The sequence below is a fragment of the Achromobacter sp. NPDC008082 genome, from assembly GCF_042957345.1.
GTDB classification, from domain to species: Bacteria; Pseudomonadota; Gammaproteobacteria; order Burkholderiales; family Burkholderiaceae_B; genus Achromobacter; species Achromobacter kerstersii_A.
Window position 1 is genome coordinate 57,090 of the sequence record NZ_JBIBIB010000002.1, and the last position, 230,686, is coordinate 287,775.

193 protein-coding genes, 1 tRNA gene and 1 riboswitch (2 of these 195 only partly in view) are annotated in these 230,686 nt (G+C 65.2%); of the genes, 89 read left to right on the forward strand and 105 right to left on the reverse strand.

Annotated features, from left to right (window positions below):
- Positions 1-92, reverse strand: partial view of a hypothetical protein gene (locus ACFZAI_RS07380; RefSeq protein WP_391566326.1) — the beginning only. Its footprint begins 328 nt before the window's first position; only the first 92 of its 420 coding nucleotides appear in the window; the start codon lies at positions 90-92; its stop codon lies off the left edge, out of view.
- The gene (locus tag ACFZAI_RS07385; RefSeq protein WP_391566327.1) at positions 89-529 is read right to left on the reverse strand and encodes a Fur family transcriptional regulator; all 441 of its coding nucleotides are present in this window, start codon (positions 527-529) and stop codon (positions 89-91) included. Before ACFZAI_RS07385 ends, ACFZAI_RS07380 begins: the two co-directional genes overlap by 4 nt.
- A 108-nt stretch (positions 530-637) precedes the next feature.
- Between ACFZAI_RS07385 and ACFZAI_RS07390 the strand changes: the two genes are divergently transcribed.
- Positions 638-1,417 (forward strand): AraC family transcriptional regulator, encoded by a 780-nt coding sequence (locus tag ACFZAI_RS07390; protein ID WP_391566328.1) that lies wholly within the window; start codon positions 638-640, stop codon positions 1,415-1,417.
- Between the two features lie 273 nt (positions 1,418-1,690).
- Entirely contained in the window at positions 1,691-2,587 is an 897-nt protein-coding gene (locus ACFZAI_RS07395; RefSeq protein WP_391566329.1) for an alpha/beta hydrolase, read from the forward strand.
- Here ACFZAI_RS07395 and ACFZAI_RS07400 read toward each other — a convergent pair.
- Positions 2,569-3,030, reverse strand: coding sequence for a YkgJ family cysteine cluster protein (locus tag ACFZAI_RS07400; RefSeq protein WP_391566330.1), 462 nt, complete (start codon positions 3,028-3,030; stop codon positions 2,569-2,571). The genes ACFZAI_RS07395 and ACFZAI_RS07400 overlap by 19 nt on opposite strands.
- A 217-nt stretch (positions 3,031-3,247) precedes the next feature.
- Here ACFZAI_RS07400 and ACFZAI_RS07405 point away from each other — a divergent pair, with 217 nt between their 5' ends.
- Positions 3,248-3,853: a DNA-3-methyladenine glycosylase I gene (locus tag ACFZAI_RS07405; protein ID WP_391566331.1), complete on the forward strand. Its 606-nt coding sequence runs from the start codon at positions 3,248-3,250 to the stop codon at positions 3,851-3,853.
- Positions 3,854-3,896: 43 nt separating this feature from the next.
- Here the strand turns inward: ACFZAI_RS07405 and ACFZAI_RS07410 are convergent, their stop codons facing one another.
- A complete protein-coding gene (locus ACFZAI_RS07410) occupies positions 3,897-5,795 on the reverse strand; it encodes an LTA synthase family protein (RefSeq protein ID WP_391566332.1) in 1,899 nt (632 codons plus the stop codon).
- A 347-nt stretch (positions 5,796-6,142) separates the two neighbouring features.
- On the opposite strand from ACFZAI_RS07410, the gene ACFZAI_RS07415 reads away from it, so the two are divergent.
- The gene (locus tag ACFZAI_RS07415; RefSeq protein ID WP_391566333.1) at positions 6,143-8,227 is read left to right on the forward strand and encodes an AsmA family protein; all 2,085 of its coding nucleotides are present in this window, start codon (positions 6,143-6,145) and stop codon (positions 8,225-8,227) included.
- A 43-nt stretch (positions 8,228-8,270) separates the two neighbouring features.
- On the opposite strand, the gene ACFZAI_RS07420 is transcribed toward ACFZAI_RS07415, so the two are convergent.
- Both ACFZAI_RS07420 and ACFZAI_RS07425 read right to left on the reverse strand, forming a co-directional pair.
- Positions 8,271-9,866 carry a diguanylate cyclase gene (locus ACFZAI_RS07420; RefSeq protein ID WP_391566334.1) on the reverse strand — a complete coding sequence of 532 codons (1,596 nt, stop codon included), beginning with the start codon at positions 9,864-9,866 and terminating at the stop codon, positions 8,271-8,273.
- A gap of 11 nt (positions 9,867-9,877) precedes the next feature.
- Entirely contained in the window at positions 9,878-10,582 is a 705-nt protein-coding gene (locus tag ACFZAI_RS07425) for a TetR/AcrR family transcriptional regulator (RefSeq protein ID WP_391566335.1), read from the reverse strand.
- Positions 10,583-10,698: 116 nt separating this feature from the next.
- Between ACFZAI_RS07425 and ACFZAI_RS07430 the strand changes: the two genes are divergently transcribed.
- Positions 10,699-11,445 carry a 3-oxoacyl-ACP reductase family protein gene (locus tag ACFZAI_RS07430; RefSeq protein WP_391566336.1) on the forward strand — a complete coding sequence of 249 codons (747 nt, stop codon included), beginning with the start codon at positions 10,699-10,701 and terminating at the stop codon, positions 11,443-11,445.
- 153 nt (positions 11,446-11,598) lie between these two features.
- Positions 11,599-11,674 (forward strand) — tRNA-Lys (locus ACFZAI_RS07435).
- Positions 11,675-11,719: 45 nt separating this feature from the next.
- Here ACFZAI_RS07435 and ACFZAI_RS07440 read toward each other — a convergent pair.
- Both ACFZAI_RS07440 and ACFZAI_RS07445 read right to left on the reverse strand, forming a co-directional pair.
- Positions 11,720-11,989, reverse strand: coding sequence for a PAAR domain-containing protein (locus ACFZAI_RS07440; protein ID WP_391566337.1), 270 nt, complete (start codon positions 11,987-11,989; stop codon positions 11,720-11,722).
- Between the two features lie 17 nt (positions 11,990-12,006).
- Entirely contained in the window at positions 12,007-12,261 is a 255-nt protein-coding gene (locus tag ACFZAI_RS07445; RefSeq protein WP_391566338.1) for a hypothetical protein, read from the reverse strand.
- Between the two features lie 130 nt (positions 12,262-12,391).
- Between ACFZAI_RS07445 and tssA the strand changes: the two genes are divergently transcribed.
- Positions 12,392-13,513, forward strand: a complete 1,122-nt coding sequence (tssA, locus tag ACFZAI_RS07450) for a type VI secretion system protein TssA (protein WP_391566339.1) — start codon at positions 12,392-12,394, stop codon at positions 13,511-13,513.
- A gap of 40 nt (positions 13,514-13,553) precedes the next feature.
- On the opposite strand, the gene ACFZAI_RS07455 is transcribed toward tssA, so the two are convergent.
- The 5 genes from ACFZAI_RS07455 to ACFZAI_RS07475 form a co-directional block, all read right to left on the reverse strand.
- Positions 13,554-14,348, reverse strand: a complete 795-nt coding sequence (locus ACFZAI_RS07455; RefSeq protein WP_054420516.1) for an OmpA family protein — start codon at positions 14,346-14,348, stop codon at positions 13,554-13,556.
- Positions 14,349-14,350: 2 nt separating this feature from the next.
- The gene (gene tagF / locus ACFZAI_RS07460) at positions 14,351-15,334 is read right to left on the reverse strand and encodes a type VI secretion system-associated protein TagF (RefSeq protein WP_391566340.1); all 984 of its coding nucleotides are present in this window, start codon (positions 15,332-15,334) and stop codon (positions 14,351-14,353) included.
- Positions 15,331-19,098 carry a type VI secretion system membrane subunit TssM gene (tssM, locus tag ACFZAI_RS07465; protein ID WP_391566341.1) on the reverse strand — a complete coding sequence of 1,256 codons (3,768 nt, stop codon included), beginning with the start codon at positions 19,096-19,098 and terminating at the stop codon, positions 15,331-15,333. The genes tagF and tssM overlap by 4 nt, the downstream gene beginning before the upstream one ends.
- A gap of 64 nt (positions 19,099-19,162) precedes the next feature.
- A complete protein-coding gene (locus ACFZAI_RS07470) occupies positions 19,163-20,521 on the reverse strand; it encodes a hypothetical protein (protein WP_391566342.1) in 1,359 nt (452 codons plus the stop codon).
- A 57-nt stretch (positions 20,522-20,578) separates the two neighbouring features.
- Entirely contained in the window at positions 20,579-21,430 is an 852-nt protein-coding gene (locus ACFZAI_RS07475) for a M15 family metallopeptidase (protein ID WP_391566343.1), read from the reverse strand.
- 225 nt (positions 21,431-21,655) lie between these two features.
- Here ACFZAI_RS07475 and ACFZAI_RS07480 point away from each other — a divergent pair, with 225 nt between their 5' ends.
- The 5 genes from ACFZAI_RS07480 (at position 21,656) to ACFZAI_RS07500 (ending at position 29,798) form a co-directional block, all read left to right on the forward strand.
- On the forward strand, positions 21,656-22,525 hold the full coding sequence (locus tag ACFZAI_RS07480) for a hypothetical protein (RefSeq protein ID WP_391566344.1): 870 nt from the start codon (positions 21,656-21,658) through the stop codon (positions 22,523-22,525).
- 57 nt (positions 22,526-22,582) lie between these two features.
- Entirely contained in the window at positions 22,583-25,582 is a 3,000-nt protein-coding gene (locus tag ACFZAI_RS07485; protein ID WP_391566345.1) for a type VI secretion system Vgr family protein, read from the forward strand.
- A 5-nt stretch (positions 25,583-25,587) separates the two neighbouring features.
- Positions 25,588-26,550, forward strand: coding sequence for a DUF4123 domain-containing protein (locus ACFZAI_RS07490; protein ID WP_391566346.1), 963 nt, complete (start codon positions 25,588-25,590; stop codon positions 26,548-26,550).
- A 169-nt stretch (positions 26,551-26,719) separates the two neighbouring features.
- Entirely contained in the window at positions 26,720-27,499 is a 780-nt protein-coding gene (locus ACFZAI_RS07495) for a hypothetical protein (protein ID WP_391566347.1), read from the forward strand.
- Positions 27,492-29,798: a hypothetical protein gene (locus tag ACFZAI_RS07500; protein WP_391566348.1), complete on the forward strand. Its 2,307-nt coding sequence runs from the start codon at positions 27,492-27,494 to the stop codon at positions 29,796-29,798. Before ACFZAI_RS07495 ends, ACFZAI_RS07500 begins: the two co-directional genes overlap by 8 nt.
- A gap of 79 nt (positions 29,799-29,877) precedes the next feature.
- On the opposite strand, the gene ACFZAI_RS07505 is transcribed toward ACFZAI_RS07500, so the two are convergent.
- From ACFZAI_RS07505 to tssJ, 5 genes are all read right to left on the reverse strand, one after another.
- Positions 29,878-30,378 carry a hypothetical protein gene (locus tag ACFZAI_RS07505; RefSeq protein WP_391566349.1) on the reverse strand — a complete coding sequence of 167 codons (501 nt, stop codon included), beginning with the start codon at positions 30,376-30,378 and terminating at the stop codon, positions 29,878-29,880.
- A 56-nt stretch (positions 30,379-30,434) separates the two neighbouring features.
- Positions 30,435-38,846, reverse strand: coding sequence for a type VI secretion system tip protein TssI/VgrG (gene tssI / locus ACFZAI_RS07510; RefSeq protein ID WP_391566350.1), 8,412 nt, complete (start codon positions 38,844-38,846; stop codon positions 30,435-30,437).
- Positions 38,847-38,928: 82 nt separating this feature from the next.
- Entirely contained in the window at positions 38,929-39,708 is a 780-nt protein-coding gene (gene icmH / locus ACFZAI_RS07515; protein ID WP_391566351.1) for a type IVB secretion system protein IcmH/DotU, read from the reverse strand.
- A gap of 16 nt (positions 39,709-39,724) precedes the next feature.
- Positions 39,725-41,068, reverse strand: a complete 1,344-nt coding sequence (tssK, locus tag ACFZAI_RS07520) for a type VI secretion system baseplate subunit TssK (RefSeq protein WP_391566352.1) — start codon at positions 41,066-41,068, stop codon at positions 39,725-39,727.
- Positions 41,069-41,135: 67 nt separating this feature from the next.
- A complete protein-coding gene (gene tssJ, locus ACFZAI_RS07525; protein ID WP_391566353.1) occupies positions 41,136-41,753 on the reverse strand; it encodes a type VI secretion system lipoprotein TssJ in 618 nt (205 codons plus the stop codon).
- Positions 41,754-42,007: 254 nt separating this feature from the next.
- Between tssJ and ACFZAI_RS07530 the strand changes: the two genes are divergently transcribed.
- From ACFZAI_RS07530 to ACFZAI_RS07600, 15 genes are all read left to right on the forward strand, one after another.
- Positions 42,008-42,604, forward strand: coding sequence for a hypothetical protein (locus tag ACFZAI_RS07530; protein ID WP_391566354.1), 597 nt, complete (start codon positions 42,008-42,010; stop codon positions 42,602-42,604).
- 73 nt (positions 42,605-42,677) lie between these two features.
- Positions 42,678-43,193 carry a type VI secretion system contractile sheath small subunit gene (gene tssB, locus ACFZAI_RS07535; protein WP_006226593.1) on the forward strand — a complete coding sequence of 172 codons (516 nt, stop codon included), beginning with the start codon at positions 42,678-42,680 and terminating at the stop codon, positions 43,191-43,193.
- Positions 43,186-44,682 (forward strand): type VI secretion system contractile sheath large subunit, encoded by a 1,497-nt coding sequence (gene tssC, locus ACFZAI_RS07540; RefSeq protein WP_391566355.1) that lies wholly within the window; start codon positions 43,186-43,188, stop codon positions 44,680-44,682. The genes tssB and tssC overlap by 8 nt, the downstream gene beginning before the upstream one ends.
- A gap of 45 nt (positions 44,683-44,727) precedes the next feature.
- Positions 44,728-45,231: an Hcp family type VI secretion system effector gene (locus ACFZAI_RS07545; protein WP_062685259.1), complete on the forward strand. Its 504-nt coding sequence runs from the start codon at positions 44,728-44,730 to the stop codon at positions 45,229-45,231.
- A 68-nt stretch (positions 45,232-45,299) separates the two neighbouring features.
- Complete coding sequence (tssE, locus tag ACFZAI_RS07550; protein WP_006226590.1) at positions 45,300-45,785, forward strand: type VI secretion system baseplate subunit TssE; 486 nt, start codon at positions 45,300-45,302, stop codon at positions 45,783-45,785.
- Between the two features lie 48 nt (positions 45,786-45,833).
- Positions 45,834-47,672: a type VI secretion system baseplate subunit TssF gene (gene tssF, locus ACFZAI_RS07555; RefSeq protein WP_391566356.1), complete on the forward strand. Its 1,839-nt coding sequence runs from the start codon at positions 45,834-45,836 to the stop codon at positions 47,670-47,672.
- A complete protein-coding gene (tssG, locus tag ACFZAI_RS07560) occupies positions 47,636-48,727 on the forward strand; it encodes a type VI secretion system baseplate subunit TssG (protein WP_391566357.1) in 1,092 nt (363 codons plus the stop codon). The genes tssF and tssG overlap by 37 nt, the downstream gene beginning before the upstream one ends.
- Positions 48,728-48,750: 23 nt before the next feature.
- Positions 48,751-51,456 (forward strand): type VI secretion system ATPase TssH, encoded by a 2,706-nt coding sequence (tssH, locus tag ACFZAI_RS07565; protein WP_391566358.1) that lies wholly within the window; start codon positions 48,751-48,753, stop codon positions 51,454-51,456.
- A gap of 16 nt (positions 51,457-51,472) precedes the next feature.
- The gene (locus tag ACFZAI_RS07570; protein WP_391566359.1) at positions 51,473-54,172 is read left to right on the forward strand and encodes a type VI secretion system Vgr family protein; all 2,700 of its coding nucleotides are present in this window, start codon (positions 51,473-51,475) and stop codon (positions 54,170-54,172) included.
- Complete coding sequence (locus ACFZAI_RS07575; RefSeq protein WP_391566360.1) at positions 54,169-55,116, forward strand: hypothetical protein; 948 nt, start codon at positions 54,169-54,171, stop codon at positions 55,114-55,116. The genes ACFZAI_RS07570 and ACFZAI_RS07575 overlap by 4 nt, the downstream gene beginning before the upstream one ends.
- Complete coding sequence (locus ACFZAI_RS07580; RefSeq protein WP_391566361.1) at positions 55,113-58,253, forward strand: T6SS effector BTH_I2691 family protein; 3,141 nt, start codon at positions 55,113-55,115, stop codon at positions 58,251-58,253. The genes ACFZAI_RS07575 and ACFZAI_RS07580 overlap by 4 nt, the downstream gene beginning before the upstream one ends.
- Before the next feature lies 1 nt (position 58,254).
- The gene (locus ACFZAI_RS07585) at positions 58,255-58,875 is read left to right on the forward strand and encodes a hypothetical protein (protein WP_391566362.1); all 621 of its coding nucleotides are present in this window, start codon (positions 58,255-58,257) and stop codon (positions 58,873-58,875) included.
- 119 nt (positions 58,876-58,994) lie between these two features.
- Positions 58,995-59,648 (forward strand): HAD family hydrolase, encoded by a 654-nt coding sequence (locus ACFZAI_RS07590; RefSeq protein ID WP_391566363.1) that lies wholly within the window; start codon positions 58,995-58,997, stop codon positions 59,646-59,648.
- A 139-nt stretch (positions 59,649-59,787) separates the two neighbouring features.
- Complete coding sequence (locus tag ACFZAI_RS07595; protein WP_391566364.1) at positions 59,788-60,435, forward strand: OmpA family protein; 648 nt, start codon at positions 59,788-59,790, stop codon at positions 60,433-60,435.
- Positions 60,436-60,444: 9 nt separating this feature from the next.
- A complete protein-coding gene (locus ACFZAI_RS07600; protein WP_391566365.1) occupies positions 60,445-60,771 on the forward strand; it encodes a 4a-hydroxytetrahydrobiopterin dehydratase in 327 nt (108 codons plus the stop codon).
- Here the strand turns inward: ACFZAI_RS07600 and ACFZAI_RS07605 are convergent.
- The 6 genes from ACFZAI_RS07605 to ACFZAI_RS07630 all read right to left on the reverse strand — a co-directional run bounded on the left by ACFZAI_RS07605 (position 60,768) and on the right by ACFZAI_RS07630 (position 65,844).
- Positions 60,768-61,271 carry a MarR family winged helix-turn-helix transcriptional regulator gene (locus ACFZAI_RS07605; RefSeq protein ID WP_391567089.1) on the reverse strand — a complete coding sequence of 168 codons (504 nt, stop codon included), beginning with the start codon at positions 61,269-61,271 and terminating at the stop codon, positions 60,768-60,770. The genes ACFZAI_RS07600 and ACFZAI_RS07605 overlap by 4 nt on opposite strands.
- A 26-nt stretch (positions 61,272-61,297) precedes the next feature.
- On the reverse strand, positions 61,298-61,525 hold the full coding sequence (locus tag ACFZAI_RS07610) for a hypothetical protein (protein ID WP_391566366.1): 228 nt from the start codon (positions 61,523-61,525) through the stop codon (positions 61,298-61,300).
- Entirely contained in the window at positions 61,522-63,147 is a 1,626-nt protein-coding gene (locus tag ACFZAI_RS07615) for an FAD-dependent oxidoreductase (protein ID WP_391566367.1), read from the reverse strand. Before ACFZAI_RS07615 ends, ACFZAI_RS07610 begins: the two co-directional genes overlap by 4 nt.
- 125 nt (positions 63,148-63,272) lie before the next feature.
- Positions 63,273-63,971 (reverse strand): DUF6776 family protein, encoded by a 699-nt coding sequence (locus ACFZAI_RS07620; protein WP_175170754.1) that lies wholly within the window; start codon positions 63,969-63,971, stop codon positions 63,273-63,275.
- Between the two features lie 146 nt (positions 63,972-64,117).
- Positions 64,118-64,804, reverse strand: a complete 687-nt coding sequence (murU, locus tag ACFZAI_RS07625) for an N-acetylmuramate alpha-1-phosphate uridylyltransferase MurU (protein ID WP_391566368.1) — start codon at positions 64,802-64,804, stop codon at positions 64,118-64,120.
- Complete coding sequence (locus ACFZAI_RS07630) at positions 64,804-65,844, reverse strand: aminoglycoside phosphotransferase family protein (RefSeq protein WP_391566369.1); 1,041 nt, start codon at positions 65,842-65,844, stop codon at positions 64,804-64,806. Before ACFZAI_RS07630 ends, murU begins: the two co-directional genes overlap by 1 nt.
- A gap of 168 nt (positions 65,845-66,012) precedes the next feature.
- Here ACFZAI_RS07630 and ACFZAI_RS07635 point away from each other — a divergent pair, with 168 nt between their 5' ends.
- Genes ACFZAI_RS07635 through rsmA form a run of 3 tightly spaced genes read left to right on the forward strand, consistent with a single transcriptional unit; the run spans position 66,013 to position 70,814 of the window.
- The gene (locus ACFZAI_RS07635) at positions 66,013-68,403 is read left to right on the forward strand and encodes an LPS-assembly protein LptD (protein WP_391566370.1); all 2,391 of its coding nucleotides are present in this window, start codon (positions 66,013-66,015) and stop codon (positions 68,401-68,403) included.
- The gene (locus ACFZAI_RS07640; RefSeq protein ID WP_391566371.1) at positions 68,400-70,004 is read left to right on the forward strand and encodes a peptidylprolyl isomerase; all 1,605 of its coding nucleotides are present in this window, start codon (positions 68,400-68,402) and stop codon (positions 70,002-70,004) included. Before ACFZAI_RS07635 ends, ACFZAI_RS07640 begins: the two co-directional genes overlap by 4 nt.
- 18 nt (positions 70,005-70,022) lie before the next feature.
- Positions 70,023-70,814 carry a 16S rRNA (adenine(1518)-N(6)/adenine(1519)-N(6))-dimethyltransferase RsmA gene (gene rsmA, locus ACFZAI_RS07645; RefSeq protein ID WP_391566372.1) on the forward strand — a complete coding sequence of 264 codons (792 nt, stop codon included), beginning with the start codon at positions 70,023-70,025 and terminating at the stop codon, positions 70,812-70,814.
- Positions 70,815-70,932: 118 nt separating this feature from the next.
- Here the strand turns inward: rsmA and ACFZAI_RS07650 are convergent, their stop codons facing one another.
- Entirely contained in the window at positions 70,933-72,075 is a 1,143-nt protein-coding gene (locus ACFZAI_RS07650; protein WP_391566373.1) for a glycerate kinase, read from the reverse strand.
- A gap of 128 nt (positions 72,076-72,203) precedes the next feature.
- Between ACFZAI_RS07650 and pyk the strand changes: the two genes are divergently transcribed.
- Positions 72,204-73,646 (forward strand): pyruvate kinase, encoded by a 1,443-nt coding sequence (pyk, locus tag ACFZAI_RS07655; RefSeq protein ID WP_054420556.1) that lies wholly within the window; start codon positions 72,204-72,206, stop codon positions 73,644-73,646.
- A gap of 70 nt (positions 73,647-73,716) precedes the next feature.
- Here pyk and ACFZAI_RS07660 read toward each other — a convergent pair whose 3' ends face one another.
- A complete protein-coding gene (locus ACFZAI_RS07660; protein ID WP_054420557.1) occupies positions 73,717-74,946 on the reverse strand; it encodes a nucleoside recognition domain-containing protein in 1,230 nt (409 codons plus the stop codon).
- Positions 74,947-75,095: 149 nt separating this feature from the next.
- On the opposite strand from ACFZAI_RS07660, the gene ACFZAI_RS07665 reads away from it, so the two are divergent.
- On the forward strand, positions 75,096-77,537 hold the full coding sequence (locus ACFZAI_RS07665; protein ID WP_391566374.1) for an acyl-CoA dehydrogenase: 2,442 nt from the start codon (positions 75,096-75,098) through the stop codon (positions 77,535-77,537).
- Here ACFZAI_RS07665 and def read toward each other — a convergent pair.
- Genes def through glyQ form a run of 8 tightly spaced genes read right to left on the reverse strand, consistent with a single transcriptional unit; the run spans position 77,534 to position 85,014 of the window.
- Entirely contained in the window at positions 77,534-78,067 is a 534-nt protein-coding gene (def, locus tag ACFZAI_RS07670; RefSeq protein WP_391566375.1) for a peptide deformylase, read from the reverse strand. The genes ACFZAI_RS07665 and def overlap by 4 nt on opposite strands.
- Positions 78,068-78,082: 15 nt before the next feature.
- The gene (gene gloA / locus ACFZAI_RS07675; protein ID WP_391566376.1) at positions 78,083-78,478 is read right to left on the reverse strand and encodes a lactoylglutathione lyase; all 396 of its coding nucleotides are present in this window, start codon (positions 78,476-78,478) and stop codon (positions 78,083-78,085) included.
- Positions 78,479-78,489: 11 nt separating this feature from the next.
- Complete coding sequence (locus ACFZAI_RS07680; RefSeq protein ID WP_391566377.1) at positions 78,490-79,632, reverse strand: 2-aminoethylphosphonate--pyruvate transaminase; 1,143 nt, start codon at positions 79,630-79,632, stop codon at positions 78,490-78,492.
- Between the two features lie 20 nt (positions 79,633-79,652).
- Entirely contained in the window at positions 79,653-80,720 is a 1,068-nt protein-coding gene (locus ACFZAI_RS07685; protein ID WP_391566378.1) for a M48 family metallopeptidase, read from the reverse strand.
- The gene (locus ACFZAI_RS07690; RefSeq protein ID WP_391566379.1) at positions 80,707-81,435 is read right to left on the reverse strand and encodes a lysophospholipid acyltransferase family protein; all 729 of its coding nucleotides are present in this window, start codon (positions 81,433-81,435) and stop codon (positions 80,707-80,709) included. Before ACFZAI_RS07690 ends, ACFZAI_RS07685 begins: the two co-directional genes overlap by 14 nt.
- A 4-nt stretch (positions 81,436-81,439) precedes the next feature.
- Complete coding sequence (gmhB, locus tag ACFZAI_RS07695; RefSeq protein WP_391566380.1) at positions 81,440-81,979, reverse strand: D-glycero-beta-D-manno-heptose 1,7-bisphosphate 7-phosphatase; 540 nt, start codon at positions 81,977-81,979, stop codon at positions 81,440-81,442.
- On the reverse strand, positions 81,976-84,114 hold the full coding sequence (gene glyS, locus ACFZAI_RS07700) for a glycine--tRNA ligase subunit beta (protein WP_391566381.1): 2,139 nt from the start codon (positions 84,112-84,114) through the stop codon (positions 81,976-81,978). The genes gmhB and glyS overlap by 4 nt, the downstream gene beginning before the upstream one ends.
- Positions 84,115-85,014: a glycine--tRNA ligase subunit alpha gene (gene glyQ / locus ACFZAI_RS07705; protein WP_054420565.1), complete on the reverse strand. Its 900-nt coding sequence runs from the start codon at positions 85,012-85,014 to the stop codon at positions 84,115-84,117.
- Between the two features lie 315 nt (positions 85,015-85,329).
- Here glyQ and ACFZAI_RS07710 point away from each other — a divergent pair, with 315 nt between their 5' ends.
- Positions 85,330-86,097: a crotonase/enoyl-CoA hydratase family protein gene (locus ACFZAI_RS07710; protein WP_054420566.1), complete on the forward strand. Its 768-nt coding sequence runs from the start codon at positions 85,330-85,332 to the stop codon at positions 86,095-86,097.
- A 115-nt stretch (positions 86,098-86,212) separates the two neighbouring features.
- Complete coding sequence (locus ACFZAI_RS07715) at positions 86,213-87,736, forward strand: fumarate hydratase (RefSeq protein ID WP_054420567.1); 1,524 nt, start codon at positions 86,213-86,215, stop codon at positions 87,734-87,736.
- Between the two features lie 100 nt (positions 87,737-87,836).
- Here the strand turns inward: ACFZAI_RS07715 and ACFZAI_RS07720 are convergent, their stop codons facing one another.
- From ACFZAI_RS07720 to ACFZAI_RS07730, 3 genes are read right to left on the reverse strand one after another with little or no spacing between them, the layout of a single operon-like run.
- A complete protein-coding gene (locus ACFZAI_RS07720; protein WP_391566382.1) occupies positions 87,837-89,072 on the reverse strand; it encodes a CaiB/BaiF CoA transferase family protein in 1,236 nt (411 codons plus the stop codon).
- Positions 89,069-89,929, reverse strand: a complete 861-nt coding sequence (locus tag ACFZAI_RS07725; protein ID WP_391566383.1) for a MaoC/PaaZ C-terminal domain-containing protein — start codon at positions 89,927-89,929, stop codon at positions 89,069-89,071. Before ACFZAI_RS07725 ends, ACFZAI_RS07720 begins: the two co-directional genes overlap by 4 nt.
- Before the next feature lie 7 nt (positions 89,930-89,936).
- Entirely contained in the window at positions 89,937-90,851 is a 915-nt protein-coding gene (locus ACFZAI_RS07730) for an SDR family NAD(P)-dependent oxidoreductase (protein WP_054420570.1), read from the reverse strand.
- A 150-nt stretch (positions 90,852-91,001) separates the two neighbouring features.
- Between ACFZAI_RS07730 and ACFZAI_RS07735 the strand changes: the two genes are divergently transcribed.
- Positions 91,002-91,901 carry a LysR family transcriptional regulator gene (locus ACFZAI_RS07735; protein WP_391566384.1) on the forward strand — a complete coding sequence of 300 codons (900 nt, stop codon included), beginning with the start codon at positions 91,002-91,004 and terminating at the stop codon, positions 91,899-91,901.
- A 262-nt stretch (positions 91,902-92,163) separates the two neighbouring features.
- On the forward strand, positions 92,164-93,159 hold the full coding sequence (locus ACFZAI_RS07740) for a Bug family tripartite tricarboxylate transporter substrate binding protein (protein WP_391566385.1): 996 nt from the start codon (positions 92,164-92,166) through the stop codon (positions 93,157-93,159).
- Between the two features lie 42 nt (positions 93,160-93,201).
- On the opposite strand, the gene ACFZAI_RS07745 is transcribed toward ACFZAI_RS07740, so the two are convergent.
- Genes ACFZAI_RS07745 through ACFZAI_RS07765 form a run of 5 tightly spaced genes read right to left on the reverse strand, consistent with a single transcriptional unit; the run spans position 93,202 to position 98,326 of the window.
- The gene (locus ACFZAI_RS07745; protein ID WP_391566386.1) at positions 93,202-94,164 is read right to left on the reverse strand and encodes an NAD(P)H-dependent flavin oxidoreductase; all 963 of its coding nucleotides are present in this window, start codon (positions 94,162-94,164) and stop codon (positions 93,202-93,204) included.
- A gap of 19 nt (positions 94,165-94,183) precedes the next feature.
- A complete protein-coding gene (locus ACFZAI_RS07750; protein ID WP_391566387.1) occupies positions 94,184-95,158 on the reverse strand; it encodes a Bug family tripartite tricarboxylate transporter substrate binding protein in 975 nt (324 codons plus the stop codon).
- 56 nt (positions 95,159-95,214) lie between these two features.
- Positions 95,215-96,735 (reverse strand): class I adenylate-forming enzyme family protein, encoded by a 1,521-nt coding sequence (locus ACFZAI_RS07755; RefSeq protein WP_391566388.1) that lies wholly within the window; start codon positions 96,733-96,735, stop codon positions 95,215-95,217.
- 17 nt (positions 96,736-96,752) lie between these two features.
- The gene (locus ACFZAI_RS07760; protein ID WP_391566389.1) at positions 96,753-97,925 is read right to left on the reverse strand and encodes a thiolase; all 1,173 of its coding nucleotides are present in this window, start codon (positions 97,923-97,925) and stop codon (positions 96,753-96,755) included.
- A complete protein-coding gene (locus tag ACFZAI_RS07765) occupies positions 97,922-98,326 on the reverse strand; it encodes a Zn-ribbon domain-containing OB-fold protein (RefSeq protein WP_391566390.1) in 405 nt (134 codons plus the stop codon). Before ACFZAI_RS07765 ends, ACFZAI_RS07760 begins: the two co-directional genes overlap by 4 nt.
- A gap of 198 nt (positions 98,327-98,524) precedes the next feature.
- Between ACFZAI_RS07765 and ACFZAI_RS07770 the strand changes: the two genes are divergently transcribed.
- The 3 genes from ACFZAI_RS07770 to paaG are packed head-to-tail and all read left to right on the forward strand — an operon-like array spanning position 98,525 to position 101,739.
- The gene (locus ACFZAI_RS07770; RefSeq protein ID WP_391566391.1) at positions 98,525-99,715 is read left to right on the forward strand and encodes an acyl-CoA dehydrogenase family protein; all 1,191 of its coding nucleotides are present in this window, start codon (positions 98,525-98,527) and stop codon (positions 99,713-99,715) included.
- Between the two features lie 33 nt (positions 99,716-99,748).
- Positions 99,749-100,897, forward strand: coding sequence for an acyl-CoA dehydrogenase family protein (locus ACFZAI_RS07775; protein ID WP_391566392.1), 1,149 nt, complete (start codon positions 99,749-99,751; stop codon positions 100,895-100,897).
- Positions 100,894-101,739 carry a 2-(1,2-epoxy-1,2-dihydrophenyl)acetyl-CoA isomerase PaaG gene (paaG, locus tag ACFZAI_RS07780; protein ID WP_391566393.1) on the forward strand — a complete coding sequence of 282 codons (846 nt, stop codon included), beginning with the start codon at positions 100,894-100,896 and terminating at the stop codon, positions 101,737-101,739. The genes ACFZAI_RS07775 and paaG overlap by 4 nt, the downstream gene beginning before the upstream one ends.
- Positions 101,740-101,743: 4 nt before the next feature.
- Here paaG and ACFZAI_RS07785 read toward each other — a convergent pair whose 3' ends face one another.
- Positions 101,744-102,637 carry a LysR substrate-binding domain-containing protein gene (locus tag ACFZAI_RS07785; protein WP_391566394.1) on the reverse strand — a complete coding sequence of 298 codons (894 nt, stop codon included), beginning with the start codon at positions 102,635-102,637 and terminating at the stop codon, positions 101,744-101,746.
- Positions 102,638-102,786: 149 nt separating this feature from the next.
- Here ACFZAI_RS07785 and ACFZAI_RS07790 point away from each other — a divergent pair, with 149 nt between their 5' ends.
- The 4 genes from ACFZAI_RS07790 to ACFZAI_RS07805 are packed head-to-tail and all read left to right on the forward strand — an operon-like array spanning position 102,787 to position 106,530.
- A complete protein-coding gene (locus ACFZAI_RS07790) occupies positions 102,787-103,617 on the forward strand; it encodes a MaoC family dehydratase N-terminal domain-containing protein (RefSeq protein ID WP_391566395.1) in 831 nt (276 codons plus the stop codon).
- Positions 103,614-104,807 (forward strand): CaiB/BaiF CoA transferase family protein, encoded by a 1,194-nt coding sequence (locus tag ACFZAI_RS07795; RefSeq protein WP_391566396.1) that lies wholly within the window; start codon positions 103,614-103,616, stop codon positions 104,805-104,807. Before ACFZAI_RS07790 ends, ACFZAI_RS07795 begins: the two co-directional genes overlap by 4 nt.
- Positions 104,804-105,637 carry an HpcH/HpaI aldolase/citrate lyase family protein gene (locus tag ACFZAI_RS07800; protein WP_391566397.1) on the forward strand — a complete coding sequence of 278 codons (834 nt, stop codon included), beginning with the start codon at positions 104,804-104,806 and terminating at the stop codon, positions 105,635-105,637. The genes ACFZAI_RS07795 and ACFZAI_RS07800 overlap by 4 nt, the downstream gene beginning before the upstream one ends.
- Positions 105,634-106,530 carry a sugar kinase gene (locus ACFZAI_RS07805; RefSeq protein ID WP_391566398.1) on the forward strand — a complete coding sequence of 299 codons (897 nt, stop codon included), beginning with the start codon at positions 105,634-105,636 and terminating at the stop codon, positions 106,528-106,530. Before ACFZAI_RS07800 ends, ACFZAI_RS07805 begins: the two co-directional genes overlap by 4 nt.
- A gap of 133 nt (positions 106,531-106,663) precedes the next feature.
- Here the strand turns inward: ACFZAI_RS07805 and ACFZAI_RS07810 are convergent, their stop codons facing one another.
- The 4 genes from ACFZAI_RS07810 to hda are packed head-to-tail and all read right to left on the reverse strand — an operon-like array spanning position 106,664 to position 109,945.
- Positions 106,664-107,140, reverse strand: coding sequence for a 2-amino-4-hydroxy-6-hydroxymethyldihydropteridine diphosphokinase (locus ACFZAI_RS07810; RefSeq protein WP_391567090.1), 477 nt, complete (start codon positions 107,138-107,140; stop codon positions 106,664-106,666).
- Between the two features lie 16 nt (positions 107,141-107,156).
- Positions 107,157-108,548 carry a polynucleotide adenylyltransferase PcnB gene (gene pcnB, locus ACFZAI_RS07815; protein WP_391566399.1) on the reverse strand — a complete coding sequence of 464 codons (1,392 nt, stop codon included), beginning with the start codon at positions 108,546-108,548 and terminating at the stop codon, positions 107,157-107,159.
- Complete coding sequence (locus tag ACFZAI_RS07820) at positions 108,549-109,247, reverse strand: HAD family phosphatase (protein ID WP_054420586.1); 699 nt, start codon at positions 109,245-109,247, stop codon at positions 108,549-108,551.
- A complete protein-coding gene (hda, locus tag ACFZAI_RS07825; protein ID WP_054420587.1) occupies positions 109,244-109,945 on the reverse strand; it encodes a DnaA regulatory inactivator Hda in 702 nt (233 codons plus the stop codon). The genes ACFZAI_RS07820 and hda overlap by 4 nt, the downstream gene beginning before the upstream one ends.
- A gap of 419 nt (positions 109,946-110,364) precedes the next feature.
- Here hda and purM point away from each other — a divergent pair, with 419 nt between their 5' ends.
- Positions 110,365-111,414: a phosphoribosylformylglycinamidine cyclo-ligase gene (gene purM, locus ACFZAI_RS07830; protein ID WP_391566400.1), complete on the forward strand. Its 1,050-nt coding sequence runs from the start codon at positions 110,365-110,367 to the stop codon at positions 111,412-111,414.
- An 86-nt stretch (positions 111,415-111,500) separates the two neighbouring features.
- On the opposite strand, the gene miaA is transcribed toward purM, so the two are convergent.
- The gene (gene miaA / locus ACFZAI_RS07835) at positions 111,501-112,472 is read right to left on the reverse strand and encodes a tRNA (adenosine(37)-N6)-dimethylallyltransferase MiaA (RefSeq protein ID WP_391566401.1); all 972 of its coding nucleotides are present in this window, start codon (positions 112,470-112,472) and stop codon (positions 111,501-111,503) included.
- A 1-nt stretch (position 112,473) separates the two neighbouring features.
- On the reverse strand, positions 112,474-114,531 hold the full coding sequence (gene mutL, locus ACFZAI_RS07840) for a DNA mismatch repair endonuclease MutL (protein WP_391566402.1): 2,058 nt from the start codon (positions 114,529-114,531) through the stop codon (positions 112,474-112,476).
- Between the two features lie 103 nt (positions 114,532-114,634).
- On the opposite strand from mutL, the gene ACFZAI_RS07845 reads away from it, so the two are divergent.
- On the forward strand, positions 114,635-115,270 hold the full coding sequence (locus ACFZAI_RS07845) for a VTT domain-containing protein (RefSeq protein WP_156336307.1): 636 nt from the start codon (positions 114,635-114,637) through the stop codon (positions 115,268-115,270).
- Positions 115,271-115,342: 72 nt separating this feature from the next.
- Here ACFZAI_RS07845 and ACFZAI_RS07850 read toward each other — a convergent pair whose 3' ends face one another.
- Positions 115,343-116,725, reverse strand: coding sequence for an N-acetylmuramoyl-L-alanine amidase (locus ACFZAI_RS07850; RefSeq protein ID WP_391566403.1), 1,383 nt, complete (start codon positions 116,723-116,725; stop codon positions 115,343-115,345).
- Complete coding sequence (tsaE, locus tag ACFZAI_RS07855) at positions 116,653-117,192, reverse strand: tRNA (adenosine(37)-N6)-threonylcarbamoyltransferase complex ATPase subunit type 1 TsaE (protein ID WP_391566404.1); 540 nt, start codon at positions 117,190-117,192, stop codon at positions 116,653-116,655. The genes ACFZAI_RS07850 and tsaE overlap by 73 nt, the downstream gene beginning before the upstream one ends.
- Before the next feature lie 164 nt (positions 117,193-117,356).
- On the opposite strand from tsaE, the gene fumC reads away from it, so the two are divergent.
- Positions 117,357-118,751, forward strand: a complete 1,395-nt coding sequence (gene fumC, locus ACFZAI_RS07860) for a class II fumarate hydratase (RefSeq protein WP_391566405.1) — start codon at positions 117,357-117,359, stop codon at positions 118,749-118,751.
- A 130-nt stretch (positions 118,752-118,881) separates the two neighbouring features.
- On the opposite strand, the gene ACFZAI_RS07865 is transcribed toward fumC, so the two are convergent.
- The gene (locus tag ACFZAI_RS07865; protein WP_391566406.1) at positions 118,882-119,781 is read right to left on the reverse strand and encodes an AEC family transporter; all 900 of its coding nucleotides are present in this window, start codon (positions 119,779-119,781) and stop codon (positions 118,882-118,884) included.
- A gap of 244 nt (positions 119,782-120,025) precedes the next feature.
- On the opposite strand from ACFZAI_RS07865, the gene ACFZAI_RS07870 reads away from it, so the two are divergent.
- Positions 120,026-121,018 (forward strand): tripartite tricarboxylate transporter substrate binding protein BugE, encoded by a 993-nt coding sequence (locus ACFZAI_RS07870; RefSeq protein ID WP_391566407.1) that lies wholly within the window; start codon positions 120,026-120,028, stop codon positions 121,016-121,018.
- An 82-nt stretch (positions 121,019-121,100) separates the two neighbouring features.
- Here the strand turns inward: ACFZAI_RS07870 and ACFZAI_RS07875 are convergent, their stop codons facing one another.
- Positions 121,101-122,006: a LysR family transcriptional regulator gene (locus tag ACFZAI_RS07875; protein WP_391566408.1), complete on the reverse strand. Its 906-nt coding sequence runs from the start codon at positions 122,004-122,006 to the stop codon at positions 121,101-121,103.
- A 156-nt stretch (positions 122,007-122,162) separates the two neighbouring features.
- Between ACFZAI_RS07875 and ggt the strand changes: the two genes are divergently transcribed.
- Complete coding sequence (gene ggt, locus ACFZAI_RS07880) at positions 122,163-123,929, forward strand: gamma-glutamyltransferase (protein ID WP_391566409.1); 1,767 nt, start codon at positions 122,163-122,165, stop codon at positions 123,927-123,929.
- Between the two features lie 55 nt (positions 123,930-123,984).
- Here ggt and ACFZAI_RS07885 read toward each other — a convergent pair whose 3' ends face one another.
- The 4 genes from ACFZAI_RS07885 to ACFZAI_RS07900 all read right to left on the reverse strand — a co-directional run bounded on the left by ACFZAI_RS07885 (position 123,985) and on the right by ACFZAI_RS07900 (position 129,403).
- A complete protein-coding gene (locus ACFZAI_RS07885) occupies positions 123,985-125,394 on the reverse strand; it encodes an APC family permease (protein ID WP_391566410.1) in 1,410 nt (469 codons plus the stop codon).
- Positions 125,395-125,489: 95 nt separating this feature from the next.
- A complete protein-coding gene (locus ACFZAI_RS07890) occupies positions 125,490-126,617 on the reverse strand; it encodes a CaiB/BaiF CoA transferase family protein (protein WP_391566411.1) in 1,128 nt (375 codons plus the stop codon).
- Positions 126,618-126,628: 11 nt separating this feature from the next.
- Positions 126,629-127,612: a Bug family tripartite tricarboxylate transporter substrate binding protein gene (locus ACFZAI_RS07895; protein ID WP_391566412.1), complete on the reverse strand. Its 984-nt coding sequence runs from the start codon at positions 127,610-127,612 to the stop codon at positions 126,629-126,631.
- Positions 127,613-127,660: 48 nt separating this feature from the next.
- Complete coding sequence (locus ACFZAI_RS07900) at positions 127,661-129,403, reverse strand: acyl-CoA dehydrogenase family protein (RefSeq protein WP_391566413.1); 1,743 nt, start codon at positions 129,401-129,403, stop codon at positions 127,661-127,663.
- Between the two features lie 116 nt (positions 129,404-129,519).
- Between ACFZAI_RS07900 and ACFZAI_RS07905 the strand changes: the two genes are divergently transcribed.
- Positions 129,520-130,482: a LysR family transcriptional regulator gene (locus ACFZAI_RS07905; protein WP_391566414.1), complete on the forward strand. Its 963-nt coding sequence runs from the start codon at positions 129,520-129,522 to the stop codon at positions 130,480-130,482.
- Positions 130,483-130,485: 3 nt separating this feature from the next.
- Here ACFZAI_RS07905 and purU read toward each other — a convergent pair whose 3' ends face one another.
- From purU to ACFZAI_RS07935, 6 genes are all read right to left on the reverse strand, one after another.
- The gene (gene purU / locus ACFZAI_RS07910; protein ID WP_391566415.1) at positions 130,486-131,340 is read right to left on the reverse strand and encodes a formyltetrahydrofolate deformylase; all 855 of its coding nucleotides are present in this window, start codon (positions 131,338-131,340) and stop codon (positions 130,486-130,488) included.
- 43 nt (positions 131,341-131,383) lie between these two features.
- Entirely contained in the window at positions 131,384-132,493 is a 1,110-nt protein-coding gene (locus ACFZAI_RS07915) for an NAD(P)/FAD-dependent oxidoreductase (RefSeq protein WP_391566416.1), read from the reverse strand.
- On the reverse strand, positions 132,490-133,014 hold the full coding sequence (locus ACFZAI_RS07920) for a flavin reductase family protein (RefSeq protein ID WP_054420602.1): 525 nt from the start codon (positions 133,012-133,014) through the stop codon (positions 132,490-132,492). The genes ACFZAI_RS07915 and ACFZAI_RS07920 overlap by 4 nt, the downstream gene beginning before the upstream one ends.
- Before the next feature lie 39 nt (positions 133,015-133,053).
- Positions 133,054-133,683 (reverse strand): pyridoxamine 5'-phosphate oxidase, encoded by a 630-nt coding sequence (gene pdxH / locus ACFZAI_RS07925; protein ID WP_391566417.1) that lies wholly within the window; start codon positions 133,681-133,683, stop codon positions 133,054-133,056.
- Positions 133,684-133,819: 136 nt separating this feature from the next.
- On the reverse strand, positions 133,820-134,482 hold the full coding sequence (locus tag ACFZAI_RS07930) for a gamma-glutamylcyclotransferase (RefSeq protein WP_391566418.1): 663 nt from the start codon (positions 134,480-134,482) through the stop codon (positions 133,820-133,822).
- 2 nt (positions 134,483-134,484) lie between these two features.
- The gene (locus tag ACFZAI_RS07935; protein ID WP_391566419.1) at positions 134,485-135,693 is read right to left on the reverse strand and encodes an MFS transporter; all 1,209 of its coding nucleotides are present in this window, start codon (positions 135,691-135,693) and stop codon (positions 134,485-134,487) included.
- 385 nt (positions 135,694-136,078) lie between these two features.
- On the opposite strand from ACFZAI_RS07935, the gene ACFZAI_RS07940 reads away from it, so the two are divergent.
- The 4 genes from ACFZAI_RS07940 (at position 136,079) to ACFZAI_RS07955 (ending at position 142,573) form a co-directional block, all read left to right on the forward strand.
- A complete protein-coding gene (locus ACFZAI_RS07940; protein ID WP_391566420.1) occupies positions 136,079-137,281 on the forward strand; it encodes an efflux RND transporter periplasmic adaptor subunit in 1,203 nt (400 codons plus the stop codon).
- A 1-nt stretch (position 137,282) separates the two neighbouring features.
- Entirely contained in the window at positions 137,283-139,241 is a 1,959-nt protein-coding gene (locus ACFZAI_RS07945; RefSeq protein ID WP_391566421.1) for a MacB family efflux pump subunit, read from the forward strand.
- Positions 139,242-139,246: 5 nt separating this feature from the next.
- Positions 139,247-140,677: an efflux transporter outer membrane subunit gene (locus ACFZAI_RS07950; protein WP_391566422.1), complete on the forward strand. Its 1,431-nt coding sequence runs from the start codon at positions 139,247-139,249 to the stop codon at positions 140,675-140,677.
- 1,056 nt (positions 140,678-141,733) lie between these two features.
- A complete protein-coding gene (locus ACFZAI_RS07955) occupies positions 141,734-142,573 on the forward strand; it encodes a ThiF family adenylyltransferase (protein ID WP_391566423.1) in 840 nt (279 codons plus the stop codon).
- 70 nt (positions 142,574-142,643) lie between these two features.
- Here ACFZAI_RS07955 and ACFZAI_RS07960 read toward each other — a convergent pair whose 3' ends face one another.
- Genes ACFZAI_RS07960 through ACFZAI_RS07970 form a run of 3 tightly spaced genes read right to left on the reverse strand, consistent with a single transcriptional unit; the run spans position 142,644 to position 144,680 of the window.
- Complete coding sequence (locus ACFZAI_RS07960; protein ID WP_391566424.1) at positions 142,644-142,952, reverse strand: non-heme iron oxygenase ferredoxin subunit; 309 nt, start codon at positions 142,950-142,952, stop codon at positions 142,644-142,646.
- A 13-nt stretch (positions 142,953-142,965) separates the two neighbouring features.
- On the reverse strand, positions 142,966-143,439 hold the full coding sequence (locus ACFZAI_RS07965) for an aromatic-ring-hydroxylating dioxygenase subunit beta (protein WP_391567091.1): 474 nt from the start codon (positions 143,437-143,439) through the stop codon (positions 142,966-142,968).
- A 2-nt stretch (positions 143,440-143,441) separates the two neighbouring features.
- Positions 143,442-144,680: an aromatic ring-hydroxylating dioxygenase subunit alpha gene (locus ACFZAI_RS07970; RefSeq protein ID WP_391566425.1), complete on the reverse strand. Its 1,239-nt coding sequence runs from the start codon at positions 144,678-144,680 to the stop codon at positions 143,442-143,444.
- 111 nt (positions 144,681-144,791) lie between these two features.
- Between ACFZAI_RS07970 and ACFZAI_RS07975 the strand changes: the two genes are divergently transcribed.
- Positions 144,792-145,724, forward strand: coding sequence for a LysR family transcriptional regulator (locus ACFZAI_RS07975; protein WP_391566426.1), 933 nt, complete (start codon positions 144,792-144,794; stop codon positions 145,722-145,724).
- Here the strand turns inward: ACFZAI_RS07975 and ACFZAI_RS07980 are convergent.
- The 3 genes from ACFZAI_RS07980 to uvrA form a co-directional block, all read right to left on the reverse strand.
- The gene (locus tag ACFZAI_RS07980; RefSeq protein ID WP_391566427.1) at positions 145,705-146,337 is read right to left on the reverse strand and encodes an aminotransferase class IV family protein; all 633 of its coding nucleotides are present in this window, start codon (positions 146,335-146,337) and stop codon (positions 145,705-145,707) included. The genes ACFZAI_RS07975 and ACFZAI_RS07980 overlap by 20 nt on opposite strands.
- Before the next feature lie 84 nt (positions 146,338-146,421).
- Positions 146,422-147,558: an aminodeoxychorismate synthase component I gene (locus tag ACFZAI_RS07985; protein ID WP_391566428.1), complete on the reverse strand. Its 1,137-nt coding sequence runs from the start codon at positions 147,556-147,558 to the stop codon at positions 146,422-146,424.
- 5 nt (positions 147,559-147,563) lie between these two features.
- Complete coding sequence (uvrA, locus tag ACFZAI_RS07990; RefSeq protein ID WP_391566429.1) at positions 147,564-153,356, reverse strand: excinuclease ABC subunit UvrA; 5,793 nt, start codon at positions 153,354-153,356, stop codon at positions 147,564-147,566.
- 240 nt (positions 153,357-153,596) lie between these two features.
- Between uvrA and ACFZAI_RS07995 the strand changes: the two genes are divergently transcribed.
- The 4 genes from ACFZAI_RS07995 (at position 153,597) to ACFZAI_RS08010 (ending at position 156,355) form a co-directional block, all read left to right on the forward strand.
- The gene (locus ACFZAI_RS07995; RefSeq protein WP_391566430.1) at positions 153,597-154,382 is read left to right on the forward strand and encodes an IclR family transcriptional regulator; all 786 of its coding nucleotides are present in this window, start codon (positions 153,597-153,599) and stop codon (positions 154,380-154,382) included.
- Positions 154,383-154,404: 22 nt separating this feature from the next.
- Entirely contained in the window at positions 154,405-155,052 is a 648-nt protein-coding gene (locus ACFZAI_RS08000) for a bifunctional 4-hydroxy-2-oxoglutarate aldolase/2-dehydro-3-deoxy-phosphogluconate aldolase (RefSeq protein WP_391566431.1), read from the forward strand.
- Positions 155,045-155,977: a sugar kinase gene (locus ACFZAI_RS08005; protein WP_391566432.1), complete on the forward strand. Its 933-nt coding sequence runs from the start codon at positions 155,045-155,047 to the stop codon at positions 155,975-155,977. Before ACFZAI_RS08000 ends, ACFZAI_RS08005 begins: the two co-directional genes overlap by 8 nt.
- A 249-nt stretch (positions 155,978-156,226) precedes the next feature.
- On the forward strand, positions 156,227-156,355 hold the full coding sequence (locus ACFZAI_RS08010) for a hypothetical protein (protein ID WP_006226408.1): 129 nt from the start codon (positions 156,227-156,229) through the stop codon (positions 156,353-156,355).
- 97 nt (positions 156,356-156,452) lie between these two features.
- Here ACFZAI_RS08010 and ACFZAI_RS08015 read toward each other — a convergent pair whose 3' ends face one another.
- Positions 156,453-157,421, reverse strand: coding sequence for a LysR substrate-binding domain-containing protein (locus tag ACFZAI_RS08015; RefSeq protein ID WP_391566433.1), 969 nt, complete (start codon positions 157,419-157,421; stop codon positions 156,453-156,455).
- Positions 157,422-157,644: 223 nt separating this feature from the next.
- Between ACFZAI_RS08015 and ACFZAI_RS08020 the strand changes: the two genes are divergently transcribed.
- Positions 157,645-158,580, forward strand: a complete 936-nt coding sequence (locus tag ACFZAI_RS08020; protein WP_391566434.1) for a glycosyltransferase family 2 protein — start codon at positions 157,645-157,647, stop codon at positions 158,578-158,580.
- Here ACFZAI_RS08020 and ACFZAI_RS08025 read toward each other — a convergent pair.
- The 14 genes from ACFZAI_RS08025 to ACFZAI_RS08090 all read right to left on the reverse strand — a co-directional run bounded on the left by ACFZAI_RS08025 (position 158,545) and on the right by ACFZAI_RS08090 (position 175,847).
- A complete protein-coding gene (locus ACFZAI_RS08025; RefSeq protein WP_391566435.1) occupies positions 158,545-159,348 on the reverse strand; it encodes an ABC transporter ATP-binding protein in 804 nt (267 codons plus the stop codon). The genes ACFZAI_RS08020 and ACFZAI_RS08025 overlap by 36 nt on opposite strands.
- The gene (locus ACFZAI_RS08030) at positions 159,345-161,141 is read right to left on the reverse strand and encodes an ATP-binding cassette domain-containing protein (protein ID WP_391566436.1); all 1,797 of its coding nucleotides are present in this window, start codon (positions 161,139-161,141) and stop codon (positions 159,345-159,347) included. Before ACFZAI_RS08030 ends, ACFZAI_RS08025 begins: the two co-directional genes overlap by 4 nt.
- The gene (locus tag ACFZAI_RS08035) at positions 161,138-162,178 is read right to left on the reverse strand and encodes a branched-chain amino acid ABC transporter permease (RefSeq protein WP_391566437.1); all 1,041 of its coding nucleotides are present in this window, start codon (positions 162,176-162,178) and stop codon (positions 161,138-161,140) included. The genes ACFZAI_RS08030 and ACFZAI_RS08035 overlap by 4 nt, the downstream gene beginning before the upstream one ends.
- Before the next feature lie 18 nt (positions 162,179-162,196).
- Positions 162,197-163,348, reverse strand: coding sequence for an ABC transporter substrate-binding protein (locus tag ACFZAI_RS08040; RefSeq protein ID WP_391566438.1), 1,152 nt, complete (start codon positions 163,346-163,348; stop codon positions 162,197-162,199).
- A 176-nt stretch (positions 163,349-163,524) separates the two neighbouring features.
- A complete protein-coding gene (locus ACFZAI_RS08045) occupies positions 163,525-164,253 on the reverse strand; it encodes an SDR family NAD(P)-dependent oxidoreductase (protein WP_391566439.1) in 729 nt (242 codons plus the stop codon).
- Between the two features lie 35 nt (positions 164,254-164,288).
- Positions 164,289-165,074, reverse strand: a complete 786-nt coding sequence (locus ACFZAI_RS08050; RefSeq protein ID WP_391566440.1) for a cyclase family protein — start codon at positions 165,072-165,074, stop codon at positions 164,289-164,291.
- Between the two features lie 68 nt (positions 165,075-165,142).
- The gene (locus tag ACFZAI_RS08055; protein ID WP_391566441.1) at positions 165,143-166,384 is read right to left on the reverse strand and encodes an SDR family NAD(P)-dependent oxidoreductase; all 1,242 of its coding nucleotides are present in this window, start codon (positions 166,382-166,384) and stop codon (positions 165,143-165,145) included.
- Positions 166,381-167,550, reverse strand: coding sequence for a thiolase family protein (locus ACFZAI_RS08060; protein ID WP_391566442.1), 1,170 nt, complete (start codon positions 167,548-167,550; stop codon positions 166,381-166,383). The genes ACFZAI_RS08055 and ACFZAI_RS08060 overlap by 4 nt, the downstream gene beginning before the upstream one ends.
- Positions 167,547-169,181 (reverse strand): AMP-binding protein, encoded by a 1,635-nt coding sequence (locus ACFZAI_RS08065; RefSeq protein ID WP_391566443.1) that lies wholly within the window; start codon positions 169,179-169,181, stop codon positions 167,547-167,549. The genes ACFZAI_RS08060 and ACFZAI_RS08065 overlap by 4 nt, the downstream gene beginning before the upstream one ends.
- Before the next feature lie 9 nt (positions 169,182-169,190).
- Positions 169,191-169,682 carry an aromatic-ring-hydroxylating dioxygenase subunit beta gene (locus tag ACFZAI_RS08070; protein WP_391566444.1) on the reverse strand — a complete coding sequence of 164 codons (492 nt, stop codon included), beginning with the start codon at positions 169,680-169,682 and terminating at the stop codon, positions 169,191-169,193.
- Positions 169,679-170,998: an aromatic ring-hydroxylating dioxygenase subunit alpha gene (locus ACFZAI_RS08075; RefSeq protein WP_391566445.1), complete on the reverse strand. Its 1,320-nt coding sequence runs from the start codon at positions 170,996-170,998 to the stop codon at positions 169,679-169,681. The genes ACFZAI_RS08070 and ACFZAI_RS08075 overlap by 4 nt, the downstream gene beginning before the upstream one ends.
- Positions 170,999-171,029: 31 nt before the next feature.
- The gene (locus tag ACFZAI_RS08080) at positions 171,030-172,007 is read right to left on the reverse strand and encodes a PDR/VanB family oxidoreductase (protein WP_391566446.1); all 978 of its coding nucleotides are present in this window, start codon (positions 172,005-172,007) and stop codon (positions 171,030-171,032) included.
- A gap of 26 nt (positions 172,008-172,033) precedes the next feature.
- The gene (locus tag ACFZAI_RS08085; protein WP_391566447.1) at positions 172,034-173,578 is read right to left on the reverse strand and encodes an indolepyruvate oxidoreductase subunit beta family protein; all 1,545 of its coding nucleotides are present in this window, start codon (positions 173,576-173,578) and stop codon (positions 172,034-172,036) included.
- A 13-nt stretch (positions 173,579-173,591) separates the two neighbouring features.
- Positions 173,592-175,847 (reverse strand): thiamine pyrophosphate-dependent enzyme, encoded by a 2,256-nt coding sequence (locus ACFZAI_RS08090; protein ID WP_391566448.1) that lies wholly within the window; start codon positions 175,845-175,847, stop codon positions 173,592-173,594.
- 368 nt (positions 175,848-176,215) lie between these two features.
- Here ACFZAI_RS08090 and ACFZAI_RS08095 point away from each other — a divergent pair, with 368 nt between their 5' ends.
- From ACFZAI_RS08095 to ACFZAI_RS08120, 6 genes are all read left to right on the forward strand, one after another.
- On the forward strand, positions 176,216-176,722 hold the full coding sequence (locus ACFZAI_RS08095) for a MarR family winged helix-turn-helix transcriptional regulator (protein WP_054428074.1): 507 nt from the start codon (positions 176,216-176,218) through the stop codon (positions 176,720-176,722).
- A gap of 302 nt (positions 176,723-177,024) precedes the next feature.
- Positions 177,025-178,596, forward strand: a complete 1,572-nt coding sequence (locus ACFZAI_RS08100; protein WP_391566449.1) for an ABC transporter substrate-binding protein — start codon at positions 177,025-177,027, stop codon at positions 178,594-178,596.
- A 67-nt stretch (positions 178,597-178,663) separates the two neighbouring features.
- Positions 178,664-179,653, forward strand: a complete 990-nt coding sequence (locus tag ACFZAI_RS08105) for an ABC transporter permease (protein WP_054428072.1) — start codon at positions 178,664-178,666, stop codon at positions 179,651-179,653.
- Positions 179,653-180,567 (forward strand): ABC transporter permease, encoded by a 915-nt coding sequence (locus ACFZAI_RS08110; protein ID WP_391566450.1) that lies wholly within the window; start codon positions 179,653-179,655, stop codon positions 180,565-180,567. Before ACFZAI_RS08105 ends, ACFZAI_RS08110 begins: the two co-directional genes overlap by 1 nt.
- A 7-nt stretch (positions 180,568-180,574) precedes the next feature.
- Positions 180,575-181,555: an ABC transporter ATP-binding protein gene (locus ACFZAI_RS08115; protein WP_054428070.1), complete on the forward strand. Its 981-nt coding sequence runs from the start codon at positions 180,575-180,577 to the stop codon at positions 181,553-181,555.
- Entirely contained in the window at positions 181,552-182,547 is a 996-nt protein-coding gene (locus ACFZAI_RS08120; protein WP_391566451.1) for an ABC transporter ATP-binding protein, read from the forward strand. The genes ACFZAI_RS08115 and ACFZAI_RS08120 overlap by 4 nt, the downstream gene beginning before the upstream one ends.
- 501 nt (positions 182,548-183,048) lie before the next feature.
- Here the strand turns inward: ACFZAI_RS08120 and ACFZAI_RS08125 are convergent.
- Together ACFZAI_RS08125 and ACFZAI_RS08130 are read right to left on the reverse strand one after the other, a co-directional pair.
- Positions 183,049-183,564, reverse strand: coding sequence for a hypothetical protein (locus tag ACFZAI_RS08125; protein WP_391566452.1), 516 nt, complete (start codon positions 183,562-183,564; stop codon positions 183,049-183,051).
- Between the two features lie 169 nt (positions 183,565-183,733).
- Positions 183,734-184,525, reverse strand: a complete 792-nt coding sequence (locus tag ACFZAI_RS08130; RefSeq protein WP_391566453.1) for an AraC family transcriptional regulator — start codon at positions 184,523-184,525, stop codon at positions 183,734-183,736.
- A gap of 101 nt (positions 184,526-184,626) precedes the next feature.
- Between ACFZAI_RS08130 and ACFZAI_RS08135 the strand changes: the two genes are divergently transcribed.
- The 4 genes from ACFZAI_RS08135 (at position 184,627) to ACFZAI_RS08150 (ending at position 188,388) form a co-directional block, all read left to right on the forward strand.
- The gene (locus ACFZAI_RS08135) at positions 184,627-185,553 is read left to right on the forward strand and encodes a DMT family transporter (protein WP_391566454.1); all 927 of its coding nucleotides are present in this window, start codon (positions 184,627-184,629) and stop codon (positions 185,551-185,553) included.
- Between the two features lie 86 nt (positions 185,554-185,639).
- Positions 185,640-187,313 (forward strand): energy-dependent translational throttle protein EttA, encoded by a 1,674-nt coding sequence (gene ettA, locus ACFZAI_RS08140; protein WP_006217650.1) that lies wholly within the window; start codon positions 185,640-185,642, stop codon positions 187,311-187,313.
- Positions 187,314-187,439: 126 nt separating this feature from the next.
- Positions 187,440-187,973 carry an isochorismatase family protein gene (locus tag ACFZAI_RS08145; protein WP_391566455.1) on the forward strand — a complete coding sequence of 178 codons (534 nt, stop codon included), beginning with the start codon at positions 187,440-187,442 and terminating at the stop codon, positions 187,971-187,973.
- Positions 187,974-188,163: 190 nt separating this feature from the next.
- Complete coding sequence (locus ACFZAI_RS08150; protein ID WP_391566456.1) at positions 188,164-188,388, forward strand: glycine zipper 2TM domain-containing protein; 225 nt, start codon at positions 188,164-188,166, stop codon at positions 188,386-188,388.
- A 97-nt stretch (positions 188,389-188,485) separates the two neighbouring features.
- Here the strand turns inward: ACFZAI_RS08150 and minE are convergent, their stop codons facing one another.
- The 4 genes from minE to ACFZAI_RS08170 all read right to left on the reverse strand — a co-directional run bounded on the left by minE (position 188,486) and on the right by ACFZAI_RS08170 (position 192,493).
- Complete coding sequence (gene minE / locus ACFZAI_RS08155; protein ID WP_171661813.1) at positions 188,486-188,743, reverse strand: cell division topological specificity factor MinE; 258 nt, start codon at positions 188,741-188,743, stop codon at positions 188,486-188,488.
- A gap of 3 nt (positions 188,744-188,746) precedes the next feature.
- Positions 188,747-189,562: a septum site-determining protein MinD gene (gene minD / locus ACFZAI_RS08160; protein WP_054424590.1), complete on the reverse strand. Its 816-nt coding sequence runs from the start codon at positions 189,560-189,562 to the stop codon at positions 188,747-188,749.
- 110 nt (positions 189,563-189,672) lie between these two features.
- Positions 189,673-190,560, reverse strand: a complete 888-nt coding sequence (minC, locus tag ACFZAI_RS08165) for a septum site-determining protein MinC (protein WP_391566457.1) — start codon at positions 190,558-190,560, stop codon at positions 189,673-189,675.
- A gap of 163 nt (positions 190,561-190,723) precedes the next feature.
- Positions 190,724-192,493, reverse strand: coding sequence for a glutamine--tRNA ligase/YqeY domain fusion protein (locus tag ACFZAI_RS08170; protein WP_391566458.1), 1,770 nt, complete (start codon positions 192,491-192,493; stop codon positions 190,724-190,726).
- A 136-nt stretch (positions 192,494-192,629) separates the two neighbouring features.
- On the opposite strand from ACFZAI_RS08170, the gene ACFZAI_RS08175 reads away from it, so the two are divergent.
- Both ACFZAI_RS08175 and ACFZAI_RS08180 read left to right on the forward strand, forming a co-directional pair.
- Positions 192,630-193,973 carry a cytochrome ubiquinol oxidase subunit I gene (locus ACFZAI_RS08175; protein WP_391566459.1) on the forward strand — a complete coding sequence of 448 codons (1,344 nt, stop codon included), beginning with the start codon at positions 192,630-192,632 and terminating at the stop codon, positions 193,971-193,973.
- Complete coding sequence (locus ACFZAI_RS08180; protein WP_391566460.1) at positions 193,970-195,025, forward strand: cytochrome d ubiquinol oxidase subunit II; 1,056 nt, start codon at positions 193,970-193,972, stop codon at positions 195,023-195,025. The genes ACFZAI_RS08175 and ACFZAI_RS08180 overlap by 4 nt, the downstream gene beginning before the upstream one ends.
- Before the next feature lie 86 nt (positions 195,026-195,111).
- On the opposite strand, the gene recQ is transcribed toward ACFZAI_RS08180, so the two are convergent.
- Positions 195,112-196,941: a DNA helicase RecQ gene (gene recQ / locus ACFZAI_RS08185; protein WP_391566461.1), complete on the reverse strand. Its 1,830-nt coding sequence runs from the start codon at positions 196,939-196,941 to the stop codon at positions 195,112-195,114.
- Between the two features lie 179 nt (positions 196,942-197,120).
- Positions 197,121-198,584 (reverse strand): fimbrial protein, encoded by a 1,464-nt coding sequence (locus ACFZAI_RS08190; protein WP_391566462.1) that lies wholly within the window; start codon positions 198,582-198,584, stop codon positions 197,121-197,123.
- Positions 198,585-198,834: 250 nt separating this feature from the next.
- Between ACFZAI_RS08190 and ACFZAI_RS08195 the strand changes: the two genes are divergently transcribed.
- From ACFZAI_RS08195 to ACFZAI_RS08215, 5 genes are all read left to right on the forward strand, one after another.
- The gene (locus ACFZAI_RS08195) at positions 198,835-199,536 is read left to right on the forward strand and encodes a response regulator (RefSeq protein WP_054424747.1); all 702 of its coding nucleotides are present in this window, start codon (positions 198,835-198,837) and stop codon (positions 199,534-199,536) included.
- Positions 199,536-201,113 carry a sensor histidine kinase gene (locus ACFZAI_RS08200; protein WP_391566463.1) on the forward strand — a complete coding sequence of 526 codons (1,578 nt, stop codon included), beginning with the start codon at positions 199,536-199,538 and terminating at the stop codon, positions 201,111-201,113. The genes ACFZAI_RS08195 and ACFZAI_RS08200 overlap by 1 nt, the downstream gene beginning before the upstream one ends.
- Positions 201,114-201,234: 121 nt before the next feature.
- A complete protein-coding gene (gene ruvB, locus ACFZAI_RS08205) occupies positions 201,235-202,308 on the forward strand; it encodes a Holliday junction branch migration DNA helicase RuvB (RefSeq protein ID WP_391566464.1) in 1,074 nt (357 codons plus the stop codon).
- A 139-nt stretch (positions 202,309-202,447) separates the two neighbouring features.
- Positions 202,448-203,413, forward strand: a complete 966-nt coding sequence (locus ACFZAI_RS08210; protein WP_391566465.1) for a threo-3-hydroxy-L-aspartate ammonia-lyase — start codon at positions 202,448-202,450, stop codon at positions 203,411-203,413.
- 117 nt (positions 203,414-203,530) lie between these two features.
- Entirely contained in the window at positions 203,531-204,439 is a 909-nt protein-coding gene (locus ACFZAI_RS08215) for a complex I NDUFA9 subunit family protein (RefSeq protein WP_391566466.1), read from the forward strand.
- 26 nt (positions 204,440-204,465) lie between these two features.
- On the opposite strand, the gene ruvA is transcribed toward ACFZAI_RS08215, so the two are convergent.
- The 6 genes from ruvA to ACFZAI_RS08245 form a co-directional block, all read right to left on the reverse strand.
- On the reverse strand, positions 204,466-205,038 hold the full coding sequence (gene ruvA, locus ACFZAI_RS08220; protein ID WP_391566467.1) for a Holliday junction branch migration protein RuvA: 573 nt from the start codon (positions 205,036-205,038) through the stop codon (positions 204,466-204,468).
- A 132-nt stretch (positions 205,039-205,170) separates the two neighbouring features.
- Positions 205,171-205,719 (reverse strand): crossover junction endodeoxyribonuclease RuvC, encoded by a 549-nt coding sequence (gene ruvC, locus ACFZAI_RS08225; RefSeq protein WP_391566468.1) that lies wholly within the window; start codon positions 205,717-205,719, stop codon positions 205,171-205,173.
- A complete protein-coding gene (purH, locus tag ACFZAI_RS08230) occupies positions 205,719-207,308 on the reverse strand; it encodes a bifunctional phosphoribosylaminoimidazolecarboxamide formyltransferase/IMP cyclohydrolase (RefSeq protein WP_391566469.1) in 1,590 nt (529 codons plus the stop codon). Before purH ends, ruvC begins: the two co-directional genes overlap by 1 nt.
- A gap of 103 nt (positions 207,309-207,411) precedes the next feature.
- Positions 207,412-207,651, reverse strand: coding sequence for a helix-turn-helix domain-containing protein (locus ACFZAI_RS08235; protein ID WP_006217670.1), 240 nt, complete (start codon positions 207,649-207,651; stop codon positions 207,412-207,414).
- 36 nt (positions 207,652-207,687) lie between these two features.
- Positions 207,688-208,713: a tRNA dihydrouridine synthase DusB gene (gene dusB / locus ACFZAI_RS08240; protein ID WP_054424745.1), complete on the reverse strand. Its 1,026-nt coding sequence runs from the start codon at positions 208,711-208,713 to the stop codon at positions 207,688-207,690.
- A 67-nt stretch (positions 208,714-208,780) separates the two neighbouring features.
- Positions 208,781-209,950, reverse strand: coding sequence for a UbiH/UbiF/VisC/COQ6 family ubiquinone biosynthesis hydroxylase (locus ACFZAI_RS08245; RefSeq protein ID WP_391566470.1), 1,170 nt, complete (start codon positions 209,948-209,950; stop codon positions 208,781-208,783).
- Between the two features lie 79 nt (positions 209,951-210,029).
- On the opposite strand from ACFZAI_RS08245, the gene ACFZAI_RS08250 reads away from it, so the two are divergent.
- Positions 210,030-210,494, forward strand: a complete 465-nt coding sequence (locus ACFZAI_RS08250; protein ID WP_391566471.1) for a hypothetical protein — start codon at positions 210,030-210,032, stop codon at positions 210,492-210,494.
- 27 nt (positions 210,495-210,521) lie between these two features.
- Here the strand turns inward: ACFZAI_RS08250 and ACFZAI_RS08255 are convergent, their stop codons facing one another.
- Positions 210,522-211,865 (reverse strand): aminopeptidase P N-terminal domain-containing protein, encoded by a 1,344-nt coding sequence (locus tag ACFZAI_RS08255; protein ID WP_391566472.1) that lies wholly within the window; start codon positions 211,863-211,865, stop codon positions 210,522-210,524.
- Between the two features lie 135 nt (positions 211,866-212,000).
- Positions 212,001-212,165: riboswitch (yybP-ykoY riboswitch) on the forward strand.
- Between the two features lie 80 nt (positions 212,166-212,245).
- Here ACFZAI_RS08255 and ACFZAI_RS08260 point away from each other — a divergent pair.
- From ACFZAI_RS08260 to ACFZAI_RS08280, 5 genes are all read left to right on the forward strand, one after another.
- Positions 212,246-213,250 (forward strand): sodium:calcium antiporter, encoded by a 1,005-nt coding sequence (locus ACFZAI_RS08260; protein WP_391566473.1) that lies wholly within the window; start codon positions 212,246-212,248, stop codon positions 213,248-213,250.
- Between the two features lie 482 nt (positions 213,251-213,732).
- Entirely contained in the window at positions 213,733-214,071 is a 339-nt protein-coding gene (locus tag ACFZAI_RS08265) for a hypothetical protein (RefSeq protein WP_391566474.1), read from the forward strand.
- Between the two features lie 430 nt (positions 214,072-214,501).
- Positions 214,502-217,306, forward strand: coding sequence for a magnesium-translocating P-type ATPase (mgtA, locus tag ACFZAI_RS08270; protein WP_391566475.1), 2,805 nt, complete (start codon positions 214,502-214,504; stop codon positions 217,304-217,306).
- Between the two features lie 49 nt (positions 217,307-217,355).
- Positions 217,356-218,462 (forward strand): porin, encoded by a 1,107-nt coding sequence (locus tag ACFZAI_RS08275; RefSeq protein WP_391566476.1) that lies wholly within the window; start codon positions 217,356-217,358, stop codon positions 218,460-218,462.
- A 96-nt stretch (positions 218,463-218,558) separates the two neighbouring features.
- Positions 218,559-219,431: a cytochrome c oxidase assembly protein gene (locus tag ACFZAI_RS08280; protein WP_391567092.1), complete on the forward strand. Its 873-nt coding sequence runs from the start codon at positions 218,559-218,561 to the stop codon at positions 219,429-219,431.
- Positions 219,432-219,443: 12 nt separating this feature from the next.
- On the opposite strand, the gene galU is transcribed toward ACFZAI_RS08280, so the two are convergent.
- Positions 219,444-220,295, reverse strand: coding sequence for a UTP--glucose-1-phosphate uridylyltransferase GalU (gene galU, locus ACFZAI_RS08285; RefSeq protein WP_391566477.1), 852 nt, complete (start codon positions 220,293-220,295; stop codon positions 219,444-219,446).
- Positions 220,296-220,352: 57 nt separating this feature from the next.
- Here galU and ACFZAI_RS08290 point away from each other — a divergent pair, with 57 nt between their 5' ends.
- Complete coding sequence (locus tag ACFZAI_RS08290) at positions 220,353-221,876, forward strand: M48 family metalloprotease (RefSeq protein WP_391566478.1); 1,524 nt, start codon at positions 220,353-220,355, stop codon at positions 221,874-221,876.
- 82 nt (positions 221,877-221,958) lie between these two features.
- Here the strand turns inward: ACFZAI_RS08290 and ACFZAI_RS08295 are convergent, their stop codons facing one another.
- The 4 genes from ACFZAI_RS08295 to ACFZAI_RS08310 all read right to left on the reverse strand — a co-directional run bounded on the left by ACFZAI_RS08295 (position 221,959) and on the right by ACFZAI_RS08310 (position 224,765).
- Positions 221,959-223,059: a YheT family hydrolase gene (locus ACFZAI_RS08295; protein ID WP_391566479.1), complete on the reverse strand. Its 1,101-nt coding sequence runs from the start codon at positions 223,057-223,059 to the stop codon at positions 221,959-221,961.
- Positions 223,060-223,076: 17 nt separating this feature from the next.
- Positions 223,077-223,499: a YybH family protein gene (locus ACFZAI_RS08300; RefSeq protein ID WP_391566480.1), complete on the reverse strand. Its 423-nt coding sequence runs from the start codon at positions 223,497-223,499 to the stop codon at positions 223,077-223,079.
- Positions 223,500-223,536: 37 nt separating this feature from the next.
- Entirely contained in the window at positions 223,537-223,755 is a 219-nt protein-coding gene (locus tag ACFZAI_RS08305; protein ID WP_054424547.1) for a zinc-finger domain-containing protein, read from the reverse strand.
- 89 nt (positions 223,756-223,844) lie between these two features.
- Entirely contained in the window at positions 223,845-224,765 is a 921-nt protein-coding gene (locus tag ACFZAI_RS08310; RefSeq protein ID WP_391566481.1) for a branched-chain amino acid transaminase, read from the reverse strand.
- Positions 224,766-225,091: 326 nt separating this feature from the next.
- Here ACFZAI_RS08310 and ACFZAI_RS08315 point away from each other — a divergent pair, with 326 nt between their 5' ends.
- The 3 genes from ACFZAI_RS08315 (at position 225,092) to ACFZAI_RS08325 (ending at position 227,901) form a co-directional block, all read left to right on the forward strand.
- A complete protein-coding gene (locus tag ACFZAI_RS08315) occupies positions 225,092-225,760 on the forward strand; it encodes an AzlC family ABC transporter permease (RefSeq protein WP_391567093.1) in 669 nt (222 codons plus the stop codon).
- Entirely contained in the window at positions 225,757-226,092 is a 336-nt protein-coding gene (locus tag ACFZAI_RS08320; protein ID WP_391566482.1) for an AzlD domain-containing protein, read from the forward strand. Before ACFZAI_RS08315 ends, ACFZAI_RS08320 begins: the two co-directional genes overlap by 4 nt.
- Before the next feature lie 324 nt (positions 226,093-226,416).
- Positions 226,417-227,901: a DEAD/DEAH box helicase gene (locus ACFZAI_RS08325; protein WP_391566483.1), complete on the forward strand. Its 1,485-nt coding sequence runs from the start codon at positions 226,417-226,419 to the stop codon at positions 227,899-227,901.
- 62 nt (positions 227,902-227,963) lie between these two features.
- Here the strand turns inward: ACFZAI_RS08325 and ACFZAI_RS08330 are convergent, their stop codons facing one another.
- Positions 227,964-228,347, reverse strand: a complete 384-nt coding sequence (locus ACFZAI_RS08330; protein WP_391566484.1) for a thioredoxin family protein — start codon at positions 228,345-228,347, stop codon at positions 227,964-227,966.
- Between the two features lie 63 nt (positions 228,348-228,410).
- Between ACFZAI_RS08330 and ACFZAI_RS08335 the strand changes: the two genes are divergently transcribed.
- The 3 genes from ACFZAI_RS08335 to ACFZAI_RS08345 form a co-directional block, all read left to right on the forward strand.
- Positions 228,411-229,220, forward strand: coding sequence for an EI24 domain-containing protein (locus tag ACFZAI_RS08335; RefSeq protein WP_391566485.1), 810 nt, complete (start codon positions 228,411-228,413; stop codon positions 229,218-229,220).
- A gap of 34 nt (positions 229,221-229,254) precedes the next feature.
- On the forward strand, positions 229,255-230,070 hold the full coding sequence (locus tag ACFZAI_RS08340) for a molybdopterin-binding protein (RefSeq protein ID WP_054424535.1): 816 nt from the start codon (positions 229,255-229,257) through the stop codon (positions 230,068-230,070).
- A 156-nt stretch (positions 230,071-230,226) separates the two neighbouring features.
- Positions 230,227-230,686, forward strand: partial view of an IclR family transcriptional regulator gene (locus ACFZAI_RS08345; protein WP_391566486.1) — the 5' portion only. 404 nt of this gene lie beyond the right edge of the window; the window shows 460 of its 864 coding nt (coding positions 1-460); it begins with the start codon at positions 230,227-230,229; the stop codon falls past the right edge of the window.

Genomic DNA, 230,686 nt, shown 5'->3' on the forward strand with positions numbered 1-230,686 from the left:
CTGGCCGAATAGCCCGCGGGCGCGCCGCCGTGCTTGGCCGTCACGATGGGGAAGTGGGATAGGTCGTGGAAGAAAAACTGATCGCGGTTCATTCGAATTCTCCGTGAGGGATGACGGGGGCGCTGGGTTTGCAGCCACACCCGCCGTAGAGCACCAGGCTGTAGGAGTCCAGCGCGAAGCCACTGCGCTTGGCGATCTTTCGCACCAGTTGCGCCATGGCGGGATCGCTGGATTCCAGGATCTGCCCGCATTGCGTGCAGACCATGTGGTCGTGATGCCCCTTGTCATTGAGCTCGAACACGGTGGTGTGCGCGTCGAGCTGAGTCCGTTTGAGCAGTCCGGCGTCCTCAAGTTGCGTGATGACGCGATAAACCGTCGCCAGGCCGATGCTGCTGTGGTCCGAGATGAGATTCCGGTAGACGTCCGCCGCGCTCATGTGCTGATTCGCGCGCTGATAAAAGATGTCCAGAATCTTGATTCGAGGGAAAGTGGCTTTGATGCCCGCGTCGCGCAGCCGCGTGATGTCCATGTGATTTCTCCGTTCGGGGGGCTGATGCCCGACTGATGAGAATGATGTACATTTTCATGTACGCCCGCTAACGGGAACCCGTCAACCTGTAGCTCAAACCTGCCAACCATGCTTCACGTGGCTATCGCGCCCGCCCAGTCCAATGTGCTGCTGACCCCGTTCAGCGTGCAGGGCCGGCGGGAATCCAAAGGCATTGCCGTGCCCTCGCATGTTCATGACGAGGGCATGCTGGTGCTGGTGCATGAAGGCTTAGTCGTGGTGCAAGCGGGCACGGACGTCTGGACGGTGATGCCGGGCAGCCTGGGCTGGATTCCCCCCGGCATGCCGCACGGCGCAAGATGGTTTGGCGATGCGCGCGGTTCCTTCCTGTACGTGCGGGCGGATGCCTGCCACCGCTTGCCGCCACACTGCCGCTCGTGGCCGTCATCCAAACTGATCGAAGCGCTGATGGACCGCTTCGTCAGCAAACAGGCGGGGGACTTGTCCGAGGCATATCAGGCGCAGTTGTTCGACGTGTTGCTGGAAGAGATCAAGCAGCGCGAGCACGCGCCGCTGTTGCTGCCGATGCCCGCCGATCCGCGCTTGCAGGATCTGGCCAACACGTTGCTGGGCCAGCCTGACGATACGGCAGGCATTGAGGAATGGGCGCAGCGATTGAACATGTCGTCGCGCACGCTGATGCGCCGCTTCCGGCAGGAAACCGGCGTGACGCTTGGGCAGTGGCGTCAGCAGGCGCGCTTGTTGCGTGCGCTGGAAATCCTGTGCCGCGGCGGTTCCGTGACCGAGGCCGCGCTGTCCGTGGGCTACGAAAGCACCAGCGCTTTCATCGGCAGTTTCCGCAGCGCGTTTGGCGCAACGCCCACCCGCTATCTGGCTGACCGCGACTAGCCGCTGTTTGTAGCAAGGGTGCCGCAGCGCTGCTGCTGCTGCTGCTGCTGCTGCTGCTGCTGCTGCTGCTGCTGCTGCTGCCGCTGCTGCTCCTTATTGCCGCGTCATACTGCCGCTTCTCTTGCGCAGCGCTTTTGCCGTCGGGCTGCTGCCTTTACACGTCTTCACTTTTCTCCGACATTTTTGCGGATCTTCATTCGCGCCGCCTCCCTAGTATGGCGTCCGGGGGTGGAACGCTGTCGTCGGCCACCCAAGATGCTTTTGGGGTGTGACATGGATGACCTGCTGAGCCCGCCGCGCACCGGCGCGCTGCTCATACATGGGCTGGGCGGTACGGAATTCGATATGGGCGGCCTGCATAAAGTGCTGGCGCGTGCGGGCATCGATACGCATGGCGTGACCTTGCCGGGCCACGCCGGCCGGCCGGAAGACCTGCTGGATGTGCGCGTGGAAGACTGGATGGAAGTCGTCACGCAGCGCTACCGCGAACTGGCCGCGCAGTATGACGTGCTGCACGTGATCGGCATGTGCCTGGGCGCGCTGCTGGCCGTGGAGCTGTGCAAGCGTGAATCGCATGCGCGCGGCGCGTTGGTGGTGCTGTCGGCGCCGGTGTTTCTGGACGGATGGAGCACGCCCTGGTATCGCGGCCTGCGCTATCTGCTGTATCGCGTGCCGGGCGTGCCGCGCCGGATTCGGGTGCAGGAAGAAGACCCCTACGGCGTGAAGAGCGAGTTGGTGCGCGCCTTCATCAAGGCGGGGTTCGCGCGGGGCGATGGCTTTCATTACCAGTGGGTGCCGCTTGCCTGCGTGCGGCAAGTGGACCGCCTGCGCGGCATGGTGCAGCGTGGCCTGGACACGCTGCGTTGCCCAACGCTGATCATGCACGCGGAAGAGGATGAGCTGACCAGCCCGCGTTCCGCCCGCTTTCTGGGCGACCGCATTCCGGGCGCGGCGGTCGTGCTGCTGCAAGACAGCTATCACATGATCTGCGTCGACCACGAGCGCGAACGGGTCATGCGCAGCGTGTTGGCGTTTGTGGGCAAAGACCCGGAGCTGGTCAGAACCCGCAGGCGGCCAATGCCGGCATCAACGGCATCAACGGCATCGCACGTGGAAGCCCAAGCGCTATCCCAAGCGCTATCCCAAGCGGTTCAGGCCGCGGCGGGCTGATTCGGATGCAGCGGGCCTTGCGGGTCGTTTTCCGCATCCGGCCGCGGCGCCACGGGCGGCAAGCCAAGTCCGGCGCGCAAGCGCTGGCAATCGGGGTTGGGCGAACCATCCGGCATCCAGATCTCGAATTCACGGCACGGCGTGGGCCGGTTTTCGTAGATGGCGCAGTGGATGCCCGGCTGGCCCAGCTCGCCGCGCAGCGAGATGCAGCGCCCGCCGCCCATTTCCGTACCCTTCATACAGGCTCGCAATGGGCTCATCTGCGTGACGAGTTCCACAGGCACCTGGCCGCCGTTTTCGCCCGCGAGTTCGCCGCAATAGAACGACACCCTGAAGTGCGAACAGCATGCGCCGCAGTCCAGGCAGGGGTTGGCGTTCGGGTCGTCACCAGCCAGGACGGCGGGGGAGACGAAGGTGAGGACAGCGGTCTCTAGCAGGGACATGGGTCGGGAGTTCGAAAGTCTGCCCCTGTCCGGTGCCCACGCAAAACGGGCTTGCGTGGTTGCAAGCCCGTTGACGGGTCCGGAACGCGCGCGCAGAGGGACGGCGCGGGATCAGGGCTGCAAATAATAGCTGGATTCGAACTGCGGTCGCTACGACTTTTTTCGGGGACGTTGCTGCGGTAGCATCGGTAGCCTGATTGCCGCCTGGAGCTTTGCCTTGAACGCCAAAACCGAATTTCCCGATGGGCTCGCCCGTTGCGGCTGGGTGGATACGTCCGCTGAATACATGGCCTATCACGACACCGAATGGGGCCGCCCGCAAGGCGATGACCGCGCCCTGTTCGAACAACTCTGCCTGGAAGGTTTCCAGTCGGGGCTAAGCTGGCGCACCATCCTGAACAAGCGCGAGGCCTTCCGCCGCGGCTTCGCCAATTTCGAACCCGCCAAGATGGCCCGGTTTGGTGAAAAGCAGGTGCTGGCCTTGCTGAACGACGCCGGCATTGTGCGCCATCGCGGCAAGATCGAAGCCGTGATCAACAACGCGGCCCGCGCGCTGGAGATGATCGAAAAAGAAGGGTCCTTGGCGGCGTTCTTCTGGCGCTACGAAGCACCGGAAGGCGCGCCGTCCACGTTGGGCGCGTCTACGTCCGAACAGTCCATCGCCTTGTCCAAGGCGCTGAAGAAACTAGGCTGGAAGTTCGTCGGGCCGACCACCGTGTATGCGTTCATGCAGTCGGTCGGCATGGTGAACGATCACAGCCCGCAATGCCATTGCCATGCGCTTAGCGAGAAAGCGCGCAAGGGCTTCAGGCGGCCGAAGTAAGCGGCCGAAGTAGGCCTCCCCCTCACGTGAACAGCCCAGGCAGTTATTGGGCCTTCTCGCCATTGCCCGGCAGGCTGTAGCGGCCTTCGCGGTACGCCCAGCTGGGCCACAGCGCATGCGCCAGCGCTTCGGTGGCCAGTGCCGGGTTCAACGGCACGGGGGCGTAGTCTTCCGGCGCGGTGTAGCGGTATTGCACGGGTGTCTTGTTGGGGGCCAGCACCAGCAGCTCGTCTTCCTTCAGATAGCCGTAGGTGTTGTCGTACTGCATGATCGCGCGCCCCGGCGTGCTGCGGGTCAGGTCGTGGCCAATCATCGGGTGTTCGGTATCCACGCCAATCAACGACAGCAGGGTTGGGGGCAGGTCGATCTGGCTGATCAGGCGGTCATCGCGGCGCGCTTCAATGCCCGCGCCCAGGATCACAGCTGGAATATGGAAGTGGCGCACCGGCACCAGGCTGGCGCCGAACACGCGGGAATCGTGGTCGGCCGCGACCAGGAACACGGTGTTCTCCCAATAGGGCGACGCCTTGGCGCGTTCAAAGAAACGGCCCAGCGCCCAATCGGCATAACGCACCGTGTTCTCGACCGTGGCGGGGTTGCCTTCCGTCTGGATGCGGCCAGCGGGGTATTCCCACGGCGTATGGTTCGACACGCTGAACGCCAGCGTGAAGGTGGGCTTGTCGCCATCTTCGCGCAGCAGCCGGTCAAGCTGGTTGAACATGTCTTCGTCTGATGCGCCCCAGGTGCCGACGAAGGCGGGGTCAACGAAGTCGGCGCGGTCAACAATCTGCTTGAAACCGTTGCCCAGGAAGAAGCCCTTCATATTGTCGAAGTGCGATTCCCCGCCATAAATAAAGCGCGAATGGTAGCCGTGACGGCCCAGCAGATCCGCCAGCGAGAAAAACCCGCGCTGTGAACGGGGCAGCTTCAAGACGGCTTGCGCGGGCGTGGGCAGAAAGCCCGTTACCACCGCTTCCAATCCGCGCACCGAACGCGTGCCGGTGGCGTACGCCCGCGTGAACGCCCAGGCCTCGCGCGCCAGCGCATCCAATTCCGGCGTCAGGTTGGCGCCGCCCAAGCCGGCGCTGTATTGCGCGCCCAGGCTTTCTTCCAGGATGATCACCAGGTTCAACGGGCGTGCCGTTTTGCGGGTGGCGGGCTGGTGGTGCAGGCTGGGGTAGTCGGGGTTGGACGGCGGGTTGGGCAGGCCGGCTTGCGCCAGCACCAGGTCATGCATCTTGTCGTCGTCCATGCCGCCATACACGGCGGACGCCGACTTTTCATTCTTCATGCTGTAGACGGCATAGAACACGTTGTAGAGCGAGTTCAGGGCCAGCGTGTTGAGCATGCCGTCAGAGGAATACGCCACCGACGATGGGTTGATGGGGCGATGGCCCAAGGTGCCACGTATGGCCAGGATGACGACAGCCAGAATGACAATACTGGCGATCGGCATCTGCCACCAGGTCAGCGGCGCGTCGGGCTGGGCGTGGCCGAACAGGTTGAAGGCGCCCCAGCCGATCAGGGCAAGCGCAGCAAAGCCGCCCACCAGCGCAAGCTTGTAGCCGCGCCACAGCATGCCGGATACTTCGCGCGGGTGCTTCAGGTATTCCACAAACAGGCGGTTGGGCCGGCTGTCGTATTCGATGATGAAGGGCGGCGAGGCCACTTCCAGAAAGGCCAGCAACACAAAGGCAACCAGATACCAATAACCTGCAATCGTCGCGGCGATGGGAAAGTGCCCCAGCAGCGGCGACAGCACGGCCGGCAGCGCGGCCAGCACCGCGATTTGATGCGCGTCGATTCGCAGCCCGCCCAACAGCAGCGGAGCCAGGCCGCCCGCATTGCGCACGCGCCGCCATTGCCAGGCGGCCAGCGCCAGGCGGCTTAGCGTCAGCAATGCAAATGCCGCCACCACGAAAATCAAAGTCGAATGCCGCATCGGGCCTCCAGGTTGTTCTTGCTATCCAGCCCAGCAGGGCGGACTCAATCGATCGGCATTGGAACAGGCGCCGCGTTGAAAATTCCGTGAAATTTCGCAGGCGGACCGCTATTTTGCCGTCCGCAGCCATTTCGCTTTGTAACTATCCGGCGTCGGGCCGGGCACGCTTCATGCTGCGCGACGCCTGAGCGGCGATGCATTGTCCCGCCGCGCGGGCCACATGCAGGCGGAAAGATCCGCACACATTATGGGACCGGCAAGCTTAACCCTTGCGGTGAGCCGCGATACGCTTGCAGGTAACGAGGGCTGGCGGTCACAGGCTGGCCTTAACGCCAAGGATAGTAACCATGACGCGCACAAGAAAAATAGCGATCGGGATTGTAGGCGGGCTTGCCCTGCTCGTGCTGGTGGCAGGGGTGGTGATCGCCACCTTTGACTGGAACCGCGCCAAACCCATGATCAACGAGCGCGCCAGCGCCGCCATCGGCCGGCCTTTCGCCATCAACGGGGACTTGAGCGTCAAGTGGGAACGCGAGCCGGCTGAGGGCGGATGGCGCGCCTGGGTGCCATGGCCGCACGTCATCGCCAACGATATCTCGGTAGGCAATGCGCCGTGGGCCAAAGCGCCGAACTTCGCCACGCTCAAGCGCGGCGAGTTCAGCCTGGCGCCGCTGCCGCTGTTGCGCCAGCGCGTCGTCATCCGCAAGATCCAGCTGACCGAACCCGCCGCGGATCTTGAACGGCTGGCCGACGGCCGCGCCAATTGGGTCTTCACCCTGCCCGAGACGGGCGAGCCGTCGCCCTGGGTGTTGGACATCAACGAAATCGGTTTCGACAAGGGCCGCGTGGGCTACGTCGATGAAGTGCTGAAGGCTGACCTGACCGTGCTGGTCGACCCGCTGGGCAAGCCCGTGCCCTTCGCGGACGTGGCCGGCGCCGCCTTCGTGCCGCAAGACGGCCAAGCGCCCGCGCCGCGCGACTACGTGTTCGGCTGGAACGTGGAAGGCAAATTCAAGGGCCTGCCCACCAAGGGCGAAGGCAAGGTAGGCGGCATGTTGGCGTTGCAGGACGCCAGCCAGCCCTTCCCCGTGCAGGCCGACGTGTCCATCGGCGGCACGCGCGCGGCGGTGACGGGCACCTTGACCGACCCGGCCCACCTGGGTGCGCTGGATCTGCGCCTGAAGTTGTCAGGCGCATCGATGGCGCAGCTGTACCCGCTGACGGGCGTGACGTTGCCCGACACGCCGCCGTACTCCACGGACGGTCACCTGATCGCCAAGCTTCAGAACCCCGGCGGCGCGGTTTTTGAATACAAGGACTTCAACGGCAAGGTCGGCAATAGCGATCTGCATGGCGACATCACGTTCGCGCTGGGCGCGCCGCGCCCGAAGCTCACCGGCAAGCTCTCATCCAAGCAGTTGCGCATGGTGGACCTGGGGCCGTTGATCGGCGTACCCGCAGGCGGCACGGCGGCCGCGCCGGCCGACAAGTCCAAGGATGCGCCGGCCAAGCCCAAAGGCGGCAAGGTGTTGCCCACCCAGGCCTTCCGCACCGACCGCTGGCGCGACATGGACGCCGACGTCGCGCTTGACGCCGGCCGCATCATCCACGACAGCAAGCTGCCCTTGTCTGACTTGTCTGTGCATGTGGTCTTGCAGGACGGCAAGCTGACGCTGGACCCGTTCCGCTTTGGCATCGCCGGCGGCAACATCAACGGCACCATCAAATTGGACGGCGCCACCGAGACGATGAACGGCCAGGTGGATCTGCATGCCCGCCGCCTGCGTCTGAAGCAGCTGTTTCCGGCAACCGAAGCCATGCAGAAAACGCTGGGCGAGTTGAACGGCGACCTGGCCGTCAGCGGCACGGGCAATTCGGTGGCCGCGTTGCTGGGTACGGCCACGGGCGACGTGAAGATGCTGGTGAACGACGGCGTCATCAGCCGCAGCCTGATGGAAATCGCGGGCCTGAATGTGGGCAATTACGTGGTGTCCAAGCTGTTTGGCGACGACGAGGTCAACATCAATTGCGGCGCGGCCGACCTGGAAATGAAGAAGGGCGTGGTGACGCCGCGCGTGTTCGTGTTCGATACCGAGAACGCGCTGATCACCATCACCGGCACGGCGGATTTCAAGAACGAAACCATGGACATGGACATCACGCCGGACAGCAAGGGCTTCCGCATCTTTTCGCTGCGCTCGCCGTTGTATGTGCGCGGCACCTTCGGTTCGCCGGACGTGGGCGTGCATGTGGTGCCGTTGGCGGCGCGCGGGGCAGGGGCGGTGGCCTTGGGCGTGCTGTTGACGCCCGCCGCTGGTCTGCTGGCGCTGATTGCGCCCAGCACGAACGACGAGAACGCGTGCGGCCCCTTGCTTGAGCAGATGCGCAAACCGCCCAAGGCGCCCGCGCCTCCGGCGGCGAAGGGCAAGTAAGGCCGCTTGAGCCTTAGCCAGCCGTAAGCGGCCTTCGGCCACGCTAGCTCGGCGACGCCTGCCGCACGCCGTCGCGGGCGTCGTTGTCGGCCACGCACACCGCGTTGCGCCCATGATTCTTGGCGTAGTAGAGCGCGCGGTCGGCACGCTGGTACACGGCGTCCAGCGTCGCGCCGTGGTCGGGATAGCGCGCTACGCCGACCGATACGGTAATGGGTGACCCAATCACGCCAGGCGGATCTTGCGCCGCCAGGCGCTGGCGCAGGCGTTCCGCGGCGGCGACGGCGGCGGCCAGCGGTATGCCCGGCATCAGCATGACAAACTCCTCACCCCCGGCGCGCGCCAGCGTGTCGCCACTACGCGAGCTGTCGCTCATCACCATCGCCAGCGCTTGCAAGGCGTGGTCACCCGCCGTGTGGCCGTAGCGGTCGTTGATGCTCTTGAAATGGTCGATGTCGATGACAAGCAGCGCCACTGGCGCTTCGTCAGCCTGCAAGAGCGCCAGCGCTTCGTCCAGGCCGCGCCGGTTCAGCAGCCCCGTCAGCGTGTCGGTGGTGGTCTCGCGGCGCAGATCGCGAATCTTGTGATGCATCGACGCCAGCCCCATCAGCAGCCCGCGTCTGAGCTGCGCCGCTTCGAAGTACCACGAACGCACGTTGCGGATGCGCTCCGCGGAATCCGGGTCCTGCATGTGCCGCGCAATGCCCGCCAGTTCGCCCAACGGCCGCGCAATCCAGCGCGACAGCAGCCAGATCGACGCCACCGCCAGCAGCAGCAGCGGCAATGTGTTGCGGGCGGTGGCCATGAGCAGGTCGCTCAGCGGCTGCAGAGTGCTGTCCACGGGGCGCTGCGCGATGATGCTCCAGCCGGTGCTGGCTACCGGCGCGTACCCCGCCAGCATGTCGCGGCCATGCTCGTCCTTGAAACGCATCTCGCCGGTTTCACCGCGGCGCGCGGCGGTGAACACCTCGTTGTCGGGTGCGGTCTGGCCCAGCAGGCTGCGGTCGGGGTGATAGATCAGCGTCCCGTTGCGGTCCACCACGTACAAATAGGAATCGTCGCGATAGAAGTGCTGGCCCAGCAGGCGGTCCAGCACATTGTCTTCGTGCAGATACAGCGTCCCGGCGATATAGCCCAGATAGCGGTAGTCGTGCGAGAAGATCGGGTGCGAATACATAATCAGCCAGCGGCCGTTGCCGGCTTTGAAGGGTTCGCTGATGATCGGCATCTTGGTGCGGATCGCTTCCTTCGACGCATCGCTGGTCAGCTGTGTGCCCAGCAGCTCCGGGTACGACGACGACACCGCAATCACCTTGCCCTGCGGCGACACCACCACGCTGGAATTGAAATGGCCCAACTGCTCTTGCTGGCGGCGGGTCTCTTCCGCCATCAGGTTGGGATGCGCTTCCATGTCGGCCAGCATATCGGCGCTGTAGGACAGATAGCGAAGCAGGTCCCCCAGAAACCCATTCGTGGTGATCGCCAGCTTGGACGCGTAGGCGCGGTTGACCTCAAGCGCGTTGTGCAGCAGCAGATCACGCTGCACCAGGTAGCTGGCATGCAGGCCGCCCGCCACGACCAGAATGACCGACAGCAGGCTGATCCACAGGATAAGGCGCCGAAGGTCGATACGGAACATGACAGTAATCGTCAGGAACGGGCGCCGCCCGACGGAGCGCCGCCCGGCGGGACGCCGCCCCGCGGAGCGCCGCCCGGCGGAACGCCACCGGGCGGTACCCCCGATGGCGGCCGGCTGCCGGTCAGCGCATCCCAGGCGCACATGGCCTGCCGCGCCACGGCCTGCAAGGTCTTGCGGGTGGCGCCGTCGCGGGCCTGGATCGACATGCCGTGCAGCACGGTCGTAAAAAACGCGGCCAGGCTTTTCAGGTCAGCGCCCGCAGGCAGTTCGCCCTGCGCGACGCCAGCGGTCAGCCGGGCCAGGATGCGGCTTTGCATCTCGCGCCGGCTGTCGCAAAGAAAGCCGCTGACGCTCGCCTCGTTGACGCTGCCCGATGGCGCGCCCAGCACGATCATGCATCCGGGCGGAAAGCCCGGCGCCGTGAAGCGTTCGGCTGCGGCCAGCAGCATGTCTTGAATGCCTTCGCGTGCGGTGGCGGCGGCTTGCAGCGCACGGCGCGACGAACCGCCTTCGGTGTCGCGGTACAGCTCGACCGCTTCGCGGAATAGTCCTTCTTTTGAGCCGAATGCGCCGTAGAGGCTGGGCGAGTTGATGCCCATCGCTTCCGTCAGATCGGTTAGCGATGCTCCTTCATATCCCTTCGACCAGAAAACCTCCATGGCCTTGTGCAAGGCCTGGGCCCGGTCGAAGTTCCGGGGACGCCCACGTTCTGCCATGCCCGCGATTTTACTCGCGTCGGATATTTTGTGTTGATCGATAAAAAAATGATTGACGGATGAGATTCGCCGCTGCGATGATATTTGTACTGATCACTACAAATTAAGGACTAGCGATGGGCAATCTGAATGGAAAAGTCGCGTTCGTGACCGGCGGCAGCCGAGGCATCGGCTCGGCGATTGTGCGGCGGCTGGCGGCCGACGGCGCCGACGTGGCCTTCACGTATGTCAGCGCGTCATCGGCAGCAACCGCGCAGGCGTTGGTGAACGAACTGTCGGTAGACGGCCGCCGCGTGCGCGCCATCCAGGCGGATTCCGAAGACGCGCTGGCGGTGCGGCAAGCGGTCGAACAAGCGATCGACGCGTTAGGACCGGTGGACGTGCTGGTCAACAACGCGGGCATCTTCGTCGCGGGCCTGATCGGCGACACCAGCATGGATGACTACGAGCGCACGATGGACATCAATGTGCGTGCGCCTTTCGTGGCGATCCGCACCGCGCAGGCTTCCATGCCGGATGGCGGCCGCATCATCAACATCGGCAGCTGCCTGGCCGGCCGGGCAGGGCGCGCAGGCGTCGCGCTCTACGCCGCCAGCAAGTCTGCGTTGGTCGGCCTGACGCAAGGCTTGGCTCGCGACCTGGGCGCACGCGGCATCACCGTCAACGTGGTGCATCCCGGCCCGATCAACACCGACATGAATCCCGCAGACGGCGACCGCGCCGGCGAACTCGTGGCCGTGCTGTCCTTGCCCCACTACGGCGAAACGCGCGACATCGCAGGCATGGTCGCCTTCCTGGCCGGCCCAGACGGCCGCTATGTCACGGGCGCGAGCCTGTCGGTAGACGGGGGCTACGCCGCCTGATTTCGACCCCGCTAAAACTTTTTTCGCACTCGACTTGCACAAACCAAAAAACCTACATATAATCTTGCTTCTTCGCACTACACACATAACGAAACGCAAGCAGCAACGACGGCAACGTCGATGATTCAAGCGGATTGAAATGAGTGAATTGCAGGGCTGTTAGCTCAGTTGGTAGAGCAGCGGACTCTTAATCCGTAGGTCGAGTGTTCGAGCCACTCACAGCCCACCAGAATTCTCAAAACGCCACCCAATCGGGTGGCGTTTTGCTTTGGCATCAACCATATTCCAACTGATAAAAATTCTGGCTGGCGATCAGTGTCGCCCCGCATGACGTGCGCATGCCTTCTAGCGCGGTCTTGCGGTCTGAGCTGACGTTTTGTACGCCTTCGACGATGGTGTGGGTGTCGCCGCATTTGGGGCAGGTGACGCGGTCGCCGAGGCGGGCCATGGGTTGGCCGAAGATGACGACGGTTTCATCGCCGGTCACGACGACGCCGCCGTGCGACGTCTTGTCGCCCTTGCGGATGACGGAGCGTTGAGACATGGGCGCGAGATATTTGTTTACAGATACGTGCCGTCCGGCGCGAGCCGGGCGGGGCCAACCACGAACGTGCCATCGGGCGCCATGCGCACCGGGCCGCCGCTGCCTTTGTACGTGCCGTCGGGGGCGCGCTGGGGGGTGCCGGCAACGTAGGTGCCGTCTGGCGCGCGGGTGATGGGGCCGTCTCCACCGACGTAAGTGCCGTCCGGCGCGCGGCGTGGCGTGCCAGAGATGAAGCGCCCGTCGGGCAACATACGGATCGATTTCGTCGTCATGAATGCTCCTTCGGTAGGAGCGCAAATCATAGCGAAGCATCGTGATGCGCCTTGTAATAGGACGTGTCATCTTTGAACGTTATACGTAAGCAGTTGTGGGATGATTTGCGCCTACTACAGACCTGCGCCTATGACAGACATCAACGCCTTGTTGCAACCGATCCCCGGCGATGCGCCCTGCGGCGTCGACCTGGTGTTTTCGCCCGAGTTCGACGCCATTCGCGAGGCGCGCCGGCATGACGATCCTCAGCTCGATCAGGGCGATTGGGTCATTGATCTGAAAGAGGCCGACTGGCCTGAGGTGGCGCGCATCTGCTCCACCGTGCTGCGCGAGCGCAGCAAAGACATCCGGATTGCGTCGTGGCTGGCGGAAGCCTGGGCCAAGACACGCGGCTTTGCGGGCCTGCGTGATGGCTATCTGCTGATTGATGGCCTGTGCCGCGACTATTGGGATGGCTTGCACCCCGTGCCGGAAGATGGCGACGTGCAGCAGCGTGTGGGCAATCTGGCTTGGCTGCTGTCGCGTTCGCAGCAGCTGATCGGCGAAATTCCGCTGACGCAGGCCGACGGCGCGCGCTATGGCGCGGTGCTATGGGAGGCCGCGAGCCAGCTCGCCAACGCCGTCAAGCGTACGCCCGACAACGCCAATGAACTGACGCGCGGCAAGCTCACGCTGGACCGTTTCGATGCAGCGCGCCGCGACACCCCGCCGTCGTTTTATTCCGAATTGGATACCCAGCTGGAGGGCTGCGCGCAGGCGCTGGCGCAACTGGAGCGCACGCTGGACGAGCGCTTGGGGGATGAAAGCCCCGCGTTCTCACGCGTGCGTGAGTCGCTGCGCAATGTGACCGAACTTGCGCATCGCTTCGCGCGTGACGCCGGTTTGCTGGTGCGTGCCGATCTAGCGCCCGCGCAGGCGCCCGCGGCGCCCGCCGTTCCTGTTCGAGTGGAGCCTACCTTGCCCGCTGCCGATCATTTTTCTGCCGCCGACACGCCCGCGCATGTGGCCGTAACGCCCGCTGTGCGTGGCCCGATCCAGACGCGTGAACAGGCGTTGGCGCAGTTGCGCGATGTGGCGGACTTCTTCCGCCGCACCGAGCCGCACAGCCCGGTCGCCTATCTGGCCGACAAGGCCGCAAGCTGGGGCGAAATGTCCTTGCACCTGTGGTTGCGCACGGTGGTCAAGAACGACGAAACCCTGTCCGGCCTGGAAGAATTGCTGGGCATCAAGAAGGCCGGCGACAACAACTGACGCCGGGGATGGCGCAGGTTTCAGCCTGCGCCATCGCCCTTCACCGCGCCGCGCGGAATTCAATACGCCGGTTCTTCGCGCGGCCTTCCGCCGTAGCGTTCGTCGCCACCGGCTGATCGGGGCCCGCGCCCATGGCTTCAAAGCGCGATACCGGCAAGCCTTTGTCCACCAGATAATCCCGCACCGCGTCCGCACGCGCCTGGCTCAGCGCCAGGTTGGTGCTGCGGCTGCCCGAGCTGTCGGTGTGGCCGATGATCTGGATCTTGTCGGCGCGCAGCTTGGGCACCGCGTCGGCCACGCGGTCCAGCAGTTCGCGGCCGCGCGCGGTCAGGCGAGTGCTGCCGGTTTCAAACTCCACCACGCGGTTGCTCAGCAAGTTGTCCAGCACATCTTGTTCGTCCTTGCCTGCCGACACGCGCAAGCCGTTGACGATCTTGTAGGTGGGGTTAAGCGACGTGGCAAAGGTGCTGGCGATCTGCTGGCGCGAGGCTTCGTTGTCGACTTCACCGCGCAGCCGGATCTGCGTGCCGTCAATTTCCAGCTGGCCGCGGTTGATCTGCTTGAGCGGGCTGTCCAGCAGCTTGCCCACGTGTTGCGACCAGTTCGGCGGGGCCACGACGCCGCCCACATCGATGCGGTCGATCACATTGCCCACGCCATAGACTTTTTGCAGGCGCGCCAGCACGTCGGCCTTGGTGGCTTCATCTGGCACGGCGCCGCTGGCGACGACCTGGCCGGGTTGGGGGATGACATTGGCGGGAACCACCGTGGCGGCATCCTGCGCGTGGGCCGCGCACGACAGGGCGGCGGCCAGGACGAGAGTAAGCGTGCGCATGCCTAGGCTCCGATAAAGACTTCGCGAAACGTCTCCAGCGCCTGACGCAAAGAGAGCCGCGGTTGATCCAGATAGCTCGACAGCTTGGCCAGGCCATGGCTGGCGCTGACGTGGTCACGCACCCACGGCGCGTCTTCCAGCACGATGTAGTGCTGCGACAAGGTCTGCGGCGTGGACAGCAATGTCGCCAGCGTCTGCGGCGACGCGCCACGAAAGCCTACGACCAGCCGGTGCTTGCCGGCGATTTGCCCGATGAACAGGGCGATCTCGAAATCCGCGCGGGTAAGAAAGGGCGCGATCAGCGTCATCCAATAGGTGGCCACCAGATTGATGTAGAGCGGATCATCCGGCAGCGGCAGGGCCAGGCCCGTGTCCAGCTGCGACGAGCCACTGGACATCACGGGCGCCAGCAGAATGCCCAGCGCCAGCACGATGTCATGCATGCTGGCCGCATGGCCGTTGCCGCGCAGCATGGCTTCGACGCGTTCAATGGTCTGCAAGTCGATGAAGGCGTCGAAACCGTCATCGGCGGCGGTACGAATTTCGCCTTCCAGGTCGTTCAACGTTTGCAGCGCGGGGGCGGGGTCGCCGTCATGCATCAGCTGCGCGGCGGCCGTACCCATGCGGTTCCACATGCGGCTGAACGCCAGCGGGCTGCGCGCAATGAAATCCAGCGGGCGGGCCACTTCAACAGACGTTGCGCTGATGAACGGAAAGCGCCGCCCGGATTGGTCGCGGCTGGGCTGCAAATGGCCGGCAATGGCCAGCTTGCCGCGCGAGCCCAGCACCGCAAAGGGAACGGGCTGCGCCTCGTCGTACAGCGTTTTCCAGTGCGGGTCCTGCGCCAGCACCTCCATGGTGTTGGCTACCCACGCATCCAGCGTCGCCATCAGCTGCGGGTGCGAGGTGTTTTTGACGAAGTCGCCACGGGACGGAATTTTGCCGAAGTAGGCCGTACGGAACATGGGAGACTGCGGGTTGCTCATTGCTGCGCTCCGGCAGGCGTCGGGGCGACGGAGGGTTGAGGGGACGCGCCCGCCACCGAAGCGGGAAGGCGCAGGTTGCGCAAGCCTTGGCTGCCCGGCTCGGTGCCGCCGGCGCTGGCCGCTTGCGCGTTGCTGATGATGCGTAGCTTGACGGGCACGGTGATGTTCGACTTCGCCCAGCTCATCTCGAAACTGCCGTCCGGGTTGGGCTTGCGTTGCGAGCCCGAGATCAAACGTTCCAGGCCGAAGCGGCCGGGTTCGTTGACGATCTCGACCACGGTGCCATCAAAGGCGGTGGCCGTGATGCGCGCGCCCGGTGCGCCTTGCGCGTTGGGCCACACAAAGTTCACCCATTGCGGCGGCGTGTTGCGGTAGCGCAGCTGCTGGCCATCGATCTCGATCGTGTATTCCGTAACGCCGCTTGCCGGCTTGGGCTGAATCTGGAACAGCGTCTGCGGCTGGCTGGCCGCGCCCGAACCCGCCGCGCCACCGGCAAGCGGCGCCACCCACTGCGCGAAGTTGGCAGTAAAGGACGGCTGCAAATCAATGCCCATATCGCCCCAGGTGCGCGCCGTCAGGATGTCGCCACGGCGCACGGTCAGCGGGCCAAGCGTGTCGTTGACGTACTTGGCGATGCTGCCTTGCGGGCCGAAGACTTGTCCGATTTCTTCGCCGCTGGCTTCGATGCCGGCCTTGGTCGAGAACGGATACTTGTCGGCCAGCCCTTGCGTGAACGGCTGATAGACCTGCGCGTTCCAGACCTTGTTGAGTTCGGTCTGCGCCGGTTGCATGGCCACCGCATAGCCCTGAATCAGCGGGCGCACCAGCAGCGGGCGCAACGTTTCGCGCTGCGCGGGCGTCAGGCCCGCCAGCATCTGCTCGTCGACGAGTTTCAGCGCATCGGCCAGTTCCGAGTCCTTGCCTTCCAGCGTCTGGCGCATCAGCAGCAGCGCGCCGGGGCCGGGGTCGCCCTGGTTGTTGATCAGGTTAAAGCGCGTACGGATCTTCGACAGGGCGTTCATGTAGTTGCCCATCAGCGACTGGTTCTCGCGCGTGACGACCAAGCGCGCCACGTCAGAGAACTCGCGGCCCACCGGCCCCATCGGAATCTGCTCACCGCCCGGCGCCACTTCGGTGGGTTTGGGCTGGCCCTGGCGCAGAATCACGCGCTTGAACCACGCCACCACGCCCGTCTGCGCCTGCGAAATGCCCGTGTTGATCAACGATGGGTTATCCCACGACGTCTGTTCATACGTGGTGTTGATCAGCTTCACCAGCGGCGAATTCTGCGGATCGCCCAAGCGGTTCATGCCATGCACCGCTTGATCAAAACTGGTGAACGGCTTGATCGTGACCCCGCGCAGCATCTTCTGCCATTCCTGCGCGTACTCGGTCTTGTACATCGTGGCCAGACTCTTCTGAATCTGCTCCGGGCTGCCTTCCAGCGTGAGGTCGTCGCGCGCGTTCACGCCCAGCACCCAATCGCTGGTCTGCACTTCGCGGCGCGCCGCTTCGCCGATGGCGGGCTCGATGTATTGCTCCCAGGCTTCGCGGGTGAACGTGCCGGGCACGGCGTAGCTGCCGGCCACGACGGCCGCGTCGGCTTCGCCCATGATGCGCGCCACCGTCATCGCCGGGAAACGCGTGGCGGCGCGCGCCTTCAGCGTGGCGTAGGCGCGTTCGCGCGCCGGCATGCCCTGCATCACGCTGCGCAGGTTGCCGCGCGTGCGCTCGACCATGGCCAGGTTGGTTTCAATTTGCGGCCAATCGGCATCGGCTGCGCGCGCCACATAGAACGAGATCAGCCGTTCGGCGCTGCGGATGAGTTGATCGCGCGGCATCGCGCCCCGGTTGGTTTCCAGCCAGCCGCGCCAGAAGCGGGTGATCTGGTCCGACAGATGGGTGGGGTCCACGTGTTCGCGATTCGCCATCATCAGGTACGTCTTCAACGCGTTGTAGGCGTCGTCAACGTTGGTGGGCGAGGCGTCCTGGAACAGGGTGTCGCCGGCATTGGCGCGCACGGGCTGCGCCTGCGGTGGCGGCGCCGTGGGCCGTGCGCCGGAAGCGGCGGCCTGCGAGACATCGACGCGGCCCAGATAATCTTCCAGGCTGGCTTTCACCGGCACCAGCATGAACTGGCGCAGGCCGTTGTAGTACTCGGCCAGCAGGCGCTGCTTCAACACGTCGCCCTGATACAGCCCCAGGCCCAAGGACAGCGGCCGGCTGGCGGAATAGCGGTCCAGCTGTTCGATGCGGTCTTGCAGAATCTCCATCGCTTCCAGACGGCTCTGCAAGTCAGTGCGCTCGCTTTGCAGGCGCACGACCTTGTCCAGATCCGCCTGCACATTGGTGGCCAGTTGCCGGTTGCCCAGATACGACCAGCTCCAGCCGCCCAACACCAGGCCCAATGCCAGCACCAGCCCGAAGAACGTCAGGTAGCGCATGCGGACCTTGTTCGGGCTGGCGTGCTGGCGCACGAGCTTCTTGTCCGCAAAGATCACGCTGGAAAACAGATCGCGCAGGAAGAAACCGTTGTGCGACGTGACGCTGCGTGCGGCTTCCTGCGAGGCCGGGCGCAAGGTGAAGCGCTCGGCCAGTTTCTCGGTAGAGGTGCTGCGCGAAGCGCCTTCCTGCAAGGCGCTGGTGAAGTAGAAGCCACGGAACACCGGCTTGTACTGGAACGGGTTGGTCTCGAACAGCGTTGACAGGAAGGTGCGCAGCGCGGGTTTGATGCCTGCGAATTCCAGCGGGAAGGTCAACAGGCCCGGAGGCAGCGTGCCGCTTCTGCGCAGCGAAATTTGCGCGGTGCCCATTTCCTTCAGGCCTTCATACAGCTCGTCGAAACGATCGTCGAACAGCGTCAGCACATCGCGGCTTTCGTCGGCGCCATAGGGCAGCGTCGCGCCCCACACGCGGTCGCGTTCGCGCGCATCGGCGTCGGCAAAGAATTCCGAGAAGCCGGCAATCAAATCCGCCTTCGTGAAAATCACGTACACCGGCGCAAACACTTCCAGCCGGTCCGTCAGTTCCTGCACGCGCTGGCGCAGGTTCTTGGCCAGGTTGATGGCGAACTCGGGGCCGGAGTCGGTAAGCTCGCTGATGCTGGCGGCCACGATGATGCCGTTGATCGGCGCCTTGGGGCGATGGCGCTTGAGCAAGTCCAGAAAGCTCATCCACTCGTTGCGGTCTTCTTCGTGTACCGAGTAGCGGCCCGCCGTGTCCAGCAGAATGCCTTCGGTGGTGAAGAACCAATCGCAGTTGCGCGTGCCGCCTACGCCGCGCACCGCCGCGCCGTTCTTGTCCGCAAAGGGAAACTGCAAACCGGAATTGATGACGGCGCTGCTTTTGCCGGCCGCCGGGTTGCCGATGACGATGTACCAGGGCAGCTCATACAGCGCTTCGTTGCCCGAGGTCTGGCCAATTTTCGACGTCTTGATCGTGCGCACGGCTTGCGTCAAGCGCGTGCGCAGCGCATCGATTTCGCTGCGGTTGGCGGCGGGGCTGGCGGCGGCGCCGGTTTGCACCTGCTGCTCCAGCATGTCGCCCAGTTTCTGGTTCGCGCGCCGGGTGCGGCGGCGGCGCCACAGCTGCACGCAGAGCCACAGCACCAGTAACACGCCTAGCAACACCCCAGCCCAGACGAAGGCAATCTGCATCGTGTCGGCAAACAGGAACAGGAACACGATCAACGCGATCAGTCCGATGACCATGAAGGTGCGCGGGTTGGCGAACACGCGCGCGCCCCAATAGCGGACATCGCTCATGGCGCTGGAAAATCGAGAAAGGAATCCTGATGGGCTACGCATGGTTTTCGCTATTGTTTTAGGGTCAGGCGGTAGCGCGGGCGGCGGGTCGGGAGACCAGCGCCGCGCAGCGCAATGCGGGGTCTTGCAGGGTTAAGGTCAGCACGGCTTGGTCGAACTGCACGCAGGCGTCCGCCGCCACGGCCAGCGTCAGCAGTGACGCCGCCGCGCCGGTGTGGCCACAGGCAGCGCCAACCGACTGGCAATCTTTGGCGGCGTCCATGTGGGTGAACAGCTGCGAGGCCACACCCAGCGGTTCCAGCGGGCGGCTGCCGCGATGGTCGGCGTCGCTGACGATCTGGATCACGCTATCGGCGGTGACGTTCGCACGTTCAAGCAGATCGCGCGCCAGGTCAGAGAACGCCGCTTCGGCCTGCGCGCCGCGCGCATCGGCGGGCTTCTGCCGATGCATCACGGGCGACAGCGCCACGCGCACTTCTGCGTCGGCATCGGCAGGCCCCAGCAGCAAGCCCGCCGCGGCTTCGCCCGGCACGCGGCCGTGCGGATTGGCGTGGGTGAGCAGGGTGGCCTCGGCATCCCATTGCGCGACACGCTCGGCGTCCACATAACCGTCACCCGCCAGCACCACGCGCCACGGCGGCGGGGCATCGGTGGCGGCGGGCGCGGACGCCAGTTCGCGCAGCAGCAGGTCTGCGGCCATGGCGTCGCGCGCCAGATGCTCGGTGGCGCTGACGCGCGCATCCGGCCAGACGCGGGCGGCGGCCAACACTTCGGTGCGGACACGCTGGCGCGCGGCCTCGGGCCAATCCGCCGGCAGCAAGAGTTCGAAACGCAGCAGGGGCCAGTCTTCATCGCGGGCTGGCACGTCCAGTTCCGTGACGTGGCGATGCGCTTGCCGAGTCAGCGTGCTGGCGATATCCGTCAACAGCGCCGTCACGCGTAGCGCGGCGATGGCCAATGCGTCAGGCGGCGCGCCGCGTTCTTGCGCGGTCGCGTAGAGCGTCATGTCGTCCAGGCCCGGCACGCGCGCGGCGAATACCGGAAAGCCTTGCTGCGTTTTCAGTTCCGGGTCGAGTTCGGGGCGCTTCTGTTCGGCCAGCGCTTGCGAGATCGATGCGGCGTCGTCACCCGCCGACGCGCGCGCGGCCACGGCGATGACGTGTAGTTCCACGGCGCGCGCGGGCGCCCCAGTGGCGGCTTGCGGCGCGGCGGCCGGTTCGGGCTTTGGTGCGCGTGCAGCCCGCACGGCGCGCACGCCCAGCCACAGCGCGGCAAGCATCGCCAGCGGCAGCGCAAATAAGTAGAGTCCGATGTCGACGCCCGTGGGCAGCGTGCGGGATTCCTGCCACCAGATAATGACGGCCAGCCACACCACTGCGAACAGCGCCAGAATCAGCAAACCTTTTTTCAGTACGCGAGCCATGGGTGCCTGATCAAAGGGGTTTCGTGACAGAGGGCAGGGCGATCCACCACAGCGCGGTCATTTCGCGGCCTCCCGCGCGCGCTGCATGACGCCCGGCCGGCGCAGCTCGACGTGGCCGAAGTCCATCATCTTCCAGCGCCCGCCCCACGTCAGGCCGACCAGTTCTGCGGTTTCGCCAAACAGCTCGTAGCCGCGCATGGCCCAGGGGTCTTTTTCCGAGATAACGATCTTGCCGTCGCGATAGAACGCGCTGTCCGCTGCCAAGCCATATTGGTGATAGCTCTGGAACGCGCCGGCATTCGTCACGTGCGTGCCCATGCCCGCCAGTTCTTCTTGCCGCTCGGGGCTGCGATAGCCCTCGATCAGCGCCATTTCATAGCCATGCTGTTCACGCATGATGCGGTACGCCAGCAGCAGACGCTGACGGAAATCCGCGTCGAACAAATCCCAGTTACGGCTCGCGCCACCCAGCTTCGGACGCACCAATTCCACCTCGCGCGTGGTGAAGGCTTCAGGGGGCAAAGCAGGCGGCGGCGCCAGGCGTTCACCTTCCAGCAAAGCCTGAATTCGACGGTCGGGACCGGTCGTTTGGGTGCTGTAAACGAATGTGTGATTGTGTCGCATGACGAAAGCGAAAAGTGACGGAAGCAATACAACTGTCAGCCCGATTGCGACCTGCCAGCGATGCCTTCCCACCCACTCCATCGACGCATTCATGCCGCCTTTGACGGCGCCCGCCGTGCCGCCGACGGCGCCTCCGGCATGGCTCGCGCCACGCGTTGCGCCCCGTGCTACGCCCTGTACACACGCGCGCAAACTCCGGACTGCACCTTGGCGCAGCGCCGGAAAAAACAGGAGAGCGGAGACGCCCACCGCCAGTAAAAAATACAGGGGCAGTAGCAGCAACAAGTTAGGTCCCTCATGTGAAGGCGTAATCTTTTGTTCTATTCGCGCATGAGGCAAGTGATCCGGCGTTGCAAACAGCGTCCGACCCTTAGGAATCGTAACAAGGAGCAATGATCGAAATAGGCCTATCGGGTATTCTCGTCGAGCTTGGTTACAGGGGGGCTGCACACGCCTCCTGCTGACACGGGAACCCGCATGGCAGAAGAGAAAAAAGAAGCTCGCCCTACGATGACCGCGCCGAGTTTGCTCAGCGCCTCTGCGCCCGCGCGCGGCGAGGCCGAATCGTCGCGAATTCTTGCCGCGCTTGAAGGGCGCGCGCCAGAAGCCGAAGTCAAACATCTTGCGACGCCGCGCGATGGCCGCGCACGGCGTTGGGTGGCGCTGGCGTTATTGCTGGCGCTGATGGCGGGCGGCATCAGCTGGATCATTCACGAGGACGGGGCCGCGCCGATGGTAGCGCAGGCTCCGGCTTCTGCTGCCTCCGCTTCCAACCCCGTTGCCGCGTTACCGCAAGCATCGATGCCGAGCCCGTCTTCGACATCGGGCGAGCTTGCCATCAAGCCCATGGATAAGCCGCCCGACGTGGCCGCCATCATTGATGAGGCGCCGCCCGCGCGCGATGCAGGCGTGGGCCGTGGCGAACCCGACCCGCAAGGCGAACCTACGAATCCGCTATCGATGTTGGCGATGACGACACCGCCCGCCGCGGGATCGCCCGCCGCAGGGTCGCCTGCCGCCGCTCCCGGTCCCACGCGCCAGGCCGCTGAGCAACGTGCGCAACACGCGAACGCGCCGCGCGCCGCGAAGCCCGCCAGCACGCCGCCGCGCAAGACGGCCAAGCCTTCTGATACCGACGCCGCGCTGTTGTCCGCGTTGATGAACTATGGCTTGCCGCCTGCATCGCCGCCTGGCACGCGTGTGTACAAGTCGGAAGGCGTCTTCATGCGTGAAATGCCGGGCTCGCCGCTGTCCGAGCGCTTGAAGGAATGCCGCAAGCTCAGCTTTATCGAAGGCGAACAATGCCGCCTGCGCGTGTGCGCGGGGCAGTGGGGCACCGCACCCGAATGCCCCACACCGCAGGCCAACGTCGAACCCTGAAATTTGCCGTCCGTATCGGGCCGGTATCGCTAACGTCCCCCACGAGGTTTTTGCTCCATGGCTGTGAACGCAAGCAACGGCAGCGCCAGCGCCCACTCCCGTCTTTACCGTCTTGACGGCGAAGGCGCGTTGGCGTCCCTGCAAGTCGAAGGCTGGGTCGCGCGCGAAGGCCTGTCAGCGCTGGGCGAGATGCGCGTCGTGGCGCTGGCCGACGACGCGGCGCTGGACCTGAACGACATGGTGTCGCGGCCCGCCACGCTGTGGACCACGCGCGCCGATGGCAGCGAGATCGGCCGCAGCGGTGTCGTGCGCGCAGCCGAGATGCTGGGCGGCAATGCGGGCAAGGCGCGCTACCGCGTGACGGTGGCGCCCTGGCTGTGGCTGGCCACGCAACGGCGCGACAGCCGCATCTATGAAAATCAGCCCGTCCTTGAAATCGTGCGTCACGTGCTGGATCGCTACGAGGGCTACACCTACAAGATCGCCGCGGAGGTCGAGCGCCATCTGGCCGATCTGCCCGCGCGTTCCTACACCACGCAGTATCGCGAAACTGATTACGCCTTCTTGTCGCGCCTGCTCGCGGAATCCGGCCTGGGCTGGACCACTGTTGAAGACGACGCCGCACCCGCACGCCACGCCGTGCTGATCTTTGCCGACAGCCGCAGCCTGGCCGAAGACGCCGAGTCCGCCAGCGCGGGCGTGCGTTTTCAGCGCGCGCATGCAACGGAATCGCGCGACGGCGTGCAGGCCTTGGCGCGCAGGCAGCGCCGCGGCGTCGAACGCGTTACCGTGCTGGCCTGGCACGACAGCGGCAAACACGCCGTCACGGGGCAGGCGTTGGCCGGCCCCGCCAGCGGCGCCGATGACGAGAGCGCGGGGCTGGAATGGTTTGAACCCCTGGGCCACGGCGGCCTGCTGAACCAGGCGCACGCGCAGTTCCAGGCCACCTTGCTGATGGAAGCCGTGCAGGCCAGCGCCGAGACATTCCTGGGGCGCGGCAATGTGCGCACATTCCGATCCGGCACGCGCTTCACGCTGCAAGACATGTCGCCGTTGGGGCCGTCAGGGGAATCGGGTTTTGAACCGGTGTTTGCGTTGGACCGTGTGGAGCATGCCGGGATGAACAACCTGCCCGGTCAGGCCGACGCCAATCTGGCCGACAAGCTGGGCGCGTTGGATGACTATCTGTGTTTTGAAGACGACGAGCCGGCGGCGGGCGACGACGGAGAATACGCGGGATTGCGCGACGGACACCGCGACGGACAGCGCGGTGAACAGCGCGACTGGCAACGCGACGGACAGCACAACGGACAGCACAGCGGAGCGCACAACGCACAGCACAACGCACAGCAAGGTGACGGCGACATTGGCGCCGGCCGCCCCGACGCCGCCGTGCTGGCGCGCGCGCACGAGGTCGGCTACGCGAACCGCTTTCGCGCGGTGCGCTGCGACCGCCCTTGGCGCGCGATGCCCCCCACCGCGCGCGGCGCCAGGCTGGCCGGCGCGCCTTCTGCCGTGGGCGTGCACACCGCCATCGTGACCAACGCCGAAGGCGCCACCGAAGCCAGCGGCGAAGACGAGATCTACCGCAATGCGCGCGGCGATGTGCGCGTGCGCTTTCATTGGCAAGCCGACGGCGACGGTCTGGCCAAAAGCCGCTGGGCGCGCGTTGCGCAACGCCAGGCGGGCGCGGGCATGGGCATGAGCTTTGTGCCGCGTATCGGCCAGGAAGTGCTGGTGCGATTCCTGGATGAAGATATCGACCAGCCGCTTGTCGTAGGCGCCCTATACAACGGACGCGGCGAAGGCGGCATTCCGTCCACCCCCGGCGGTAAAGCCGGCGAGCCGATGAACACCGAGGTCTATGCCGCGGCCAGCGATGGCAAGCCCAGCGCACAAGCCAACCTGGCCAGCGGCAACGCACCCGCCTGGCACGGCGCGGCGGGCGGCGACGAGCAGCACCGCAATGCGGCCGCGCTAAGCGGCTTCAAGAGCAAGGAGTTCGGCGGCGACGGCTACAACCAGATCGTGTTCGACGACAGCGACGGCCAGCTGCGCATGCAGATCAAGTCCACGCAGTCCGCCAGCGAACTGAACCTGGGCCATCTGATCCACCAAGCGGGCAACTATCGCGGCAACGTGCGCGGCGTGGGCGCGGAATTGCGCACCGACGGCTTCGGCGCGTTGCGCGGCGGCGGCGGTGTTCTACTTACCACCTACACGGCGGGCGGCAGCGAGCCTGCCGGCGATGCCGCAGCGCCGCTGGCCTTGGCTGGGCAGGCCGACATCATGGCGCAGTCATTCGACGGCGTGGTCGGCGCGCACCAGGGCGTGCGGCTGGCTTCGGCCCGCGGCACGACGTCCGCGGGCGCGAGCCGGCTGGACGGCGAACGTGCGCCGCTTGCCGCAATGACGCATGCCGTGTCCGGCACCGTCGCCGGCGACGCCCTCGGCGGCGCATCAGGCGATGCCGCGGCCAAGCACACAGAAGTGGCCGACGGCAAAGTGCCGCACCTGACCGATCCGCTGGTGCTGATGGCAGGCCGCGCCGGGCTCACGCAAGCCGCCGGGCGCAACGTGCAAATCACGGCCGGCGAGCTGGTGCATTGGTCCTCGGGACAAGACCACAACCTGGCCGTCATCGGCTCGTTGCGCGTGCACACCGGCCAGGCGCTGGGCATTGTGGCCGGCGTGCAGCAGGGCGGCGCCGAGTCGGGCCTGGACCTGATCGCCGGCACCGGCGAAGTCGACGTGATATCCCAGCACGATGTGCTGACCGTGCAGGCGCAGCAAGACCTGCGCATGATCAGCGCCAACGCCGGCATCGAATACGCGTCGCCCAAACGCATCCGCATCGCCAACGCAGCGGGCGCCAGCATCGTCATCGAAGGCGGCAATATCACCGTCACGGCCCCGGGCCGCATCGACGTCAAGACCGGCAACAAGCAATTCGCCGGCCCGACGCAAATGCCGTATCCGTTTCCGCAATTTACCGTGTGCAAGACCTGCATTCTGGACGCCCAGGACAGCGTGCAGTCGATCACTGACAAGGCGTGATGGCGATGGCTTATTCCTGGCAGCAGGCGCTGCTTTCCACAATGGCTGAATTGCCGCAACACCGCGGCCCCTATGGCGAAGCCGCGCGCGCCTATGTGATCGTCGACTTTCGTGGCCACCCCGATCTGCTGGCTCGCATCACCGCCACTGAAGACCTGAGCTTCGGCTCGATCTGGGCGCAGACCGGCCTGGATATCTATGGCGACGTAGCGCCCCTGCTGATCGAAGTGGACGGCGCCTCGCAAGGGGTGCTGCGCGGGCCGCGCCGGGCTGATTTCAGTACTCCGCTTGTGCGCGCGTTGAACGCCTTGCATGAACGCAATGGCGGCCGCTACGCAATGATGAGCTTCGCGTCCGCCGTGCCGCTGGAAAAACTCATCGCGCACTTCGGAAGGTTTTGCGACTACGCCTTGCCCGACGCCAGCGAGTTCTTCCTGCACTGGTATGACGCCCGCATCCTGGCGCGCGCCCTGCAAGTCTGGACCGCCGAGCAGCGCACGCGCTTCGCCTCGCCGCTCATCACCTTGCGCTACGCGCTGCGCGATGGGACGCAGGCGGAAGTGTCCGGCACGGGCAGGCTGCCCGCAGACCCGCCCGACGGCATCCAACGCTTCACGCCCGAGCAGCACCAGATGCTGTTTGATCTGGACTACCCGGACAAGCTCGCGGTGCAACTCCGCCGCTTGTATCCCGGGCTGCTGCCCGGCGACCCGGATCAGGATGCGCTGGTGCCTCGCGTGCAAGCCCAGCTGGAGCGCGCGCGGGCGCATGGGGTGAAGGGCGACAAGGACACGTTTGACTACGTAGCGTGGGGCGTGTCGATTTCACCTGCTTTTGATGAGCATCCGTTGATTCGCGAGGGCTTGCGGGGATATCGGCCGGATGCTGACGGCGCGCTGGCGAAGGCGCTGGCGGACGTGCCGGATGCGGTGTGGGATGAGGTGCAGGCGTTGCATTGGGCGGGTTGATCGCCGTGCAGCCTGGATATCTCATTAGGGAGACATGATGTTGCTGCAAGGGCTATTGATCAGCTTAATACCGCATGCAGTATCCGGAGAGGCAAGAAGTCTGGTGCGAAGCCCAATGGACAGTCGTAGCAAAGAGATTGTGTGAATCTGAATAATTCGGGAGTCAAGGATGCGTAAAGGGTTGATCGGCGTGCTCATCTGGCTTGGCCTATTGGCGGGCTGCAATGGCGAACCAACCTACCAGGGTGTGAGCGTCATTACCTACAACTACACGCCGTGGGACTTAACTTCCGTTCGAATCGTCGATGCGTTCGGTGGCGCGGCCGGGAGTGGAATGATTCGGTCCGGAGGGGGGGAAGGCAGTGTCTCATGCTGCTACACGCTCAAGGGAACTGACTTTACTGTTAAGTGGCGTGGCGGCGATGCAGACTTGATGCGAAAACACATGTTCGATGGGAAATTCGATGACGTGATCTTTACCAAAGAGACCAAAGTTGACTTTCCTCCTCAGGAGTCTCCTCCTGGAGACGGTCCCATCTTTTTGGAATTGCATATCTATCCAGATGAGCACATGGAGTTTGCCTTGAGTCGAAAGCTGCTTGGCCAAGCCAGAATTCCAATCCCAGAGACGACCAGGTGGCTTTACGAGCATCACCGAGATGAATTGATGGATTACGAGGATATACATGAACTACGGTATGTCCTCGCAAAGGTCGCGAAGCAAGCGTGGATTCGCTATCGTATCGAGGACGCCGAGGATATGAGGGCGTATATGTATCTTTACTTCACTGTTGCGTCGAATTTTGATAACGACGCCGACCTGGCGAAACTACTGCAGGAGCCGAAGCGAAAGCCAGGTGATTTTGGTCGTGCCGTCGCCGCCCTTACCAAGGAAAAAATCGCCCAAGTTAAGGCTGCTGGAACGCCTCCTGGGGATAAGAATGTCTAAGTTGCAGTTGCCAGAGCAGGATCGCACCCCAGCCTCGGTATTGAAAGCGATCGCGCAGAACGAGGCCGCCTACCCCAAGGATTCTTGCACCGAATGCGGTCTGACTTTGCGGATGGGATTCTTCTTTGATGGGTTTGGGAGCAACAAAGACCTGGACGAGAATGCGCCAACGTTCTTGTCGAATGTGAGCAGGTTGTGGATGGCCCATTTCACCGAGGAGGATAGCGAGCGCCCAAAGAAGCAGCATTGGCTACGTTTTTATTATTCCGGCATCGGCGTCGAGCTTAACCATGGCGCCAAGGTTGATGAATTCGTCAACGCGATGGCGATCGCCGGTGGAAAGCTGGCCGATAAGGCTGTAGCTAGTGTAAAGGGCGCTGCCCAGAATATCACTCGCCTTGACGAGATTCCCAATGTTGATGGGATGGCTCGGGCACGAAAGGCGGTGCAGGAGTCCCTCAAGAATGGCTCCTATCAACCTATGGTTAAGACGTACAAGGATGTCATCAAGGAAGTCCGAACTCTGCCAGAGAAGACCGTGCGGATCTGGAACGCGTGGGATTTGGAGCGCGTCGGCACCCGCGCAGAAGCCACAATTCGAGGTGCTTGGACGGGGTTTAAGAAAAACCCATTGAAGGTCGCATGGACCAGTGCCAAAGAAGCCACCAAGGCCACCATCATGGAAGGCGTTCCGATCATACGGGACAACGCGAGCGTTGCTCTTCTGATGGGCACTGGTATAGACACTCGGTTGGATGCGGCAAAGCGTCAATTCAAGCTAGCCTACGAAACTGCCAACGCGGGTACTGAAAAAGTCGTACGTATCGAGATTTCAGTATTTGGCGCCGACCGAGGCGGAGTAATCGCAAAACAGTTTATCAACGATATCGTAAAAAAGTATAAGCGCCGTCATGATCAGGACCTTGCCATCATTGGCAAAGATGGAGCCCCTGATGCTGAAATTCGTATCCGATTCTTGGGGCTATTTGATTCTGTTGCGTCGATCATGGACGAGAATACCTTTCTGGGGTTTCTTCCCTTCACGGACCTTCTCAAGCAAAGTCATAAGGATCGCACGCTGACCGTGCCCGCCGCTGTTGAAAAGGCCGTTCACTTCGCTGCGGCCCATGAACTACGTCGCAACCAGCGCATGGATTCGTTGGAAAAGACGCGCGGCATGCAATATCTGCATCCGGGTTCTAGTGGCGACGTTACGGGTGTAGCACCTCCCGGCGCACTGGGGGCTCGGCCATCCTTATCGCGTGTTCCTCTACGAGAGATGATGAACCTCGCGATATCGCAGGGAGCCGCGATTCATAGCATGGAATATCTGGCCAAGACTTTGCCTGCCGCCTACAACTTAATGACTCTCGCCGTCCCCATCGAAGACGAAGGCCAGAGCTACCACGTCCCGGAACTCGTCGCGGCCTACCGCGAACTCGTCAAATACGAACCCGGTTGCGATTTCGCTCCGCACATGGAAATCTTCTTGCGCTGGCTGGCGGTGCGGTATCAGGACCCGGTGTTTCGCGCCGGTCTTTCAGACCCCGCCGAAGCATGGCTCAAAGACCGCGATTACATGACTCCCGAGCAAGAGGCCCAGGAGGAGGCGCGGCGCTTGTCGACGCTGTCGCGGGAAGAGCTTGCCAAGCCCGAAACCACCGCGCGGCATCGCGAACTCCAAGCCCTTGCGAAAGAACGCCGCGAGCGCGCCATGGCGAGCCGGGGAGAAGCGCCACCGCAACGATTCAAGCCACTCTGGGATCGTCTGGAAGAGGAATACAAAAGCCTTGAAAAGGCCGAGCAGCGGGATGCCGAAACCGAGCTGCGTCGTAAGAACTGGGAACAGCATGCCCCGGAACAGCTTCGCGTGATGGAAATGTGGGCCCCAGAACGGGATGCCAACGAAGCCATGCGCAATGGGGCAAAGCCGGGAGACGCCCAGACCGCACAGAAGGCCCCCGACCCGCTGGCCGACATGAAGGCAGAACGCGCCATGCAAAAGCGCCTGCTGACCGCCTGGCGCGATGCGCGCGACGGCAAGACGCAGTTGCCACCCAAGGTCATGACCTTGTTCGACTGGCTGGTGCACGACGCCATGTTGAGCAGTTGGCCCGATCACCTGTTGGCCAGCACCACGATGTACTTCCGCGTGCGCGACAAAGACATATTCGCCAAGACCGATGCGAAGGCGGAAATGGAGCAGCGCGCCAAGGACATGCGCAACGCGGAAAAGGTGGAAGCGCTAGCGGCACGATCAGAGCAGAACATCCAACAAATGACACCCACCCGGCCTTGAAGGCGCGAGCAACAGGCCTGCGTACGGCGTGAATCGCGTTGCGGGTTGGGTCGGGCCGCGCATCGGCAGCGCGGCGCGCTTACTTCTTCCCGGCTTCGACCTCGATCGTCACCGTATTCGACTTCACGGTTTCCGCCTCGATATACACCTCGTACGTCGCGGGCGTGGCGGGCAGATGCAGAACGCCGGCCATATCCGTGGTGAAGCGCGTTTCCACGGTCATGCCTGGCGGCAGAGGAATCTTCGGCGGGGGCGCGCCTTCGCTGGGGTCGACCGACACATTGGGCAGCTTGGGCCGCACGTAGTTGAAGGCGATGCCGCGATAGACCTTGCCGGTGCGCGTGTCCACCGCCACGAAGCGCGGCAGCTGCGGGTTGTCCACGACGGGCAGGATGCCGCGCGCGCAAACGGGAATCGTCAGTGTGCTGCCGTCGCGGATCGTCACGCGGGTAGGCGCGGCAATGCGCATCTGCGCGTCGTAGCCTTGCAGCGGCGGCATGCAGGCATGTTCCTTTTGCGAGTGCGAAGGCACCGAGGCGAAAGTGGCGGGTTCAATCCAGTCGGTCGTCATGATGGGCATGTCGGAATCTAAATTTGCGTGAGCGGGCGGCGGTGGTCGTCGGAGCGAAGGCGGCGTCAGAACGCCGACCAGCCTTCGGAGCAGTCGACCTTGCGCACGGCCTTGCTGCAACTGGGGCAGAAATGAATGTTCGCGCAGGTGATGCCGTACATCACGCACTGCCCGATTTCTTCGTTGTACTCGCCATTCTGGTCGGGCAGGCCGTAATAGCAGTGGCCCCCTGCGTTGTAGTAGAAGTGCGGCGGCGGGTCCAGCATTGAGTCGTCGGCGGATTCGTCCTGGTTGCGCAGGCCCGGCCAGTCGGGGCCGCTGGGCACCATGCCCAGCAAGTGGCCCATTTCGTGGGCAAGGGTTTCGGTCAGGTAGGCCTGCGAATTGGGCTCGTAAGGGTCCAGCGTGGATACGAACAGCAGGTTGGTGCCCGTGATGGCAAGGCCGGCGTAGCTGGCGGCCACGGTGTTGAACTGGATGTTCAGGATGCCGGTCAGCGGGGTGGGCGACACGCGGGTCAGGTCCACGGACACGGACCAGACCGACCCATTGCTCTCGCGGATGGGCGTGATCAGGTGGCGCGGAATCGGAATCGAGCGCTCAGCGCCCGAGGCGTCTGTGTAGAGGTAGCGCGCATGCACCAGCCAGTCGTCGCTGGCGTCGAATTCGTACCAGAGGCTGGATTGGCTGCGGTCGTCGTTGACGATAGGCACCGTCATGACGCGCCCGCCGGGGCCGGCAGGCACCGGCAGCCGCATGTCGCCGCTGACGCCCGGCGCGGCCAGGCGGTCAACGTGGCAAACGACCAGCGTATAGGGTTCGCGCTGCTTGCCTGCCGAGCTGGCATAAACTGCGCGCACGGCGTTCATGATGGCTTGCTGGGACTCGGGGGTGTCGGCCGCATCAACCGCCGAGCGGCCACGGAATTGCAGGCGTGGGAGCTGGATCATGTCGATGCCGTGCAGCGCGAATTCCGCGGTGACGGGGGTGACGTCGGCCAGGTGGCCGGCCGGATGCGCGCTCATGCACATGACTTCCTGGATGTACAGGCGGCGCACGGTCTCGACGCGTTCGGTCTTGATCAGCTGTCCACGTTCGTCGCGCACTTCGAACAGGTACAGGTTCAGGCCGGCGGCGGGCAGCGTGATGTCGTCAACGATGCGGGTGCCGTCGGCGTTGGTGACGTAGCTGCGCGGGTTGCTGTGCGGTTCCTGATAGCTGGCGCGGCGGCCGCGTTCGCGCGCGGAGTAGGGAATGTTGGCGGGGTCGGCCTTGACCGTGATGGTGAAGCGGTGCTGGCCGGGGCGGTTGAATTCCACGTGGATGCGCGGGCGGTTCGATTGCCGTTCGGTGGTGGTCAGCGCGCTGCCGTCGTTCCAGCGGTCGGCCACTTGGGCCAGGTTGACGTATTGCAGGCGCGCGCCGTCCTGGCGGGCGCGGTAGGTGGAGATACCCGGCACCACGCGGCCGGAGCCTGCGGGTGCGCCGCCCGGCAAGTTCGTGCCTTGCGTGCGCGCCGTGGTTCCCAACCCCACCGAGTCCAGCACATCGCGCGCGATCTGCGGCAGCGGCGAATCGGCCACGCCGGGAATCTTCATCAGCACGTCGGCCACCTTGGGCAAGGTCTCGGTGGCAAGCGTCGGAGATTGCAGAATGGCCCCGATCACCCCCGGCACCGACGACGATGACAGCCCCGGCATGCTCAGGATGGCGCCGGCCACGGACGGGATGTTCGATTGATTGACGTCAGGCAGGTTGAATAGCGTGTCGACGGCGGAACTCAAGGCGGCCATGCGGTCGCCGCTGGCGTTCAACGCCTGCGTCATGACCGGCACGATGGCCGCGCCGACGTTGGCGCTGACGCCGCCTGCGGCGAACGTGGACGCGCCGGACATCGCCGTGGATGCGCCGGACATTGCCGTGGATGCGGCGCTGGCCTGCTGCGCAAACGTCGCCAGGCCGCCGCCTGCCGCCACGGCCCCGATGCCGGATGCGCCGGCGCCACTGCTGGTGGCCGCGGTGCTGGTAGCGGCGCCGGCCCCCGCGGCGGCTGACAAGTCCGTCGCGCGGGTGGCGGGTGTGCTGTCCGACATGCCCGCCGCGCGCGCGGTCGTGCTGCCCAGGACGGTGTCGGGGGGAGAAGCGGGGGCGGTGCTTGCGATGGGCGCAGCGGTGGTGGGTGCAGTGGCAGTGGGGGCAGAGGCAGTGGGGGCAGAGGCGGTGGGCGCAGTGGCGGTGGGAGCGCTGCCTGCCGGCGAGCCCGTGGCCGCGCTGCTCGTTGTAGCGGCGCCGGCTGTCGCGGACGGTGGAGCCGCGGCAGGGGAGGCGCTGGAGGGAGTATCGACGCCACCCGGGTTCGTGGAACCGGTGGCGGCAGCACCTTGATGCACGGAGCCTGCCGGGTTGCCGGTGTCGGCGGACGCGGCGGTTGTAGCGGTTCCGACGTTGGCGTGGCTGCCTGCGTGGGTGTTAGCGGTAGTGCCGGTATTGGTGCTCGCAGTGCCGCCAGCGTCCGCGCCGACGCTTGTACCCGCACCGGACACAGCGTCCGTTCCCGCGACTCCACCCGAGGCTGAACCTGCTGGCGCGGCTGCGCCCGTAGCGGCAGCGGCCCCGGCACTTGCTCCGGCGCCTGCACCGGTGCCTGCACCTGCATCTGGACCTGCACCCGCACCTTGCGCAGAGACGGCCGCCACGGTTGCATCGCCGCCTGTCGCAGCTGTCGAGGCCGAGGCAGCGCTGGAACTCGTACTCGCCGCAGCGGCGGTCGCACTGGTTCCCGCGCTGGCGGCGCCAATGGGCGCATTACTCGCAGCCGACGTGTCGGTGCCCGGAATGCCCAAGGCGCCACCGCTTGCACCCGGAAGGCCCGCGCCTTGCGGCAGCGAGGTGCCTGATGCCGGAACGAAGCCGGGCGTTTGCGTGGCGGCTTGCGGTAGGGACGGCGCGCTGTTCAGCACGGTCTCCGATCCCGGGACGCTGGTGGTGCTGGCGACAAGGACGTTGGAGTCGCTGGTGATGCCAGCGTTGGACATTGTGGATAGGCTCGCGCCGTGGCTCGCTTCTGTGACCTGCGTGTACGCCTCCACTTGGGGCAGGGGGGCAGCAACCGACGGGAGCGTACTCGTCGTGACGTCAGGCACGTCGACGCTTGCTATCGCCGTGCCGGCAGGCGATGCGACGTTGCGCAGATCCAAGGCGCCGGACAAGGTGCTGTCAGCGGCGGATACGGTTGATGCGGCGCTGCTGGCTGCGGAGGCGGTGGCGCTGAACAAGCCGCTGGCGCCTGCTGCGAGCGTCGTCAACAAGGCCGCGTTCGGGACGGTGGAGGGGCGTTGCGCCGCGTCGTCTTTATTCGTGGCGTCTGCTTGGGATGCGGTGTGTGCGGAGGATGCGGCGGCTTGCGTCGTATGTGTCGTATGCGGCGCATGCGTAGTGTGCGCGGTATGCGCGGTATGCGTGGTATGCGTGGTATGCGTGGTATGCGTAGCATGCACTGGATGCGCGGGATGCGCGGGATGCCCGGGATGCATGGTTTGCATAGACGGCGACGCGGATGACTGCGACGATCCATGCACCTTCTCGCCGGCAGGCGTCGCGTGACGCGTATCGCTGCCAAGTCTGGCGGCAGGGTGGTGGTGCGATGCTGCCGCGCCGGGCGTAGCGTGTGTTGGCGTCTGCGTGCTGGCGTCCTCGCGGGTGTCGTCATCCGAGCGCGAGCGTAGTGGCGTGGTTGCCGATACCGTTGCCGTAACGGCGGCCAACAGACCGGTGCTGGCGATCGCGGCGTGGGGGATGCCGGTTCCGATCAACGGCTGCGAGACGGTGGATGCCGCGGGCGGTGCCTCGTCGGCGGCAACCGGTGTGGGCAGCGATGTCGCGGATGTGGTGTTGACTGAGGCCGTGCTGACTGAGGCCGTGTTGATTGAGACCGTGTTGACTGAGCCGGGCAGAGATGTGTCGCGCGCCGAAACATTTTCCGGGTTGCTATTCAAACCGTTTGCGTAAGGGGCCACGCTGGTCTTGTCGAAGGCCGAAGCGTTGATCGTTGCGCCCAAGGCCGCCGTACTGGTGGCGGCCGCGCCCAGATTCATCGCGTCAAGGTTAACGGGAGCCGCGCTGGCGGTTCCGAAGCTTGCCGTGCCTGCGTTGGCTGTCTCTGCGTGGGTTGCAACGACGCCAGCCGCATCGGCACCTAACGCGCGCGTGCTTGTCGGGTGGTCCGCCTGAATGGCCGCTTCCGAAGCGACATGTTCTGCCCTCACGCTTTGAACATCCGCCGCGCTGGTAGCGTTGGTCAACCCTGCGGAATTGAAGTTCGGCGTGGATAGGTCAGCAGTCGAATAATCCGATGCGAACGTGGCCGGCGTTACGACTGCGGGCGCATCGATTCCTGGCGCATCAATTCCTGGCGCATCAATGGCGCTCACGCCGAATGGTGTATTGCCAAGGCTGGTCGTGTCGATGCCCGTTGCCGCAGGCGCGGCGGCCAACGTGGTAGTCGGGATGGCGTTGCCGGATGCCGATTGCGCCAACGCGTTCGTTGCCGCAATGCCTGCGCCCGCTATGCCTGCACTAGCGGCAACACCAGCGCTCACACCGGCGCCTGCACCCGCGGCGGCACCCGTGCCAGAGTTAACACCAGCGGCATTCACGGGCGCGCCTATTCCCGCCACGGCGGGCGCTGGGGATGCCGAGAACACCGGAGTGTTGGCGGTACTTTCCATCGATGCAGGCGACGTCGCGGATGCTTGCGCTGCGGCCATCGGCGATGCGGCGGCAGTCGCTGCCGCATCAGGCGTACCGGAAGACATGCTGGTGCTGGTGGACGCTGACATCGGAGCGGGCGCGGTGGAGGCCGGCGACACGCTGGCAGGCGCGCCACCCGATGCGGTGGCGCTGCTTGTTCCATTTGCGCCACCCACGTTTGTCGAGGTTGTATTGGGCGTGGAGGCGGCGGATGCCGCAGGCGTCGGAGCGGCAGTAGACGCCGTCGCGGTAGAAGGTGCGGCCGCTGCACTCGGCGCCGTGGTGGCAGGCGCCGATGCGGATGCCTCCGGCGAAGTCGATGCCGAGGGAGGAGCCGAGGCCGAAACAGGAGCCGAAGCAGGAGCCGAAGCCGAAGCCGAAGCAGAACCCGCCGCCGATGCAGATGCCGTTGCCGCACCGCCCGCCGTACCCGCTCCTGCCGCACTCGCCTGCGGCGCGGCCCCGACGTTTGCCCCGACACCTGCACCCGCTTCCGAACCCACCCCTGCACCCGCGCCAACGCCCGCAAATCCTGCCGCGCTGCTGATCATCTTCGATGCGCCTTCGGGCGCAACGGATGCCAGCATGTCGGTGGCGGCGGGCAGGGCCGATGCCGGGTTCTTGATCAATTCCGCCGCCTTCGTGGCCGTGCCAACCGCCGACGCCGCGCTGTCGATCATGCCGCTTGCGCCCGGCGCAACCGAGCCCAGCAGTCCCGACGCGGCCGGTAGCGCCGACATCGGGTTGGCGATCATGGCTTGCGCTTGCGACACCATGCCCATCGTGTTCTTGGCGGTCGACATCAGGCCGCCCAGGGCGGGGCTTGCGTTGCCCAGCAAACCAGAGCCCGCCGAGAGCGCGCCCATCGGATTCTTCGCCAGGCCGGCCAGCGTGTTCGCCTGGCCTGCCAGTTGCGACAGCTTGGATGCAGCGCCGGCCGCGGTCTTGCCAAGTTCACTCAAGCCGCTGGGCATGATGTCACCCAGCCCAGCCGCTGCACCCGCGCCCGCGCCGGTGCCCGCGCCGGTGCCCGCGCCGGTGCCCACGCCACCAAACCCCGCCATCAGACTCGCCCCGGCCTTCTTCGCCGCGGTGGCGAACACGCCGTCCTTGTGCACCAGTTCCGCACTGACGATCAGCGGATCGTCCACGGTGGTGCTGGGCAACGCCGGAAGATTGGCGGCGTCGCTGCCGGGGCCGACGAAGTTGTGCGTCGCGCCCTTCACCGAGAACAGGCCCGGCCCCTTGAAGACGATGTTCGCACCGTCCAGCGTGACGCTGCCGCCTGCCGCTTGCAAGGTCACGCGCTGGTTGCCCAGGATCTCGATGCCTTCGGCGGATGACGTGACGGTGATGTCCTGGCCGGCCAGCGCTTCCAGGATGTCGGTGTGCGCGTGCAAGGACACGGGCGCTTGCGCCGAGATGGCGCGGATCGGGCCTTGCTGTGAGAACACGCTGGCCGAGCGCGCCGAGACGGCCGCGTAGGTCTGCTGGGCCGCCACGTGGGCGTCGGACTGCGCGGTGGTGTGCAGGTGCTCGCCCGCGTGCAGCACGGCGCTGGCGGGCGTGGCCAGGTTCAGCGAATTTGGGGTGTCGATAAACAGATGCGGGCCGTTGATGCGTTCAACGGGGGCGTCACCCGTGCGTTGGCCGTTGGCGGCTTTGCCTGCGGCTTGTCCGTTGACTTGCGGCGTGTAGCGGCCGTCTTGCTCCGGGTCCAGCGCCTGAAGCAATGCGTCGTAGCCCTCGGCCGCGGCCAAGGGGCGCGCCTGATGTTGGCTGGCGCTGTCGTTCAAGCGGCGCGAGGCGTCTTGCGCGCCGCGCAGCAGCAACAGCGCTTCTTCGGCGTCGGCCTGTGTGGACTTGCCTTGTTCGCGTGCGGTGGCCGATATCAGCATGCCCTGGCCCGAACGCGCCACGGTCCACGCGTCCGAACGCAGTTCGAAGCCGGTGCCGCGCCATTGGCCGCGGTTGGCGTCGTCCAGCTGTTGCTCCACCAGGTAACCCAGGCCCAGCTGCGTGGCGGCGGTGGAGCTTGCCAGGCGCGTGCGCAGTTTGCCCTTGGTGTCGTCAAAGACCCATTGGTTGCGCCCCGCGCCGTCCAGCCCCTGGCTGTGCCAGCCGCTCAAGACGCCCGCGTGATTGGCGTCGCCGTTTTCTCCGGCGGACCAGGGCGGCAGGTCGGCGTCGTTGTATAGCTGGCCCGCAACAACAGGCTGGTCGATATCGCCATCAATAAATTCGACGATGACTTCGGTGCCGCCGCGTGGCAGATGGTGCGCGCCCCAGTTGGGGCCGGCTTGCGAGCTGGCCACGCGCAGCCAGGTGCCAGAGCGTTCGTCGCCAGGGGCGTTGCCGCTGGCGTCGCCATGGGTGCGATGGGGCAGGCCGCCGGTCAACGGTTTTTCCCCGCGCTGCCACGGGAATTGCACCTTCACGCGCAAGTCGCGGTCGGACGTGATGGGCGCGTCGCTGGCGCTGACGACCACGGCGGCCAGGCCCTCGGGGGCGGTGGGGCGCGGGCGCCAGACCGGGATCAATGCCGCGGCTTCGGGCTGCGCGCGAAAGCGGTTGCGGTAGGTGCCGCGCTCCATGTCGGGCGTATTCAATACTTGCGCCGCCTGGCTGCCCAAATTGTTGGTGGCTTCGTGCGTGACGTCCAGCAAGACGTAGCGGTTGCCGCCCAGTTCGTCCACGGCCTGCCCGCCGCCGCCTGCGGCATAGCGGTCGTGCTGGCTCAGCGCGAACACGCGGCCGGGGGCAAGCGTGCGGGCGGTGCCTGCGCCTTCAAAGCGCACCAGCGTGGACTCATGGGCGCGCAAGGCGCGCGCCACGCTTTGTTCGGCGGCGTCATCATCGGCGTAGCGGCCATGGCCGGCATAGTCGTAGTCCTCAAGCACGGGCAAGGCTTCGACCTGCACCTGCGAACGGGTTTGCGCGGCGTGCGCGGTCAGTGAGCGTTCGTTCCAGGCTGCGCGGGCGACGGCGTTCGGGCGCACCGTCTGCATGGCCGCAAAGTGCGTGATGCTGTCGCGCGTTTCGGTGGCGTCGCTGCGATGAAAGCGCAAAGGCGATGCCGGGTCTTCGGGGCGCGCCGCGTCGGCGTCGAAGATGACGACGCGATGGCGCGCGCCGCCGCCTGCGGACTGCCCATCGTCCTGCTGGTGTTCGAAGCGATAGCTCAGGCCCGCTTCGGCCAGAATGCGCTGCACGAACTCCAGGTCCGACTCGCGGTACTGCGTGCAAGCGGCGCGGGGCTTCAGCGCAGCAGTCACTTCAAAGGCGAACGCGGCCTGGGGATAATCTGAAAACACCTCGCTGACGATGTCTTGCACCGACAGGTCCTGATAGATGAAGCTGTCGCGCCGCAAGGCCAGCGCGGCCATCCACGGCGCGGCGTGCAAGCGGTAGCGGGCCAGGCCGCCATCCGCGCCCAAGGCATCGACGCCATCCACCACCGCATGCCAGCGCCGCAGCGAGCCATCGGCCTGCAACAGGCTGACGCTGATCTCCTTGCCCAGCAACGCCGCCACGTCGAGCTCGGCGCTGGCCGCCAGGCAGTCCAGCGTCAGCGAGAACAGACGCGAGACGCCTTCGCGCAAGCTCATGTGTTCGGCCACCAGCTCGGCGTCCAGCGGCGTGCTCACACGCAGCAGCCGCGCTTGTTGCGACAGGGTGGCGATGTTCAGCGTAGAGTAGGCCGGGGCGTTCGAAGACAAGGCGTTCATAGGACTTGGCGGTGTTCGATCGGCAGTGCCGAAGGCGCGGCGGGCGCGCCGGAAGGGGCGGGGACTGCGGTGCGTTCAGGGGCTAGGGCAGCGAAATGGTCAGGTGCGCGGCGCGTGGACCCAGCTTGACGATGTCGTGATACGGGGCCATCGCGGTTTGCATTTCCGTGTTCAGGAAGTGGCCCATGCCCAGGAACGCCAGCAGGCCCAGCAGCGCAAACACCGCCATGATCGACCACAGCGGCACGTCGCGCTTGAGCGTGTGGGCCACTTTGTCGGGCAGGGGCCAGTGCGGCGCAAAGCCGGTTCGTTTGCCGCGCAGCAACGCAATTTCGTCGCCCAGGCGCGCGGTCAGATAGCCCAGCTTTTCCTGGCCTTCGATCAGGTACTTGCCCTGAAAGCCCAGCAGCAGGCACATGTAGTAGATCTCTAGCGATTGCAGGCGCGGCGCGCCTTGGGCGCGCAGGTCTTCAAGCCGGGCAAAGAAATTCTCGCCGGCCAGTTGTTCACCGAACAGCGTCAGCTGCAAGGGTTGCAGCATCCATGCATCACGAATGGCGAAGCGGGAATTCAAGACGGTTTCGTCGACGGCCGCGCAGAAGGCGTACTTGGTGGCGTACACGTCTTCGGCGGGAATATCCATTTTCTTGGCGGCGCGCTCGTAGTCCGCCAGGAACTGCTGCACGCGCGCGGAGAAGGCCGCCGCATCCGTGGGCTCCTGCCCGCTTTTCACCAGGAACAACATCAGGAAGCCGTCGTACAACAGGTCCAGCAATGACTTGGCGGGGCGGCTGGCGTGGAAGTCGGCCGCGCGCGGGGGCAGGGTGGCGCCGGACATCAGGGAAGGGGTGTCAGCGGTCATGGCGGTGTCGTTCCTGTCAGCGAGTCACTGCGATCAAATCCAGCTTGAGTTCGGGTATGCCTGCGGGCGCATAGATGGCGATGCTGCGCGCTTGCAGCATGCGGTCATACAGCGAGCCGCGCGTCTGCAAGGCGAAATAGACGGCGCCAGGCTTGACCGGCACGGCAGGCGGCACTTGCGGCGTGTAGGTCAGCGGCACGCCAGGCATGGCCGACAGCACGAGCTTGTCCACGTCTTCCGGCGCACCCACCTTGAAACGCATGGGCACGCTCTCGGAGAGTTCGGCCGCCGGCGTCGCGGCCTGCACCGCCAGATACAGCGAGGTGGTTTCGTCGAGCTTCTCGGAGTCGAGCCGGCCCATGTGGAACGAGGGCCGCAGTTCTTCAAGCACGATGGAGAAGTAGCGGGTAGAGATCACCGTTTCAAGCAGGTCGCGCAGGATCTCGTCCATGCGGGCAAACGCCGGGCCGGGCGCGTCGTGGCGATACACGGGCAGATCGGCCAGCGTGTGGACTTTCGAGAACGTCATCAGCGCGCCGGCCAGCCGGGCCAGTTCCTGGAACAGGCGTTCGGGATGCAGCTGCGGATGATGGAACAGGTGCGAGAGCGTGGCGTAGGCTTCGTTGGCGGTGTGCAGCAGCCAGAACGAGGCCACGTCGCCCGAGCGGAATTCAATGATGTTCTTGCTGGGCTCGCGATGAAACCCATAGAGCGCATTGACCTTCGCTTGCAGCGCGTCGAGCAGGCGGCGCAGCTGTTCGTGCAGCGCGCCCGAAGCTGTCAGCGACAGGCTGGGCGCAATGAATGTGCTGTCGAGTTCATAGCCCGCGCTTGCCGTGCGGCGCACGCGCGCGACGGGTATCGCCAGCAGTTCGTCGCGCGGTTCGAATTCGGAAATCAGGCGCACGTCTTTGCGCAGAAAGGCCAGCTCCGCAGTGGTGGCGCCGGTGTAGAGATCCGGTGCGGGCGTGTTGTTGTGCGTGTAGCGCGTATCGAAACTCGCCGCCTGGCCATCCCGGTAGTTGCCGCCAATGGCCTTGAGCGGATGAATCGCCAGATAGAACACCGCTTCGCTCACGCCGTCCAGCGCGGTCAGCGCAACCGGCGGCGGCAGCTCATCGCCGTGGGGCGCGTTGTAGAGCTCGCCGTCGGGAAACACGGCGCTCATTTCGGTGGCGCGCAGCATGCCGTTGGCCAGCGCCGACGCATCAAAGCGCGCGGATCGCAACCCCCATGCATACGGGTGCAGCGCGCGGGCCATCTCGGCCAGCCGGTCTTCGTGATACGCGTCCTGCCGCTGGAAATGCTGCGGCCGCAGGAACAATCCTTCGCCCCAAAGGACTTTGGCTGAATAACTCAAGTTGGCGCTCCCTCTCTTGTCTTTCTATGTCTATCTATATAGAAGGCGGGCGGCCGCGCAGTGCGCGTCAACCAGGACACTGCACGCCGGAAAGGCGTGCGGGGTCAAAGGCTGGTATGCCCGCCGGCAGTGTGGGTTTGCCAGTGGCCACAGTCAGCGCGCACGCATGCGCGCCTAAAACAATGCCACTGTCTTCCACACCGTCGACCTTGAATACGTACTTCCAACGCATCGGCGCGGGCGCATAGAACAGCCCCGCGATCGCAATGTATTCCGCTTGTTTGGGGACCTTTTCCAAGGTCTCGTAACGCTGGCCAGGTGTGAGTGTTAGCTCGCGTACGCCCAACATCGTTTCACCCAGCGCGGCTTTCTCTTGCGCAGTGTCTATCAATTGCGTGAGCGGTGCACGCTGGAATTGCTCAGGATTCTTCAGGTAGTATATTTTTGTAACGACAGCCATCGATTGCCCGCTGCTGGCATTCAAATTTTCTCCGGCGTGAATCGCCAATTTCACTTCTACAGGCGCGTTTTCAGGCTTTTTCAGGCCTGCCATCTCCATCGCATTACCGGTCAAACCGGCCACTGCGCCGATAGCCGAAACGGCCGCACATCCAGTAACGGCGGTGCTTGCAAGCGTGCAAGCGGCCACTGCGATCAAACGTGATAAATGGATATGTTTGGACATGGCCCTTTATACCGGAACTGTGTGAAGCAATACAGATCGCAGCATGATGAATGCAATTTCGATGCACGTAACATGAAGACACGCGCTGTAGCTTGGTACTAACAAAAGGTTGTTGAAATACGGCCCCTAGTTACAACCTTGCTAGGTGCTTAAAAATGCCCTTTTCCCGCCTCGTTGTTATTGCTGGTGTTGTTGCAGTAATGGCCGGCTGTGCCACCGTCAAACCACAGTCGGAAGCTGAGTTCAAACAATCGATGGAAGCCGCGCAAAAGACGCTGGAGCAGAAGGGTGCTGACCAGGCGGTTGTGCAATTCGAAGAGATCGCGCAACGCAATCCGTCCAAGGGCGAACCCTGGTCCTACATTGCCAAGATTCGTTTTGACGAACAGAAATATGGCCAGGCGATTGTTGCGGCCGATGAAACGCTGAGCCGCGACCCGCAGGACTTTGTCGCCAAGACCGTGCGCGCCGTGGGGGGCTTGCGCGTGGCGATGCAGTCGCTGGCGGACCTGCGCGCCGATGCGCTGTTGGCGGGCAACGCGCGTGCCGATGCGGTGGCGCTGGCCGCATCGATGCGCGAAACGCTGGGGCAGGATGTGCTGTTCCCAGAAGGCCGCCGCCCGCCGCCGCCGCGTCCCCGCCAGCCCCCGCGCAAGGTGGAGCCGGCGCCCGATGCCGCCACCTCCGGCGCTGCAACCCCGTCATCGCAAGCCGCGTCGTCCGGCGCGGCGCCCGCCACCGTTCCCGCAACGCCGCCAGCGGCTCAGCCGTCGGCGACGAAACCCGCTTCCCCGCCCGCCCAGCAGCCTAACCGCGCGCCGAATCCGTTCGGCGACCTGCTTACCAAGTGATTCGCCTCAGTGTGCGCCGCGCCCTGCGGCGCACGCTTGACCGACAGACACGATCCTTTGCACGGAGCCTTCCATGGCCAAGAAAGAAAGCGTACAGAAACGATTGCAGAAAGTCCGTCCGCCGCGCGTTCAGCTCACGTATGACGTGGAGAAGGGCGACGCCATCGAACAGAAGGAATTGCCCTTCGTGGTCGGGGTGGTGGGCGATTTCAGCGCGCAATCCGAAGCGGAGCTGCCGCGGCTGAAGGACCGCAAGTTCGTCAACATCGATGTCGATAATTTCGACGACGTGATGCGCGGGCTGGAGCCGCGCGCGGCCTACCGCGTGAAGAACAGCCTGACGGAAGAGGGCGGCACGTTCGGCGTCGATCTGAAGTTCCGCTCGATTGAAGACTTCCGTCCGGAAGCCGTGGTGCAGCAGGTGGACCCGCTGCGCGAGCTGCTGGACATCCGCACCAAGCTGGCCGACCTGCGCAACAAGCTTGCTGGCAACGACAAGCTTGAAGACCTGCTGGGCGAAGTGCTGACCAGCACTGAAAAACTGCAACAGCTGACCAGCGAGACCGACAAGGGAGGCCGCAATGAGTAATTCCGCCGCCGCACAGAACACTGCCGCTGCCGCATCGGCCGGCTCCGAAAGCGGGCTGCTGGACCAGATCGTCGAGCAAAGCCGCGTCGCCAAGTCCACCGCCGAGCATGACCGCGCCAAAGACATCATTGGTGAGCTGGTGCGTGAAGTGATGAAGGGCACCGTGGTTGTCTCCGACAACCTGTCGGCCATGCTGGATGCGCGCGTGGCCGAGCTCGACCGCTTGATCTCCGCGCAGCTGAGCGAAGTGATGCACGCGCCTGAATTCCAGAAGCTGGAGAGCACGTGGCGCGGCCTGCACTATCTGTGCCAAGAGACCGACACCAGTCCCATGCTGAAGATCAAGGTGCTGAACACCACCAAGCGTGACCTGGTTCGTGACTTCCAGACTGCGATCGACTTCGACCAGAGTTTGATGTTCAAGAAGGTCTACGAAGAAGAGTTCGGCACCTTCGGCGGCGCGCCGTTTGGCGCCTTGCTCGGCAACTTCGAGATCACGCGCCAGCCCGAGGACATGTACTTCATCGAACAGATGTCGCACGTGGCCGCGGCTTCGCACGCGCCGTTCATCGCATCCGCGTCGCCCGAGCTGCTGGGCCTGGACAGCTTTGCCGACCTGGGCCGCCCGCGCGACCTGGCCAAGGTGTTCGACACCGTGGAATACACCAAGTGGCGCAGCTTCCGGGATTCTGAAGATTCGCGCTATGTCGGCCTGACCATGCCGCGCTTCCTGGGCCGCCTGCCCTATGACCCGGTGGAAGGCACCACGGTTGAAGGCTTCAACTTTGTTGAAGATGTCGACGGCACCGACCATTCGAAGTACCTGTGGTGCAACGCCGCGTGGGCGTTCGGCGCGCGCCTGACCGCCGCGTTTGCCGACTTCGGCTGGTGCGCGGCCATCCGTGGCGTGGAAGGCGGCGGCCTGGTCGAGAACCTGCCCACGCACACGTTCAAGACGGACGACGGCGAAATTGCGCTGAAGTGCCCAACGGAAATCGCCATCACCGACCGTCGCGAAAAGGAGCTGAGCGATCAGGGCCTGATCCCGCTGGTGCATTGCAAGAACTCGGATTACGCGGCTTTCTTTGGCGCCCAATCGGTGCAGAAGGCCAAGAAGTACAACACGGACAGCGCCAACGCCAACGCGGTGTTGTCGGCGCAGCTGCAATACATCTTCTCGGTATCGCGCGTGGCGCACTACCTGAAGGCGATGATGCGCGACAAGATCGGCAGCTTCGCATCGGCGCAGTCCGTAGAGAGTTTCCTGAACCGCTGGGTGTCGCAGTACGTGCTGCTGGACGACAACGCGACGCAGGAACAAAAAGCGCAGTTCCCGCTGCGTGAAGCTTCGGTGCAGGTGGCCGAGGTCCCGGGACGTCCTGGCGTCTTCCGTGCCGTGGCGTTTTTGCGGCCGCATTTCCAGCTTGACGAACTCTCGATCTCGTTGCGCCTGGTTGCCGAATTGCCGGCCCAGGCCCAGAAATCCTGAGCGTCATTGCACTGACAACTCATCCATTAAAAGAGGTTATCAACAATGAAGGACATCTACGTCAAGTTCGGCAATCCGGCGCTCAAAGGCGAGTCGCAAGACAAGGACCACCCGGATTGGATCGAAGTCAGCTCGTGGCGCCACGAGATCATCCAGCCGCGTTCGGCCACCGCTTCGACCTCGGGCGGTCACACCGCCGAGCGTACCGAACATGGGGAAATGATCTTCACCAAGGACCTGGACGTGGTCAGCCCGCTGCTGTATCAGCACGCCTCCGGCGGCACCACCTTTGACGAAGTCACCATCGACTTCCTGCGCGCCGACGGTGAAGGCAACCGCGTCAAGTACCTGGAAATCAAGCTGAAGTACGTGATCATCGCGCGCGTGGCGCCCGAAGTGGTGGCCGAAGGGCTGCCGCACGAGTCGTTCTCGCTGAAGTACGCCGCCGTGCAATGGAAGTACACGCAGCAGAAGGTGGGCGGCAATCAAGGCGGTAACGCCCAGGGCGCCTGGAGCCTGACCAAGAACGACAAGACCTACTCGGTCTGATCGCCGCTGCGCCAGGCAAGAAGACCGCGGCCCGAGCCGGGTCGCTGTCTTTTTTATTTGAGGCCCCGATGAAAGGATTCGAACCGAGTCTGTTTGACAAGCTGTTCGAAGGCGAGGGCCAGTCGCCCTATGCGCTGCGGCGCTTGTCGATCGAAGAAATGAAGGAGACGGTGGCGCGCGACATCGAGGCCTTGCTGAACACCCGCATGGTGTTCACCGAGGAAGATCTGCGGCGCTACCCGAATTGCCAGCGGTCGTTGTTGACGTACGGGCTGTCGGATTTTTCCGGCCTGAGCCTGGCCAGCCACTACGACCGCGAGTTCATCTGCCGTTCGCTGGAACAGGCGATTGCGCGGCACGAACCGCGGCTGACCCATGTGCGGGTGATGCTGCAAGTGGATAGCCGGGCGACGTCGGTGCTGTATTTCGCCATCACGGCCATGCTGGATGTGGGGCCTGCCCATGAACCCGTGACCTTTGATGCGACGTTGCAGCCGTCGACCTTGCAGTACTCCGTGACCAAAGGCTGGGCCAAGAGCCCAGCCACGGTCTGACGCATCACACGCAGCGGGTGCACTGGCGCGCTGGAAAGGAAGACATCAATGGAAGAATTGCTGCCTTATTACGAGCGCGAACTGGGTTTTCTGCGCACCTCGTCGCGCGACTTCGCCGAGCGTTACCCGAAGATCGCCGCGCGCCTGGGCCTGTCGGGCGAGACCTGCGAAGACCCGCACGTCGAACGCATGATCGAGTCGTTCGCGCTGTTGAGCGCGCGCATCAACAAGAAGCTGGACGACGATTACCCCGAATTCACCGAAGCGCTGTTCGAGGTGATGTACCCGCACTATCTGCGGCCGTTTCCGTCGTGCAGCGTGGCGCAGTTTGACCTGGGCGGCGCGGGCGCGCAATTGACCGCGCCGGTGCGCATTGCGCGCGGCACGGAATTGAAATCGCATCCGGTGCGCGGCGTGTCGTGCCGCTTTCGCACGGCGTACGAGGTGACGCTGGCGCCCGTGGAAGTGCAGCGCGCGGGCTTTGTGTCCAGCGCCAATGCGCCGGCCACCGCCAAGCTGCCCGCCGGCGTCACCGGACGTTTTGCGGTCACGTTGGGATGCCAGGGGGAAAACCAGCACTTCGGCATGCTGGGTGTGGATAAGCTGCGCGTGTACCTGCACGGCGAACCGTCGTTCGTGGCGGCGCTGCGCGATGCGCTGTTCCTGCGCACGGCGGCGGCCTATGTCGAGCTGCAACCCGGCCGCTGGGATCGCCTGCCCGCGATTCCGCTGGCGCAAGTCGGCCTGGCGGAAGATGACGCGCTGATTGATTTTCCGGCCAGCTCGCATCCGGCATACCGGCTGCTGGCCGAATACTTTGTCTTTTCCGAGAAATTCAATTTCGTCGATATCGATCTGGCGGCGTTGCGCCCGTACCTGGGCACGGTGCGCCAGTTCACGCTGCATCTGCCGGTAAGCGGCCTGCGGGCCGATTCGAATACGGCGCGGCTGCTGGAATCCACGTCGGCCGACAATCTGCGGCTGGGCTGCACGCCGGTGGTGAACCTGTTCACGCAGCGCGCTGACCCCATCCGCGTGACGCATGCGTCCGCGTCGTATCCCGTGGTGGCCGATGCGCGCCGCGCCTACGGCTACGAGGTCTATTCCATCGACCGCGTGCGCCAGGTGCGGCAGAACGCCCAGGGCGATGCGGTGGTGGACTTCCGGCCGTTCTATTCGCTGCATCACGGCGAATCGCCCGAAGCCGCCGGCCATTACTGGACGATGCGGCGCGACGCGGCCATCGCGCAACGCAGCCCGGGCTACGAGACCGAGATTTCCATCGTCGATATCGATTTCGACCCGATGGTGCCGCAAACCGAAACGCTGAGCCTGGACCTGACTTGCACCAATCGCGACCTGCCGTCGCAGATTGCCGTGGGCCAGTCGGGCGGCGACCTGTTTCTGGAAGGCGGAACGGTGGCGCGCAGCATCCGCATGCTGCGCCGGCCGACGAACTCGCACCGCTTCCAGCAGGGGCGCGCTGCGCATTGGCGGCTGATCTCGCACTTGGCGTTGAATCATTTGTCGCTGGTGCAAAGCGGCTTGCCCGCGCTGAAGGAAACGCTGCGCCTGTATGACCTGTCGGGCTCGCCCGTGGCGGCGCGTCAAATTGAAGGGCTGGTCGGGCTGGACTACAAGCCGGCCACGCATTGGATGCCGGGAGAGCCGTTCGCGACCTTTGTGCGCGGCATCGAAATCCGCCTGACCGTCAACGAAGACCATTTCGTGGGCACGAGCCTGCACACCTTCGTGGCGGTCATCAACCGATTCTTTGGCCTTTACGTGCACGCCAACAGCTTCGTGCAATTGGTTGTGCTGTCGCGCCGTGGCGCAGAGGAACTTCTACGATGCCCCCCATGCAACGGCGACGCCATCCTAGCGTGATGGACACGCTGCTGGCCGAGCCGCAGCGTTTCAAGTTTTTCCAGGCGGTGCGGCTGCTTGAACAGTGCTTCGCAAAGCAGGAGCGCGGCGCGACGCGTCACACCGTGCCGGTGCATCTGCGCTTTCCCAATTCGCCTGGGCTGGGTTTTCCGCCGAGCGAAATTGTTGACGCCGTGGCTTATGACAAGAACGGCGTCGTGCTGGCGGACGAGACCGCGCGCAAAGCCGCCGTGGCCGAAGGGCGCTTGGGCCGGGTGGACCTGACGCCCGCCTTCTTCGGCCTGCTGGGTGCGCAAGGGGCCTTGCCGCTGCACTATTCCGAGATGCTGGCGAACCGGGAAAGCCTGCGCCGGGACCGGGGCGCGCGTGCGTTCTTCGATATCTTTTCGAACCGGGCGGCGGCGCTGTTCTATGCGGCCTGGAAGAAGTACCGCATGCCGTTGCGGCACGAGACCGAGCAAGACCACCATTACCTGCCGCTGTTGCTGGCGCTGGGCGGCATCGGCCATCCAGCGCTGCGCGACCGTCTGCATAACGGCAAGGGCCGGGTGTTTGACGAATCTGTCGCGCACTACGCCGCGGCGGCGCGCCAGCGGCCCGTGTCGGCGCCGTTCCTGCAACGCGTGTTGCAGGACTACTTCGGCGTGCCGTTGCGGGTGGAACAGTTCGTGGGCCGTTGGTATGACGTGCCGCCGCAAAACCGGACGCAGCTGGGCCATCCGGGTGCGGTGCTGGGCGTGTCGGCGTTGGCGGGGGATCGCATCTGGCAGCGCGACCTGCGCATCCGCTTGTGGATAGGCCCCTTGTCGGGTCAGGCCTTCTCGGATTTTCTGCCGGGTGGCGAGCGCGCGCAGGCCCTGGAGAAGCTGCTGACGATGTTTGGCGGCATGACGTTCGAATACGAAGTCCGGCTGGTGCTGGCCCGCGAAAGCGTCACCCCCAGCCAGCTGGGCGCGGGCGGCGACGTGCGGCTGGGCTGGAATTCGTTCCTGTGCAGCGGCCCGGCCGAGACGGATCGCGACGACGCCAGCTACGAACTGCACACCATTCACTGATTCTGAAAACAACATAGATACTCATGGCCACACCGCTGAAGACGTTGATCGGGAAGTTGAACCAGACCTGCCGCCAGGCCGCCGAGCGCGCCGCCAGTCTGTGCATGGCGCAGGGCCATTACGAGGTGGATCTGGAGCATCTGTTCCTGGCGCTGCTGGAAAAGCCCGCCAGCGATGTCAGCATCATCGCGCGGCGTTGCCACATTCAGACGGATGCGCTGGAGGCCGACCTGAAGGCGGAGATCGGCCGCTTCAAGAACGGCAACACGCGCACGCCGGTGTTTTCCGCGCACCTGCCCAAGCTGTTCGAACACGCGTGGCTGATTGCGTCGCTGGACACGCAGACAACACGCATCCGTTCCGGGCACTTGCTGCTGGCGCTCTTGACCGAACCCGATCTGGCGCAACTGGCGCGCCGCGGTTCGACCTTGTTCGAGTCGTTCCGGCTGGACGCACTGAAGCATGACTTCGCCGCGCTGACCGAAGGCTCGGAAGAGGCGGGCCAGGCGGTGGGCTTTGCCGATAGCGCCGCGCCACAAGGCGAAGCCAGCCAGCCCGCGCCGGGGCTGTCGCAATTCCCCGCGCTGGACCAATACACCACCAACCTGACCGAGCGCGCGCGCGAAGGCAAGATTGATCCGGTGATTGGGCGCGATGCCGAAATCCGCCAGATGATCGACATCCTGACGCGGCGGCGGCAAAACAACCCCATCCTGACCGGCGAGGCGGGCGTGGGCAAGACGGCGGTGGTGGAAGGCCTGGCGCTGCGCATCGTGGCCGGCGACGTGCCGCCCGCCTTGGCGGATGTGACGCTGCGGGTGCTGGACATGGGCTTGCTGCAAGCGGGCGCCAGCGTCAAAGGGGAATTCGAGAACCGCTTGAAGAACGTGATCGACGAGGTCAAGAAAAGCCCGTCGCCCATCATTTTGTTCATCGATGAAGCGCACACCATGATCGGCGCGGGCGGGCAGGCGGGCCAGAACGACGCGGCCAACCTGCTCAAGCCTGCGTTGGCGCGCGGCGAGCTGCGCACCATTGCCGCCACCACGTGGAGCGAATACAAAAAATACTTCGAGAAGGACGCGGCGCTGGCTCGCCGCTTCCAGGTGGTGAAGGTGGAAGAGCCCGACGAAACGCTGGCCGCCTCCATGCTGCGCGGCATGGCGCCGCTGATGGAGCGCCATTTTGGCGTGCGCATTCTGGACGAGGCGATCAGCGCGGCGGCCCGCTTGTCGCACCGCTATATCACCGGCAGGCAGTTGCCCGACAAGGCGGTCAGCGTGCTGGACACGGCCTGCGCGCGCGTGGCGTTGGGCCGCAGCGCCACGCCGGCGCTGATTGATGATGCGCGCCATCGCCTGACGCGATTGCGCACGGAGCAAGCGGCGCTGCGCCGTGAAGCGGCGACGGGTGCGCCGCACGCGCGTCTAGCCGAACTGGATCAGGAGATTGCTGCGGTCGAGCAGACGCTGGCGGATGCCGAAGCGCGCCACGCGGCGGAGACGGGCTTGGTGGAACGCATCCACGCGTTGCGCGCCGAGCTGGAAGCGCAGGGACGGGACCCGGCCTCGGCCGAAGGCGCTGTACCGCAGGCTGCACCTGCGTCGAAGCGCAAGTCGGCCGCGCCGGCATTGTCGCCAGAACAACAACGCTTGGCCGGCCTGATGGATGAGTTGCGCGCGCTGCAAGGCGAGCAGCCGCTGGTGCCGGCCTGCGTTGACGCGCAGATCGTGGCCGAGATCATTTCCGCGTGGACCGGCATTCCGCTGGGCCGCATGGTCAATGACGAAATCCGCACCGTGCTGCAATTGCAGCCGATGCTGGCGGAACGCGTGATTGGCCAGGACCACGCGCTGCATGCCATTGCGCAGCGGGTGCGCACGGCGCGCGCCGGTCTGGAAGACCCGGACAAGCCCAAGGGCGTGTTCCTGTTCGTGGGGCCGTCGGGCGTGGGCAAGACCGAAACGGCGCTGGCCTTAGCCGATATTCTGTACGGCGGCGAGCGCAAGCTGGTCACGATCAACATGAGCGAGTATCAAGAGGCGCACAGTATTTCGGGCCTGAAGGGTTCGCCGCCGGGCTATGTGGGCTACGGCGAAGGCGGCGTGCTGACCGAAGCCGTGCGGCGTCAGCCCTACAGCGTGGTGCTGCTGGATGAAATTGAAAAGGCGCATCCCGATGTGCTGGAGCTGTTCTTCCAGGTGTTCGACAAGGGCGTGATGGATGATGCCGAAGGCCGCGAAATTGATTTCCGCAACACGCTGATCATCCTGACGTCGAACGTGGGCTCCAGCACCATCATGCAAGCCTGCTTGAACAAGCCCGCCAGCGAGCGGCCGTCGCCCGAGCAGTTGTCGGAATTGCTGACGCCGCAGCTGTACAAGGCGTTCAAGCCTGCGTTCCTGGGCCGCATGAAGACCATTCCTTATTTCCCGGTGGATGACGATGCGCTGGCGCACATCATCGGCTTAAAGCTCGGCCGCATTGCGCGCCGGGTGCAGGCTACGCACCGCGCCACGTTCGAATGGGACGACGCGCTGGTCGACGCCGTGCTGGCGCGTTGCACCGAAGTGGACACCGGGGCGCGCAACGTCGACCACATTTTGAACGGAACGCTGTTGCCCGAAATCGCCGAGCAGGTGCTAAGCCGCATGGCGCAGGGTGAAGCCATCGCCAAGATCCGCGTGGGCGCGGGCAAGAACGGCGACTTCCGTTTTCGCATGAGCTGACGCAGGAGACGCCGACATGGCTCTTGAACTCGCCGCCGCCAGCCTGTTGGGCGCAGGCTACACCCAAGCGGATCGCCTGCTGGATCTGAGCACGCCGTTGGGCCAGGACAAGCTGCTGGCGGAGCGGCTGCAAGGCGCCGAGCAATTGAGCGATGGCGGCTTTGCCTTGCTGGTGGACGCGCTGTCTGATGACGCGCACATTCCGCTGAAGTCGCTGATCGGCCAGCCCGCGCAGGTGTCGTTGCAGACGGCCTTGGGCCGGGACGAACACCGCGTCTGGTGCGGCCTGGTGTCGGAAGCCCGCTTTGAGGGCGCCAACGGCGGCTTTGCGCGCTACCGCTTGCGCATCGAACCCTGGCTGGCCTTGTTGCGGCAGCGGCGTGACAGCTATGCGTTCCAGGACTTGTCGGTGATTGACATTGTTGACAGCGTGTTCGGCGACTACAACGGACAAGGCGCGGTGGCGCCGCAATGGCGCTGGGAAGTGAAGGACCGCGACGCGTATGCCAAGCGCAGCCTGACCATCCAATACCGCGAAACCGACTACGCCTTTGTGGAACGATTGCTGGCGGAAGAGGGGTTGTTTTATTGGGTGGAACACGAAGCGGGCGAAGGCGAACCGGGCAGCCATACCGTTGTTATCGCTGACCACAACGGCGCGTTTGAAGCCGGCCCGCAAGAAAGCGTGAAGTTCCAGCGCGCGGACGCCACTGAAACCGAAGACACCATCCAGACCTGGCGCCAGAGCTGCACGTGGCGCACCAACGCCGTGCGCCTGGCCACGTGGGATTACCGCGCGATGCAGGCGCGCAAGGTCAGTGCGCAGGTGGAGGACAAACTGCCCAATGCCCTGGAGCTGGCTGATTCCGATTACCCCGGCCAGTACCTGTTCGAGGACGGCGGCCAGGGCGAGCGTCTGGCGCATAACGCGCTGGCCGCGCAACGCGTGCGGCAGTCGCTGTACGAAGGGGAAGGCACGGTGCGCACGCTGGCGCCCGGCCAGCGCTTTACGTTGACGGGCCATTGGGCGCCGTCGCAAGGGGCGGGCGCGGATTTTGTGGTGCTGCGCATGCACCACGACGCCCGCAACAATTTCGACGAAAGCCTGGGCGCGGCGGTGGCGCAGGCGCTGGGCGCAGCGGGCGAGCCGCAAGACGCCGACGCGGATTTCTATCGCAATCGGTTTGAAGCCATTGCCGCCACGCTGGAGTACCGGCCCAGCACGGTGGACGGCCATGGCGCGCGGCTGCATCCTCGCCCCACGGTGCATGGCGCGCAGACCGCGTTGGTGGTGGGGGCGGGCGACCCGGTCTATACCGACCGCGACCACCGCATCAAGATCCAGTTTCATTGGCAGCGCGGCAGCGCTTCCAGCAATCGCCAAGACCACCCGGCAGGGGCCGACAATGCGCCCGCCAGCGAGGCTCTGGGCACCTGGGTACGCGTGGCGGAACCCGTTGCCGGGTCGGACTGGGGCGGACATTTCGTGCCGCGTCTGGGGCAGGAAGTGCTGGTGCAATTCCTGCATGGCGATATCGACCGCCCGGTGGTGGTGGGCGCGCTGTACAACGGCGCAGGCACGGAGAACGCGGCGAACAATCAGGTGCAAGGCGGCGCGGCCAAAGCTACCGGCAATGCGCCCGCGTGGTTCGCGGGCAGCGAGGCTGGCCACGCGCACAACGTGGTGATGTCGGGCTTCAAGACGCAGGCGCTGGCCGAAAGCGGGCTTGGCACGGGCGGCTACAACCAGCTGGTGCAGGATGACACGCCGGGGCAGTCGCGTCTGACCGCGTCGACCACGCAAGCCGAGGCGCGGCTGAACCTGGGGCATCTGAAGCAGCAGCGCGACAACGAACGCTTGTCGGACCTGGGCCACGGCGCGGAGCTCGCAACAAGCGAAGCGCTGGCGCTGCGGGCGGGCGAAGGCCTGCTGATCAGCGCGGATAAGCGCGAAGGCGCGGTGGGCGGGTTGCTGGATAGCGAAGAGGCCATCCAGCAGATGGAGAAAGCCATCGAGCAGGCGAACGAGTTGTCGGCAACCGTGGTTCGGCAGGAAGCGCTGCTGCCGGGCGATAGCGAGAAGACACGGCCGCTGAACGAGCTGGACGCGGTGCGCAAGGTGATGGAAGGCACGAAGGGTGAAGACGGCGTCAACGTGCCCGCCTACACGCTGCCGCACATCCAGGTGAGCGCGCCCAAGGGCATTGGCCAATACACGCCGAAGAACGCGTACACGGTGGCAGGCACGACGCTATGCCAGGTTGCGCCGGATGTGAACTGGGCCGCGGGCGCGAACCTGGCGGTGTGCGTGGCGCAGGGCGTGGTGCTGTTCACCAAGGGGCTGGGCGGCAATGGCCGGGCGGTTGAGGAGCAGGGCATTCGTCTGCATGCGGCGGGCGGAAAGTTGCGCATGCAGAGCCAAAAGGCGCGCATGCGTCTTGCCGCCGAGAAGGCGGTAACCCTGGTGTCGGCGCAAGGCGCGGTGGATGTGAATGCGTCAAAGAAAGTGCTGGCCACGGCGGCGGGCGCCTATATGCGCATCGAGGGCGGCGGTATACAGCTGCACGCGCCGGGCAAGGTGGAACTGAAGGCGGGTGTGCATAGCTGGGTGGGGCCGCAAAGCGGCGCCGGCCCCGCGCAGCCGCCGCAGGGCGATATGGAAGGCTGCGCTGCGGCGCTCGAAGATGCGGCCGGCAGCGGCGCATTGGCGGCATGACGATGAACCGGATGCCGCGCAATCCTTACCCCGCCACGGCGCGCGCCGAAGACAGCGTTGAACGCGCCATTGCCGGTTTGCGCGCGGTGCTGGACGGCCGCGCCAACCGCCGCGTGCTGCTGTTGTGCGATTCGACGCTGGCCGACCCGCTGGCGGAAGACATCGCCACGGCCGGGCTGGTGCGCCGCGACGTTGATCTGATTTCGCAAGGGGCAAGCGCGCCGCCGTTGTATCTGGCCGAAGTGCCGGATGAGATCCGCCATGAACGCCTGATCAACGCCAGTATCCGCTTGGCTGTGGACGAAGCCATGCGCGCCGCGCCTGCGGCCAGGCGGCCGCGGTCGATGTCGGCATGGCTGGCCACCGATTTGCCGCTGGCGGAAGTCGCGCAGCGTCTGATCCTGCGCGCGCGGCTGCGCGATGCGCAGGGCCGCGTGCGCATCCTGCGGTTCTGGGACCCGCGCACAACCCAATATCAAAGCGAGCTGTATGCCGGCACGGTGCCGGCGTCGTGGATACCGGGCGTGACCTGGATGTCGGTAGACGGATTCGCGCGTTGGCAGGTGTTGCCGGACACGCCCGGCCCGATGCAGACCGTGACGCCCGAGTGGCCGCGCTTGGCGCGTCTGGGCCGTATCAACGCCGTGCTGCAACGGTTGAATGCGGGCGGGTTGCGCTGGGGGCCATCGGTGCTGGACGCGGTGCGCCGCGCGTTGGATGCGGGGGCGGCTTGCGGCATCGATGACGATGAGGACGTGGCGCTGTTCGCCGCCTGGCGTGTGCGTTTGGATGCGCCGCTGGAACAGGCGCCATCGTTTGCGGCCCTGCTGCGCGAAGTGCGCGAAGAGGGCGGCCAGTTGCGCAACGCCGCGCAAGACATGGACGACGAAGATTGGGAGCGGTTTGCGCAGGAAGCGCACGCGCAGGAGGACTTGCAAGCATGACGACTGACTACGACGCGCTGCCCTGCAAGGGCAAGTTCTGCGGCCGGCCGGGGCTGCCCATCCTGCCGATGCGGATTGCGTATGTGCCCGGCGGCAAGAATGATCTGCCCGATGGGGTGTACGCGGACGCAGAGCTGCATTACGAGACCATGCGCCAAGGCGCGTACATGTTGCGCGCCATCACGGCGGGCTATGTGTATATCTGGGACCCGCGCCGCAGCTACGGCTGGCGCGCGTTCGCCGCCACCGCGACGGGGCAGATGAAGGAAGTGCCGGTGGACGACGACAATCGTCCGTCCGAGCAGCCCACCTTCACCTGCACGCGTGAAGGGCATGGCCTGGAATCTGCCTTGATCAATGTGGACGCGCCCGCCAATGCATCGCGCGCGGTATGGGTCGGCTATTCCCGCGTGTGGTGGACGCGGGACATCCGCCGCGACCTGGCGCGCGACGAGCGCTGGCGCGCGAAGCTCATGGTGGAGCTGGACGCCAAGGCCGTCTGGGCGGGGGGGCATCCCAGGCCGGACACGGGCTATCGCGTGGCGGAAGACGGCGCCAACCTGGCCAAGCATGCCATCGAATTCCGGGATGCCGCCGGGGCTGCGACGTTGTTCAGCAACACCTTGTCGCCGGGCGCGAGCGTCTTTGGCGGGCAGGCTGCGGCGCTGGCGACGAAGATGCGCCAGATGACACCCAAAGGCGGCATCGTGCTGGCGCTGCGGGACCCGGTGGGCGTGCTGGCCGACATCTCAACCTGGCGCAACAAGTGCATGGGCGAGCTGGCGGAACATCACCTGGAGCCCACCCGGCTACGCGAAGTGGGCGTCGCGCAGATCATTGACGGCATGCAAAAGCAGATGCAGTCGTCCGGCGACGAGATCAAGCGGCTGCGCGAGCGCATCGACACTGGCAAGGTCGCCAAGACGCTTAGCGACAACAAGGCCGCCATCGCTCGCATGCGCGAAAAAATCGAGGGCGCGGGCAAGGATTGGGCGTGGTGGTATGGCCGCGACCGGTTCTGGCTGACGTGCAAGGCATATTCGCCCAAGGACGCCGCCGCCGGTGTGCGTCTGGAAGAAGACATGGCCCTGTGCGTGGACGGGGCGGGCGCGGTGGAAAGCGAGCACAAGGCCATCGATGACTCCCTGAAAGAGGAAGGCATGTTGGACGGCACGTACGAGGCGCTGTGGCGCTCCCTGGCCGCCAATGACGGAGAACTGCTGAGCTTTCTGAACCGGGAAGCCAAGGGCAAGGTGATATCCAAGCAGGTGTCGTCCATCCGCAAGATGGTCAAGAGCTACAACGATTGGCTCAAGTTGCGGGCAGCCAAAGGGCAGTTGCCGCCGATGCGGGCGGCGGGCGCGGCAGTTGGGCGCTTCATGGCGACGCAGTTGCTGCGGCTGACGTTGTCGGGCGACCCCATCGCCGAGCGCGTGGCGGCGCGGGTCACGCTGACGATGTCCGCCCGCATGAATATCGTGATGGCGGTGCGCACGCACAACACCACGCTGCCGCGGTTGATTTCGGACATGCATCAGATTGTCTGGGAGCCGAATCCGGTCGTGGTGACCGTCGGTGGCGGCGGCGGCCTGTATGGCAAGAAGGACATGCAGTCGGGGTGGATCGGTACGCAGTCCGAGCGATCGACGCCGGTCACGATCGACTACATCATTCCGCAAGAAGTCGATGCAGAGCTGAATGCGGCGGCGAATGCGCGGCCACAGCCGGGGGCCGCGCCCTCGCCGCGGTTGGCGCTGCCCGCACCGCCCACGGTGCTGGCTTTGCCGGCGCCCACGATGTCGCCACTGGCCGGGCTGGTCAAGTGGGCCAGGTCGCGCGACGGCGCCAACGCGGGCGCAACCGGCGTGATGACGCTGGTGGCGCTGTACACGTCAGTGTCGGATTTGAACAAGGCTGAGGCCATTGGCGACGCGAAAGCGGCGCGCAAGGCCTGGTTCGGCATTACCTCCGGCGTGCTGGGCGTGGGCAGCGTGGCGATCGAAGTCACGGCCGGTGGCATCGGCGCGCGCGTGGGCACGAACACCGCGTTCACGATGAACATGCAGTTGAACATGCGATTGGCGGCCGTCCGGACGGCGGGCGCGGTGTTCGCTGCGGCGGCCACCTTTGTCGACGGCGCCAATAATGCGTTGAGCGCGGTTGACCAGTACGACGTGAAGAACTACGAGGCCGGCGGCGCGTACGCGACATCGTCGGTGTTCCTGTTGTTGTCGGGGTTGACCGGCGTGGCGGCGGCGCTTGTATCGCTGGGGGGCGCATTCAGCGCGGCCGGCGTGGTGGCCGGTGCGGGCGGTTTTGGCGGCGCGATGGTCGGCCTGACCAGTGGCGGCACGGTGCTGCTGGGCATACCGGTATGGGGCTGGATTTTGCTGGGCCTGTGCCTGCTGGCTGCGGGGCTGTACTTCAAATTTTGGGGCGACAGCGCCAAGGAGAGCGAACTGGAGGTCTGGTATACGCGCTGCTGCATGCGCTCGCCAGAATACGAGGGTGTGGAGGATCGCGCGCTGTACGTGAACCGCGAGGAAGAGCTATACGAGTTCAACCGCGCGGTGTTCGGTGTGCGGGTGACGCTGGAGTGGAAGGGGTTGTGGCAAGGCGAAGTGTTTGGCCGCGACCGTCTGGTGCTAGACGTGGTGATGCCGGGATATACCGAACATAGCGACTATGCCTACCACCTGAAGCTGGTGGGCGACGGCGTAAGCGCTGTGGTGTCGAGCAAGGGGTCTGCGCGCGCAACGGACCCCGATTTGCAGCCGCGCGGCCCGTCCAATGCCCAGATGGTGCAGGGCCGGCCGCGTAAGGAAACGTGGATGGACGATGTGGATAAGTACGTCGACAACATGACATCGCGGCCGGGCTGGGCGGATGGGTGGCGTTGGATACGCAAGGACCGCAGCCAATCCATCGAGTTCACGAGCAAGCCTTGGGAAGAGTCGGTAAAGTTCCAGGTCAGCAACGGCTGCGGGGTGCTGCGCACCGAAGTGCTGGTGGATAACGACATCTTCCATGAGGCGATTCTCAAGGTTGAATACTGGCCCGACCCGGACCGCATGCCCGATATCCGCTCGTTGCCGATTGGCGGCGGCGGGTCCAATCTTGTGAAGGCGAGCAACTGAGATGGTTTCAAGCGTGAATGGCAATGAAGGAGTCCAGGCTGCGGTCTACACCCGATGGCATCAGTTGTCGGTGCCATTGGCGTTCGCGTTGGCGGCGGGTAGCTTCATGCTGGTGGTGCTGAACCGCGGCCCGATCGGCCTGGCCGCAGTGCTGGCGGTGCTGGGCTTGCTGGTGCCGCCATTGGTGGCGTTCAAGGGGTTTCCGACTCGCAACTCGGTCAAGGTCACGCCCGACGGCCTGGAGTTCTCACGCCGTTCGCCTATCGCGTTCGCCGATTTGAAAAGCTGGGGCACGGACGATTATCTGAAGCTGATCCGGCCAGGGCTGCCGACGCTGTTGGTCAGCCCTGTCGACCTGCCCAGCCGCGAACGCTTGCTGCGCGAGTTCGAACAGGCGCTGGCGGCCTGGCAGAAGCGGCAGCCGGCCGGCACGGATGCCGCGCGCCGCACGCACTTCTACGGTTCGACCGGCGGCCGCCTGGTGGGCGCGGTGATCACTGCCTTGGGCGCAGGCTCGGCCGCACTGGCGCTGAACCTGCGTGAGCCCTCGATTTCGCTGGCGATCGTGGGGGGGCTGGGCGCGCTGTTCGGGTTGGCCATGCTGTTTGGCAGACGAGGCTGAGCCATATCGCTCGCGTCGCGCTTCGTTAAGTTCTGGCTTAACGATGGGTAAACGCCCGCTGAACCACAGCGGGCGCGCGGCTCTTTATAGTGGCCGCACTGCCATCCAAGGAGCGCCGCATGTCCTCTTCCCCTTCCCCCGCCTATCCCGAAGCGGTGTTGTTCGATCTGCTGACCGCCTTGCTGGATTCCTGGACGGTATGGAACCGGGCGGCTGGCTCCGAGACCGCTGGCCGGACCTGGCGCGCGGAGTATCTGCGCCGCACTTACGGCTGCGGCGCGTATCAGCCTTATGAACAGCTGGTGCAGGAAGCCGCCGCCACGGTCGGCCTGCCGGCCAGCGCGCCCGCTGCGCTGGAAGCGCACTGGGACGAACTGCCCGTCTGGGAGGGCGCGCGCGAATTGTTGACCGCGCTGCGGCCGCATTGCCGGCTGGGCGTGGTTACCAACTGTTCCGACCGGCTGGGCCAGCGCGCCGCCCGCTTATTGGGGGTGGATTGGGATGTGGTCGTTACGTCGGAAGCCGCGGGGTTTTATAAGCCCGATCCGCGTCCCTACGAACTGGCCTTGTCGCGCCTGGGGGTGCGTCCCGACAATGCGGCGTTTGTGGCCGGTTCGGGCTACGACCTGTTCGGCACCAGTAAAGTCGGTATGCGCACCTACTGGCACAACCGGGTGGGGCTGACGCTGCCGGACGGCGCGCCGCCGCCCGAGCTGGAATCCCCCACGCTGGACGCGGCATTACCCTGGCTGGCGCGCTTCAACGCAGGCTGACTGCAAGGCTAAAAGCCAGCCTGCACCGCAGCAATCGCCGCTACGCCAACACAAAATGTTGCTGGTCGCCTTGCGTCCCCTTGCTAGCATGGTCTACGCCGGAATGATCCGGCACACCGAAGGGATAGTGGAGGTTGCCATGAATTCAAGAACAATACTCAACCGGGTCGCCGTGGTGGCGGCGGCGGGTGCGTTGCTGGCGGGGTGCGCCACGCAACAGCAAACCAACACCGCCGTGGGCACGGGTGCCGGGGCCGCGGTGGGCGCGGGCATCGGCGCGCTGATCGGGCACGGCAAGGGCGCGGCCATTGGCGCCGGTATCGGTGCGGTGGCGGGTGGCCTGGTCGGCTACAACTGGAAGGTCGTCAAGGAAGACGTGCAGCAGTCGGGCGCGTCGTCGTTGGGGATCGACGTGGTGGAAATGCCCGATGGCAGCCTGAAGGTCAACATTCCCAGCGGCGTGTCGTTCGACACGGACAAGACGCAACTCAAGCCGGCCTTGCTGCCGGTGTTGGACAGCGTGGCGCGGTCGCTCAATCAACATCCCGAGCTGCGCGCCAAGGTTGTTGGCCACACCGACAGCACGGGCGCGTTGGCGCATAACCAGACGCTGTCCGTCAACCGCGCGAAAAGCGTGACCGACTACCTGGCCAAGCAAGGCGTGGCGTCGGGCCGTCTGGCGGTGGAAGGGCGCGGGCCGAATGATCCGATCGGCGACAATGCCACCGCCGAAGGCCGCGCGCTGAACCGGCGCGTTGAAATCTATCTGTATGCGGTCAAGCAATAAGGTCTAGCCATGAGCATGTTTCCCCCCGCCCGTATCGGCACTGATACCGCCGTGGCCGCGCTGACCGGTTGGCAGGCAGACGCCACGCGTGACGCGATCGTGAAGCGCTTTCGCTTCCCGAACTTCAACGCTGCGTTCGGGTTCATGGCCCGCGTGGCCATGTTTGCGGAGAAACTGAATCACCACCCGGAGTGGACCAACGTCTACAACCGGGTGGACGTGACCTTGACCACGCATGATGCCGGTGGCGTCACGGAACTGGACGTGCGCATGGCGCAGTTCATGGACGAGGCCGCCGCGCAGTTGGGGGCGACGGCGCCGAAGGCGGACGCCTAGCGGTCGTCGTCGCCGCCCGCGCGGTCTTCGCGGTCTTGCAGATGCTCGATCAGGCGGTCGAGCATCCCGCCCAGCGCGGCTTGTTCGGCGGCGTCCAGGCAGCCGAAGATCTCTTCATTGCGGCGCGCAATCAGCGCGATGATGCGCTGATACTGGGCCGTGCCGGCGTCAGTAGGTGTCAGCACCACGCCGCGCCCATCGGATGCGGACAGCGTTTTTTCCACCAGCCCGCGATCCACCAGCGCTTGCGCCGAACGGCTGGCCTGGCCCTTGTTCAAATTCGCTGCGCGCGCCAGATCGTTTACCGATAGCGGCGCGTACCGGCCAATGGCGGCCAGGCAGCGCGCTTCGCCCAAGGGGATGCCGCAGTCCGACAGATAGGCGCGATTCGTGTCCCGGTCGGTGATCTTGTTGAGCACGTGCAGGCGGTAGGTCAGGAACCGTTCCAGAGCCGGCGTTGAGTCGTCTGGCGGCGGAGTGCGCTGCGGGTCGCCGTTCACGGCGGGCGGCGTTGAATCTTGCGTTTTCACGTGGGGCGGTCGGGAGTGGCGGCGGCATAGTCTGCCGCAGCGCGTTCGCCCAGGCAGGCGCTTTCGGCTTGCGCCAGCAAAGCCAGGGCGGTGCCGGCGTCGGCTTGACGGCTCAGCAACGACAAACCCAGTATCGACAGGAACAGCGGCGCCTGGGATTCTCCCACGCGCGTCAGCGCCTGCGCCATGCTGGTGTAGACCTGGTCCAGATCATCGGGATTCATGCTTGGCCTTTCTGGTGGACGCGCGAGGCGATTGAGGGGTAGTAGGGGGCGAGTGCGCTGAGCAACGCGCCGGTGTCGGGGGCGGCCCAGCGGCCCAGCACATAGCCGTCGGGGCGCATCAGGAAAACCATGCCTTCGGCCGCGCCATAGCGTTGTCGCAACTGGCCATGCGCGTCGTCCCAGCCGCCATCGCCCGTGCGCACGATGCGCAGCGGGTGGGGCGCGTCTTGCGTGGCTGTCGCCATTGCGGCAAGGTCGGCAGCCAGGGCGTCATCGGGCGATACCGCCAGGATGACGAAGCCGCGGCCGAAGCATTCACTCAGGTAGCGCGGGGTGCCGCCGTCTTGCAGACGCGCGTCGGGGGCGGGTTGGCCCGGTGCGGCGGCGATGCCGGCTTGGGGGGCGCCGTCGTGCAGATTCAAGGGCGAGGTGTCGTACGAGATGGGCGCGGACTGGCGCGGGTTGATCAGCGAGCGCACGGTGTCGTCCGCCAAAGCCAGGCGCAACGCGGCTTCGCGCATCAGGCGGAAACCGAAATCCGGCGGCGCCATGAACTCCGTGCTCTTTGCGCCATAGGCCAGATTCTGACGGGTGGCGTGCACGCGTTCGACGCTATAGCTGTCCAGCAGACTGTCGGGCGCCTGGCCCTTCAGCACCCAAGCCAGTTTCCAGGCCAGGTTGCCCGCATCGTCCAGGCCCGAGTTCAGGCCGCGCACGCCGAAGATCGGCACCAGGTGGCCGGCGTCGCCCGCGAACATCACGCGGCCGTGGCGGTACTGGTTCAGCGTCAGGCATTTGGCGTTGTAGACGGAAATCCACAGCGGCTTCCACGGCGCGGTTTCACCGATCATGTCCAGATGACTTTGCACACGCGGCAGCACGTTTTCGGGCTTGACGGCTTCTTCGGGGTCTTCGCCATCGCGGATTTGATAGTCCACCCGCCAGACGTTGCCAGGCTGGCGATGCATCAGCAAGGTCGAGCCGGGGTTGGAGGGGGGATCAAACCAGGCCAGGCGTTCCACCGGGCGGCTGGAGGCTTGCTCGATGTCGACGATGACGTAACGGCCTTCATACTGCATGCCTTCCAGCTTCAGGCCCATGGCCTCGCGCACGGTGCTGCGGCCGCCGTCGCAGGCGATGAGCCAATCGGCGCGTACCGTCTGGCGCTGGCCGCCTGCGTCGATTTCAACATCGACCCCGTCCGCGTGCGCCTGCACGCTGGCGACACGAGCCGACCATTGCAGCGTGGCCAGCCCGGGGCGGCGCTGCATGGCCTGATGAGCGTATTCCTCGACCGAGTATTGCTGGATGTTCACCATTGGCGCGTAGCGTTGCAGCGGGTCGTGCGGCATTTCGAAGTGCAGCACTTCGCGGTCGCGGTAGTAGCTGCGCCCGCCGGTCCAGGCCAGGCCCGTTTCCACGAGCGGCTGGTCTGCGCCCGCCCAGCCCAGGATTTCCTGCGAGCGGCGTGAGATGCAGATGGCGCGGCTGCCGCTGCAATAGTCATCGTCGGCTTCCACGGTTAAGGAAGCGATGCCGTATTCGGCCAACAGCGCGGCCAGCGTCAGGCCGACGGGGCCTCCGCCAGCGATCAGGACGGGTACGTGCGCGGGGAGCGGCATCTTGTCTCCAGAGGCTATTTGGTTGTTTGCGCAACTATATGCCTGAAAGGTTGCGCACGCAACTAGTTGTGGCGGGCGAAAAAAAACCCGCCGGGCGGGCGGGTTTCTTGGCGGGCGCGTCGGGCTCAGTTGCGGACGTAATAGATACGCATCGCTTGCTGCTTCTGCGCGCCGTCCATCACGCGCAGCACCACCACCTTGGGGGTGAAGCCGTCGGGCAGCTTCAACTGGCCGAGCGCGTAGTCGTAACGGTCGACGTTCAGCGTCGGGCCTTCGGGCGTGACGGTGGCGGCGCGGCCGTTGGGGTAGCTGCCGTCGATGGAGAACGTCAGCGTGCCTTTGAAGGGGGCGCCGGTGCGCTCTTCGCGCATGACCAGCACTTGATAATCCAGCTGGCCAGGGGCGCGCTTGAAGGTGGCCGAGCGGATGCCCAGGTTGCCGCCGCGCGGGTCGGCGGGCATGGCGTCCTGGAACAGCACCAGTTCTTTGTTCAGCGTGTCGATCTTGGCGCGGGCGTCGGCCAGATCGGTCGTCAGCTTTTCATGGCCGGACTTGTTGGCGTCGCGCTGCTGGGTGGCTTCTTCCAGCTGCGTTTGCAGGCGCTGGCGCTCAAGGTTCGAGGCGCTCAGTTCGCTGTGCAGCGATTCCGATTGCTCGACCGTCAGGCGTTGCGGGCCGTAGTTGGTTTGCAGGAAGAGCACGCCGCCCGCACCCAGGGCGATCCCCACAAGCAGCAGGACGAGCCAGCGCGGCAGGCGCCGCGTGCGTTGACCGGGTTGGTATACGGAGGGCTTGAATACAGCCCGTTGCGATCTTCCAAACATCCCCATTCCTAGAAAACTTCCTGTGTGTTGCTCGTCCGCGCGGTGCCCGCGCGTGCCAAAGCGTCAGAGAATACCCCGTTAGCTGGGGGCGTTGGGTGCGCGGACAAGCCTGGTTGCGCACCTTGATATTGTGAAATATGTGAGCATTAACGCGCCATGGCGCGAAGCTCTGCGTCCAGATCGGCAAGCCGTTGCGGGGTGCCGACGTCCGTCCAGCGGCCGGTATGGTGAGCGCCTTGCGCCAGGCCGTCGGCCATGGCTTGCCGGAAAAGGGGCAGCATGGGCATTGCCGCGCCGCGCGGGACGGTCTTGAACAACGAGGGATGGTAGACGGCGATGCCTGCATAGGTCAAACGCGGCTCGCCCTGCGCGTGCAGGCGGCCGTCGGGCGCCAGATGAAAATCGCCGTTGGGGTGCTGGACGGGGTTGTCCACCATCAGCATCCAGGCGCCGCCGTCGGGCAGGCTTGCGGTCAGGGCGGAGGCCGCGGCGGGATTCCAGTCGCACCAGACGTCGCCATTCATCACCAGGAAGGGCGCATCGCCCAGCAGGGGCAGCGCCTGCGCGATGCCGCCCGCCGTTTCCAGCGCGGTGCTTTCCGGCGAATAGCGGATGCGCACGCCGTATGCGCTGCCATCGCCCAGCGCGTTTTCGATCTCGTGACCCAGCCACGCATGGTTGATGACGATGTCGCGGATGCCGGCCGCCGCCAGCCGTTCCAGATGCCAGACGATCAGCGGCTTGCCGCCCACCGCCAGCATGGGTTTGGGCAGGCGGTCGGTGAGCGGGCGCATGCGTTCGCCTCGGCCCGCGGCAAGAATCATCGCCCGCATCAGAACGTGTACCCGACGCTGACCTGGCGGTCGTCCAGGCGGTCCAGCAAGCGCAGCAGCGGGGTGAAGACGCCGTAGCGCTGGGCGACCTGGCGCACATAGCCGTTCACGCGCGGCATATGGGCCAGGTAATGGGCCTTGCCGTCGCGATGGTTCAGGCGGGCGAACACGCCCAGGATGCGCAGGTTGCGCTGCAAGCCCATCCATTCATAGGCGCGGTGGAATTCGGCGAAGTCGGCATCGACCGGCAGGCCGGCGGCGCGCGCCATTTCCCAGTAGCGGATCGCCCAGTCCAGTTGCTGCGGTTCTTCCCAGGTGGTGCGGGCATCCGTCACCAATGACGCCAGGTCATAGGTGATGGGGCCGGCCAGCGCGTCCTGGAAGTCGATGATGCCGGGGTTCGGGCCGTACTCCGGCTGATCGCAGACCATCAGGTTGGGCGAGTGAAAGTCGCGGTGTACCAGCACCTGCGGCTGGCCGCCATTGCTGGCCGACAGCAACGCGAAAATCTTGTCCAGGGCGTTTGCGGTCTTGTCGTCCAGCGTTTCGCCGTGGTGCTTTTTTACGTACCACTCGGGAAAGAGCAGGAGCTCGTCGGCAAGGCGGGGCGTGTCGTAATTGGCCAAGCCGGCCGTGGACGCCTGTTGCAGGCGGACCAGCGCAGCCAGCGCGTCGCGGTACAGCGTCTGAAGCTGGCTGTCGGACAGGCCGGCCTGGATGCGCTGGTAATAGGTCTGCTCGCCCAGGTCGGACAGCAGCAAAAGACCTTGGTCCAGATCCTGTTCCAGCACCTTGGGCACATTCAGGCCGGCGTCCGCCAGCAGCTGGCCCACATGCAGGAACGGGCGGCAGTCTTCATGCGCGGGCGGGGCGTCCATGACAATCAGGGTGCGCTCGCCTGCGTCCAGCCGGAAATAGCGGCGGAAACTGGCGTCGGCGGAAGCCGGGCGCAGCGTGTCGATGGCCAGATTCAGGGTGGCGGGCAGGCTTTCCAGCCAGTTGCGGATCTGCTCCAGGCGGGGGTCGTGATCGTTTTTCAAAGAAGATCCGTGTCAGAAGGGCAATATTGCTGAAATTTGCGTTCGGCGCACATAAGGCTGGGCGTATGGCGCGGCTTCTCTATAATACCGGCTCGTTTCCATTCGCATTGGGGCCTTTTCGGGCGCCGATGCCGGGTTTCCCATCGTAGATAAGGGCTGTTTTCACTCGTGCGCAAGGTTCGGTGGTTGATCCTCTCTGCTGTCAGCGTCGCCGCCGGGGCCGTTCAGGCTCAAGGCAGCCAGACCGCGACACCAGCTGCATCGTCGGCAACCGCCGCTTCCTCGGCTCCTGTGCTGCGCACCTCTCCCGGTTTGCGCATCCACCGCCTGCCAGACGACAGCATCCCAGCCTATATGGAAGCCGACAGCATTGAAGGCGATCCGGATTCCGACCTGACCCTGACGGGCAGCGCGCAGGTGCGCCGCATCGACGGCGTGATCAAGGGCGACCGCATCAACTACCGCAAGGACACGGGCGAAGTCGACGTCCAGGGCAGTGCGCGCATGATGCGCGACGGCACGCTGGTGACCGGCCCGAACGCCAAGTTCAACGTCGACAAGTATTCCGGCCAAGTCGAAAAGCCCAACTTCTGGATGGGCGCCACCGGCGGTTTCGCCGTGGCCGAACACGCGGACATTTTCAGCAAGTCGCAGATGCGGCTGCATACGGTGACCTATAGCGGCTGCTCGTGCGAGACGCCGTCCTGGTACATCAAGGCCAACACCGTCGACATCGACTTCGACGAGAACGAAGGCGTGGCGCGCAACGGCGTGCTGTATTTCAAAGACGTGCCGATTCTGGCGGCGCCCTACATGACCTTCCCGGTCAAAAAGGAACGCAAGTCGGGCTTTCTTGTGCCGACCTACGGCACAACCAGCCAGGGCGGTTTTGATTTCTCTTTGCCGTACTACCTGAATCTGGCGCCCAATTACGACGCCACCATCCAGCCGCGCTATTTCTCCAAGCGCGGCATGCAGCTGGGCGGCGAATTCCGGTATCTGGGCAACAGCTACGTCGGCACGATGGATGGCACCTATCTGCCCAATGACAACATCACCGGCGAAGACCGGTGGATGTACTGGTGGCGCCATCAGCAGACCTTCTCGCATGGCTTCTATGCAGACTGGGACATCGCCAAGGTCTCGGACGACAACTATTTCCGCGACATTTCGCAGTTGGGCTTGAACCAGGCGTCGACGACGTACTTGCCGCAGCGTGGCCGCGTGGGCTGGAGTTCCAACTACTGGAGTGCGTACGCGCAAGTCTACAAGTATCAAACGCTGCAGGACCCGGACGCGCCCCTGATTCCGCCCTATGACAAGGAGCCGGAGCTCTTTTTGCGGGGGGCGCGCTACGACTGGGGCGGCTTCGACGTAGACTGGACCACGACGGCAGTGCGTTTCCGCCGCCCGGATTTTGGCTCCGCACTGCGTTATCCAGATGGCGACCGCTTGCAGAGCTATCCGACGGTGTCGTACCCGATCATTCGCCCGGGCTGGTTCATTGTTCCCAAGGCAGGTGTGAATTACACCCAGTACCAAACGAAATGGTATGGGGTGGACGCACTCGGTCTCAATGGGGGGTCGGCGGATGGGCTTCCGCGTTCGCAATCGCGTACGGTGCCCATCATGTCTCTTGACGCGGGCATGGTTTTTGAACGCGACACCTCGCTGTTCGGCAAGGCCTCCACGCAGACGCTCGAACCGCGCCTGTACTACCTGCGCGTGCCGTACCGGGATCAGTCCAAGATGCCCGTCTACGATACGTCGCTGGCGGATTTCAGCTTCTCGCAGGCCTTTGAAGAAAACATCTACACGGGCGGCTGGGATCGTATTTCCAACGCCAACCAGCTGACCGCGGCGCTGACGACGCGCTGGCTGGACGCCAATACCGGCTTCGAACGCATGTCGCTGGCCGTGGCCCAGCGCCTGTATTTCGAAGACCAGCAAGTGACCCTGCCGGGCGAGACGCCGCGCGAAAATGTGCGGTCGGACTTCCTGGTGGGCGCCAGCGCGGCGCTGACCGATACGCTCAGCACCGACGTGGCGGCGCAGTACAACCCGTATGACAACAACTGGTCGCGCGGCTTGGTCAGCGCGCGCTGGTCGCCGCAGCGTCTGACGACGGTGGCGCTGTCGTACCGCTATCAGCGTGATCCCCAGGCGGGGGTCCAGTATCAGCCGCAGGGGCAGAACCAGATCAGTCTGGCGATGCAATGGCCCTTCAGCAAGCGCTGGTACGGCGTCGGCCGCGTCGACTATTCCTTGCGCTCCGGGCCGTCCAGCACGGTCGCCAATACGACGGAATCTCCCCGCGTGACGCAGGCCATTGCTGGCCTGGAGTACAAGGGGGATTGCTGCTGGGTGGGCCGCGTGGTCTATCAGCGCTACGCCGTGTCGGCAACGGACGCGAACTCCGCAGTGTTCTTCCAGCTTGAGCTGACCGGTCTGGGTTCCTTGGGAACCGATCCGATGAACCTGCTGAACAGAAGTATCCCTGGCTACACCGGCATTACCCCGCCTGCGCCGGCCGGGACCACATTTGAAAGGTATGAATGATGCGTAGGTTGCACTCTTTGCGCCGCCTGTCCGGCAGTGCGCTGTTGCTGGCTCTGTGCGCCGGCCTGCCCGCCGCCCACGCGGCCGAGCAGACGGGCCGGCCCGCAAGCAATGGCGGCAAGGCCGCGCCCGCCGCTTCGCAGAAGGCCGCTCCGGCCGCACCCGCCGCCAAGGGCGAGCAGTTCGTGGACGGCATTGCCGCCGTGGTCGATAAAGACGTGATCACGCTGCGCGAACTGCGCGATGCGTCGGTCCGTATTGCATCTGAACTGAAGTCGCGCGGCATCCAGGTGCCGGACGACCAGACCTTGCAGCATCAAGTGCTGCAACGCCTGATCATGGAACGCGTGCAGCGCCACGAAGCGGATCGCCTGGGCATCCGTGTGGACGACGCTCAGGTTGATCAGGCCATCACGACCATCGCCGGCCGCAACAAGATCAGCGTGGCGCAACTGCGCGCCGAAATCGAAAAGTCGGGCACCACGTGGGACGCCTACCGCAAATCGCTGCGCGATGAGATCCGCACGGATCGCCTGCGCCAGCGCGCGGTGGACTCCACCATTGTGATCTCGGACGCCGAGGTGGATGCTTTCCTGAAGGATCAGCGCCGCAACCCGGCGTTCGGCGCATCGCCGCAAGCGGCTGCCCAGCAGCAAGCCCAACCGCAGGCGCAACCGCAAGCCGCACCGGAACAAGCGGCGGCGCCCGCAGGCCCGATGCTCTACGCGCTGGCGCAGATTCTGGTGCGCGTGCCGGAAGGCTCGTCGCCGGAACAATTGGCGGCATTGCGCAAGAAGGCCGAAGGCGTGCTGGCGCGCGCCAAGCGCGGCGACGACTTCGCCAGCCTGGCGGCGGCCAACTCGGATGGCCCGGAAGCGCTGCAAGGCGGCGTCATGGGCGTGCGTCCGCTGGATGGCTGGCCCGACTTGTTCGTCAAGGCCATCGGCAATCTGCAAAAGGGCGATGTGTCGGGTCTGATCCAAAGCGGCAACGGCTTTCACATCATCAAGGTCATGGACCGCGGCACCGCGCAACCGGCGCCTGGCCGCACCGCACGCGCGCCTGCGCCCACGCCGGCCCCGCAACCCGCCGCGCGCCCGCAAGCGCCGGCGCAGCAAGGCCCGACGGAAGTGATGCAGACCCGCGCGCGTCACATCCTGATCAAGACGTCCACCGTCATGAGCGACGAAACCGCGCGTCAGCGTCTGGAGCAGGTGCGTCAGCGTCTGGTTGCGGGCGACGCCAAGTTCGAAGACATGGCGCGTCAGTACTCGCAGGATTCGAATGCGCCGCAGGGCGGCGAGCTGGGGTGGTTGAACCCGGGCGAAACCGTGCCGCCGTTCGAAGCCGCCATGAACGCCTTGAAGCCGGGCGAAATCAGCCCGCCGATCCAGTCGCCTTTTGGTTGGCACTTGATCCAGGTTGAAGAACGCCGCCAGCACGACGTCACCGACGAGCTGGCCCGCCTGAAGGCGCGCCAGATTCTGTTCGAGCGCCGTGCCCAGCCTGCCTTTGAAGATTGGCTCGACCAGTTGCGCGCTCAGGCGTACGTCGACAACCGTCTTGAAAAGCAGCAGAAGATCCAGCAGAACAACCGCTAAACGCATTACGGGCTTTTCATGTCTCAACACCAGGCGCGCAAGCGCTTTGGCCAGAACTTTCTGACCGACGAAAGCGTCGTCGAGTCCATCGTCCGGGCCGTTGCACCGGCCCGTGACGATGCCGTGGTCGAAATCGGCCCGGGGTTGTCTGCGCTGACCCGGCCGCTGCTTGAGCGGCTGGACCATCTGACCGCGGTCGAGATCGACCGCGATCTGGCCGCCCGCCTGCGCAAGCAGTTCGAAGCCAGCCGCCTGACGGTGGTCGAGGCCGATGCGCTGACCGTCGATTTTTCACAGTTCGGCAGCGCGCTGCGTGTTGTGGGCAATCTGCCCTACAACATTTCCAGCCCGCTGCTGTTCCATCTGATGACGTGGGCCGACCACATTCGCGACCAGCATTTCATGTTGCAGCGCGAAGTGATCGACCGCATGGTGGCGCAACCGGGCTCGGGCGATTTCAGCCGCTTGTCCGTGATGCTGCAATCGCGCTATCGCATGCACAAGCTGTTCGATGTGCCGCCGGAAGCGTTCGATCCGCCGCCCAAGGTGGTGTCGGCGATTGTGCGCATGGTGCCGCTGCCGGCGGACCGGCTGCGTCCGGTCAGTTTCCGCGCGTTTGAAACGGTGGTGGCGCGCGCCTTCTCGCAACGCCGCAAGATGCTGCGCCGCGTGCTGGCCGACTGGGCGCCGCAAGTGCCGTGGGAAGCGCTGGACATTGCGCCGACCGCGCGCGCGGAAGATATCTCGGTCGACCGCTACATCCGCTTGTCGGACGCGCTGGTGGAAGCGGGCGTGCTGCAAAGCGCTTAAATGCGAACCGCCCATGAGAAAGCCCGCGCTTGCGGGCTTTTTCTTTGTGGACTCACCAGCGCTTGATGGGGGCGGCGAGCAGACCGCCGACGGGCAACGCGCCAATCCCCCCGCCCCCTCACAACATCCGCTTCTGCGCCGCCATCCACAGTTGCATGACGTCGCGCGCACGATCCGCCAGCAGCTTTTCCGCGTCCGTCAGCGCCTGCTGCAACGTGATCGGCCCCGGCGCCAGGCTGAACGCCGCGCTGATGCCGACGGCATGCAGCGCTTCGTACCCATCGCCCAGCGACCCCGCCAACGCCACGACCGGCACGCCCGCGCGCTGCGCAATCTTCGCCACGCCAGCCGGTGTCTTGCCGCGCAGTGTCTGCGCGTCCATGCGGCCTTCGCCGGTGAACACCAGCGTGGCGCCTTCGATGGCGTTGGCCAATTGCCCCAGCTCGGCCACGATCTCCACGCCCGGGCGGAAGTGCGCTTGCAGGAATGCCTTGGCGGCGAAACCCAAGCCGCCCGCCGCGCCCGCGCCCGGCTCATGGCGATGGTCCACGCCCAGATGGCGCGCGCAGACATCGGCAAAATTGCCCAGCATCTGATCCAGCGTCAGCACCTGTTCCGGGGTGGCGCCTTTTTGCGGGCCGAAGATATGAGATGCGCCGTGCGGGCCGCATAGCGGGTTGTCGACGTCCGAGGCGATATCGATGCGAATCTTCGCCAGACGCGGATCAAGCCCGCGCGTGTCGATGCTGGCCAGCTTGCCCAGCGCGCCGCCGCCGGGCGGCAGGCTGTGGCCGTCGGCGTCCAGCAAACGCACGCCCAGCGCGGTCAACATGCCAGCGCCGCCGTCGTTGGTGGCCGAACCGCCCAGGCCCAGGATGATGCGCGTGGCGCCAGCGTTCACGGCCGCCAGAATCAATTCGCCCACCCCGTGGCTGCTGGCGCGCATCGGGTCGCGCTTGCTGGGCGAGATCAGTTCAAGCCCGGCTGCCGCCGCCATTTCGATCACGGCGGTGCCGTCTGCCAGCAGCCCCCAGATGGCGTCGACCTTGTAGCCGAGCGCATCGTTTACCGTCAGCTCGTGCTCTTTGCCGCCGGTTGCGGCCAGCACGGCTTCAACCGTTCCTTCGCCGCCATCGGCCATCGGCACGCACACCGTGTGGGCGCCGGGAAACGCGGCTTTGACGCCGCGCGCAATGGCTGCCGCCGCATCGGGCGCGGACACGCTTTCTTTGAAAGAGTCGGGAGCGATGACGATTTTCACGGGTTTGACTGGGCTCGTAAAAGGCTGCGATGAAGGTGGCAAGAGGGCCGGCGTGACGACCATGATACCCGTGCGAACGCAGGCGGCGTACCATAGCGCTTTCGTTGTTTTTGCGAGAGTGGACCGTCATGCCTGTATTGCGCCGCACAAAAATTGTCGCCACCTTGGGCCCTTCGACTTCGTCGCCCGAACGCATTGAAGCCTTGATCCGCGCAGGCCTGGATGTGGCCCGTTTGAACTTCTCGCATGGCAGCGCGGACGATCACCGCGACCGCGCCCGGCTGGTGCGCGAGATCGCCGCTAAGCAAGGCCGCTTCGTCGCCATCATGGGCGACCTTCAAGGCCCCAAGATCCGCATCGCGCGCTTCACCGACAAGCTGGTGCAGCTGCAAGTCGGCCAGCCGTTCACGCTGTCGCGCGTGCATCCCAAGGATGCCGGTAACGCCAGCATCGTCGGCATTGATTACCCCGAACTCGTGACTGACTGCCGCGTGGGCGACGAGCTGTTGCTGGACGACGGCCGCGTGGTGCTGGTGGTTGACCGCGTTGAAGGCGACGAAGTCCACACCACCGTCACCGTCGGCGGCCCGCTGTCGAACAACAAGGGCATCAACCGCCGTGGCGGCGGCTTGTCTGCGCCCAGCCTCACCGACAAAGACCGCGTCGACATCAAGCTGGCCGCCGAGATGGAGCTGGACTACGTCGCCGTGTCGTTCCCGCGCTATGGCAGCGACATCGACGAAGCCCGCACCCTGCTTGCCGAAGCGGGCAGCCAGGCCTGGATCATCGCCAAAATCGAACGCGCCGAAGCCGTGGCGGACGACGAAGCGCTGGACTCGCTGATCCGCGCGAGCGACGGCGTGATGGTGGCGCGCGGCGACCTGGGCGTGGAAGTGGGCGATGCCGAATTGGTGGGCATTCAGAAGCGCATCATCCAGCACGCCCGCACGCTGAACAAGGTGGTGATCACGGCGACGCAGATGATGGAATCCATGATCTCCAGCCCCATGCCCACGCGCGCCGAAGTGTCCGACGTGGCCAACGCCGTGCTGGACTACACCGACGCCGTGATGCTGTCCGCCGAAAGCGCGTCAGGCCAGTACCCCGTGGAAACGGTGCAGGCCATGGCGCGCGTGTGCCTGGGCGCGGAAAAGCATCCCACGTCGACCAAGTCGCATCACCGCATGGGTGAAACGTTCACGCGCTGCGATGAAACGATTGCGCTGGCGGCCATGTACGCGGCCAATCATTTTCCAGGCGTGAAGGCCATCATCGCGTTGACCGAAAGCGGCCACACGCCGCTGATCATGTCGCGCATCCGGTCGGGCGTGCCGATCTACTGCTACAGCCCGCACAGCCTGACGCAGAATCGCGTGGCGATGTTCCGGGGCGTCTACACCATTCCGTTTTCGCCGTCGGATTACGAACCGGCCGATCTCAGCAACGCCGCCATCGACGAATTGCGCAAGCGCAATCTGGTGCAGACGGGCGATTGGGTCATTCTGACCAAGGGTGATTTCTACCGCGACAGCGGTGGCACCAACGGCATGAAAATCCTGCTGGTGGATTGACGCGGGGCGCCTGCGGGGCTTGCCCCGCAGGCATCCATGGCATTTCAGTCGGGCATTTCAGCAGGGCATTTCAGCCGAAGAACCAATAGCACACGCCGATCGCGGCCAGCACACCGGCCAGATCGGCGATCAGCGCGCAGCCCACCGCGTGGCGCGCGCGCAGAATTCCCACCGAACCGAAATACACCGCCAGCACATAGAAGGTGGTTTCGGTGCTGCCTTGCATCACCGCGGCGAGCAGCGCCGGGAAGCTGTCCACGCCGAAGTGCGTCATGGTTTCCAGCATCATTGCGCGCGCTGCGCTGCCGGAAAACGGCTTGACCAGCGCGGTGGGCAGCGCGTCAACGAAACGTGTGTCCCAGCCCGCGTGCTGCGCCATCCAGCGGATACCGTCCAACAGGAAGTCGAGCGCGCCCGAGGCCCGCAGCACGCCCACGGCGCAGAGCATCGCCACCAGATAGGGCAGCAGGCTCTTGGCGATATCGAAGCCTTCTTTGGCGCCTTCGATGAAGGCTTCGTACACCGGCACTTTTTTCCAGGCGCCGGCAATCAGGAACGCCAGCAGGATGCCGAACAGCGCCAGATTGCCCATCAGCGACGATAGTGACGCGATGGCCACGGCTGACATGCTGGCCAGCAGCGCCATGAATCCGCCCATGACGAGCGCCGCGCCGCCCAGCCACAGCATGACGACGGGGTCGGCCAGGCGCAGCCGCTGGCACAGGGCAACCGCCAGAAAGCCCGCCAGCGTGGATGCGCTGGTGGCCAGCAGGATGGGCAGGAATACCAGCGTCGGGTCCGCCGCGCCCTGTTGCGCGCGGAACATGAAAAGGGTGACGGGCAGCAACGTCAACGATGACGCATTCAGCACCAGGAACAGGATCTGCGCGTTGGTGGCGGTCTCGGGCGTGGGGTTCAGCGATTGCAGCTCGCGCATGGCGCGCAGGCCGATCGGCGTGGCGGCGTTGTCCAGCCCCAGCCCATTGGCGGCGAAATTCAGCGTGATCAGGCCAATGGCGGGATGATTGCGCGGCACCTCGGGCATCAGGCGGGCGAATAGCGGCCCCAGCAAACGCGCCAGCCGCTCCACCAGCCCCGCGCCTTCGGCGATGCGCAGAAAGCCCAGCCACAAGGTCAGCGTGCCAAACAGCAGCACCATCACTTCCACGGATACGCGCGCCATGTCGAACAGGCTGGCCACCATCAGGCGGAAAACGTCGGGGTCTCCGATGGCCAGCCAGCGGTACAGCGCGGCGGCGGCGGCGGTCAGGAAGAAGCCCAGCCAGAGTTTGTTCAGCATGCGTCTTGATGCCCGGATAGCGATTGATTGCGCACCAGCGCGGGGGACGCCCATTGTCGCAGAGTCAGCACGGTCCGGCTTGGCCGCGCGCCGCCAATTCTGGTACTTTGACCCGAACCGCCCTAGGGCCATAACAGTGAGGGACACTCATGGATTTCAATGCCTGGCGCCGCCGCCGCATCTCGGAACCTGCGTACCGCTGGGCGCGCAACGCCCTGCCTCCCATGTCGGCGACCGAGCGCGAGGCCATCGAAGCCGGAGACACCTGGTGGGACGCCGACCTGTTCACCGGCAACCCCGACTGGCGCAAGCTGCTGGACGTGCCCGCCGCCACGCTGACCCGCGAAGAACAGGCTTTCATCGACGGCCCGGTGGCGCAACTGTGCGCCATGCTGGACGAATGGGACATCACCTGGAACCGGCGTGACTTACCGCCAGAGGTCTGGGCATTTCTGAAATCGCAGCGCTTCTTCGGCATGATCATCCCGCGCCGTTACGGCGGGCTGGGCTTTTCGCCCTACGCGCATTCGGAAGTGGTGCGGCGCATCTCGGCGTATTCCATCACCGCGGGCGTGACGGTGATGGTGCCGAACTCCCTTGGGCCGGGCGAATTGCTGATGCAATTCGGCACGCCCGCGCAACGCGATTATTGGCTGCCCCGGTTAGCCGACGGCAGGGAAGTGCCGTGCTTTGGCCTGACCAGCCCCGAGGCCGGCTCGGACGCCGCCTCCATGGTCGACACCGGCGTCGTCTGCCGCCAGGTGGTGGATGGCCGCGAGCTCATCGGTATCCGCCTGAACTGGCACAAGCGCTACATCACGCTGGGGCCGGTGGCGACGGTGCTGGGCCTGGCGTTCAAGATGAGCGACCCTGACGGCATCCTGGGCGGCGCGAAAGACATAGGCATTTCGGTGGCGCTGGTGCCTACCGAGGCGCCGGGCGTCGAGATCGGCCGGCGCCATTTGCCCGCAATGCAGGTCTTTCAGAACGGCCCCAACAAGGGGCGCGATGTGTTCGTGCCGCTGGACGCGCTGATCGGCGGCGAGGCGCGTGCGGGGCAGGGCTGGAAGATGTTGATGAGCGCGTTGGCGGCTGGGCGCGGCATATCGTTGCCCTCGCTGTCGGCCGCCGCCGCCGTCATGTGCGCGCACACGACCGGCATGTATGCCCGTGTGCGTGAGCAATTTGGCATCCCGGTCGGTAAATTCGAAGGCGTGCAGGAACAGCTGGCCGTGCTGGCGGGCAACGCCTATCTGGTTGAAGCGGCCCGCCGCCTGACTTGCGCGGCGTTGAACCAGGACGTGAAGCCGGCAGTGGTGTCCGGCATCATGAAATATCACGCCACCGAACGCATGCGCGGTTCGGTCAATGCGGCGATGGATGTACACGCCGGGCGCGCCGTTATCGACGGGCCCAGCAACTACCTGGGGGCGCTTTACCGCGCGGTGCCAATCGCCATCACCGTTGAAGGCGCGAACATCCTGACGCGCAATCTCATCATCTTCGGCCAGGGCGCCATCCGCGCGCATCCTTACCTGATGCCGGAAATGCTGGCGCTGGCCAACCCGGACGAAGAACGCGGCATCGAGGTCTTCCACGATGTGTTCTGGCGGCATCTGCGCCACGCGGGCAAGAACACGCTGCGCGCGATTGGCCGCGCGTGGACGGGCGGCGTGCTGGCGCCGTCGCCGGTGTCAGGCCCCACGGCGGGGCACTACCGCCGGCTGGGGCGCTATTCGGCGGGCTTTGCGTTGCTGGCGGACGCTACGTTGGCGCAGTTGGGCGGCGGCTTGAAGCGGCGCGAAATGATCTCGGCCCGGTTGGGCGATGTGCTGTCCGAGCTGTATTTGCTGTCCGCCGTGCTCAAGCGCTGGGAGGACGACGGGCGCAAGCACGACGATCTGCCGCTGGTGCATTGGTGCATGGAGCAGGGCTACGCCACCATCGAAAAGAGCCTGGATCAGGTGCTGCGCAACCTGCCCGGCCGCGTGCTGGCCTGGGGGCTGCGCGCGGCCATCCTGCCGCTGCGGCTGGCCCGCGGGCCGAACGATGCGCTGACCCGGGAATGCGCGGAGCTGCTGTTGAAGCCGTCGCCTACGCATGTGCGGCTGGCGGCGGACCTGCATCGGGAACCGTCCGGCAATCCGGCCGCCGGCGTGCTGCTGGGCGGCGGGCGGCGGGGCGGCGACCCGTTGGCCGATCTGACGCGCGCGTTTGCGCTGGTGAATGCCGTGCAGCCCATCCGCGACCGGCTGCGGCAGTCAGGCGTGCGTGACTGGCGCGAGGCGCATCAGCGCGGCGCCATCACCGACACGCAGGCCGCGCAGCTGGAAGCTGCCGAGGCGCTGGTGTCGCAGGTCTTGCAGGTGGACGATTTCGCGCCGGAAGATCTGTCGCCGCAGGCGGCCAAGGCGTCAGCTGGGTCGGCTGGCGATGCATTCGAAAACGAACCGGCCCAAGAGCTGGCCCAAGAGCTGGCCCAAGAACCGTCCCATGCACCGGCCAACCAGCCAGCTAACGGCGTGCCCGGTGACTCTGATATCGCTTCCGATACCCCGTCCGCCGCGTCACCCCCGCGCCCGGACGCTTAATCGTCGGCGTTCGGGTCCATGCCCGGGAACAGGATTTCCGTGAAGCCGAACTTCGAGAAATCCTGGATGCGCGACGGGTACAGGCGGCCGATCAGGTGATCGCATTCATGCTGCACCACGCGGGCGTGAAAGCCTTCGGCTTCGCGCTCGATCGGTTTGCCATAGGGGTCGAAGCCGCTGTAGCGGATGTGGCGGTAGCGCGGCACCAGCCCGCGCAACCCCGGCACGGACAGGCAGCCTTCCCAGCCGTCTTCCTTGTCGTCGGAAAGCGGCGTGATGACGGGGTTGCACAGGATGGTCTGCGGCACGGCGGGCGCGTCGGGGTAGCGCTCGTTGCGGTCAAAACTGAAGATCACCAGTTGCAGGTCCACGCCAATCTGCGGCGCGGCCAGGCCCACGCCTTGGGCCGCCGCCATGGTCTCGAACATGTCTTCGATCAGGGCGTGCAGCTCGGGCGTGTCGAAACGCTCCACCGGGGGCGCCACACGCAGCAGGCGCGGGTCGCCCATTTTGAGGATGGGGTGGATCATGGCTGGCGTTCCTGATTAGTCCTGGCGGCCTTTCTTCTGGATGAACTCGATCTTGTAGCCGTCCGGGTCTTCAACGAAGGCGATGACCGTCTTGCCGTGCTTCATCGGGCCGGCTTCGCGGGTGACCTTGCCGCCGCGTTCCTTGACCTTGTCACAGGCTTCGTAGGCGTTGTCGACTTCCAGGGCGATGTGGCCGTAGCCGGTGCCCAGGTCGTACTTGTCGGTGTCCCAGTTGTGGGTCAGTTCGATGACCGCGCCTTCGGATTCGTCTTGATAGCCCACGAAGGCCAGCGTGAACTTGCCTTCCGGGTAGTCGTTGCGGCGCAGGACGCGCATGCCGAGCACGTTGGTGTAGAAATCGATGGACTTGTCGAGGTTGCCGACTCGCAGCATGGTGTGAAGCATACGCATGGGATTTTTCCTTAAGCGATGAGGGGTGGGGGGAAGAACCGGGCAGCGCCGGCGCGTTCCCGTGTAATGCCGATGTCGCGCAGTGCGCCGCCCATGGCGTCGACCGCGAGCCGCATCTGGTCTGCGCCAAAGGCGCCGATGCAGCCGACCCGGAACGAAGGTTGTTCGGTGTTGAAAAAATTGCTGAGCACGTAGCCGCGCGCCTTCAGGGCGTCGACGAACAATTGCAGATGCCAGGTGGGCGCATCTGGCGCATGAACGTTGACGACAATCGGGCCTTGCAGATCGCGCGTCAGGTAGGGCGTGAGCCCGAGCTCGCTGACGCCATCATAGAGCGTGCGCATGTTGGCCGTGTAACGGGCCAGACGCGCCTCGCGGCCTTCCTCGCGATACAGTTCCAGCGCCACGGCCAGCGCGGCAATCGTGGGCGCGGGCGGCGTGAAGCGGGGGCCGGCGTTGGGCGCAAGCGTGTGCTGATAGATGTCAGCCAAATCCAGCGACCAGCTGCCCGCGTTGCCGCGCGCGGCGTCCAGCGCGTCACGGCGCGCCACTACAAAGGCCGCACCCGGCAGCCCTTCCAGGCATTTGTTCGCCGTCAGCACCACGGCGTCCACGGCGGGCAGGGTGGACAGATCCAGCGGCAGCGCGCCAAAGGCCGACACGGCGTCGACGATGACGCGGCGGCCCAGCGCGTGCGCGATGCGGGCCAGCTCAGGCACGTCATGGCAGATGCCGCTGCCGGTTTCGCTGTAGACCAGCGCCAGATGCGTCAACGTCGGGTCGCGTTCCAGCGCGGCGGCGACGGCTTGCGGGTCAACGCGTTCGGTTGCGCCCACGGGCAAGGGCACCGCCACCCGGCCCGCGTCGCCCGCCAGCTTCTGCAAGCGCGCGGCGTACGCGCCTGTGGACGGCGCCAGCAGGCGGCCGCCCAGAGGCACGAAGGTACGGATCGCGGCTTCCACCGCAAAGTGGCCGCAGCCGGGCAGCGCCAGCGCGGCGTGCGTGTCGGACGACGCCTGCGCCACACGCAGCACCCCATCGCAGACCTGCCGGTAGGTCTCGCGGAAGTCGTTGTCCCACGGCGCATAGTCTTGCGCCATGGCGGCCTTCACCCGCGCGTCGGTCGTGACCGGGCCCGGAATCAGCAGCAACATTGTCTGGTCTCCAAAACGCCTCAGAACTGAGGCAAGGATGCGGGGTCGTGACGCCGCAGGATGTTCTTGGCGTCTTCGAAGTCGGGCAGAATCTGGCCCACTTCGCGCCAGAAGTCCTGACTGTGGTTCATCTCGCGCAGATGCGCAAGCTCGTGCGCGATGACGTAATCAATGATGCCGGGCGCGAAATGGATCAAGCGCCAATTCAGCATGATGTTGCCGTCGCTGGTGCATGAGCCCCAGCGCGTGGCGGCCGATGACAACCTCCAGCGCCGAATCTTCAGCCCGCTGATTTGCAGAAAGTGCGCCAGTCGCGCGCCGAACCACGCGCCGGCACGCTGTTGCAGCCAGGCTTGGGCGGAGTCGCGGATGCGGCTTTGATCTGCGTGCGAGGGCAGCGCCAGCCAGAGCGTGTCGCCGTCTTCGGGCGCATCGGCGTCGCCCGAGAGCCACGCCTGGCGGCTGTCGCCGCCCACGCCAATCAGGATGCGCTTGCCCAGATACGGCAGTTCGCCGCCCGCCTGCCAGCGCGTATGCGCCATGGCCAGTTGCTGCTTGCGGGCATGCCATTCACGCAGCTTGGTGAGAATCCAGCGGGCCTTCTCGCGCACGGCGTCGTCAATCTGCGTCAGCGTGACCCAGCTGGGCGCGGTGACCCGAAGGCCGTCGTCTGTAATTACGAACCCGATGCTGCGGCGGCGCGAGCGCAGCAGCACGAAGCCGATGGGCTGTTGCTCGGTCGGCACTTCGCGCCAGCGTGCGCCGGGCGGTAAGGGGTCAGGGCAGGGGGTTGGCACGCGCGACGACGCATTGGGCGACAACGTCAGCAGCGGCTCGCCGGAGGGGGACGCGTGGGGCGGGGGGGCGGACTGCGAGCCGAGTGGCGTGTCGGCGTTGCTGCCTGGCCGGGGGCCGCCCTGCGAGTCGGGGAATAGTGTCTTGGGCGTGACCGGCTGCGGGGGCGCCGCCTTGGGAGCGGGGCGGGGCGCAGCCGGTAGCTTCGGCGTGGCGATCAGCGGCGACGCGCCCTGGGGCGCGTCGTCTTCGTGCACGTCGAACAGGAGTTCGAGCTGATCAGTGCTGGGCATACCTTTCGGGGTTGAGACGCCGCATTTCCCCTTCGATCCAGGCCTGAACCTTCTGGTTCAGTTCTTCGGGGGAGAGTCCCTTGGATTCTATCGCGGGACCGATCGATAGGGTGACCATGCCGGGATATTTGACGAAAGCGTTGCGCCGCCAGCATTCGCCGGCGTTATGCGCCACGGGGATGACGACGGCGCCCGTGCGCGAAGCCAGCAACGCGCCGCCCATCTTGAAGCGCGCGGTCTTGCCCGGCGGCACGCGGGTGCCTTCCGGGAACAGCAGCGGCCAGCGGCCTTCATCCATGCGGGTCTGGCCTTGCTTGACCACCTGATCAAAGGCGTCGCGGCCTTTCGAACGATCGATGGCGATCATGCGCAGCAGCGCCAGGCCCCAGCCGAAGAACGGCACCATGTGCAGTTCTTTCTTGTAGACAAAGCAGACTTCGCGCGGCATGTGGGCCGGGAAGAACAGCGTTTCCCAGGCCGACTGGTGTTTCGACAGGATCACGGCAGGGCCATCGGGCAGGTTTTCCCAGCCCTTGACCTGCCAGCGGATACCGCAGAACACCTTGGCGCCCCAGATGGCCAGACGCGGCCAGCCCACCGTCAGCTTGTAGCGCCAGTGCAGCGGCAGCGGCGCCCACAGGATGCAGGCGAAGGCGTAGGGGATGACCGTGACGGCCAGGAACAGGAAGTACAGCAGCGAGCGTAGCCGGGCCATTGAATCAGTTGTCCTGAAGCAGAAGGTCGACCACGGCCGACAGGTCTTCACACACGCGCGTGTTTTCAGGCAAGCCGCCCTTGGCCAGCGTCTTCTTGCCATTGCCGGTTTGCACCAGCCACGGCGAGCAGCCCACGGCGGACGACGCCTGCAAGTCGCGCAGCGAATCGCCCACGGCCGGCACGCCAGCCAGATTGATGTCGTAGCGGTGGCCGATCTGTTCGAACAGGCCCGGACGCGGCTTGCGGCAGGTGCAGTTGTCGTCCGGCCCGTGCGGGCACAGGAACACGGCGTCGATCGCGCCGCCCGCAGCCGCGAGCTCGCGCCGCATCTTGGTGTGGATGGCGGTCAGCGTGTCCATATCGAACAGGCCGCGCGCCAGGCCGGACTGGTTGGTGGCGACCACCACTTTCCAGTCGGCCTGCGTCAGCCGGGCGATGGCGTGCAGGCTGCCCGGCAGGGCAATCCATTCGTCGGGATTCTTGACGAACGCATCGCTGTCCTGATTGATGACGCCGTCGCGGTCAAGGATGATCAGTTTCACTGTGCCAGCCTGGAAATGTCGGCCACCTGGTTCATCAGGCCATGCAGCTGGCTCAACAGAGCCAGGCGGTTGGCGCGCACGGCCGGGTCTTCGGCCATGACCATGACGTCGGCAAAGAATGCGTCCACGGGCTCGCGGGCCTTGGCCAGCGTGGACAGGCTGCCGGCGAAGTCGCCCGCGGCCAGTTGCGCTTCGGCTTGCGGGCGCAGCGCGGCCACCGTGGCCGCCAGCGCGCGTTCGGCGGGCTCGACCAGCGCGGCGTCATTCACCGCAGCGATCTCGCCTTCGGCCTTCTTCAGCAGATTGCCGATGCGCTTGTTGGCGGCGGCCAGGCTCGCAGCCTCGGGCAGTTGCGCAAACGCGGCGGCGGCGCGCACGCGCTCGGCCACTTGGTGCAGCGGCGGCGTCAGCGCAATCACGGCTTCCACCGCGTTGCGGTCGAAGTCGTTGATGAGCTGGTTGCGATAGCGTTCGTAGATGAAGGTGCGGACTTCAGCCAGCGTGTCGGCGGGAATCTTGCCGGCGGGGAAGGTGCCCGCGGCCAGTTCCAGCAGCCCGTTCAGGGACAGCGGGCCGTCTTCGCTGATCTTCAGCCAGCCGCCTGCGGCCAGCTGTTCGAAGGCGCTGATCAGGCCCAGCGCGGCGCGGCGCAGGCCGAAGGGGTCGCGTTCGCCCGTGGGCGCCAGGCCAATGGCCCAGATGCCGACCAGCGTTTCCACGCGTTCGGCGATGAAGAGCGTGGCGGCCGTCAGCGTGTCTTGGGTGACGGGGGCGTCGTAGCGGTTGCGGTACTGCGTGCGTAGCGCCTCGACGACGCTGGCGGGCTCGCCGTCGCCGGCGGCGTAGTAGGCGCCCATGATGCCTTGCAGCTCGGGGAATTCGCCCACCATGTTCGAACCCAGGTCGGCCTTGGCCAGCATGGCGGCGCGGTCCGCGGCGCTGACGTCGCCGCCCAACTGGCCGGCCACGCCGCGCGCGATGGCGCGCACGCGTTCAACGCGTTCAAGCTGGGTGCCCAGCTTGTTGTGATACACGATGGAACCCAGTTGCTCGACGCGCGCGGCCAGCGGCGTCTTGCGGTCGGTTTCGAAGAAGAACTGGGCGTCCGCCAAGCGCGGGCGCACGACGCGCTGGTTGCCTTCGACGATGTTCACCGGGTTGTCCGTGTGCATGTTACTCACGATCAGGAAGCGGTGCGTCAGGCGGCCGGTGGCCGGGTCGAACAGCGGGAAGTACTTCTGATTCAGCCGCATGGTCAGGATCAGGCATTCCTGCGGCACTTGCAGGAACTGCTCTTCAAACTCGCCCACATAGACGGTGGGGTGTTCGACCAGTGCGGTCACTTCGTCCAGCAGCGCGGCCACTTCGGGGTCGTCGCCCAGCGTGGCCGACAGGCGGCCGGCGTGGTCCAGCAACTGGCGCTGGATGTCGTCGCGGCGGCCTTCGAAGGACGCGACGACGCGGCCCTTTTCAGCCAGCGTGGCGGCGTAGGAGTCGGCGTCGGCAATCGACACCGGGCCCGTGCTCATGAAGCGGTGGCCGAGGGTGTCGCGGCCCGCTTGCATGCCCAGCGCCGACACCGGCACCACGTCGGCGCCAAACAGCGCGACCAAGCCGTGCGCCGGACGCACGAACTTGACGGTGGTGACGCCGTCAGCCAATTGGTAGCGCATGACCTTCGGAATCGGCAGGCTGTTCAGCGCGGTGTCGATGCCTTCCTGCAAGCCGGCTGCCAACGCCGCGCCGGGGGCGGTGCCGCGAGCAACCAGGTAGTCCTGCTTGCCATCGGATTCGCGGTCCAGCGTGGCCAGATCAATATTTTCCAGGCCCTTGGCGGCCAGCTTTTTTTGCAGCGCCGGCGTGGCTTTGCCGTCTTCGGTCAGGCCGATCTTGGCGGGCATCAGCTTTTCAGCGTAGGGCTGGTCGGGCGCCTGCGCCAGCACGGCCGACAGGTGCACGGCCAGACGGCGCGGCGTGGAATACGCGGTGACCGCGCAGCCTTCGGCCAACAGGCCGTGGCGTTCCAGCGTGGCGCGCACGCCTTCGGCATAGGCCTGGCCCAGCTTTTGCAGGGCCTTGGGCGGGAGTTCTTCGGTCAGCAGTTCGACCAGCAGCGGGCGGATGTTCGTCGTCATTTATGCAGCCTCCCCACGGCGCAGCATGGGAAAGCCCAGTCGTTCGCGGGAATCGAAATAAGCCTGCGCAACAGCGCGCGACAGGTTGCGGATGCGGCCAATGTAGGCGGCGCGCTCGGTGACGCTGATGGCGCCACGCGCGTCCAGCATGTTGAACGTGTGCGCGGCTTTCAGCGCGGCCTCGTAGGCCGGCAGCGCCAGCGGAACCTCCATCAGGCGCTTCGCTTCGGCTTCGTAGTCATTGAAGTGCGCGAACAGCATGTCGGCCGACGAGTGCTCGAAGTTGTAGGTCGATTGCTCGACCTCGTTCTGGTGGAACACGTCGCGGTACAGCACGCGGTTGCCGTTGGCGCCTTCGGTCCAGACCAGGTCGTACACGCTTTGCACGTCCTGCAGGTACATGGCCAGACGCTCCAGGCCGTAGGTGATTTCACCCGTGGTCGGCGTGCAATCCAGGCCGCCCACTTGCTGGAAGTAGGTGAACTGCGTGACTTCCATGCCGTTCAGCCAGACTTCCCAGCCCAGGCCCCAGGCGCCGAGCGTGGGGTTTTCCCAGTCGTCTTCAACGAAGCGGATGTCGTGTTGGGTGGGGTCAATGCCCAGCGCCTTCAGCGAACCGATGTACAGGTCCAGGATGTCCGGGGGCGCGGGCTTCAACACCACCTGGTACTGGTAATAGTGCTGCAGGCGGTTGGGGTTTTCGCCGTAGCGGCCATCCTTGGGGCGGCGCGACGGCTGCACGTAGGCGGCGCGCCACGGCTCCGGGCCGATCGCGCGCAGGAACGTGGCCGTGTGCGAGGTGCCGGCGCCGACTTCCATGTCGTAGGGTTGCAGCAGGGCGCAACCCTGCTTGTCCCAGTATTCCTGGAGCGTAAGGATGATTTGCTGAAAGGTGAGCATAGGATTCTTGGAATTCGGTCGCCCGGGCAAGGCCTGCCATGGGCGTGGGAAACCCGGCATTTTAACTGGCCCGGGGCAGTCCTGTTTCCCCATGGCCGATGGACGGTTACATCTACGACTTTTGGGCATCGCCCGGAAGGCGCGGGGGGGCTCGCCGGGCGGCTGGCTGCGGCGCGGCGGGTGTGCCGCTGGCGGACGCTTCGCAAGACCTTGGCTGCGCCTGCAAACCAATGGTCGTATGATTCCAGGTTACGTCCCAAGTCTTATATAAAACCCGGAACCCGATTCCGAGAATTCCCGGAAGGAGCAGTCCCAATGTCAGACCTGATCACGGTGGAAGTCACCGACGGCATCCAGATCATCACGATCAACCGCCCCGAAGCCAAGAACGCCATCAACCTGGAAACCGCGCAGGCCATGGCCGCCGCGCTGGACCAGCTGGACAGCCGCGACGATATCCGTATCGGCATCCTGACCGGTGGCGGCGGCACGTTCTCGTCGGGCATGGACTTGAAGGCGTTTGCCAAATCCGGGCAGCGTCCCTACGTGGAAGGCCGGGGTTTCGCCGGCCTGAACGAACGCCCGCCCAAAAAGCCGCTGATCGCCGCCGTGGAAGGCTATGCGCTGGCTGGTGGCTGCGAAATGGCGCTGGCTTCCGACCTGATCGTGGCCGCCAATAACGCCAAGTTCGGCCTGCCCGAAGTCAAGCGCGGCTTGGTGGCCGGCGCCGGCGGCATGCTGCGTTTGCCGCGCCGCCTGCCGTACCACATCGCCATGGAAGTGATTCTGACGGGCGAAATGCTGACCGCCGAACGCGCCTACTCGTTTGGCCTGGTCAACCGCCTGACCGAGCCGGGCGGCGCACTGGCCGGCGCGCTGGAACTGGCGCGCGCCATTGTCGAAAACGGCCCGCTGGCCGTGCAGACCGCCAAGAGCATCGTGTCGCAATCGGGTGACTGGGAGCAGGAAGGCATGTTCGACCGCCAGCGCCCGCTGATCGCCCACATTTTCTCGTCCGCCGACGCTAAGGAAGGCGCAACCGCCTTCGCCGAAAAGCGCAAGCCGGTCTGGCAAGGTAAGTGATGTGTATACCCCGCCGCCTTGGTGCGGCCTAAGGCAAAAATATTTCTTCTCCACTGCGGTTGGCCGGTAGTGCCAGCCGCGTTTTCATGTTTTCCATCTAGACCCGCAAATCGCCATGTCCGTCATCATTAAAGAAGAAGACTTCATCCAGTCGATAGCCGATGGCATTCAGTTCATCAGCTATTACCACCCCGTGGATTACATCCGCCACCTGGCGCGCGCTTACGAGCGCGAGGAAAGCCCGGCCGCGCGTGACGCGATGGCGCAGATCCTGACCAACTCCCGCATGTGCGCCGAAGGCAAGCGTCCGCTGTGCCAGGACACCGGCATCGTCAACGTCTTCCTGAAGATCGGCATGAGCGTGCGCTTTGACACCAAGCGCACCCTGCAAGAGCTGTGTGACGAAGGCGTGCGCCGCGGCTACCTGAACCCGGACAATCCGCTGCGCGCCTCGGTGCTGGACGACCCGCTGTTCGCGCGCAAGAACACGCGCGACAACACGCCCTGTATCCTGCACGTCGAGCTGGTCCAGGGTGACAAGGTCGACGTGCAAATCGCTTCCAAGGGCGGCGGTTCGGAAAACAAGTCCAAGTTCGCCATGCTGAACCCCAGCGATTCGCTGGTGGACTGGGTGCTGAAGACCGTCCCGACGATGGGCGCCGGCTGGTGCCCCCCGGGCATGCTCGGCATTGGCGTCGGCGGCACCGCTGAAAAAGCGATGCTGATGGCCAAGCAGTCGTTGATGGAAGACATCGACATGTACGAACTGCTGGCCCGCGGCCCGCAGAACAAGCTGGAAGAGCTGCGCATCGAGCTCTACGAAAAGGTCAACGCGCTGGGTATTGGCGCGCAGGGCCTGGGCGGCCTGACGACCGTGCTGGACGTCAAGATCAGCACCTTCCCGACGCACGCGGCCTCCAAGCCTGTTGCCATGATCCCGAACTGCGCCGCCACGCGTCACGCCCACTTCGAGCTGGACGGCACGGGCCCGGCGCGCCTGGACCCGCCGTCGCTGTCCGAATGGCCGGAAGTGCACTGGGCGCCCGACTACAACAAGTCCAAGCAGGTGGACCTGAACACGCTGACGAAGGAAGAAGTCGCCAGCTGGAAACCGGGCGAGACCCTGCTGCTGTCGGGCAAGATGCTGACGGGCCGCGACGCCGCGCACAAGCGCATTCAGGACATGCTCGCCAAGGGCGAGCCGCTGCCGGTGGACTTCACCAACCGCGTGATCTATTACGTGGGTCCGGTGGACCCGGTGGGCGACGAAGTGGTCGGCCCCGCAGGCCCCACCACCGCCACGCGCATGGACAAGTTCACCGACATGATGCTGGAGAAGACCGGCCTTATCTCCATGATCGGCAAGTCGGAACGCGGCCCTGTGGCCATCGAAGCCATCAAGAAGCACGGCTCGGCCTACCTGATGGCCGTGGGCGGTGCGGCGTACCTGGTGTCCAAGGCCATCCGTGGCGCCAAGGTGCTGGGCTTTGCCGACCTGGGCATGGAGGCCATCTATGAGTTCGACGTGAAGGACATGCCGGTGACCGTGGCGGTTGACGCCCAAGGCACCTCGGTCCACACGACGGGCCCCAAGGAATGGCAAGCCAAGATCGGGAAGATTCCGGTCGCGGTGGCCTAAGCCCCCCGCACAGACCCGCCTGCACAGACCCGTCTGCACAGAAAAACGGCCGCTGACTTCTCAGCGGCCGTTTTTTTGGGATGGCGATATCGACAACGCGTCAGCTATCGCCCAAGGTCTGGGTCTTGAATGTGGCAATGGCGTCGGCCGATTTTCCCAGCACATCCCGCAGCACTTCTTCCGTATGTTCGCCCAGCAGTGGCGGCGCGCGCCGGTACACCACCGGCGACCCCGAAAACCGCAACGGGCTGGCCGTGACGGGCGCGGTGCCGCCTGACGGATGCGGCAGATCGCGGCGCAGCTGCCGTGCTTCTGACTGCGGATGCGCAAACGCCTGGGCGATGTTGTTGATCGGGCCGCAAGGCACGCCCACCGCTTCCAGCTTGGCGATCCAGTCGTCGCGCCGGCCTTCCCGCATGATGGCGGTGAGCAGGCCTATCAACACCTCGCGGTTCGTCACACGCAGCCGGTTGGTGCAAAAGCGCGGGTCGTCGCCGAGCTCTGGCGCGCCGATGGCGCGGCAATACGCGCGGTACTGCGATTCGTTGCCCGTCGCCACAATCAGGTGGCCGTCGCTGGCGGCGAACACCTGGTACGGCACCACGTTCTGATGCGCGTTGCCCGCCCGCGTGGGCGCCACGCCCGAGTTGAAGTAGTTCGAGTTCTGGTTCGCCAGCAGCGCCACATGGCAGTCCAGCAAGGCGATGTCCAGATGCTGGCCCAGCCCGCTGCGATGCCGCTCTTGCAGCGCGGCCAGGATGGCGACGGTGGCGTACATGCCGGTGACGATATCGGTCACCGCCACGCCCGCCTTCTGTGGGCCGCCGCCGGGAAGATCATCGCGTTCGCCGGTAATGCTCATCAGCCCGCCCATGCCCTGGATCATGAAGTCGTACCCGGGGCGTTGCGCGAAGGGTCCGTCTTGTCCGAAGCCGGTGACCGAGCAATAAATCAAGCGCGGATTGATGGCTTTCAGGCTGTCGTAGTCCAGCCCGTACTTGGCCAGCCCGCCTACCTTGAAGTTCTCAACCAGGATGTCGCTGACGGCCGCCAGTTCGCGGATCAGCGCCGCACCTTCGGGCGTGGCCATGTCGGCTTCCACCGAACGTTTGTTGCGGTTGGCGCTAAGGTAGTAGGCGGATTCGCTCGTGTCCTGGCCGTCGCCGTCCTTCAAGTAAGGCGGCCCCCACGCGCGCGTGTCGTCTCCCACGCGCGGGCGTTCGATCTTGATGACGTCGGCGCCCAGGTCGGCCAGGTTTTGCGTGCACCAGGGGCCGGCCAGGATGCGTGACAAATCCAGCACGCGGATGCCATCGAGCGCGGGCGGCCGCGTCATGATTGCACCGTCGCGGTGCCGTGGCTCATGACCACGATGTCGCGCTCGCGCGCCCGCGCCCGAAAGCGGATCTGCCCATCCGGCATGCGCCAGATATCGCATTGCAGCGTCTCGCCGGGGTACACCGGCGCCGAGAAGCGCGTGTTCAAACTGGTCAAGCGCGATGCGTCGTAATCGCAGCAGCTTTTCACGATGGCGTGCGCCGCCACGCCATACGAACACAGCCCATGCAGGATAGGCCGGGGATAACCCGCTTGCTTCGCAACATCGGGGTCGGCATGCAGCGGATTGCGGTCGGCGTTCAAGCGGTAGAGCAGCGCCGCGCTGGGCGGAATGCGCAACTCGCAACGTAGATCCGGCGCGCTATCCGGCGCTGCGGGCAAGGGGTCGGGGCTGGCGTCGCCTTGCCCGAAACCGCCGTCGCCCCGGCAGAAGGTGCTTTGCTGCAAGGTGGCCAGATGCGTGCCGTCTTCGCCATGCAGCGTGCGCTCGGTGATGACGATGGCGCCTTTGTCCGCGCCCTTGTCGATCACATGCGTGTTACGGCTGCGGCCGGTGACCATGCCGGATGCCGGCAGCGGCGCATGCACCGTCAGCCGCTGCTCGCCATGCACCACCTTCACCCAGTCGATGCCCGCGCGCGGCTCGCGCACCCAGAAGCCCGGGTAGCCCAGCACCACGCTCATCGTGGGAAAGGCCTGCAAGTCCTTTTCGTAGACGTAGCGCAACTGGCTGGCGTCTTCCGGGTCTTGCCCCAAGCCGATGCCCAGCGCGTACAGCATGGTGTCTTTCTGCTCGTAGCGCTGACGGACGTCGTCAAAGCGCCAATTCTTCACGGTTGCGTAATCCAGCGGCATGGCGGTCTCAGATGGGGTCCCAGTCGATGACGTCAGGCGAACGCTCCAGCGCATAGAAGTGTTTGCGCATGGCGGGCACGGCAATCTCGGCAATACGTTCCGGCGTCCAGCCTTCGCTGTTGTGCACCGTGCGCAGCGGCCGCGGCTGGCTCATCAGCATGATTTCGTTGGCGCGCACGGCGAAGATCTGCGCGGTGATTTCGCTGGCCGCGTCGCTGGCCAGATACACCGCCATCGGCGCGACCTTGCCCGCTTCCATCTTCTTCAGTTTTTCGACGCGCGCTTTTTCTTCGTCGGTTTCGGCGGGGATGGAACTCGTCATGCGGCTCCACGCAAAGGGGGCGATGCAGTTCGAGCGCACGTGGTAGCGCGCCATGTCGAGCGCGATGGATTTTGACAGCGCCACGATGCCCAGTTTTGCGGCGGCGTAGTTCGCCTGGCCGAAGTTGCCGATCAGGCCGGACGTGGACGTCATGTGCACGAAGGCGCCCGATTCCTGCTCGCGGAAATAGGGCGCGGCCGCGCGGCTCATGTAGAACGAGCCGTTCAGATGCACGTCAATCACCTGACGCCATTCCTCTTCGCTCATCTTGTGGAAAACCCGGTCGCGCAAATTTCCCGCGTTGTTGATCACCGCGTCAATGCGGCCGAATGCGTCGATCGCGGTTTGCACCACGCGGCTGGCGCTGTCGTACGCCGCCACGCTGTCGGTGTTGGCCACGGCCTGGCCACCCGCCGAAATAATCTCTTTCACAACCGCTTGCGCAGGCCCTTCGGCGCCGCCTTCACCGGTGAGCGACACGCCGATATCGTTCACGACCACCTTGGCGCCCGCCTGCGCCATCGCCAGCGCAATGCTGCGCCCGATGCCGCCGCCCGCACCCGTGACGACCACCACCTTTCCGGAAACCATGCCGCTCATTGAATCGACTCCTTTGCTGCGGCGCGTGCGCCGTGTGTGGAAAACAGTTCCGCATCAACCGGTCTGGTTCACGGGAAAACACCATGGTAGATTCGACCCGGCATTCGAAGAATTCAAAATTAGAAATGCCCCCCTTCTGCGTGGTGGAACATGAGACATGATTTGACGGACCTGCGTTTGTTTCTGAACGTGGGCGAAACACTCAATCTGACCCGGGCGGCGGAACGCACGTTCCTGTCCTTGCCGGCGGCAAGCGCCCGGGTCAAGCACATGGAAGAAGCCTTCAAGGCGCGCCTGCTGGTGCGGCTGGCCACAGGCGTGGCGCTGACGCCCGCGGGCGAAGTGCTGCTCAAGCACGCCAACGCCGTCTTCCGGCAACTGGAATGCCTGAACGCCGATCTGCAACCCTATGCCAGCGGCTTGAAGGGACGCCTGCGATTGCTGGCCAACACCACCGCCACGAACTCGTTCCTGGCCGATGCGCTGTCCACGTTTCTGGCGGAAAACCCTGATGTGGACGTCGAACTCGAAGAAAAAATTTCGGGCGACATCGTCATTGCCATCCGCGCGGGCGCGGGCGACCTTGGCCTGGTGGCGGGCAACATTGACGTCGAAGGGCTGGACGTCACGCCGCTGTTTCGCGACGAGCTCACCGTGGTGACGGCGCTGGACCATCCGCTTGCTGCATCGCAATCCGCGCACTTCGCAGACTTGATCGACGCCTACCAGTTCGTGGGCATCCATCCCGACAGCGCCATCCAGACCTTCCTGGAAGACATCGCCAGCGGTTTAGGCAAGCGCATCTGCCAGCGCGTGCACGTCGGCAGCTTCGAAGCGGTGTGCCGTATGGTTGAAGCGGGCGCGGGCATTGCGGTGGTGCCGCGAGCCTGCGCCGCCCGCTACAGCCGCCCCAACGCTTTGCATGTGCTGAAACTGGACGACCCCTGGGCCTTGCGTGACCGTCTGCTGTGCCGGCAACGCGGCCGCGACCTGCCAAGTTTTGCCGAGTGCTTCATCGAACACGTGCAGCGCGCGGCGCGTGGCCAGTAGCGTTCGGACTTAGTCCTATTTTGTTGTCGTCCTTTTGGCGTGCGCCGGATGTCGTATCGGCGCATCGCCATAGGGAAAGTTCTGTTCGGTCAGCGAACCCAGGTGCGCGGCGAAAGAGGGGCTTTTGAAAATATGTAGCGGTGAATCCCGGCGCTCGGAAAATAATAAAAAAGAGTTAGCAAACACAGGCTAGCCAATAAGCGCGGCGGGCAGCAGTTCTGAACGCTTGACCGTGAACAAGACCAAGACTCAGGAGACTGCTGTGACCGATCTTCAACGCCGCCGCGTCGTCGCGGGGCTGGGCGCTGCGTGCGCCGCCGCTGCTTTGCCTGTGCTGTTCCCCAAGGCCGCCCGCGCCGCCACCTGGCCGGGCCATGCCGTCACGTTCATCGTTCCGTTTCCTGCAGGCGGCCCGGTGGACACCACCGCGCGCTTCACCACGCAACCGCTGGGCCAGCTGTGGTCGGTGCCTACCGTGGTGGATAACAAGTCGGGCGCGGGCGGCATCGTGGGTGCGCAGTTTGCGGCCAAGGCCGAACCCGACGGCTACAGCTTTTTCTTCGCGTCGATTCATCACGCGGTGCTGCCCAGCTTGCGCACCAATCTGACGTACGACATCACCACCGACTTCGTGCCGGTGGGCATGGCGGCGGTGTTTCCCATCGTGCTGGTGGTGAATGCGTCACTGCCCGTGAACTCGGTGAGCGAACTGATCGCCTACGCCAAGCAGAACCCGGGCAAGCTGTCGTTCAGCTCGTCAGGCACGGGCGGCGGCACGCACCTGGCGGGCGAACTCTTCAACGCCATGGCGGGCATACGCATTCAGCACGTGCCGTATCGCGGCAGCGCGCCCGCCATGCAGGACTTGCTGGGCGGACAGGTGCAAGTGATGTTCGCAGATGGCCCGTCTGCCGTGCCGCACTTGAAGGGCGGCAAGGTGCGCGCGCTGGGCGTGGGCAACCCCACGCGCTCCAGCATGCTGCCCGATGTGCCCACTATCGCCGAGGCTGGCTTGCCGGGCTACGAAGCGTATTCGTGGAGCGGCGTGATGGCGCCTAAAGGCACCCCGCCCGATATCGTGAAGCGCATGAACGCCGACATGGTGAAGGTGCTGTCGGACTCCGCCACCGCCAAAGGCATGATCGCAGCAGGCGCTGAGCCGAAGCCGGGCACGCCCGAGCAGTTCGGCGAATTCGTGCGCGATGAAATCGTGAAGTGGCGCGACCTGATCAAGACGGCGAACATCAAGCTGGAGTAGGGGCGAGAGGGGGGTGAAGTCCCCCTCACCGCAAGGCGGTTATCAAGCCGCCATCAGCGCCTTACGCGCGTTTCGATATTCCAATTCCAACTGATCCACCAGCGTCGCAATCGGCAAGATCTCTTGCGCCGAGCCCACGCCCTGGCCGGCGCTCCACACGTCCTTCCAGGCTTTCGGCCGCGAGTTCTTGTCCATGTTGGCGGGCGGTGCTTCGCCGTGCTTGGCCAACACGGCGGGGTCGAGTCCGGCGGCCTGGATGCTGGCCGACAGATAGTTCGCGGGCACGCCCGAGAAGTACGGCGTGTAGGTGACATCGGCCGCTTGCGCTTGCAGCACCATTTCGCGGTACGCCTCGCCCGCCAGCGATTCCTGCGTGGCGATGAAGCGGGTGCCCATGTAGGCGAAGTCGCAGCCCAGCACTTGGGCGGCCAGGATGTCTTTGCCGTGGCTGATGCAGCCCGACAGCGCAAGCGGGCCGTCGTAGAACGCGCGGATTTCATTGACGAGCGCAATCGGATTGATCTGGCCCGCATGGCCGCCCGCACCGGCCGCCACCAGAATCAGGCCGTCTACCCCGGCTTCCAGCGCGCGCTTGGCGTGCCGCACATTCGTGACGTCGTGATAGACCAGCCCGCCATACGGATGCACCGCGCGCACCACCGCTTCGGGGGCGTGCAGCGACGTGATGATGAGCGGCACGCGCCGTTGCGCGCAGATGGCCAAGTCGCCCTGCCAGCGCGGGTTGCTGGGATGGATGATCAGGTTCACGCCATACGGCGCAATCTTGGCCGACGGATCGGCGCGCCGGCGGGCGGCCAGCCCGTCTTCGATGCGGGTGATCCAGTCTTGCAGCTGCTCTTGCGGGCGGGCATTCAGCGAAGGAAAGGTGCCGATGATCCCCGCTGCGCATTGCGCCACGACCAGCTCTGGCCCGGAGACCAAAAACATGGGGGCGCCGATGATGGGCAGGCGGGTCTGGGCGTGTAGCGCAAGCGGAGGATGCATCAGAGGGCTCCGGTAAGGGTCAGTTGGCCTGGATGTTGGCGCTTTGGATTACGTCAGACCATAGGGCGTATTCGCGGTCGATGCGGGATTGCAGCGCCTGGGAATCGCCCGTGTTGATGGTGTAGCCGCCTTCGGTCATGGCTTGCCGGAAGGCGGGGTCTTTGGACACGTCGGCAAGCGCGCGCGTGAGCCGTGCGGAGACGGCGTCGGGCAGCTTTTTCGGCCCGACCAGCGCGTACCAGCCGACTACTTCGTAGTCTTTCATGCCGGCTTCCATCATCGTTGGCACGTCGGGCAGTTCCGGGTTGCGGGTCTTGGACGTGACGGCCAGCGCGCGCGCCTTGCCGCTTTTGATGAAGGGGATGGCGGTGCTGGTGATGTCGAACATGAACGTCACCTTGCCGCTGATCACGTCCATCATCGCGGGCGAGTTGCCGCGGTACGGCACGTGCAGCATGGAAGCGTCGGCCTGCTTCTTCAGCAGTTCGGCCGACAGGTGGTTGGACGCACCGATGCCGGCGGAGCCGAACGACACGGCATCGGGATGCGAGCGCGCGTAGTTGACGAGCTCGCCCACATTCTTGGCGGGAATCTGCGGGCCAATGAGCAGCACGTTGGCGTAGTCGACGACCAGCCCGATCAATGAAAAATCACGGCGCGGATCGAACAGCGTGCTGCGTTGAACCAGCGGCGACATCGTCAACGTGGGGCTGGCGGCAAAGCCCAGCATGTAGCCGTCGGGCGTGGCCTTGGCCGTGGCGTCCGAGGCGATCATGCCGCTTGCGCCCGCGCGGTTTTCCACCACGACGGGCTGGCCGAGCTTGTCGCCCAGATACTTGGCGAACACGCGCGCCGTGGTGTCCACGGGGCCGCCGGGGGCGTAGCCCACCAGCAGGCGGATGGGGCGTTCGGGGTAAGCGTCCGCGCTGGCGGGGGCCGCAAGCGAGCATGCCGCCACGGCGGCGGCCGTGGCGAATAGGGTCTTGATGTTCACGCTGTTGTCTCCTTGGGGGTGGGGGCAGGTCGTGGAGCGGAACAGCGAGTCCGCGCCTACGCCAGCCTTTCTTTCAACGGCTGCTTCAGGATCTTGCCGCTGACGGTCGTGGGAATCGTGTCGATGGGGATGATGCGAGCGGGGCGCTTGTACGGCGCCAGCTGCGCGCGCAGATGCAAGCCCAGCAGGTTGGTGTCGATCGTGGCGCCGGGCAGCGGCTCGACGAACGCGATGACCTCTTCATTCTGGTCGGCGGTGTTGCGCCCCACCACGGCAGACAGCCGCACGCCCGGGTAGGCGTTGATGACCGACTCGACTTCGATGGGATACACGTTGAAGCCCGAGCGGATGATCAAGTCCTTGGTGCGGCCCGCGATGAACAACGCGCCGCTGTCATCGACATAACCGATATCGCCGGTGTTGAGCCAGCCGCCGGGCAGCAGCGCGTCGGCGGTTTGTTCGGGGTTGCGGTAATAGCCCAGCATGACGCCGGGCCCGCGGATCAGGATGTCGCCGCGTTCGCCGGGCGTGGGCGCGCCCGCGTCGGGGCTGCCGATGCGCAGCTCGACGCCTTCCACCGCATAGCCTGCTGCGCAGTCGTCACGCGGCGCGTCGATGTGGGTGATGAACATCGACCCCGCGTATTCGGTGATGCCGTAACCGTGATGCATAGGCACGCCAAAGTAGCGTTCGGCGTCGCGCTTGAGCGTCGGGTCAAGCGCCGCGCCACCTGTGTACACATAGCGCAGGGCCGGGGCGCGCAGTTCCGCGCGGGGCGGGGCCACGGCCATCATGCGGCTGAACATGGTGGGCACGCCTTGCAGGATGCTGACGCCGGGATGCGCCAATGCTTTGAAGGCGTCGTCGGCATCGAAGCGGCTGCGCAGCACCAGGCTGGCGCCCGCATGCACGGTGGCCATCAACACGGTGGCGATGCCGAAGATGTGCGACATGGGCAACGCCGCGTACCCGATATCGTGCGGCGTCAGGCGGCGCGATGCCGCCGACACGCGCGCAAAATGCAGCAGGCCGCGATGCGGCACCAGCACGCCCTTGGGCGCGCCCGTGGTGCCGGACGTGTAGATGACGGTGGCGACTTCCGCCGCGAGCGCGCCGGTTTCCGCTAGCGTGGGCGTGCTGGCGCGCGCGGCTTGTACGCCAGGCCCCCAGACGGCTGCGTCCGCGTCCACTGCGTCAGCGGCCGTGGCATGATCGGCCGCCGCCGCCGAGATGCCGGTGGTGTAGAGCAACAGCTCGGGCTGCGCATGCTGGCGGATGTTGTCGACCTCGCGGGCGGACAAGCGGGCGTTCACGCCCACTGGCCACGCACCCACGACGCCGCATCCGAACAGCGCCGCCACCATCGCCGCGCAGTTTTCCCCCACCATCAGCACACGATGGCCGGGCTGCACGCCTTGATCGCGCAACCAGCCCGCCACGGCTTGAACGCGCTGCCACAACTGCGCGTAAGTCAGCGTGCCGCCGCCTTCTTCGTACAGGCAGATGGCGTCGGGCTGTTGACGCGCCTGCTGCGCCAGCAGTTGATGGATACGGGTGATGGGTTCTGCGTGAGACATCGGAGTCGCCGGTTAAATCAAAGCGTGGCTTGGGTGCCGAGGATGGCGGTGGATTGGCTGGACAGCGTGCCGCCGTTGCCGTGCACCAGCGCCAGCTGGGCGTTGGCAACCTGGCGCGCGCCGCCTTCACCGCGCAGCTGCCTGACGGCTTCGATCATGATGAAGACGCCGTACATGCCGGGATGCACGCAGCACAAGCCGCCGCCGTTGGTGTTGACGGGCAGCCTGCCGCCCGGGGCGATGGCGCCGTCGGCAATGAAGTCTTTGCTTTCGCCTTTCGCGCAAAAGCCCAGGTCTTCCAGAAACAGCAGTGTGTTGATGGTGAAGGCGTCGTAGAGCTCGATCACGTCGATGTCTTTGGGCGTTACCCCCGCCATGGCGAAGGCGCGCTTGCCGGATTCCGCGGCGGCGGTCACGGTCAGGTCTTCCATGGAAGAGATCTGCCGGTTCCAGACGGCGGTGGCGTTGCCCAGCACGTAGACGGGCGGACGCGGCAGGTCGCGCGCGCGGTCGGCGCGCACCAGCACGTAGGCGCCCGCGCCATCGGTGACCAGGCAGCAATCGCGCACGCTCAAGGGGTCGGACACCATGCGCGCGGACAGGATCTGATCCATCGTGGCGGGTTCGCGCAGTTGCGCCTCGGGGTTCAGCTGCGCCCACTGGTTGGCCGCCAGCGCCACCTGCGCCAGATGCTCGCGGCGCGTGCCGTACTGGTGCATGTGGCGCGCGGCCGCCAGGGCATAAGACGACAACGGGCTCAGCGGGTCGTAGGGCGTTTCGTAAGGTTGCGGGTCGAACTGCTTGCGGACGCGGCCGATTTCGGCGCGGCTCAGCGTGGACGTGCGCTGCGTGCTGCCATAGCAGACCAGCACCGCGTTGCACTGGCCGGAGGCCAGCGCATGCAGCGCCGGCATCAGGTGCGCGACGAAGCTGGAGCCGCCCAGCATGGTGCTGTCGATGAAAGTGGGGCGGATGCCCAGATGTTCGATGACCGGCATCGCCCACATCGGCGCCGCCACGCTGGCGGTGCAGATTCCGTCGATGTCGCGCATCGTCAGCCCGGCGTCGGCCACGGCGCGCTGCGCCGCCTGCACCAGGATTTCCATTTCGGTGTAGCCCGTGGCTTGCCCTAAGCCGGCGTGGCCCACACCGGCCACGGCGACGGCGCCGCGTAGATCATTAAGCGTCATGCCGCCTCCTTGTTGGGTACAAAGACCACCAGGCCGTGGCCATCCTGTTGCGCGACCTGGGCGCGCACCGCCATGCCGATGTGCACGTCGCCGGGCGCAACCCCTTCCACGCGGCTCATCAGCCGCACGCCTTCTTGCAGGTCGATCAACGCCACGTTGTAGTCGCCGCCGGCTTCGGGCTTGCGCCGCACGACGGTGGTGGAATAAACGGTGCCGCGTCCGTCGGGCGTGGCCCAATCGAGTTTGTCTGCGCCGCAATGCGGGCAGATCATGCGGGGGTAGAACACGGCGCGGTCGCAGCCGGTGCAGTGCTGGATAAGAAAGCGGCCTTGATCAAGCGCCTGGCGGTACTGCGCCTCGACGCCTTGCAACCCGCTTTCCTGGGGATCGGAAACAGTCATGGTGGGAGGGGATTCCAGTGGATGACGCTTGCTAGTGTCGGCACAGCCGCCGCGTTCGGCCATTCTTCATTGCTGAAGCAGGCCTTTTGCGCGCCTGTAGTGGCGGCGCCCTACATCCTGCGCGAAGCCGGTCTTCGGAAGAGGCAGATTGTCCGGCGGCACCGGCCATGGCTAGATACCGGGCAAAGGAGGTAGACCATGAACCTGACCTGGACGCCCGAAGAGCGCCAATTCCGCGACGAGGTGCGCGCGTTCGCCGTCTCGAAGCTGCCGGACGATATTCGCGACAAGGTGCTGCGGCATCAGCGGCTGGAGCGCAACGACTATGTGCGCTGGCACAACATCCTGGCGGATCAGGGTTGGGGCGCGCCCAACTGGCCGGTCGAACATGGCGGCACCGGCTGGAATGCCTTGCAGCGGCTGATCTTCGAAGTGGAATGCTTCAAGGCCGGCGCGCCGCGCCTGTTGCCGTTTGGCTTGTCGATGATCGGCCCGGTGCTGATGAAGTACGGCAGCGCCGAACAGCAGGCCCGCCTGTTGCCGCGCATGCTACGCGTGGAAGACTGGTGGTGCCAGGGCTATTCCGAGCCGGGTTCGGGCTCTGATCTGGCGTCGCTGAAAACGCGGGCCGTGCGCGAGGGCGATGACTACATCGTCAACGGCCAGAAAACCTGGACCACGCTGGCGCAGTACGCCGATTGGATGTTCTGCCTGGTCCGCACCGACCCCGACGCGCGGGCGCAGCGCGGCATCTCGATGCTGTTGCTGGACATGCGTTCGCCGGGCGTGACGGTGCGCCCCATCCGCACGCTGGACGGCGGCCACGATGTGAACGAGGTCTGGCTGGAAAACGTGCGGGTGCCGGTGTCGAACCTGGTGGGCGAAGAGAACCAGGGCTGGACGTACGCCAAGTATCTGCTGGGCCACGAGCGCACGGGCATCGCCGGCTTGGGCCATTGCCATCGCGAGCTGGGCATCTTGAAGCACATGGCCGCGCGCGCGCGTTCGCACGGCAAGCCGCTGCTGGCCGACCCCCGTATCCGCGACCGCATCTCGCGTATCGAAGTGGACATCATGGCGCTGGAAATGCTGCTGTTGCGCGTGGCCTCCAGCAATGACGGCACGCCGGGGCCGGAAGCGTCGGTGCTGAAGATACGCGGCTCCGAGATCCAGCAGGACCTGGCCATGCTGCAAATGGAAGTGGCGGGGCCGGATGCCTGGCCTTACGACCCCGACTGGCTGATGGCGGATAACGACAGCCACGGTCCCGGGCCGGAGATGGCCGCTGCTGCCGGCGCGGGTTACGCCGATATGCGCAAGACCTCGATCTACGGCGGCACGACCGAAGTGCAGAAGGGCATCATCGCCCGCCTGGTGCTGGGCCTGTAGGCCGGCCCCGCGCAACCCGACAGGAAGAGACGCATGGATTTCATCTATACCGAAGAACAGCGCATGCTGGCCGATAGCCTGCGCCGCCTGGTGGACCAGGCATGGACCTATCCCCAGCGCCGCGCGCGTCAGGCGGCTGGCCGCCTCGACCCCAAGGCCTGGGGCGCGCTGGCGGAACTTGGCGTGCTGGGCCTGACAATTTCGCAGGATTTTGGCGGCTTTGGCGAAGTGCCGGCCAGCCTGCTGCCGGTGCATGTGGAGCTGGGGCGCGGGCTGGTATCCGAGCCGGTCATCCCCAGCGCTGTGATGGGCGCAGCCTTGCTGGATGCTTGCGATGCCGCGGTGCGCACGCGCTGGTTGCCCGGGATTGCGTCGGGCGAGTCCATCGTCAGCGTGGCGTATCAGGAACCCGGCCGGCGCTACGACACCGGCCCGCAAGATTGCCGCGCCGCCAAAACCGCGGAGGGCTGGCGCGTGGACGGCGTCAAACATCTGGTGTGGCATGGCGCCGCCGCCACGGCGTGGCTGGTCAGCGCGCTGGGCGCAGACGGCCAGACGCTGCTGCTGGCGGTGCCAGCAGACTCGGCAGGTGTACGCGTCACCGACACGCCCACGCTGGATGGCGCGCGCTGTGCGCGGCTGGATCTGGACGCGGTGGGCTTGCCGGCGGATGCCTTGCTGGCCGAAGGGCCGGCTGCCGATCAGGCGCTGGCGCAGGCGTTGCAATGGGGTACGGCGGCATTGTGCGCCCATGCGGCGGGCGCGATGGACCGGCTGTTGGAAATCACCGTCGACTATCTCAAAACGCGCAAGCAGTTCGGCCAGCCGCTGGCGACGTTCCAGGCGTTGCAGCATCGTTTGGCCGAGATGCTGGTGGCGAAGGAACTGGCCTTGTCCATGGCCTATGTGGCGGTGGCGGCGTTGACCGAGCCGGACGCGGCCGAGCGCCGCCGCATGATTGCATCGGCCAAGCTGGAAGCGGCGCGCGCGGGGCGTCTTGTGGCGCAGATGGCGGTGCAGCTGCATGGCGGCATGGGCATGACGGACGAGCTGGACGTGGGCGACTACTTCAAGCGGCTGACAGTGATCGACCAACTGTTGGGCGACACCGCTGAACAGCTGGCGGTGCTTGAGCAACTGGCGGTTGAAAAGGAATCCGCCGCTGAAAAGGAACAGGCATGAGCGCACAAGCTTCCCGCGCGGCAACGGCTGGCGGCAACGCCGGCAATAACGGCGGCTACACCCAGATTCAATTCACGCTGGACCGGGGCGTGGGCGTCATCACGCTGAATCGGCCGGAGCGGCTGAACAGCTTCACCGAAGTCATGCACGCCGAGCTGGCGCGCGCGTTGGACGTCATGGAAGCCGATGCGGGCCTGCGCGGCCTGGTCATCACCGGCGCGGGCCGTGGCTTTTGCGCCGGCCAGGATTTAAGCGAACGCAAGCCCGCCGAAGATGGTTCGCGGCGCGATCTGAGCCAGATTCTTGAGGCGTGCTATCGGCCGCTGATCACGCGGCTGCGCGCGTTGCCGGTGCCGGTGGTGTGCGTGATGAATGGCGTCGCGGCGGGCGCGGGCGCGAGTCTGGTGCTGGCGTGCGACGTGGTCTTCGCCGTGCAGTCCGCGCGCTTTATTCAGGCCTTCAGCAAGATCGGCTTGTTGCCGGATGCGGGCGGCACGTGGTTTTTGCCGCGTCTGGTGGGGTCGGCCCGCGCGATGGGGGCGGCGCTGTTTGGCGAAGCGGTGAGCGCCACGCAAGCGGAATCCTGGGGCCTGATCTGGCGCGTGGTGCCTGATGATGCGCTTGCCGCCACGCTGTCTGAGGTGACGGCAACGCTGGCCGCGGGGCCAACGCGGGCCTACGCCGCAACGAAAGCCGCGCTGCATGCGTCCAGCGGCAACACGCTGGCGCAGCAGTTCGACATGGAATGCCGTTTGCAGCGCGAGCTGGGCTACACCGACGATTACCTGGAGGGCATGCGCGCGTTCGCCGAAAAACGGCGGCCGTCATTCAGCGGGACGTGAGCCATCACGGCGCGTGCGGCACCTGGATCTGTTCGATGAGTTCGCGCGCGCAGCCGGGCAGGGCGTCAATGTCGCGCACCAGCAGTTTGCGTTCGCGTACTACCCAGGGTTCATCCAGTTCCACCACTCGCAACTTGGTGTCGGCGCCGTAACGGCGGGCGGCGGAATCCGGAATGACGCCAACGCCTACGCCCGCCTGCACCATCCGGCAGATGGAATCGAAGCTGTAGAGCTGGATGCGTTGCGGCAGACGCTGGCCGTTGCGTTCGAGCTGGTCGCGCAGGAAGGCGACCAGAGTCGAACCTTCGTGCATGGTGATGAACGGGTAGCGCACCGCGTCGATCAGCTTGACCTTGCCTTGGTCTTGCAACGGGTGGCCGTTGGGCACGACCAGCACCAGGCGGTCGGTGCTGAAGTGGATGGCTTGCAACTCGGGGGCGTCCACCGGCCCCGCCACGATGCCCAGGTCGGTGGTGCCATCCAGCACGCCACGCACGATGTCGCGCGTCAGGCGTTCCTGCAAGTCCACCGTCACGCCCGGGTGGCCCGCCAGGAATTGCGCCAGGATGTCCGGCATGAATTCGGTCACGGCCGTGGTGTTGGCGAAGATCCGGATATGCCCGGCGTCGCCATCTGATTGCTCCTGGAAGTCATGTTTCAGGTGGTCGACCTGACGCATGATCACGCGGGCGTGCTGCAACAGTTTCTGGCCGGCGGGCGTGATTTCCACGCCGCGGCTGTCGCGGTACAGCAGTCGGGAATTGAGCTGGTTCTCCAGCGCCTTGATCCGTACGCTGACCGCGGCCAGGGACAGATGCGCCCGCTTGGCCGCCTGGGTCAGGCTGGGGGATTCGGCGATGTGGATGAACAGGCGAAGGTCGGCAAGGTCGAAGTGCATGGGGCGTAGTTTACGGCGCGCGGCGCCGGGACTGGGCGCGGGCTGTCGATTCAGGCGCCGCAAACCCCGCCTTGAGGAAAAACGAATTCACAACGGGGACGGCTTGCGGGCATGCTTCACCCTTGAGTAACCCCACCAAAGGATATGGCATGACTTCTACAGATCCGGCAGCCTGGATCGGCAGCGGCGAACGCAAAGCGGACGCCATGGACCCCGGCCATGCCGCGCGTATCGCCGCCACCCTGGGCGGGGCGGCGCCCGCGCAGGGAGAAGCCTTGCCGCCGCTGTGGCAATGGGCATTTTTCATCAGCACGGTGGGCATGGATGGCTTGGGGACAGATGGACACCCCTCGCGCGGCGGTTTCCTGCCGCCCGCCCAGGACCGCAACCGCATGTGGGCGGGCGGCCGGGTTGAGTTTCTTCAGCCGCTGAAGGTGGGGGTGCCGGCCGAGCGCGTGTCCACCGTTGCCGACGTCAAGGAAAAGACGGGCCGCACGGGCGCCTTGCTGTTTGTCACGGTGCGCCACGAATACCACCAGGCGGGCGAAATCGTCATCCAGGAAGAGCAGGACATCGTGTACCGCCAGCCGTCGCCGCCCAAACTCGTCGGCAGCGAACCGGCTCCCGAGGCGCAATGGCGCGACACCGTCAACCCGTCTTCCACCCTGCTGTTCCGTTATTCCGCGGTGACCTTCAACGGCCATCGCATCCATTACGACCACCCCTACGTGACCGGCACCGAGGGCTATCCCGGCCTGGTGGTGCATGGCCCGCTGATCGCGACCGAAATGGTGGCCGCCTTTACGCGCGCCCACCCCAAGGCGCGCCTGACGCATCTGGCCTACCGCGGCCTGCGCCCGCTGATTTCGCCCACGCCCTTCCAGGTGGCCGGCCGCTTGACCGAGCCGGGCCTGGCCCAGCTGTGGGCCGAGCAGGACGGCACGCTGGCCCACCAAGCTGAATTGAGGTTTACCGAATGAGCACACAGGCATCCCGCCCCTTGGACGGTATTACCGTCGTCAGCCTGGAACACGCCATCGCCGCGCCGTTTTGCACCCGCCAGCTGGCGGACATGGGCGCCCGCGTCATCAAGATCGAACGCCCTGGCAGCGGCGATTTCGCACGCGGCTATGACGAGCGCGTGCGCGGCTTGTCGTCGCATTTCGTCTGGACCAACCGGTCCAAGGAAAGCCTGACGCTTGACCTGAAGCGCGACGAGGCCGGCGGCATCATGGACCGGCTGCTGGAATCGGCCGACGTGCTGGTGCAGAACCTGGCGCCGGGCGCAGCGGCCCGGCTGGGCCTGTCGTTTGACGCCCTGCACAAGAAATACCCGCGCCTGATCGTGTGTGATATCTCGGGCTACGGCGAAGGCGGCCCGTATCAGGATAAGAAAGCCTATGACCTGCTGATCCAGAGCGAAAGCGGCTTTCTGTCGGTCACCGGCACGCAGGACGACCCGGTCAAGGCCGGGTGTTCCATCGCCGATATCGCGGCGGGCATGTACGCGTATTCGGCCATTCTGAACGCGCTGCTGCTGCGCCAGAAAACCGGGCTGGGCAGCCGGCTGGACGTGTCCATGCTGGAAAGCATGGTCGAGTGGATGGGCTTTCCCATGTACTACGCGTTCGAAGGCGCCAAGCCGCCCGTGCGCGCCGGCGCGGCGCACGCCTCCATCTACCCCTACGGCCCGTTCCCGGTGGGCGACGGCTCCACCATCATGCTGGGCTTGCAGAACGAACGCGAATGGCGTGTGTTCTGCGCCCAGGTGCTGCGCCAGGCCTCGCTTGCCGAAGACCCGCGCTTTATCTCGAACTCGCAGCGCACCGCCAACCGCGATGCCTTGCGCGACCTGATCGTGGCGGCGTTTGCCGACTTGTCCATCGACCAGGTCACGCAACGGCTGGAAGATGCGCAGATCGCCAACGCCCGCGTCAACGACATGGCAGGCGTCTGGGCGCACCCGCAGTTGCAGGCGCGCGCCCGCTGGAGCCAGGTGGATAGCCCCGCCGGCGTACTGCCCGCGCTGCTGCCGCCCGCCAGCAGCAACGCCTTTACGCCGCGCATGGCCGCCGTGCCTGCCGTGGGCCAAAACACGGATGCGGTGCTAGCATCGCTGGGATACGCGCCAGAACAAGTGGCGCAGTTCCATGATTCGGAGGTCGTGTGACCCATCCCGTCGTTCGTAGCGCCCTGTTCGTGCCGGCCTCGCGCGCCGAGCGCATTCCCAAAGCGCTGGCCGCTGGCGCCGACACCGTCATCGTCGATCTCGAAGACGCTGTCGAACATCTGGCCAAGGCGTCCGCCCGGGAATCGCTGTGCGACTTCCTGGGGACGCATCGCGACGCCCGCTTGTGGGTACGCATCAACGACGCATCAACCTCCTGGCACGACGACGACCTGAAAGCGTGCCGTGGCCGGCCCGGCGTGGCCGGCATTCTGCTGCCCAAGGCCGAAAGCCTGGCCCAGGTGCGGCATGTGGCGCAGACCGGTCTGCCGGTGATTCCCATCATAGAAACTGCGCGCGGCCTGCTCAACGCCGCCGAGGTCGCATCCACGCCCGGCGTGGCGCGGCTGGCGTTCGGCAGCCTGGACTACGGGCTGGACATGGGCCTGACGCCCGACACGCCCGGGGCCGACACGGTGCTGGACCATGCGCGTGTGCAGGTCTTGCTGCATAGCCGTTCGGCGGGTCTTGCGCCCGCGCTGGACGGCGTGTTTCCCGGCGTGCAAGACGTAGCCGGGCTGGCGCAGGCGGCCGGCCGCGCCCAGCAGATGGGGTTTGGCGGCATGCTGTGCATCCACCCGGCGCAGGTGCCGGTGATCCACGCGGCCTTCGTGCCCGCGCGGGAAGAACTCGACTGGGCGCGCCGCGTCGTTGCCGCGCATCGCGAGACGGCGGCCGGCACCTTCATGCTGGACGGCAAGATGGTCGATGCGCCCGTCATCGCGCGCGCCCGATTGGTGCTGGCCCAAGCGGGCGAGCAGGCCCCCGCATGAGCGACGCGCTGTTTATCGGGCATACCTATATCGACGTGACCGTGCTGGCCGACACCTGGCCCACCGGCGACGAAAAAAGCGTGGCGCGTGACTACGCCGTGTCTTTTGGCGGCAACGCCGTCACGGCGGCGTTTGCGTGCGGCCAGTTGGGGTCGCCGCCCGATCTGATCTGCTCCTTGGCGCCCGACTGGCTGGGGCATATGTACTCCGACATGGCGGCGGCGCACGGCGTGACGCTGCACGCACGGCATGTGCGCAGGTCTTCGCTGTCGTTCATCATGCCCAACCACGGCAAGCGCGCGATTGTCCGCGCGCGCGATGTGGATTACCTGAATGACTTTCCCCGGCTGGATATCAGCGGGTATCGCGTCCTGCATCTGGATGGCCACCAGCCCGACGCCGCGCTGCACTACGCGCGCGCCTGCCGGCAGGCGGGGGTGCTGACGTCACTGGATGGCGGCGGCGTGCGCGAGAACACCGACGAGCTGCTGCGCTACATCGACGTCGCCGTCTGCGCCGAACGCATGTGCGAACAGCTGGACCTCACGCCCGAAGGCTTGCTGGATCTGCTCAAGGCCCGCGGCTGCCGCATCGGCGCCGTCACGATGGGCGAGCGCGGCATGCTGTGGTACGACGAAACGGGGCAGGTGGATATCCTGCCGTCGCTGGACGTGCCGGGTCATCGCATTGTGGATACGTCGGGGGCGGGTGATGTATTCCACGGCGCGTATGTGTGGTCGTACCTGAACCGCCCGGATCAGCCCTGGGTGGAACACTTCACCTTCGCGCGCGCGGCATCGGCGCACAAGATTCAGCATCTGGGCAATGAAGCCGGATTGCCGAAAGTGGAAGATGTGGAGCGGGCGATGATGGCGTTCGCGCCGAAGGGGTAAGGGCGGTGGTGTGATGGGCCGCGCGCCAAGGCGCGGGAAGGCGTGCAATGGCGTGCAATGGCGTGCAAAGGCGAGCAAAGGCGCGCAAAGGCTGGTTCAGGCGGCGCTGCGAGCCAGCGCCGGCCCGCATCCCTCAATCCGCAATTCGCTCGATCGGCTGATCTTTGATCTCTGCAATCCACGTTGAAACCGGCCGTCCCATGACGCTGATTTCCGGCACCAGATCGCTTAGCGGCAGCAGCACAAACGCCCGTTGATGCATGCGCGGATGCGGCAGGATCAGGCGCTCGTGATCCATCGGCCTATCCCCGTACAGCAATAGATCCAGGTCCAGCGTGCGCGGCGCGTTCTTATAAGGACGCTGCCGGCCATGCTGGTTTTCCAGCGCTTGCAGCGCGTCCAGCAAGGCCAACGGCGGCAAATGCGTATCCAGCGCCGCCACGGCGTTGACGAAGTCGGGGCCGGTGGCCTCGACCGGCGCGCTGCGGTAGAACGGCGATGCTGTCACGGCGGCGATGCCGTCCGTGGCTTGCAGTTCGCTCAGCACATGGCGCAGCGTGGCCGCGCCGTCACCCAGGTTGGCGCCCAGGCCGATATACGCGCGGACCATGGCAGACGACACGGTGTTACTCGGCGCTGGACGGGCCGCGCGACGGCGAACGGCGCGGACGGCGGCGCTTGCGCGGGCCTGACGACGTGGACGGGCCTGCGCCACCGACGCCACCCCCATCACCCGCTTCACGCGGCAGGCGCGAGACTTCTTCGATCATGTCGGCGCGGGTGACGTCGTCGGCGTTAGCCAAGTCCATCCACCATTGCGCGAGCACGCTGTCGAACTCGCCGGCCGCGGCGCGCAGTTGCAGGAAATCGCAGGCGGCGCGGAAACGCGGCTGCTCGATCATGCGGAAAATCGTCTTGCCCATGCGGCGTTCGAAACGCGGTTGCATGAACCAGATCTCGCGCATGTCGGACGAGAAGCGGCGCTGGATGGCGAGCTTTTCGGTCTGTTCGTCCAGCACGGAATCCGCCGCTTGCGACAGCGCGGGAATGGTGTGCTCGCCCTGGGCGCGCAGCTGCTTCCAGCGCACGTCCACCTGCTGCCACAGCAGCGCGGCGAACAGGAAGCTGGGGCTGATGGTTTTGCCGGCGCGCACGCGGGCGTCGGTGCGTTCCAGCGCGAGTTCCACGAAGTGCTCGCCGCCCGGCTGTTCCAGCACCACGTCCAGCAACGGCAGCAAGCCGTTATGCAGACCGTCTGCGCGCAACTGGCGCAGGCAATCCATGGCGTGGCCGCAGGTCAGCAGCTTCAGCATTTCGTCGAACAGGCGCGACGCCGGCACGTTTTCAATGAGCTCGGCCATGGTGCTGATCGGCTGGCGCGTGGCCGGGTCGATCGTGCCATTGAGCTTCGCGGCAAAACGCACGGCGCGCAGCATGCGGACCGGGTCTTCGCGGTAACGCTTGACCGGGTCGCCAATGATGCGGACCTGGCGCTTTTTCAAGTCGGCCACGCCATTGTGGTAGTCGATGACTTCCTCGTTGTGCGGGTCGTAGTACAGCGCGTTCATCGTGAAGTCGCGGCGCTTGGCGTCTTCTTCCTGCGAACCGAACACGTTGTCGCGCAGGATGCGGCCGTGCTCGTCGGTTTCCTGCTCTTCCGAGGCGGGCGCGCGGAAGGTGGACGTTTCGATGATTTCCTGTCCGAACACCACGTGCACCAGCTGGAAGCGGCGGCCGATGATACGGGCGCGGCGAAACAGCGGGCGGATCTGTTCGGGCGTGGCGTTGGTGGCCACGTCGAAGTCCTTGGGTTCCAGCCCCACGATCAGGTCGCGCACGGCGCCGCCGACGATAAAGGCGTCATAGCCGTGCTGGCGCAGCACTTCGCAGACCTTGATGGCGTGGCGCGAAACGTTACGGCGGTCGATGCCGTGCTTGTCGCGCTCGATGCGCAACGGCCCCCGGGGTGCCGGCGCGAACAAGCGGCCGACGAATTTTTTTATGGTGTCAGTGATCATTTAGGACTTCGAGTCTTCCATGTGGTCGAACAAGTCGATCACTTGCCAGCCACGTTCCTGAGCGATATTGCGCAGGGTCGGGCTGGGGTTGGCGGCGATCGGACGGGTCACCTTTTCGAGCAGCGGTACATCATTGACCGAATCGCTATAGAAAAACGATTCGGAGAAATCCGCAAGCCCCAGGCGCATCGCGGACAGCCAATCGTTCACGCGCACCACCTTGCCTTCCTTGAAACTGGGCGTGCCCAGGATGCGGCCGGTGTAGCGGCCGTTCAGGTATTCGGCGTCGGTCGCCACCAAATGCGGCACGCCAAAGGCGCGGGCGATGGGGGCGGTGACGAAGCTGTTGGTCGCCGTGACGATGGCGCACAGGTCGCCAGCATCCAGGTGGGATTGCACCAGCGCGCGGGCGTCGGCGGTGATGGACGGGCGGATGACTTCACGCATGAATTCTTCGTGCCAGTCCGCCAGGTCATAAGGAGAATGCGCCGCCAGCAGGCCCAGCATGAACTCGGCGGCCTGTTCGGCGGTGAGTTCGCCGCGGTTGTAGCGGTCCATCAGGTCGTCGTTCTGACGGCGGGCTTCGTCCGGGTCTCCCGCACGGCCCGTGCGTGCCAGATAGTCGGCCCATTGGTAGTCGCTATCCAGCGGCAACAGGGTGTGATCCAGGTCGAACAGGGCGAGACGTCGGGAGGTCATGTGCGTTGTGAATCAGGGTCTGCGAGCATGGCCCGCAACAAAGGCAAGGTGATGGGACGGCCGGTGGCCAGGGAATAGCGGTCCAGCGCGTCGATCAGCGCGGCCAGTTTGCGGATGTCGCGTTCGTGGTGAATCAACATCCAGTTGATGATTTCAGGCGCCAGATGCATGCCGCGTTCGGCGGCCTGCGCGGATAGCGCGGCGAGCTTGTCGGCGTCTGACAGCGGGTCCAGGCGGAACACCAGGTCCCAGCCCAGCCGGGTGCGCAGGTCTTCGCGCAGCGGCATCGATAGCGGGGCGCGGTCGCCCGCCAAGGCCAGCGCAAAGGCGCGGCCGGTGGCGGCGGATTCACGCCAGCGGTTGTAGAGCGCGAACAGCGCGGCCTGGCGGGTGTCGTCCATGCGGTGCACGTCGTCCACCGCCACGAACTTGGGCATGGGCGATTTGGAATCGGCTTCGGCCAGGCGGCGCAGCATCGTTTCGCCCTTGGCGGGGTCGATGAAGACGGCGTCGGGGCGGGCGGTCAGCGCGCGCAGCAGATGCGTGCGGCCACAACCGGCTGCGCCCCAGATATACAGGGCGCGGCCCGGATTGAGCGCGCGCACGGCTGCCAGCGCTTCCCCGTTGGGGCCGGCGATGTAGTTGTTCAGCGATGGCGCTGGCGCGGGAAGAACGTCGAGCAGCAGCTGGCGGTTCATGAGAGGTTATCAATCAGGCTGGTTCGGTACTGCCGCAGCCCGGCACAAACACGGCCCGGCACGACGATTGCATCGCGGGGGCGCGCAGCGGCGCAGGACATGCCGGTGTTGCCGGAAAAGCCAAAAAACGGTGAAGCAAGGGGCCGGAGCAAGGCCTTTCCAGGCGCTATCCGTCAGAAACTGGCAAAATCCATACCGGCCAACCCGACACTTTAAACCACCTGGGGGGATGGTGTCGCGCCCAAGGGCTTTGCCTGGCTTGGGTTTGCGCCCTTTTTTGCCCCCTGGCCGGTCAGACCGGCCCCTGCCGCAATCCCCACGCGCGGCCGGTTCGATCCCTGCTCAACGCCGCAACATCGTAAAATGCAGGGCGTTCCACCAAATTCCCAGCAATTGTTACATACCCCACGGCATTTCTCATGACGAATCAACCTAAAGCCCCCTTGACCTACCGCGATGCCGGTGTCGACATCGACGCAGGCGACGCCCTGGTCGACCGTATCAAACCCCTCGCCGCGCGCACCATGCGCCCCGGGGTGCTGGCCGGTATCGGCGGCTTTGGCGCCTTGTTCGAAGTGCCGAAGAAGTACAACGAGCCCGTGCTGGTCTCGGGCACCGACGGCGTGGGCACCAAGCTGCGCCTGGCGTTCGAGTGGAACCGCCACGACACCGTGGGTATCGACCTGGTCGCCATGAGCGTCAACGACATCCTGGTGCAGGGCGCTGAACCCCTGTTCTTCCTGGACTACTTCGCCTGCGGCAAGCTTTCGGTGGACACGGCGGCGTCGGTGGTGGGCGGCATTGCCAAGGGCTGCGAATTGTCGGGCTGCGCGCTGATCGGCGGCGAAACCGCTGAAATGCCGGGCATGTACCCGGACGGCGAATACGACCTGGCCGGCTTTGCGGTGGGCGCGGTGGAAAAGGCCGCCATCATCGACGGCAAGTCCATCAAGCCGGGCGACGTGGTGCTGGGCCTGGCCTCCAGCGGCGTGCATTCCAACGGTTTTTCGCTGGTGCGCAAGATCATCGAACGCGCCGGCGCCAAGCCCACTGACGACTTCCACGGCCAGCCGCTGGTTGACGTCGTGATGGCGCCTACGCGCATCTACGTGAAGCAAGTGCTGGCCGCGCTGGCCAAGCACGGCGCCGGCATCAAGGGCCTGGCCCACATCACTGGCGGCGGTCTGCTGGACAACGTGCCGCGCATTCTGCAAGCCGGCCTGTCGGCCAAGCTGCACCGTGACGGCTGGGAAATGCCCAAGCTGTTCCAATGGCTGCAAGAGCAGGGCGGCGTCGAAGACACCGAAATGCACCGCGTCTTCAACTGCGGCATCGGCATGGTGCTGGTGGTGGACGCGGCTCAGGCCGACGCCATCGCCGCCACGCTGCGCGAGCAAGGCGAAACCGTCAACAAGATTGGCGAAATCGTCGAGCAGACGGAAGGCATGGCGCAGACCTTCGTGGTGTAAACCGCGCGCGGGTCTTTGGCCTTGCATGAAAAAACCCGCCGATGGCGGGTTTTTGTTTTTGGGATGGGCGACGCGGGGAAGACGGCTTAAGCCTTGCCTGCCAGCGCCATCGCTACCGCATCGATGGTCTGCGCCACGGCGTCGGGCGCCAGGCAATCCACGATGACGCGCTCGGGCTGGGCGCGCAGCCACGTGATCTGGCGCTTGGCCAGTTGGCGCGTGGCGGCAATGCCCTGTTCGCGGGCGGTGGCCAGATCGATCTCGCCATCCAGATGCGCCCACATCTGCCGGTAGCCCACGCAGCGCACGGAAGGCAGGCCGGGATGCAGATCGGCGCGCGCGTGCAAGCCCCGCACTTCATCCAGCAGGCCAGCCGCCAGCATGGCGTCAAAGCGCTGTTCGATGCGTGCGTGCAGCGCGCTGCGCTCGGACGGTTCAAGGCTGATCGTCAGGTATTGATTCGCGTCGTCGTCCGGCTTGCGCTCGCCGCGTTGCAGCAGCGCCGACATCGGCTGGCCCGACAATTGGCAGATTTCCAGCGCACGCTGGATGCGCTGGCTGTCGTTGGGCGCCAGGCGCGCGGCGGTGATGGGGTCCAGCACCGCCAGTTCGGCGTGCAGCGCCGGCCAGCCGTGGACGGCGGCGCGGGCTTCAAGCTCCGCGCGCAAGGCGGGATCGGCCTGAGGCAGGTCGTCCAGCCCGTCGCGCAGCGCTTTGTAGTACATCATCGTGCCGCCCGCCAGCAGCGGGATGCGGCCACGCGCGCGGATCTCGCCGATCAGGCGCAGCGCATCGGCGCGGAACTCGGCGGCGGAATACGACTGCGCCGGGTCCAGGATGTCGAGCAGATGCTGCGGCACGCGCGCCTGTTCTTCGGGCGACGGCTTGGCGGTGCCGATGTCCATGCCGCGATAGATCGTGGCGGAATCGACGTTGACGATTTCCATCGGCCAGCGCTCGGCCAGCGCCAACGTGGACGCGCTTTTGCCGGCGGCGGTGGGGCCAGCCAGGCAGATGACCAGCGGCGTATTGCTTGCAGGGGTAAGGGAAGACGGCAAACTATTGTCCGCGCAGAAAGAGCTTGTCCAGGTCGGACACCGACCACTGCACCCAGGTCGGGCGGCCATGATTGCATTGGTCGGCGCGCTCGGTGGCTTCCATCTGCCGCAGCAGCCCGTTCATTTCTTCAATGGTCAGCTTGCGGTTGGCGCGCACGGAGCCGTGGCAGGCCATGGTGGACAGCAGCTCGTTGCGTTGCTCCGTCAACAAGCGCGACACGCCCACCGCGCCCAGATCGCGCAGCACGGCGCGGGCCAGCGTTTCGATGTCGCCGCGCGCCAGGATGGCGGGTACAGAACGCACGGCGATCGACGTGGGGCCTGACGGGCGCATCTCGAAACCCAGATCGCTGAGTTGTTCGTCGAATTCTTCCACGATGGCCACGTCCTTTTCCTGCGCGTGGAACACGACTGGCACCAACAGGTCTTGGCGCGGCAGGCTGCGGGCGTCCAGCGCCTGCTTCAGCTGTTCGTAGACGACGCGTTCGTGCGCCGCGTGCATGTCCACCAGCACCATGCCGCGGCGGTTCTGCGCCAGGATGTAGATGCCGTGCAACTGCGCAAGCGCCATGCCCAGCGGATGTTCTTCATCGGCGGGCAGCGTGGCGGCCGCGCGGGGTTCACTGACTGGCGTGACCTTGGCGGCCGTGTCGTCGCCCAGCGGGCGGTACAACGATTGCCAATCCGCGGCGGGAATGCCGGCGGGCTCCGCGTGCAAGCGGAACGGCACCTGGGTGTGGGCGCGTTGCGGGGCGGGAGACGGGCGCAGGCCATACGCGGCGTTTGAGGGGTTGCCGCCGGCGTAGCCGGGGCGAGGCGAGTTCGCAGCGGACGCCGACGCTGCCGCGTGGCCCGCCGCACTGTGCGGGGCATTATGCGAGACGCTATGCGAGGCATTGTGCGAGGCGCTGTCAGGCGCGCTGTCAGGGGCGCTGTCAGGGGCGAGATGGGGCGGGACAGGGGCTGCGTTTGCCGGCCCGCTTTCAGCAGGACGCGCCACGGTTTCAAAGCCGCCATCTTCCGGCGGGTTCTGTGCGGCGGAGGCGCCGGGGGGCGTGACCGCGGACGAGCCGCCCGTCTGCGCCAGCGTCTGGCCAACGGCATGCGACACGAAGCGGTGCACAGCGCCGCTGTCGCGGAAGCGGACTTCGTGTTTGGCCGGGTGCACGTTCACGTCCACGGCGGCGGGGTCGATGTCCAGGAACAGCACGTAGGCGGGCTGACGGTCGCCATGCAGCACGTCGGCATAGGCCGCGCGCAGCGCATGGCTGACGGTGCGGTCGCGCACATAGCGGCCGTTTACGTACAGGTATTGGCGGTCAGCGCGGGCGCGGGCGGCAGTGGGGCGGGTGATCATGCCCGCCAGGCTCACCGTGCCAACCGCATGCGACAGCAGCAGGCCATGTTCGGCGAATTCCGCGCCCAGCACGTCGCGGATGCGCTGCGGCGGCTCGGCGGGCAGCCATTGGCGCTGCGCGCGGTCATGGTGGAACAGCCGGAACGCAATCTGGGGATGCGCCAGCGCAATGCGCTCCATGGCGTCAACGCAATGGCCGAACTCGGTGGCTTCGGATCGCAGGAACTTGCGGCGTGCAGGCACCGCGTCAAACAGCTGGCGCACATCGACGGTGGTGCCTGGCGGGCCGGATGCCGGGCTGACCTGCATGCTGCCGGCGTCGATTTGCCAGGCGTGTTCGCCGTCGCGGGTGCGCGAAATGATGGTGACCTGGGCGACCGACGCAATCGATGCCAGCGCTTCGCCGCGAAACCCCATCGACGCCACCGACTCCAGTTCGTTCAGCGAGCGGATCTTGCTGGTGGCGTGGCGGGCCAGCGCCAGCGGCAGTTCTTCAGGGGGAATGCCGCCGCCGTCGTCAGTGACGGCAATCCGCCGGATGCCGCCGCCTTCCAGGCGCACTTCGATGGCGCGACCGCCCGCGTCAATCGCGTTTTCAAGGATTTCCTTGAGCACGGAGGCGGGCCGCTCGATCACTTCGCCAGCGGCAATCTGGCTGATGAGCAGGTCGGGAAGCGCAAGAATGGAACGGCGTTCGGTCATTAGGCTCAAGTCTGGTGGGGCTATGTGGACGATTTTAGCGTCATGGGCGGGTGGGCTATAGTCGCTGGGAAATTTCCTTCCTCCGATCCTTCCGGGCTGCTGAATGCTTGAATTCTTCAATATGGTGCTCCACATCGACAAGACGCTGGGCGTCTGGGTCGCGCAATACGGCGTGTGGGTGTACCTGGTGCTGTTCCTGATTGTCTTCGCCGAGACGGGCCTGGTCGTGCTGCCCTTCCTGCCGGGCGATTCACTGTTGTTCATTGCCGGCGCGTTTGGCGCCACAGGCCATATTGATCCGGTCTTGATGGCGGTGCTGCTGATTGTGGCGGCCATTACCGGGAACACGCTGAACTACATGATCGGACGCTATATCGGTCCACGCGTGTTCTCGATGAACCTGCGCTTCCTGGACCGCGGCGCGCTGATGCGCACGCACGCGTTCTATGAAAAGCACGGCGGCAAGACCATCGTGATGTCGCGCTTTATTCCCGTCGTCCGCACGTTTGCGCCCTTTGTCGCGGGCGTGGCCGACATGCCGATGTCGCGCTTCCAGTTGTTCAACATCCTGGGCGCGCTGTTCTGGGTGGTCAGCCTGGTGGCGGCCGGTTATTTCTTCGGCAACATCCCGCTGGTGCGCGAACACCTGAACACCATTGTGCTGCTGGGTCTGGCCGCCGCCATCGTGCCGGTGGTGGGCGCGGGCGTGTTCAAGCTGATCAAGTCTCGGCGCGCGTAAACCGCCAGAGCATGAAAAAAGGGGCGATGCGCTTGACGGCGCATCGCCCCTTTTCTTTTTACTTCAGCGTAATCAGCTGACGTCGCCCAACCGCGCCAGCGGCGGGTTGGCGGTGAAGTAGCGCTGAATGCCGGTCATCATGGCCTGGGCCAGCTTGTCCTGGTGCGAATTGCTGCGCAGCAGGGCTTCTTCCTGCGGGTTGCTGATGAAGGCGGTTTCGACCAGCACGGACGGAATATCAGGCGCCTTCAACACCGCAAAGCCCGCCTGTTCGACGCTGTTCTTGTGCAGGCGGTTGATCTTCTTGATCTCGTCCAGAAAGGCGTTGCCGACCTTCAGCGAATCGTTGATCTGCGCGGTGGTGGACAAGTCCAGCAGCACCTTGGCGACCTGGCGGTCGTGGCTGCCCAGGTTGACGCCGCCGATCAAGTCGGCTGCGTTTTCTTTGTCAGCCATCCAGCGGGCCTGCGCGCTTGTCGCGCCGCGCTGCGACAACGCGAACACCGACGAGCCATTGGCCGACGGCTTGACCCAGGCATCCGCGTGAATCGAGATGAACAGGTCGGCATGGACCCGCCGCGCCTTTTGCACACGCACATGCAAGGGCACGAAGTAATCGTCGTCGCGCGTCAGGTAGGCGCGCATATAGGGCTGGCTGTCGATCAGCGCCTTCAGGCGCCGGGCGATGCGCAGCACCACATCTTTTTCACGCAGGCCGCTGCTGCCGATGGCGCCCGGGTCTTCACCGCCATGGCCGGGGTCCAGCGCGATGGTCAGCATGCGCTGCTTGCCGCGGCTGGCGGTGGCGGGCGGCGGCTTGGGAGCCGTGGGCAGGGGCGGCGCGGGCTGCTGGCCGCGCACGCGCGGCGGCTCCGGCGGGTCGGCACGGGTGACCGGGTTGCGCTGGATGTCTTCCAGGATGCGCGCCAGCGGGTCGTCCACATCGGGGCCGCTCTTGTTCAGAATCGCAACGAGCGGGTCCTGGGCGATCTTGGGATACAAGTCCAGCACCAGGCGGTACTGGTAATCGGCCACGGGCTTGAGCGTAAACACCTGCGGCGCCACGGGCTGCTTCAGGTCGAACACCAGCCGCACCACGTTCGGGCGGTTCTGCGCCACGCGCAGGCTTTGGATATAGGGGTCGTCCGGGCGGACTTTGGAAACCAGGTCGTTCAGCGCGGCGCTGATGGTCAGGCCTTCGATATCCACCACCAGCCGGTGGGGGTTTTCAAGCGTGAATTGTTCCGCTTTGAGCTCGCTGTCGAGCTCCAGCGTGACCCGGGTGTATTCGTCGGCCGGCCAGGTACGCACGGCCAGGATGGTAGCCGCCTGCGCCAGACGCGGCAGAACCGGCAGGACGAGCAGAGTGGCAGCTACGCTGATCAGGCGGCGCCGGGTGGCGCCTGCCGAGGGAAGGGCGCCGTCTTGGGCGGGGGGACAATCGCGTTCAACCATGTTTGTCCTCGAGCGGTGTACGCGGTCAGGGTGGCGTTGCGTCCCTCATCGGCATAAGCCAGGGAAATCAGCAGGTCGGGAGGGGGTAAAAGGCCCTCGGCCCGTTCCGGCCATTCGATCAAAACCACCGCGTCTTCACGCAGTAAATCCCGAAATCCTGCGTCCAACCATTCGCGCGAATCACTAAATCTATAAAAATCAAGATGATAGAAGTATAAGTTAGAAATTTTATAGGATTCAAGCAGCGCGTAGCTAGGACTTTTGATTCGGCCCGTGATGCCGCATTCCCGCAACAATGCCCGTGTGAAGGCCGTTTTGCCTGCGCCCAGGTCGCCTTGAAGGTGGATGCAGGCGCCTGCCGGGCCGGTCTGTCCCCCGGAAACCAAAGGGGCAAGCTCGCGCGCCAGCGATTCCGTGGCGGCTTCGTCGGGCAGGTACATCGTCAGGCTGCAAAGAGGGGCGGACATGGCGCGGGGCGAGTGGTAAAAAACGGTGGAGGGATCTCGGATTTTCGCAATTATAGGAATTCGGGTTTCTGCTAATCTAATAACTGATTGCTATTCTCAATATGTCGCTTCAGGCGGACGCCGCCGATTGCGACTGACAGCCGCCACACGGAGTTGTACGCGCCATGAAGACCCGCATCGAAAAAGACACGTTTGGGCCCATCGAAGTCCCCGAGGATCACCTTTGGGGCGCCCAAACGCAACGTTCGCTGCATTTTTTCGCGATTTCCACCGAGAAGATGCCCGTTCCCCTGGTCAACGCCATGGCGCGCTTGAAGCGTGCGGCCGCCAAGGTCAACGCCGAACTCGGCGAGTTGGACCCGAAGATCGCCGACGGCATCATCCGCGCCGCCGACGAAGTCATCGACGGCAAATGGCCCAATGAATTCCCGCTGTCCGTCTGGCAGACCGGATCGGGCACGCAAAGCAACATGAACATGAACGAAGTGCTGGCCAATCGCGCTTCGGAATTGCTGGGCGGCGTGCGCGGCGAAGAGCGCAAGGTGCACCCGAATGACCACGTCAACCGCGGCCAATCGTCCAACGACACGTTCCCGACCGCCATGCATGTGGCGGCCGCCGTGGAAGTCGAACACCACCTGCTGCCGTCGCTGAAAAAGCTGCGCGCGACCTTGGCCGAGAAGAGCGCCAAGTTCTATGACATCGTCAAGATCGGCCGCACCCACCTGCAAGACGCGACGCCGCTGACGCTGGGCCAGGAATTGTCGGGCTATGTGGCGCAGCTGGATCTGGCCGAACAGCAGATTCGCGCCACGCTGCCGGGCCTGCATCAGTTGGCCATTGGCGGCACGGCGGTTGGCACCGGTCTGAACGCGCATCCGCAATTCAGCGCCAAGGTGTCCGCCGACCTGGCGCACGCCACCGGCACGGCCTTCGTGTCGGCTCCCAACAAGTTCCAGGCGCTGGCCTCGCACGAAGCGCTGCTGTTCGCGCACGGCGCGCTGAAGTCGCTGGCCGCGGGCCTGATGAAGATCGCCAACGACGTGCGCTGGCTGTCCAGCGGCCCCCGTTCGGGCTTGGGCGAAATCAGCATTCCGGAAAACGAACCGGGCAGCTCGATCATGCCGGGCAAGGTCAACCCCACGCAGTGCGAAGCCATCACGATGCTGGCCGCGCAGGTGCTGGGCAACGACGTGGCCATCAACATCGGCGGCGCCAGCGGCAACTTCGAACTGAACGTGTTCAAGCCGCTGGTGATCCACAACTTCCTGCAATCCGTGCGCTTGCTGACGGACGGCATGGCCAGCTTCAACGAGCACTGCGCGGCCGGCATTGAGCCTAACCACGAGCGCATTGCTGAACTGGTCGATCGTTCGTTGATGCTGGTGACGGCGCTGAACCCGCACATCGGCTACGACAAGGCCGCACAGATTGCCAAGAAGGCGCACAAGGAAGGCTTGTCGTTGAAGGAATCGGCGCTGGCGCTGGGCTACGTGACCGAGGCGCAATTCGCGGAATGGGTGGTGCCGGGTTCGATGACCAACGCGCACAAGGCGTAATTGCACGACACGACGCCCGCCTGCTGAAAGCCGGCGACTCACAGGGCCGCCCAATGTGAATTGGGCGGCTTTTTATTGAACGTTTTTATTGGCCGGTTTTTACTCAGCGGCGATGTTCACTGGTCACCGGTCAGCCCTGTCCGGCCAATAGCAGCCACATCGGAATCGTGGCCGCCGAGCACAGCGTACCCAGTGAAATCAGCACCGCCACCATGCGGCCATCGCCGCCCATGCGCATCGCCAGCACGTACGCGGCGGAGGCCGTGGGCAAGGCTGCGAACAACAGCAGCATGCGCGCTTCAAGCGGCGGCAGCCCAAGCAGGTGCGCCACGCCCAACGCTACCGCGGGCAGCGCCACCAGCTTGACCGCCAGCATCCACGCGATCAACGTTCCATACCCCTTGCCGCCTTCCCATGCCAGGCTGGCGCCCACGCACAGAATGCCCAGCGCCAAAGCCGCCGCACCCAGCCGCGCGAAGACCGTGTCGACCGGCCCCGGCAAGTGCAAGCCCGCCAGGTTGCAGGCCAGGCCCAGCAAGGTGGACACCACCAGCGGATTGCGCGCCAGCTCGCGCAGCAGGTTGCCGCCGTTGTGGCGCGCCAGTCCGTAGACGGCGGCCACGTTGGCCATGGGCACCGCGAAGCCGATGATGAGCGCCATCACCGTCTGGCCCGCCGAGCCTGCCAGGCTGGCCGATAGCGCCAAGCCGATATACGTGTTGAAGCGATAACCGCATTGCGCCGACGACGCCAGCCCCAGCGATGATGGCCGCAACACCAGCCCCGCCAGCCACGACAGCGCGACGCCCGCCGCCACCACAGCCGCCGTCGCCTGCAAGAGCACGACGGCGTTGCCCGCTGTAATGGGCGTGCGCAGAATGGACTGAAACAGCAACGCGGGGAACAGCACGAAGTAGACAAGCCGCTCGGTGCCGGCAAAGAATTCGCGCGTGAAACCTAGCTTGTGTCGCAACGCCCAACCGAGCGCAACCAGCATGAAATCAGGGAAAACCAGAAGAGCAACCGACATGAGGCAGAGTCGTTTTTATGGGCCGTTGGCGGAGGATGAACGCGCTATGCGTGTGTAAGCATTTGCTGCTATTCTCCGTCATTCTGGCGGGCGCGTCTGCCACAAGCAACTCATAAAAGCAGCGCCACACACGCTGCACAGAAGCAATGCGCTCCCACCGTTATCTGCTGGCCGTCTACAGACGGGACCATCTCAAAACGGGCCGTTTACATACGGGCTCGCAAATCTTGGAGGAAACACATCTATGAATAAAGTTCGCTCCCTGGCCGTGGCTATCGCCGTGGCGACTGGCGCCGTTGGCACCTTTGGCGCGACTGTCGCGCACGCTGCCGACAAGTATCCCAGCAAGCCTATCCGCGTGATCGTTCCGTTCGCGCCCGGCGGTTCCACCGACATCATCGCGCGCCTGGTGACGCAGCGCATGAGCCAGGAACTTGGCCAGCCGATGGTTGTGGAAAACAAGGGCGGCGCAGGCGGCGCCATTGGCGCATCCGAAGCCGCGCGCGCGGATGCCGACGGCTACACGCTGTCGATCGCCACGGTGTCGACGATGGCCGTCAACCCGGCATGCCGTCCGAAGGACCTGCCGTACGACCCGATCAAGGACTTCCAGCCGGTCACCAACTTCGCCAACACCGCGAACGTGGTTGCCGTGAACCCGAAGTTCCCGGCCAAGGACTTCAAGGGCTTCATCGAAGAGCTGAAGAAGAACCCGGGCAAGTACTCCTATGGCAGCTCGGGCACCTGCGGCGTGCTGCACTTGATGGGCGAATCGTTCAAGATGGCCACGGGCACCGACATCGTGCACGTGCCGTACAAGGGTTCGGGCCCGGCCGTGGCGGACGCCGTCGGCGGCCAGATCGAAATCCTGTTCGACAACCTGCCGTCCTCGATGCCGCAAATCCAGGCGGGCAAGCTGAACGCCATGGCGATTGCATGGCCCGAGCAGATCGCTTCGGTCAAGGGTGTGCCCACGTTCAAGGACGCTGGCTTCCCGGTGCTGAACCAGCCGGTCTGGTACGGTCTGCTGGCCCCCAAGGGCACGCCGATGGACGTCGTGAACAAGCTGCGTGACGCGGCTGTCGTGGCCCTGAAGGACCCGAAGGTCATTAAGGCGCTGGACGATCAAGGCTCGGCGCCGTCGGGCAACACGCCGGAAGAGTTCGCCAAGGAAATCAAAGAGCAGTATGACTGGGCTCAAGACGTGGTGAAGAAGCAGAACATCAAGCTGGACTGATGCTGCGCGGGGGCGGGCTATGAAGCCCGCTTCGGCCACCACAGAGCGGGCGCCTTGTTTTCAGGCGCCCGTTTTTTTATGCTCACGCCGCCGCATCCAGCGCCGCACCGCTTGCATCGCACGCGGCCCGCAGGCGGTCGATCAGGTCGCGATGCAGTGCCGACAGCGGATCTTGATTGCGCACCATGATGCTGATCGGCACGCGCAGCGCGGGGTCCAGGCGGCGCAGGTTCATGCCGGGGCGCAGCATCGCCTGCGCCGTGATGGCGTCGACAATCGCGTCGCCGCAACCCGCATCAACCAGCGCGCACGCCACGTAATGCGTCTGCACCTGGATGGCGACTTGCGGCTCCAGGCCTTGCGCATCCAGCGCCATTTGCAGCAGCGCGCCAGAGGCATCGCTGGCATCCAGCACAATCAGCGTCTCGCGCGATACCCCGGCCAGTTCCGACAAGGGCATCGGCCCCGACGCGGGCTTGCGGCTCAAGTGCACCAGTTCGGTATGGCCCAGTCCCATCCGCGTGAGGCCCGGATAGTCGTTGGTGTCAAACGTGATGGCTAGGTCCAGCTCGCGCGTCAGCAGCCCTTGCACGAGTTCGGTGCTGTGATGGGTGTGGATATCAAAGGTGATGCCCGGCTGCGCATCGCGGCTGTCGCGCACCACACCGGGCAGCAGCCCCAGGCCGAGCGCGGGCGCGCAGCCCAGCCGCAGATGCCCGTTGGGCCGGTCGCGCAAGCTGGCGACCAGCCGGCGCACGCTGTTCAGATCCTGATTCAAGCGCGCGACTTCGGGCGTCAGGATTTCGGCCTCGCGCGTGGCGACGAGCCGGCCCTTGACGCGTTCAAACAGTTTGAAGCCCAGCTGTGCTTCGGCATGCGCCAGCAATTTGCTGGCGGCGGGCTGCGAAATATGCAGCGCCGCCGCCGCTTCGGTCAGGGACCCGGTACGGCGGATCGCTTCGAAAATTTCGATGTGACGCAGGCGCATGACAGATGGCATAAGAGAGACCAGAACCGCGATTCTATGTCGGATGCGCAGATGTCGGGCTGACCGTGACAAAACCATCGCGCTGGCGCGACAGCGGCGGTTGGCTTGACTATCATGAACGCCTGCCGAACTACCGGCCTCACTTCGGAGCTGATCATGCGCGCCTGCCGCCCCGCCGCCGCCTTCCTGCTTGCCGCTGCCCTGGCTGAACTTGTGGCCCCGCCCGCCGCGTGGGCGCGCGGGCCGCAGGCGGTTGAAGACATCAACCCCGAAGCCGCCAGCGGCGCCCGCGCCCGCGCGTTGGTGCGCGCGCCGCACTTCATGATGGTGTCGGCTAATCCGCTGGCCACGCAAGCTGGCGAGGAAATGCTGCGCCAAGGCGGCAGCGTGGTGGACGCCGCCATTGCCACGCAGCTGGTGCTGAACCTGGTCGAGCCGCAATCATCCGGCATCGGCGGGGGCGCCTTCATGGTGCTGTATTCGGCCAAGACCGGCCGCATTCAAACCTACGACAGCCGCGAAACCGCGCCTGCCGCCGCGCGCCCGGATCGCTTTCTGCAAGCCGATGGCAAACCGCTGCCGTTCGCGCAGGCCGTCAACAACGGCATGTCGGTGGGCGTGCCGGGTCTGCTGCGCGGCCTTGAACTCGCGCACAAGGAAGGCGGCGTGCTGCCTTGGGCCGATTTGTTCCAGCCCGCCATCCGGCTGGCCGAACAGGGCTTTGCCGTGTCGCCACGGTTGCATACGCTGCTGACGGGCAACAAGGCCCTGCCCAAACAGGCGGCGGCCGCCGCGTACTTTTATGCGCCCGATGGCGCGGCGTGGCCGGTGGGCCATGTGTTGAAGAACCCCGAGTTCGCGCGCACCTTGCGTGCGGTGGCGAAGCAGGGCGCCGATGCTTTCTACCAGGGCGACATCGCGCGCGACATCGTGGCCGCCGTGCATGGCCACGCCACGCCGGGCGACCTGAGCCTGGACGATCTGGCAAGCTACCGCGCCAAGACGCGCGAGCCCGTGTGCGGCGCGTATCGCGGCTATCAGCTGTGCGGCATGGCGCCGCCCAGCAGCGGCCCCATCGCGGTATTGCAGATGCTGGGCGAGCTTGAGCAGTACCCCATCGCCACTTACGCGCCGAACTCGGTGCAGGCCGTGCACTACTTTTCTGAAGCCGGCCGGCTGGCGTTTGCCGACCGCGACTTCTACGTGGCCGACCCGGACTTCGTCAACGTGCCGGTAAGCGCTTTGCTGAACCCCGCCTACTTGCGCGCACGCGGCGCGCTGATCAAACCCGATCGCAGCATGAAGGTCGCGCTGCCCGGCGACCCCGAAGGCAAGCTGCTGACGCTCGGCCGCGACAACGCGCTGGAATTGCCGTCCACCAGCCATCTGGTGGCGGTGGACAAGCAGGGCAATGCGTTGTCCATGACGACCACCATCGAAAGTGAATTCGGCAGCAAGATCTTCGTGCGCGGCTTCTTGCTGAATAACGAGATGACGGATTTCTCATCGTCGTTCAAAGACCCGGAGGGCCGGCTCGTGGCTAACCGCGTCGAACCGGGCAAGCGCCCGCGCAGCGCAATGGCGCCGATCATCGTGCTGCGCGACGGCAAGCCCGTGATGCTGGTGGGCTCGCCCGGCGGCAGCGCCATCATCAACTATGTGGCCAAGACTATCGTGGGGGTGCTGGACTGGAAGCTGGATATCCAGACGGCTATTGCGCTGCCCAATATGGGCAGCCGCAACAAGGAAACCGAGCTTGAAAAAGGCACGGCGCTGGAAGCCTTGGCGCCCGCGCTTGAAGCCATGGGACACCCCGTGCGCATCACCGAATTCCCCAGCGGCATTCACGGCATCGTGATCGATGACGATGGTTTGCAAGGGGGCGTGGACCCGCGCCGCGAAGGGCTGGCGGCGGGGGGCTGAATCGGATTGGTTCCGATGGCAGCGGGCGGCTGATGCAGCCCGCTGCTGCCAACGACTATTCCAACGACGCCGGATCGAGTTCCATGCGCGCTTCGCGGCGATGCGCCATATACGTCACGCCCCACATCACCACGCCCAGCAACAGCAGCCAGCCCGCCACTTGATACTGGATTACGTCACGGCCCGTCAGCGGCGTGACCAGGAACAGGCAGGCCGCCGCGCCCAGCCACGGGATGATGCGGTTGATGCGAAAGTGTTCGTGCTTGACCTTGTCACGCCGCAGCACCAGCACCGCCACGTTGACGAAGGCGAACACGCCCAGCAGCAGCAAGGCCGTTGTGCCGCCCAGCGCGCGGATGGCTTCGGAGTCCGCCAGCGCCACCAGCACAATCAGGGCCAGCGCCAGTACGGTGGTGAACAGAATGGCTGTCCACGGCGTCTGGTTCTTGCGATGCACGTGCGCCAGAAATGCCGGCAGCACGCCTTGGCGCGACATGCCATACAGCAGGCGGCTGGCCATCATCATGTTGATCAGCGCCGAGTTCGCTACCGCGAACATCGAGATGATGGGCATGATGTATTCCACCGGCAGACCGGGCGCTGCGCGCTTGACCACCAGCACCAGCGGCGTCGAGCTCTTGGCCAGTTCGCCTACCGGCACCAGCGCCACGGCGCAGATCGACACCAGCGTGTAGATCACGGCGGTCAGGCCCAGGCCGGTCAGCATCACCTTCGGGAAAATGCGGCTGGGGTTATGCGTTTCCTCGGCCATGTTGACCGAGTCTTCGAAGCCGACCATGGCGAAGAAGGCGAGCGCGGTGGCCGACGTCACGGCCAGGAACACGCTCTTGTCTTCAGGCGTATCGAACGCGATCACGCGCGAGAAATCCGCCTTGCCTTCCGACATGGCGTAGAAGCCCAGCAAGATCACCATCAGCAGGCCAGACAATTCGATCAGCGTCAGCACCACATTCGCTTTGACGCTTTCGGCTGCGCCGCGCAGATTCACCAGCATCACCAGCAGCATGAAGCCCAACGCGCCGAACGTAATCCACGCCTTGTCGGCCTTGATGCCGAATGCCGCGAACAGGTTGGCGGCAAACGCCTGCGAGGCCGTGGCGGCGGACGTCAGGCCCGAGCACATGACGGTGAAGCAGACGATGAAGGTCAGGAAGTGCACGCCAAACGCCTTGTGCACATAGAGCGCCGCGCCGGCCGCCTTGGGGTACTTGGTGACGAGTTCCAGGTACGACAGCGCGGTCAGCAATGCGACGGCGAACGCCACCAGAAAAGGCACCCAGGCCGCGCCGCCCACTTCGGCGGCGACCTGTCCGGTCAACGCATACACACCGGTGCCAAGGATGTCGCCCACGATGAACAACAACAACAGCTTGGGTCCCATCACCCGCTTGAGCGGGGCTTGTCCATCTTGCTGGACTGGGCTTTTCGTTTCGTTTGTAGCCAAGGTCCTTCTCCTCTTTCTTGGACTTGGGGGAGTCGACCCGAAAAGTCTAAGGGGAGGAGGTTGCGGACGATGCTACAGCGGTGCAACGAAATGTCTTAGTTGTTGGGATTCGTTGGCGCGAGCGCCGGCGGCAGCTTGCGCAGCGTGGCGGGCGTGCGCGACAGCTTGATGGGCGAGCCCACGCCTTGGTAGTCGCCGTGTTGCAGCACCATGCCGCGATGCTTCGTGTGCGGATGCGCAAGCGCTTGGTCCACCGTCTGCACGGCAGCAGCCGGCACGCCTGCGCGCAGCAGGCGGTCGGCCAGTTCCGCCGCGTTCTGGTCCGCCAGCAGGGCGGACAATTCATCACGCAGCGCCTGCCGGTTTTGCAGACGATCGGCGTTGTGGGCGTAGCGCGTATCGGTTGCCAGCGTTGGCGCGCCCAGCACCTGCGCCATCTGTGCGAATTGGCGGTTATTGCCCACGGCCAGGAAGATCGGGCCGCTGGCGGTAGGCAGCGTTTCGTAGGGCGCGATGTTCGGATGCGCATTGCCGCTGCGTTGGGGAACTTTGCCGCTGTAGAAGTAATTGGGCGCGTGCGGATGCAGCAGCGACAGCGCGCAGTCGTACAGCGTGATGTCCAGGAATTGGCCCAGGCCGCTGCGGGTGCGCTCGTTCAAGGCCAGCAGAATGGCGACGGCCGCATTCAGCCCCGTCACCATGTCGACCACCGGCAGGCCGACGCGGGTGGCGTCGCCATCCGCTTCGCCGTTCACGCTCATCAGGCCACACATGGCTTGCGCGCAGGCGTCATAACCCGGCAAACCGCCCAGCGGGCCATCGGCCCCGAATCCGCTGACTCGGCAATGGATCAGCTTGGGGAAGGCCTGGCTTAGCGTGTCGAAACCCAAGCCCCATTTTTCCAGGGTGCCGGGCTTGAAGTTCTCGACCAGCACGTCGGCATCGGCCAGCAGATGGCGCAGCAATTCCCGGCCCGCGGGTTGCGACAAGTCCAGCGTCATGCCGTCCTTGTTGCGGTTCACGCCAACGAAGTACGACGCCGTGTCGCCCAGAAAGGGCGGGCCCCACCCGCGCGTTTCATCGCCGCCGGGCGGCTCGATCTTCAGCACGTCGGCGCCGTGGTCGGCCAGAATCTGCGTGCAATACGGGCCGCCCAACACGCGGGACAGGTCGATCACTTTGCACCCGGCAAGCGCGCCGGCATTCGGTAGGGTGGGGGCCATAGGGTTCAGCTTCAGTCGATGGAAACGTTGGCGCTCTTGATGAGCTCGCGCCACTTGGGGACTTCGGTGGTGATGAAGGCGGACAGGCCTTGCGGCGATTGGTCCTGCGCTTCGACGATGCCTTGCGAGTGCAGCGTCTGCTTGATGCCGGGGTCCGCCAGCGCGGTCTTGAACGCCTGGTTCAGGGTGTCCACGACGTCGGCCGGCGTGCCCTTGGGCGCGACGATGCCGAAGAAGACGCTGACGTCATAGCCTTTCAGCCCTTGCTCGGACAAGGTGGGCAGATCGGGCAGCGCGTCGGAACGTTGCGCGCTGGCCAGGCCAATGGCGCGCAGCTTGCCAGCCTTGATGTAGGGCAGCGCGGTCAGGATGTCGGTGAACGACATCGATACCTGTCCGCCCAGCAGATCATTCAGCGCAGGGCCGGTGCCCTTGTAGGGGATGTGCATGATCTGCGTGCCGGCCATCTGGTTGAACAGAATGCCCGCCAGATGCGACGACGCGCCGTTGCCGGACGATGCATAGCTGAGCTTGTCCGGATGCTGCTTGGCGTAGGCGATGAGCTCTTGCGCGTTGTTCACCGGCACCGACGGGTTCACGACCAGGATGTTAGGCAAATGGCCCAGGCGGATGATGGGCGCGAAGCTGGTCTCGGGGTTATAGCCCTGGCGCTTGTACAGGCTGACGTTGATGGCCAGCGGCCCCGAGGTGCCGAACAGCAGCGTGTAGCCGTCGGGCTTGGCCGACGCCACGTATTCCGAGCCGATGTTGCCGCCCGCGCCGCTGCGGTTTTCAACAATGACGTTCTGCTTCAAGGGCTCGCGCAGCTTTTCGGCCAGCCGCCGCGCCATGGCGTCCGTGGGGCCGCCGGGCGGGAACGGCACGATCAGCGTGATCGGGCGGGCGGACGGGTAGGCGTCGGCCGCCAGGGCGGGCGTGGACGGGGCCACGGCGGTGGCCGCCGCCAGCAGCAAAGGGGCGAAAAGGCGTTTCATGGTGGTGTCTCCTGTGGGGGGCGCGCCGGCTGTGCCGCCGGCGTCGGATTACAGCGCGTATTGCAGAATGGTCTGGCAGGCCGCGCTTTCGTTGGGGGGAATGGCGTAGGGGTCGCGCGGCGCCAGGCGGTGCAGCAGCACCTGGTCAGCCAGTTGCGCGCGGGTGTCCAGGCCGGGGCCGGTGGCTTCCCAGCGCAGCGCGGCCATCGACACGGCGTGGTACAGCAGGGAGGCGGCCTGACGCGCCAGTTCGGCATGGTCGCCTTGGGCCGCGTGGTCGGCCAACGCAAAGCTCTTGTCCAGCGCCTGGGCTTGCAGATCGGCCAGCGCGGGCGGGCAGGGCACGCCATCGGCCAGCAGCTGGTTGATGTGGGCGCGCAGCGCGGGCAGCGACCCTTCCTTCTTGATGGCGCGCAGCACGTCCAGCGCCACGATGTTGCTGGTGCCTTCCCAGATCGAACCCAGATGCGCGTCACGCACCAGACGCGGCTCGGTCCATTCCTCGATATAGCCGCAGCCGCCGCGCACTTCCATCGCGTCGCCGGTGACCTTGCGCGCATCGCGGCAGGCGCGGAACTTGATCAGCGGCGTCAGGATGCGGGCCAGCGCCGGGTCGGCCGTGCCGTGGTCCGCGTCGGCCAGCGCACGCGCCGTCTGGAACATGACGCTGCGCGCCTGTTCGGCCCACACGGTCATCTTGACCAGCTGACGCTGCATCAGCGGCATATCGATCAGGCGCTTGCCGAAGGCGCGGCGGTGTTGCGAGACGAAAATCGCTTCGGTGACCGCACGCCGCATCAAGCCGGCCGCGCGCATGCCGTTGGACAAGCGCGAGTTGTTGATCATGTCGGCCATGTGCTTGAAGCCGCGGCCGCGTTCGCCGACAAGCCACGCCACGGCGCCTTCCAGCCGGATTTCGCCGCTGGCCATCGAGCGCGTGCCCAGCTTGTCTTTCAGGCGGAGGATGCGGTAGTGGTTGTGGCTGCCGTCGGCCAGGTCGCGCGGCAAGAGAAAGAGCGATACGCCCTTCAACCCGGCGTCGGGCTCGCTGCGCGCCAGCACCATCGCAAAGCCCGCGTCGGGATTCGAGCAGAACCATTTGTCGCCATGAATGCGCCACGTGCCATCGGCTTGCGCTTCGGCGGTGACTTCGGTGGCGCTGACATCCGACCCCGCGCCCTGTTCGGTCATGAACATGGCGCCTTGGCGCAGCGCGTAGAAATCTTGCGACGTGACTTGCGGCAACACGCGTTCGACCAGGGCGGGGTCGCCGAACTTGCGCAAGGTGCGCGCCAGCGAATCCGTCATGCTGACCGGGCAGCACAGGCCGAATTCGGCTTGCACGAACAAGTGGCTCAGCGCGTACTTGGCCGCGGCCGGCATGGGTTCCGGCCAGCCCAGCACGCCGCCGCGGTGCGACAGCGCGGCCAGGCCAAACTCGCTATAGGCCAGGCGCTCAAGCTCGACATAGGCCGGGTGCTTGTCGATGCGGGACTCATCGGTGCCGGCGCGGCTGCGCACGGACAACGTGGGCGGATGCTTGTCGGCCGTGGCGGCCAGTTCGTCCATGACGCCGCCCGCCAGCCCGCCCAGGCGTTCCAGATGCGGCAGCAAATGGGCATGCAATGCGGGCGGCAGGTAGCGCTGGCTGAGCGCGGCCGCATAGGGGTCCGCGTTGAACAGGTTCAGGCCACGGGAATCGGGGACGGGGGTGGCGCCGGCAGACGAAACAGCGGCGGGAGCAGAGGGGAGAACAGGGGTGGGGGCGGCGGTCTTCACGGGCGTATCCATGGCGGCATCCTGCGCAAAACGGGGGTGATTGGCCGATGGTGCGCGGATGGATTAATCTACGCAAATACTGTTTTCGTGTAGAACAATCCATAAAAAATATAGATAAAGGGGAGACCATGGATCTGGACCCGCGCCTGTTGCGCTATTTCATTGCGGTGGCCGAAGAGCGCCACTTCAGCCGCGCCGCCCACCGCCTGCACATTTCCCAACCGCCGCTCAGCTACGCCATCCGCCAGCTTGAAGACAACGTCGGCGCACGCCTGCTGGCGCGCACCAGCCGCCATGTCGAGCTCACCGACGCCGGCCACGTGCTGTACCGCGAAGCGCTGACGCTGCTGCGGCAAGCCGAAGAGGTGCGCACGCTGGTGCAGCGCGTGGATGCAGGTCTGCGTGGCCGGCTGCGTATCGGTTTTGTAGGGTCGATGCTGTATCGCGGCCTGCCCGCTTTGCTGAATGCGATGCGCGCCGAATTGCCCGATGTGGAGCATGTGCTGACCGAGCTGAACTCGCACGAGCAGATCGAGGCCGTGCGGCGCGGCGAGCAGGACCTGGGCTTCATCCACGCCAACCCGGTGCCTGAAGAAGTGCAGGCGCGTGACCTGATGGCCGAACCCTTCGTCGTCTGTCTGCCGGATTCCCATCCGCTGGCGGGCCGCCAGTCGTTGCGCCTGGCCGAGCTGGCGGGCGATGACTTCGTGTTCTTCGCGCGCGCGGCATCGCCCAGCTATTACGAGACGGTGCTGTCGATGTGCGTGGCGGCCGGCTTCATGCCGGTGGTGCGGCACGAGGTGCGCCACTGGCTGAGCGTGGCGTCGCTGGTGTCGCAGGGTTTGGGGGTGTCGATCGTGCCGGCGTGCTTGTCGCGCAGCGGCTTGGCGGGCACGCGCTTCATTACGTTTGAGCACGAGGCGCGCTCGATCAGCCAGGTGATCTGGCCGGCCGAGGCGCGTTCGCCATTGCAGCACAAGGCAATGGCGCTGGTCGCAAACCAGTTTCCGTATGTGGCTGCGGCAGCCGACGCTGCGGCAGCCGGTGCTGCGGCGGCCGATGCCGCGGCAGCCGACGCTGCCGCCGACTGAAGATCAGCGGAAGACGACGGTCTTGTTGCGGTTCAGCAGGATGCGGTGTTCCACATGGCTGCGCACGGCGCGCGACAGCACCAGCGATTCAATGTCGCTGCCGACCTGGGTCAGATCTTGCGCGGTCATCGTGTGGTCGACGCGTTCGATGTCCTGATCGATGATCGGGCCTTCGTCCAGGTCGGACGTCACGTAGTGGGCGGTGGCGCCGATGATCTTCACGCCGCGCGCATGCGCCTGGTGATACGGGCGCGCACCCTTGAAGCTGGGCAGGAAGCTGTGGTGGATGTTGATGGCGCGGCCGTTCAGCGCGCGGCACATGTCCGCCGACAGGATCTGCATATAGCGGGCCAGCACGACGAGGTCGGTATTGGAATGCTCCACGATCTCAAGCACCTGCTTTTCCTGTTCCGCCTTGGTCTCCGCCGTGACGGGCAGGTAGTGGAACGGGATGCCGTAGGACGCGGCCAGCGCGGCGTAGTCGTTGTGGTTCGACACGATGGCGGCCACTTCGGCGTGCAAATGCCCGCTATGCACACGGAACAGCAGGTCGTTCAGGCAGTGCCCTTGCTTGCTGACCATGATCAGCAGGCGTTCCTTGCGGCGCGCGTCGTGCAGCTTCAGGTCCATGCCGTAATCGGCGGACAGCGTGTTCAGGCGGCCGCGCAGGTCGTCGGCGGCCACGGCCACGGGCAGGTCAAAGTGCACGCGCAGGAAGAACTGGCCGGTTTCCTCGTCGCCGAATTGCTGCGAATCCAGGATGTTGCAACCCAATTCGAACAACAGGCCGCTCACGCGATAGACGATGCCCGTGCGGTCGGGGCAGGACAGGGTCAGGATGTAGTCGTTGTGCTGCATGGTGCGGGAATAGACCGAAGTAAGAATAAGGATAGGGGCGGAATCAGGCGGCCAGGCGCGCCAGGGTTTCTTCCGCCAGGGCCAGGCTGGAGGTCAGCCCGGGGGATTCGATGCCGAATAGATTCACCAGGCCTGGCACGCCATGCACGGCGGGGCCGGCAATGACGAAGTCGGCGGCGGGTTCGTGCGGGCCCGAGATTTTCGGCCGGATGCCGGTATAGCCGGGCGCCAGGGCGTTGTCGGGCAGCGCGGGCCAGTAGCTGCGCACGGCGGCGTAGAACACGTCGGCGCGCGCGGGGTCCAGCGTGTAGTCTTCCGTGCCGACCCATTCGGTATCGGGGCCGAACTTGGCTTGGCCGCCCAGGTCGAGTGTCAGGTGCACGCCCAGGCCGGCGTGTTGCGGCACGGGGTAGATCAGGCGCGAAAACGGCGCGCGGCCGGACAGCGTGAAGTAGCTGCCCTTGCACAGGTAATCGGTGGGAATGCTGGCGGGCGGCACGCCGTCAATGCGGCGGGCCAAGGCCGGGGCCTGCAAGCCGGCCGAATTGATCAGCACGTTGCAGGTCAGGGTCATGGCTTCGTCGCCGCCAAATTGCAGTTCGAAGCCGCCTTCGGGCCGGACACGGCCAGACACCAGCGGTGTGTGGAAAACGAATTGGGCGCCCGCGTTTTCCGCATCGCCCTGGAACGACAACATCAGCGCGTGGCTGTCCACGATGCCGGTTGACGGCGACAACAGCGCGGCCGTGCATTGCAGCGCCGGCTCCAGACGCATGGCTTCTTCGCCGGATAGGAATTGCAGATCGTCCACGCCGTTGGCGCGGGCGCGCTGTGCAATGCCTTCCAGTTGGGTCGCCTGGTCGCGGTCAGTCGCCACGATGAGCTTGCCCAGCCGCTGTTGCGGCACGCCGCGTTCGGCGCAGTACGCGTACAGCAGGTGTTTGCCGCGCACGCACAGGCGCGCCTTGAGGCTGCCCGCCGGGTAATAGATGCCGGCGTGGATGACTTCGGAATTGCGCGAGCTGGTGCCGGTGCCGATGGCTTCCGTGGCTTCGGTGACCAGCACGTCGCGGCCAGACTGCGCCAGCGCGCGTGCAACGGCCAGGCCGACCACGCCCGCGCCGATGACGACGCAATCAATATCCACGCTCATGGGGCTTTCCTTTCGGATCGTGCGCCGGCGGGCGTCAGGTCGAAGCCGCCTGCGTGAAAGACCAGGGGCGGCTCGGTACTGTGACCGCAGCGTTCCACTTCGCCCACCATGATGATGTGATCGCCTTCTTCGTAGCGGCTGCGGTTGCGGCATTCGAACCAGGCGGCGCAGTGGCCGTCCAGCATGGGCGTGCCGCCCGGCGCGTGGTGCACGGTCAAGCCGGCGTAGCGGTCGGGCGTCTTGCCGGTTGCGAAGCGGCGCGCCAACGCGATCTGTTCGGCGCTCAGCACGTTGACCACATAGCGCTCGCACTGTTCGAACGCCGCCAGCGACGACGACGAGCGCGACAAGCTCCAGAGGATCAGCGGCGGGTTCAGCGATACCGAGTTGAACGAGCTGACCGTCAGCCCGATGGGGGCGCCATCAAGGCCGGCGGCCGTGACCACCGTTACGCCCGTGGCGTAACGGCCCAGCGCGGTGCGGAAAAATGCGGCGTCAAAATCAGGGGAGGAGGCGGGCATGCAATCGTTAAGTCGGGCGGGCGCGCAGCGCGCCCGGCATCAAGGCGACAGGCGTTCGATCTTCCAGGACGAGCCGTCGGCGACATAGCGCAGCCGGTCGTGCAGGCGCGACGGCCTGCCTTGCCAGAATTCGATCGCGGTGGGCTTCAGGCGGTAACCGCCCCAGTGCGGCGGACGCGGCGGTTCATCGCCGAAACGTTCGCGGAATTCTTTCTCGCGGGCTTCCAGCGCTTCACGGGTGATGGGCTGGCTCTGGGGCGAGGCCCAGGCGCCAATGCGCGAACCGGCCGGGCGGCTGTGATAGTAGGCGTCCGATTCCTCGGCCGCGACTTTCTCCACCACGCCTTCGATGCGGACCTGGCGTTCCAGCGGCTGCCAGAAGAACAGCAGGCTGGCGCGCGGTTCGGCCAGCAGGTCGTGGCCCTTGCGGGATTCGTAATTGGTGAAGAACGTGAAACCGCGCTCGTCATAGCCCTTGATCAGGACGATGCGGGCGCTGGGCTGGCCCGAGGCGTCCACCGTAGCCAGGGTCATGGCGTTAGGTTCAGGCACCTTGGCGGCCAGCGCTTCGTCGAACCAGCGCGAAAACTGGTCGAACGGCGAGGCGGCGGCCTGGGATTCCAGCAGGACGTTCTTTTCGTAGCTTTGACGCAGATCAGAGACGGACATGAGGCGTGGGAGTCAGCGTGGATAACAGGGAGTTTATACCGCTTGGGCAATCCCTCCCTTATTGACCCCGCGCAGGTCTCAGGCAAGTTTCCGCCCGGGAGGGCGGGCTGGGGACGGCGCAGAGGCGTTTTCCGCCTCAGGCGCCTTCCGGCAAGGTGTGCTCGTCGGCTTCCAGCATGCGCGCGATGGCGTCCAGGCGGGCGTCGTGGATGCCGGCGGCGCGCAGCGCCTGGGCGGTTTGGACCACGTAATCGGTGCAGGGGCCGTAGCGGCCCGCGGCGCGGCGCACGATGGCCAGCAGCTCGGCGTCGGGCAGGGCGCGGATGTAGGCCGGGTTGTCGCGGTTCATGATGAAGACCAGCGCGCGGACGGTGCCGGCGTCGGTGGTGCAATTGATCCAGCGGGGCAGGTACGCGCCGGTGGACATTTCGCGTTCCCAGAGCGCCGGGAAGTAGGTCGGCACCTGGCTGCCCGCCAGCCGGTAGACCACGCCCCGGCAGGAACCGCCGCGGTCCAGGCCGAACACCAGGCCCGGGCATTCCGGGGTGCCGCGATTCACGCGAGACCACAGGCACAGCGCCCGGTGATGCCCGCGCAAGGTCGCCAGGCGGCGTTCCATGAAATCAAAGTCAGGGCGCCAGATCAGCGACCCGTACCCATATACCCAGACGTCTTCGCCCGATTGCCAGTGGCGCAGCGCCTCTTCCAGCGATGCCTGCCTTTCCTCTTGCGTCCACAGACGAAAGGGCAGGCTGGCGCCGGCAATGCCGGGTTCGGGGGGAGAGGACTGCTTGTTCACGACTACGAATTCCGTTCAGACTCGAGCGGGGGATTGCGATTGGCCCACCCTCCCGCCATCAGGGCCAGCGAATAGGCCCAGAACAACGGGGCAACGCCGATGACCGCACCCAGCGCGCCGAAGGTCAACGGCAGGGAAACCTGCGAACCGTTGATCAGCGCCATGCGCAATCCCACGGCTTCGGCCGCACGGCCGGGCGGGGAATGCTGGTGCAAGAGGGATAGCATACTCGGTTGGCAGCACCCCAACGCAAGCCCCAGAATGAACGACAGCACGATCAGGACGCTAACGTCGGTGAACAGCGGGTAAAGCATGAAGTCGATGGCGGCCGTCGCCATAGCCACGCGCACCAGCGTCCACGACCGCACCCGGCGCATGATCAGCGGCAATACCAGCCGGATGACGAACGTTGCCGCCGCGAACGACGCAAGAATGACGCCGATGGTGGTGGCCGACAGCCCGATCGCCACGCCAAAGATCGGCACCACGAACAAGTGCGTGTCCCAGGCGCCCGACAAAATGGTGTTGACCATCAGAATGCGGCGCAAGGCAGGTACGGCCAGCAGTTCGGTCACCCGGCGGCGCTGGGCTTCCTTGGCGCCTGACAATTGCGAATCCACGGCCTTCAATTGGTGACGCAAGGCGTACAGGCCGACGCCAGAGATCAGCGGCCCCAGGGCCAGCAGGCCGAACGCGGTGCGCGTACCCAGGTGGTCAATCGCCAGCCCAGCGATCAGCGGGCCAGAAAACCCCGACCCCGCCAGCGCCAACGACATGAAGGAAAAGTTGCGCAGCCGTTGCGCGGGTTCGGCGTGGCCCAGCAGATCTTGCGTGGCCACCTGATGCAGCATGAAGCCGATACCGATACAGCACGAGGCGATCAGCAACGCGACTTGCGTTTGCGAGATAAAGGGCAATGCGGTGCCGATGGCCACCAATGACGTGCCGATGACGAGCGGGCGCACGATGCCGACCCGGTCCACCCACCGCCCCGCGCGCACCGAAAACAGCATCGGCAGCACCGCGAACACCGCAACCAGCGTGCCGACCTTGAAGGTGGACAGCCCCATCTGCAACGCGGTCAGCGAGACGGTAATCCGTCCCCCTGTCAGCGCCACGTGATTCATCATTGCCAGCAGGCACAGCAGCACCGCCCCGGAAAATTCCGGGGAACTGGAAGGCGAGGAGGGGGATCTGTTAGAGGTAGACACGGCGTAACTGCGTTCATTCTGTGCGGATCGTCGGCCTATGTCGAGGCGCGTTTATTTTGCGCTGCGGCAAATTGTTTCAGCGCGGGGTGGCAAGATAGGCGCCATCTAGCGGCCAAGTCGTGTGCTTACGGCGCAAGATGGCGGCGCGTTCGCCGCACGTTCGCGCCATGTGCGGGCGCGGGGTTGCATGCTTGCGCCGATGACGTTGTATCGTTCTCGCAACGGAACAATTGACTGGCGGTTTCAGCGCTGGACACCGCTTTACTGTTTTTCACCGTTTCGCCACACATTGGCCATCGTTTGGCCGGCTCGCCCGTTTAGGATGGGCAGCTAAGTTTCGCAATATGGGCGGGGGCTCGCGCCTCGCCGCTTCTTACCAGGTTCAATGAAAAAGTCCCGCAGCAAGTTCAAGCGTTATGCGCTGATCGCCGTCGTTGTTTTGCTAGTGGCCCTGGGCCTGCGCGCTGCGTTCTTCTCGGCGCCTCCGCCGCCCACCTTCGCGGTGGCCGAAGTATCGCGGGCCAATCTGGAAGACAGCGTATTGGCCAGCGGCACCATCGACGCGATTGAACGCGTCAGCGTGGGCGCTCAGGCTACCGGCCAGTTGAAGTCCCTGAAAGTGGAACTGGGCGATCGCGTCAAGAAGGGCCAGCTGGTGGCCGAGATTGACGACCTGACCCAGCAGAACGAATTGCGCAACGCGGAAGCGGCCTTGCAGACTCGCCGCGCCGAACGCGCCGCGAAGGTCGCCACGCTCAAGCAAGCTGAACTCGCCTTCAAGCGCCAACGCCAGATGCTGGCCGCCGACGCCAGCTCGCGCGAAGCCTATGAAACCGCCGAAGCCACGCTGGCCGTGACCCGCGCCGAAATCGCGTCGCTGGACGCGCAGATTGCGCAGGCCGAGATCCAGGTCGACACCGCTCGCGTCAACCTGGGCTACACGCGCATCGTGTCGCCCATCGACGGCATGGTGGTGGCCGTGGTGACCAAGGAAGGCCAGACAGTGAACTCGATCCAAAGCGCGCCCACCATCATCAAGGTGGCGCAAGTGGACACGATGACGATCAAGGCGCAGATCTCGGAAGCCGACGTCACCCGCGTGAAGGCCGGCCTGCCCGTGTACTTCACCATTCTGGGCGAACCTGACCAGCGCTATCACGCCACCTTGCGCGCGGTGGAACCCGCGCCGGACTCCATCCAGAAAGACGACGCGACGTCCTCGCTGACGTCATCCAGCAGCTCATCCACCACCGCAGCCGTCTATTACAACGGCCTGTTCGACGTGCCCAACCCCGACGAAAAGCTGCGCATTTCGATGACGGCCCAGGTCTTCATCGTGCTGGGCGAAGCGAAAGATGCGGTGGTGGTGCCGGCCTCGGCGCTGGGCAAGCGGGGCGAAGACGGCCGCTATACGGTGCGCGTGGTCGGCAAAGACAACAAGACCGAGGTGCGCCACGTCAAGATCGGCATGAACAACAACGTGCAGGCGCAGGTGCTGGAAGGACTTGAGGTGGGCGAGCGCGTCGTGTCGGCGGACTCCGCGCCGGCGGCGGCCGCGACGCAACCCGGCCCGCCGCCGGGAGCCTGACATGAGCGGGCCGTTGATCTCGCTGTCTGGCGTGCGCCGGGAGTTTCCCGCGGGCGACCAGACGATTGCCGTGCTGAAGGACATCAACCTGACCATCGAGGCGGGCGAGATGGTGGCCATCGTGGGCGCGTCCGGCTCGGGCAAGTCCACCTTGATGAACATTCTGGGCTGCCTGGACCGCCCGACCCGGGGCGATTACCAGGTCAGCGGCCGCAGCACGGGCGAACTGGACCCGGACGAACTGGCCGAGCTGCGCCGCGAGCATTTCGGCTTCATCTTCCAGCGCTATCACCTGCTGTCAGACCTGACCGCGCTGGGCAACGTGGAAATGCCAGCCGTCTATGCCGGCAAGCGGCGTGAGGCACGGCTGGACCGCGCCGAGGAATTGCTTAAGCGGCTGGGGTTGGGCGACCGGTCTGAACACCGGCCCGGCCAGTTGTCGGGCGGCCAGCAGCAGCGCGTGAGTATTGCGCGGGCGCTGATGAACGGCGGCGACATCATCCTGGCCGACGAGCCCACCGGCGCGCTGGACACGCACACCGGCCAGGAAGTGCTGCGCATCCTGGAAGAACTGAACGCGGCCGGCCACACGATCATCATCGTCACGCACGATATGAACGTGGCGCGCCACGCGCAACGCATCATCGAGATCAGCGACGGCGAAATCGTTGCTGACAAGCGCAACCCCGACGCGCCGCACCGCGAGGTCGTCCGCGACGACGCGCCGCCCTTGCCCAAGCGGCCCGCCTGGCAGTCGTACCTGGACCGCTGCGGCGAGGCCTTGCGCATGGCGTTGCTGGCGATGAACGCGCACCGGCTGCGCACGTCGCTGACCATGCTGGGCATCATCATCGGCATCGCCGCGGTGGTGTCGGTGGTGGCGCTGGGCGAAGGTTCGCGGCGCAAGATCCTGGACGACATCAGCGCTATCGGCACCAACACGGTAGAGGTGTTTCCCGGCAAGGATTTCGGCGACGAGAAAGCCGTCAACATCCGCACGCTGGTCGCCGCCGACGCCGACGCGCTGGCCCGCGAGCCGTATGTGGATAGCGTCACCCCCGAAGTGGCCACCAGCAATACGCTGCGCTATCGCAACGTGTCGGTGAACGGGTCGATCCAGGGCGTGGGCGAACAGTACTTCCGCGTGCGCGCCATCCAGCTGGAAAAAGGCAAGTTCTTCGATGAGACGAGTGTGATGCGCCGGGCGCAGGAAGTCGTCATCGATGACGGCACACGGCGCGCGCTGTTTGGTTCGCACACCGAGCCGATCGGGCAGGTGGTGTTCCTGGGGTCGATGCCCGCGCGCGTGATTGGCGTCACGGCGAAGAAGGAATCTGTTTTTGGCAACAACGAATCGCTGAACGTCTGGATTCCCTACACGACGGCGCTGTCGCGCGTGCTGGGCCAGCAGCATCTGAAAAGCATCACGGTGCGTGTCAGCGACGCGACGCCGCCCGCGGCCGCCGAGAAAGCCATCGAACGCGTGCTCTTGCGGCGCCATGTGGTGAAGGATTTCTTCGTGTTCAACACGGACGCCATCCGCAAGACGATTGAACGCACCACCGCCACGATGACCTTGCTGGTGTCGCTGATTGCGTTGATCTCGCTGATGGTGGGCGGCATTGGCGTCATGAACATCATGCTGGTGTCCGTGACCGAACGTACCCGCGAAATCGGGGTGCGGATGGCGGTGGGCGCGCGGCGCAGCGACATCATGCAGCAGTTCCTGATCGAAGCGGTGCTGGTCTGCCTGATCGGCGGCGCGCTGGGCATCATTTTGTCGCTGGCGTTGGGCGTACTGGTGTCCAAGGCCACGGGCGGCTCGTTCCAGATGATTTACTCCACGGCATCGATGGTGGCGGCATTCACGTGCTCGACCTTGATCGGTGTGCTTTTTGGCTATTTGCCGGCGCGCAACGCGGCGCGCCTGGACCCCGTCGAGGCCTTGGCCCGGGAATGAGGACGATGAAAGCGGTTTCCCTGATCTGCAAACCCGTCGCCCTGGCGCTGCTGCTGGCGCTGGGCGGTTGCGGCAGCCTGCTGCGCAGCGACTACGAACCGCCGCTGACGCAGACGCCTGCCGCGTGGACGTATGGTTCTGCGGCCAGCGCCGACGCCCCGTTGGCGGAAGGCGGCGCCTGGTGGCGCAACTTCAACGACCCGGTGCTCAACGGCCTGATCGACGCGGTGCTGGCGCGCAACAACGACCTGGCCGCCGCCGCCATCCGGGTGCGCCGCGCGCAATATCAGGCGGGGCTGACCGAAGACAAGCTGATTCCGCAACTGGGCGGCGACGCCAACGTGACGCGCGTTCGCAATCTGTATGGCGACCGCAGCATCACGCGCACCAATCAGGCCGAGCTGACTGTCAGTTACGAGGTCGATCTTTGGGGCAAGCTGTCCCGCCAGCGCGACGCGGCGCAATGGGAAGCGCTGGCCACCGAAGAAGACCGCCAGTCGGCGGCGCTGTCCCTGGTGGGCACCACCGCGACCTTGTATTGGCAAACGGCCTTCATCAACCAGCGCATCGCCAGCAGCGAAGAAAGCATCGCCTACGCGCGCCGCACGCAAGACCTGGTGCGCGCGCAATACGCGGCGGGTGGCGCATCGGCGCTGGAGCTCGCCGAAGCCGAGCAAACCGTCGCCAGCCAACAAGCCGCGCATACGTTGTTGGTGCAGCAGCGCGTGGAATACACGAACGCGCTGACGATTCTGTTCGATGGCCCGCCAGACCGCAGCATGGCCGACCCGGCCCGCCTGCCGCAATACCCGCTGCCCGAAGCGCGCGCCGGCGTTCCAGCGGATCTGCTGGGCCGCCGCCCCGACCTGCGTGCCGCCGAGCTGCGCTTGCGCGAAGCGTTGGCAACGGTTGATGCGACGCGCGCCAGTTTCTACCCGCCCGTGACGCTGACCGGCGCGGTGGGCAGCGCGAGTCCGACGCTGTCGAATGTGCTGCAAAACCCGATCGCAACGCTGGGCGTGGGCCTGACCCTGCCGTTCCTGCAATGGAACCAGATGCAGCTGAACATCAAGATCTCGAAGGCGGACTACGAAGAACGCGTCGTCAACTTCCGGCAGGCGCTGTATCAGGCGATGGCGGACGTGGAAAACGCGCTGTCGAATCGGACGCAGTTGTCGTTGCAGGCAGAGCAACTGGCGGTGTCTTTGCGGGCGGCGCGGGAAGCGGAACGCTTGTACGAGGTCCGGTATCGAGCGGGGGCGGTGTCGTTGAAGGACTGGCTGGACGCGCAGGAGAAGCGGCGGACGGCGGAGATTGCGCGGGATGAAAATGGCTTGAACCGGTTGGTGAATCAGGTGACGGTTTACCGCGCCTTGGGGGGGGATGATTGGGTGGCTCGTGGTGGTGGTGGTGTGGGTGTGAGTGTGGGTTCTTGAGAGGTCCGTGGGGGTGGTTTGGGTGTGGGTTCTTGAGACGCCCGTGGTGTCGGGGGCCTGGGGTACGCGGGGCAACGATTGCGGTCCGGAGCCTTCGCTCCGGACTGCCCCGTCGTCATCCTCGTACGCCTGCGGCTCCCTACGGATTCCCTCGGGCTTATCGACGCCCCGCGCCCCCCAGGCCCCCGACACCACGGGCTCTGTCAGTTGCAATCTGACGTCAGCGGGGGCGGTCAGGGTTCTTGAGGTTCTCGCCACCGGAATTTGAGTGGTGGAAGATCTTGCGGGGCCCGCTCCATGCCGGCCGCGCGGGCGGCCTTGTGGAGCTTACGCGCGGTGGTGCGTCGTCGCGATGTTCGCTTCGCGTGTGGCTGCGATGTTCGAGTTCTTCTTCACAGCTTAAAAATGCAGTCTGACTGCATTAATGCGCTGGACGGCTTTGCCGCGCTTCATCCATCCCGCGAGGCACGGTCGCCCGTTGAACCCCGGTGCGGTGGCGCGCGACGGGTCGGCACGCGCAAGGCAGTGCCGGACGCGCGCCACCCCTCTACCCCCCCAAAAAATCGTGGGGGACCCCTAGCAAACAACTCTTAAATTGCGCGAGAGCGACCCCCGCCCAAACGCCCACAGATGCGTATGCCGAGTAAGGCCGCCCGCGCGGCCGGCACTCGGCGGGCCCCGCAGCACTCGTCACTAAGGCACACCCTAGCAGCGCAACGGACCAAGACGGCGGCAGCCCGTCGGCGCGGTGGCCCTGACTGCGCGCAACCTTGATGCGCCCGAGGGAATCCGAAGGGAGCCGAAGGCGGACGAGGATGACGAAGGGGGAGTCCGGAGCGAAGGCTCCGGACCGCAATCGTGGGCGCGCGCAGGCAGGGCCACCGCGACGATGGGCGACCTACGAAGCCCCGATGGGCGACCTACGAAGCACGAACACCCAAGCCGACGAACCTACAACCCCGCCCTCCATCCGCCACATCGACCAATCCCAACCCCCCCCCGTCACCAACAAACCATCATTCATGCCCAGAAAAATCCTGCCCTAAAATACCCGCCATGACCTCCCCCGACCATGATCTCCCCCCCGCTGACTTGGACCGCCGTTTCGGCGGTCTCTCCCGTTTGTACGGCCCCCTAGCGCCTGCACGCCTGCAAACTGCTCACGTAGCCGTGGCGGGTCTTGGCGGCGTCGGGTCTTGGACCGTCGAAGCGTTGGCGCGTTGCGGGGTTGGCGCGTTGACCCTGATCGACCTGGACCATATCGCGGAATCCAACGTCAATCGGCAGATCCATGCGCTGTCTTCCACGCTTGGCCAATCCAAGGTGGATGCCATGGCGGAACGCGTGTTGGCGATCAACCCGGCATGCCGGTTGACCCGCGTGGATGATTTCGTGTCGCCCGAAAACGTGGCGGATGTGCTGCCTGGCCCCTATACCGTCATCATCGATTGCACCGACCAGGCCGCGGCCAAGATCGCCATGATCTTGCATGCGCGTGCGTTGGGCATTCCCATGTTGTTGTGCGGGGGCGCGGGCGGCAAGACCGATCCGTTGGCCTTGCGGGCCGGTGATTTGTCGGTGGCGGTTAATGATGCGTTGCTGGCCAAGCTGCGCAACAAACTGCGCAAGGAACACGGTTTTCCGCGTGGGGCTGATCAGCATGGCAAAGCGCTCAAGCGAGTGCCGAAGATGGGCATTCATGCGCTGTGGTTTGATCAGCCCGCCATCCTGCCTGACGCCTGGACGCGTCCCACGGAAGGTGAAGATGATCTGGGCGCGTCGGGGCAGAACTTGGCGCCGCAGGGCTTGTCTTGCGCGGGGTATGGGTCGGTGGTGACCGTGACGGCGGCGATGGGGATGGCGGCGGCGAACGAGGCGTTGCGGCTGGCGATCTGACCGCCCGGCCGCGGTGTCACGCGCGCACGCTTGCCGCTCGCCCGCCGTCGGCGCCGGCGCCAGCGAGCCCTCACGCCACGAACACCACGCCGTCCTCAATCCAGACCGGATACGTCATCACGTTGTCGCGCAGCGGCGAGCACAGCGCGCGGCCGTCGCGCACGTCGAAGCGGCCTTGATGCAACGGGCATTCGATTTCGTGGCCCGTCAGGAAGCCGTCGCATAGCCTGGCGTTGCCGTGCGTACAGAGGTTGTCGGTGGCGTAGACCTCACCTTGCACGCCGTATAGCGCGATTTCGCGGTCGCCCGCCTGCACGGCGATAACGTCGTCTTCCGGCACGTCGGCGCGGGCGATCGCCTTGATCCATTGCGTACTCATGCGGCTTTCCTCTTTAAATGGGGTAGATGAGCGAATTCGGGATCAGTTCGCTGTCGAAAATGCACAGCCGCGATTCGAACTTCAGGCCGTCCGGCGTTTGGCGCACGACGTCCAGATAGCGGCCCACGTTGAACACAGTGGTCAGCTGGTTGGGCTTGGTGCGGAACACGGCGTAGTTCGCTTCGGATTCAATGCGGTCGCCGTCGGCCGCCAGCACGCGCGGTGCGCCGACCACGTGGCGCTGGTAGTACGGGTCGTGAAAGATCGTGTCGGTGGCGCCGTAGATGCGGTCTTTCAGCATGCCGCGGCTTTCGAACGCCATCGTCGCCAGCGCATAGCCGCGTTCGTGGTTTTCGCGGGGCAGCACTTTGTAGACGCAGTCTTCCAGAAAGAAGTCGGGCCATTTCTCCCATTCTTCGGCGTCCAGCGCGGCGGCGTAGTCCGCGTACAGGCGGGTCAGCTGGTAGTAGAGCGGAAAGTCCAGCATCGTCATGCCTCCATCACGCGGCGCCAATACGCGTACATGCCGCGGATCAGCGTTTCGGTCACCATGTGATCGGTGTTCTCGGCGGTCTTGCCGCCCAGTTCCGCCACGCTGCGGTGCCACGGCTTCTGTTGAAAACCCGATTGCGAAAATTCGATGACTTCGCCGTCGTCCGCCGACACAAAGCCGGCGGGGCCAAACAGATTCGCCTGGCGCAGCCGCCGCCGCGTCATCTCGGGCGTGTCATCCGCAAAGCCAAAGTGCGTCCAGACGAAATCGAAGGCGTCGTGCCCCACGGGCTGGATGTGGCGGGTGGACAGCGAATTCACCTGCTGCTGAATGATCACGCTGGGAAACAGCGTCATCAGCACGGCGGTGGGGCCGTTCCACCAGGGCTCCTGCACGATGTCCAGGAAGCGGTCATCGTTTAGCGACATCTGTTCCTTGAAGCTGGACACCCCGCTGGTGACGCTGCCCTTGCCGCCTTGGCCGCGCGTGGAAATCATGGCGGCGTGGCGAAAGTGGCGGTCCATTTTCAGTTCAGACCGGTTGTCCGCGCGCCACAGCCCGAAGGTGACGAACCAGGTATGCAGCAGGCCGGGGTGATAAGGGTCTTTGATGTTTTCCTGCATCAGCTTCCAGTTGCCCGGAATGCGCTGGCGGCTGTAGCCGTGGATGACCAGTTCGCGGCCGTCGAAGACGCGATCGAAGTAGTGCAGGATGTCGGGGCCCAGATAGTCTTCCAGCGGTTCGGCGTCGTGGTCGAACGAGGCGAACACCACCCCGTTTCTACAGGCCACCGCCAGTTTGGTCAGGCTGTGGTCTTCGGTTTTGAAGTCCGGGGGCATGCCGCCGTTGACCTTGCCGTCTTGTTTGACGCCGCGCCGGAACGGCACGCCGATCAGGTTGCCTTGCAGGTCGTAATTCCATTGGTGATAGGGGCAGACGAATTCGCTGCGGTTGCCGGAACGTTCCCGGCAGAACTGCACGCCGCGATGCGCGCACACGTTCTCCACCACGCGGACCTGCCCCTCGTTGTCGCGCAGCAGGATGACCGAGCGTTCGCCAACGGCCGTGCGCTTGAAGTCGCCCGGGTTGGGGATTTCGGCCTCCAGGCCGACATAGCACCAGTGCGCCTGGTAGAAAAAGCGTTCCAGCTCGCGCTGGTGCAGGGCGGCGTCGGTATAGACGCCGAAAGGGATGCGGTGTGAACCGTCGCCCTGCCAAGGCGGGTCGATCTGCATGGTTTGTCTCCTATTTTTTATCGCCTCATCATCGGGCAGGCGATGAAATAAATAAATAGAATCTGATCAATAGAAGAAATCACCAAAATCAATATTGGTGGAGACAAACGCATGAACCTGAAAGACGTGGACCTGAACCTGCTGGTCGTCTTCAACGAACTGCATAAGCATGGCCGGGTGTCGGCGGCCGCCCATAGCCTGGGGATCTCGCAGCCTGGCGTCAGCAATGCGCTAAGCCGGCTGCGCAAGCTGCTGGGCGATGAGCTGTTCCTGCGCACGTCGCGCGGGATGGTGCCCACGCCGTATGCCGAGGCGCTGGCGCAACCGATTGCGGATGCGCTGGGGGCGCTGCATGGCACGCTTAACGCGCACGCCGTGTTCGACCCGGCGCGCAGCGAACGCGCCTTCGTGATTGGCGTGAACGATGTAGGCGAAACCTACTTCCTGCCGCGCTTGATGCGGGCGCTGGACGCCGCCGCGCCCGGCGTCACGATACGCACCGTGCGCACGACGTCCATCGACGTCCGCGATGAAATGGAACGTGGGCGTATCGATCTGGCCATGGGCTTTCTGCCTGGGCTGCAAAGCGGTTTCTTTCAACGCAAGCTGTTCAGCCAGCCCTATGTGTGCATCTTCCGGCAAGGCCATCCGCTGGCGCGTTCAGGCGTGTCGGCCAAGCAGTTTCAGGCGGCGGAGCATGTGGCGATTGTGTCCGAAGGCACGGGGCATGGCGTGGTGGATGACGTGATCGCACGCGCCGGCATTCGCCGCCGGCTGCGCTTGACGGTGCCGCATTTCATTGCGGTGGGGCCGGTCTTGCAGGCCACCGACATGATCGCGGTGGTGCCGCAGCGTTTTGCCGACTGCGCCTGTGCGCCGTTCGGGCTGGCGACGGCGCCGTGTCCGGTGAAGATTCCCGAGTCGGTCATCAATGTGTTCTGGCATGCGCGCAACCACCGCGAGCCCGCCAATCAATGGCTGCGGCAGGTGGTGGTGGAGCAGTTTGCGGACCAGGACGGGCGGGTCAGGCTTCCCGCAGCGTGACGGTGAACCAGCCACGCAGCGCGTTGGACAGACGGATTTCGTCGGCGGCGTGCAGGTCGGCCAGGGTCAGCACGCGTTCGCGCACGTTGCCGGTGTCCAGCAGTTCGCCGCGTTGCACGCCGGGCAGACAGCCGCTGTCGACAGGCGGCGTGTACCAGTGGCCGTCCATGCGCAGGTAGACGTTGCTGCGGCTGCCTTCGCATAGTTCGCCGCGTTCGTTCAGATAGAGCAGGTCGAAGATGTGCGGATGCGCGGGCAGCCATTCGATCGTCTTCGTGTACCAGGGGCGATGCGTGGTCTTGTAGCGCAGCAGCGGTTCCGAGGACCGCAGCGCCTCGGGCGCCAGCATCACTTCCTGCACGGCGGGCAAGGGCGGCAGCATGGCCGTCTGGATGTGGCGGCTGCCGTCGCGGGCGACCAGCAGGCGCAGCCGGTGCGGGCCGGGGGTGACCAGGCCCGTGGCGGCGATCATGATGTCGCCTTCCACCGCGCGGCCGCCCCACACGTAGCCCAGCGCCTTGCATGACGCCTCCAGCCGTTTCAGGTGGCGGGCCAGCAGCGGCACGCGTTGTTCGGCATCGACCAGGATGGTCTCGATCAGTTCGGGTTGCATGGGACTCTCCTGGGCAATGGGGGCGGTTAATGCTACTACCGGCGGTGCCGATGTGGGGGTGTTTGATGGGGGATGCGCGACGCATCAGCCCCGCAGGATGCGGGCCTTCCAGTGGCATTCCTGCCATTCTTCCGCCGGGTCGGAATCGTGGACGATGCCGCCGCCCACGCTGTAGACGCCATGGCCGTTCTGGTCCAGCACCAGCGTGCGGATGGCGACGTTCAATGAAAAATCGCCATTCGGCGCCAGCCAGCCCACGCTGCCGCAGTACAGGCCGCGCGGGGCGGTTTCCATCTGGCGGATGCGCCGCATGGCGGCGATTTTGGGCGCGCCGGTGATCGACCCGCAGGGGAACAGGGCGGTCAGCACGTCTGCCAGCGTGGCGTCGGGCGCCAGCGCCGACACGGTGGACGTCATGGTCCAGACGGTGGGGTAGCGTTCCAGCGAAAACAGGGCGTCGACCTTCACGGACCCCGGCTCGGCCAGCCGGCCCAGGTCGTTGCGCAGCAGGTCCACGATCATCAGGTTTTCGGCGCGGTTCTTTTCGCTGGCCAGCAATTCCTGGCCTAGCCGTGCGTCCTCAACCGGGTCGGGGTGGCGCGGTGCGGTGCCTTTCATGGGCCGGGTCGTCAGGCGTGGGCCATCGCGACGCACGAAGAGTTCAGGCGAAAACGACAGCACCGTGCGGGCGCCGTCCTGAATGAATGCGCCGTGGGCCACCGGGTTGCGGCTGGCGATGCGGCGGTAAAGCGTGGCGGCGTCGCCTTGGTATTGCACGTCCAGCGGCTGCGTGAAATTGACCTGGTAGAGCTCGCCGTCGCCGATCAGTCCGCGGATGGCGTCGATCTGGCGCACATAGGCGGCTTCGGTCATGCGCGGGGCGGGCAGGCTGATGGCGGACGGCGCGCTGGCAGCGTCCGGCGCATCCCAGGGGGCGTCGTCCACCTTGCGTTCGAAGACCAGCGCGGTCAGCCGGGGGCGGCCGTCGTCTTGCGGTGGCGACCAGGGGCCGGCGGGCGCAGCCAGCGTGGCTTCGGGCAACAGCCATTCGCCCAGTTCATAGTCCAGCAACAGGGCCACCCAGCGCCCTTGCTGCCGCGCGGCCTCGATGGCCGCCAGCGCGGGGGCGACGTCGGCGGCGGTGCGCGCTTCGATGCGGGAGCAAAAGCCCTCGAACTTCAGCGCGCGGCCGGCCAGCCGGTCTTCAAAACGACATTCCATGCTTGCTACTGCGGTTGATGTGCCAGGAATTCCGTCAGGACGCGCCCCGTGTGGGAGTGGTCGGCCAGGGTCATCACATGTTCCGGCGAGCCTTCGGCAACCAGTTGGCCGCCGCCCGTGCCGCCTTCGGGGCCCAGGTCCAGCAGCCAGTCGGCTTCGGCGATGACGTCCAGATTATGCTCGATCACAACCACCGTGTTGCCGGCTTCCACCAGACGATGCAGCACATGGATCAGTTTTTCGACGTCGGCCATCGACAAGCCCACCGTCGGTTCGTCCAGCACGTACAGCGTGTGCGGAATGCGCGAGGCGCGGCCGGTCTTGATCAGGCCATCGGTCAGGCGCGCCTTGGATAGCTCGGTGACCAGCTTGATACGCTGCGCCTCGCCGCCCGACAGCGTGGGCGACGGCTGGCCCAGCGTCAGGTACCCCAGGCCCACGTCCTGCATCAGTTGCAGCGGACGATGGATTTTCGGGTGCGCCGCGAAGTAGCCGATGGCGTCGTCCACTTCCATGGACAGCAGCTCGCCAGCGTTCTTGCCGCGCATCTGCACGCTGAGCGTGTCGCTGTTGAAGCGCGCGCCATTGCACGCGTCGCACGGCACTTTCACGTCGGGCAGGAAGTTCATTTCGATGGTGCGCATGCCCTGGCCTTCGCAGATGGGGCAGCGGCCGTCGCCGGTGTTGAACGAGAAGCGCGCCGCCGTCCAGCCGCGCATGCGGGCTTCGCGGGTGTCGGCAAACTGCTTGCGCACGTCGTCCCAGAAACCCACATAGGTGGCCGGGCACGAACGCGGCGTCTTGCCGATGGGGGTCTGGTCCACTTCCAGCACGCGGTCGATGGCTTCCCAACCCTTGATGCTTTCGCAGCCGGCCCAGCCGGGCGCCTTGCCTTGCGACACGGCTTGCGTCAGGTTGTCCAGCAGCACTTCACGCGCCAACGTGGACTTGCCGGAACCGGACACGCCGGTCACCACACTGAGGCGGCCCACCGGAATCTTGGCGTCCACGCTGCGCAGGTTGTGCAGGCGCGCGCCGCGAATTTCGATCATGGGTGTGTCGGCTTCAACCGGACGGCGGCCTTGCAGCGGATGCGCAAGCGGCGTCTTCAGATAGCGGCCGGTGACGGATTCCGGCGCGTTCATCACATCTTCCACGGTGCCTTGCGCCACGACACGGCCGCCGCGGATGCCCGCGCCCGGTCCGATGTCGATGACGTGCGACGCGCGGCGGATGGTGTCGTCGTCATGTTCGACCACCACCAGCGTGTTGCCGTTGCCTTCCAGCCGCGCCAGCGCGTCCAGCAGGATGCGGTTGTCGCGCGGGTGCAGGCCGATGGTGGGCTCGTCCAGCACGTAACAAACGCCTTGCAGGTTGGAACCCAGCTGCGCGGCTAGGCGGATGCGCTGCGCTTCGCCGCCCGACAACGTTGGCGCGGCGCGGTCCAGCGCCAGATAGTTCAGGCCCACTTCCTGCATGAAGTTCAGGCGGCCGCGGATTTCCGTCAGGATGTCGCGCGCGATTTCGCCTTCGCGGCCGCGTGCCACCAGTCCGGTGAAGAACGTGTGCGCGTCCGACACGGGCAACGACGCCAGTTCAGCAATGGATTTATCGCGCCAGCGCACGGCGCGCGCGACGCGGTTCAGGCGCTGCCCGTCGCATTGCGTGCACGCCTTGGCCTCGCCTTCGTACCACGCGTTCCAGGCGGTTTCTTCGCCGGTCTGTTCTTCGTCAAAGCCCTGCAATTGCAGGCCCGTGCCGTAGCAGCCCGTGCACCAGCCGTGCTTGGAGTTGTACGAGAACAAGCGCGGGTCGGGTTCGGGGAAGCTGGTGCCGCAAGACGGGCACGCACGCTTGACCGAGAAATGCTGTTGCTGCAATTCGCTGTTCAGCGCTTCATGCAGCTTGTTCACCGGCCACACCACCGACATCACGCCCTGGCCATTTTCCAGCGCGCTTTTCACGGCCGCGCGCAGGTCGGCTTCGTTGGCCGGGTCCACCACTACGTCCGCCACGGGCAGTTCAATGGTGTGTTCCTTGTAGCGGTCCAGGCGCGGCCACGGGGCCACGGGAATGAACTCGCCGTCCACGCGCAGATGCGTATGGCCCTTGGAGCCGGCCCATTTGGCCAGGTCCGTGTAATAGCCCTTGCGTGCGGTGACCAGCGGGGCCAACAGGCCAATGTGTTCGCCCTTGTGGTCGCGCAGCAGGCGGGCCACGATCTGGTCCGTGTTCTGCGGTTCAACGGCCACGTTGCAATCCGGGCAGTACTGCGTGCCCAGCTTCACATAGAGCAGGCGCAGGAAATGGTGGATTTCCGTCATGGTGGCCACGGTGGACTTGCGGCCCCCGCGGCTGGTGCGCTGTTCGATGGCGACGGTGGGCGGAATACCGAAGATGGCGTCCACATCCGGCTTGCCGGCCGGCTGCACGATGGCGCGCGCGTAGGCGTTCAACGATTCCAGATACCGGCGCTGGCCTTCGTTGAACAGAATGTCGAAGGCCAGCGTCGACTTGCCCGAGCCGGACACGCCGGTGATCACGGTGAACTTGTCGTGCGGAATTTCGACGCTGATGTTCTTCAGGTTGTGTTCGCGCGCGTTGCGGATCTCGATCGCCATGTTTCCCTGGCGGCGGGCGCGCATCACGGATTGCAGCGGCGTGCCGTCGCCCGCGCCGAGGGCGGCGTCGTTGTAGGTCGCGACCGGTTCGGCGATGCGGGCGGTCAGGCCGGCTTGCTCGGCTTCCTGCGCATCGGCGTCGCTGGTCACAACCACGTCAGCCGGCAGGATGCTGACCTCGTAATCGCGCAGCGCGGCGCCGGTGTGGGACTTGGGGTTGTCCATCAGGTCCTGCGGCGTGCCCACGCCCAGCACCAGGCCGCCGGCGTCGCCGCCTTCGGGGCCCAGGTCGATCAGCCAGTCGGCCGCGCGGATCACGTCCAGGTTGTGTTCGATGACCAGCAGTGTGTGGCCGGCCGCCAGCAGCTTGCGGAAGGCGCGCATCAGCCGCGCGACGTCGTCAAAGTGCAGGCCGGTGGTGGGTTCGTCGAACAGGAACAGGCTGCCCTTCTTGGCGACCTTGGCGGTGGAAATGCCGCTGCGGGCGGCTTCGGCCAAGTGGCCGGCCAGCTTCAGGCGCTGCGCCTCGCCGCCTGACAGCGTCGGCACGGGCTGGCCCAGCCGCACGTATTCCAGGCCCACGTCGGCCAGCGGCGCCAGGCCGGTCTGGACGTCGCGCAGGCCCTTGAAGAAGTCCAGCGCTTCGCTGACCGTCATGGCCAGCACTTCGTCGATGGACGCGCTCTTGCCCAGGTGTTCGACGCGCACTTCCAGCACTTCGGGGCGGAAACGCTTGCCGTCGCAATCCGGGCAGCGCAGGTAGACGTCGGACAGGAACTGCATTTCGACGTGTTCAAACCCGGTGCCGCCGCAAGTCGGGCAGCGGCCGTCGCCGCCGTTGAAGCTGAACGTGCCGGCCGTGTAGGCGCGTTCGCGCGCAAGCGGGGCCTGGGCGAACAGCTTGCGGATGGCGTCAAAGGCGCCCACGTAGCTGGCGGGGTTGGAACGCGCCGTCTTGCCGATCGGGGTCTGGTCCACCATGACCACGTCGGCGATTTGCTCGGCGCCCAGCAGGCGGTCAAACGCGCCGGGCGCTTCCGACGGCTTGCCTTTTTGCTTGAGCAGCGCGGGATACAGCACGTCTTGCACCAGCGTGGACTTGCCCGAACCAGACACGCCCGTCACGCAGACGAGGCGGCCCAGCGGCAGCTCAACCGACACGTTTTTCAGGTTGTGCGCGTTGACGCCTTCCAGCAGCAGGCGCGGCGTGTTCGCCGCCACCGGCATGGGGCGGGGCGCTTCCACGCGCTGGCGGCCGCCCAGGTAATTGCCGGTCAGCGTGTCGGCCGCGCGCAGTTGCTTGGGGGTGCCGTCAAAGACGATGTAGCCGCCGCGTTCGCCGGGGCCGGGGCCGATGTCGATGATGCGGTCGGCGGCCACCATCACTTGCGGATCATGCTCCACCACCACCAGCGTGTTGCCGGCGTTGCGCAGCCGGTGCATGACTTCCACCACGCGATGCATGTCGCGCGGGTGCAGGCCGATGGACGGCTCGTCCAGCACGAACAGCGTGTTCACGAGCGAGGTGCCCAGCGCGGTGGTCAGGTTGATGCGCTGCACTTCACCGCCCGACAGCGTGCGGCTCTGGCGGTCTAGCGTCAGGTAGCCCAGGCCCACATCGCACAGGAACTTCAGGCGCGCGCGCACTTCCGTCATCAGCAGATCGGTGGCCGCGTCCAGCGCGCCCGAGAACGACAGCGCATCGAAGAAGCGGCGCACTCGTTCGATGGGCAGCAGCATCACGTCATGGATAGACAAGCCGCCGATGTGGTTCAGCTGATCGCGCGTCCAGTTGGCGCCGACCGGCATGAAGCGCTGGTAGCGGCCGTCTTCCGGCGGCAGCACCGTGTCGGCTTCTTCTTTCGTGCCCAGGCGCCACAGCAGCGCGTCGGGTTTCAGGCGCGCGCCGTTGCAGGTGGGGCAGGGCGTGTAGCTGCGGTATTTCGACAGCAGCACGCGCACGTGCATCTTGTAGGCCTTGGTTTCCAGCCAGTCGAAAAAGCGCTGCACGCCATACCACTGGTGTTTCCAGGCGTCGTTGCCGCCCTTCCAGTCGGGCGTGCCGTACAGCACCCAGCGCTTGTGTTCTTCAGAGAGGCTTTTCCATGGCACGCCCAGCGGCACGCCCGCGCGCGGCGCGTACTTTTGCAGCTCGTCCTGGCATTCCTTATAAGACGGCGTGGTCCACGGCTTGATCGCGCCTTCCAGCAGCGTCTTGTTTTCGTCGGGGATGACCAGGCCAAAGTCGATGCCGATCACGCGGCCGAAACCGCGGCAGGCCTCGCAGGCGCCCAGCGGCGAATTGAACGAGAAGCTGCTGGGCAGCGGGTCGGTGTATTCGATGTTGCAGTCGGCGCAGTGCAGGCGGTCGCTGTATTTCCAGATGTCGGCGTTGTCGCCGTCGGCGTTCACGACGTAGACGGCCAGATGCCCGGCGCCCATGCGCAGCGCGGTGTCCAGCGCTTCCATGACGCGTTCGCGCTCGGTGCCGGCAAAACGGAAGCGGTCTTGAATGACGTGCAGAATGCGGCGTTCTTCGCCCGCGTCCTTGGCGGCCTTGCCCTTCTTGGCGCCCTTGGCGGCTTTCGCGCTTTTGGCGGCGGTGGCGCGTGGCACCGCCGTTTCCTCGGCATGCACGCGGGTGTAACCCTGCTGCTCAAGAAAGCCGCGCACTTCGTCTTCGGTGAAGTTGGCGGGCACGGCGATGGGAAAGGTCACGACCAGGCGCGGGTCGCCCGCGACCGCCGCGCGTTCGGCCAGCGAGTGGTAGATGGAATCGGGCGTGTCGCGGCGCACCAGCTTGCCGCAGCCGCGGCAGTACAGCCGGGCGCCCCGGGCGAACAGCAGCTTCAGGTGGTCGTTCAGTTCGGTCATCGTGCCAACCGTGCTGCGCGAGCTGCGCACAGGGTTGGTCTGGTCGATGGCGATGGCCGGCAAAATGCCTTCGATGCGGTCTACCTGCGGCTTGTCCATGCGGTCCAGAAACTGGCGCGCATAGGGCGAGAAGGTTTCCACGTAGCGGCGCTGGCCTTCGGCGTACAGCGTGTCAAACGCCAGCGAACTTTTGCCGGACCCCGACACGCCGGTCACAACGACCAATTCGCCGGTGGCGAGAGTCAGGTCCAGGTTTTTGAGGTTGTTCTGGCGTGCGCCAACGATGCGGATTTGGGAGCTCATGGACGGTATCGTAGCCTGAGGTAGGCGCCTGCCCGAGCGATAACCCTTCGCTGGTTCCAAGCGCGGCGATATGGAATAATTGCCTATATTGTGAGGCACGAGTCCATAATATGGACAAATATAGGCCGTGCAGCTGTACAAATAAACAGTATCGCAGATTCGTCTGACATTCGTGCTGATTGCCTTAGGAAATCTCTGCGGGCATTGTTGATGGCAGATTGTCATCATTTGGGGACGTTCTTGTTGGAAACCAAGGTCGCGGGCGCTGCGGCGTTCGCTAAATTCATGACCGTGTTGCAGGCGGTGGCCGACGCGCCCGAGCCGCCCACGGCCGCGCTGCTGGCGCGCACCTGCGGCTATCCGCGCCCCACGGTCTACCGTATCGTGGCGGCGCTGGCCGAGCAGGGCATGGTGGCGGAATCGGGCGGCGTCTACCGCCTGGGCACCCGCCTGATGTCGCTGGCCAGCCGCGCCTGGTCGCAATTTGACCTGCGTGCGGCCCTGGCGCCCGACTTGCAGGCGCTGCGCGACGCCACCGGCGAAACCGTGCATCTGGCGGTGCCGGCCGGCCACGAAATGATCTATATCGACAAGCTGGAAAGCCCCGGCCCGGTGCGCATGGTGTCGCGCGTGGGGTCATCGGTGGCGCTGCATTCCAGCGCGGTCGGCAAGGCCTATCTGGCCGCGCTGGACGACGCCGCCCGCGAACGCCTGCTGCGCGATTTGGCGCTGCCGGCCCGCATGCCCGGCACCGTCACCAGCCTGCCTGCGCTGCGCACCGTGCTGGACGAGGCACGCCGTCGTGGCTATGCCATGGACAACGAGGAAAATGAAGCCGGCATCGTCTGCTACGGCGTGGCGCTGTGCGACGCCGCGGGCAGGCCGGTGGCGGGCGTCAGCGTCAGCACCTTGCTGTTCCGGCGGCAAGACGACCCGCAAGCCGCGTATATCGATCCCTTGCTGCGGCTGCGCGACGCCGCCGCAGCCAAACTTGCCGTCCTGCCGGCATCGTCCGGCGGCGTCTGACCGTTCGCCACAGAGGAATTCCATGACTGCTTCCGCTCCCATCGCCTCAAAGCTCTCCGCCCTGCTGGCCGCCCGGGTCGTGCCCGTGCTGCGCTATACGGACGCGGCCACCGCCGCCTATGCCGCTGAAGTCGCCGTGGCGGCCGGCTGCACCACGCTGGAACTGACCTGGACGATTCCCGGCGTAACCGACCTGGTGCGCGCGCTGCGCGACAAGCACGGCGCCAGCCTGCTGCTGGGCGTGGGCACCGTGCTGGACGACACCCAGGCGCGCGAGGCCCTGGTGGCGGGCGCCGACTTCCTGGTGTCGCCCGCGCTGGCCACCGACATCGTCGACATGGCGCACGCCGCCGACGCGCTCTGCCTGCTGGGCGCGTTCACCCCCACCGAAGTGCTGGCCGCGCGCCGCGCGGGCGTGGACGTGGTGAAAGTGTTTCCCGCCGACACCGGCGGCCCCAAGCACCTGGCCGCGCTGAAATCGGTTTACCCCGACACGATCTTCTGCCCCACGGGCGGCATCACGCAGGACAACATGGCCTCGTACTTCGCCGCCGGCGCCGGGCTGGTGGGCATCGGCAGTAACCTCTATGACAAGGCCGCCTTCGCCGCGCGCGACACCGCCGCGCTGGTGGCCCAGATCACCCGTACCCGCGAGGCCGCGCATGGCTGACTTCGATATCGTCGCGCTGGGCGAACCACTGGTCGAGATGAACCAGACGCACAAGGGCCAACTGCAATATCTGCAAGGCTTTGGCGGCGACACGTCCAATGCCGTCATCGCCGCGGCCCGGCAGGGCGCGCGCTGCGCCTACCTGACGCGCGTGGGCAATGACGCCTTTGGCGCGCAGTTCCTGGACTTGTGGGCTTCGGAAGGGGTCGACACCCAAGGCGTGCAGCGCGATGACGATGCCCACACCGGCCTGTATTTTGTGCAGCACGGCCCTGACGGCCATGCGTTCAGCTACCTGCGCCGGGGCTCCGCCGCCAGCCTGATGACGCCAGCCTTGCTGGATAGCGGGCTCATCGAACGCAGCCAGTTCCTGCACGTGTCCGGCATCAGCATGGCGATCAGCACCAGCGCCTGCGATACGGTTTTCGCCGCCATCGAACGCGCCCATGCGGCGGGCGCGCAGGTCAGCCTGGATTCGAACCTGCGCCTGCGCCTGTGGCCGGTAGACCGGGCGCGCGCCATCTTGCGCGAAACCATGCGCGAGGCCGACCTGTTTCTGCCCAGCATGGACGACATGCAGCACCTGACCGGCAACGACGACCCCGAACGCACGCTGGACTGGATTCGCGATGGCGGCGCGGCGGGCGTGGTGGTGCTGAAGCTGGGCAAAGACGGCTCCATCATTGACGACGGCAAAACGCGCACGCCGGTCGCCGCGTTGCGCGTGGACGCGGTAGACGCCACGGGGGCGGGCGACTGTTTCGCCGGCAGCCTGCTGGCCCGGCGCTGCCAGGGCGATTCCTGGGAAGACGCGGTGCGCTACGCGAATGCGGCGGCGGCCTTGTCCACCTTGGGCTACGGCGCGGTGGACCCGTTGCCTCGCACCGAGCAGGTTTTGGCAAGGCTGAAGTCGCTGGCGCAGTGATGGCGGAGTGAGGGCGGAGTGAGGGCGGAGTGAGGGCGGAGTGAGGGCGGAGTGAGGGCGGAGTGAGGGCGGGGAGGGCGTTATAAATTTTGGGGACGGATTGTCGCGAGGCAATTTAGGCCCCCGATTTCCCGCCATTGGCGCCGCCTGTGAATTTCAGGCTAAAATGCCAAGTTACCCAATTTTTCCGCCAGCCCGATTACCGGTTGTGCGGGATATTTTTTCCGCAAATTCAACAGGAGAATCAACATGGCAGAACGCAAACGCGTGCGTCGTAACACCCTGGAACGCCGTTGCCTGGGCAAGGCCTTCAAGCGCTTGTTCGTCAAGTCGCCCAAGGGTGTTTTCAAGATGCTGGAAAAGATCAAGCGCGTCTAATCAACTCCCTGATCTGAAAAATCCCCGCATGGCGCAAGCTGTGCGGGGATTTTTTTATTGGGTTTGGGGGCGTGGGTCCATCACCCCATTGTTCCGCCTAAACCGCCGGCCCCAGCTTCGGCTTGATGAAATCCATGAACGCCCGGGTTTTTGCCGGCTGGATGCTTGACGGGTAGATCACATAAATCGAGATCGGGTCCACCGACCAGCCCGGCAATACGCGCCGCAGTGAATTGCGCTTGATGATCGGGTCCAGCGCCTGGCAGTGGGGCATCCGCGTAATGGCCAGGTCCAACCCGGCCAGCGTGCCTGCAATGCTCATGTTGTTGGCGGCTAGGTGGCCGCTGACCGGCACCACTTCGGTGACCGACCCGTTGTGCAGCGTCCAGTGGGAATGCGCGTCGTCAATCGTTGTGCGCAGGCATTGATGCTGGCTCAGGTCGGCGGGCGTCTTGGGTTCGCCGTGGCGTTCCAGATAGCGGTCGGACGCATACAGATAGTTGTCCAGCGACACCAGCTCCTGCACCACCGCGCCATCGGGCCGCGTGGCGCCGCCGCCGTTGCCATTGCCGTTGCCGGTATCCAGCGTGGCCACCGGAAAGTCTGAATTGCGGCCAAAGCGCAGCACCACGTCGAACGGCGTGCCTTGCGCATCGGACGCCGTCATCATGCTCAGGTCGAACTCGCATTCGACATCGGGATAACGGTCGGTGAAGTCGTTGATGGTTTCCGGCAGCAGCCAGATCGCCAGGCTATAGGGCATCGACACCCGCAAATTACCGGACGGGCCGCCGGACAGCGACAGCAATTGTTCGTGCGCGAGACGCGCTTCGTCGATCAGCCCCTGGCAGCGGCGCATGTACGCCGCGCCCGCTTCGGTCAGGTCCAGCCGGCGCGTATTGCGGTTGATAAGCCGCAGGCCGATGGCGCGTTCCAGTTCATTGATGCGGCGAGACAGCGTGGACGTGGGCATGTCCAGCGCGCGGGCCGCCAGGCTGAAGCTCTTGCGCTTGGCAACCTCGACGAACAAGGCGATGTCATTGAGCTGGACGGTTGAAGCTTCCATAGGCATTCCGGTTTGGGCCGCACGAGTTTACGCCAGTCCCGCTTGCCGCCCAATGCACAAACCTGCGCAATTTCGCCTGAATAATGCACGTGTTGTCAGATTTGATTGCAAATTCGAATGGGATGGCATCGGTTAGCGGGGGCATATCCCCTACACTTCAGGCGAAAACAGACAGACCAAGACCGCAGCGGTGTCACGGAGATCGCAAAGGGGCATAGCAGGCATGACCGATACACCAACGTTTTTCACCGTACTTACGCCCACCTACAACCGGGCGGGCACGCTGCACCGGGTGTATGAATCGCTCTCGCGGCAGACATTCCGGGATTTCGAATGGGTGGTGGTGGACGACGGCTCCACCGACAACACCCACGAAGCCATTCTGGATTGGCAGACGCGCGCCGATTTTCCCATCCGCTATATCTGGCAGAACAACCAGCACAAGAAAACCGCCTTCAACCGTGGCGTGCGTGAAGCGCAGGGCCAGATGATTGTGGGCCTGGATAGCGACGACGAGATGCCGCCCGATGCGCTGGCCACCTTCAAGGACGCCTGGGACGCCATCCCGCCTGCGCGCCGCGATTCCTATGTGGCGATCACGGGCTTGTGCGCCCGCCCCGACGGCAGCATCGTGGGCGACCGCTATCCGCAAGACGTATTCGACAGCACGGCGGTGGACGTGTACTTCCGCTATCGCATCAAGGGCGAAAAATTCGGCTGTATGCGCACCGACATCCTCAGGAAATATCCCTTTCCTGAAGACGTGGCGGGCTTCGTGCCGGAAAGCCTGGTGTGGTGGGCGGTAGCGCGCGCGGGCTATCTCAGCCGCTTCATCAACCGTGTCGTGCGCACCTATCACGACACGCCGGGCGGCTTGAGCCAGGGCGCCGTGTCCGTGTCCAACAACGCGCAGGGCCTGTACCTGCTGGCGTGGGACATGCTGCAACATCACCTGGAATTCTTCCGCTTCCGGCCGCGCGAATTCATCATGGCGGCGGCGCGCTACACGCGTTTCCGCCTGCACCTGAAGCACTCCGGCGTGCCGACCGCCGTGCAGGCCTACAAGCTGACGAACCCCGTCGCGACCTTCATGGTGGCGGCGATGTGGCCCGTCGGCTATGCGCTATACCGCCGCGACCGGCGGCGTGGGGTGGCCTGAGCCGCCGTGGTTGCCGGCGTTGCCCGATGCGCCTTGGGCCGCGCCGTGGCCTAAGCCCAGGTACACCTCGACCACGCGCGGGTCTACGGCGACTTCCGCCGCCGGGCCTTCCAACGTGACGGCGCCCGTCTCCAGCACATAGGCGTAGTCGGCCACTTGCAGCGCGGCGCGGGCGTTCTGTTCGATCAGCAAAATGGATACGCCCATCTCGCGCAGCCGCGCCACGATGCGGAACACCTCGCGCACGATGCGCGGCGCCAGGCCCAGGCTGGGTTCGTCCAGCATCAGCAGCCGGGGCTTGGCCATCAGCGCGCGGCCCACGGCCAGCATCTGGCGTTCACCGCCCGACAGGGTGCCGGCCAACTGGGCATGGCGTTCCTTCAGGCGGGGAAACAGGTCGTAGACCTCCGCCAGCGTCTTGTCCTGATCGCGCAGGCCGCTGCGGAAGCGGTGGAACGCGCCCAGCATCAGGTTGTCTTGCACCGTCATTTCGGCAAAGAGTTCGCGCTTCTCCGGCACCAGATTCATGCCGGCCGCCACCATCTCTTCGATCTCGGCATGTTCTTGCGCCTTGCCGCCGAACGTGATGTGGCCGGTGGACGGCAGCACGCCCATGATGGCGGACAGCAAGGTTGTCTTGCCCGCGCCGTTCGGGCCGATCACCGTCACGATCTGGCCTTCGCCCACCGCCAGGCTCACGCCCGACACGGCTTCCACCTTGTCGTAGGCCACGCGCAGGTCGCGCACTTCCAGCAGGTTCGTGCTCATTCGTCCACTCCGCCCAGATACGCTTCAAGCACTGCGGGGTTGTTCTGGATTTCGGCGGGCAAGCCTTCGGCGATCTTTTCACCGAAGTCCATCACCACCACGCGGTCCACCAGGCCCATCACGAAATCCATGTCGTGCTCGACCAGCAGGATGGCCATGCCTTCGGCGCGCAGTTTCTTCAGCAGCTCGGCCAGCTCGCACTTTTCTTGATAGCGCAGCCCGGCCGCGGGTTCATCCAGCAGCAGGATGCACGGGTCGGAGGCCAGCGCGCGCGCGATTTCCAGAATGCGCTGCTGGCCCAGCGCCAGCGAGCCCGCTTCGTCATGCAGATGCTTGCCCAGGCCCACGCGTTCGACCTGACGCGCGGCTTCGGCCAGCAGGCGCGCTTCTTCGGGCCGGTCCATGCGCCACGCCGCGGGCAGCACGCCGCGATGCCCGCGCAGGTGCGCGCCGATGGCGACGTTTTCCAGCACGCTCATGCGGCCCAGCAGGCGCACATGCTGGAACGTGCGCGACAACCCCAGCCGCGCAATCTTGCGCGCGCCCGCGCCCGCCACCGATTCGCCCAACAGCGTCACCTGGCCCGACGTGGGCGTGTCCACGCCAGATATCTGGTTGAACATCGTGCTCTTGCCCGCGCCGTTCGGGCCGATCAGCGCCAGGATTTCGCCCGCGCGTATCTCCAGGTTCATCGCGTTGTTGGCGACCAGGCCGCCGAACTTGCGCGTCACGTCCACGGCCTTCAGCACCACCTCGCCGCGCGCCGGCATGGGCTTGCGCGGCAGCGGCTCGGCGTTCATGTCCACGTGGCGCACGGCCTTCTTGACCGGCACCCAGCGGGTCAGCACCGGCCACAAACCGCTGCGGGCGCGGTGCAGCAACAGCACCATGCCAAAGCCAAAGACGATGACTTCAAAGTTGCCCGTCTGGCCCAGCAGCTTGGGCATCCAGTCTTGCAGCCATTGCTTGAGCACGGTGAATACGCCCGCACCGACCAGCGCGCCCCAGACCTGGCCCGCGCCGCCGATGACGGTCATGAACAGGTATTCGATACCCATCTGCAAACCGAACGGGTTGGGGTTCACGAAGCGCTGCATGTGCGCATACAGCCAGCCCGACGCGCAGGCCTGCAACGCCGCGATGATGAAGATCACCATGCGCGAACGCGCCGTGTCCACGCCCATGGATTCCGCCATGACGCGCCCGCCCTTGAGCGCGCGGATGGCGCGGCCTTCGCGCGAGTCCAGCAGGTTTTGCGTGGACCACACCGCCACCAGCAGGAACGCCCAGATCAGGTAATAGATGTTTTCGCCCTGGTTCAACGACCAGCCGAAGAGGTTGATAGCGGGGATGTCCGGAATGCCGGTGTGCCCGCCCAGCCCTTCCACGGAACCGAAGGCGAAGTACAGCGACAAGCCCCATGCAATGGTGCCCAGCGGCAGGAAGTGGCCCGACAGCTTGAGCGTGATGGCGCCCAGCAAGTACGCGATCACCAGCGTCAGCACCAGCCCGGCCAGCAGCGTCAGCCACGGCGATGCGCCCAGCCAGGCCAGCCAGCTGGGCAGAGTGTCGGCGCGGGTTGTCAGCAGCGCGGTGGTGTAGGCGCCCACGCCCACGAACGCGGCCTGGCCAAAGCTGGTCAGCCCGCCCACGCCCGTCAACAGCACCAGACCCAGCGCCACCAGCGCGTACAGGCCGATGTAGTTCAGCAAGGTCACATAAAACGGCGGCAAGGCCAGCGGCCCCAGCGCCAGCAGCGCCAGAAATACGAAGAGGATGATGCGCGGGTTCATTCGTCTTCTTCCTCGACGTGATGGCTTTTCAACGAGCGCCAGAGCAGCACGGGGATGATCAGCGTGAACACAATGATTTCTTTGTAGGCGCTGGCGTAAAACGACGAGAACGCTTCGATCAGGCCCACCAGAATGGCGCCGCCCGCCGCCAGCGGATAACTGACCAGCCCGCCGATGATGGCGCCCACGAAGCCCTTCAGGCTGACCATGAAGCCTGAATCGAAATACATGGTGGTGATGGGGGCGATCAAAATGCCCGACACCGTGCCGATCAGCGCGGCCAGGAAGAAGGTGGCGCGGCCCGCGAAAATGGGCGAAATGCCCATCAGCCGCGCGCCCAGCCGGTTGAACGCCGCGGCGCGCAGGGCTTTGCCGTACATCGAGCGTTCAAAGAATTGGTACAGCACCACGATCAGCACCGCCGACACCGCCACCACCCACAGCGCCTGACTGTTGACGTTGATGGGCCCCAGCGCCAGGCTGGCGTCGGAAAACGGCGCGGTGCGCGCGCCCTCGGCGCCAAAGGCCAGCAGCCCCAGGCCCACCAGCGCCAGGTGCACGGCAATGGACACGATCAGCAGCACCAGCGTGGAAGCCGACGCGATGGGCTGGTAGAACAAGCGATATAGCTGCGGCCCCATCGGCACCACCAGCAGCAGCGTCAGCAAGGCTTGAACCGCCATCGGCAATTGCGCCAGCGGCAACTGGTACAGCAGGCCCGCCAGAATCAGCGGATAGATCACCTTGACGCCAATGCGCCACAGGCCGCGGTTGCGGCCAGGGCGCTTGGCCCGCGCCATCAGGTCGGCGGCGGCTTCGGCCAGCGCGAACGCCAGCAGCAGCCAGACCAGCAGCACGGGTTTACCGGCCTGGATGGCCGCCATGGTCAGCGCACCGAAGGCGACGAACTCGCCCTGAGGGATGAACAGCACGCGGGTAACGGTAAAGACCAGCAGGATCGACAACGCCAACAACGCATAGATCGCGCCGTTGGTGATGCCGTCCTGCCCAAGTATCAAGGCGATCTGAGCATTCATGCGAAAAAGTCCAAGCCGTTACTTCACGAGCGTCCAGTTGCCGTCTTTGACGGTGATGAGTTCGCGGCCGCGGTCATCGAAGCCGCTGTGGTCAGCGGCGCTCATGTTGTAGACGCCTTGCGTGCCGACCAGCTCCTTGGTCTGTTCCAGCGCGTCGCGCAAGGCGCTGCGGAATTCCTTGGTGCCCGGCTTGCCGGCCTTTTCTGCAATCGGCACGGCCTTTTCCAACAGCAGGCCGGCGTCATAGACGTTGGCGCCGAAGGTGGCGGGCTTGGAGCCGTTCAGCTTTTCGTACGCGGCGATGTAGTCGCTGGCGACTTTCTTGGACGGGTTGCTGTCCGGCATTTCCGGCAGCACCAGCATCAGGCTGGCGGCCAGCACCGTGCCTTCAACCTTCTTGCCGCCCAGCTTCAGGAAGTCGGGCAGGGCCGCGCCGTGGGTTTGGTAGAACTTGCCCTTGTAGCCCTGATCGAACAGCGTGGCCTGCGGCAGCACGCTGGCCGCACCCGGGGCGGCGACCAGCACGGCGTCGGGCTTGGCGGCCAAAATCTTCAAGGCCTGGCCCGTGACCGAGCTGTCAAAGCGCAGATAGCGTTCGTTGGCGGTGACCTTGATGCCTTTCTCGGTGGCCAGGCCCGAGAAAACCTTGTACCAATTTTCGCCATACGGGTCGTTCAAGCCGATGAAGCCCACCGTCTTGATGCCGTTCTTGGCCATGTGGTCCACCAGCGCACGGGCGATGATGTCGTCGTTCTGCGTGGTCTTGAACACCCACTTCTTCTGATCGTTCATCGGCAGCACGACCGCCGCCGTGCCCACGGGCGCCAGCATCGGCACGCCCGCTTCCGCGGCGAACTGGATCACGCCCATGGCGTTGGGCGAACCCGACGGGCCGATCAGCGCGTCCACGTTCTGCTCCGAAATCAGCTTCTTGAAGGCGGTGACCGAGTTGGTCGAATCGCTGGCGTCGTCCAGCGAGATGTACTCGACGGTCAGGTCACCGATCTTCTTGGGCAGCAGCGGCACCGTGTTCTTTTGCGGAATGCCCACCAGCGCGGTGGGGCCGGTGGACGACGTGACGACGCCCACTTTGACTTGCGCCAGCGCGGGCAGGGCGAACAGGGCGGCGACGGCGGCGGCAGCAGCCAGGGGGAGTTTCTTCGACAGCATGGCAAAACCTCCGGATAGGGAGCAGAGTGGGAGTGCGGCTGAAAAGCGGAGAAAACAGGAACAGCAGGAATTACTTGTTGCTTAAAATCTCTAACCCTCAAGGATGAGCACTGTAGACGTGGTACAGATGCTTACCTATCCGTTAAAACCCGACGACAGACGGTGGACACGCCCGCTCAGATGGTGATGGAACTGACGCTGGCGCCACCGCACACAAACAAGGTCTGGCCGGTGACGAAGCTGTTGGCCGGGTCCGCAAAGAACATCACGGCGCGCGCCACATCGTCCGAGCGGCCCAGGCGTTTGACCGGAATGCCATTGGCCAGCTGCTTTTCGCGTTCGCTGCCGGGTTCGATCACTTCGTAGAACATGTCCGTCTGGATCGGGCCGGGCGCCACCACGTTGACCGTGATGCCGTAGGGCGCAAGCTCCAGCGACCACGTGCGCGCCATGCCGACCATGCCAGCCTTGGTGGCCGAGTACGCAGTGCGGGTGGGCAGGCCCAGCGCGCCACGCGAAGACATCATCACGATGCGGCCGAAATGGCGTTCCTGCATGCCGGGCAACGCGGCCTGGACCAGGCTGATCGCCGCACCCAGGTGAATCTGCGTCAGCCCGTGCAGCTCTTCCTGCGTGACTTGCGGCAGCAGGTTCGGCCAGATGACGCCCGCGTTGTGGATAACGTGGCTGATGGGAAATTGGGACGCGGCTTCCTGGCCGGCTTGCGCGGTGGCGTCAGCGTCCAGCAGGTCCACCTGCATGTTGTGCAGGCGCGGGTGGGTGAAGTCAGCGGCGCGGCGCGCCATCGAAATCACTTCGTAGCCCGCATCCAGCATGCTGCGGCAGATTTCGGCGCCGATACCGGCGCTGCCGCCGGTGACCAGCGCTACGTTCGTATGTGTCATGCGTGTCCTTGGTTGGAGTTCGGCAGACGTGCCGGTCAGGCCTTGGGCGCCAGCGCCAGCACGCGCAGGGGGCTGCCCGAACCGCTGCGGATCTTCAGCGGCGCCGAGAAGATCACCGCGCCCGTCGGCGGCAGCTGATCCAGATTCGTCAGGCATTGCAGGCCGTAGCGGTTGTTGCCGTGCATGTAGTAGTGGCAGGGGTAGGGCGGGTCCAGATGCTGGGCCTGGCCCGCATCCGTGCCCACGGATTCCGTGCCGAAGCCGTGCACATCGCGCTCTTTGATCAGCCAGGGCACAACGTCGGCGTCGGGGCCGGGCGAGTGCGCGCCGTCGGCTTGCAGGTTCAGGTATTCGGCGGGCTTGGCGCGCTTGGACCAGTCGGTGCGCATCAGCACCCACGAGCGCGCGGGGATGCGGCCGTGCTGCGCTTCCCACTGCTTGACGAAGTCGATGGTGAGCAGGAAGTCGGGGTTGTCGCGGGCCTCGGCGGAACAGTCGATGACGCAGGCGCTGGCGATGAAGGCGTCGATGGGGATCGTGTCGACGGTGTTGTCGGGCTGGTCCTTGCCGGTGACCCAATGGGCGGGCGCGTCAAAGTGCGTGCCAGTGTGTTCCGAGCACGAGAAGTTGTTCCAGTACCAGGCCGGGCCGCGCTCGTCGTAGCGCGAGATTTCCTCGATGCGGAACGGCCACGCCTGGCCGAATTCAGGAGGCAGCACGATGGTGGGGAATTCCGGCGTCAGCGTCTCGGTCAGGTCCACGATGCCGATGCGCCCGGACGCAAGTTCCGTCATGAATTGGGCAAGTATGTTCTGGCTCATGCTGTTGCTCCTCTTGATTCGTGTTGGGGGTCGTGCGTGGGCAGCGGCGGGGTGTCGGGCCGGCGCCGTCAGGCGCCCAGTTCCCGTTCCAGTCCCTTGGGGTTTTCGGCCAGCCGCGCGCGGAATTCCTGCGCCACGTCGCCGACATAAACGTCTTCAACGCCATCCTTCAAGGCGCGCACGATGGCGGCGGCAATGGCGGACGGGGCCACGCGCGGCGGGGGCGTGCGCTGTTCCCATTCGTGGTCGACCGGCCCGGGGAACACGTTCACCACCCGCACGCCCGCGCCGCGCATTTCCGCGCGCAGGCATTGCGTCAGCGACAAGGCGGCGGCTTGCGAGGCCGACCACATGCCGCGCGACGGCAGGTTCATGTGCGCGTAAATGGACAGCACGTTGACCCAGGCCGTGGCGCTGTTCACGCCATCGGCGGCGCGGCCGCATAGTGCGGGGCCGAAGCCTTGCGCCAGCCGCATCAGGCCCAGCACGTTGACGTCCAGCGCGTCGCGCGCGGTGTTCACGTCCTTGCGGCCCATCAGGCCGCCTTCGCGTTCCAGGTCGGCCGTGTTCACCAGGATCTCGACCTTGCCGCCGATGGAAGCCGCTGCGCGTTCGACGGAATCGGTGTCGGTGACGTCCAGCGTCACCGTCTGCACGCGCGGGTCGGCGGCCAGCGCGTCAAACGCTGCGTCGCGCTTCCAGGTTTGCGGGTCACCCACGAACACCGTGGGGCAGCCCGCATCCAGCAGGGCGCGCGCCACGGCATTGCCCACCGCGGATTTGCCATCGGTGACGAGCGCGCGGCGGAACTTCGGGTCGCACGAGGTTTCGCGCAGGGTCTTGTCGTCTTCCATGTTCGGGGTATTCCTTTCTGGCAGAGCGATCATCACGGCCTGGCCGCTGCGGTCCAGCTTCAGCGTCAGCCGCACGCGGGCGCCATCGGCGCAGTCTTGGTGCACATGGGCCACCACCGACGGGCCGGCGTCCATGCGCACGGTGCCGACGCGCCACGGCAGGCGTTCGCGGAAGTACAGGTCGTTGCTGTGATGCAGGGTGGTGCTGACGAGCAGCACGCCGTTCGGGTCGGCAGGCTTCCAGGGCAGGTGTTCGGACAGGCAATGGCCGCAGACTTCGCGCGGCGGATACTGCACCGCGCCGCAGTCGGCGCAGGTCTGAAGATCAAAGCGGCCTTCGGCGGCGGCGGCGGTCAGCCCCAGCGCGGCGCGGCTGCGCGAGCCCGGCGGCAGCGTGGGCTGGCGGGTGCGCGCCACCGGATTCTTCCGGGGCGGCTTGGCTAGCGGCTCGGTCATGCGTCGCTCCTTGCCAGAATGGCCGCGGCGGTGCACAGCCCGCGGTCGTAATTGATCATGCCGAAGCCGCTGACCAGGCCGATGCGGGCGTCAGCCACTTGCGTGCCGCCTGCCGTGCCGGTCAGTTGGCGCAAGGCTTCGATCAAGCCCAGGTAGCCGCCCGCGGCGCCCGCCTGGCCCACCGACAATTGCCCGCCGTTGGTGTTGAAGGGGAAGCTGCCGTCCACGGTGAAGGTGTGCTTGCGGATGAACGCCGGCGCAGCGCCTTTTTCGCAGAAGCCCAGGTCTTCCATCTGCATCAGGTTGATGACGGGGTAGTCGTCATAGGCTTGCAGGAAGTCCATGTCGGCGGGTGTGGCGTTGGCTTGGCCGTAGAGCTCGTCCACGTCCATGGTCCAGCCGCCGCGCGTCTGGATCGGGTCGTCGATCCAGGCGTTGTGGCGTTCGATGGTGGCGCGGATGCGGGCGTAGGGCAGGTTCAGCGCGCGCGCCTGTTCTTCGCGCATGACCAGAAACGCGTCGGCGCCCGCGCAGGGCATCACGCAGTCAAACAGGTGGATCGGGTCGGTGATGACGCGCGCGTCCAGGTACTGCTGCAAGCTCAGAGGCTTTTTCATCAGCGCGTGCGGATAGCGCAAGGCGTTGTCGCGCTGGGCCACGCACAGCTTGCCGAAGTCTTCGCGCGTGGCGCCGGTGGTGCGCATGTAGTTGGCCGTCAGCAAGGCGAAGCTGGCGTTCGGCCCGCCCGCGCCATAGGGGTAGACGGCGTCTTGCGCAAAGCGCGAGAACTGGCTGACGGTGTTGCGAAACGAGTCCACGTGGTTGGTGTCGCCCGCAATGCAGGCCACGATGTTTGCGTCCCCCGCCTGCACGGCGCGCGCGGCGCGGCGCAGGGCGGCCACGCCGCTTGCGCCGCCCATGGGGATGTGGTCCAGCCAGCGCGGGCTCATGCCCAAGTGCTGGACGAGGCCCACGGCGGTATCGGGCGCCAGCGTGAAGCTGGACACGCACAAGCCGTCGACATCGGTCTTGGCCACGCCGGACTGCCGGATCAGCGCGCCCAGCGCGCGGCCTAGCCACCAATGCGCGGCATGGGTGGAATAGCGCTCATACGGAATCGTGACGGGCAGCGCCGCCACGATGCCGTCGTAGCCCAGGCGGCTCATTGGGCAGACTCCTGGCGCTTTTTCATGGCGTTGGTGTCGACGCAGCGCGCGGTGCCGGGCAGGGTGGGCGCAAGCGCCTTCATTTCCCCGCGCTGGATCTTGTTGGTGGTGGTAAGCGGCAGGCTGTCTACAAAGGCCACGTAGCCGGGCGCCTTGTAGTACGCCAGCTGTTCCAGGCACCACTGCACGATGCCGCGGGCGGCGTCCGCCATGGCGGCGTCGCCGGCGGGCAGGGTTTCAGGCACCACGCAGGCCAGCACTTCGTCGCCGCGCACCGGGTCTGGCACGGCGGCCACCGCCACGGCTTTGACCAGCGGATGCTGCATCAGCACGCTTTCCACTTCCACAGCCGAAATGTTTTCACCGCTGCGGCGAATCACGTTCTTCTTGCGGTCTACGAAGCGCAGCGCCCCGTCGGCTTCGCGGCGGACGATGTCGCCCGTGTGGAACCAGCCGTCCTGCCAGGCTTCATCGGTTGCGGCTTCGTCTTTCAGATAGCCGGCAAAGAAGCCGTAGCGCGGGTCGTCGCCCGCATGGCGGACCAGCAGTTCACCATGTTCGCCCACGGCGGCGGGCTGGCCGGCGTCGGTCACGATGCGCACCTCGACGTCGTTTTCTTCGCGGCCAAAGCTGCTGGTGCCAATGTGGCGCGGTTCCTGGTTGGCGATGATGACGGCGCCCGCGCCGGTTTCGGTCATGGCCCAGGCTTCCAGCAAGGGGAAGCCGAAGCGCGCTTCAAAGGGCGCATGCAGCTTGCGGTCTACGCCTGCGCCGAAACCAAAGCGGATGGCGGGCTGCAAGTCGTCGTCCGACGGCGCGGCCTTCATCAGAATCGCGGGCATGACGCCCAGGTAATGCAGCACGGTGGCGCCGGAGTCGCGCACGCTGTTCCACCACGTTTTGGGATGGAAGCGATCCAGCGGAATCAGGCAGCCGCCGGTCAGCACCATCGCGATGGCGGAATACGCCATCGCGTTCATGTGCACCAGCGGCAGCGGGGTCAGCATGCGTTCCTGGCCGGGGCGCAGCGCGGCCAGGCCGCCAATGCGCGCATACCAGCCGCCTGCGTGCAGGAAGTACCGGTTGGGCAGGATGCAGCCCTTGGGCCGGCCGGTGGTGCCAGACGTGTACAGCAGCGCGCACTCGGTCAGTTCGGTAGGCGCGGTATCGCCCAGCGGCGCGGCAAAGGGCGCGGCGGGCGGCGCGTCGTCCGGACCCATCACGCGCAATGGGCGGCCCGCGCGTTGCGCAGCGGCCATCAGGTCAGCATGACGGTGGGGCAGGGCGACGGCCAGGGCGATCTCGGAGTGGCCGGTCAGGTATTCGAGTTCAGCCGCGCGCAGGTCGGGGTTGATCGGCACAACCGATACGCCCAGCGCGTTCAGCGCGAACCAATGCAGAAAGAACGACGGGCGGTTCTCCAGCAGCAGCCCCACGCGATGGCCGTGGCCATAGCCCGCTTGGGCATAGGCGGCGCGCAGGGTGCCGATGGCGTCGGCCGCGCGGGCGTAGCTGAGTTCGCCGGCGCGGATGCCGTAGACGTCAGCGGTTTCCGGCAGGATGCACAGAAAGGGCTGGGCGCCGTAACGGGCGGCGGTGTCGCTGAAAGCCTGATGGACGGTGGTGCTCACAAGCCGCTCCTACATGAACAGTTGGATGTTGCCGAAGGCGGCGTCGCAATTGACGAGGTCAACGCGCTTCAAGCGGATGCGCAGCGCGCCGTTCTGCTCGACCAGGTGGTGCGTGGCCCAGCCGGCAAACAGCGTCTGCGTGTCCTGCCGGGTTTCGACGTAGTGAAAGGCGGTGCGCACCACGTGGCGGCCTTCGTTGGGCGCGGCGTCCGGGTGGCCGTGTTCCACGGTGGGCGCTTGCAGCAGGTGATGGCAACGGCTCTTGGGCTGTTGCGAAAACGTGCGCTGGCCGGCCAGCCGTTCCACGCGCACGCGCAGCAGCAGCTTGTCTTCGTACATCAGCGAGGCATGCAGCTTCGGATCGGTCTGGCCATGCGCCAGCGGCATCCAGTAGTAGCCGTCGTCGGTGTACAGGTTCAGCCAGTCTTCAAAGCGCAGCTCGTCCAGCAGGCGCGCTTCGGCGTAGACAAAATCAATCAGCTCGCGGTCGCTTGCGCTCATACCGACTCCGGTCCGGTCATGTAGCGGCCCCATGCGCGGTACTGGTTGCGCATCTGCCATTCGTTGGTGCCGTTGGTGGTGACGTTCTTCTGGCCAGCTTCATCCGGCGTATACAGCCGGCCCACGTTGACCCAGTCGCGCGCACGCGAATGCAAACCGTCTTGCGCGCGTTCGTACATTTCCAGATCGTCATGGCCGACAACGGACGTGGGCGCGTTGATCAGCCGGTTGTACATGAGCGTGCGTTCCAGCAGCAGGTCGGGTGCGCCCACCAGGCGGAACGTCCACGATTCCACCAGCGTGCGGTCGGCGGCGATGGGCTTGAAGATGCGTAATGTTTGAATCGGGCCCTTCACCATGATGTTGGGGAAGTACACGGTGTTGTGGCGCACGTCGCCCAGAATCTGCTTGGCGCGTTCCTCGCCATAGGCTTCAACCATCGAATCCCAGTAACCCGGCACGCCCGAATACGACGCGTGGATGGAGTCCGACACGCCGGTATGCCCGTGGCCGTTTTCCCACACGCGGATGCCCATGTTCTCGAAGAATTCGTACGGCGAGATAAAGGGTGCGAACAGTTCCACCGCCATCGGTTTGGGCGTGCCTTCCGGCGCCTGTTCCCACACCTTCACGGCGGTGCCGGCTGAGGATTCATGCGCCACCATCGGGTGGCAGGTGTCGGTCTGGTTGTCGACCAGCATCTTCCAGTTGCAGCGGTGCATGTAGCGCAGCACGCCGCCAGCCACTTCCAGCCGGCCTTCGGGCGAGCGGTCAACCATGTTGTCCAGCGTGGACAAGGATGCGCCGAAGAAATCTTCGAACGACTGGCCCTCGGGGTTCAGGCGGCAGAACACGAAGCCGCGATGGTTCTTCACGTCTTTGACGGCCGCCATGCCCTGGCTGGCTTCGCAGTTTTCCAGGCCCGTGTTCTCGTAGCCTTTCTTCAGCGGAATCGACAGCAGGCTGCCGTCGGTCTTGAACGTCCAGGCGTGGTAGGGGCAGCGGAAGAATTTGCCGGTGTTGCCGCAGGCCTCGCCCGCCACCATCGTGCCCTTGTGCGGACAGCGGTTGTGCAGCACGCGCACGGTCTTGTCGCTATGGCGCACCATCACCACGGGCTGGTTGCCGACGGTGGTGGTGATGTAGTCGCCGTTGTTCGGCACCTGGCTGTCGTGACCGACGTAGACCCAGGTGTTGGCGTACAGGCGCTCCATTTCCAGGTCGAACAGTTCCTGGTCGATGAACAGGTCCTTGTGGACTTCCGTGTCGCGCAGCAGGGCGCGGATGGCGTCGGGGTTGTCGCGGTATTTGGCCATGGTCGCTTCCTTGTCGTCGGGGCCGGCGGCCTTACAGGTCCAGCACCAGGCGCGCCGACTTTGCGCGCGAGATGCAGATCTGGATGATCTTGCCGCTGGCCTTCTCGGTGTCCGAGAGGTAGTAGTCGCGATGATCGGGTTCGCCTTCCAGCACGGTCGCCTGGCAGACGCCGCATTCCCCGCGCTTGCAGTCGTACATCGGGTCGCAGCCTTCTTCTTCCATGACGTCGACGATGGTCTTGTCGGCGGGAATGGTCAGCGTGCGGCCGGACTGGCGCAGTTCGACTTCAAAGGGCTGGTCGCCAGCTTGCGCCGCGGCGGTGGCGAAGAGTTCGAAGTGAACATGGGCATCCGGCCAATGGCGGGCCTTGGCGCCTGCGATGACGGCGTCGATCAGGCCCTTGGGACCGCACACGTACAGGTGCTGGCGCGGCGATGACGCAGCCAGCAACGCTTGCAGGTCGAAGCGGCTGGCGGGGTCGTCGTCGGCGTGGACAGAAAGGGCGTCGCCCGCCAGCGCTTCAAGCTCGGGCAGGAAGGCCAGCTGATCTTTGCTGCGGCCACAGTAGTGCAGATGAAAGTCGCGGCCGGCGGCCTTCAGCGCGGCGGCCATGGACGCCACCGGAGTGATGCCGATGCCGCCGGCGATTAGCACTACGGGCTCGTCGCCCGCTGGCGATTCATGCAGCGGGAAATCGTTCTTGGGGCCTTCGACGCTAAGCGTGTCGCCTTCGGCGAGCCCATGCATGTGGCGCGATCCGCCCTGGCTGGTTTCTTCCAGCCGCACACCCAGCCGGTATTCCTGGGGTTCGGCGAAGTGGTTGGCTTGCGGCGCCAATTGCACCAGCGAATAGCAGCGCGGTTCGCGCAAGCCCGGCACCGTTACCTTCAGGTGCGCGCCGGGGCCGAAGGCGGGCAGGGGGCCGGCGTCTTCACGGGCCAGACGGAAGGATCGGATCAGCGGCGACTCTTGCCGGACTTCGCGGATGATGAGTTTCAGTGTCTGCACGGCGTTTGTCTCTATCGGTATTCGAATCAGGCAGCTAGCTTTTCGGCCAGCTGACGTTCCATGGGTCCGCACTTTTCATTGGCCAGCGCGGTGTCGCGCAAGGCGCGCAATGACTCGGCCGCATCCGGCCGGCCCGCCAGTTGCTCGGCCGCCGCAAGCAGTTGGCGGTATTTGCCGCCACCGCGCACGTGCGTGTCGCTATAGCCCTTGACCAGCCGGCGGCAGTTGACGGTTTCAACGGCCAGCGCGTAGTCCTGCGGCGCCAGCTTCGTGATCAGGTCCAGCCATTGCTGCAAGCCTTCGGATTCAATCTGGTGGCGCAGCGTGCGGCGGCGAAAGCGGCGCATGCCAGCCAGCGAATACAGCATCAGGAAGCCGCCGAGCGTGCCGCTTTGCATCAGCCGCCCCTTGCCCAGCCGGCGTTCCACAAACCCGCCAAAGGCCTTGGAGCCTTCGAGCCAGCGGCCCAGCCGCGTGGGCAAGGTGCCGCAGATTTCTTCCAGGCGCGGGTGCATGTAGTCGGTGGTCATGACCAGTTGGTCGGGGCGCGCGCCCACTTCGTGGCGAATGCGGTCAAAGCGCGTGCCGCGGGTTTTCAGATCGGCCACGCGGATGACGTCGTCGTACGCCATGGCGGTGGCGACATAGCGCGCGGCCGCACAGGTCAGCGCCCACTGCCGGGCGTCGCCGCCGTGTTGCGCGTCAAGATCGCGCAGCGCCTTCATGCGGCGCAGATAGTCGTTGGCGTAGGCCAGATCCTGGAATTCGATTTGGCGGCGCACGCCCGCGGTCAGCATGGGCTGCGCACAGGCGGGGAAGTCGCGCTTGATGGTGTCCAGCAGGGCTTGCGCCTTGGGGCTGGCGGCGCGTTCCGGCACGTCGGGAACGGGGCGCGTCAGGTCGATGGCGGCGGGTTGTGCGGGCGCCTGATGCGCGGCATCAAAACCCAGCGCGAAGGCGCGCAGGCTGGCGTCTACGCCCAGACCCGCGCGGCGCACGGTGGCTTCGTAGTCGTCGCGTGAAAACGGCAAGGCGCCGCTGCCGGCCACGGCGCCAAACAGGCTGGCGCTGATGACGCTGCCGGCGCGGTCGGCCAGGTCTTGCAGGTCGAAACACAGGAAGCGTTTGGCGGCGGCGCGGCCGGCTTCCAGAACTTTGTTGGGGTCGGCGATGCCGTTGCCGGGCGCGGACTTTTCGCTGACGGCGTAGCTGCGGTGCGATGACGACAGCAGTACGGTGCGTTCGGGGGTGACCAAGCCGCGCTGAATGGCGCGGCCGCCTTCCATCAGTTCAGCAGCCACGACCAGGTCCACATCGCCCGGCGTGGGCATCAGCGCCAGCGCAGGCGGACGTCCGGCGCGCTGCACATCCGCTTCGGGCAACAGTTCCAGGTAATAGATGGTGGCGCCGGTACGCTGCGCCACGCCCGGCACGGATGTGGTCTGCGCCCACCATCCGGCGTGTTCGGCCATGTCGACGATCCAGTCGGCCAATACGCCGCCGCCCTGGCCGCCCATGGCCAGGATGGCGATCTTGATCGGGTTGCCTTGCTGCAATGCCACCGGGTTCATGAAAGCGTTGTCCTTACAGGGCGTATTGAGCCAGCCGCGCGGCGCGGCGGCGTTGCAGGAAACCGATGACCGCACCGCGCACGCGCGCCAGGAAGCGGTCGCCGCCGGTCGGGTTGTGGACGATGTCGGCGCGGTAGAAAGACGGGCACAGCACAGCGGCGTGCGCCACTTCGCCACAGTTGCCGCAGCCCACGCAGCTGCTTTCCACATGCGCGACGGGGTCTTCTTTCAAGGGGTCGCCGCTGTCTTTGACCGACAACGACGGGCAGCCCGACAGCCGGATACAGGCGTGGTCGCCAGTGCAGACGTCGGGGTCCACGCCAAAGCGTTCCTTGACCATGCGGCGGCCTTCCTTGACCGCCTTGTTGAACAGCGGCTTCACGCGGCGTTGCTTGTTCAGCATGCATTCCGACTGCGCGATGATGACCTTCGGGCCTTTGATGTCGGTGGTCAGCGCTTCTTCGATGGTGGCGCGCACCTTGGCCACGTCGTACGTGCGGTCCAGCGTGCGCACCCACTTCACGCCCACGCCGCGCACAGCGTGGTCGATGGGGTTGTTGGTGGAGCGGTCGGGGTTGTCGGCGCGCGACGACAGAATGTCTTGGCCGCCGGTGGCCGACGCGTAGAAGTTGTCGACGATGACGATGACGCCGTCGTACTTGTTGAACACCGCGTTGCCAATGCCGGATGACAGGCCGTTATGCCAGAAGCCGCCGTCGCCCATGATGGAAATGGGCCGCTTGGCGGCCGGCACGTTGAACGCCGCCGCGCTGGACGCGCCCAGGCCGTAGCCCATGGTGGTGGCGCCCAGGTTGAAGGGCGGCAGGATGGAAAAGAGATGGCAGCCGATATCGCAGGAGATATGGTGCTGGCCCAGCGTTTCCTGCGCCAGCGTCAGCGCGGAAAAGATGGGGCGTTCGGGGCAGCCCGTACAGAACCCGGCGGGGCGCGGTGGCACCACCGAGGCCAGGCCTGCCACCTGCTTGTGAAAGGTGATGGGCTGCTCGGCGGGCTTGGCCGCAGGCTTCGGGCGCGACAGCTCGGTGATTTCCAGCTGCCGGGTTTCACCATCGGTATCCGCCCCAGCGCGGGCCGCAGCCTGCGCATCCGCCGCCACCGCTGCGTGCGTCTGCAACGATTCCGGGCGATGCCGCTTCAAAAATTCATGCAAGCCATCGCGCATGACCTGCGTGGTGTATTCGCCCGCCATCGGCAGCACGTCTTTGCCAGACAGATGCGTATCGATGCCGGCCTTGCGCAACACCGCATGCAGGTTCTGTTCGATGTAGTCGGGCTGGCCTTCTTCAAGCAGCAGCACGGCGCGCTTGCCGCGGCAGAATGCAGTGACCTCGTCTTCGATGACGGGATAGGTCACGTTCATGACGTACAGCGGAATGCGGCTGTTGCCGAAGTTGTCGGCAAGGCCCAGCAACTGCAAGGCGCGGATGACGCCGTTGTACAGGCCGCCTTGCAGGATCAGGCCGATGTCGTTCTGGTCGCCGTCAAAGTGCTCGTTGAGCTGGTGTTCCTTGATGTAGCGGATGGCGGCGGGCCAGCGGTCTTTGATTTTTTCCTGTTCGTGCAGGAAGGACGCGGGCGGCAGCACGATGCGGCTGGTGTCGCGCGCCGGGCTTTCCAGCGCTTCGGCCAGCGAGAACGCGGGCCGCTTGTTTTCCTTGGCGATGAAGCGGCCATGCACGTGGCAGCCGCGGATGCGCAGTTGCAGCATCACCGGCGTCTTGCTGGCTTCCGACAATGCAAAGCCGTCTTCCACGGCCTTGACCATGCTTTCCAGATTGGGGCGCGGGTCCAGCAGCCAGATCTGCGACTTCATGGCGAACGCGTGCGAGCGTTCCTGCATGATGGACGAGCCTTCGCCGTAGTCTTCGCCGACGATGACGAGTGCGCCGCCCGTGACGCCGCCGGAGGCCAGGTTGGCCAGCGCGTCCGAGGCGACGTTGGTGCCGACCGTGGATTTCCACGTGACGGCGCCGCGGATGGGGTACATGACCGAGGCGGCCAGCGTGGCGGCGGCGGTGGCTTCCGAGGCGCTGGCCTCGAAGTGCACGCCCAGTTCCTGAAGAATGTCGTTGGCATCGGCCAGCACATCCATCAAATGGGAAATGGGCGAGCCCTGATAGCCCGCCACATACCCCACGCCCGACTGCAACAGCCCCTTCGTGACGGCCAGAATGCCTTCGCCGCGAAACTCTTCGCCGGCCCCGATGCGCAACTGCTGGACTTCTTTCTTGAAAGACCTTTCAGCCATCTCGAACTCCTTCTCGGGCCGGCGCGCCGGTCCTCAAGCCTTGCTGCCGTGCAGCATCGTCGTGTCACGAAATTTCCGTCTGAAAAATACTTTAGGAGTCAACGTTTTAGCTGTCAACAAAAAAGATGAAATTTCATGGAAATCAAAAAATATCACGCTAAAACAAGGGTGTATATACTGGTTGTTCTCTAGTTCCATGGCAGTATCCTGGCGCTGTCATGGTGCAAAAACGGGTTCCGATTTCGGGTATACCCTGTGCTGCGCAACAGCATTGCGGCACAACATGGCGCGTGTTTGCGCCGTCGTGGTGCAATGCCTTTTTCGGCCGTCGGCCAAACATGAATTCCGGTGCGTGGGAGCAAAGCAACATGCGGTTGGACAAGCAGCGGGACACTCTTCTGACAGGCCGAAGCGCGGCGGGGCCGCGTTTCGTTGACGGCTATCTGGCCTATCTGCTGGCGCAGGCCAGCCAGCGCATTTCGGCCGAATTCCATTTGCAGGTGAAGGCGGCGGGGCTGTCGGTGACGGAATGGCGAGTGCTGGCCAGCTTGGAGGGCAGCCCCGGCGAAACCATCGGCACGCTGGCGGTGCTGGCCATCACCAAGCAGCCCACGTTAAGCAAGGTGGTGCAGCGGATGGAAGCCGAAGGCTTGGTGGCGCGCACCGGCGTGCGGGCAGACCGGCGCCAGACGCGCGTCTGCATCACCACCAAAGGCACACACCTGATCGCCAGCCTGTGCGAACAGGCGTTGCAGCATCAGAAGGCGGTGCTGGCGCCGTTTGGCGAAGAGAAGGCCGCGCTGCTGATCGAGATGCTGGGCACGCTGATGACCGAGCACGTGCCGCTGGAATTGCCGATTGATGCGGACGAGTAGGCATACGGGCAAACCGCGCCGTGGATGAGGCGACGGCGTCTGAGCTTTGCCGCAGGCGCTCTGCCGGGCGGCGCTTGCGCTTTGCCCCCAGACGATCTGCCGGGTGCCGTGGGAATGGACCCGTTGCATCCGCGCACTCGAACATCGTTCGATCCAATTATTTTGTTACAAGCATATGTGTCCCTTATTAGGTCTCCCTCTGTGAAAAGGGGCCACGGTACGCATAAACCCTGAATTGACTGGGGTCTTGGCGCTAGGCACACTCGCGCCGGTATTCAGACTAATGTCAGGAGTTAACCCCTATGCGCCGCACTTTGATTGCTATCGCGATCGCCGCCGCCGTGGCTGCGCCCTCGATCGGGCACGCCAAGACTTTCCGTTGGGCCGCCCAGGGCGACATCCTTACCTTTGATCCGCACTCGCAGAACGAAGGCATGACGATCGCCGCCAACAGCTACATCTACGAACCGCTGGTGGACTACGACAAGACGTTCAAGGTGGTGCCGCGCCTGGCGACGGAATGGGAACAGGTGTCGCCCACCCTGTACCGCTTCAAGCTGCGCCCCGGCGTGAAGTTCCATGACGGCGCCGCCTTCACGGCGGACGATGCGGTGTTTTCAATTCACCGCGCCATGGCGCCCACATCGAACTACAAGGCCTACACGACCGGCATCAAGGAAGCGCGCAAGATCGACGACCTGACGATCGAAATCGAAACGTCGGCGCCCAACCCGGTGCTGCTGCGCCAGCTGACCAACGTGTTCATCATGAACAAGGCCTGGTCGGAAAAGAACAACATCGCCAAGCCGCAGGACTACGTCAACAAGGAAGAAACCTACGGCGCCCGCAACACCAACGGCACCGGCCCCTACAAGCTGAAGACGCGCGAAGTCGACGTGCGCACCGTCTTTGAAGAAAACAAAGACTGGTGGAACAAGGCGGGCAAGGTCGGCAACGTGACGGAAGTGGTGTTCACGCCGATCAAGCAGAACGCCACCCGCACCGCCGCGCTGCTGTCGGGCGAGATCGACTTCGTGTTGGACCCGGCCGCCCAAGATCTGGAGCGTCTGCGCCAGGCGCAGAAGGTCGTGGAAGGCAACGAGTACCGCACCATCTATCTGGGCCTGGACCAGAAGCGTCCGGAATTGCAGTACTCGAACATCAAGGGCAAGAACCCGTTCCAGGACATCCGCGTGCGTGAAGCGCTGTACCGCGCCATCGACGTGGACGCCATCAAGCGCGCCGTGATGCGTGGCCTGTCCGCGCCCACTGGCACGATGATCGCGCCGCAGGTGCATGGCTGGGCGGAATCGGTGCACAAGCGCGTGCCCTACGATCCCGAAAAGTCGCGTGCGCTGCTGAAGGAAGCGGGCTACGACGGCACGCTGAACTTCACGCTGGACTGCCCGAACAACCGCTACATCAATGACGAAGCCATCTGTCAGGCGGTGGTCGGCATGTGGGCCAAGGTGGGCGTGAAGGCTACGATGAACGCCATGCCGCGTTCCACGTACTTCCCGAAGGTGCAGTCGTTTGACACCAGCGCCTACCTGTTCGGCTGGGGCGTGCCCACGTTCGACGCCATGTACTCGCTGCAAAACCTGATCCGCACCAAGGGCGAAGGCGCGGACGGCATGTACAACCTGGGCGGCTACAGCAACAAGGAACTTGACGCCATCATCGATCGCATCAAGACCGAGACCGATCCCGCCAAGCGCGACGCCGACATCATCACCGTGCTGGAAGGGCACGCCAAGGACTTCGGTCACATCCCGCTGCATGACCAGGTGATCCCCTGGGCGATGCGCAAGAACGTCACGGTCATCCACCGTGCCGACAATCGCCTTGTTGCCGATTGGGTCAAGGTTGACTGATCCCGGCTAACCAGACGGCGTGGAGCCTACCCGGCTCCCGCCGTTCTGCTTTTGGTTTTTCCCGCCTATGTTTGCTTTCATACTGCGTCGCCTGTTGCAGGCCGTAGCGGTGATGCTCACCGTCGCGCTACTGGCCTTTGTGCTTTTTCAATACGTCGGCGACCCTGTCACCATCATGCTGGGGCAGGACGCCACCGATGCCGAGCGCATCGAGTTGCGTGAACGCTTGGGGCTGAACGAGCCCGCCATTGTTCAATTCGGCCATTTCGTGGCCAACGCCGCGCAGGGCAATTTCGGTATCTCCCTGCGTCAGAGCGAACCCGTTTCCACCTTGTTGAAATCCCGCCTGCCGGCAACGCTTGAGCTGTCCATGGTGGCCGCCTTGCTGGCGCTGGTCGTGGGCGTGCCGCTGGGCGTGTACACCGCGCTCAAGCGCAACAGCCTGGTGTCTCAGCTGCTGCTTGCCGGCTCGCTGTTGGGCGTGTCGTTGCCGACGTTCCTGATCGGCATCCTGCTGATTCTGGTGTTCTCCGTGCAGCTGGGCTGGCTGCCCAGTTATGGGCGGGGCGATACGGTCGCCGTGGGCTGGTGGACGTCGGGGCTGTTTACCGCCACCGGCTGGAAGCATTTGATTCTGCCGTCCATCACTTTGTCGCTGTTTCAGATGACCTTGGTGCTGCGGCTGGTGCGCTCGGAAATGCTGGAAGTGCTGCGGTCTGACTACATCAAGTTTGCCCGCGCGCGGGGCCTGAAGCGCCGCGCCATCCACTTCGGCCACGCGCTGAAGAACACGATGGTGCCGGTGATCACCATTACCGGCTTGCAGCTGGGCGGCATCATCGCCTTCGCCATCGTTACCGAAACCGTGTTCCAGTGGCCGGGCATGGGCTTGCTGTTTATCCAGGCGGTGCAATTCGCCGACGTGCCGGTCATGGCTGCGTACCTGTGCCTGATCGCGCTGGTGTTCGTGGTGATCAACCTGATCGTCGATCTTCTTTATTTCGTCGTGGACCCGCGCTTGCGTTCCGGGATGACTCGCGCCGGGGGGGCTCACTGATGCGCGCCGTACTCAAACGCTGGTGGGACAGCGACATTGCCTGGGCCTGGCGCCGGGCGCCCGTGGCCATCATTGCAACGCTGCTGCTGGCGACGTTGCTGATTGGCTCGTTCGGCGCCGGCTGGGTCGCGCCGCACAATCCATTCGATCTGACCAAGGTGGAATTGCTGGACGCCTTGTTGCCGCCCGCGTGGGAGGCCAACGGCCAGGCGACGTATCTGTTGGGCACGGACAGCCAGGGCCGCGATCTGTATTCGGCCATTCTGTACGGCACGCGCGTGTCGCTCTTGATCGGGCTGGCGTCGGTGCTGCTGTCGATGCTGATCGGCATTGTGCTGGGGCTGATCTCGGGCTACGCGGGCGGTCGTATCGACGCGTTCATCATGCGGGTCGCGGACGTGCAGCTGTCGTTCCCGGCCATTCTGATTGCGCTGCTGATCGATGGCGTGGCGCGCGCCGCGGTGCCGCGCGACATGCATGAGCTGATCGCGTTCCCCGTGCTGATCGGCGCCATTGCGCTGGCCGGCTGGCCGCAGTACGCCCGCACGGTGCGCGGTTCCACGCTGGTGGAGAAGAACCGCGAATACGTGCAGGCGGCGCGCGTGATTGGTGTGGCGTCGCCCGTCATCATGTTCCGCCACGTGCTGCCCAATGTGCTGGGGCCGGTGCTGGTGTTGGCGACGGTGCATCTGGCCACCGCCATCATTACCGAGGCGACGTTGTCGTTCCTGGGGGTGGGGGTGCCGCCGACGGCGCCGTCGCTGGGCACGCTGATCCGTATCGGTAACGACTTCCTGTTTTCCGGCGAATGGTGGATCACCATTTTCCCGGGCGCGGCGCTGGTGCTGTTGGTGCTGTCGGTCAACCTTCTGGGTGACTGGCTGCGCGATGCGCTCAACCCGCGGCTGAATTGAGGTAACCATGAGCGCACTTCTAGAAGTCCGCAATTTGCGCGTGGAGTTTCCCACGCGCCGCGGCACGCTACGCGCCCTGGACGATGTGTCCTTTTCCATCCAGGCGGGCGAAGTCCTGGGCGTGGTGGGTGAGTCGGGCGCCGGCAAATCGCTGACCGGCGCGTCCATCATCGGTTTGCTTGAGCCGCCGGGGCGCATCGCCGCTGGCGAGATCCTGCTGGCGGGCCGCCGTATCGATAACCTGCCGGATGAGCAGATGCGCCGCGTGCGAGGGCGCGAGATCGGGGCGGTGTTCCAGGACCCGCTGACGTCGTTGAATCCGCTGTACACGGTGGGCCGGCAGTTGGCGGAAACCATCGTCACGCACTTGGACATGACGTGGTCGCAGGCGCGCAACCGCGCGGTGGAGCTGCTGGCGTCGACGGGCATTCCGGCGGCGCGCGAGCGCATTGACCACTATCCGCATCAGTTTTCGGGCGGCATGCGGCAACGCGTGGTGATTGCGCTGGCGCTGGCGGCCGAGCCCAAGCTGGTGGTGGCCGACGAGCCGACGACGGCGCTGGATGTGTCCATTCAGGCGCAGATCATCGAGCTGCTGAAACGGCTGTGCCGCGAGCATGGCACGGCGGTGATGCTGATCACGCACGATATGGGCGTGATTGCGGAAACGGCCGACCGCGTGGCGGTGATGTACGCGGGCCGCGTGGCCGAGATCGGGCCGGTGGCGGATGTGATTCACAAGCCGCGTCATCCGTATACGTCGGGGCTGATGGGGTCGATTCCGTCGCTGGAAGGGCACACGGAGCGGCTGGTGCAGATCGACGGCAGCATGCCGCGCCTGAACGCGATTCCGCCGGGCTGCGCGTTCAATCCGCGTTGCGGGCAGCGTTTGCCGCGCTGTGCGACGGAGCGCCCCGAGTTGTTGCCGGCGGGCACGTCCCGCGCGGCCTGTTGGTTGCATGACGAAAAAAGTAAGGTGGCCGCATGAGCACGCCTCTGGTTGAAGTGAAGGACGCGGCGCGCTGGTTCGATGTGTCGCCGCCTTGGTTGGAACGCAAGCTGGCGGGCAAGCCGCGCGTGATGTTGCGCGCGGTGGATGGCGTGTCGTTCGAGATTGCGCGGGGCGAAACGTTGGCGCTGGTGGGCGAGTCAGGGTGTGGAAAATCCACGGTGGCGCGGATGCTGGTGGGGTTGTATGGCCTGACGCGTGGCGATATCCGTTTCGATGGGCAGCCGTTGTCGCGGATGTCGGAGAAGGGCGGCCGGGCCTTGCGCAAGCGCTTGCAGATGATTTTTCAGGACCCGTATGCCAGCTTGAATCCGCGCTGGCGCGTGGGCCGCATCATTGCAGAGCCGATGCTGACGCATACGCAGATGACGCCCGACGAACGGGTTGCGCGGGTCAGTGAATTGCTCAAGCAGGTGGGGTTGGACCCGGCGGATCAGGGACGTTATCCGCATCAGTTTTCGGGCGGTCAGCGCCAGCGCATTTCGATTGCGCGGGCGTTGGCGGTGAATCCGGAATTCCTGGTGTGCGATGAGCCGACGTCTGCGCTGGACGTGTCGGTGCAGGCGCAGGTGCTGAACCTGATGAAGGATCTTCAGCGCAAGCTGGGGCTGACTTACCTGTTCATTTCGCACAATCTGGCGGTGGTGCATCACGTGGCGGATCGCGTCGGGGTGATGTATCTGGGGCGGATGGTGGAAGTGGCGCCGCGTGACGAACTGTTTGCGCGGCCGCGGCATCCGTATACGCGGATGCTGCTGGAGGCGATTCCGGATATCAACGGGGCGGGAAAGCCGCGTACAGCAGTGGCCGGGGAAGTGCCGAATCCGTTGAATCCGCCGTCAGGGTGCACGTTTCATCCACGGTGTCCGCATGCGAATGCCCGGTGCCGGGCCGAGGCGCCGGTGGCGCGGTTGGCGGGGGTGTCGGTGGTGGCTTGCCATGCGGTGGAGGAGGGGCGGATTTCGGGGTGATTCGTTTTTTTTATGACGGGTGTTGGTGCGGGTGACGGTTGCTTTTCTTTTGGCGTCCGTCGCGGTGGGGGGCGGGCTGCGCGGGTCAACGATTGCGGTCCGGAGCCTTCGCTCCGGACTGCCCCGTTGTCATCTTCGTCAGCGCCTGCGGCGCTTCCTTCAGATTCCCTCGGGCGCATCGACTCCCCGCGCAGCCCGCCCCCCACCGCCACGGACTCGCATCGTGCATCATCTGACCGGCCCTGGGGCGGGTGGTTTGCTTGGCGCTTTTTATCGCGCGCTTTTTGGGGGGGAAGATCTTGCAGGGCCGCCAAAGCCGGCCGCGCGGGCGGCCTTTTTTGGCATTTGGGTGGCTTGTGGTGGTGGCCGCTGACGGGCTTGTGGTGGACGGTGCTTGATCATTCTTGGGATGGGTGAAGCGCGTATTGGCCTGCGCTATTGCACGATTGCACGATTGTGGATCGCGCTTACCCATCATGCCGGCCTGGTATTACTTCAAACTCAATGACGCGGCTCTTCCACGCGTTCGTACGGCGTGTCGTCGTCTTCATCGTCCTCGTCGTCGTCTTCTTCCTCTTCGTCGTCCTTAACCGGTTGCGGTTCCTCGGTCAACGCGAAGGGCAACACGTCTTCCAAGCTGTCAGACCACGCGGATTCTTCGCCGTCGTGGTCCAGCTTGATGAATCTTTCGCCTTCGTTCAGCGAAATCTGTACTGCCCACAGATAAAGGCAGTCGTAGGTGTCGTCGTCGGAATGCGACAGGCCGCCGCGGTTGCCCAGGATGCGGGAGCCGGCGCCGCCGAGTTGGACGTGGGTCTGGTCTTCTTCGACTTTTGCGTTTTCGTCCAGCGGAACCCCATAGGTCACCCACTCGGTGCCTTCGTCGCCCAGCACCACTTCGGCCAGGACCGGTTTGCCCAGGTAGGCGCTTAGGGCGTCAGCCGTTTTGGCCAGCATGTCCAGTTCGGATGCGCTGAAGTGGGTGACGGAAGCGGGGGGAGTTGCAGAGGCGGACATGAAGGTGATTCCTGGGCGCGATGAAGCCGCGACGGCACGGCAAGATACATAAGGTCAGGCGTTATTGTCGCGCGATCGGCGTTGCAATGCATCGGACGCTTGGATGACGAAGTGGTAAGGCCCTGCATGCCGGCCTGCACGCCACCCTCACGCCACCCTCACGCCACCCTCACGCCACAGCCGGCACGCTGCGTTTGCGCACGCTATCGGGGGATTCTCCCGTCAGCCGCTGGAACATCGCGATGAAGGCGGAGGGCGTGCTGTAGCCCAGTTCGCGCGCGACGGTCTGCACCGGCTGGCCGGCGTCCAGCATGCCTAGTGCGGACACGACGCGCAGGCGTTGGCGCCAGTCGTTAAACGACATACCCAGATGTTGTTGGCAGTGGCGCAGCAGCGTGCGCTCGGTGATGCCGGCGGTGGCGGCCCAGTAGGCGGCGCCGCGTTTGTCGCCGGGGCGGCGCTGTAATGCCGACAGGATGGGGGCCAGCACCGGTTCGGTGGTGGAGGGCAGATAGCTCGCGTAGACGCGGGCCTGGCGGGCTTGGTCGATCACGATCTGCGCCATCCGGCGGTCTTCGGGGGTGGCGGGGTAGCGGATGCCGCGGCGTTCGAAGTCGGCCAGAATCGCCCGCATGACGGGGCTGATCTCAAGGGTGCAGGGCGTATCGGGCAGCCCCGCACAGGCCTCGGCCGGGATATCGATGCAGGCGTAGTGCACTTCGCCTTCGTTCTGGCAGCAGTGCTCCACATGCGGCGGTATCCAGATGGCGTACTGCGGCGGCGACAGGTAGGTGACGCCGTTGATGCCGATTTCCATGATGCCCGACAGCGCAAAGTTCAGTTCCGCCCACGGCGAGGTGTGGCGGCGCATGCGCGAATGGGGCGTGAAATGCAGAATGCGGCAGGCCAGCGGATAGGGCAGGTGGCCGGCCAGCGTCGGCGCGGTGTCGGCGAAGTCCATGTCGGAAGTTCAGAAGGAAATGTCTGTTTTTCATTATATACAGCATGTCGGACACGTCCTACACTTGCGGCCTATTCCTGTTGGGCATTACCGGTTCATTCATGACGCGCGCTGACACTCCCCCCATTCCCGCCCGCTATCTGCTGTTTCCGATGCTGGCGGCCCTGATCTGGTCGGTCAACATGATCGTCACCAAGATGGCCGCTGGCGTCATTTCCCCTGCCGTCATCGGCTTTTACCGCTGGGCGCTGGCGGGCGTGGTGCTGACGCCGTTTGCGTTGCCGGGCGTGTGGGCGCAGCGCCGGTTGATCCTGCCGTACCTGCCCAAGTTCGCCGTGCTGGGCGGTTTGGGGATGGCGCTGTATCAGGGGCTGGCCTATGTGGCGGCGTCCAGCACCACCGCGACCAATATGGGCATCATCACGGCGATGATTCCGTTGCTGACCATCGCGGTGGGGACGGTGGTGCTGCGCCAGCGGCCGACGCTGATGGCGATGCTGGGCGGCTTGGTGTCGCTGGCGGGCCTGGCGCTGCTGATTGGCGAAGGCGATCCGGCGCGGCTCTTGTCGGTGGGGGCGAACCCGGGTGATTTGCTGATGGGCATGGGCGCGCTGGCGTATGCGCTGTATGGCGTGCTGCTGCGCCGCTGGGGCCTGCCGGTGGGGCCGTGGCAGTCGCTGTATGTGCAGGTGGCGTTTGGCGTGCTGTTCCAGCTGCCCGCGTTTCTGATGGCGGCGCCGTCGCCGCTGAATGCCGCCAACGTGCCGCTGGTGTTGTATGCGGCGATTTTTCCGTCGCTGTTTGCGCCGTTCCTGTGGATGCAGGGGGTGAAGCATCTGGGCCCGAACCGCGCCAGTATTTTTCTGAACATGATGCCGGTGGCCACGGTGGCGATCGCAGCTGTCTTTCTGGACGAAAAGCCGCACATCTTCCATATCGTGGGGGGCGCGTTGGCGCTGGCGGGGGTGATGCTGGCCCAGATGCGCACGCCGCGCCTGGGGTGGCGTACGGGCAAAACTGGCGGTTGACCGCAGTGTTCCGTCCCTGACGCACGCCTGTCAGGGTTCCGGCCTACAATCGACGGTTCATCAGCTTTCTTTCCCTATACGAGCCCATGGCCCAATACGTCTACACCATGAACCGCGTCGGCAAGATCGTGCCGCCCAAGCGGCAGATTTTGCGTGATATCTCGCTTTCGTTTTTTCCTGGCGCCAAGATCGGCGTGCTGGGCCTGAACGGCTCGGGCAAGTCGACGCTGCTGAAGATCATGGCTGGCGTCGATAAAGAGATCGAAGGCGAAGCCATTCCCATGCCGGGCCTGAACATCGGCTATCTGCCGCAGGAACCGCAACTGAACCCCGAACACACGGTGCGCCAATCGGTTGAAGAAGGCCTGGGCGCCGTCGTCACCGCCAAGAAGCGCCTGGACGAGGTCTACGCCGCTTACGCCGAGCCGGACGCTGACTTCGACGCGCTGGCCGCTGAACAAGCCGATCTGGAAGCCATCATCGCCGCCGCCGCCTCCAGCGGTTCGGACGATATCGAACACCAGATGGAAATCGCCGCGGACGCGCTGCGCCTGCCGCCCTGGGACGCCATCGTCGGCAATCTGTCGGGGGGTGAAAAGCGCCGCGTGGCCCTGTGCCGCCTGCTGCTGTCCAAGCCCGACATGCTGCTGCTTGACGAACCCACCAACCACTTGGACGCCGAAAGCGTGGAATGGCTGGAGCAATTCCTGCACAAGTTCCCCGGCACCGTCGTCGGCGTGACCCACGATCGCTACTTCCTGGACAACGCCGCCGAGTGGATTCTGGAACTGGACCGCGGCTACGGCATTCCCTGGAAGGGCAACTACAGCTCGTGGCTCGAGCAAAAAGAAGACCGCCTGAAGCAGGAAGAGTCCTCGGAATCGGCCCGCCAGAAGACGATCAAGAAGGAACTGGAGTGGGTGCGTCAGAACCCGAAGGGCCGTCAGGCCAAGGCCAAGGCGCGTCTGGCCCGCTTCGAAGAGCTGTCGTCCTACGAATACCAGAAGCGCAACGAAACCCAGGAAATCTTCATTCCGGTCGGCGAGCGTCTGGGTAACGAAGTCATCGAATTCAACAACGTCAGCAAGGCGTACGGCGATCGCCTGTTGATCGACAACCTGAGCTTCAAGATTCCGCCGGGCGCTATCGTTGGCATCATCGGCGCGAACGGCGCGGGTAAGTCCACGCTGTTCCGCATGATCGCCGGCCGCGAACAACCGGATTCGGGCGAAGTCACCATCGGCCAGACCGTAAAGCTGGCTTATGTGGACCAGTCGCGCGACGCGCTGGAAGACAAGAAGACGGTGTTTGACGCCGTGGCCGACGGCGCCGACATCCTGACCGTAGGCAAGTTCGAAATGTCGTCGCGCGCCTATCTGGGCCGCTTCAACTTCAAGGGCGGCGACCAGAACAAGGTGGTGGGCCAGCTGTCGGGCGGCGAACGCGGCCGTCTGCACATGGCCAAGACGCTGATCGCTGGCGGCAACGTGCTGCTGCTTGACGAACCGTCCAACGACCTCGACGTTGAAACGCTGCGCGCGCTGGAAGACGCCTTGCTGGAGTTCCCCGGCAGCGTCATGGTCATCAGCCACGATCGCTGGTTCCTGGACCGTATCGCCACGCACATCCTCGCCTTCGAAGGCGATTCGCAAGTGGTGTTCTTCGATGGCAACTACCAAGAGTACGAAGCCGACAAGAAGCGCCGCCTGGGCGAAGAAGGCGCCAAGCCCAAGCGCTTGCGCTACAAGGCGCTGAAGTAAGCCTTGCGGTAAAGCAGTCTGAGAAATCCCGGTCGATGCGCCGGGATTTTTTTTGTGGCGGCAATGCGCGCGCTGCCGCGCAGGCGGATGGCGTTATCCTACCGTTTCAACCTGGAGCCCTCGACCATGCTGCTGCAAGCCTCCGATTCCACCTTTCTTATCGTCGACATGCAGGGCCGCTTGATGCCCGTCATACACGACAACGAGGCCGTGCTGAACACCACGCACAAGCTGGCGCAGGCCGCGCGGCTGCTGGATGTGCCGGTGATCGCCACCGAGCATCACAGCAAGATGCTGGGCGTCACGGTCGACCCGCTGCGTGGCATTGTGCAGTCGACGTTTCAGAAGATGCATTTTTCTTCCACGCGCGAACCGGGCTTTGAAGCGTGGCTGCCGGCGGCGCGCAAAACCATTCTGGTGGCGGGCTGCGAAGCGCATATCTGCGTGCTGCAAACCGTGATCGGCCTGGCGGACATGGGCTACAAGGCGGTGTTGGTGTCTGACGCAGCAGGCTCGCGCAAGCCTGCTGATCATCATGCGGCGCTGCGCCGTGCGCGTGCGCATGGTGCGGATATCGTCACATCAGAAATGGCCATATTTGAGTGGATGCAGACCTGCGAGCATCCGCGCTTTCGTGATGTGTTACGTCTCGTCAAATAGCCGGCGCCCGTTGCAACATCGTCCCTGGGGCGTGCAAAGATTCTCTCGCTGTTTGACACAATTCCTGGGCAAACCTAACACCGCTTGAAGCGATATTTTGAGATCCTGAAGTTTCTAAACCCAAAAGGGGATCGCGCGCTCGCGTTAGATCCATGGTGCGGCCCCCGGGTACAAGAATAGGAGCCTCATCATGAAAATCGCATCTCTTTCCAAAATCTGTGTCGCCGTGGCGATGACCGCTGCAATGGCTGGCTGCTCGTCGTGGGACGGCATGAGCCATCGTCAAAAGAGCACGGTGGGCGGGGCCGCACTGGGCGGTGTCGCAGGCGCCGTGATCACCAACGGCGGCGTGCTGGGTACGGTTGGCGGAGCAGCGATCGGTGGCGTGATCGGCGATCAGGTCGGCAAGCGCTAAGCGTTTGCCCGCCATGCAAAACGCCCGGCATTGCCGGGCGTTTTTTTATGGCCGTTGTGGTGGACACGCGCCGGAGGGCCGGCGCGGCCACGCCGCATCACGTTTCGTTTTGCGGCATCTCGATCTTCACTTCCAACACTTCCAGCGTGTCCTGGCGTTCCAGGTGCACCTTGATGTCTTCAGGGTTGATCTTTACGTATTTTGAAATCACGGCGATAAGTTCCTGCTGCAACTGCGGCAGGTAGTCGGGCGAGTCGCCGCGGCCCCGCTCGTGGGCCAGGATGATCTGCAACCGTTCTTTGGCAACGGATGCGGACGATTTCTTTTGACCAAGCAGAAACGACAGGAAGGACATTGCTTACTTGCCTCCGAACAGGCGTTTCAGAAGACCGGGCTTTTCGTAGTCGGTAAAGCGCAGGGCCTTGTCTTCGCCAAGGTAACGGGCCACGACGTCCTTGTAGGCTTCGGAGACGTCCGTGTCTTTCAGGTGGATGGCCGGCAGGCCTTGGTTCGACGCTTGCAGCACCGCTTCCGATTCGGGGATGACGCCGATCAGCTTGATGCGCAGGATGTCTTCGATGTCGCCCAAGGACAGCATTTCGCCGTCGACCACGCGCTTCGGGTTGTAGCGCGTGAGCAGCAGGAATTCCTTGACCGGATCGCCGCCATCAACGGCGCGCTTGGACTTGGCCGCCAGGATGCCCAGGATGCGGTCCGAATCGCGTACGGACGAGACTTCGGGGTTCGTCACGACGAGCGCGTCATCGGCGAAGTAGGCGGCCATCAGCGCGCCCGTTTCGATGCCGGCGGGCGAGTCGCAGACGATGTACTCGAAGCCCATTTCCTTCAGGTCGTTGATGACCTTTTCCACGCCTTCCTGCGTCAGCGCGTCTTTGTCGCGCGTTTGCGAGGCGGGCAGGATGAACAGGTTTTCAAGCTGCTTGTCCTTGATCAGCGCCTGGTTGAGGGTGGCTTCGCCCTGGATCACATTGACGAAGTCGTACACCACGCGACGCTCGCAGCCCATGATGAGGTCGAGATTGCGCAGGCCGACATCGAAGTCGATGACAGCGGTCTTGTGGCCCCGCATCGCGAGGCCCGCGGAAAAACTGGCGCTCGTCGTGGTTTTACCCACGCCGCCTTTGCCGGAAGTCACCACAACAATGCGTGTCATGACGATCAAACCCTTATGTTCGAATAAATCGCGTTATCGTAAAGCAAAAAGCCCGTGTAAGGCTTCTTACAGAATGTGTTGAGACGTTCGTGGCGCCGCGCAAAAACCCTCTACGGTTTCAGCGCTTCGATGCGTAACGTATCGCCGTCCAGGCGAATCAAGGCCGGCTGATTTTGTAGCGTCCGGTCGAGCTTGTCTTCCACCACGCGGTACACGCCGGCCACGGCCAGCAGCTCGGCATCCAGATGCGTGGTGAAGATGCGCGCTGACGTGTCGCCGCGCGCACCGGCCATGGCTTTGCCGCGCAGCGGGCCGTACACGTGCACGTTGCCGTCGGCGATGACTTCGGCGCCCTGGCTCACCATGCCAATCACAACAAGGTCCGTATGGCGCGCGTAAACGCGCTGGCCGGAACGCAAGGGCTTGGTGATGACCAGCGCCGACGATGAATGCGGGGCGGCTTGCGTGGGGCTGGGCGCGGATGTGGTGCTGCTGGCTTCGCGAGCAGGCATCGGTTCGGCCGATGCGGACTTGGCCGGCGTGGCGGCGGTATCGGTTGCGGCGCCGTCAGCGGCCGATGTATCGGTGGGCGCGGGCGCGGTTTCAACGGCTGCGGCCGGCACCGAAGGCACGGGCGTCGACACATCGTTCGGGGGCGCGGTGTCTACGACGGGGGCGGGGCGGGCGGCGGGGGTGGACAGTTCCACCGGCGTCAGGCCGGCCTCGCGTGCGGCTTTCAGGTTCGCGCCTTCGGCCACCACACCGATCGGGGGCAGGTTATGGGCGCGCAGCGCGGCGACCAGCGCCGTCCAATCGATCTTCTCGTCGACGCGGCTGGCATCGATGACCACGGGTTCGTTCTCGAAGAAGCTGCCGGCATCCGCCATGCGCTTGGCCAGCGCGGCGGTCAGGCGTTCGGGGTCTGCGCTGTGCAGAACCACCCGGATGGCATACAGGGTGGCGCTTTTGAAGTCCAGGGCTAGGGATTCAGTGTTCATCTTGATTGTGGCTGGCGGTTCGCAGCGCGAGGAAATCGGCGCGCGCAACCGGCTGCGGGATGTCGGGCATGATAACCCGCTACGGGGTGGGGTGCGCAGGGGGGAAGACGAAAGAAAAAGGCGTCCGAAGACGCCTTTTTCCGTGTTATGCACGCGTGGCGGGTCAGCCTTGCGCCCACGAGTCGCGCAGCGTCACGATGCGGTTGAGCACCGGCGCGTCTTGCGTGGATTGCTTCAGGTCGGCCGTGAAGTAGCCCAGGCGTTCGAACTGCCAGGTCGCGCCCGGCGTGGCGACGGTGCCGGGTTCGAGCCAGGCGGTGACGGTCTGCTTGGAGTTCGGGTTCAGGCAGGCCAGGAAGTCCTTGTCGCCGCCATCGGGACGCGCATCGGCGAACAGGCGGTCGTACAGGTGGATCTGGGCCGGCACCGCGTGGGCCGCGCTGACCCAGGTGATGTTGCCCTTGACCTTGACGCTGTCCGCGCCCGGCGTGCCGCTTTTGGTTTCCGGCAGGTATTCCGCTTGCACCTCGACCACTTCGCCGGCTTCGTTCTTGGTGAAGCCGGTGCAGCGCACGACGTAGCCGTACTTCAGGCGCACGGTGTTGCCGGGGAACAGGCGGAAATACTTCTTCGGCGCTTCTTCGCGGAAGTCGTCGCGTTCAATCCAGAGCTCGCGCGACAGCGGGAATTCGCGCACGCCCGCTTCCGGGTCATGCGGATTGCGCGGCGCCGTGCAGATTTCCGACTGGCCTTCCGGATAGTTCGTGATGACAAGCTTGATCGGGTCCAGCACGGCCACCGAGCGGGCGGCGATGGGGTCGAGATCGTCGCGCACGGCTTGTTCGAGCAGGCTGTAGTCGATACGCGAGTCGGACTTGGACACAGCGGTGCGGTCGCAGAACAGGCGGATCGAGGCCGGCGTGTAGCCGCGGCGGCGCAGGCCGAAGATGGTCGGCATGCGGGGGTCGTCCCAGCCGTCCACATGGCCTTCGCGCACCAGTTGCAGCAGCTTGCGCTTGCTGGTGACGACGTAGCTTAGATTCAGGCGGGCGAATTCATATTGGTGCGGCAGCGGCTGGGCCAGCTTGCCGAGCTCTGCCAGGCGCGTGAGTATCCAGTCGTAGAAGGGGCGCTGGTCTTCGAATTCCAGCGTGCAGACGCTGTGCGTGATGCCTTCCAGCGCGTCTTCCACCGGGTGGGCCCAGCTGTACATCGGGTAGATGCACCATTGGTTGCCCGTGCGGTGGTGCGTCGCGTGGCGCACGCGGTACATGACCGGGTCGCGCAGGTTGATGTTGGGCGAGGCCATGTTGATCTTCGCGCGCAGCACCAGGCTGCCGTCCGGATGCTTGCCGTCGCGCATTTCACGCAGCAGGGCGATGGACTCGGCGGCCGGGCGGTTGCGCCAGGGCGAGTCGGTGCCGGGTTCGGTCAGCGTGCCGCGGTTGGCGCGGATTTCTTCGGGGCTTTGCTCATCGACGTAAGCGTGGCCGGCTTCGACCAGGGCTTCGGCGAACTCGTACATATAGCCGAAGTAGTCGCTGGCGAAGTACAGGTTTTCCTGGCCGTTGTCGGCCTTCCAGTCAAAGCCCAGCCAGCGCACGGCTTCGATGATGGCGTCGACGTATTCCTGGTCTTCTTTCTCGGGGTTGGTGTCGTCAAAACGCAGGTGACACACACCGCCGAAATCGCGCGCCAGCCCGAAGTTCACGCAAATGCTCTTGGCGTGGCCAATGTGCAGGTAGCCGTTGGGCTCCGGCGGGAAGCGCGTGCGGATACGGGCGGCGTCCAGCTCCCCCTGTTCCTGCACGGCGGCCGGGCCAGGCTTGCCCGCCCAGCGTTTGCCCTGGAAGCGGTTGGCTTCAAGGTCGTCCTGGACGATGTTAAGCAGGAAATTGGATGCAGCAGGGGTCGGCGTCGTGGCGGAGGTCATTCTTGAAAGAATAGGAAAAAGCGGCGACAAAGCGTCAATTTTGCCACGTTCCGCCTCAGGAGCCTTTTTAGACCCGGTTCAAGCGGTTTCAAACTGCCCCCATTGTCTTGTAACTGGCTCTACACTACGGCCCATTATGGATATATCCACCCTTTCCCTGGCCCGTGCGCAGTTCGTGGCCAGCCTGAGCTTTCTGGCGCTTTTCCTGGCCGTATCCCTGGCGCTTGCATGGGTGCTGCTGTTTTTCAAAGTGCGCGCCCGGTGGTCGGGCCGCGGTGGCTGGACCGCCGCTTACCGCTTCTGGGTGCGAATTTTCGCCCTGGCTTTCGTGCTGACCCTGGCGGCCAGCGTGCCCGTGCTGATTCAGATCGGCAGCCTGTGGGCCGGCCTTATGGACAAGATCGGTAACGTCGCCGGCCCCTTGCTGGGTTACGGCATCCTGTCCGTCTTCATCTTGAAGTCGTGTTTCCTGGGCGTCATGCTGTTCGGCCAGCGCCGCGTGTCTGACTTCGCGCACACGTTGGCGGTGCTGATGGTGGCCGTGGGCCAGTTGGTGGCGGTGTTCTGGGTGCTGGCCCTGCAATCCTGGATGCAAACGCCCGACGGCGCGATTCTTGTCGATGGCCGCTACCAGGTCTATGACTGGGTAGCCGTGGTGCTGAACCCCTCGGTGGGCTGGCGTATGGCCGTGGTGGTGGTGGGCGCGGCGCTGGCCGCCGCGTTCCTGATGATGGGCGTCACCGCCTTGCAGGCGCTGCGCCGCCCGCTGGGTGATGGCGAACGCAATACCTTCAAGACCGCGCTGGTGATTGCGGTGGTGGCCGCCTTCTTGCAAGTGCCGGTGGCGACCGGCGCGGGGCAGATGGTGGCCAAGTTGCAGCCTGCCAAGGCCGCCGCGGCCGCGGGCTATTGGGAAAGCGGCTCGGAGCCGCAGCTGGTGCTGTTCGGCTGGCCCGATGCCCGCGCCCATACCAACGTGTCTGACCTGACGATCCGCAACGCCGGCGGCATGTGGCTGCACCGCAATGCGGACGGCACCTACCAGGGCCTGGACAAGTATTCCGGCATGCTGCCACCGGTAGCGCTGACCTTCTGGTCATTGCGGGTGGCGGTAGGGCTGGGCCTGTTGATGCTGGCGGTGGCGTGCGTGACCTTTTTGATGACGTTCCGCCGCGGGCTGGACCCGTCGACGCTACCTGTCTGGTGGCAGCGCGTGCTGTGCGCCATGATGTTTTCGGGCGGCATTGCCGTGGTGGCCGGATGGTGGGTGTCCATCATCGGGCTGCAACCGTTCGCCGTGAACGGCACCATCACGCAGTCTGAAGTGCTGGGGCAGATGCCGTCCAGCACCGTGCTGTACGGGCTGCTGGGCTATGGCCTGCTGTATGCCTTGTTGCTGGCCGCCTTCGCGGGCATGTTGTTCCATGCCGCGCGCTACGGCGTTGTGCCGGTGCGCAAACTGGGCGGAGGTACGCCATGATCGCCATGCTTGCCGCATCGCAGGGGCTGAGCCCCGAAGACCCTTCCTTCTGGATGCCGCTGGCCTTCATGGGCTTGCTGTTCGTGGTGATTGCCGCCGGCATGGTGCTCGACGGCTTCGACCTGGGCGTGGGCATCCTGCTGCAATTGGCGCCAGAGCACGAGCGCGGCCGCATGATGTCGCTGTTAAGCCCGTGGCGCGACGCCAATGAATTCTGGCTGCTGCTGGGCATGGGTCTTTTTGCGTCGGCCTTTCCCTTCGCGTGGGGCGCCGTGCTGGGCAAGCTGTACGGGCCGCTGACCTTCATGGTGCTGGGCGTGGTGCTGCGCAGCGTGTCGTTTGAATTCCGCATCCGCGCCCGCAATGAAAGCAAACCGCGCTGGATCTTCGGGTTCTGGGCAGGGTCGATCATCACCGCTTTCGGCCAGGGCATGCTGCTGGGCCGCATCGCGACCGGGTATCAATCTGACGCCGGCTACGGCTGGTTCGCGATGTTCGTCGGGCTATGCGCCGTGGCGGCCTATGTGTTGCTGGGCGCGTCGTGGCTTGTCATGCGCGTGGACGGCGACCTTCAACGCCGCGCCGCTAACTGGGCGCGCCACGCCATTCGCTGGACGGCCGTGGGCATGGTGTCGATTGCCGTCACGCTGGGCCTGGCCAATGCGGGCATCTTCTACAAGTGGAGCAACATCGCCCACCTGAGCCTGGCCGCCACGGTCTGGGTGCTGATGCTGGCGGGCTACGTGGCCGCGGAAATGCTGCTGGCGCGTCTGCCCGGCAAGGCCGACCGCTTCAGCTGGCTGCCGTTCGTGCTGTGCGTGGCCTTGTTCCTGCTGATGCTAAGCGGGCTGGCGTACAGCCTGTTCCCGTACCTGATCCTGGACGACATGACGCTTTGGGATGGCGCGGGCGCGCTGGGTTCAATGCGCCTGGTCATGGCCGGCGCGGTCGTGGGGATACCGGTGGTGCTGGTGTTCAACATCCTGGCCTACCGCTCGGTCTTCGGCAAGGAACGCGGCCCGGTGCCGCTGCTGCCGCCCCCGTCGTATTGATCTGGGGCGCCGCAAGCGCTGCGGGATGGGGTGCGCGCGTTCACCCGCCGTTTTCCACGGCCGGGCGGCGTGTGCTGCCGCCCCACTTACAACACCGGTTTGGCCACGCGTTGCAGGATTTCTTCGCCGTAGGCTTCGAGCTTGCGCGCGCCGACGCCGCTGATGTGGCTGAGCGCATCCATCGAGTCGGGCTGAGCCAGGGCGATTTCGCGCAACGTGGCGTCATGGAAGATGACATACGCCGGCACGCCGTGGCTCTTGGCGACTTCGCCGCGCCATGCGCGCAACGCTTCGAATACGGGTTGCAGTTCGGCCGGCAGGTCGATGGCCGCGGCCTTGGGGCGGCCGCTGCTGGTCTTGCCTGAGCGGGTTTTCTTTTCGGATTCGCGCCGCAGCATCAGCTGGCGTTCACCCTTCAACACGGCGCGGCTGCCTTCTGTCAGCGCCAGCGTGCCGAACCCTTCGTTGTCCACCGTCAGCAGGCCCTGCGCCAGCAGTTGGCGCAGCACGCCGCGCCAGGCGGTGTCGCTCAGGTCTTCGCCCACGCCAAACACGCTAAGCGTTTCATGGCCGTGCTGCTTGGTGCGGTCGGTGACCTTGCCACGCAGGATGTCGATGATGTGGCCGGCGCCGTAACGCTGGCCGCGTTCTTTCCACAAGCGATAAACGGCGGATAACACCTTTTGCGCGGCGACGGTTCCGTCCCACGCTTGCGGCGGTTCCAGGCAGACGTCGCAGTTGCCGCAGGCGGTGATCTGCTGGCCGAAGTAGGCCAGCAGCCGCACGCGCCGGCATTCCACGGTTTCGCACAGGCCCAGCATGGCGTCCAATTGCTGGCCCAGCCGACGGCGGTAGGATTCGTCGCCAGGGGATTCGTCGATCATGCGGCGCTGTTGCACCACGTCTTGCAGGCCATAGGCGAGCCATGCGGTCGCGGGCAGGCCATCGCGGCCGGCACGGCCGGTTTCCTGGTAGTAGCCTTCGACGGACTTGGGCAGATCGATGTGCGCCACGAAGCGTACATCGGGCTTGTCGATGCCCATGCCGAAGGCAATGGTGGCCACCATGACCACGCCGTCTTCGCGCAGGAAGCGGGCCTGGTTGGCCGCGCGCACCTGCGGGCTGAGCCCGGCGTGGTAGGGCATCGCGTCGATGCCCTGGTTGCACAGGAACTCGGCGGTTTCTTCCACCCGCGCCCGCGACAAGCCATACACCACGCCGGACTCGCCGTCGTGTTCGGTGCGGATCATGTCCAGCAACTGCTTGCGCACCTCGTTCTTTTCGATGATGCGGTAGCGGATGTTGGGCCGGTCAAAGCTGGAAACGAAATGGCGGGCGTCGTCCAGTTGCAGGCGCTGCGCGATCTCGGCGCGCGTATCGGCCGTGGCCGTGGCCGTGAGCGCAATGCGCGGCACGTCCGGCCAGCGCTCGTGCAGCATCGACAGGCCCAGGTATTCCGGCCGGAAATCGTGCCCCCATTGCGAAACGCAGTGCGCTTCGTCGATGGCGAACAGCGCGATGCGGCCGCGTTCAAGCAGTTGCAGGCAGCGGTCGGTCAACAGGCGTTCGGGGGCGACGTACAGCAAGTCGAGCTCGCCCGCCAGAAACGCCTGTTCGACGTCGCGGGCCACGCGCCACTCTTGCGTGGAGTTCAGGAACGCGGCGCGCACGCCAAGTTCGGTCAGCGCATCGACCTGATCCTGCATCAGCGCGATCAGCGGCGACACGACGATACCGGTGCCTTCGCGCACCAGTGACGGGATCTGATAACAGAGCGATTTCCCTCCGCCCGTGGGCATCAGGACCAGCGCGTCACCGCCGTCGATCACTTGTTCGACAATGGCTTGCTGGTCGCCGCGGAAGGATTCGTAACCGAAAACGCGCTGCAATACGCCGAGGGCGCGCGCGTCAGACATGGGGGTAGGCCGGAAGCATCATGGCAGGGATTTTAAGCCGCAATTCCCGGCCGTCATTTTTGCAGGGATATTTCCGTCCGGGTGGCGGTCCGGTGAACCGGCGGCGGGGCATTCGCGATCCGGGGTGCGCCAGCGGTTGGGCATTCGCGATCCCGGGCGTGCCGGCGCTGCCGCAATCCTTACCAGCTCAGCCACGTTCCGCGCATGAACGTATCCACGGGCATGCTCAGGTTGGCGCGCCACTCGTAGTTGCCCGAAATGATGTCGCGGTCGGCCCCGACGGCCAGCCTTACCTTCGGCGCCACGAACATGCTGTGCGACAGGCCCACGCGCTGCTCGGCCAGCGTGGACCCTTCATGCAGCCCCGAGTACGTGCCGCTGAACGTGCCCCATCCGGTGATCGGCACACCGGCCGACAAGGTATTGCGCGACTGCGGGGCCGAGGCCACGCCGCCCGAATACGTCGACAGGTCGCCAAAGCCCGCGCCGATCTGCTCGTTGGTGTAGCCCAGGTTCACCGTGTCGGCCACGTCCACGCTGTAGCCGATGCGGTAGCGCCAGGCATTGGACGCGTCAAACGAGCTTTGCGTGGCGCCGGCCTGGAACGTGCCGTATTCGCCCGCCGCATAGGTGGTGCCCATGCCGCGGGTGGTCAGGGACGGGGCGCTTTGCATCTGGCCTTCAACGGTCAGGGCGGGGGTCAGGCCATAGCGCACGCTGCCGGTGCCAACCGAGGCCCCATAGTCCACCGCCCCCGAGCTGGCGGTGGGGTCCATGCGGTTCAGCTTGCCGACCGACGACGAGTAGCCGAAGCTGCCCTCGGGCACGGTCGCGCTGGACCCCGCCCAGTTCGCGATCTGCAAGCCGCCCACCGGCGCGCTGCTGCCCCAGACGGGCGCATTGGCGTTGATGTTGCCCACCGTCACCGACGGGCCGGTGGTGTTGCGGTAGACCCAATTGCGGTCGCCCGCATAGCGCAGGCCATCTTGCCCGCTGACGGATGAGAACCAGGGGCGCGAAGGGCGCGAGACGCCCGAAATCACCACGACGGGGATGCGGGGGATGTCGCCCGTGTCCAGCGCAAAGTCATAATCCGGCGGGGTGTCCTCGGATGCCGGCGCGGTAGCGGGCGCTGACGCGGTCAGTTCACAACCTAGTGGCGAGGATTCGGTGGAACCGCTAGCCGTGGCGTCGCTCTGGCCAGCCCCAACCTGGGCGGCCCCGACCTCCGTGGCCCGGACCTCGGCGGCCCCGACCTCGGCGGCCCCATTCAGGCTCGGCCCCAGCCCGGGAATCGGATCGGCGTCGCGGCTGTTCCCGGCGCCTTGCACCGAGGTGTCCATGGCCGGTTCCGCCACCATCAAATCGCAGGGGGCGGGGTCCAACGGCACGGCACGCGCGTCAATCGACGGCGCGGGGCGCACGGGGATGGGTTGCACCGGAGACAGCACCCCAATGCCGCGCGCGACCAACACCGGTCTACCCGCGGCGGGCATACCGGCAGCGGGCGTACCGGCATCGGGCATACCGCCAGCGGCAGCATCGCCAGCGGGCGTGGATTCGGAATAGGGGGGCGCATAGGGGGTGTCGGCAAGCGCTGCGGCCAACGGGCAAGTCAAACCCGCCGTCAGCGTCGCGTGCAACCACCGTCTGCGCCACTTTGCAGGGGCGACCATACGGACCAGTGTAAATAGGGGGCGTTGCCGTAGCTGTAAATGATTTTTAGTAAACCGGACGAGCGGCAAGGCCAGCGGCTATTTTAGGGCCAGTCCAAGGCGAACTGCACGTGCGCCGCAACGGCTTGGAAAACCCGCCGTACATCGTGCAACAGGTGTATTTCAGTTGATTTCTTGCCCCTTGCGGCGGAACGCGCCGCGCCGCACTATGGCATCCATGGACAATCCCCACACCAAGCTGCTGGTCGTCGACGACGACCCGGCCCTGCGCCAACTGCTAGCCGACTACCTGAACCGGCACGGCTACGACACCCTGCTGGCGCCGGACGCCACCGATTTGTCATCGCGCATTACCCGCTACGCGCCCGATCTGCTCGTGCTTGACCGCATGCTGCCGGGCGGCGATGGCGCCGATGCCTGCCGCCGCCTGCGCGAGCAGGGCGAAGACATCCCCGTCATTCTGCTCACCGCCCGCGATGAAGCGGTAGACCGCATCATCGGCCTGGAAGCCGGTGCCGACGACTACGTCGGCAAGCCCTTCGACCCGCGTGAACTGCTGGCCCGCATTGAGGCCGTGCTGCGCCGCAAGCGCGGCCCGTCCGCGCTGACGAAAGACGCGCCCGTCACGTTCGGCCCTTTCCTGTTCGACCCTTCCACCCGCCAACTGTCGCGCGAAGGCACGGTGGTCAAACTGACCGGCGGCGAAATCAATCTGCTGGAAGCCCTGGTGCGCAACGCCGGCAAGCCGTTATCGCGCGAACGCCTGCTGGCGTTGGCCCGCGATGACGACGCCGGTGAACGCAATGACCGCGCCATCGACATCGCCATCCTGCGCCTGCGCCGCGTCATCGAAGACGACCCCAAGCAACCGCGCTGGATTCAGACCGTCTGGGGCATTGGTTACCGGTTCTCGCCCTGATGCGTTTTTCCCCTGGTTTTCTGGTGCCGCGTTCGCTGCGGGCGCGCCTGATCCTGCTGATCCTTGGGTCGGTGCTGCTGACCCAGGCGGCCACGCTGGTGACGGTGTCGTACTTCCGGCACAAGTTCATGGAAGACGTGGCCATAGGCTATATCGTCACCACGATCCGCACGCTGCGTGCCGCCTTGTCCGAGGTGCCTGCCGAAGACCGCGCCGAATTCGTGCGCACCGCGTCGCAGAACCAATGGCGGCTGTGGTCGCGCGTGTTGCCGGCTGAAGCCAAGTTGCAGCGCTTCAACGGCCGCCGTCCGCCGCCCCCGCCGCGTTCCGCCCCCCGTCCGCCCCCGCCGCCTCCCTCTGACGCCCGCCCAGGCGGCATGCCGCCGCCGCCCGAAGTCCGCGGCGAAGAGCATGACGACGATAACGGGCGGGACGACACGCGCGTGGCCGAGCAACGCGATGCGGACCGCGCCGCGCACGAAGAACGCATGCGCCGCTACAAGCCCGAGCCCGACGACATCCGCCGTGATCTGCGTGTGCTGGTGCAACTGCTGAACGAGCGGCTGAACGATGGCACCCGCGTGGCGCTGTCACGCGGCCCCGCCCCCGAGATCTTCATTTCACTGGCGCCCAACTCCGCCAGCGAAGACGTGCCGCGCCTGCGCGAATGGCTGGTCATTCCGCTTGACCGCCTGGACCCGCCTGTGGCGACCCCGTTCATCGCCGCCTGGCTGGGCGGGCTGGGTTTGTTGCTGCTGCTGGCCGTGGGTTTTTCGTGGCATATCACGCGCCCCATCACCCGGCTGGCCGATGCGGCCGACCGCCTGGCTGCCGGACAGCCGCAGCGCGTGGAGCCCTCGGGCCCGCATGAAACCCGCGCGCTGGGCGTGCGGTTCAACGCGATGCTGGACGCGCTGGCGGAATCCGATTCCGTGCGGCGTACGCTGTTGTCGGGCCTGCCGCACGACTTGAAGGGGCCGCTGTCGCGCATGTGGCTGCGCATTGAACTTGCCGACGATTCCAAGCTGAAGGAAGGTCTGCGCACCGATCTGCAAGACATGCAGCACATGGTCGACCAGTTCATCGGCTTCGTACGCGGCACCGACCCCGCCGCGTACCGTTACGCGTCGATGGTGCTGTCCGACTGGCTGACCGAACGCGTGGGCGCTTGGCAGGGCGCCGGCACGGATATCCATCTGAAAACGGTGGACGACGACGCGCCCTTGGTTGTGCAGGCCGACGCCGTGGCGCTGGGCCGCTTGCTGGACAACCTGATCGGCAATGCGCTGAACCACGGCGCGCCGCCGGTGGACGTCCACTTGCGCCGCGAAGACCGCTACGCGGTGCTGGACGTGGCGGATCATGGCCCCGGCATCGTGCCGGATCGCCGCCAGGAAGCGCTGCGGCCCTTCAGCCGGCTGGACGACGCGCGCACGCGCACGGGCAGCGTGGGCCTGGGCCTGGCATTGGCCGAAGCCATCGCCCGCGCGCACGGCGGTTCGCTGGAACTGCTTCAGGCGGAATCCGGCGGTTTGTGCGTGCGGGTGAAGCTGCCGCTGTCGTCAGAAACGGTTTAAGGAAAGAGGGGGGCAGGCAGCCCCCCCTTGCCGGCCGCGGCGCGTCCCCATCAGTTGGCCCCTGGCGGACGCCGCCATACGGTACGATGCATCCTGCTTCTTCCCTTGTCGTTTCCGCACCATGGCCATTCAGTCCGATTCCCTTTCCTCCCGTCCCGACGCGCCCCGTATCGTGGCGCCTCAACCGGTGTCGCCCAACGAGGAATCGATCGAACGCGCCTTGCGCCCGAAGGCGCTTCAGGAATACGTGGGCCAGCAGCGCGCGCGCGAACAGCTCGAGATCTTCATCGCCGCCGCCCGCAAGCGCGGCGAGGCCCTGGACCACGTGCTGCTGTTCGGCCCGCCGGGGCTGGGCAAGACCACGCTGGCCCACATCATTGCGCATGAAATGGGCGTGCAATTGCGCCAGACGTCCGGCCCGGTGCTGGAGCGTCCGGGCGACTTGGCCGCGCTGCTGACCAACCTGGAAAAGAACGACGTCCTGTTCATCGATGAAATCCATCGCCTGTCGCCCGTGGTCGAGGAAATTCTCTACCCGGCGCTCGAGGATTTTCAGATCGACATCCTGATCGGCGAAGGCCCGGCCGCGCGCAGCGTGAAGCTGGACCTGCAACCGTTCACGCTGGTGGGCGCCACCACGCGCGCGGGCATGCTGACCAATCCGCTGCGCGACCGCTTCGGCATTGTGTCGCGGCTGGAGTTCTACAACGCCACCGACCTTGGCCACATCGTGACGCGCAGCGCGGGCCTGCTCAACGCGGGCATCACGCCTGACGGCGCAGCCGAAGTGGCGCGCCGCGCCCGTGGCACGCCCCGTATCGCCAACCGCCTGCTGCGCCGCGTGCGCGACTATGCCGAGGTCAAGGCCAGCGGCACCATCGATGCGGACGTTGCCGGCCGCGCGCTGGCCATGCTGGAAGTGGACCCGCAAGGCTTGGACCTGATGGACCGCAAGCTACTTGAAGCCATCATCCACAAGTTCGACGGCGGGCCGGTGGGCGTGGACAGCCTGGCCGCCGCCATCGGCGAAGAACGCGACACGATCGAAGACGTCATCGAACCGTACCTGATCCAGCACGGCTATCTGCAACGCACGCCGCGCGGCCGCACGGCCACGTTGACCACATGGCGCCATCTGGGCCTGACGCCGCCTGCTGGCGTGGCCAGCGGCAGCGGTGATCTTTTCGGCAAGTAGGCGCACGGCGCGCCATGGATTTGGCGCGCGATTGGCACGGCGCGCATTCCGTACTGCGCATGGCGCGCGACGCACATTCCGCGCGACGGGTTTATGATCCGAGGGTTTCGACATTCCCGCGATCAAAGGACCGGATTCCATGCTGCCCGAATTGCCTACCTATGATGATGTCGTCCGCGCCAGCGAGCGCCTGGCCGGCCATGCCCACCGCACGCCCGTCCTGACCTCGACGACCGCCGACGCCATCAGCGGCGCGTCCATCTTCTTCAAGTGCGAAAACTTCCAGCGCATGGGCGCCTTCAAGTTCCGCGGCGGCTTCAACGCCATCGCGCGCTTGACGCCTGAACAGCGCGCCGCAGGCGTTGTGACGTTCTCGTCGGGCAATCACGCGCAGGCCATCGCGCTGGCTTCCAAGCTGCAAGGCGTGCAGGCCACGATCATCATGCCGCTGGACGCCCCCGCGGCCAAGCGCGCGGCAACGGAAGGCTACGGCGGCAAGATCGTCACCTATGACCGCTATACCGAAGACCGCGAACAGATCGCCCTGCGCATCCAGGCCGAAACGGGCGCCACGCTGATTCCGCCTTACGACCACGAAGACGTGATCACCGGCCAAGGCACGGCGGCCAAGGAATTGTTCGAAGAAGTGGGCGAGCTGGACTACCTGTTTGTCTGCCTGGGCGGCGGCGGCCTGTTGTCGGGTTCGGCCTTGTCGGCGTTTGCGCTCAGCCCGCGCTGCCTGGTCTACGGCGTTGAGCCCGAAGCTGGCAACGATGGCCAGCAGTCTTTGCGCAAGGGTGAAATCGTCCGAATCCCGGCGCCCAAGACGCTGGCTGATGGCGCGGCCACCACGCACCTGGGCAATCTGACCTTCCCGCTCATCCAGAAACATGTGCGCGATATTGTCACCGTGACGGATGCGCAATTGGTCACCACGATGAAGTTCTTCGCCGAACGCATGAAGATGGTGGTGGAACCCACGGGCTGCCTGGCGGCGGCTGCGGTCATGCAGAACGTGGTGCCGGTGCAGGGCGCGCGGGTTGGCGTCATCATCAGCGGCGGCAACGTCGACCTTCCGGCTTACGCCAAGTTGCTGGCGTCCTGACGCGCCGTGGGCGGCCCGCTCGCCGGGCCGCCAAACCGCCGCGCCGATCCGTGCTTGCGGTTGCGGCCCGTGCAGGGCAGAATCGAATCTCGATCCTGACAAACAGGGGGCTGCGGCATGCGTATCCTAGTCATCGGCGGCACCGGTTTCCTTGGCCGTCATCTGATTGCCCGATTGTCCGGCGACCTGCACCAGATCATCGTGCCCACCCGCCTGTTGGCGCGGGGCAGTGAACTGCAAGTCTTTCCCACCGTGACCCTGATTCAGTCCGACATCCATGACGATGCCGCGCTGAACGAGCTGGTGCGCGGCTGCGATGTGGTCGTGAATCTGGTGGGCATCCTGCACGGCAATACGGGCCAGCCGTATGGATCGGACTTTGCGCGCGCGCACGTGCATTTGCCGCAGCGCATTGCCCAAGCCTGTGTACGCCAGGGCGTGCACCGCTTGCTGCACGTCAGCGCGCTGGGCGCGGACTCCCAGGGCGACAGCATGTATCAGCGCTCCAAGGGCGACGGCGAAGCGGCCATCCAAAAAGAATTCCAGGCCGCCAACGACGCCGGTTGGACGATCTTCCGGCCATCGGTGATCTTTGGCGCCGACGATAATTTCACGAATATGTTCGCCAGGCTGGCGCGCTGGCTGCCCGTGCTGCCGCTGGCGGGCGCGCACGTGCGCATGCAGCCGGTCTATGTGGGCGACGTGGTCGCCGCGATGGCGTCCGCGCTGGGCAACACGCACACGTACGGAAAAATCTATGAGCTAGGCGGCCCGCAGGTCTACACGCTGGGCGAGATTGCGCGGCTGTGCGCGGCCTGGAGCGGCCATCCCCGCCCGGTGATCAACATGCCGATGGGCGTGGGCCGCATGCAGGCGCGCTTGTTTGAATCCATGCCAGGCACCCCGCTGATGTCGCGCGACAACCTGGATTCCCTGCGCCGCGACAACATCTGCGCCGGGCCGATCGCCCCCGAATTGCACGTCGTCCCCACAGGCCTGGAGGCCGTCGCCCCCCGCTACCTGTAGCGGGGCGAAGCGCGCCCCGCCCCTGGTCAGCGCACCAGCGCCTTCAGCGCCTGCTTGATCCCATCGGACACGCCCACGCCTTCAGGCAGCGTCTTCAGCGCCGACAGCGATTCTTTCTCTGAATACCCCAGCGCCAGCAGCGCGTTCAAAATATCCGACTGGTTATCCGGCGTGGCATGCGACGCCGCGCCAATATCCGCGCCCAGCTTGCCGCGCATTTCCAGCAGCAGCCGCTCGGCGGTTTTTTTGCCGATGCCCGGCACGCGGGTCAAGCGGCCGGATTCCTGCAACGTAATGGCCTGCGCCAAATCCGCCACGGACAGGCCGGACAGCACCGACAGCGCCGTGCGGGCGCCAATTCCGCTGACCTTGATCAGTTCGCGAAATGCGCTGCGTTCACCCGCCGTGCCGAAGCCATACAGAATATGCGCGTCTTCGCGCACCGTCAGGTGCGTGTACAGCGTGACGCGCGCGCCGGTTTCCGGCAGTGAATACAGCGTGCTCATGGGCACGTCGATGTCGTAACCCAGACCGCCTACGTCCACGCAAATGGTGGGCGGCAGTTTTTCGATCAGGGTTCCGGTGATGCGTCCGATCATGGTGATGATGGCCTGGTAAAAAATGAGGCCGCAGAATGCGCGGCGAATGCGGGCATTCTATACGCGCGAACGGCGCGCGTGGATCGGGCGGGGATGACGCAGCGCGTCGCAGGCCGATTGCGCGCCGCGCGATCAGCCGATCAAGCGCCCGTTGCGGATGCGCGTCTTGCCGCCCATGCGCAGCGTCGTGCCCAGGCGTTCCAGCTTGTCTTGCAGCGGGCCGACGTGCGCGTGGCAGATGGCGCAGGCCAAGGCGTCAGCGGAGTCAGGGGCGGGCGTGCCATCCAGCGCCAGCAAGTGCTGCACCATCATCTGCACCTGCTCTTTGGCGGCGCGTCCGGTGCCCACCACGGCTTTCTTGATCTGCAAGGCGGTGTATTCGTGCACCGCCAGCGAACTATCGGCCAGCGCGCACAGCGCCGCGCCGCGTGCCTGACCCAGGAGCAGGGTAGACGCGGGGTTGGTGTTCAGGAAGACGATTTCAAGCGCGGCGACATCGGGTTTGGTGTCGTGCGCCACCTGGCGCAGATTGTCCAGGATGACTTTCAGGCGTTCGGCCAGCGTCAGCGCCGGCGGGACCACGATGGTCCCGCTGGCCACGTAACGCAGCCGGGAGCCGTCGGCATCGATCACACCGAAGCCGGTGCGGCGCAAGCCGGGATCGATGCCGAGAACGCGCATCAGTGGCGGAAGTGGCGGGTGCCGGTCAGTACCATGGCGATGCCGTGCTCGTCGGCCGCGGCGATGACTTCGTCGTCACGCATGCTGCCACCGGGCTGGATCACGCAGGTTGCGCCTGCCGCCACCACCACGTCCAGGCCGTCGCGGAACGGGAAGAACGCGTCCGACGCCACGGCCGAACCCTTCAGGGTCAGGCCAGCGTTTTCGGCCTTGATCGATGCGATGCGCGCCGAGTCGATACGGCTCATCTGGCCGGCGCCCACGCCCAGCGTCATGCCGCCGCCTACAAACACGATGGCGTTGGACTTGACGTACTTGGCGACCTTCCAGGCAAATGCCAGATCGTTCATTTCCTGTTCGGTGGGCTGGCGCTTGCTGACCACCTTGAGCGCATCGCGCGGCACGTTGTAGGCGTCCGGGCTTTGCACCAGCCAGCCGCCGCCCACGCGCTTGATGTCCAGGGCGTTCTGGCCTACGCCCATCGGCACTTCCAGCACGCGCACGTTTTTCTTCGCTGCCAGAATGGCCAGCGCGGCGCCGTCATAGGCCGGGGCCAGCAGCACTTCCATGAACTGGCCGCTGACGGCTTCGGCGATAGCAGCGTCAACCGGGCGGTTGAAGGCGATGATGCCGCCGAAAGCGGAAGTCGGGTCGGTCTTGAAGGCTTGCTGGTACGCGCCCAGCGTGTCAGCCGCCACGGCCACGCCGCAGGGGTTGGCATGCTTGACGATGACGCAGGCCGGCACGTCGAAGCTGCGCGCGCATTCCCATGCGGCGTCGGCGTCGGCGATGTTGTTGTAGGACAGTTCCTTGCCTTGCAGCTGGCGGTAGTTGCCCAGCAGGCCGGCCGGACGCTGGGCGTCCACGTAGAACGCAGCGGTCTGGTGGGGGTTCTCGCCGTAGCGCAGCGCCTGTTCCTGCTTGACCTGCAAGGTCAGCGTGCCGGGCCATTCGTTGCGGGCGGGCACGGCTTCCTGCGCCGGCTCGGCGTCGGTCAGGCTGGTCAGGTAGGCGGCGATGGCGCCGTCGTACGCGGCCGTGTGGGCGTAGACCTTCGAGGCCAGCGCCAGGCGCAGGCCGTACGAGGTGCTGCCGTTCTTGTCCATTTCGGACAGCACGCGCGAATAGTCGACCGGGTCGATCACCACCGTCACGCCACCGGCTTCGGTGCCATGGTTCTTGGCGGCGGCGCGCAGCATGGCCGGGCCACCGATGTCGATGTTCTCAACGGCGTCAGCGAACGTGCAATTCGGCTTGGCGACGGTTTCGCGGAACGGATACAGGTTGACCACCAGCATGTCGATGCGATCGATACCCGCCGCCTTGATGGTGTCCATGTGCTCGGCGCTGTCGCGGCGGGCCAGCAGGCCGCCGTGAATCTTGGGGTGCAGCGTCTTGACGCGGCCATCCAGAATTTCCGGCGAACCCGTGTGGGCGGCCACTTCGGTGACGGTCAGGCCGGAGTCGGCCAGCAGCTTGGCGGTGCCGCCGGTCGACAGCAGGCGCACGCCACGCGCAGCCAGGGCGCGGGCAAATTCAACGATGCCGGTCTTGTCGGACACCGAAAGCAGGGCGGTTTCGATTTTCATGGTGGGGACGGGAGTCGGGCGGTGCGCCTTTCTCGTTCAGGTCGGGATGGGAAATCTGCGAAGGGGCGGCCAGCACCCGGCAGGGGCTGGCCACGCGGGAAAGCTATACCTGGATATTGTGCGCCAGCAACTTCTTGCGCAGGGTGTTGCGAGTGATGCCCAGCATTTCAGATGCCCGCGACTGGTTGCCGCCCGAACGCTCCAGCGCCACTTCAAGCACCGGGCGCTCGACACAGCGCATCACCATGTCCCACATATCGTGGGGCTCGGATTCACCCAAGTCTTCGAAATAGCGCTCCAGACTGGCGCGCACGCATTCTTCCAGGACATCTTTCTTGCTCATTTGAGTACAGATATTTTTATGTTGGTGTTGAGGCGGTTATGCCGCCAGCAGGGCTTCTGCGACCGGCGCCGGGTGGGTCTCGCCGTCGCGCGAGAGGGTGTCGAACCAATCCGACACCGCCCGCCACTGGTCGCGGGTATTGTCGATCAGGTTCATGCGGGCGCAGAACGAATCCGCGCCCGGCAGGCCGTCCAGATACCAGCCAATATGCTTGCGCGCCGTACGTACGCCGGTGTGCTCGCCATAGAACCGGTAATGGTCGTCGAGATGTTCAAGCAGCAGCTCGCGCATTTCCCCATAAGAGGGAGGGGCCAGTGTTTCGCCCGTGCGCAGGTAGTGGTCGACTTCGCGGAAAATCCAGGGACGGCCTTGGGCCGCCCGGCCAATCATGACCGCGTCGGCGCCAGTGTAATCCAGGACGTGCTTGGCTTTTTCAGGCGAGTCGATATCTCCGTTTGCGATCACGGGGATATTCAGCTCGGCCTTGACGGCGCGGATAGTGTCATATTCCGCCTCGCCCGTATAGAGGTCGGCGCGGGTGCGGCCGTGCAAGGTCAGGGCGGCGATGCCGGCATTTTCGGCCAGTTTCGCTACGCGCAGGGCGTTGCGGCTATCGCGGTCCCAGCCTGTGCGCGTCTTCAAGGTGACCGGCACCCCCAGCGGGGCGCAGGCCGACACGACGGCGTCCAGGATGCGGACGATCAGGTCTTCGTGGCGCAGCAGCGCGGACCCCGAGGCCACGTTACAGACCTTCTTCACGGGGCAACCCATGTTGATGTCGATGATGCGCGCGCCCTTGCCGGCGTTGAAAACGGCCGCTTCGGCCATCATGGCCGGGTCGGCGCCCGCAATCTGCACGGAAATGGGGGCGATTTCACCATCGTGGTTCAGGCGGCGGGACGTTTTGACGCTATCCCACAGCTTGGGGTTGCTGGCCGCCATCTCGGAGACGGCGTAACCCGCCCCCAACTTCTTGCAAAGTTGTCGGAACGGACGGTCCGTCACTCCCGCCATGGGAGCGACAAGCACGTTGTTGGGAAGGGTCCATTGGCCTATGCGCATGGTCACATTTTAACCGGCTCGATCAGCCCCCCCTTTTTCAGGGGCCGACAGCTTGGTAACAAGCGCGTCAGGCGCGAAAGCCTTGCAGCAGATGTTGCGCCAGCGGGGCGCGCAAGGGGGATGCCAGATCCATCCCCAATAAGGCCAGGCCACAGGCGTGCTCGACCGGGGCCAAGCCGGTGGCGAACACCCGGGGCATCAAATCGGTCAGGCCGGCGGTGATGACGCGGTCGAATTGACGCGCCTGGGCAAAGTCGGCCAGCAGCAGAGTGGGGCTGGTGCCGGGTTGCGCCAGCCAGCCGGCAAGCGTCTGCGCCAGTTGGGCGGCGTCGCGCAGCCCCAGGTTCAGGCCCTGGCCCGCGACCGGGTGCAGGGTTTGCGCGGCATTGCCGATGGCGGCGACGCGGCCTTGCACTTGGGCGCGGCGAGCGGCCAGCGCCAAGGGGAAGACGTGACGCGGCGCCTGGCTGGACAGCCGGCCCAGCCGGTCGCCAAACGCGTCCGACAGCGCCTTCGAGAAGGCGGCGTTGTCCAGCGCCGCCAATTCCGCGGCGCGATCGGGCGCGCTGCACCACACCACCGAGTACGCGTCAGGCGTTTGCGGATGCGGCAGCAAGGCCAGCGGGCCTTCAGACGTGAAACGTTCCCACGCCCAGCCGCGGCGCGGCAAGGTGGCGTGCGCGGTGGTCAACACCGCGTGTTGGTCGTAATCGCGGCGCACGTCGGTGGCGCCTGCGCCGTCGGACTGCACGGCGACTTGGCACAACAGCGTGTGGTCGCCTTGCACAATGCGCACGCCGTCGGCGTCCTGGCGTTCAACCTGAGCGGCGGGGCCGGACAGCACGGTGACCCCACAGGCGGCCACGCATTCGTCCAGCTTGGCGTGCAGGCCGGCATAGGCCACCACGCTGCCCAGCTGCGGCACGTTGAAATCGGTGTTTTGGATGACGGTGCGGCCCAGCCGTCCGCGTTGCGATACGTGGATGTTGCGAATGTCGGCGGAACGATCCGGCCAGGCATGCAAGGATTCCAGCAGCACGCGGCTGCCATGGTTCATGGCCAGCACGCGGGGGTCGGCGGCAGGCGCCGCCGCAGCGGGCGCGGCCGGGGCCGGCGCGGCGCCAGCCAGCAGGGCGATGCGGGCCGGGTCCGGCGCCACGCGCGCCAGCATCAGGGCCAGCACGCGGCCCACGGGGCCGGCGCCAAGAATCGCAATGTCGAAGGCGGATGCAGTCATGGCGGGATTTTAACCGTCCACTACAATCCCGGACAGCCAGCGCGGCGGGTCGCGCGGCCCACCTTCCCGGTTGATTGCTATGACGCAGGTTCAGGCTTCCTCTTCGCTGTCCGCCGTATCCGCCCGCCGCCCGCGCGGCAAGGTCGCCGTGGGCTTATTGGCTTGTCTGTTCGGCTGGCTGGGCGCCCACTGGTGGTATCTGGGCCGCCGCCACGCGTGGCTGGTCACGCTGCTGGCGGTCGTCAGCCTGTTCTGTGCGTTCCGGTTCTATCCGGTCTGGTACGACAACCCCGCGTTCTTCCTGCTGTTCATTCCGATGATCGACGGGTTCATCGAAAGCGCGGTGTTCTCATTGATGTCCGACGAGAAATTCGACCGTCTCTACAACCCCGATCACGGCCGCCCGTCTTCCACGGGCTGGGGGCCGGTGCTGGTCGCCATTCTGGCGTGCCTGGTGGGCTCGGTTGTGTCGATGTTCGCCATCGCCATGGTGGTGGTCTACGTCTGGGTGGCCATGGGCTGGCTGGACGGCCTGGTGCTCTAGGCCGCCAGGCCGCCCCCCGGGCCACATCTATTCGCGCATCAGCGCTTCGATCTCGCTGGCCTGTACCGGCACGCCGCGGGTGATCAATTCACAGCCTTCGTCCGTGACCAGCGCATCGTCCTCGGTGCGGATGCCGATGTTCCAGTAGCTTTCCGGCACGTCGTCGGCCGGGCGCACATAGATGCCGGGTTCAATCGTCAGCATCATGCCTTTTTCCAGCGTGCGCCAGGGGCGGTCGGCGCCGTGGGCCGTGCCCGCCTGGCGATAGTCGCCCACGTCATGGACGTCCAGCCCCAGCCAATGGCCGGTGCGATGCATGTAGAAGCGGCTGTAGTCGCCCGATTCCAGCACCCCGTCAAGCGAACCCTTCAACAGTTTCAAATCCAGCATGCCTTGCGCCAGCACGCGCAGCGCGGCTTCGTGGCCGTCATTGAAGCTGCGGCCGGGGGCGGTGGCCGCCGCCGCCGCTTCCTGCGCGGCCACCGTCAGGTCATACAGCGCGCGCTGCGGGCCGCTGTAGCGGCCATTCACCGGGAACGTGCGGGTGATGTCACTGGCGTAGCTGTCGACTTCGCAGCCAGCGTCGATCAACACCAGGTCCCCATCGCGCAGCACGGCCTCGCCCGCGGGGTAGTGCAGCACGCAGGTGTTGGCGCCTGTGGCCACGATGCTGTTGTAGGCCACGGCCTGCGCGCCGTGGCGGCGGAATTCATACAGCAGCTCGGCTTCCAGTTCGTATTCGTGCATGCCGGCGCGGGCCACGCGCATGGCGCGCGCGTGCGCGCCCGCTGAGATCTTCGCCGCGCGCCGCATCGCGGCGATTTCAGAGGGGTCTTTGATCAGACGCATATCCGCCAGCAGGGGGCGGATGTCCTGTTGGCGGGTGGGCGGCGCGTGGCCTGCGCGGCTGGCCTCGCGGGCCGACGCCAGCCAGCGGTGCAGGCGCCCGTCGGTGCGTTTATCGCCCGCAAGCGGCGCGTACAGCGTAGGGTGATCCAGCATCAGCTTGGGCACCAGTTCATCCAGCGCGTCGATGGGGTGCGCGTCGTCGAAGCCAAAATGCGCGGCGGCGGCTTCGGGGCCGAAGCGTTTGCCTTCCCAGATTTCATGCTCTACGTGGCGTTCCCGGCAGAACAGCAGCGCGCGGTCGGTCGCGCCCGCAATCAGCACCAGCCATGCCGCCGGCTCGGTGAAGCCGGTCAGGTAGAAGAAGTCGCTGTCGTGCCGGTAAGGGTATTCGGCGTCGCGGTTGCGTATCGCCTCGGGGGCGGTCGGCAGAATGGCGATACCGCCGCCTTCTGCGCGCATCCGCTCCATCAGGCGTTGGCGCCGGGCGGCGAAGGGGATGATATCGGCGGGAGGCAGGCTCATGGCGGGCAGGGGCGCGAACCCCGCGAAAGCTGTGGATGCGGCCTACTTTACCCCGCTATCGCGTGCAAACAACAGTGCGGCGCGAACCTGTGCAGCCTGCTCGGGATTCACTGGACGGTCATGTTGGCGCTGCTACAATCGCGGCTCTGTCATTGGGGAGTAGCCATCCTTTGTCCCCAAAGGAGTTAGCGTCAACAGACTTGGTGGTTCAGGGCCGCGGTGCGGTTACTAGAACTCCATGGCGCTAACGGTCTCCATGCAAGCGGCACGCCCGCCAGCATGGATCAGCCAGGCGAGACCTTTGGCCGCGTTGCGTTCACCCTAGCCGGGCGAGCCGTAGCGTCGCGCCAATTGGTTTCTGCTCGTCCGGCTTCGTTCCTATGTTGCTCACGCTGTTTTTGTTTTTCCTGTCCGCGGCAGTGATTTACTTCGCCTGCGAATTCTTCGTCAATGGCGTCGAATGGGTCGGACATCGCTTCCACCTGGGCGCCACCGCCACTGGCACCGTGCTGGCCGCCTTTGGCACCGCCTTGCCTGAAAGCGCGGTGACCTTCATGGCCGTCGTGTTCGGCGATACCCCTGAACAGAAAGATATCGGCGTCGGCGCCGCCATGGGCGGCCCGCTGGTGCTGGCGACGCTGGCCTATGCCGTGGTCGGTTTTGCGCTGTGGCGCGCCCGCCGGGGCAAGGCCACGCAAGCCAACTGTATCAACGCGGACCAGCGCCGGCTGGCCCGCGACCAGGCCTGGTTCATGGGCATCTTCATCTTCAAGGTCGGGCTGGGGCTGCTGGCCTTCGCATGGAAGCCCTGGCTGGGCATCCTGTTCCTGGCCACTTACGGCCTGTATATCAAGCGCGAGCTAAGCCATGACGAAGAGCGCACCGACAGCGAAGACCTCGAACCGCTGAAACTGCGCCCCCGTGACGAAGACCCGTCCATGTTCTGGGCCGCCACGCAGACGATCCTGGCGCTGGTGGTCATCGCCGGCGCGTCGCATGTGTTTGTGAACCAGATCGAATTGCTGGGCGTGGCGATGGGCGCATCGCCCCATGTGGCCGCCTTGCTGCTGGCGCCCGTTGCGACCGAGCTGCCGGAAATCATGAATGCGCTGATCTGGGTGCGCCAGGGCAAGGAACGCCTGGCGCTAGCCAATATCTCGGGCGCGATGATGATCCAGGCCACCATTCCCAGCGCGCTCGGTATCTTCATGACCCCCTGGCTGCTGGACGCCCCGTTGCTGGCCGCTGGCCTGTTCACGATGCTGTCGATCGGGCTGTTGTGGCTGCGCTTTCGCCGTTCGGTCATGAGCGTGCCGGCCTTGTCGGCGGTGGGCGGGTTCTATGCGTTGTTCGCCGCCTATCTGGGCTGGCACTTCTACGCCTGATTGTTACGCGCAATGCAACCGGCGGCGCAGGGCCTGTGGGCGTTGCGCCGCTTTTGCATTCTTTTTGCTGCCTCTTGCGCAATTAAGCCCACAATTAAGCGGTCAACCCTTGTCCATCAGTGGAAACCCGCGTAAAATCCGCCTGTTATCCATCTCAGGAGCAGTCTTCGTGAATACCGATTCCGGCGAAAGTAGTCGATCTTGCATCGACATCGCTGTCTGACAGGAAACACGCAGAGCTCCATCTGCCGCATCCTGTCATACAGGTTGCGGCGTATCCCAAGCCCCGGGTCTTTGATTTTGCCCAGGCAATAGCGCAAGCCTTCGGCTTGCCGGGACATTCCCCAGCATAAACCGCCAGAACCGCCGCTCGTCGCAGCGCCAGCGTTCGTGCACGTCTTGTGTACGCCCGCCATGCGCCGCGTCTGCGCGTGCACGCGTACTCGCGATGACCGTTCCCCATTCTTGCAATGGAGGTCGTTATGCGTTTCTTCGACTTGTTCCTACGCCGCGCTGGCGTAGACCGTGCCACCGCCCTGGGCCGCCGTCGCGGCACGTCGCGTTTGACGGTCATTTGTCCGCGCGACGAGCTGGGCGCCTTGCGCAAGCAGATCTGCCTGGACTTCAGCGCCGCTGGCCTGGATGTCTCGCAAGTGCAGATTGACCAAGGCCGCGACCCGAACCTCGCGTCGGCTTGCATCACCGTCAATTGCCCCCCGGAGCTGCGGGCTGAATTGATGTCGCAAGCGCGCCGCCTGAGCGCCAACCCCGCCGTCCGTCACGTGCATTTCGGCGCGCAAGCCGCCGCATTGGCCGCCTGACGGGCGCTGTCCACCCAAGAGAGAGATCATGCCCAGTGCCTTAGACCCCGACCCTCGATTGCGCCACGTGCACGGCGCCGGCATGCCTGTCTGACCTGTCTCCTCCCTGCGAGCCGACGGGCCGGACATTCTTCCGGCGCATACGGACTCCGCAGCAATGAATCCCCGGCCTGGCCGACGTCTTCCTTGACGATCGCGCCGCACCCGCCGGTCTCGATTCCCTAGCTCGCTTCCCTTCCGTTTTCCGCACCCGGCGCGACTTCCACGCGATCCGGACACCGGCAACATTGCCCCGGTGCCTGCGCGCGCCCGTACGCGGTGGATTCACGGCTTTCCTTTGAAAGCTGCGGCCCGCTGCTGCCCGCGCGCAGCACATCGGGCGGGGTGCCCGTGTCTTCGACAACAACACAATAAAAACCGGAAGACTCCGATGTTTACCTTTCTGAAGTCCTTTTTCTCGTCCGCCGCGGGCCGGCGGCGCGTTGGCCGCCATTTCCGGCGTTCCCCCATTCTTGAACAAGGCGCTCACGCCGCCGCCGCCACGGAATCCGATACGTCTCGCCGCGCCAACCGGCGCATGCTCGACCTGTCGAGCATGGGGCTAAACGCCCTGTTTTCGCGCTTTGGCAGCGGACGCGGCGGGTTGTCCGAAGCGCAGGCGCAGGCCGCGCGTGAACGCCATGGCGCCAACGAGGTCGACCACGAAAAGCCGCTGTCCTGGTATTCCCACCTGTGGCTGTCCTACCGCAACCCCTTCAATCTGCTGCTGACCGCGTTGGCCGGCCTGTCGTGGCTGACCGATGTGCAGATGGCCGACTCGGATGATCAGTCCTGGACGGCGGTTGTCATCATCGGCTCGATGGTTGTCATTTCGACGGTGCTGCGCTTTGTGCAGGAATTGCGCTCAAACCGCGCGGCCGAAGCGTTGAAGGCCATGGTGCAGAACACCGCCACCGTGCTGCGCGCCGATGCGCAAGCGCCGGCCGAAAATGGCGGCGGACGGCGTCTATTCGGCGCGCCGCTGCACGATTCGGGCTCCCACCAAATGGAAGTGCCTTTGGCGGAGCTGGTGCCTGGCGACGTTGTGCTGCTGTCCGCGGGCGACATGATCCCCGCCGACTGCCGCATCCTCAACGCCAAGGATCTGTTCGTCGCGCAGGCGGCGCTGACCGGTGAATCGTTGCCGGTGGAAAAGCACGCCGTCCAGCGCGTGCAAACCGCAAACGCCCTGGAACTGGAAAACATGGCGTTCATGGGCACCAACGTGGTCAGCGGGTCAGGCAGCGCGCTGGTCATTGCGACGGGCGGCGACACCTACTTCGGCCAGCTCGCGGGCCGCGTCACGCAAACCACCCGCGCACCCACGCAATTTCAGCAGGGCATCAACCGCGTGAGCTGGGTGCTGATCCGCTTCATGCTGGTCATGGCGCCGATCGTCTTGTTGATCAACGGCTTCACCAAGGGCGACTGGCTGGAAGTGCTGCTGTTTGCGCTGGCGATTGCGGTGGGCCTGACCCCCGAAATGCTGCCGATGATTGTCACGGCCACGCTGGCCAAGGGGGCCTTGCGCATGTCGCGCCGCAAAGTCGTCGTCAAGCGGCTGGACGCCATCCAGAACCTGGGCGCGATGAACGTGCTGTGCACCGACAAGACCGGCACGCTGACGCAAGACCGCATCGTGCTGGAACGCCACACCGACGTCTACGGCGCCAGCAGCGATGATGTCCTGGCCTATGCCTACCTCAATAGCTACTACCAGACCGGCCTGAAGAACTTGCTGGATGTCGCCGTGTTGCAGCATGCGGAAGTGCAGCGCAGCCTGAACCTGGCCGCCAAGTACCGCAAGGTTGACGAGATCCCGTTTGATTTTTCACGCCGGCGGATGTCGGTGGTGGTGAATGAAACCGAGAACGGCCGCGATCATCACGAGCTGATCTGCAAAGGCGCGCTGGAAGAAATGCTGTTGGCATGCACGCGGTTGCGGGTGGGCCACGACGTGCATCTGCTGACCGATGCGCGCCGGGCGGACATCCGCCGGGTAACGGCCGAACTCAACCGCGACGGCTTGCGCGTGATTGCGGTCGGTGTGAAGGAACTGCCGCCCACCCAGCAGACCTATGGCGTGGCGGATGAATCCGATCTGGTCCTCGTGGGATACATCGCTTTCCTCGACCCCCCGAAAGAATCCACCGGCCCCGCGCTGGCGGCGCTGAAGGCCTCGGGCATTGAAGTGAAAGTGCTGACGGGCGATGTCGAGCTCGTCACGCAGAAGGTCTGCCGCGAAGTCGATTTCGACGTCCGCAAGGTGTATCTGGGCGCCGAGATCGAAGCCATGGACGACACCCAGCTGGCCGCCGCCGTGCGCGAAGCCAATGTGTTCGCCCGGCTCACGCCCGCGCACAAGGAGCGCATCGTGCGCAGCCTGCGCGCCCAGGGCAACACGGTGGGCTTCATGGGGGACGGCATCAACGACGCGCCCGCTTTGCGCGCGGCCGACGTGGGCATTTCGGTGGATTCGGCGGTGGATATCTCGAAGGAAGCGGCCGACATCATCCTGCTGGAAAAGAGCCTGATGGTGCTGGAGGATGGCGTAATCGAAGGCCGCAAGACCTTCTGCAACATGCTCAAGTACCTGAAAATGACGGCCAGCTCCAACTTCGGCAACGTGTTTTCGGTTTTGGTCGCCAGCGCCTTCCTGCCCTTTTTGCCGATGCTGCCCATCCATCTGCTGTTGCAGAATTTGATGTATGACGTGTCCCAAACCGCCATTCCGTTCGACAATGTCGACGAAGAACTCCTGAAGAAGCCGCAGCAATGGGACCCGGACGGCCTGGGCCGCTTTATGGTGTTCTTTGGTCCGATCAGCTCCATCTTCGACATCGCGACCTATGCGTTGATGTGGTACGTCTTTCAAGCCAACACCCCCGAGCACCAGACGCTGTTCCAATCCGGCTGGTTCGTCGAGGGCCTGCTCTCGCAAACCTTGATCGTGCATATGATCCGTACGCGCCGTATTCCCTTCCTGCAAAGCCGCGCAGCCTGGCCGTTGATGCTGATGACGGCAATGGTGGTGCTGGCCGGGCTGATCCTGCCGTTCTCGCCGCTGGCCGAATACTTCCAGCTGCAAGCGCTGCCATGGAGCTACTTCCCGTGGCTGGTGGGCATTTTGTTGAGCTACTGCGTGCTGACGCAATTGCTCAAGGGCATCTGGGTTCGCCGTTACGGCTGGCAGTAAATCGCGCAGCGCGGCGGGCGCCACGCCCGCCGCGTGCCAGGAGAAAAACGTGAAATATGCATTTTGCAGGGTGGTGATGGCATGCTGCGCGGGCCTGCCGCTTGCCGCATTCGCCGCCGACGACGACGGACTGGGCGTAAAGCTATATGGCGTGGTTGACGCGGGCATGGCCGTCACCCGCGTGTCGGGGCAGGGCAGTCACAGTGGCCTGCTCAACGGCGGCCTGACGGATTCCCTATGGGGCTTGCAGGGCGCCGAAGACTTAGGGGGCGGCTGGCGCAGCCGCTTCCAGCTGGAAAGCGGGTTCGATCCGTCCAGCGGCAAGCTGGAAGAAGACGGCAAACTCTTCAACTACGCCGCCTGGGTGGGGCTGGGCCACGAGAACTATGGCGAGGTGCGCTTGGGCCGTCAGCACACCATCGGCCAGCAGTTCGGCAATGCGCTGGAAATTGCCTCGTGGAAGGAAATGGGCATGGGCGCGACCTTCAAAGCGTCCGACAATTTCCAATTCAGCAATATGGTCAACGTCATGTCGCCCAGCTGGAATGGCTTCCAGGCCGGTGTCGGCTATGCGTTCGATGCCGATGACCAAGGCCAATTCCGCACCAATCAGAACAACCGTGCGTTGAGCATGGGCGTGAAATACGAAGGCGGCCCGCTGTTGGCGGTTGCCACGTTCGACCAGCTACGGCTGGCCAATGCGCCGGAAGGTATCGGCGGGCGCCCGCAGGCGATTCAATTGGGCGCCTCGTATGACTTCGAAGTGCTGAAGTTGTCACTGGCGTGGTCGCGGCAGAAGAACGGCTACGCGGGGCTGGATGGCGGAGACCCCGACGACCTGGGGCTGGGCCTGGGGCCGGCCGCCTTTGTGCGCGGCGGCACGGTTGATGCGTGGCTCGTCGGGGCAAGCATGCCCGTGGGGCCGGGTACGGTGCTGCTGCAATGGTCGCTGGCGCGGCCAAACTGGCAATGGGACAACGGTATGACGGCGCGCAATGCGCAACTGGTGACCTTGGGTTATACCTATGCGCTGTCACCACGCACGACGCTGTATGGCTTTGCCGGGTATGCGTCGAATTACACGCTCGACAACCAGTTCGACCCCGCCAACGCTCATACCACCCGCGTCGGAGCCGGTATTTCGCACCATTTTTGATCCCTCCGCGCCACCAGATCAGAGGCGGGCGGGGTCCACTACAATCGGCGGGTAGCAGCGCCTGGCGCCGCGCCCCGTCCTTCTGATGTCTTCTGGATAGCCTGCATGGATAGTCTCGAATGGCTCATACCCTGGGAGTTCTCTCCCACGCTGGTGGCCTCCTTCGTGGTGGCGATTGTGCTGTTCGTGCGCGGCCAGCGCGTCCACCATGTGACGGGCGCGCGGCGCGTGTTCTTCTGGGCGGGGCTGGTGCTGTTGTACCTGTCGATGCATACGCGGGTGGACTACTACGCCGAGCGCATGTTCTTCATCCACCGCATCCAGCATCTGGTGCTGCACCACCTGGGGCCGTTGCTGGTGATGGCGGCCTTTCCGGGGCAGGTCATGCGGGCGGGCTTGCCGATGTCATGGCGCATCCGCCTGCGCGACTTTCTGCGCACGGGCACAGGCCGCGCCACCGTGGCCGTGCTGACCAACAAGATTTTCGTGCCGACGCTGTTCGTCTTTTTGGTGCTGGTCTGGCTGATTCCGTCGGTGCAGTTTTATTCCATGCTGGACTGGCGCCTGTACCGGCTGATGAACTGGTCGGTGGTGATCAGCGGGTTCATGTACTGGAACCTGATTCTGGACCGCCGCCCCGCGCCGCCTGCCGCGATGACGCCGGGCGGGCGCGTGATTTCGCCGGTGCTGACGATGCTGCCGCAAATGGTGGCGGGCGCCGTCATCGCCTTCACCGAAAGCGATATCTATCCCTTGTTTGAATTGTGTGGCCGGGCGATTGCCATGTCCGCCCAGACCGACCAGACCATCGGCGGCCTGACCATGTGGATTCCGGCTGCGCTGGTCGAAGTGATCGGCCTGATGGTGGCGCTGGGCACCTTGATGCGTTTGTCCGCCAAGGGACGGTTGCGCAAGGCAGACCGGGATGCCCGCGCGCGAGCCAAGGCCCGCGCGGCGGTTTCTGCGTAAACCGCTAAGGGCTTATTCCGGCAGCAGGCCGTGGTATTTCTTGCCCAGCGCCACGGTGGCCTGGAACATGCCGGCCTTGTTGCCGCAGTCGTATCGCACACCCTCAAAGCGGTGCGCAAACACAGCGCGTTCGCGCATCAGCGAAGCAATGCCGTCCGTCAGCTGGATTTCGTTGCCCGCGCCCATCTTGGTGGAACGCAGGTGGTCGAAGATGGCGGCTTCCAGCACGTAGCGGCCCACAACGGCCAACGTCGACGGCGCGGCGTCCGGTTCCGGTTTTTCAACAATATGCGTGACGCGTTCGGTGCGCGCGTCCAGCCGGGCTTCGCCCTCGCGGGTGGCCACGATGCCGTATTTGCGCGTGTCGGCGCGCGGCACGTCCTGCACGCCCAGCACGCTGGCGTTCTGCGCAACGGCGACGTCCACCAGCTGTTTCATGGCGGGCGTGTCGGCGTCGATCAGGTCATCGGCCAGCAGCACGGCAAAGGGTTCGTCGCCCACGGCGGGCGCGGCCGACAGCACGGCGTGGCCCAAGCCCAGCGGGGCCGATTGCCGGATGTAGAGGCAATTCACATGCGCAGGTAGAATGCCCCGCACCATGGCCAGCAGCTCGTGCTTGCCTTTGATTTCCAAGTCGGATTCAAGCTCGGGGGCGGAGTCGAAGTGATCCTCGATGGCGCGCTTGTTGCGGCCGGTCACAAAAATAAGGTCGGTGATGCCAGCGGCCACGGCCTCTTCAACGGCGTATTGAATCAACGGCTTGTCGACCACGGGCAGCATTTCCTTGGGCATCGCCTTGGTGGCGGGCAGGAAGCGGGTGCCCATGCCGGCGACAGGGAAAACGGCTTTACGGACGGGACGCATTGAGACCTCGTTTGGGGTATCGGTGAAACATTTTAAGCTCATCGCTATCATAGGCTTATGAACCGCAGGAAAATGCCATCCATTTGCTCGATTGCGAAACGAGGTGCGATCATCGGGCTCAGCGCCGCCCTCGTCGCCCCCACCATTCCGGCCGCCGCCTGGGCGCAGCCGGTCGGCTTGCCCTCGATGGGCGCGGCCTCGGCCGCCGAATTGTCCCCCATGCTGGAACGCAGCCTGGGCGAGGCCATCATGTCGCAAGGCCGGCGCGACCCGACCTACATCGATGACCCCGAACTCAGCCAATACCTGACGACGATGGGCCGCAAGCTGGCGGCCTTTGCGCCGGGCGCCGTGCCGGATGTGGAAATGTTCGGCGTGCGCGACCCCGAGATCAACGCGTTCGCCATGCCGGGCGGCTTCATTGGCGTGAACACCGGGCTAATCGTGTCGTCGGGCAGCGAGTCGGAACTGGCCGCCGTGCTGGCGCACGAAATCGGCCACGTCGTGCAGCGCCATATTGCGCGCGGCATGACGCAGCAAAGCCAGAACAGCATGGTGATGCTGGCCAGCTTGGCCGGCGCGCTGCTGGCCGCGTTGGCGGGCGGTGGCGGCAACCTGGCGATGGGCGTGGCGGCATTCGGGCAGGCCGCGGCCATCAACCGTCAACTGGGCTTTTCGCGGGATGCGGAACGCGAAGCTGACCGCGCTGGATTCCAGATGCTGACCAAGGCCGGCTACGACGCCGAAGGCATGTCGCAAATGTTCTCGCGGCTGATGAACGCATCGCGTTTGAACGAAGGGGCGGGCGGCGGTTCATGGGCCAGCACGCACCCGTTGTCCATCGAGCGTATGTCCGACGTCCAGAACCGGGTGCGCTCGCTTCCCGCGTCGCGCCACTTGGACAGCGATGATTTTTGGTACGTGCGCGCCAAGATGCGCGTGGTGCAGGGGCGCGATGCCGTCAGCCTGCGTTCGGCCGGCCAGCAATTGCAGGACGAGGCGCAGGCGCTGTCTGGCGTGCGCCAGTCGGCCGCCTATTACGGGCTGGCCTTGCAGGCTTTCCAGCGCAACAACCTGGCCGAAGCCGACCGCTACTGGAACCTGGCTACGGCCGGCGGGCGCAATTCTGCGCAACTGGCCAAGCTGAGTGTGGATATCGCATTGGCGCGCAAGGAATATCCGCGTGCGCTGGAGCTGGCCCAGGCGGCGACCAAGCGCTGGCCTGATCAGCGGGCATTGGGCATCGCCTATGCCCAGGCGCTGCAAAGCAACGGCCGTCATGCCGATGCGCAAGACTATCTGCGCGCGAAGATCAAGCAATGGGGCAGCGACGAGCCCAGCCTCTACCAGATGCTGGCCCAAAGCGAAGAACGCAACGGCAAGCCGGTGCAGGCGCGCCGCGATCTGGCGCGCTACTACGTCATGACTGGCGCCTTTGCCGCCGCGGAATCGCAGCTGCAGCAGGCGCGTGGCCTGTCGACCGATTTCTACGAGCAATCGCAGATCGACGTGCAGATCAAGGAAGTGAAAGACAAGCTGGCCGAAGAACGGCAGCTGCTGGAACGCTTCAAATCGGGTTGATGCCGGTGGCTAAGGCCCGGGTACCCGCCTGGAAGTCAGCACAGCAATCAGCCCCGGGATCGCCCCGGGGCCTGGTCCCGGCTTAAAGGCCCGTTTCGAAGAAGCGGCCCAGACGTTGCGGCAGCCAGTTCAAATGCGCAGGGAACGCGCCGGTGGGAAAACCGGCGTGCCCGCCGTCGGTGGGCTGGTGCAGCAGGATGACGGGCGCGCATTCGTCCGGCTTGGGCAGTGACGCCGCGGGAATGAAGGGGTCGTTGCGGGCGTTGAGCACCAGCGTCGGCACGGAAATCTTCGGCAGCCAGGGCTTGCTGGACGCGCGCGTCCAGTAATCCAGCGCATTGCGGAAACCGTGCATCGGCGCGGTGTAGGTGTCGTCGAATTCGCGCAGGTCATGCGCGTGCGCGATACGCATCACGTCGATGGAGCCGGGAAAACGGTGCGCCTTTTCCAGCACTTTGTGCTTGAGCGTCTTCAGGAAATGGGCGCTGTAGACGCGGCGGTTGAACATGCCGGTAGACAGCGTCTTGCCGCAGGCAACCAGGTCCAGCGGCACGGAAACGCCCGCAGCGCCGGTCAACCAGCCAGTGTCTTCCTGGTGTTCACCCAGATACTTCAGCAATGCATTGCCGCCCAACGATACGCCCACCGCATGCCAGCGCGCATGCGGGATGCGGCTGCGCACCGTTTCCAGCAGGAAGCCGACCTCGGCGGAGTCGCCCGAATAATAGGCGCGCGCCAGCCGGTTCGGCACGCCCGAGCAGCCCCGGAAGTGAGCGATGACGACGATCCAGCCCCGTGCGCGGAAATAATGCGCCACGGATTGGGCGTAGCGGCTGTTGCTGCCGCCTTCCAGGCCGTGAAAGAGGATCAGCGCCGGCGTGTCGGGCGTTTGCGGCAGCGACTTCCAGTCGGCGTCCGTCATCCACCGCGCCGCGGCGGTCTTGCCGTTGGCCACAGGGCCTTGCCCGCTGACGGGCGCGCCATCGGCGGCCTTGTGCGGGAAGAGGCCTGGGCCCGTCCAGTCGAAATCCACGAAATCGGTATCTGGCGTTTCCACGCGGTCTCGCACGAAGGCGATCCGGTGATATTGCGCAAACACGGATGCGTAAATGGTCTGGGAGTCGCCCCCTGGCAACCAGGAGGGAACGGGGCAGGGGGATGTATCTAGACGAGCAGCGGCCAACTAAAAATCCACCCGATTCAATGCAGCATGTCGGGTACGTCGTGCAAATCGAGCACCCCGGCTTCCGTGGGCGCCGGCGACGAATGGTGCATGACCATGCGCCAGCCAGTGGGGCCCTTGTGGTAGATGTTCGTTGCGTAGCAGTTTGCGAACTGCGTGCCCTCCCGTGTCCGCAGGGCCACTTGCTCGACCAGCACGTGCACCGCGCACATCATGCTGAGCATGACCAGCGGGCGCAGCGGACGGACGTGCAGCGGGCCATTGGCCAGCACTTGTTGCCAGGATTCGTTCACCGCCGAATGGCCGACGATGCGCAGGCCGCCCGGGTGGATGCAGACGACTTCTTCGTCGTCCGCCCACACCTGCATCAGACGGACGCAGTCCGCCTGTTCCAGGGCTTCGTAGAACGCGTGTTCAGCTTCTTCGGGCGTGGCAAACATGGCTGCGGCTGACGGGTAGGCGTTGTGCGGCGGGCGTTCAGTGGTGGCCGTGCAGCACGGTACCGGCCTTCAGGCGGTACTCGGCGCCACAGTAGGCGCAGCTGGCGGAGCCGGAGCGGGCCACGTCCAGGAAGACGCGGGGGTGCATGCTCCACAGCGGCGCCTTCGGGCCGGGGCAGAACACGGGCAGGTCTTCAGCGCCGACCTCAATGACTTCGTGAGCGTGGGGGACGGCGGCCGGGGCAGCAGCGGTCATGGATATTCCTGAAAAAAGAACCGATAAACGGCAGGTTGGGGCAATGTTGCGGCTTGTCGGGACAAGGCCGCACGGGTCAGCGTCAAACTTCAGACTTTACTTAGCCAGTGATGGTACTTCGGGATGCGGCCATTCACCATGTCAAAAAATGCTTTCTGCAACTTCTCGGTAACGGGGCCGCGCCGCCCTGAGCCAATCTGGCGGTTGTCGACCTCGCGAATCGGCGTGACTTCCGCGGCCGTTCCGGTGAAGAAGGCCTCGTCGGCGATGTAGACGTCGTCGCGCGTTAACCGCTTGGTGACCACACGCAAGCCGAAGTCGGCGGCCAGCGCATGAATGGTGGAACGGGTGATGCCGGTCAGGGCGGACGCGATCTCGGGCTCGCAGAGCACGCCGTCCTTCACGATGAAAAGATTTTCGCCAGACCCCTCGGCCACAAAGCCTTCGGTGTCCAGCAGCAGGGCTTCGTCGTAGCCGTCTTGCAGGGCTTCGGTATTGGCCAGGATGGAGTTGGCGTAGGTGGTGGCCACTTTCGCGCGCGGCATCGTGACGTTCACGTGCTGGCGCGCAAACGAAGAGACCTTGACGCGGATACCTTGCGACAGCGCGTCTTCGCCCAGATACGCGCCCCAGGGCCACGCGGCGATCGCCACATGAACGCGGGCGCCTTTGGGCGACACGCCCATTTTCTCCGGGCCGTAGAACACCAAGGGGCGCAGATAGCCGGATTCCAGCTGGTTTTCGCGCACGACCATCCGCTGCGCTTCGTTGATCGTGTCACGATCAAAGGGCATTGGAATCTGGTAGATGTGGGCGGAATTGAAGAGGCGATTCGTGTGGTCTTCCAGGCGGAAGATGGCGGTGCCGATTTCGGACTTGTAGGCGCGCACGCCTTCAAAGACAGACAGCCCGTAGTGCAGGGAATGCGTCAGGACGTGCGTGGTCGCGTCGCGCCACGGAACGAGCTTGCCGTCATACCAGATGAAACCGTCGCGATCAGCCATCGACATGGTCTTCTCCACACAGAGCGCGCCAGATCGTCAGGCGGCCCAAGAATCTTGAGGCGCATATTGTATCAAGCGACGAGGTTACAATAACGGCCTGTCCGCGCACCGGCGTGGTGCACGTGGAGCCATTCGGCCCGCGCAACCCGTAAGAGTTCCCATGTCGTCCTGTCCGCATCGCCAGGGGTCAGCCGTTGTCCTCTGAATCCGCGCTTCCTGAATCCGAAGGCCCCGGCTCCAACGACCCCGGCTCCGAAGACCCCGGCTCCGAAGACCCCGGCCAGCGCGCCGGCGCCATCCGTCAGGAACGCCTGAATGCGTTTCGCGCCGGTATCCACGCCATCGTGCCCGCCTTGATCGCCACCGCGACCTGGGGCTTGGTGACCGGCGTGGCCATGGTCAAATCCGGACTGACCGAATCCATGGCGCTGGCCATGACGCTGCTGCTGTACGCAGGTTCGGCGCAGTTGACTTCATTGCCGCTGATCGCCACAGGCGCGCCGCTGTGGCTCATCTTTGCTGCGGGCTGCGTGGTGAACCTGCGCTTCATCATCTTCGGCGCGGCGCTGCACCCCTATTTCCGGCACCTGTCCTGGCCCAAGCGGCTGGGGCTGGGCTATTTCACAACCGACATGGGCTTCGTGCTGTTCATGCCGCGTTTTGGCGATTCAGCCGAGCGCGGCACGCGTGAGCAACTGTGGTTCTTCCTGGGCACCATCGCGCCGGGCTGGCTGGTGTGGCAAACGTCGTCGATTGTCGGCATATATTTGGGCGCCATGGTCCCGACCAATTGGTCGCTGGACTTTGCCGCCGTGCTGGCCCTGTTGGCGATTACGGTGCCGCTGGCCAGTTCGAAGCCGATGCTGGTGTCGATGCTGGCTGCCGGCGTGGTCGCCTGGACCGGGCAGGTGCTGCCGTTGCGGCTGGGGCTGGCCGCGGCAGTCATTGCCGGCGTCGTGGCCGGCATGTGGGCTGAACGATTCTTCAAGGCGCGTCCATGACCCTCTGGCCTTCCGAGATCTACGTCTATTGTGCGATTCTGCTGCTGGCTTTTTGCAGCGTGCTGACGCGTGCCGGCTTCATGCTGTTTGGCGACTATATTCCGCTGCCGGACGGCGTGCGGCGCGCGTTGCGCTACGCGCCGGCAGCCGCACTCACCGCCATCGTCGTGCCTGATCTGCTGCCCTGGAAAGCGGGCCTGGGTCCGGTGTTCGACTACAAGCTGGTCGCAGGGTTGATCGCTATTCTGGTTTTTCTGCGTACTCGCAGCGCTGTGCTGGTGATCGTCGTTGGCATGTTGGTGTTATGGGGCTTGCGCTGGCTGGCAGGCTGACACCCGCCGTATCGGCCATATATCGTCCATCTGGTGGACACATGCGCCGTTTGCGCGTGTGGTAATGCGCCTGCGCTAAAATTAAGTTATCCACAGCAATCCGGGCCTGGTACTGCCCTCATAAGTATCGAGTCGAAGAATGCGCCCGCTGGCCAGCAAGGCAGGGCGCCGATTGCCCGCGAAGCCGATAGCGCTTCGCGGCGATTTGCGTGCCATCGCGATGCGATCACGCGCATTCAGATTGCCCCGATGCGTATGTAGTGCAGTGCATGTAGCACTCTCGTTTTGTTCTTTTTCACTGGTCCCGGTATCTGCCAAACCCTGATGACTGAATCCATTCAATCCGTAGCACCTGCCGCCGACGCGCCCGCGCCGACGTTTGCCGATTTCGGCCTGCACCCTTTGCTGTTGCAGTCCATCGTCGAAACCGGCTACACCACGCCAACCCCCATTCAGGCGCAAGCCATTCCTGTTGTGGTGGAAGGGCGCGACGTCATGGGCGCCGCTCAGACGGGTACCGGCAAGACCGCCGCGTTCACGGTGCCGATCCTGCATCGCCTGATGCCGCTGGCCAACACCAGCGCATCGCCCGCCCGGCATCCGGTGCGCGCGTTGATCCTCACGCCCACGCGTGAGCTGGCCGATCAGGTGTTCGAAAGCGTCAAGCGCTACAGCAAGCAAACGCCTTTGCGTTCGGCGGTGGTGTTTGGCGGCGTGGATATCGGCCCGCAAAAAGAAGCGCTGCGCCGCGGTTGCGAAGTGCTGGTGGCAACCCCCGGCCGCTTGCTGGACCACGTTGAACAAAAGAACGTGAACCTGAGCCAGGTCGGCATTCTGGTGCTGGACGAAGCCGACCGCATGCTCGACATGGGTTTCCTGCCGGATCTGGAACGCATCATCCGCCTGCTGCCCGCGCAGCGTCAGGGCCTGCTGTTTTCGGCTACGTTCAGCAACGAGATCCGCAAGCTCGGCCGTTCGTATCTGAATCAGCCTGTTGAGATTGAAGTCGCGGCGCGCAACGCCACCGCCACGACCATTACCCAAATCGCCTACAAGATGTCCAGCGACGCCAAGCGCGCCGCCGTCGTGCATCTGGTGAAGTCGCGCGGCTTGAAGCAGGTCATTGTGTTTTCGAACACGAAGATTGGCACGGCGCGTCTGGCGCGTGAACTGGAACGCGACGGCGTCAAAGCCGAATCGATCCACGGCGACAAGACCCAGGCCGATCGCATGAAGGCGCTGGAAGCCTTCAAGGCCGGCGACCTGGAAGTGCTGGTCGCCACCGACGTCGCCGCGCGCGGCCTGGACGTGGCCGGCGTGCCTTGCGTCATCAACTATGACCTGCCTTACAACGCTGAAGATTACGTGCACCGTATTGGCCGTACCGGCCGCGCGGGCGCATCGGGCGAAGCCATTGCGCTGTTTACGCCCGACGAAGAACGCTTCCTGCTCGACATCGAAAAGCTGATCAAGCGCGAAGTGCCGCGCGGCACGCTGGACTTGCCCGCCGACGCCGTGGCGCGCAGCCATCGCCGCAGCGAAGAGCGCACCGGTTCGTCGTCGCGTGAAGGCCGCGATGGCGGCCGTGAAAGCCGTGGCGATCGTGGCGGCCGTTCGTCGGATCGCCGTTCGGGCTACACGTCCAGCGGCCCGCGCCAGCCCGTCGATGATTTCTTCCTGAAGCCTTACGAGCCGTCGTCGTCGGCCAGTACGCCTGCGGAAGATCAGGCGCCGAAGAACAACGGCAATTCGTCGTCGGCGCCCAAGCGCCAGGTGGCCGTGCTGTTGGGCGGTTCGCGCAAGCCCTGATTGTTTCCAGGCATGCAAAAAACCCGCAACGCCGAATGGCCTTGCGGGTTTTTTTATTTGGCTCAGGCGGCCAGCAGCTTAGGCAAATCTGGCAGTTCGGTAGCGACGGCCGGACTGTTCTCGTTCACGCTGTCCAGCAGTCTTTCCAGATGGCCAATGTGCGGCAGCATCGGGCCGTAGAACACCACGCGCGACCCGATCTGCACGAGCAGGGTGGGGAAGTTTTCAACATCTTCATCACCCAGCAGTTCGGCGTGGTCTTCGATGTCGATCCACGCGAAGACGTGTTGCGGCAACGTATCTGCCAGCGCTTGCAATTTGGGCTTGTATTGCTCGCAGGTGTCGCACCAGGCGGCGCAGAAACAGGCGACGAGCCAGGTGTTCGGGGTTGCGCCCAGCCGTGTGCGCAGGGCGGCCAGGTCAGTGCCGGGTACGAGTAGAGACATGTGAGCAGATCAGGGCGTGTTTGACTATCATACCCGGGATGTCCACCCCATTTTTCCGTTCCCATGACCGCCTTGCGCACTGATTCCGCCCCGTCCGACAACGGCCGTTTTTCCGCTGCCGGGGCTGGCGCCGTCAGCGTGGGCCAGGCGTTCAAACGCGCGCTGGTGTCCCAATGCCACCCGACGATGCTCTTCGCGGTGCTGCTGCCTTTCCTGATTGCATTGGTGGGCGCGCTGCTGCTGTTGTATTTTTTCTGGACCCCGCTGGTTGAATGGCTGGGCGTCCAGATTTCGCGCGTCGACATGCTGAACCGCGCAGAAGACTGGATGCTGGCCATGGGCCTGTTTTCGCTCAAGGTCTACCTGATTCCTCTTCTTGCCTGCGCCATTTTGCTGCCGGTATCCGGCGTGCTGGGGCTGGCGATTGCCGCGGTCTTCGTGATGCCGCTGGTGCTGCGCCATGTGGGCCAACGCGAATACGCCAGCGTGGGCCGCAAGGGTAAATATTCGACGGCGGTCAGCGTCTGGAACGCGGTCTGGGTGTCGGCCGCCTTTGCGGCCGGCTGGCTGCTGACGCTGCCGTTGTGGCTGGTGCCGCCCATGGCGATTGTGCTGTCTATCTTCTGGTGGGCGTTCGCGTTCTCGCGCATGATGCGCGTGGACGCCATCGTCGAACATGCCAGCCCGGCCGAACGCAAGCTGATCCTGGAACGCAATAACGGCGGCTTCTGGACCATCGGCCTGATCTGTTCGCTATTGAATTTGTTGCCGCCCGCGTGGATTATCCTGCCGGTGTTTTCCGCGCTGGTCTACGCGCATTACGGACTGGAAGCGCTCAAGCGCTTGCGCCAGGACCGCGTTATCGACGTCTGACCGGCGTCTTCCCTCTTACCCTCTGGAACTGGACATGGCCGCTGAATCCGCCGCCCGTCGCATTGGCCTCATCATCGTCGGGGATGAAATCCTGTCGGGCCGCCGTCAGGACAAGCATTTTTCCAAAGTCGTCGAGCTGCTGAGCGCGCGCGGCATGCACCTGAGCTGGGCCGAATTCCTGCCCGACGAACGCGACACGCTGGTGGCTGCCTACCAGCGCAGCTTCGCCAAGGGCGACGTCGTATTCTCTTGTGGCGGCATCGGCGGCACGCCTGACGACCACACCCGTCAGGCCGCCGCGGCCGCACTGGGTTTGCCGCTGGCCTTGCACCCGGAAGCCGAAGCGGCGATTGCGCTACGCACGTCCGAAATGGCCGCCAAGGGGCAGGGCACCGCCGACATGAGCGCGCCGGAAAACCAGCAGCGCTTGCAGATGGGCATGTTTCCGCAGGGCTGCGAGATTGTGCCGAACCCGTACAACCGCATTCCCGGCTTCTTCATCCAGGACCACACCTTCGTGCCGGGCTTTCCCGTCATGGCGTGGCCGATGCTGGAATGGACGCTGGACACCCGCTATCGTGCACTGCAACATGTGCGGGCCCATGTCGAGCATTCTTTCCTGGTGTTCAGCATGCCGGAATCGCGCATCACGCCCGCGATGATCAGTGTCGAAACCCGGTGGCCGGACGTGCGCGCCTTCAGCTTGCCCAGCGTTGGGGAAGCTGGCGGCACCCCGCATATTGAGCTGGGCGTCAAGGGCGAACCCGCCGCTGCCGCCGAGGCGCTGGAGTTCTTGCGTGCTGAAGTGCTGCGTCTGGGCGGAAAGCTCGCGCCCCCGGCTGCGGCCTGAGATTGACCCTCAATAAACGGGGGCGCTCCCCGTTTATTGATGAAATACCCATTGCCAAATGACGCGGTAAATTTCACAATACGGGAAAGAACTGTTTGCTGCGTTGCCGCAAGGCCGGTTTTTTTCGGCGGCGCGGCGCGAGCCCAACCTCCCCCTATGCCCCGTCTTACGACACCCCGCAATCCCCTGGACGCCGAGACCGAAGGCGCGTCCGGCCATCCCATCGCCATTCAGGTCATCGAGCGCGCCATGCGCCTGCTTGACGCCCTGGCTGCGCAGCAGGACCCTGTCACGCTCAAGGAATTGTCCGCGACCACGGGCCTGCACGCTTCCACCGCGCACCGCATTCTTAACGATCTGGTCGTAGGCCGGTATGTCGAGCGCGTCGACAACGGCCTGTATCAGTTGGGCATGCGCTTGCTGGAACTGGGGTCGCTGGTAAAAGGGCGGCTGAACGTGCGCGAAGCGGCCATTTCGGCCATGCGTTCGCTGCACAAGCTGACCGGGCAAACGATCAACCTGTCGGTGCAGCAAGGCGACGAAATCGTCTACATCGACCGCGCCTGGAGCGAACGCTCGGGCATGCAGGTGGTGCGCGCCATTGGCGGCCGCGCGC

Coding starts and splice junctions, on each gene's coding strand:
- tssJ (WP_391566353.1), bottom strand. CDS start 41,753: ATGTCCAAACATATCCATTTATCACGTTTGATCGCAGTGGCCGCTTGC.
- ACFZAI_RS07730 (WP_054420570.1), bottom strand. CDS start 90,851: ATGAGCGGCATGGTTTCCGGAAAGGTGGTGGTCGTCACGGGTGCGGGC.
- ACFZAI_RS08235 (WP_006217670.1), bottom strand. CDS start 207,651: ATGAGCAAGAAAGATGTCCTGGAAGAATGCGTGCGCGCCAGTCTGGAG.
- mgtA (WP_391566475.1), top strand. CDS start 214,502: ATGTTTACCTTTCTGAAGTCCTTTTTCTCGTCCGCCGCGGGCCGGCGG.
- ACFZAI_RS08145 (WP_391566455.1), top strand. CDS start 187,440: ATGCTGCTGCAAGCCTCCGATTCCACCTTTCTTATCGTCGACATGCAG.
- ACFZAI_RS07785 (WP_391566394.1), bottom strand. CDS start 102,637: ATGCACTTCGACCTTGCCGACCTTCGCCTGTTCATCCACATCGCCGAA.
- ACFZAI_RS07610 (WP_391566366.1), bottom strand. CDS start 61,525: ATGAATCCCGATGATCTGGACCAGGTCTACACCAGCATGGCGCAGGCG.
- ACFZAI_RS08245 (WP_391566470.1), bottom strand. CDS start 209,950: ATGACTGCATCCGCCTTCGACATTGCGATTCTTGGCGCCGGCCCCGTG.
- ruvC (WP_391566468.1), bottom strand. CDS start 205,719: ATGCGCGTTCTCGGCATCGATCCCGGCTTGCGCCGCACCGGCTTCGGT.
- ACFZAI_RS08180 (WP_391566460.1), top strand. CDS start 193,970: ATGATCGCCATGCTTGCCGCATCGCAGGGGCTGAGCCCCGAAGACCCT.
- ACFZAI_RS07900 (WP_391566413.1), bottom strand. CDS start 129,403: ATGGATACGCCCGTGAAGACCGCCGCCCCCACCCCTGTTCTCCCCTCT.
- ACFZAI_RS07795 (WP_391566396.1), top strand. CDS start 103,614: ATGAGCACACAGGCATCCCGCCCCTTGGACGGTATTACCGTCGTCAGC.
- ACFZAI_RS07940 (WP_391566420.1), top strand. CDS start 136,079: ATGAAAAAGTCCCGCAGCAAGTTCAAGCGTTATGCGCTGATCGCCGTC.
- ggt (WP_391566409.1), top strand. CDS start 122,163: ATGCGCGCCTGCCGCCCCGCCGCCGCCTTCCTGCTTGCCGCTGCCCTG.
- ACFZAI_RS08170 (WP_391566458.1), bottom strand. CDS start 192,493: ATGACCTCCGCCACGACGCCGACCCCTGCTGCATCCAATTTCCTGCTT.
- ACFZAI_RS07890 (WP_391566411.1), bottom strand. CDS start 126,617: ATGGCCCCCACCCTACCGAATGCCGGCGCGCTTGCCGGGTGCAAAGTG.
- ACFZAI_RS08195 (WP_054424747.1), top strand. CDS start 198,835: ATGGACAATCCCCACACCAAGCTGCTGGTCGTCGACGACGACCCGGCC.
- ACFZAI_RS08300 (WP_391566480.1), bottom strand. CDS start 223,499: ATGTTTGCCACGCCCGAAGAAGCTGAACACGCGTTCTACGAAGCCCTG.
- ACFZAI_RS08340 (WP_054424535.1), top strand. CDS start 229,255: ATGGCCGCTGAATCCGCCGCCCGTCGCATTGGCCTCATCATCGTCGGG.
- ACFZAI_RS08290 (WP_391566478.1), top strand. CDS start 220,353: ATGAACCGCAGGAAAATGCCATCCATTTGCTCGATTGCGAAACGAGGT.
- ACFZAI_RS07805 (WP_391566398.1), top strand. CDS start 105,634: ATGAGCGACGCGCTGTTTATCGGGCATACCTATATCGACGTGACCGTG.
- ACFZAI_RS07810 (WP_391567090.1), bottom strand. CDS start 107,140: ATGGTCCGCGCGTATATCGGCCTGGGCGCCAACCTGGGTGACGGCGCG.
- ACFZAI_RS08060 (WP_391566442.1), bottom strand. CDS start 167,550: ATGAGCCGCCTGGGCTACGACGGCATCGTGGCGGCGCTGCCCGTCACG.
- ACFZAI_RS08335 (WP_391566485.1), top strand. CDS start 228,411: ATGACCGCCTTGCGCACTGATTCCGCCCCGTCCGACAACGGCCGTTTT.
- fumC (WP_391566405.1), top strand. CDS start 117,357: ATGAAGACCCGCATCGAAAAAGACACGTTTGGGCCCATCGAAGTCCCC.
- ACFZAI_RS07545 (WP_062685259.1), top strand. CDS start 44,728: ATGAAGGACATCTACGTCAAGTTCGGCAATCCGGCGCTCAAAGGCGAG.
- ACFZAI_RS07690 (WP_391566379.1), bottom strand. CDS start 81,435: ATGGCCCGGCTACGCTCGCTGCTGTACTTCCTGTTCCTGGCCGTCACG.
- glyQ (WP_054420565.1), bottom strand. CDS start 85,014: ATGCTCACCTTTCAGCAAATCATCCTTACGCTCCAGGAATACTGGGAC.
- ACFZAI_RS08015 (WP_391566433.1), bottom strand. CDS start 157,421: ATGGAAGCTTCAACCGTCCAGCTCAATGACATCGCCTTGTTCGTCGAG.
- minD (WP_054424590.1), bottom strand. CDS start 189,562: ATGACACGCATTGTTGTGGTGACTTCCGGCAAAGGCGGCGTGGGTAAA.
- ACFZAI_RS07390 (WP_391566328.1), top strand. CDS start 638: ATGCTTCACGTGGCTATCGCGCCCGCCCAGTCCAATGTGCTGCTGACC.
- ACFZAI_RS07980 (WP_391566427.1), bottom strand. CDS start 146,337: ATGCAACCCGAACTGATCGAGACCATCCTGGTCGATGCCGAACAACGC.
- ACFZAI_RS07665 (WP_391566374.1), top strand. CDS start 75,096: ATGGATTTCAATGCCTGGCGCCGCCGCCGCATCTCGGAACCTGCGTAC.
- ACFZAI_RS08100 (WP_391566449.1), top strand. CDS start 177,025: ATGCGCCGCACTTTGATTGCTATCGCGATCGCCGCCGCCGTGGCTGCG.
- ACFZAI_RS08130 (WP_391566453.1), bottom strand. CDS start 184,525: ATGGACTTCGCCGACACCGCGCCGACGCTGGCCGGCCACCTGCCCTAT.
- ACFZAI_RS07765 (WP_391566390.1), bottom strand. CDS start 98,326: ATGACTGTTTCCGATCCCCAGGAAAGCGGGTTGCAAGGCGTCGAGGCG.
- ACFZAI_RS07395 (WP_391566329.1), top strand. CDS start 1,691: ATGGATGACCTGCTGAGCCCGCCGCGCACCGGCGCGCTGCTCATACAT.
- rsmA (WP_391566372.1), top strand. CDS start 70,023: ATGTCTCAACACCAGGCGCGCAAGCGCTTTGGCCAGAACTTTCTGACC.
- ACFZAI_RS07875 (WP_391566408.1), bottom strand. CDS start 122,006: ATGCGCCTGCGTCACATCGAAATTTTCGAAGCGATCCGCCGTACCGGG.
- ACFZAI_RS07400 (WP_391566330.1), bottom strand. CDS start 3,030: ATGTCCCTGCTAGAGACCGCTGTCCTCACCTTCGTCTCCCCCGCCGTC.
- tssE (WP_006226590.1), top strand. CDS start 45,300: ATGAAAGGATTCGAACCGAGTCTGTTTGACAAGCTGTTCGAAGGCGAG.
- ACFZAI_RS07970 (WP_391566425.1), bottom strand. CDS start 144,680: ATGCAGATCGACCCGCCTTGGCAGGGCGACGGTTCACACCGCATCCCT.
- ACFZAI_RS08045 (WP_391566439.1), bottom strand. CDS start 164,253: ATGACACATACGAACGTAGCGCTGGTCACCGGCGGCAGCGCCGGTATC.
- ACFZAI_RS07430 (WP_391566336.1), top strand. CDS start 10,699: ATGGGCAATCTGAATGGAAAAGTCGCGTTCGTGACCGGCGGCAGCCGA.
- ACFZAI_RS07950 (WP_391566422.1), top strand. CDS start 139,247: ATGAAAGCGGTTTCCCTGATCTGCAAACCCGTCGCCCTGGCGCTGCTG.
- ACFZAI_RS07920 (WP_054420602.1), bottom strand. CDS start 133,014: ATGCCCGCCTCCTCCCCTGATTTTGACGCCGCATTTTTCCGCACCGCG.
- ACFZAI_RS07820 (WP_054420586.1), bottom strand. CDS start 109,247: ATGACCTCCCGACGTCTCGCCCTGTTCGACCTGGATCACACCCTGTTG.
- minE (WP_171661813.1), bottom strand. CDS start 188,743: ATGTCCTTCCTGTCGTTTCTGCTTGGTCAAAAGAAATCGTCCGCATCC.
- ACFZAI_RS07960 (WP_391566424.1), bottom strand. CDS start 142,952: ATGAGTACGCAATGGATCAAGGCGATCGCCCGCGCCGACGTGCCGGAA.
- galU (WP_391566477.1), bottom strand. CDS start 220,295: ATGCGTCCCGTCCGTAAAGCCGTTTTCCCTGTCGCCGGCATGGGCACC.
- ACFZAI_RS07490 (WP_391566346.1), top strand. CDS start 25,588: ATGGCTTATTCCTGGCAGCAGGCGCTGCTTTCCACAATGGCTGAATTG.
- ACFZAI_RS07580 (WP_391566361.1), top strand. CDS start 55,113: ATGACGACTGACTACGACGCGCTGCCCTGCAAGGGCAAGTTCTGCGGC.
- ACFZAI_RS07480 (WP_391566344.1), top strand. CDS start 21,656: ATGACCGCGCCGAGTTTGCTCAGCGCCTCTGCGCCCGCGCGCGGCGAG.
- ACFZAI_RS08325 (WP_391566483.1), top strand. CDS start 226,417: ATGACTGAATCCATTCAATCCGTAGCACCTGCCGCCGACGCGCCCGCG.
- ACFZAI_RS08040 (WP_391566438.1), bottom strand. CDS start 163,348: ATGCTGTCGAAGAAACTCCCCCTGGCTGCTGCCGCCGCCGTCGCCGCC.
- ACFZAI_RS07965 (WP_391567091.1), bottom strand. CDS start 143,439: ATGCTGGACTTTCCGCTCTACTACCAGCTGACCCGCCTGTACGCGGAC.
- ACFZAI_RS07570 (WP_391566359.1), top strand. CDS start 51,473: ATGGCTCTTGAACTCGCCGCCGCCAGCCTGTTGGGCGCAGGCTACACC.
- ACFZAI_RS07745 (WP_391566386.1), bottom strand. CDS start 94,164: ATGCATCCTCCGCTTGCGCTACACGCCCAGACCCGCCTGCCCATCATC.
- ACFZAI_RS08090 (WP_391566448.1), bottom strand. CDS start 175,847: ATGGCTGAAAGGTCTTTCAAGAAAGAAGTCCAGCAGTTGCGCATCGGG.
- ACFZAI_RS07445 (WP_391566338.1), bottom strand. CDS start 12,261: ATGACGACGAAATCGATCCGTATGTTGCCCGACGGGCGCTTCATCTCT.
- ACFZAI_RS08010 (WP_006226408.1), top strand. CDS start 156,227: ATGGCAGAACGCAAACGCGTGCGTCGTAACACCCTGGAACGCCGTTGC.
- tssA (WP_391566339.1), top strand. CDS start 12,392: ATGACAGACATCAACGCCTTGTTGCAACCGATCCCCGGCGATGCGCCC.
- ACFZAI_RS07725 (WP_391566383.1), bottom strand. CDS start 89,929: ATGCCGCTGGATTACGCAACCGTGAAGAATTGGCGCTTTGACGACGTC.
- icmH (WP_391566351.1), bottom strand. CDS start 39,708: ATGACCGCTGACACCCCTTCCCTGATGTCCGGCGCCACCCTGCCCCCG.
- ACFZAI_RS08125 (WP_391566452.1), bottom strand. CDS start 183,564: ATGTCCGCCTCTGCAACTCCCCCCGCTTCCGTCACCCACTTCAGCGCA.
- tssG (WP_391566357.1), top strand. CDS start 47,636: ATGCCCCCCATGCAACGGCGACGCCATCCTAGCGTGATGGACACGCTG.
- ACFZAI_RS07905 (WP_391566414.1), top strand. CDS start 129,520: ATGGATCTGGACCCGCGCCTGTTGCGCTATTTCATTGCGGTGGCCGAA.
- ACFZAI_RS07620 (WP_175170754.1), bottom strand. CDS start 63,971: ATGTTTGGAAGATCGCAACGGGCTGTATTCAAGCCCTCCGTATACCAA.
- ACFZAI_RS07640 (WP_391566371.1), top strand. CDS start 68,400: ATGATGCGTAGGTTGCACTCTTTGCGCCGCCTGTCCGGCAGTGCGCTG.
- purH (WP_391566469.1), bottom strand. CDS start 207,308: ATGAAAATCGAAACCGCCCTGCTTTCGGTGTCCGACAAGACCGGCATC.
- ACFZAI_RS07455 (WP_054420516.1), bottom strand. CDS start 14,348: ATGCGCACGCTTACTCTCGTCCTGGCCGCCGCCCTGTCGTGCGCGGCC.
- ACFZAI_RS07385 (WP_391566327.1), bottom strand. CDS start 529: ATGGACATCACGCGGCTGCGCGACGCGGGCATCAAAGCCACTTTCCCT.
- ACFZAI_RS08250 (WP_391566471.1), top strand. CDS start 210,030: ATGACGCAGGTTCAGGCTTCCTCTTCGCTGTCCGCCGTATCCGCCCGC.
- hda (WP_054420587.1), bottom strand. CDS start 109,945: ATGAACCGCCAGCTGCTGCTCGACGTTCTTCCCGCGCCAGCGCCATCG.
- glyS (WP_391566381.1), bottom strand. CDS start 84,114: ATGACGACGAACATCCGCCCGCTGCTGGTCGAACTGCTGACCGAAGAA.
- ACFZAI_RS07945 (WP_391566421.1), top strand. CDS start 137,283: ATGAGCGGGCCGTTGATCTCGCTGTCTGGCGTGCGCCGGGAGTTTCCC.
- ACFZAI_RS08095 (WP_054428074.1), top strand. CDS start 176,216: ATGCGGTTGGACAAGCAGCGGGACACTCTTCTGACAGGCCGAAGCGCG.
- ACFZAI_RS08110 (WP_391566450.1), top strand. CDS start 179,653: ATGCGCGCCGTACTCAAACGCTGGTGGGACAGCGACATTGCCTGGGCC.
- murU (WP_391566368.1), bottom strand. CDS start 64,804: ATGCGGGCGATGATTCTTGCCGCGGGCCGAGGCGAACGCATGCGCCCG.
- ACFZAI_RS07615 (WP_391566367.1), bottom strand. CDS start 63,147: ATGCCGCTCCCCGCGCACGTACCCGTCCTGATCGCTGGCGGAGGCCCC.
- ACFZAI_RS08135 (WP_391566454.1), top strand. CDS start 184,627: ATGACGCGCGCTGACACTCCCCCCATTCCCGCCCGCTATCTGCTGTTT.
- ACFZAI_RS08070 (WP_391566444.1), bottom strand. CDS start 169,682: ATGAGCGCAAGCGACCGCGAGCTGATTGATTTTGTCTACGCCGAAGCG.
- ACFZAI_RS08320 (WP_391566482.1), top strand. CDS start 225,757: ATGACCCTCTGGCCTTCCGAGATCTACGTCTATTGTGCGATTCTGCTG.
- ACFZAI_RS07865 (WP_391566406.1), bottom strand. CDS start 119,781: ATGTCGGTTGCTCTTCTGGTTTTCCCTGATTTCATGCTGGTTGCGCTC.
- ACFZAI_RS07775 (WP_391566392.1), top strand. CDS start 99,749: ATGGATTTCATCTATACCGAAGAACAGCGCATGCTGGCCGATAGCCTG.
- ACFZAI_RS07915 (WP_391566416.1), bottom strand. CDS start 132,493: ATGAGCGTGGATATTGATTGCGTCGTCATCGGCGCGGGCGTGGTCGGC.
- ettA (WP_006217650.1), top strand. CDS start 185,640: ATGGCCCAATACGTCTACACCATGAACCGCGTCGGCAAGATCGTGCCG.
- ACFZAI_RS07595 (WP_391566364.1), top strand. CDS start 59,788: ATGAATTCAAGAACAATACTCAACCGGGTCGCCGTGGTGGCGGCGGCG.
- ACFZAI_RS08265 (WP_391566474.1), top strand. CDS start 213,733: ATGCGTTTCTTCGACTTGTTCCTACGCCGCGCTGGCGTAGACCGTGCC.
- ACFZAI_RS07585 (WP_391566362.1), top strand. CDS start 58,255: ATGGTTTCAAGCGTGAATGGCAATGAAGGAGTCCAGGCTGCGGTCTAC.
- ACFZAI_RS07715 (WP_054420567.1), top strand. CDS start 86,213: ATGTCCGTCATCATTAAAGAAGAAGACTTCATCCAGTCGATAGCCGAT.
- ACFZAI_RS08115 (WP_054428070.1), top strand. CDS start 180,575: ATGAGCGCACTTCTAGAAGTCCGCAATTTGCGCGTGGAGTTTCCCACG.
- ACFZAI_RS07975 (WP_391566426.1), top strand. CDS start 144,792: ATGAACCTGAAAGACGTGGACCTGAACCTGCTGGTCGTCTTCAACGAA.
- ACFZAI_RS08055 (WP_391566441.1), bottom strand. CDS start 166,384: ATGACCGAGCCGCTAGCCAAGCCGCCCCGGAAGAATCCGGTGGCGCGC.
- ACFZAI_RS07590 (WP_391566363.1), top strand. CDS start 58,995: ATGTCCTCTTCCCCTTCCCCCGCCTATCCCGAAGCGGTGTTGTTCGAT.
- ACFZAI_RS07680 (WP_391566377.1), bottom strand. CDS start 79,632: ATGTTGCTGCTGATTCCGGGCCCGGTCACGACCGACGCGCGGGTGAAG.
- ACFZAI_RS07895 (WP_391566412.1), bottom strand. CDS start 127,612: ATGAAACGCCTTTTCGCCCCTTTGCTGCTGGCGGCGGCCACCGCCGTG.
- ACFZAI_RS07600 (WP_391566365.1), top strand. CDS start 60,445: ATGAGCATGTTTCCCCCCGCCCGTATCGGCACTGATACCGCCGTGGCC.
- ACFZAI_RS08200 (WP_391566463.1), top strand. CDS start 199,536: ATGCGTTTTTCCCCTGGTTTTCTGGTGCCGCGTTCGCTGCGGGCGCGC.
- tssB (WP_006226593.1), top strand. CDS start 42,678: ATGGCCAAGAAAGAAAGCGTACAGAAACGATTGCAGAAAGTCCGTCCG.
- ACFZAI_RS08020 (WP_391566434.1), top strand. CDS start 157,645: ATGACCGATACACCAACGTTTTTCACCGTACTTACGCCCACCTACAAC.
- ACFZAI_RS08085 (WP_391566447.1), bottom strand. CDS start 173,578: ATGAACCCGGTGGCATTGCAGCAAGGCAACCCGATCAAGATCGCCATC.
- uvrA (WP_391566429.1), bottom strand. CDS start 153,356: ATGAGCTCCCAAATCCGCATCGTTGGCGCACGCCAGAACAACCTCAAA.
- ACFZAI_RS08120 (WP_391566451.1), top strand. CDS start 181,552: ATGAGCACGCCTCTGGTTGAAGTGAAGGACGCGGCGCGCTGGTTCGAT.
- ACFZAI_RS07710 (WP_054420566.1), top strand. CDS start 85,330: ATGTCAGACCTGATCACGGTGGAAGTCACCGACGGCATCCAGATCATC.
- ACFZAI_RS07410 (WP_391566332.1), bottom strand. CDS start 5,795: ATGCGGCATTCGACTTTGATTTTCGTGGTGGCGGCATTTGCATTGCTG.
- ACFZAI_RS07685 (WP_391566378.1), bottom strand. CDS start 80,720: ATGCCCAGCACTGATCAGCTCGAACTCCTGTTCGACGTGCACGAAGAC.
- ACFZAI_RS08005 (WP_391566432.1), top strand. CDS start 155,045: ATGGCTGACTTCGATATCGTCGCGCTGGGCGAACCACTGGTCGAGATG.
- gloA (WP_391566376.1), bottom strand. CDS start 78,478: ATGCGTATGCTTCACACCATGCTGCGAGTCGGCAACCTCGACAAGTCC.
- ACFZAI_RS07440 (WP_391566337.1), bottom strand. CDS start 11,989: ATGTCTCAACGCTCCGTCATCCGCAAGGGCGACAAGACGTCGCACGGC.
- ACFZAI_RS08260 (WP_391566473.1), top strand. CDS start 212,246: ATGTTGCTCACGCTGTTTTTGTTTTTCCTGTCCGCGGCAGTGATTTAC.
- ACFZAI_RS07575 (WP_391566360.1), top strand. CDS start 54,169: ATGACGATGAACCGGATGCCGCGCAATCCTTACCCCGCCACGGCGCGC.
- tsaE (WP_391566404.1), bottom strand. CDS start 117,192: ATGTCCGCCCCTCTTTGCAGCCTGACGATGTACCTGCCCGACGAAGCC.
- recQ (WP_391566461.1), bottom strand. CDS start 196,941: ATGTCTGACGCGCGCGCCCTCGGCGTATTGCAGCGCGTTTTCGGTTAC.
- def (WP_391566375.1), bottom strand. CDS start 78,067: ATGATCCACCCCATCCTCAAAATGGGCGACCCGCGCCTGCTGCGTGTG.
- ACFZAI_RS07760 (WP_391566389.1), bottom strand. CDS start 97,925: ATGACGCTTAATGATCTACGCGGCGCCGTCGCCGTGGCCGGTGTGGGC.
- tssM (WP_391566341.1), bottom strand. CDS start 19,098: ATGAGCGATGTCCGCTATTGGGGCGCGCGCGTGTTCGCCAACCCGCGC.
- ACFZAI_RS07985 (WP_391566428.1), bottom strand. CDS start 147,558: ATGGAATGTCGTTTTGAAGACCGGCTGGCCGGCCGCGCGCTGAAGTTC.
- ruvA (WP_391566467.1), bottom strand. CDS start 205,038: ATGATCGGACGCATCACCGGAACCCTGATCGAAAAACTGCCGCCCACC.
- ACFZAI_RS07500 (WP_391566348.1), top strand. CDS start 27,492: ATGTCTAAGTTGCAGTTGCCAGAGCAGGATCGCACCCCAGCCTCGGTA.
- ACFZAI_RS07755 (WP_391566388.1), bottom strand. CDS start 96,735: ATGTCTCACGCAGAACCCATCACCCGTATCCATCAACTGCTGGCGCAG.
- ACFZAI_RS08000 (WP_391566431.1), top strand. CDS start 154,405: ATGACTGCTTCCGCTCCCATCGCCTCAAAGCTCTCCGCCCTGCTGGCC.
- pcnB (WP_391566399.1), bottom strand. CDS start 108,548: ATGATCACTGACACCATAAAAAAATTCGTCGGCCGCTTGTTCGCGCCG.
- tssC (WP_391566355.1), top strand. CDS start 43,186: ATGAGTAATTCCGCCGCCGCACAGAACACTGCCGCTGCCGCATCGGCC.
- ACFZAI_RS07870 (WP_391566407.1), top strand. CDS start 120,026: ATGAATAAAGTTCGCTCCCTGGCCGTGGCTATCGCCGTGGCGACTGGC.
- ACFZAI_RS07420 (WP_391566334.1), bottom strand. CDS start 9,866: ATGTTCCGTATCGACCTTCGGCGCCTTATCCTGTGGATCAGCCTGCTG.
- ruvB (WP_391566464.1), top strand. CDS start 201,235: ATGGCCATTCAGTCCGATTCCCTTTCCTCCCGTCCCGACGCGCCCCGT.
- ACFZAI_RS07955 (WP_391566423.1), top strand. CDS start 141,734: ATGACCTCCCCCGACCATGATCTCCCCCCCGCTGACTTGGACCGCCGT.
- ACFZAI_RS07495 (WP_391566347.1), top strand. CDS start 26,720: ATGCGTAAAGGGTTGATCGGCGTGCTCATCTGGCTTGGCCTATTGGCG.
- tssH (WP_391566358.1), top strand. CDS start 48,751: ATGGCCACACCGCTGAAGACGTTGATCGGGAAGTTGAACCAGACCTGC.
- ACFZAI_RS07735 (WP_391566384.1), top strand. CDS start 91,002: ATGAGACATGATTTGACGGACCTGCGTTTGTTTCTGAACGTGGGCGAA.
- ACFZAI_RS07530 (WP_391566354.1), top strand. CDS start 42,008: ATGGAAGCCGCGCAAAAGACGCTGGAGCAGAAGGGTGCTGACCAGGCG.
- dusB (WP_054424745.1), bottom strand. CDS start 208,713: ATGCGCATAGGCCAATGGACCCTTCCCAACAACGTGCTTGTCGCTCCC.
- ACFZAI_RS07485 (WP_391566345.1), top strand. CDS start 22,583: ATGGCTGTGAACGCAAGCAACGGCAGCGCCAGCGCCCACTCCCGTCTT.
- ACFZAI_RS08215 (WP_391566466.1), top strand. CDS start 203,531: ATGCGTATCCTAGTCATCGGCGGCACCGGTTTCCTTGGCCGTCATCTG.
- ACFZAI_RS08150 (WP_391566456.1), top strand. CDS start 188,164: ATGAAAATCGCATCTCTTTCCAAAATCTGTGTCGCCGTGGCGATGACC.
- ACFZAI_RS07505 (WP_391566349.1), bottom strand. CDS start 30,378: ATGCCCATCATGACGACCGACTGGATTGAACCCGCCACTTTCGCCTCG.
- ACFZAI_RS07660 (WP_054420557.1), bottom strand. CDS start 74,946: ATGCTGAACAAACTCTGGCTGGGCTTCTTCCTGACCGCCGCCGCCGCC.
- pyk (WP_054420556.1), top strand. CDS start 72,204: ATGCCTGTATTGCGCCGCACAAAAATTGTCGCCACCTTGGGCCCTTCG.
- ACFZAI_RS07790 (WP_391566395.1), top strand. CDS start 102,787: ATGACTTCTACAGATCCGGCAGCCTGGATCGGCAGCGGCGAACGCAAA.
- tssF (WP_391566356.1), top strand. CDS start 45,834: ATGGAAGAATTGCTGCCTTATTACGAGCGCGAACTGGGTTTTCTGCGC.
- ACFZAI_RS08175 (WP_391566459.1), top strand. CDS start 192,630: ATGGATATATCCACCCTTTCCCTGGCCCGTGCGCAGTTCGTGGCCAGC.
- ACFZAI_RS08050 (WP_391566440.1), bottom strand. CDS start 165,074: ATGAGCCAGAACATACTTGCCCAATTCATGACGGAACTTGCGTCCGGG.
- ACFZAI_RS08025 (WP_391566435.1), bottom strand. CDS start 159,348: ATGAGCACGAACCTGCTGGAAGTGCGCGACCTGCGCGTGGCCTACGAC.
- ACFZAI_RS07415 (WP_391566333.1), top strand. CDS start 6,143: ATGACGCGCACAAGAAAAATAGCGATCGGGATTGTAGGCGGGCTTGCC.
- ACFZAI_RS08105 (WP_054428072.1), top strand. CDS start 178,664: ATGTTTGCTTTCATACTGCGTCGCCTGTTGCAGGCCGTAGCGGTGATG.
- ACFZAI_RS08210 (WP_391566465.1), top strand. CDS start 202,448: ATGCTGCCCGAATTGCCTACCTATGATGATGTCGTCCGCGCCAGCGAG.
- mutL (WP_391566402.1), bottom strand. CDS start 114,531: ATGACCGAACGCCGTTCCATTCTTGCGCTTCCCGACCTGCTCATCAGC.
- tssI (WP_391566350.1), bottom strand. CDS start 38,846: ATGAACGCCTTGTCTTCGAACGCCCCGGCCTACTCTACGCTGAACATC.
- ACFZAI_RS07720 (WP_391566382.1), bottom strand. CDS start 89,072: ATGACGCGGCCGCCCGCGCTCGATGGCATCCGCGTGCTGGATTTGTCA.
- ACFZAI_RS07470 (WP_391566342.1), bottom strand. CDS start 20,521: ATGGCTCGCGTACTGAAAAAAGGTTTGCTGATTCTGGCGCTGTTCGCA.
- ACFZAI_RS08035 (WP_391566437.1), bottom strand. CDS start 162,178: ATGAATGCTCAGATCGCCTTGATACTTGGGCAGGACGGCATCACCAAC.
- paaG (WP_391566393.1), top strand. CDS start 100,894: ATGAGCGCACAAGCTTCCCGCGCGGCAACGGCTGGCGGCAACGCCGGC.
- ACFZAI_RS07770 (WP_391566391.1), top strand. CDS start 98,525: ATGAACCTGACCTGGACGCCCGAAGAGCGCCAATTCCGCGACGAGGTG.
- pdxH (WP_391566417.1), bottom strand. CDS start 133,683: ATGTCCGTCTCTGATCTGCGTCAAAGCTACGAAAAGAACGTCCTGCTG.
- purM (WP_391566400.1), top strand. CDS start 110,365: ATGACGAATCAACCTAAAGCCCCCTTGACCTACCGCGATGCCGGTGTC.
- minC (WP_391566457.1), bottom strand. CDS start 190,560: ATGAACACTGAATCCCTAGCCCTGGACTTCAAAAGCGCCACCCTGTAT.
- ACFZAI_RS08305 (WP_054424547.1), bottom strand. CDS start 223,755: ATGACCGCTGCTGCCCCGGCCGCCGTCCCCCACGCTCACGAAGTCATT.
- ACFZAI_RS08310 (WP_391566481.1), bottom strand. CDS start 224,765: ATGTCGATGGCTGATCGCGACGGTTTCATCTGGTATGACGGCAAGCTC.
- ACFZAI_RS08075 (WP_391566445.1), bottom strand. CDS start 170,998: ATGGCCAAATACCGCGACAACCCCGACGCCATCCGCGCCCTGCTGCGC.
- ACFZAI_RS07425 (WP_391566335.1), bottom strand. CDS start 10,582: ATGGCAGAACGTGGGCGTCCCCGGAACTTCGACCGGGCCCAGGCCTTG.
- purU (WP_391566415.1), bottom strand. CDS start 131,340: ATGCAGCACAACGACTACATCCTGACCCTGTCCTGCCCCGACCGCACG.
- tagF (WP_391566340.1), bottom strand. CDS start 15,334: ATGAGCAACCCGCAGTCTCCCATGTTCCGTACGGCCTACTTCGGCAAA.
- ACFZAI_RS07850 (WP_391566403.1), bottom strand. CDS start 116,725: ATGGTTGAACGCGATTGTCCCCCCGCCCAAGACGGCGCCCTTCCCTCG.
- ACFZAI_RS07845 (WP_156336307.1), top strand. CDS start 114,635: ATGCTTGAATTCTTCAATATGGTGCTCCACATCGACAAGACGCTGGGC.
- ACFZAI_RS08255 (WP_391566472.1), bottom strand. CDS start 211,865: ATGAGCCTGCCTCCCGCCGATATCATCCCCTTCGCCGCCCGGCGCCAA.
- ACFZAI_RS08330 (WP_391566484.1), bottom strand. CDS start 228,347: ATGTCTCTACTCGTACCCGGCACTGACCTGGCCGCCCTGCGCACACGG.
- ACFZAI_RS08030 (WP_391566436.1), bottom strand. CDS start 161,141: ATGAACCCGCGCATCATCCTCTTCGTATTTCTGGCGCTGCTGGCGCTG.